Raw genomic sequence first — 224,562 nt, forward strand, 5'->3', positions numbered from 1 at the left:
GGGCGATGATCACGGGACTGGCGGCGCTGACCCTGCACGGTGTCGCCGGCGCTCCCCCGCTGCCGTCCCTGGACACCATCGACGTCCTGGTGCCCCGGCAGCGTCGGCTGCGGTCGGCCGGCTGGGCGCGGATCGTGCGCGCGACCGCGCCGCCGGAGCCGGAGACCGTCACCGGGGTTCCCGTGGCGCCGGTCGCCCGCGCCCTGGCCGACGCGGTGGCGGTGCTGACCGACGCGGCGGCCGTGCACCGCCTGCTGACCGAGGCGGTGCGCGGCGGCCACTGCGAACCGGCGGCGGTGGTACGGGAGTTGCGGCGGGCCCGGCTGCTGAGCCGGCCGCACGTGGTGGACGCGGTGGAGTCGCTGGTGGCCGAGGGACGGGCGATCACGGAGGACCGGCTGTACCGGATGGTGCGCGAGTACGGGCTGCCGGACCCGGTCTGGAACGTCGAGCTGCGCCTGCCCGGCGGCCCCCGCCTGGGCGGGCTGGACGCCTACTGGCCGGACCACGCGGTCGCGGTGGAACTGGACACGCGGGGCCACCGGCAGGGCGACGACGCGCAGGCGTCCCGGGCCGCCCGCAAGCGCGAGCGGCTGGAGCGGCTGGGCGTCACCGTCGTCCACCTCACCCCGCGGGAGCTGCGGGACGTACCGGAGCAGCAGGCGGTGGTGGTGCGTACGGCGCTGATGGCGGCGGGCGACCGGGAGCCGGCCGCGTACCTCGTGGTACTGCCCCGGTAGCCGTCCGCCGCACCAGTGGGGGTCAGTCCTCCTCGGGGGCGGTCCGGCCGAGGTACTGGTTGCCGTTCATGACGGCGTAGACGGTGGCTCCCTGGTCCGCCGTGTTGTGCATGGCCGGGCCGGCGGGCTGGGCGGCCGGCTCGGGCGTGCGGACGTCGACGCGGTTGCCGTCGCCGGCGACGACGGGGCCGTGGGCGTCGCCGCCGATGTGGACGGAGTTGTGGGTGGGGGGCTTCTCGCGGGACATCGGTGGGCCTTTCTAGGAGAACCGGGTGAGGGAGAAGGTGCCGCAGGTGTAGCACTGCGTCCCTTCTTGGTACGTGGACTTCACCTCGACCGAGTACTGCGCGGTGTCCGGGTCCGTGCCGAGGGTGACGGTGACCAGGCTTTCCCCGAGGGAAGCGCAGTCCCGATCGACGTCGTACAGGGGCTGGGTGGCGCTGTAGGTGCCACCGCCGCCGGTGAACTCGGTCGTCAGGACGTCACCGCAGTAGTCCCTCCCCGTGGTCGTGTAGCTGTCCGGGCCCGACTCCTCGAACTCGATCATGCTGCCGTCGGCGAGCTGCCAGATGCCCGCGAGTCCGGTCGGCTCCGGCTCGGGCTCCGGGGCCGGGGTCTCCTCCTCGTAGAGGTCCGTCTCCTGGTCGTAGACGCTCGTGTCCGGCGTGTAGGTGGGCGTGTAGGTGGCGGTGGACGAGTAGCTCGGGGTCGTCGCGGCGCTGTGGGAGCTGTTCTGCGCGTCCTGGTACTGGTCGACGGCGACGCCGCCGATGACGACGGCGGCGACGGCCGCGGCCACCTTGAGGACGGCGGCGGCTCCCGTGCTCATCGGGGCGGCCCCGGCGCCCGCGGCGCCCGCGCCCGAGTGCGTCGCCGCGGTGTGCGCGGCGGACAGGTCGGGGGGCGGGGTCGTCGCGCTGGACAGGGAGTAGGGGTCGGTGCCGGTCGGCGGGCCCGACGGGCTCGACGCGTGTGCGAACGACGGGTCGGCGGCGGGCGGGTCGGCCGGGTGCGCGAACGACGGGTCGGCGCCGGGCGGGTCGGCCGGGTGCGCGGACGTCGCGTGGGCGTCCGGCGCGTTCACCGGCTGCGCGGACGCCGGGTCGAAAGCCGACGTGTCCATCGGCTGGGCGGACGCCGGGTCGGCGGCCGGTGCGTCCATCGGCTGGGCGGACATCGGGTCGGAAGCCGGCGCGTCCGCCGGCTGGGCGGACGTCGGTTCCAGGGAAGGCGGGTCGGTCGTGACGGGCTCGGTGCCGCCGCCGTCGGTCGACGGGGCGGGCGGTGTCGGGTCGGTCGGCGGGGGCTGTTGGGGCAGGTACTGCTGGGCCGCCTGCGCCGCCTCCGCGCCCTGCGTGTCGCCCAGGTCGTGCCACAGCTTGGCCGCCCCGGCCAGGAGCACGGCCGCGGCGACCCGGTTGCCGGTCAGGACCGCGTGGATGCCCTGCTCGTGCGTGAAGTACGCCTCCGCCCACCCGTCCTCGGCCCGCCGTGCCGCGGGCAGGCCCCGGTCGAGGAGGCGGCCCCAGACGCCCAGGCGCAGGGAGCGGGCGAGGGCCGGGGAGGCGGCCCGGGCGACCCGGACGGCGAGGTCGGGGCGGCCGGCCCGTACCGCGAGGTCCGCGACCCGCTCCAGGGCGCCGTTGTGCGCGGCGACCTGGGCCGCGCTCGTCGCCGCCTGCCCGGCCCACCGCGCGAAGTGGTGGCACAGCTGCTCCACGGAGAACGGCGCGGGTCCGCCGTGCTCCCGCAGCGCCGGTACGACGTCCGTCACCACCCGGTAGCCCCGCTCCGTCTCCTCGGCCAGACCGAGCCTGGCGAGCGACGCGCACAGCGCCCCGGGGTCCGGGGCGCCGTCGAGCAGGCCGAAGTGGACGGGGTCGAGTTCGGCGCCGACGATGGCCAGCAGGTGCAGGGCGCGCCGGGCCGGCGCGTCGAGTCCGGCGAGCAGCCGGGGCAGCAGTTCGGCCACCGCGCCGGGCCGGGGCAGCACGGCCGTGCCCGACGGGTCGAGCCGGGCCAGGGCCGCCGCCCGCAGCAGCGGCAGCGGACGGCCGCCCGCGGCCTCCCACAGGGACGCGGCGACGTCCTGCTCCTCTGCCTCGACCACGTGCCGGCCCAGTTCCCGGCCCAGCAGTTCCATCGCCGCGTCCAGGCCGATGCCGGTCAGCCGCCGCGCCGTGCCGTCGGTCCCGCTGAGCGACCCCTCCTGGGAGGCCAGGACGAACGTGGCGTCGGGCGCCGTGTCCATGAAGGCGCGCAGCCGCGGGGCCGGGTAGTCGGCGTTGTCGACGTACACCGTCGGTTTCAGGCCGGCCATCAGGTGGCGCAGGTCGCTGCTGGAGGGGGCGTAGCCGCTGGTCTCGTAGCAGGCCTCGAACATGTCCTGGGCGAGGTCCTCCGGTTCGCGCCGGGCGGCGTCGAGGAAGATCACCCCGTCCTCGCCCGGCGGGAGGGCGCGGGCGGCGTAGCGCAGCAGCGCGCTCTTGCCGACGCCGGGCTCCCCCCACAGCTGCACCGTCTCACCGGCCGCGACGGCGGCGGCGATCGCGGCGAGTTCGGCCTCCCGGCCCAGCGGCGCGCGCTGCCGGCGCGGGAGCAGCGCCACCGTGCCGCGGCGTCCGGGCCGCGGCCGTCGGCGTTCCATGAGCACGGTCACCGTGGAACCGTGGTCCGCGTCGATGACCAGGTTGTTGGAGCCCACCACCACCGGCGCGTTCGCGTCCCCGCCGATGTCCGCCCGGTTGTCGCCGCGCGCGTCGTCCTCGTCCGTGTTGTCGGCGTTGTCGGCGTTGTCGCCGTTGTCGGCCATTCCCTCACCCCGTTGTCGTGCCGTCCGTCCGTGGAACGAGCCGTCACGCTAGTCCCGTGCGCCGACCTGGCCACCGTAGAAATACGGTTTCCCGGCGGACCCCCCACGGTCGGCACCCCTCCCTCACAACTGGGGGCGCCGCACTCCGGTCACCGCGGAGATACGGAACTCAGTGCTCCGCGTAGGCGATGGCGTGCAGCCGCCGCAGGTCGTCGACGCGGATGGAGCGGTAGCCGGGGGTGACCACCGCCGTCTCCCGGAACCGGCGCAGCGTCTTGTGCACGCTGGGTTCGGAGGCGCCCGCGAGCGTCGCCAGTTCCTGCTGGGTGATCGGCCAGCGGATCTCGGCGCCCGCGCCGCTGCGTTCGCCGTAGGCCAGCGCCAGGTGGTGCAGGACGCGGGCCACGCGGGTGGCCGCGTCGCAGCCGGTGAAGGTGACCCGGTGGGTGGTGGCGGCGCGCAGCTTGGCGACGACGGCCTGCTGGAGGGCGTGGGCGATCCGGTGCTCGGTGCGGGTGCAGGCGTCGAGGCCGGCCCGGGTGACGCTGCGCGCGAGCACCGGTCCGCAGGCGGTCACCGTGGCCGAGCGGGGGCGTCCGTCGACCGCGGCGAACTCGCCGACGACGTCCCCGCCCACCCGTACGGCCAGCAGGGCGTCGCGCCCGTCGTCGGCGTGCGCGGTGACCTTGACCAGGCCGTCGAGCAGGATCAGCACGTGGTCCGTGCGGTCCCCCTCGCGCAGCAGCACCCGGCCGGCCGGGTACGCCACCCGCGTCCCCAGTTCCAGCAGCCGCCGCCGGTCGGCCGGGCCGAGGCCGCCGAGCAGGGTCGACGGCGGCCAGTCGCCGTCCGCGCGGTCCGCGTGCCCTGCCTTCATGGTCTCCGCCTCCTTGACGGGTCCGGTGGTGCCGCCCGGACCAGTGTGCGCACCGGAAAGTCTCCGGAACCCCACAACTCCTCGTATTCCTACGAGTTGTTCGCACGGCCCCCGCGCCACACTGGGACGCGGGGGAGCCGACGCGGGGCCCGTCGTACGTGCGGGCTCCGCGCCGCGCCCCGCGCCACCGCGCCACCGATCGCCGAGAAGGGCCGCTTGCCGCATGGAACAGCAGTGGGAGTACCGGGCCGTGCTGGCCGTGGACATCGAGAAGTCGTCCGGGCGGGGCAACGTACCGCTGCTGGAGAACCGGGAGACGCTGCGGTCGGTGCTGCGTGCGGCCTGCGCGCGTGGCGGTGTCGACTGGGAGGCGTGTGCGCGCGCCGACCTGGGCGACGGGCTGCGGCTGGTCGCGCCCGCCGGGACGCGCAAGGCGAGCCTGGTCCATCCGCTCGTCCACGCGCTGGCGGACCTGCTGACCGCCCACAACAGCGCCGCCCGCGACGCGGCGACCCGTTTCCGGGTCCGCGTCGCCCTGCACGCCGGCGAGGTCTGTCTGCTGCCCGGCGGCGAGGTCGCCGGGAGCCCGCTGGAGACGCTGGCCCGGCTCCTGGACGCCCCCGCGGCGCGCGAGGCGCTGGCGGCGGCGCCGTGGCCGGTCCCCCTCTCGCTGCTGATGTCGCAGCACTTCTACGACGAGACGGTGCGGCACGGCTACGAGGGCATCGACCCGGGTCAGTTCCACCGGGTGGACGTCGAGGTGAAGGAACTCGCCACCCACGCCTGGCTGCACACCCCCGGCTGGACCCCGGCGCTCCCGGAACCGGCCGGGCGCGGCCGGGACCGTCGGCCCGGGGGACCGGCGGGCGGCTCGACGATGGTCAACAACGCCTCGCGGGGCGGTGTCGTCAACGCCAGCCAGAACGGCGACCAGCACATCACCGTCACCCGAGGCCGCTGAGACCGCCGTAGCCGTGGAGGAGCACCGATGAACGACGAACTGACCCTCCTCGCCCAGTCGGGCGCCACCGCGCTGGTCGCCGCCATGGCCACGGACGTGTGGCAGGAGACCCGGAACACGGTCGTCGGGCTGTTCCGCCGGTCCGGCGACGGCCGGGGCGCCGCGGTGGAGCACCGGCTCGACGACGACGCCGCGCTGCTCCGGGACGCGGGGGCCCCGGACGACGTACGCCGTGTCCTGTCCGGCTACTGGTCCCTGGAACTGGCCGCGCTGCTGCGCCGCGACCCGTCCTGCGGGCCGCTGCTGGCCCCTCTCGCCGCGGCGGCCGGGCCGGGCGCGTCCGTGCTGCGGCAGACGAACACGGCGCGGGACGGCGCGGCGGTGTTCGCCGTGCAGCAGGGCACGCAGCACGCGCACTGGGCTCCGAGGACGGGTGACAGGCCCCCGGAAACGGATGACACTTCGGGGTGAGGTGTCATCCGTTTCCGTGGGGCCTGTCGGTGCGGTGGCGGCGCAGGCGGGAGCGGTACTCGCCCGGGGGCATGCCCCGGGCGCGTCGGAAGGCGCGGCTGAAGGCGTGCGGGGAGGCGTAGCCGACGGCGCCGGAGATCGACTCGACCGGCTCGTCGGTGTCGCGGAGCCGGACGGAGGCCAGGTCGACGCGCCACTGCGTCACGTACGCGCCCGGCGTCTGTCCGAGGGCGGCCCGGAACCGCCGGGTCAGCGTCGCCCGGGAGACGCTCGTCGCGGCGGCCAGGGTCTCCGTCGTCCAGGGGTGTTCCGGCCGGGCGTGAACCTGTGCCAGGGCGTCGCGCACGACCGGGTCGCGCATCGCGCCCAGCCATGAGCCGGACCGCTCCTGCGGGTGACGGGCCAGCCAGGCGCGTACGAACTGGACGAGCAGCAGGTCGACGATGCTGTTGACGGCGGCGGTGGTGCCGATCTGGGGCTGCGCGAGTTCCGCCGTGAGGAGTTCGACGGTCCTTCCGAACTGCGCGTTCTGGTCGGCCGTGACGTGCATCGGCCGGGCGAGGGAGGTCAGCACGGGGGTGCTCACCTCCGGGTCCTGCTCGTAGTGCAGGACGATCACTTCCGTTTCGGCCGGCCCCGAGCCCAGCCGCAGGGCCCGGCCGTCGCCGAACGCCCGGGCCGCCGCCTCACGGTCGCAGGAACCCATCGTCACGCCGGCGGCGCCCGCCAGGCCGTGGGCGGTGCCCGGCGCCACCAGGACGGCGTCCCCGGCCCGCACCTGGAGCGGCTTCTCGCCGATGGCGTGGAGCCACACCGTGCCGCGGGCGACCACGTGCAGTGCCGCTCCCGGGTAGGAGTCCAGCCACATGCCCCAGGTTCCCCCGGCCTTCAGCACGACCCCGAGCGCCCCTCGCGCCCCCGAGACCCGCAAGACCTCCGCCAGCACGTCCATGCGCCCATTCTCGTCCGCCGCCGCCGCAGCGGAGCGTCAGGTCACGTCGAGGACGTCACGTCGAGGACGACCTTGCCGTGCACCTTCCGCGCGAACAGCGCCCGTACGGCGTCGTCCACGTCCCGCCAGTCGCCGCGCCGTCCGACCGGTGCCGAGAGCCTGCCGGCGGCCATGAGGCCCAGCAGGTCCGTCAGTTCTCCGCCGGTCGGCGTCATGTCGCCGTACGTGGCGATACGGCGGGGTTCGCCGAAGCCGAACAGGGTCCCCGCCGGGAACGTGGTGTCCTGCCCGGAGGAGTAGCCGACCAGGTGGACGGTGCCGCCCTCGGCGAGGGAATCCCACGCCTGGGCCACCAAGGGCCCGCCGACCGTGTCGAGGACGAGGTCGAACCGGCGCCCGGTCCCGGCCAGGTCGGTCAGCACCTCGTCGGCGCCCAGTTCACGCAGTCCGGCGGCCCGCTCCGGCGAGCCGACCAGTGCCGTCACCCGGGCGCCCGCCAGCGCCGCCAACTGGACGGCGAAGTGCCCCACGCCCCCGCTGGCGCCGGTGACCAGGACGTCGCGGGCCAGCAGGGAACGCGTGCGCAGCACCCGCAGCGCGGTGACCCCGGCGATCCCCAGCGCGGCGGCGTCGGCCAGTTCCACGCCCTCGGGGACGGTGCCGAGCGAGGCGGTGCCGACCGCCACCCGCTCCGCCCACGCGTGCGGAGCCATCCCCACCGCGACGCGCGTCCCTTCGGCCGGACCCGAGCCGTCGGACGCGGCGCGGATCACGACGCCGGACGCGTCGTGCCCGTGCACCGCGCCGGCCGGCCACTGGTCCACGTAGTTCAGCTCTCCGAAGTTGAGAGCGATGTGCCGTACCTCCACCAACGCCTCACCGGCGGACGGCACGGGCTCGTCGACATCGGCGAACCGGACGGGCCCGGCCTCGCCGTGAGCGACCACAAGGGCGCGCATAGGGGTGCTTCCTTCTCTCGCTGCAACGCCGGAACACCCGGCTCGGCACCACCCTCACGCAGGGCCGGGACGCCCACCAGTCCCGTACGGATCGATCAGTTGACGATCTGTGTCAGCCACCAGCCGCGCACGCACCGTCTTACCGACGTCCGCGCGCGGGAACCACTCCAGCCGCGTGGCCAGCCGCGCCACGACCAGCAGCCCCCGCCCGTCCTCGCCCTCCGCCTCCTCCCTCACCTCCGGGAGCGTCCGCACCGGGTCCGACACGTCGACGACCAGCACACCGCCCTCCAGTTCCCTCAGACGCACCCACAGTTCGTGTCCGGGCAGCCGCCCGTGCCGTACGGCGTTGCCGACCAGCTCCGAGGTGACCAGCACGGCGTCGTCGATCTCCCCGGCCCATGACCACATCGTCAGCCGACGGCGGACGTGGAGACGGGCCAGGCGGACCGTGCGGGGGGTCATGGGGTAGCCCATGGACCAGTCGTGGGTGAGGAGAGTGGGGAGATGGGGGGTGGGCATCGGTGGTCCCTTCCGTCAGCGGGTTGCCCGACCAGCGTGTTCGTCCCGCTCGCGGGGCCACAATCGAACGTCCACTGAAAATTCAGCGGCGGAGGAATTGGACTATGCCGAAATGTGCGTATGCGGCTGCGCGCGCCGCACACCCGGTGTCACACTCTGCACACGACCACAAGCACAAAGTGCTGAAGCACAAGGGCGGTGCACATGGCTGCGAAGCGCGGACGTACGGCACAACGGCTCGAACTCGGGCTGCAACTGCGCCAACTGCGCGAGAACTGCGACACCGGGCAGGGCGTCGGAATGACCCGGAGGCAAGCGGTCGTGGGCCTGCGGATCTCCGAGGCGTCCTTGCAACGCATCGAGACCGGCTCCCTCAACTTCCGCTACGTCGGGGACCTGCGGAAGCTGCTCGCCAAGTACGGCGTCACCGACGAGGAGGTCATCGAGTCGCTGATCAGCCTCAACCGGGATTCCAACCACCAGGACTGGCTGACCCAGTACCGAGGGCTCATGCCCGCGGGACTGCCCGGCTTCGTCGGACTTGAGCCAGAGGCCCGCTCGATGAAGGCCTACCATCCGACGGTCGTCTACGGCCTCCTCCAGACCGAGGCCTATGCCCTCGCCACGCACGAGTTGCACAAGCCGGTCGAGGAGTACACGTCCGAGTTCGTCCGAAGCGGTGTGGAGCTACGGATGAAGCGCCAGGAAGTGCTCACCCGGGAGGACCCCGTCAAGCTGCACGTCATCCTCGGCGAAGCGGCCCTGCGCTACCCGGTCGGGAGCGCCGAGGTGATGCGTGAGCAGTACGACCGCATCGAGGAACTGTCCACGTGGGACCACATCACCGTCCAGGTGCTGCCTTTCCGCCGGAGCTACCGCTCGACCAATGACTTCGCGATCCTCGACTTCGGTGACAGGTTCCCCCCGCGCGTCCAGGCCGACAGCGCCTGGGGGTCCGTATCGACCTCTGACAAGCCACGTGAAGTCGCCCGCTTCCAGCGCCGGTTCGATGCCATGACAGCATCAGCGTTGCCGCCCGAGGACACCCCCGAGTTCCTCAACCGACTAGACCGAGAGCTGTAACCCATGACCCTGTCCGAGCACGCCTGGTTCAAGTCCTCCTACAGCGACCCCGGCCAGAACTGCGTGGAAGCCGCCCTCCTCCCCTCCGCCATAGCCGTCCGCGACTCCAAGCACTCCGCCGGCCCCGTCCTCCGCCTCTCCCCCACCGCCTGGCACCCCTTCCTCACCCACCTCACCGAGCGCGACGCTACGGCTTCTTGAGCAGCAACTCCGTGTTCCGGTCGTCCGCGTCGCCCGCGAGGTCGGTGCGGGCGCCGGGGGCGTTGAGGGACAGTTCGCGGTAGAGGGCCGCCAGGCCGGTCTGGGACAGGTCGGTGAAGTCGGTGCCGGACGGGGCGGCGGACTCGACGAGCGTGGTGAACAGGGACAGCGTGCCGTCCTTGTTGTCCACCACCTCGATGACCCGGGCGAGCTGGGGGAAGTCGACGTGGGAGGCGGTGGAGATCTCCCAGAAGGCACCGCCGTCGGACCCCTCGTGCGGAGTGATGGCGTTGCGGTGGATGTGCCCGTTGACCCAGGCCAGCACATTGCGGTGGCGGCCCAGCAGGGCGACGACGTCGTCCCCGGTGTGGCGCTGGTCGTCCGGATGGGCCGGGTCTGGGCGGGTGTTGTCCATGGTCTTGCTGGTGTGGTGGCTGAAGACGATCGCGTAGGAGTCCGCGTTGTCCTTCAGGGTCGCCTCCAGCCAACGCAGTTGAGATGCGCTGATCGAGCCCTCGTAGTGGCCGCCGGGATCGGTCGTGTCGAGGCTGATGCCGATGACGTCGTCGGAGATGCGGAAGCTGTAGTACTGGGTGCCGGCGTCGACGTTGGCGGTGGTGTAGCCGTGGCCGTGCGGGCCGGGGCCGAGGTGGGCCGGGTCGAGGTGGGCCTTGAGGTAGTCGGCCGGGGTGAAGGGGGCGCGCTGCTCGTCCGGCGTGACGGAGCGCATGGAGCGGGCGTGCGCCTTGAGGAACTCGCGGTACAGGGCGCCCTCGGGGTCGTCGGCCTTCTTCAGCGCGGTCTGGAGCTTGGCGGCCTCGGCGGCGGGCAGCTCCATCAGTTTGCGGCCGCCGACGGCCAGTTCGGTGAGGTAGGAGTCGTCGTGGGAGGCGTAACAGCCCAGCGGCATGGCGTCGTGGTTGCCGACCGTCGAGTACCAGGGCAGGTTGAGGCCGGGGCTGCGGACCTCGCGGGTCGCGGCGGTCAGAAAGCCGTCGAGGTGCGGGAAGCCGCGCTTCTTGTCGGCGTCGCGGACGGCCGCGTCGGGCTGCCAGTACTGGGTGATGCCGCTGTTCTGGACGCCCTCGTAGTGCCGGAGGTCACCGGAGTTCGGGGTGACGCGTCCGCCGCTCATGACGGTGAGGAACCACTCCAGTTCGGTGCGGGCGTTGTTGTCGGTGTTGTCGCCGGTGGTCATCGCGAAGTGCAGCGGGGAACCGGTGACGGGGGCGCCGCGCAGCGCGTTGACCCGCTCGACCAGCGCGACCGCGCCCTGCACGGTCAGCGCCTCCTGGGGCCGCCAGGCGTGCACGTCGGTGGAGCGCAGGTATTCGAGGCGCAGCGGGTGCTGGGTGTCGATCAGGTGCAGGTCGGTGAGCTGCACGAACGCGGCGAGGGCGGTGCGGCGCCCCTCCCGGCCGGACTGGGCGGCGGCCAGCCCGTCGCGGACGACGCGGTCCCAGCCGGGGCCGTCGGCCAGGCGCCGGTAACCGGAGCCCGAGCCGGAGCGCGGGGTGGCGAGGGCGGCGAGGGTGGTGCCGCGGGTGTAGGGGGCGAGGGGGGCGGCCGGGGCCCGGCGGGAGGAGGCGAGGGCCGCCGCCTCGTCGGTGCCGGCGGTGGCGGTCGCGGCGGCGTCGTCGGGCCGCAGGGCGTAGCCGGCACCCCCGGCGACGGCCACCGCGGCGGTGGCGGCGAGGACGGAGCGGCGGTGGACGCCCGGCGCGGAGCCGGTGGTTGAGCGTGTGCGCGACATGCGCTTCTCTCCCCGAGTGCGAACGCGTCGGCGGTGACCGCGGACGGTCGCAACCGCGAACGTCCGCTCCACCGGATGCTTGGCACCGGGGATGGCCTGTGCGTGAACGCGGCGGCAACGGGCAACACCGATCACGGTACGTGGATCATGCGATGCCCTGCGCGTTCGCGACCGGTCCGCGCGCGGCCGGGAGGCGGTCGCTCCGTGTTCACCTTCCGGGGTAACCGGTGACGTTCCCGAGGGTTCAGGACACGGGCCAGAAGCGCAGCAGGAACTGTTCCACCCCCCGCGGCGAGGCGTCGGGCCGGCCGGTGACGAGCGGCTCGACCCGTTCACCGCCTCGACGGTGGCCGTCGACCTCGTAGACGCCCGGTGGCCCGAGGACCAGTGGTTCGCCGTCCGGTTCCTCCTCGGTGAGCGCGTGCAGCAGGACCACCGCGCTGCCGAAGCGGACGCGTGCCCGTGCCCGGTCCGGCCAGCCGGGGCCGGCCGGACCGGGCGGGCCGTCCCATGCCTCCAGACGCACCGCGGGGCTGTGCGTCCGGGTCGACGCGCTCTCGACCACGAGCTGGTTCTCGCCGGCCAGCAGCCAGACACCGGGGCCGGCCGGGTCCGCGGCGGGCCCGGCCGCCCCCCGTGTGTCCTCGACGCAGAACTGCCCGTAGTCCAGCCCTACCTCAGTGTCGAGCGCGCGCAGCAGGGATGACATGCATTTCCGTTCGTTCGGCCGGCCGGGGGCCGGGTCGAGTCAGGGGACTATGCGGACGTAGAACTCGTCCTGGTTCCCGTACAGGATGCGCTCGGTGCGGTAGAAGTCCCTGAGCTGACGGCCCGCTTTCCGGTTCTCCTGGCTGTCCACCCACTGCACGGAGAAGTTGCCCGTGATGGCGCCGGTACCGTCCCGCTGCCCCGCCCCTTCCTGGGTCGTGGCGAACGGGTATTCGTCCGCGTCGACCGGCGCGTCGGGCTTGGGCGGCAGGTCGTCCGGTCCGTTGTACGGCGCGACGTGATCCCGTACCCGGTTCTTCTCCAGCTGATTGGCGCTCCAGACGGACCCCTTGTAGGGCACCCGGTGCAGACCGGGGTCGGTCCAGACGCCGGTGAACTTGCCCGGGATCGTCTTCGGGGAACCGTAGTTCGGGTAGGTCTGGCTCGGCGTGTTCTGGGCGGCCTCGATGTGCCGGGCCACGCCCGCCGTCCCGACGTAGCCGTCAGCGGGCCGGCTCACGTCGCTCTTGCTGTACGTGAGGAACGGCACGACGTCGTCGTTGATGCAGGCCCTGGGGGCGCCCCGGAAGTAGGTGGCGGAGTCGCAGCGGATCCAGTGCTGCCGGCCCACCCCGGGGACCGTCGTGTTGCCGTAGGCGCTGGACAGCTGGCCGGTGAACTGCCAGAAGTGACGGGACAGCTTGTCGGTGCCGACGCCCAGCGCCGGGTCCGATTCGATGTCCCAGGACGCCCAGCCCATCAGGTCACGCCAGGTGAGCAGCCAGTGGTTCTCCCAGGTGTCCTCCTCGTCGTCCCGGTTGGTGACCGTGCACCCGGCCTGGCATCCGACCCGTATCCGCATGTCGCTGAACGAGTTCACGATGCCGTACGTCTCGAAGTCGTCGACCCTGAAGAAGACCCGCACACGGCGTTCCTGCGGGTCGGCGTGGGCGACGGCGGTGAAAGTGATCTCGGCCCCGCCGACCGGCCTGCCGTCCAGGTAGAACTCACCGGTGCTGGTGGTGTGCTGGCACCACAGGCGCCGGTTCCAGACCCGGCCCTGTTCGCTGTTGGCTTCCTCGTCCTTCTCGCATTCCTCGACGAAGTCCTCGTCGGGTTCGTCCGGAACCGCGAGTACGTGGTCCTGCTCCGCCGGGGCCGGGGAGGAGGTGACGGGGCCGGGGGTGGCGGCCGATGCCGAGTTCGGCAGGGTCAGCGGCAACAGTGCCGCCGTGGACAGGGCCACGAGCAGCAGTCTGGCCCTTCTGGCTAAGGACATGAGGCTCCCTTGTTGGTTGCATGACAGGAGGTGCGATGCCTCAAAGTCTCCGGAGCCCGCCCGCCCGGTACAACAAAGCTCCCGCGAACGCCGGTGCGGATGTGGTGACCGTCCGGTCACAAGCGGAGCCCTGGGCACCACTGGGGCGCCCGACCGCGCCCGGGCTCGGATTGTCACCGGTCACCCCTTGTGTCCCCGGTGGCGCATGGCGGAAGTACGCCATGACTCCTGCCCGCCCCGGTGAACACTCCCCAAACAGCGACCCCTTACGTAAAGCTGAGCGGTCATCCGAGATCACATTCCGGACGACGGCGATCAGAGCAGAGCGGCTCCGATCGTTTCCGTGCCTGTGCCCGTAGACCACAGCCCACAAGGGATGCCGATTACCTGCAAGGGATGCCGATGACCCACACCCCTCAGCGCGACCCGATACCGGGTGGCAGACGCGCGGCCCGTATCGCCGTGGCCGCCGGTCTCGTCGCCGCACTCGCCGCGGCCGGGCCGATACCCGTGGCCCTCGCCGCCGACGGCCCGGCCACCACCGCGCCGACCGCCGATCCCTCCGTCAAGTCCGCGCACGAGAAGCTCGGTTCGGACGACGCCGACCGGCTCGCCGAGGCCAAGGCCGACGGCGAGAAGAACGTCACGATGATGGTCGCGACCGCCCCCGGCGACACCGCCGAGGTCGCGAAGAAGCTGGACGCGGTCCAGGGCGGCACCGTGGGCCGCACCTACGACAAGCTGGGCTACGTCCGCGCCACCGTCCCCACCGCCAAGGCGGACGCCGCGATCGCCGCCGCCGCGAAGCTCTCCTCCGTGCACGGCATCGATCTACGCGAGGAGATCGCGCTGGACGACCCGACGCCCAGCGCGGACACCGCGAAGGGCGCCGCCGAGAAGGCCACGGCCACCGCCGCCAAGGCCCCCGGCAAGAACACCCCGGCGAAGAACCCGTACAACCCGTCCTTCGAGACGGGCGCCGTCGACTTCGTGCAGCAGAACCCGAAGGCGGACGGCCGCGGCATCACCATCGGCATCCTGGACTCCGGGGTGGACCTGGCCCACCCGGCGCTCCAGAAGACCACCACCGGCCAGCGGAAGATCGTCGACTGGGTGACGGCCACCGACCCGGTGGTCGACGGCGACCGGACCTGGCGGCCGATGACCGCCGCCGTCTCCGGCCCCACGTTCACCTACGGCGGCGAGACCTGGACCGCCCCCGCCGGCCCCTACAAGGTGAGCACCTTCCTGGAGTCGTACACCACCGGCGGCGACGCGGCCGGCGACGCCAACCGGGACGGCGACACCACCGACTCCTGGGGCGTCCTGTACGACGCGGCGGCCGGCACGGTCCGCGTCGACCTCAACGGCAACCACGACTTCGCCGACGACACCCCGATGAAGCCGTACAAGGACGGCTACCAGATCGGGTACTTCGGCACCGACGACCCGACGACGGACGTCGCCGAGCGGCAGCCGTTCGTCGTCGAGATCCGCAAGGACGTCGTCTACAACAACGCGGGCGCCAAGGCCGACTTCGTCAACATCGGCGTCATCGAGTCCGAGCACGGCACCCACGTCGCGGGCATCACGGCCGCCAACGGCCTGTTCGGCGGACAGATGGACGGCGCCGCCCCCGGCGCGCAGATCGTCTCCTCGCGCGCCTGCACCTGGACCGGCGGCTGCACCAACGTCGCCCTCACCGAGGGCATGATCGACCTCGTCGTCGACCGGGGCGTCGACATCGTCAACATGTCGATCGGCGGCCTGCCGTCCCTCAACGACGGCAACAACGCCCGCGCCGAGCTGTACACCCGGCTCATCGACGAGTACGGCGTCCAGCTGGTGATCTCCGCCGGCAACTCCGGCCCCGGCGCCAACACCATCGGCGACCCCGGCCTGGCCGACAAGGTCATCTCGGTCGGCGCGTCCATCTCCAAGGAGACCTGGGCGGTCAACTACGGCTCGGCGGTGGAGAAGAAGTACGCCATGATGCCGTTCTCCTCGCGCGGTCCGCGTGAGGACGGCGGCTTCACGCCGACGCTGACCGCGCCGGGCGCGGCGATCAACACCATCCAGACCTGGATGCCGGGCGCCCCGGTCACCGAGGCCGGCTACGCACTCCCCGCCGGTTACGGCATGCTCCAGGGCACCTCGATGGCCTCCCCGCAGGCCGCGGGCGCCTCCGCGCTGCTGCTGTCGGCGGCGAAGCAGAAGCACCTCGACCTCACCCCGGCCACCCTGCGCACCGCGCTGACCTCGACCGCCGACCACATCAAGGGTGTGCAGGCGTACGAGGAGGGCGCGGGCCTGATCGACGTCGTGGACGCCTGGAAGTCGATCCGGCGCGGCGCCTCGGCGCACGAGTACACGGTCAAGGCCCCGGTCGACACCGCGATCGACTACGCCCTTCAGACCCCGGGCTTCGGCACCGGCCTCTACGACCGCGAGGGCGGTCTGAAGGCGGGCCAGAAGAAGACGTACGAGATCACGCTCACCCGCACCACCGGCGCCGACAAGGCGCTCCGGCACAAGCTGCGCTTCGAGAACAACGCGGGCCGCACCTTCGAGGTCGTCGGCTCCGACACGGTGAAGCTGCCGCTGAACCAGCCGGTCACCGTCGAGGTGCGGACCGCGCCGCGGTCCGCCGGGCTCAAGAGCGCGATCCTGGAGGTCGACGACCCCCAGACGGAAGGCGTCGACCAGCAGGTCATGACCACGGTCGTGGTCGCGGCCCCGCTCACGGCGGAGCAGAAGTACAGCTACTCCGTGTCCGGTGCGGTGCAGCGCAACAGCACCACGTCCTACTTCGTCACGGTCCCCGAGGGCGCCAGGACCCTGGAGGTCGCCATCGGCGGGCTGAAGGGCCAGAGCCAGACCCGGTTCATCGCCATCCACCCGTACGGCGTCCCGCTCGACAACACCTCCACGCCGTACTGCTACAACAACTACCTCGACGGCAACGGCTGCAAGCCCGACGTGCGCTCGTACGCCGACCCGCAGCCCGGCGTGTGGGAGATCGAGGTCGAGTCGCGGCGCACCTCGCCGCTCCTGGACAACCCGTACACGCTGGACGTCTCCTTGCTCGGCGCGGACTTCGACCCCGAGGTCGTGACCGTGCCCGAGGCCAAGGCCGGCACCCCGGTCACCGCCTCCTGGACGGTGACCAACCGGTACGCCGCGATCGACGGCGGCACGCTGACGGGCGGCCCGCTGGGCTCCTCCCTCACCGACCGTCCCGCCATCGCCGAGGGCGACACGCGGACCACCACGGTCGAGGTCCCCGAGGGCGCGACCTCGCTGGACGTGGCCATCGGTGGCGTCTCGGACGCCTCCGCCGACCTGGACCTGGCGGTCTACGACGCCGACGGCACCCTGGTCGGGCAGAGCGCCGACGGCGACTCCGAGGAGTCCGTCTCCGTCCCCGACCCGGCCGCCGGCACGTACACCGTCGAGGTCGTCGGCTACGCGGTCCCGGCCGGCTCCACGGAGTACGACTACCGGGACGTGTACTTCGCCGCCACCCTCGGCACGGTCACCGTCGACGGGGCGCCGGTGTCGCTGGGCACGGGTGACTCGGCCGCCGTCTCCGGCAGCGTGACGGCGCTGGCCGCCGCGCCCGAGGGCCGCGAGTTCTTCGGTCGGGTCCAGCTCGTCGACGCCCGCGGCACGGTCGCGGGCACCGGCAGCGTGGCGATCGAGAAGGTCGTGCCGTAGTCCGGTACGGCGCGGAAGGAGGGGGCGGGTGCTTCGGCGCCCGCCCCCTTTCTCTCGCGTCACTCGCACGTGAGGGCGCGGGCCTCCGGCAGGGCGGCGGTGACGCGGGCGCGTTCCGGGGCGATCTCGGCCTCGCCCACGAAGAGGGCGTCCGGGTGGACGCCGTGCGCCGGGAGCCCGAACAGCACGCGGTCGCCCACGCCGGGGGCGCGGGTGCCCTGCCCGGTCAGGAAGGTGACCTCGCGCGACGCCTTCTCGGGCGCGTACTGCCGGGTGATCTCCACCGTGATCCGCCGGCCCGCTTCCCCGGGCGCCGGTCCGGCCCCGGTCACCGTGCCCTCGGCGACCAGCCGGGCGCAGGCCAGGTAGGCGGGGCTGCCGAAGGGGACGACGGGCTCCTTGGCGCCGGAGTCGGCCTGGGCGCTGGAGGCCCCCGCGTCCTCGGCACCGCCGCCCCCGGCCTGCGTCACCAGCCACGCCATGCCGGAGAGGAACGCGCCCGCGCAGGCGACGGCGAGCGCGCCGAGGGCCAGGTTCCGTCGGTGGCGCCGGGGGCGGGGACGGGGGTGGAGTGCGGCCGGGGCCGGGGCCGGTTCCCGTGGAGGCGAGGGCTCGCTGAGGACCCGCCCGAGGACCCCCAGCCGCTCCCGCAGCACCGCCACGTCGGCGGCCTCGGCGGACCCCGGCGGCAGCGGCTCGCCCAGGATGGCGGCCATCAGCGCGTCGTCGGGAGCGGCACCCTCGTACGCGTCGTGCTTGTCGTACGCGTCGTGCTTGTCGTACGCGTCGTGCTTGTCGTACGCGTCGCGCTCGTCGTACGCGTCGCGCTCGTCGTACCCGTCATACCCGTCATACCCGTCGTACGGGTCGTGCTCGGCGGCCACGTCACACCACCTCGTCCTCGTGCAGCCGGGCGCGCAGGGCCCGTACCGCCGTGTGCAGCCTGCTCTTGACCGTGCCCTCGGGGACGCCCAGCTCCTCGGCGATGCCGCGCACCGGCAGATCGGCGTAGAAGCGCAGGACGACGACCTGGCGCTGGGCGTCGGGCAGCGCGTCCAGGCCCCGGGCGACGGCGAGGGAGAGCAGGCTGGTGTCCTCGCCGGAGGGGTGGCCGCTCTGGCGCAGCGCGGCGAGGCGCTCACCGATCCGCTCCTGGCGGCGTTTGGCCCGGTGCCAGTCCATGGCGAGGTTGGAGGCGACGACGGCGGCCCACGCGGAGACGTCACGCGGCGCCTCCTGGCCGCTCGCCGCCCGCTCCAGCAGCCGCAGGCGGACCTGCTGCACCCCGTCCGGCAGGTCCGCCTGCGGTACCCCGCCGAGCGCGAGCACCGCCCGCACCCGGCGCTCCTGGGCCGCGTCCAGCGGATCGTCGCCGACGGCCTCCCCCGCCGCCCCCGCCCCTCGGCGGACCTTTCTGCGCAGCACCGGCCACCCCTCCCCTCGCCGCGTTTCCCCTACGACGCCGCAGCGGGCGGAAACGTTCGCCCCGCAACCGCCGCTTCGCACCGAGGCGTACGTCACACCCGGTGTGGGCCGGGACGAAAGGGGCAGGGGCGAGGCAGCACAGCTTGCGGCGCCGGGGCCTCGGCGGGTTAATTCCTGCAGCTCGGCAGGGGTGTGGCCGCAGGGACGACGGTCGCGCTCCGGGCCGTCGGGGCCCGTTCGGCCAGGTCACCGGGGAATGCGGTGGACAGGTGGGCCGGGGATGACCGCATGATGGAAAAGTTCGCACGATGGAAAAGTCCCGGCCACACAGGCCGGACGCACGCAGGTCACGCAAGGGAGTCGCCGTGAGGGTCGGAATCGTCGGAGCCACCGGACAGGTCGGCACGGTCATGCGCAGGATCCTCGGCGAGCGGAGCTTCCCGGTCACCGAGCTGCGGCTGTTCGCCTCCGCCCGCAGCGCGGGCAAGGAGCTGGACGGGGTGACGGTGGAGGACGCGGCCACCGCCGACTACTCCGGCCTGGACATCGTGCTGTTCTCGGCGGGCGGCGCCACCTCCAAGGCGCTGGCCGAGAAGGTCGCCGCGCAGGGCCCGGTCGTGATCGACAACTCCTCGGCGTGGCGCCGCGACCCGGACGTGCCGCTGGTGGTCTCCGAGGTCAACCCGCACGCGATCGCCTCCCGCCCCAAGGGCATCATCGCCAACCCGAACTGCACCACGATGGCCGCGATGCCGGTGCTGCGTCCGCTGCACGCCGAGGCGGGCCTCGAAGCGCTGGTCGTCGCCACGTACCAGGCGGTGTCCGGTTCCGGTCTGGCCGGTGTGGACGAGCTGTTCGAGCAGGTCAAGAAGGTCGGCGAGGACGCGCCGAAGCTCACCCACGACGGCGGCGCGGCCGAGTTCCCCGAGCCGGAGAAGTACGTCGCGCCGATCGCGTACAACGTGCTGCCGCTGGCCGGGTCGATCGTCGACGACGGCCGGTTCGAGACCGACGAGGAGCAGAAGCTCCGCCACGAGTCCCGCAAGATCCTGGAGATCCCGGAGCTGAAGGTCTCCGGCACCTGCGTCCGGGTCCCGGTCTTCACCGGCCACTCGCTCCAGATCAACGCCCGGTTCGCCCGCCCGATCAGCGTGGAGCGCGCCAAGGAGCTGCTCGGCGGCGCCCCCGGCGTGGCCCTCGCGGAGGTCCCGACCCCGCTCCAGGCCGCCGGTCAGGACCCGTCCTACGTCGGCCGCATCCGGGCGGACGAGACCGTCGAGCACGGCCTCGCCCTGTTCGTCTCCAACGACAACCTGCGCAAGGGCGCCGCGCTGAACGCCGTTCAGATCGCGGAGCTGGTGGCGGCCGAGCTGAAGGGCTGAGGCCGCTCGACCCCGTAGTGGAAACAGCCGTACTCGACGGCCCGGACGTGGACGAACGCCACGGCCGGGTCGTCGAACGCTTCCCTGAGGGCCCCTTCGAAGTCCTGTTCCACCAGCCGCCCGCCCAGGATGTGTCCCTCGGCCGAGTAGCGGCGCAGCACCCGGTGGCTGTCGGTGAACGGCAGGCCGCCGTCAGCCGGGTCCGGTCCCGGGCACTCCTTCGCATGGACGAAGACGGGGCCCTGTTCGTCGTAGGCCCCCGGGTCGGCGCCCGTGGCCGCCGCCCAGCGGCGCAGCGGCGCGTACGACACCAGCGCGAGCCGGTCGCCGGGGGCGCTGCGGTGCAGGCAGCAGCGCAGGGGCGCGCCGCCCTCCGTGTCGGTGAACGGGACCGCCGCGCGTCCCGCGTCGTCGGTGATCCGCAGCTCCTTCAGGGTGTCCGCCGGGATCGGGTGTGCGGTGTACGTCGTCATGCCCCCAGGCTGCGGCGCGGCGGCGCCGCGTACCGGCGGGATACGGACATCGCGTTCGGCCCGGCGCGCGTGGAAGGATGACGGAAACGACACATACGAGGAGATGACCGCGTGCCTGGCACAAACCTGACCCGCGAAGAGGCGCAGCAGCGGGCGAAGCTGCTCTCCGTGGACGCGTACGAGATCGATCTCGACCTCTCCGGCGCGCAGGAGGGAGGAACGTACCGGTCTGTCACGACGGTGCGGTTCGATGTGGCCGAGAACGGGGCAGCGTCCTTCATCGACCTGGTGGCGCCGGCCGTCCACGAGGTCGTCCTCAACGGCGACCAGCTCGACGTGTCCAGTGTCTTCGCGGACTCCCGGATCGCGCTGCCCGGTCTGCTGGAGGGCCGCAACATCCTGCGGGTCGTCGCCGACTGCGCGTACACCAACACCGGTGAGGGCCTGCACCGGTTCGTCGACCCGGTCGACGAGCAGGCGTACCTCTACACCCAGTTCGAGGTGCCGGACGCCCGCCGGGTCTTCGCCAGCTTCGAGCAGCCGGACCTGAAGGCGACCTTCCAGTTCACCGTGCGGGCGCCCGAGGGCTGGACCGTCATCTCCAACTCCCCCACCCCCGAACCCCAGGACAACGTCTGGGTCTTCGCGCCGACGCCGCGCATCTCGTCGTACATCACGGCCCTGATCGCCGGCCCGTACCACTCGGTGCACAGCGTGTACGAGAAGGACGGGCAGAGCGTGCCGCTGGGCATCTACTGCCGTCCGTCGCTGGCCGAGCACCTCGACTCGGACGCGATCTTCGAGGTGACGCGGCAGGGCTTCGAGTGGTTCCAGGAGAAGTTCGACTACGCGTACCCGTTCGAGAAGTACGACCAGCTCTTCGTGCCGGAGTTCAACGCGGGCGCGATGGAGAACGCGGGCGCGGTCACCATCCGCGACCAGTACGTCTTCCGGTCGAAGGTGACCGACGCGGCGTACGAGACGCGCGCCGAGACCATCCTGCACGAGCTGGCCCACATGTGGTTCGGCGACCTGGTCACCATGGAGTGGTGGAACGACCTGTGGCTGAACGAGTCGTTCGCCACGTACACGTCCATCGCCTGCCAGGCGGCGGCGCCCGGCTCGCGCTGGCCGCACTCGTGGACGACGTTCGCCAACTCCATGAAGACCTGGGCGTACCGGCAGGACCAGCTGCCGTCCACGCACCCGATCATGGCGGACATCACCGACCTCGACGACGTGCTCGTCAACTTCGACGGCATCACGTACGCCAAGGGTGCCTCCGTGCTCAAGCAGCTCGTGGCGTACGTCGGTGAGGACGCGTTCTTCCAGGGCGTGCAGGCGTACTTCAAGCGGCACGCGTACGGCAACACGCGCCTGTCCGACCTGCTGGGCGCGCTGGAGGAGACCTCCGGGCGGGACCTGAGGTCCTGGTCGAAGGCGTGGCTGGAGACGGCCGGCATCAACGTGCTGCGCCCGGTGATCGACACGGACGCCGAGGGGAACATCACCTCCTTCGCCATCCGGCAGGAGGCCCCGGCGCTGCCCGCCGGCGCCAAGGGCGAGCCCACCCTGCGCCCGCACCGCATCGCCGTCGGCTGCTACGACCTCGACCCCAGCGGCAAGCTGGTCCGGGGCGAGCGCGTCGAGCTGGACGTGGACGGCGAGCTGACCGACGTACCGCAGCTGGTCGGCACCCGCCGCCCGGCGGTGGTCCTCCTCAACGACGACGACCTCTCCTACGCCAAGGTCCGCCTCGACGAGCAGTCGCTGGCGTTCGTCACCGAGCATCTCGGCGACTTCGCCGAGTCCCTGCCGCGCGCCCTGTGCTGGGCGTCGGCCTGGGACATGACCCGGGACGCCGAACTCGCCACCCGCGACTACCTCTCCCTGGTGCTCTCCGGCATCGGCAAGGAGTCCGACATCGGCGTCGTGCAGTCCCTGCAGCGCCAGGTCAAGCTGGCCGTCGACCAGTACTCCGACCCGGCGGCCCGCGAGACGCTGCTCACCCGCTGGACCGAGGCGACGCTGGCGCACCTGCGCGCGGCCACGCCGGGCAGCGACCACCAGCTGGCGTGGGCGCGGGCGTTCGCGGCGACGGCCCGCACGCCGGAGCAGCTGGATCTGCTGGAGGCGCTGCTCGACGGGACGGGGTCCGTGGCGGGGCTGGCCGTCGACACCGAGCTGCGCTGGGCGTTCGTGCAGCGGCTCGCGGCGGTCGGCCGGTTCGACGAGACGGAGATCGCCGGCGAGTACGAGCGGGACCGCACCGCCGCCGGTGAGCGGCACGCCGCGACGGCTCGGGCGGCCCGGCCGACCGAGCAGGCCAAGGCGGAGGCGTGGGCGTCGGTGATCGACTCCGACAAGCTGCCGAACGCCGTGCAGGAGGCGGTGATCTCCGGCTTCGTCCAGACCGACCAGCGGGAGCTGCTGGCGCCGTACGCGGACCGGTACTTCGAGGTGCTGGAGGGTGTCTGGGAGTCCCGTTCGCACGAGATGGCCCAGCAGATCGCCGTCGGCCTGTACCCGGCGGTGCAGGTGACGGAGGAGACGCTGCGCAAGACCGACGCGTGGCTGGCGTCCGCCCGGCCGAACGCGGCCCTGCGGCGGCTGGTCTCGGAGTCCCGCTCGGGCGTCGAGCGGGCGCTGCGGGCGCAGGCGGCGGACGCGGCGGCGGGCTGACGCGGGGCGCGGGCGCGGGGCGCGGCGCGGGCTTACGGCACGCGGAGGCGCTCGGGGCGCTCGGGGCGCTCGGGGCGCTCGGGGGAGTTTCCCCGGGCGCCCTTCAGCGCGTCACGGGGGTCACGGGTGTCACGGGTGTCACGGGGCCGACGGGTGTTCCGCCTGCGGGTGTTCCGCCGACGTGCTGACGGGGTCGGCGGCGTCCTTCGGGGTCGCCGCGTCCGCCGCGTCCGCGGGGTTCGTCGGGTCCGCGGGGTTCATCGGGTCCGCCGCGTCCGCCGCGGACGGGTCGGGGCCCGCCGTCTCGGCTGCCGTCGGGAGCGCCGGCGGGACCTCCGTGGGAACGGACGGGGCCGGGTGCGTGGGGCGGGCCGGGGCGAGCGGCGGGGCGGGGCCGGGGTCCGCGCCGGACAGTGTGACGGCGGCCGCCGTGACCGTGCAGACCAACGCCGCGACGGCACCCGCCGCGGCGAGCACCGTGCGGCGCCTGCGCCGGATGCGGCGCCCGCCGGCGACGGCCGCGTCGACGACGCTGGGCAGCGCGGGCTCCGGGCCGGCGCCCAGCAGCTCCCGGAACGCGGCGTGCAGGGCCTCGTCGTCGTGACGGTCCACGCGTCCGTCCATGCCCGGGTTCACCTGGCCGTCCGTTCACGCTCGCCGGTGAGCTTCTCGACGATCGCCCGCAGCCGGGTGAGCCCGCGGGCGCTCTGGCTCTTCACCGTCCCCGGGCTCACCCGGAGCGCCTGGGCGGTCTGCTCGACGGTCCAGTCCTCCCAGAACCGCAGGACCAGCACGGCTCGGTAACGGGGTGACAGCTCCATCAGGGCCTCTCGCATCATCAGGCGCAACTCCGGTGTGGCCGAAACGGTAGAGGTCAGATCGGGCGGCTCGCTCACCGGCTCCTCGCGCCAGCCTCCCTTGCGCTGCTGGTCGATGAAGGTGCGGGTGAGGATGGTACGGGCGTAGGCGTCGACGTTGCCGTCCCGGCGGACCCGGCTCCATGCCGCGTACAGCTTCATCAGGGCGGTCTGGGTCAGGTCCTGCGCCTGGTGCCAGTCGCCGCACAGCAGGTAGGCGCTGCGGCGCAGCTGTGCCTGCCGCGCCTCGGCGAATTCCCGGAACTCCCGCTCCCGGACCGCTTCCCTCACTCTTGCCGACCTTCCGCTCCCGCACCGACCCGCCTGTAAGGCATACGGGGACCGGGTCCCGGGGGGTTGCATCGCGCGGCGGAGAGATTTCTTCCGCGAGTCCGTGCAACCCCGGCCGCGGTCGCCCCCGTACTCCTCTCACGCAAAGGCTCCCGCCCCCGGGCGGCGGGCCACGACCGAGACCGAGACGAAGGACGAACGTTGAAGCACCGCAAGATCTCGCAGAACCGCCGCCGCCTGTACAGTCTGGCCGCCGGAACCGTCCTGGCCGCCGCGGGCACGGCCGGCATCGCCTCCGCGGCCACGGGCCACGACGCCGACGCCGCCACCCCGGTCTCCGTCCCGCAGCAGACCGCCACCGCGGTCGACCACGCGCAGGACGCAGCCACCCCCATCGACCACGCACAGGACGCCGCCACCCCCATCGACCACGCACGGGACGCAGCCACCCCCATCGACCACGCACAGGACGCAGCCACCCCCGTCTCCGAGCTGACCGCGGCCGAGCGGGCGAACGCGGTGGGCTGACCCCGTAGCAGCGTCGGCGCCTCCCGGACTCCGGGGGGCGCCGACCGCCACGGGCCCGCTCAGCCCACGTGCGCGGCGAGCGCCGCCTCGGTCGCCGCCGGGTCCGGGTCCTCGGCCGCCCAGGCCACGTACCCGTCGGGCCGCACCAGCACCGCCGTACGGCGCCCGCTCGCCCAGCGCTCCACCGCGAGCCGGTCCGCACGGCCGTCCCCGTCCCTCATCGCGTCCGGGGAGATCAGCACGAACCGTCCGCCGCGCAGCGCCTCGTACAGCCGTCCGCCGCCCGCGAGGGCCACATCGGGGACTCGGCGGCCGGTGAGGCGGTGGGCGCCACGCGGGGCGTCGTAGCGGTAGCCGACGCCGGCGATCTGACCGACCACCCGGCGCTGCACGGGACCCGCGTGGTCCAGTGCCGTGACCGCCGCCGACCGCAGCGCCCGCGCCCCGGGCCGGGAGGCCATGGCCAGGCGGATCATGCCGCCGCTGCTGCGCAGGACCGCCCGGCCGACGGGGTGGCGTTCGGACTGGTAGCTGTCGAGCAGGGTCTCCGGCGCCCGGCCGTGCAGGACGGCCGCCAGCTTCCAGCTCAGGTTGGCCGCGTCCTGGAGGCCGGTGTTCATGCCCTGGCCGCCGGCCGGGCTGTGCACGTGCGCCGCGTCACCGGCCAGGAAGACCCGGCCGACCCGGTAGGCCGGCACCTGGCGCTCCTCGCTGTGGAAACGCGAGAGCCAGCGGGGGTCGTGCATGCCGTAGTCCCGGCCCGTCACCCGGCGCACCAGCTCCTTGACCTCGGCCAGGTCGACCGGCTCGCTGTCGGGGACGTTGCGCTCGCGCTGCCAGCCGACGACCCGGTGGTAGCCGTCGCCGAAGGGCGCGACGACGACGAAGGCGCCCGGGACGGAGTCCCCGGTGAGCTGCGCGCCGTACTCCTCGGCGAACCGCACGTCGGCGATGACCACCGAGCGGATCACCGCACGGCCGGGGAAGGGCAGCCCGACCGCGTGCCGCACGGCGCTGCGCACGCCGTCGGCGCCGACGACGTACCGGGCGCGCAGTTCGCCGGGGTTCCCGTCCGGCCCGCGTACGGCGACGGTGACCCCCGACGGGTCCTGGCGCAGCCCGGTCACCTCCGTCTCGTACCGGAGTTCCGCCCCCGCCTCCACCGCGCGCCGCCGCAGGACCTTCTCCACCTCGTACTGCGGAACCATCAGGACGTGGTTGAAGCGGGAGGGGAGGGTGGTGAAGTCGAGGCGGAGGTCGAAGAAGCGGATGCGTTCGAGCCGGTGGCCGATCGCCTCCAGCGGTTCGGCGAGGCCGCGGGCGTCGAGCTGCTCCATGCTGCGGGCGTGCAGTCCGAAGGCTCGGGAGAGGTTGCTGATCCGAGAGGGGCGCTTCTCCACGAGGGTGACGGGGACGCCGGCGGCGGCGAGGTCACCGGCCAGGAGCAGGCCGGTGGGACCGGCGCCTACGACGATCACGGTGCCGGTACCGGTACCGGTGCCGGAGTCAGTGCCGGTGTCGATGGTGGTGTCGGGCGTGGTGCGGGGCGTGCCGTTCATGGGGAGCCTCCTGGCGACTGCTTGCCAACGACTGTTTGCCAACACGCGTTGCCAACGCTTGTTGTCACCGTAGGAGCCGCTAGAAGCCGTTGTCAACAGTTGTTGGCCTACGCCTGTTGGCCTACGCTGGAGCACATGCCAGCCACTCCCCCGCCAGCCACTCCCCCGCCAGCCGCCGATCCCTCGTCCCCCGCCGACCCGCCGCCCGCCCGCCGCTCCGACGCCACCCGCGCCGCGATCCTCGAAGCCGCCCGCGAGCGCTTCGCCGTCGACGGCTACGACCGCGCCACCATCCGCGCCATCGCACGCGACGCGCGGATCGACCCCTCGATGGTGATGCGGTACTACGGCAGCAAGGAGGGCCTCTTCACGGCGGCCGTCTCCGTGGACCTGAGACTGCCCGACGTCTCCGCCCTCCCCCGGGACGCCGTGGGCGCGGCCCTGGTCCGGCACTTCCTCTCCCTCTGGGAGAAGAACGAGGTGCTGACGGCCGTCCTCAGGGCCGGCGCCCTGAGCGCCGACGGCGCCGAGCGCACCCGGGGCATCTTCCGCGACCAGGTGCTGCCGGTCGCCCAGCGGGTCTGCCCGGACCCCGAACAGGCCCCGACCCGGGCCGCGCTGATCGCCTCCCAGCTCCTCGGGATGGCGCTCACCCGCTACGTACTGCGCATCCCGCCGGCCGTGGACCTGTCCGAAGGGGAGGTCGTGGCGTGGCTGGGCCCCACCGTGCAGCGCTACCTCACCGCGCCGAGCCCGTGAGCGTGAAGAGGGGTGCACAAGAGGGGGGCACGCCCCCTGACACACGTCGAGGGCGCCTGCCCGCGGCAGGCGCCCTCGACGGGAGGCGACCGGTGTGTCAGGCCTTGGCGGCCTTCTCCATGGTCTCCCGGGTCTTGATGTTGCGGCTGGTCACCCGGTGCTCCTCCTTGGAGCGGTCCAGGACCATGACCAGCCCCGCGATGACCGCGAAGAGCACGATCGGGGCGAAGACATAGAGGCCCAGCGTCTCGATGACGCTCAGGCCCGTGCCGGGGTCGTCACCGTCGTCGCGGGTCAGCGCGAGCGCGGGGGACGACATGAGCAGCATCATCAGCGTCGTACCGGCCGCCAGGGTGCCGGCGCGCAAGGCGTTCTTCTTGTCCACGTCCCCAAGTTAGCGAACGCCCCCCGGCCCCGCGCGCCCGGGGTGCCGTACGGCGTCGATCAGCGCGTGCAGCCGGGGCGAGGCCGCCAGCTCCTCCAGGGTCATCGGCCGGCCCTCGGCATCGGCGATCGGCAGCCGCCAGTTCGGGTACTGGTCCCAGGTGCCGGGCAGGTTCTGCGGGCGGCGGTCGCCGACCGCGTCCGGCAGCCAGACGCCGGCCATGCGGGCCGGGGTGGCGCGCAGGAAGCGGTACAGGGCCTGGACGCCGGCCTCCTCGGCGGCGGGGTCGGTGCCGCCGCCGGTGCCGTGCAGCAGGCCCAGCCGGGCGAGCAGACCGAGCCACTCCCCCGCGTCGGCCGCCGCCTCCGCCCGTTCCTCCTCGACCGGACGGGTGAGCAGGCCGAGCCGGTCGCGCAGGCCGACGTACTCGCCGGTGAGGCGGGCGGCGGTGGGCGGCAGGTCGTGGGTGGTGGCGGTGGCCAGGCAGTCCGCCCGCCAGCGGTCGGCGGGCAGCGGCCGCCCGTCGCCCTCCCAGTCCCGCTCGAACCACAGCACGGAGGTGCCGAGCACCCCGCGCTCGCGCAGCGCCTCCCGCACCCCCGGCTCCACGGTGCCCAGATCCTCGCCGATCACCACCGCCCCGGCCCGGGACGCCTCCAGGACCAGTACGGCGAGCATGGCCTCGGCGTCGTAGCGGACGTAGGCGCCCTCGGTGGGCGGCAGGCCCTGCGGTACCCACCAGAGCCGGAACAGGCCCATGACGTGGTCGATGCGCAGGGCGCCGGCGTAGCGGAACAGGGCGCGCAGCAGGTCGCGGAAGGGCGCGTAACCGGACTCCGCGAGCCGGTCCGGGCGCCAGGGCGGCAGGCCCCAGTCCTGGCCGCGGGCGTTGAAGGCGTCCGGCGGGGCGCCCACCGACATGCCCGCGGCGAAGTACTCCTGCTGCGCCCACGCGTCGGCGCCCACCGGATGCACCCCCACCGCGAGGTCGTGCACGATGCCGACCGGCATCCCGGACTCGCGGGCGGTGCGCTGGGCGTCGGTGAGCTGGGTCTCGGTGAGCCAGGTGAGCCAGGCGTGGAAGTCGACGCGGTCCCGCAGCGCGGTACGGGCGCGGGCGGTGCCGGCGGAACGGGGGTCGCGCAGTGCGGCCGGCCAGCGCCGCCAGTCGGGGCCGTGCGCCTCGGCCAGCGCGTACCAGGTGGCGTGGTCCTCCAGGGCCTGCCCCTGGGCGGCGAGGTAGTCGCAGTAGGCGGCCCGGCGGCCGGGCCCGAGCGGCACCTCGCGGAGCAGTTCCAGCGCCTCCTTCTTCAGCGCCCACACCGCGTCCCGGTCGATCAGCGCCTCCGGGCCGCTCAGCACGTGCGCGCGCAGCCGCCCGGCCCGTTCCAGCAGGCCGTCGAGACGGGCGCGGTCGCCGGCGTACCGGTACTCGGGGACGTCCTCGATCCGCAGGTGCACCGGGTCGGGGAAGCGGCGCGAGGAGGGCCGGTACGGCGAGGGGTCGGTGGGCTCGCCGGGCGCCCCGGGCACCGCGGCGTGCAACGGGTTGACCTGCACGAACCCCGCCCCGAGCGCGCGCCCGGCCCAGGCGGCCAACTCCGCGAGGTCACCGAGGTCGCCCATGCCCCAGGAACGTTGGGAGAGCAGGGAGTAGAGCTGGACGAGCAGCCCGTGGGAGCGGTCGGGCGGGGCGGGCAGCCGGGGCGGGGCGACGATCAGGTGACAGCGGGCGACGCGTCCGTCGGGCGCGGTGGCGGTGAGGCGGTGCACGCCGGGCGGCAGGCCGCTGACCCCGCTGACCTCCGTACGGGTCTCCCCCTGCTCGGTGTCGACGCCGATCCGGGTCCCCGGCTCCAGCGCGGTCAGCGCCTCGGGCACGGGACCGTCGGTCCACCACACGACGGTCGGCGGCAGCAGGGCGGCGCGCAGTTCGTCCGTGCGGGCGGCGAGCGCGGCCCGCACGCCGGCCGGGCCGCCGGCGTCGACGCCGAGGGCGGCCAGGGCGCGGGTGAGGGCGGTGGCGGAGGCCGCGACCGTGCGGTCCGGGGAGGGCCGGTACGAGGCGGCCACGCCGTACAGCTCGGCGAGCCGGGCCAGCTCCTCGGACGGGGCCGGGGGCCCGTCCGGCGGCCGGGGAGCGGCCACCTACGGCCTCGCGGGTTCCGGGACGGCGAACGAGGCGGTGCCCTGTTCCGGTACGACCGCGGTCAACTCGGGCGAGGACTCGCTGGTCAGCGGCACGACGTCGGGAAAGGGGGACTCACTGGTGAGCGGCTCGGCATCGGGCAGCGGCGGCTCGCTGGTGAGCGGCGGCTCGGCGTACGCGTCCGGCGCCCCGAACACGTCCTCGGTTTCGGCGGACTGCTCCGCCGAAGGTTTGGAGGGGGAGGGGAAGGTGAGGTGTGCAGCCACGAAGGCCTCCTTGTCGGGTACGGCCAGGGGTAATCGCAGCCCTACCCAGCAGATGCGTAACCAGACGCCCCGACCCGGCCAACGTGACCCTGGTCACACTCCCCGAGGGAGGTCACCCACCGGACCGGGACGAACGGGCCATCCCTCCCCGCCCACGCCGGGACAAAACGTCCGACGCGCCGACGCGCCCCGCCGCCCACTATTCACTCAGTACATGTACTCGGTGAATACTGAACCCCATGAGCACCCGTCACATCCTGCTGGGACTGCTCGCCTCAGGGCCGAGCCATGGCTATGACCTGAAGCGACGGCACGACGCACGCTTCCCGCAGGCCCGTCCGCTGGCCTACGGGCAGGTCTACACGACCCTCCAACGCCTGGTCCGCGACGGCCTCGCCGAGATCGACGGCACCGGCTCGGACGGCGGCCCGGAGCGGACGGCGTACCGGGCGACCGAGGAGGGCGGGCGCGAGCTGGCCCGCTGGGCCGCCGAGGTCGCACCGCCGGCCCCCCACGTGACCAACGAGATCTTCGCCAAGGTCGTCGTCTCGGCCCTGGCGGGCGGCGACCCGGCCGCCTATCTGCGCGACCAGCGCGCCGCCCATCTGGCGCGGATGCGCGAACTCACGGCCGTCAAGACGGCGCCGGGCGCGGACCTCGCGACCGTGCTCTCGGCCGACTACGCCCTCAACCACCTCGACGCCGACCTCCGTTGGATGACCACCACGGCGGCCCGGCTCACCACCCTGACCGCGGAGGTCGACGCGACATGAGGAACGGCCACACGGCAGACACGCCGGACACACCCGGCATGCCACACACACCGGATCCGGCAGCGCCACTGCTGTCCGCCCGCGGGCTGGTCAAGGCGCACGGCGGGACGCAGGCGCTGCGGGGCGCCTCGGTCGAGCTGCGGGCCGGCGAGACGGTCGCCGTCACCGGCGCCAGCGGCAGCGGGAAGTCGACACTGCTGCACTGCCTGGCCGGGATCGTCCGGCCGGACTCCGGAACGGTGACGTACGCCGGGGAGCGGCTGGAGGTGGCGACGGAGCAACGGCTGAGCGAGCTGCGCCGCACCGACTTCGGCGTGGTCTTCCAGTTCGGCCAGCTGATCCCGGAGCTGACGGCGCTGGACAACGTGGCCCTGCCGCTGCTGCTGGGGGGCAGCGGCCGGGCCGCGGCGCGGGAGCGGGCCGGTACCTGGCTGGAGCGGTTCGGGGTGCGCGGGCAGCAGGAGCTGCGGCCGGGCGAGATGAGCGGCGGACAGGCCCAGCGGACGGCGCTGGCGCGCGCCCTGGTCACCGGTCCGGCGGTGGTCTTCGCGGACGAGCCCACCGGAGCACTGGACTCCCTGGCGAGCGAACAGGTGATGACGGCGCTGACGCACACGGTCCGCGAGTCGGGCACGGCGGTGCTGCTGGTCACGCACGACGCCCAGGTGGCGGCGTACGCGGACCGCGAGGTCGCGCTGCGCGACGGCGTGGCGGCCCCGGCGGGGGTGAGCGCGTGAGCGCGTTGCGGACCGACGTCCGGCTGGCCTGGGCGCTCGTGCGCGGCACGGACCGGCGGGAGTGGTGGCGGATCGGGCTCACGGCGGCGGGCGCGGCGCTCGCCACCGGCTTCGCGCTGGCGGCCGTCCTTCTCGCCTCGCTGAGCGGGACCTACTCCGTCCCCCATTTCCACGGCCTGCTGGACCAGCCGGGCACCCGCGCCGGGATCGTCGTCGGCCTGCTGCTGTCGCTCGTCCCGGTGCTGGGTTTCCTCGGTCAATGCGCGCGGGTCGGCGCGGTCGACCGCGACCGGCGGCTGGCCGGACTGCGGCTGGCCGGGGCGACCCCGTGGCAGGTGCGGCGGATCGCGGCGCTGGAGACGGGGCCGGCCTGTCTGCTCGGTTCGGTCACGGCCACGGTCTGCGCGGTCGTGGCCGTCCCGCAGGTCTGGAACAGCCCGCCCGTGGCTGCCTGGTCGGGCTTCGCTCTGGTCGCCGTGGCGGTCCCGGCCGCCGGTGCGGCGGTGAGCGCGCTGGCCCTGCGCCGGGTGGTGGCCCACCCGCTGGGCCGGGTGCGCCGGGTCACCCCGCGCTCGGGCCGCGGACCGGGGCTGGTGTTCCTGGGCGCGCTGCTGCTGGTGGCGGTGACGGCAGCGGCGGCCGTGGCCGCGACCGGCGGCGGTACGGACGGCCGGGTCCGCTGGCAGGCGTCCGCGACCGTGTGCGCCCTGGCGGTGGCGACCGGCGCCGGCGCGGTCTGGCTGTCCGGGGCCGCCTCCCGGCTCACCGGGCGGCTGCTGGCGGCGCGGGCCCGCACGGCGGCCACGCTGATCGCCGCGGAGCGGCTGCGGGCCGACCCGTGGGCGGCTGCCCGTACCCATGCGGCGGTGCTGCTGGTGACGGTCACCGGGACGGCGTTCCTGTGCGTCCGGCACGCGCTCCTGACCGCCCTGGCGGCGGCGGAACATCCGGCCGCCGACCCGGCGTACTACAGCACCGGGCTGGACCTGACGGGCGCCGCGCTCCTCGTCGCCCTGGCCGTCGCCCTTTCCGGACTGGCCGTGGGCAGCGCCGAGTCGCTGGCCACCCGGCGCCGCACCCTCGCCGCGCAGGTCGCCGCCGGCGTCCCGCGCGCGGTCCTGAACCGGGCCCTGCTCCTGGAGACCGCCCTCCCCCTCGCCCCCGCCCTGCTGGCGGCCGGCGCCGCGGGACTGGCGATCGGCGTCTGGTACTCGGCCCTCACCGGCGTCGGCTCACTCCCGTGGACGGCCCCACTGGCCGCCCCGGCGGTCTACGCGTCCTGCCTGCTGGCCTCGGCGACGGCACTGCCGCTGCTCGGCCGCACGGTCCGGCCGGGAGAACTGCGCTACGCGTGACGCCCCGGCCCACCGGCCGCCGAGGACCCGTGGAAGCCCCCCGGACCGCATCGGTCCGGGGGCGCCCCCGTCACGCCCGTCGGCGCCCCGGGTCGTCCGTCACCAGCGATCCGGCGAACCGCCCCCAGGCCGGTGCCCCGAGCCGGACTATCGGACCGTCACCGCGGTCCTTGGAATCCCGGACGGCGACGATCCCGGGGACGTTGCGGGCTACTTCCACGCACTCGCCGCTGCCGCTGCTGTAGCTGGACGCGACGAAGTCGAAGCCGTTCATCAACGCATGTCCTCACTGACGCTCTCGATCAGCCTGAGCGAGTCCTTGGGGGCCAGGCTCAGCCGTGCGGTGCGGTCGAAGAACGAGCTGTACGTGCCGCTCTCGACCTCGTCCTCGACCCACACGGTAGCGGCGATGGTGTCGACGTGGATCACGTCGGCGGCCTCGGGCTCGGCGAACGAGACGATGCTGAAGGCTCCAGCCATACAGGCATGCCCGCCCGCGCGGAAAGGCAGCACCTGAAGGCGCACGTTGGGAAGCTGAGCCAGTTCCAGGATGCGGTGGAGCTGCGCGCGCATCACGTCGGGCCCACCGACCTGCTGTCGCAGGGCGGCCTCCCAGACAACCGCGTACAACTGGAGCGGCTCGCTGCCCACCAGGCGCTCCTGCCGCTTCATCCGCACCTCGACGACACCCTCGATCTCGTCCGGGTCCGTCCACACGCCTTCGCTGACCACCAAGGCCCTGGTGTACTCAGGAGTCTGGAGGAGGCCGGGCACGAACGCCTGTTGCCACGTGCGGATACGGCTGGCCACATCCTCCATGGAAATGTACTCCGCCAACGCCTCGGCCTGCGGGGACTGCTTCCACCACCCCTTCGCCCTGCGGCGCTCCCGGTCCAACCGGGCGAGAGCGAGGAGACGAGTCACCGCCCGCTCGTCACGCACCCCGTAGAAGTCGCAAAGCGCCCTGATGTCGGGGTCCCTCATGGGAACCCAGCCGCGCTCCATCTTGACGACCTTCGTCGCGGTGGCGGAGATGGCGGCGGCGGCCTGCTGCTGGGTACTGCCCGCCGCATCACGCAGGCGCAGCAATTCGGCGCCCAGCTTGCGGCCCAGAACCGTCGAGATCCGGTTCCCTGCGGCTTGAGTCGATCGCGTCACGGCCACATTCTCACGGTGATCCATGGCCGCGTCGAACTCCGGGGAATTTATTCCCCGTCCAGATTGCTCCCAGAGGCCCGCTTCCGTTACGTTGTGCATCCGATCGGCTACACAGCCGGCTGTCGTCACGACGGAAGCGCACCGCCCTGCCCCACAAGCCCCACGCAGGTCCGGCGAAGCCACCGTCCTGTACCAGGAGGCACGTCTCCATGACAGAACCCGCGGCGTTGCCGGAGCCGCCCCTCCACGAGGACCGCCTCGACTACACCCCCACCCAGCGCAGCGTCCCCCTCGCCCGGCGCAGAGCCGCGCGGCTCGTCGGCGAGTGGGGGCGGGCGGACCTCGCCGGGGACGTCGCCCTCGTCGTGTCGGAGCTGATGACCAACGCGCTGCTGCACGGCAGCCTCCGGGGGCGGCTCATCCGCGTGGGCGTCACGCTCGACCACCGCGTCCTGCGGGTCGAGGTCAGCGATCCGCGCGGTGAGCGGCTGCCCGGAGCGCGCACGGCGGCAGACACCGAGGATCAGTTCGGGCGGGGGCTTCTGCTGGTGGGAGCGCTCGCCACGCGGTGGGGCTGCGAGCCCCGCAGCGTGGGCAAGACCGTCTACGCCGAGTGGGACACCCCGCCCCGGCCGGCCCGTCTCCCTTACCCTGAGCACGTGGACCCCCGCGATCCCGGAGGAGCCCTGTGACCGTGACCGCCGACAGGCCCCAGATGCTCGTCACCGAGTTCGAGGAACTCGCCCGTCATGCCGCCCGGAGCACAGAAGGCGCACGGCTGGAGTTCATCAACGGACATCTCGGGGGAAAGGCCGTGCCGGACGGCGACCACGGACGCGTCATCCAGTGGCTGACACGCATCTGCATGCGGCACCGGCCCGATCTGTGGCTCGACCCCACACAGGGCCTGGCGGTCGACGCCTACCGCGAGGGCCGCGCCCGCCCCGACGGCTCCCTCGCCCCGGCGGAAGCCTTCGTCGGGCAGGGTGAGTGGGCCGACCCGGCCCCCGTCCTCATGGTCGTCGAGGTCATCTCGTACGACTCCGACACCAGCGCCCCCGACGGCGGGCGGTACGAGACCGTGCGGACGCTGCCCTTCGGCAAGGAGGTCGCGCTGCCCGAGCCGGTCGGGATCACCCTGGACACCGAGCCCCTCAAGAGCTGGGTGCGCTGAGCGCGTCCGACCCGGCGTACGCGAAGGCCCGGATCGATGTCAGGCGGAGATGCCGTCGATCCGGGCCAGGGCGTCGTCCGCGCCGTACGGCTGCAAGTACGGCAGCCAGCGCGGGTCCCTATGGCCGGTGCCGATGATGCGCCAGGCCAGGCCGGTGGGCGGGGCGGGTTTGTGGCGCAGGCGCCAGCCGATCTCGGTGAGGTGCCGGTCGGCCTTGGTGTGGTTGCAGCGGCGGCAGGACGCCACCACGTTGTCCCAGGCGTGCTTGCCCCCGCGGCTGCGCGGAACGACGTGGTCGACGCTGGTTGCGACACCACCGCAGTACATGCACCGGCCGCCGTCACGGGCGAAGAGCGCGCGGCGGGTGAGCGGAACGGGCCCCCGGTAGGGGACCCGCACGAAACGCTTGAGCCGGACCACGCTGGGCGCGGGGACGGTGACGGTCGCGCTGTGCAGGAAGGCGCCGGACTCCTCGAGGCAGACTGCCTTGTTCTCCAGGACGAGGACGAGCGCGCGGCGGAGCGGTACGACGCCGAGGGGCTCGTACGACGCGTTGAGGACCAGGACATGCGGCACGGATGGCCTCCTTGTACGCCGGCGGCGCGTGGCTCGCGCCGGGACGATCCGTGGTCAGTGTCCCCTCATGCCTGGTGGAAGCGCCACCATGTCCCGGTAACGGGCTGGGAGTGTTTTCGACCACATCTGATACATCCCCCGGACCCTGACCAGTTCAAGCACGGGTGAGCACCGTCTCTCCTTCGCTCATCCCGCCGATCCGCACATCATGCCCCGTTAGTGTGGTTGTTCCGCCCGTTCGGTGACCTTTTCGTGACCTTGGCCCGGTCCACCGGGTCCCCGGAGGGGCGGACCGCTGCTTTCTGGAGGTCCCGCCGTGTCCCCGTCCATCACGTCCGTCGCCTACGCCGCCGTCCTGGCGGCCGCCGATCCCTCACCGTCGGCCTCGTCGTCGTCCCCGTCGCCGTCCCCCTCGGAGTCGACCCCCTCGGTGCCCTCGTTCCAGGACGCCCAGGAGAGCGCGTCGAACGCCGCCGGGTGGATCGAGGAGAACTGGTCGACCTGGCTGGCGATCGGGCTGCGGGTGCTGCTGATCGTGGTGATAGCGGCGGTGCTCCGGGTGGTGGTGCGGCGGGCGATCACCAAGCTGATAGACCGGATGAACCGCACCGTGCAGACCATGGACGGCACCGCGCTGGGCGGGCTGCTGGTCAACGCCGAGCGCCGCCGGCAGCGCTCGCAGGCCATCGGGTCCGTACTGCGCTCGGTGGCGAGCTTCGTGATCCTGGGCACGGCGGCCCTGATGGTGCTCTCCACGTTCCAGATCAACCTGGCCCCGCTGCTGGCCTCCGCCGGTGTCGCGGGCGTGGCCATCGGCTTCGGCGCCCGCAACCTGGTCACCGACTTCCTCTCCGGCGTCTTCATGATCCTGGAGGACCAGTACGGCGTCGGCGACACCATCGACGCGGGCGTGGCCTCCGGCGAGGTCATCGAGGTCGGGCTGCGGGTGACCAAGCTGCGCGGCGACAACGGCGAGATCTGGTACGTCCGCAACGGCGAGGTCAAGCGGATCGGCAACCTCTCCCAGGGCTGGTCGACGGCCGGGGTCGACGTGACCGTGCGTTCCGGGGAGGACCTGGACCGGGTGAAGGAGACCATCGACGCCGTCGCCGAGCGGATGAGCAAGGAGGAGCCCTGGAACGAGCTGCTCTGGGGCCCCATCGAGGTGCTCGGCCTGGACTCCGTCCTGCTGGACTCCATGGTGGTGCGCGTCTCGGCCAAGACCATGCCCGGCAAGTCCCTCACCGTCGAGCGCGAACTGCGCTGGCGGATCAAGCGGGCCTTCGACGCGGCCGACATCCCCATCGTCGGCGGCGCCACCGCCCCGGTGGAGGAGTCCGCGCAGCCCGCCCCCGACCCGACGGCCGGCGTCGCGGCCCCCTCCGCCTACGCCAGCACCACCTCCCCGCAGTCCGCCGCGGCCGCCCCGCTGACGCCGCCCAACATCACCAAGTGACCCGCGCCGTGACCTGCGCCCGGGGAACCGGACCGGTTCCCCGGGCGTATTGATGGGCAGGGGTGGTGCGGGGGACCGGTACGAGGTCGCGTCCGTGAAGGCCGGTGCGCATCCGGGCCCGGACAGCGATACTTTGCGGTGACGGATGACCATGGGGGAGGTCAGGGTGACTCGACCGCCGAACGGCAGCGCACCGCCGGGGCCGGCCGTGCCCGCCATGCCCTCCGTACCTCCCCAGGCCCCTCCCCCGCGGCAGCCGCAGCCCGCGCGGACCCCGCCGGGCCCCCAGGCTCCCCCCGGCCCGGTCCCGCCGCGCCGCACCGCCTTCGCCGAGGGCGTGGAGCGGCTGCGCGCCGCCGCCGTCACCGAACCCGGCCGGCTGCGCGCCCTCGGCGCCCTGCTGGCCCTGCTCGTCGTCGCCTTCGGCGCCGTCACCGCCTGGCAGACCACCGGCCGGGCCGCCGCCGCCGACGACGTGCTCCACCGCAGCCAGCCGCTCAGTTCCGAGGCCGCCGCCATCTACCGCTCCCTCGCCGAGGCGAACACCGCGGCCTCCACCGGGTTCCTGGCGGGCGGGCAGGAGACGGAGGAGTCCCGCGAGCGCTACGAGCGGGGCATCCGCACCGCCGCCGAGGGCCTGGTGACGGCCGCCGCCAACTCCGAGCCCGGCTCCGCCGCCGCCGGGACCGTCGCCGAACTCAACCGCCTGCTGCCCCAGTACAAGGGCCTGATCGAGCGGGCCCGCGTCTACAACCGCCAGGGCTTCCCGGTCGGCGGCGCCTACCTGCGCTACGCCAACGACACGATGCAGAAGCAGATGCTCCCGAAGGCGGAGGCCCTCTACACCTCGGAGAACCGGCGCCTGGACGGCGACTACGACGCCGCCGGGAGCTACCCCTGGGCCGCGATCGCCCTCGGTGTCCTCGCGCTGGCCGCCCTGGCCTGGGCGCAGTACCGCACCTACCGGCGCACCAACCGCGTACTGAACCCGGGGCTGGTCGCGGCCACGGCCGCCACCGTCGTCGTCCTGCTCTGGCTGACCGTCGGCCACAGCGTCGCCCGCTCCCACCTGAGCGCCTCCTACGACCACGGCGTCCGCTCGCTGAACGTGCTGAACGAGGCCCGCCTGGCCTCCCTGAAGGCCCGCGGCAACGAGAACCTCACCCTGGTGGCGCGGGGCGCCGAGAGCAGGACGGTGGGCGGCACACAGCACGACGCCTACGACCTCGACTACCAGGCCGAGATGAAGGTCCTCGGCAAGGACCTGGCCGAGGCCCGGCGGCTGGCCGACGACGCCGCGGGCGAGGACCCGCTGACCGCGGCGGCCGAGGACGTGGAGCAGTGGCGGGCCCGCCACAAGGCGGCCCGCATCGAGGACGAGAACGGCGACTACCAGCGGGCGCTGGAGATGGTGATCGGCGAGGACGACGCCACGGCCGAGTACTTCGACGGTGTGGACAGCCGGCTCGCCGCCGCCCTCGACCACGAGGAGCAGGAGTTCGAGCGGGCGGCCGGTGACGGGCGGGGCGCGATGACGGGCCTGCCCGCGGGTGCCGGCGTCCTGGCCGCCCTGGGCGCGACCGGCGCGGTGCTGGGCATCGCCCGCAGGCTGTCGGAGTACCGATGAGCGACGACGTACCGATGAGCGGCGACGTACCGATGAGCGGCGACGTGGCGACGGGCTTCGGCGGACCGAAGGGCGGCCGACCCGGGGAAGGGGGCACGAGGATGCGGCGAGCACGACGTCCACGGACCCGGCTGCGGGGCTGGGGCGGGGTGGGCGCCATGGCGTTCGGCTGCCTGCTCGCGCTGCTCTTCGTCGCGTGTCTGCTGCCCGCGTTCCGGCCGGACCCCGGCCGGGCCGGCGGCTCGGGCGGCGACGGGCAGACCGTCACCCAGGGCAGTCAGGCGCGCGCCGAGGAGGAGTGCGCCGACCCGGAGAAGCAGACGCTGTCCCCGGCCGGGGACGACGGCCCCACCATCGAGGAGATACGGAGCCGCCCCGCGGAGCGGCGCAAACTGATCGTCGGCGTCGACCAGAACAGTTACCGCTGGGGCTACCGCGACCCCAACAGCGGCGGCACGGCCGAGCTGGAGGGCTTCGACATCGACCTGGTGCACCGCATCGCCGAGGACATCCTCGGCGACCGGGACGCGGTGCTGTTCAAGGCGATCCCCACCGACCAGCGGATACCGGCGATCCAGGAGGGCCGGGTCGACATGGTGGTCCGCACGATGACCATCAACTGCGACCGGCTGGAGGACGTCGCCTTCTCCGCCCCCTACTTCAGGACCGGCCAGCAGCTCCTCGCCCCCAAGTCCTCGACGATCACGGGGTACGACGAGACACTCGCCGGCAAGAAGATCTGCACGGCGGCGGGTTCGACCGCGCTCAGCACCCTGGAGGAGGACCGGGCGGCGGGCAGGCTGGCCGCCACCGCCGACCTGAGCGTCACCGTCCCCAACCAGCTCGACTGCCTGGTGCGGCTCCAGCTCGGCCAGGTCGACGCGGTGGTCACCGACGGCGCGCTCGCGGCCAGCCAGGCCGCGCAGGACCCCACGGTCGCGCTCAAGGGCGACGCGTTCACCACCGAGTACTACGGCGTGGCGATGAAGAAGGACGCCGACGACCTGGTACGCCGGGTGAACAAGATCCTGGTCGACTTCCGCCAGGATCCCGACGGCTGGCGGCAGTCGTACGAGAAGTGGCTGTCGGCGACACTGGGGGACGACCCGGCGCGGTCGGAGCCACCGGCACCGCGGTACCTGCGCAAGAGCTGAACCGACCGTCCGATGTGTCAACCGTCAACGTCAACCGTCAACCGACCCGACCGCAGCGAGAGGTGATCGATGGGCGTCACGGGAGCCACCGGGCCGGTGATGGACCGGGACGAGGTGGACCGTGCGCTGGCCCGGCTCGGCGCGGAGCACGAGGCGATCGAGACCTCGCTCCTCGCCCTCCAGGACCACGCGGGCCGCAGACTTCTCGAAGGCGCCGAGCTGACCGGCGTCACCAAGGACCGCTGGGCGGACACGGAGGCGCGGATCACCCTGCTGTGGACGTACTTCGACGCCTACGCGGACGCCCTGCGCGCCGCCCGGGACGTCCGCGCCCGGCGCCGCTGGTCCAGCCGCGAGGACCTGGTGGAGCTGACGGAGCTGCTGCGCGGCGAGTGCGTCACCCTGTCCGGCGCCGGCGCCACCGGCGGTCTGCTCAGCGAGCGTTTCACGCTGGCGGCGCTCGTCGACCGGATGAACGAGCTGTACGCGTCCTCGCTGGACCTGGTGGTGGCCGCCGACGCGGTGTGGTCCGCGCTGCCCGCCCGGATCGACCTGCTCTCCGCCGAGTTGCAGCGCACCCGCCGCCTCGCCCACTCGGTCGGCGTCCGGCCCGGCGAGCACCCGGCCGGCGACGACCTGGACCGGATCACCCGCACCCTGACCCGGCTGCGCGAGGAGGTCGTCTCCGACCCGCTGGCGTACTGGGTGCCCGCCGAGGGCAGTTCGGCGCCCGGCGGCGGCCGGCCGGACACCACGGTGTACGACCGGGAGGCACGTGCCCTGGAGGACGTACGCCGGGAGATCGACGCGGTGCTGACGGTCCGCCAGGACGCGGAGCAGCGGATCGTGCGGCTGCGGGACGTGCTCTCGCGCGCCGACCGCACCCTCGCCGAGGCCCGCACCGCGCGCGGCGAGGTGCTGGCCAAGATCGCCGCGACGGAGGTGCCGGTGGTCAGCGGCCCGCCGACCGCGCTCCAGGAGCAGTTGGCGGCGGCGGCCGAGTACCGCCGGCACGCCCAGTGGCACCGGCTCTCGCCGCTGCTGGAGTCCCTGGAGCAGAAGGCGGAGGACGAACTGATCCGGGCCCGCGAGTCGTTGACGGCCGTCACCGCGCCGCTCGCGGTCCGGGCCGAGCTGCGCGGCCGGCTCGACGCCTACAAGGCCAAGGTCGCCCGGCACGGCCTCGCGGAGGATCCCGAGCTGGTGGAGAAGTACGAGAAGGCCCGCCGCATGCTGTGGAGCGCGCCCTGCGACCTGCGGGTGGCCGAGCAGGCGGTACTGCGCTACCAGCGGGCGGCGGCGGAGCTGCTGACCGGCGGGGAACGGGTGCCCGGCCAGGGCGGCCCGCCGGCCCGGGCGGACGGCGCGGGGCCGGGCGCCTGAACGGCCCCGGCCGGCACCGGGGCGAGCACCAGGACGAGGACGAGGGGGCGGCAGGGAGATGAGCGAGTCGGGCGGGCAGCGGGCGAAGGCACCGGACCGGGCGGCACGCGCCTGCCACCGCCCCGGCTGCGACGGCACGTACGAGGACGTCGGCGGCGGTGAGCTGTACTGCGGCACCTGCGGACTGGCCCCGGTGGTGTCCCCGTCCGGCGAGGCGCCGCCGGCGGCCCCCCGCACCTGCCAGCGCCCCGGCTGCGACGGCACCTACGAGGACGTCGGCGGCGGTGAGCTGTACTGCGACACCTGCGGGCTGGCCCCGGTGGTGTCCCCGTCCGGCCTGCTCGGCTCGCCGCCCACCGGCGTCGCCGGCCCCTCGGGTGAGGAGAGCGGTTCGCGCAGCGGCCGTACGTCCTCGCAGTCCTCGAAGTCCCGCCGCTCGGTGTCGGGACGGCTCTCCCGCTCGCTGTCGGGCCGGGCCACGAGCCGTTCGGTGTCGGTGCGCAGCTCCGGCTCCACCTCCGCCTCCTCCGGGCGGGGCCGGCTGGGCGCCGGTCTGGTGCAGGTCCCGGCGGTGCCCCGGCCGGACCCGCGGTCGATGGTGCTGGACAACCCCGAGGTGCCCGAGCGCAAGCGGTTCTGCTCGCGGGGCGAGTGCGGGGCGCCGGTGGGCCGGGCCCGCGCCGGGCGGCCGGGACGCACGGAGGGCTTCTGCACCAAGTGCGGCCACCCGTACTCCTTCGTGCCGAAACTGCGCGCCGGGGACGTGGTGCACGGCCAGTACGAGGTGGCGGGCTGTCTGGCGCACGGCGGGCTCGGCTGGATCTACCTCGCCGTCGACCGGGCCGTCTCCGACCGCTGGGTGGTGCTCAAGGGCCTGCTGGACACCGGCGACCAGGACGCGATGGCCGCCGCGATCTCCGAGCGGCGCTTCCTCGCGGAGATCGAGCACGCCAACATCGTGCGGATCTACAACTTCGTCGAACACCTCGACCAGCGCACCGGCTCCCTCGACGGCTACATCGTCATGGAGTACGTCGGCGGCAAGTCGCTCAAGGAGATCGCCAACGCCCGGCGCACCCCGGAGGGCCGCCGCGACCCGCTGCCGGTGGAGCAGGCGTGCGCGTACGGCATCGAGGCGCTGGAGGCGCTGGACCACCTGCACAGCCGGCACCTGCTGTACTGCGACTTCAAGGTCGACAACGCCATCCAGACCGAGGACCAGCTCAAGCTGATCGACATGGGCGCGGTGCGCCGGATGGACGACGCGGAGTCGGCGATCTACGGCACGGTGGGCTACCAGGCGCCGGAGGTCGCGGACGTCGGCCCGTCGGTCGCCTCCGACCTGTACACGGTGGGCCGCACGCTGGCCGTGCTGACGTTCGACTTCCAGGGCTACACCAACGTCTACGTCGACTCCCTGCCGGACCCCGACACCATCGAGGTCTTCCGGCAGTACGAGTCGTTCTACCGGCTGCTGGTCCGCGCCACCGACCCCGACCCGCACCGCCGGTTCGCCTCCGCGCAGGAGATGGCCGAGCAGCTGACCGGGGTGCTGCGCGAGGTCGTCTCGCTCCAGTCGGGGCGGGCCCGGCCGTCGCTGTCCACGCTGTTCGGGCCGGAGGTACGGGTCCCCGACACGGAGCTGTTCCCGCGGGCGCACGGCGAGGTGTCCCGGCTGGGCGCCCGTCCGCCACGCGCCCGGGGACGGACCGGCACGCCGCGCGCCCTTCCCGCCCAGGGCGCGCCGGCCGCCCCGGAACGCCTGGTCAAGAGCGTCGACGGACCACGGGCCGCCCTCGCGCTGCCGGTGCCCCGGGTCGACCCCACCGACCCCAACGCCGGTTTCCTGGCGGGGCTGATGGCGTCCGCGCCCGGTGAGCTGCTGGGCGCGCTGGGCGCCGCGCCCGCCGCGTCGGTCGAGACCCGGCTGCGGCAGATCCGGGCCCGCCTCGAACTGGGCGAGGCCGCGCCCGCGCTGGAGACGCTGCGCGCCCTGGAGGCGGAACGGCCCGACGACTGGCGGGTGGTGTGGTACCGGGGCGTGGCCGCGCTGGTCACCGGCGACCACGAGGGTGCCGCGCTCTCCTTCGACGCGGTCTACGACGCCTTTCCCGGCGAGACCGCGCCCAAGCTGGGGCTCGGGCTGTGCGCGGAGGTACTGGGCCAGCTCGACAACGCGGCCGAGTACTACCGCCTGGTCTGGTCGACCGACCCGAGCTTCGTCAGCGCCGCCTTCGGACTGGCCCGGGTCCGCCTGGCCACCGGCGACCGCCAGGGTGCCGTACGCACGCTGGAGTCGGTCCCGGAGTCGTCCATCCACTACACGGCGGCACGCATGGCGGCCGTGCGGGCACGGCTGCGTCAACGCACGGCCGCCGCCTCCGCCGTACCCTTCCTGGACGACCTGAGTGCCGCCGCGCGGCAGGTCGAGGCGCTGGACGTGTACGGTCTGGACCCGGCGCGCCGTGAGCAGTTGTCGGCCGAAGTCCTCGGCTCGGCGCTGGACTGGGTACTCTCCGGGGGCGGGGGTCCGGGCGAGGGGACTCCCGAAGCCGCCGGGGCCCGGACGCTGCTCGGCAGCGCTCTGGACGAACGGGGCCTGCGCTTCGGGCTGGAGCGTTCGTACCGCACGCTGGCCCGGCTGGCCCGAGGCGGCGAGGAGAGGATCGACCTGGTGGAACGTGCCAATCGTTACCGCCCCCGGACGTGGGTGTAGTTGATGTCGCAAGAGCCCCGGCAGACCGCTCGGCCGATGTGTCCCAGCTGTGCGGAACCCTTCGAGACGGGGGACCGTTTCTGCGGTGCGTGCGGGCTGGACCTGTCCGCGGTGCCCGCACGGCCCGCGGACGTCGCGAACGGCGCGGACACGGCGAGCGCGGTGGAAACGGCGGACACGGCGGACACGGCGGACACGGCGGACACGGCGGGCAGCACGGCCGTGCCGGACACGGCATACATGACGGACAGTCGGACCATCGTCATGAGCGGCGCGGAGCGGGGCGGACCGCCGCTCCCGCCCCAGCCCCGACCACCGCAGGAGCCCGACGAGTACCTCCTCCAGGCACCGGACCCGCGCATGAGCACACCCCTGTCCGCACCCGTACCCACCCCAGCCCCCGCCCCCGCCCCCGCCCCCGCCCCCGCCCCGGAGGGGACCGTGTGCGTCGCCTGCCGGGCCGGCCGGGTCGACGACGACGGGTACTGCGAGAACTGCGGCCACGCCCAGCCCCGCGAACGCGACCACATGGAGCAGGAGTGCGGCCCGCTCGCCGCCGTCAGCGACCGCGGCCTGCGCCACCACCGCAACGAGGACGCGTTCGGCGTCGGCCACACCGCGCTGCCCGACGGCACCCCGGCCTCCGTGGCGATCGTCTGCGACGGCGTCTCCTCCGCGACCCGCCCGGACGAGGCGTCGCTCGCCGCGTCCCGCGCGGCCAGCGAGACGCTGCTCGCCGCCCTGCCGCGCGGCACCCACCCGCAGCAGGCGATGCACGACGCGATCGTCGCCGCCGCGCACGCGGTCGACTCCCTGGCCGGCGACCCCGCCGCCCGGGAGCACACCCCGCATCAGAACGCCCCGGCCTGCACCCTGGTCGGCACCGTCGTCACCGCCGGACTGCTGGTCGTCGGCTGGGTCGGCGACAGCCGCGTCTACTGGGTGCCGACCGACCGCAGCGCACCGGCCGCGCGCCTCACCGAGGACGACTCCTGGGCCGCCCAGATGGTCGCCGCGGGCCTGATGAACGAGGCCGAGGCGTACGCCGACGAACGCGCCCACGCGATCACCGGCTGGCTCGGCGCGGACGCCTACGAACTGGAGCCGCACACCGCCTCGTTCAAGCCGGACCGCCCCGGCGTGGTCGTGGTCTGCACGGACGGCCTGTGGAACTACGCGGAGTCGGCCCAGGAGATGGCCGAGGTGGTCCCGCCGGACGCCGCCGCGCGCCCCCTGCACAGCGCCCGGGTTCTGGTCGGCCACGCCCTGGACGGCGGGGGCCACGACAACGTAACAGTGGCAGTGGTGCCGTTCCCCGCCCCGCCGCAGGGGGCAGGATCGGCCTGAGGCCGGACAAAGCACGCGCACGGGGGCCTCGCGGGCCGCAGGGGGCGGTCCGCTCACCGCCACGCCCCCGCCTCGGTGGGGGCGCTGTCGAGGGGGATGCGAACCGGCATGGCCGTTTTCTCGAAGTCGAACGCACCGCGATTCTCGGTGGACGTGTACCAGAACGAGTACCTGCCCGAGGGCGGACGCGAGGTCGACGCGATCGTCACGGTGACCGCGACCGGCGGCGGCACCGTCGGCGGCGCGGTCGCGGCGCCCCACCTGTACGCACCCGGCCAGGGCCCGTCGGCCGCCGTGGCGGTCATGGTGGACTGCTCGGGTTCGATGGACTACCCGCCCACCAAGATGCGCAACGCCCGGGACGCCACGTCCGCCGCGATCGACACCCTGCGCGACGGCGTGCACTTCTGCGTAATCGGCGGCACGCACGTGGCCAAGGAGGTCTACCCGGGCGGCGGACGCCTCGCGGTCGCCGACGCCACCACCCGGGAGCAGGCCACACTGGCCCTGCGCAAGCTCAGCGCGGGCGGCGGCACCGCCATCGGCACCTGGCTGCGACTGGCCGACCGGCTGCTGTCCTCGGCGGACGTCGCCATCCGGCACGGCATCCTGCTCACCGACGGACGCAACGAACACGAGTCGCCCGAGGACCTGAAGGCGACGCTGGACGCCTGCGCCGGGCGGTTCACCTGCGACGCCCGGGGCGTGGGCACCGACTGGGAAGTGAAAGAACTCACAGCGGTCTCCTCCGCGCTGCTCGGCACCGCCGACATCGTCGCCGACCCGGCCGGTCTCGCCGCCGACTTCACGCGCATGATGGAGACGGCCATGGGCAAGGAGGTCGCGGACGTCGCCCTGCGGCTGTGGACCCCGGCCGGTGCCACGGTGAAGTTCGTCAAGCAGGTCGCCCCGGCCGTCGAGGACCTGACCGGCCGGCGCACCGAGGCGACGGCGCGGGCGGGCGACTACCCCACGGGTTCCTGGGGCGACGAGTCCCGCGACTACCACGTCTGCGTGGAGGTCTCCCCCGCCGGCCTGGGCCAGGAGATGCTGGCCGCCCGGGTGTCCCTGGTCGTCCCCCGGCCCGACGGCGGCGTCCGCGACCTGGGCGCCCAGGGTCTCGTACGGGCGGTGTGGACGGACGACCTGACCGCCTCCACCTCGATCAATCCCCAGGTCGCCCACTACACCGGGCAGGCGGAACTGGCCCAGGCCATCCAACAAGGGTTGGAACTGCGCAAAGCGGGAGATGTAGACGGAGCGACGGCCAAACTGGGCCGCGCGGTCCAGCTCGCGGGCTCCTCCGGCAACGCGGATACTGCGAAACTGCTTGCGAAGGTGGTGGACGTGGTCGACGCCGCGACAGGTACTGTGCGACTGAAGGCGAAGGTCGAGGAGGCCGACGAGATGACTCTCGAGACCCGGTCCACAAAGACTGTTCGTGTAAAGAAGTGAAGAAGTAAGAAGTACCGAAGAAGTACCGAAGAAGTACCCGAGAAGCACCCAAGAAGCACAGACACAGTGCCGTACGTACCGCTGGAGCGGGACCTGTGAGGAGAGGGGGACGCGCCGACATGCCGACCTGCCCGAACGGACACCAGTCGGGTTCCGACGACTGGTGCGAGGTCTGCGGTCACCGCATGGCCGGTGCCGTGCCGCCGCCTCCCCCGCCGCCCCCGGCGGGCGGTTACGGATTCCCGCCGCCGGCACCCGGCGGTCCCGGAGCCGGAGCCGGCCCCGAGCTGTGCCCGCAGTGCCGTACGCCCCGGGAGGGCGGCGCTCCGTTCTGCGAGGAGTGCCGGTGGAACTTCCTCACCAACACGGCCACCTCGTACACCCCGGCCGCCCCGCGCCCCTCCTCCGGCCCGCCGCCCCACTTCCAGCAGCAGCCGGGCCCGCCCCCTCCGCCCCCGTCCTACGGCGGCGACTCCTATCCGGGGGCGCGTCCGCCGGAGTACCAGGGCTCCCGCCCGTCGCAGATCAACCGTCCCGCCGAGCCGATCCCGCAGAGCCCGCCCGGCTTCGGCTCCGACCCGTCCCGCCCGGTCCCGCCCCCGCCGGGCCCGCCGCCCGGCGCGCCTGGAGGGCCGGGCGGCCCCGGTGGCGCGAGCGGGTCCGGCGGACCTGACGCTCCCGGCGGCCCTCGCGGCACGAACGGCTTCGGCGGACCGGGTGGACCGGGCGGCCCGAACGGCCCCGGCGGTCCGAACGGCCCCGGCGGCCCCGGCCCCCAGGGCCCCGGCGCGCAGGGCCGGCCCGGCGCGGGCCCGCACGGCACCGCCCCCGGCGCCACGACCCCGGGCGGCCCCCCGGCCCCGTGGCAGCAGCAGGCCGGGCCGTCCGCCCCGCCCCCGCCGCCACCCGCGCCCGCGTTCCCGCAGGAGAGCAACCGGCAGCAGCCGAGCGGCCCGCCCCAGCAGGGCGGCCCGTCCTTCGGCGGCGGTGACGACGACTGGCGCATCGCCCCGCCCGGCGGCGGCCAGAACGGCCCGGGCACCCAGGGCGGCCCCGGCGGTCAGGGTGCTCCGGCCGGCCCCGGCGGCCAGAACGGCTACGGCTACCCGCAGCCCGGCGGCCACCAGGCCCCGCCGCCCCCGCCCCCCGGCTACGGCTACCCGCAGCAGACGCAACAGCCGCAGCAGCCCTACGCACCCCAGCCGCCCCAGCCACAGGCCCCCTGGACGGCGACCATCGGCCCGGACCGCGACTACTTCATGGCGATGATGCAGCGCTCCGGCCCCGAGGCCGCCGGCCTGAACCTGCCCGCGTACTCGCCCGAGCAGCAGCGCCCGCTGACCGGCAACCAGCTGACGATCGGCCGCCGCCGGCACTCCACCGGCGACACCCCCGACATCGACCTGTCGGTACCGCCGGAGGACCCGGGCGTCTCGCACCAGCACGCGATCCTGGTGCAGCAGCCGGACGGCGGCTGGGCGGTGGTCGACCAGAACTCGACCAACGGCACCACGGTCAACGGCGGCGAGGAGCCCATCCAGCCGTACGTGCCGGTACCGCTCCAGGACGGCGACCGGGTGCACGTCGGCGCCTGGACGACGATCACCATCCGCCGGGGCTGACGGGGCCCGGATCAGGCCGGGAGGGGCCAGACGTACGGCCCCTCCGGATCGTCCAGCCAGGCCCAGGAGTTGTCGCCGCCCACGGTGACGCCGTAGCGCTCCCGGGGCGGTGCGTCCTCCCGCTCCCACAGCGCGTACGCCTCCTGCGGGTCGAGGCCGCCCCGGGTCAGCGCCAGCAGGAAGCGGAACCGGTCGTCGTCCCGGGCCCGGCGCGGTATGCCGCTCAGGCCCGGCGCCGGCAGCTCCGCGGCCCGCTCGCCGCCGCGCAGCGGCACGAAGTAGGCGGGCGTGCTCAGAAACCGCCCCTCGGCGTGCCCGGCATCCCGCACGGTCAGCGCCACCAGCCCGGTGGCCAGCGGCGTCAGGATGCGGCCCCCGGGCCGGCACTGCGCGACCCAGGCCCGCGGCACGGCGGGCAGCGCACAGGTCGCGATGATCCGGTCGTAGGGAGCGCGCTCGGGCACGCCGCGCGCCCCGTCACCGGTGACGACGGCCGGGTGGTACCCGGCGGCGTCCAGGTGCCGGCGGGCGGACTCGGTGATCTCCGGGTCCAGGTCGACGGTGGTGACCAGAGTGTCGTCGCCGAGCCGGTGGCAGAGCAGGGCGGCGTTGTAACCGGTCCCGGCGCCGATCTCCAGCACCCGGTCGCCGTCCGCCACCCCCAGCTCGGCCAGCATCAGCGCCATCAGCGACGGCTGGCTGCTGGAGGACAGCAGCTCGCCGTCGCGCAGCCGGGTGGCCAGCGGGGTGTCGACGTAGGCACCGCGCAGCCAGCGCTCGCGCGCCGCCGGGTCGGGGTGCCCGTCCCAGCGGCGTTCGTAGCCGCCGACGGCGCCGACGTAGTAGTACGGCACGAAGAGATGGCGCGGTACCGCCTCGAAGGCCGCCCGCCACACCGGATCACCGGCCCAGGCGCCGCTCAGCTCGATCTCCCGCACCAGCGCGGCCCGCGCCGAGGCGGCGAGCTGCTCCATACCGCCGCTGCCCATGCCTCCACAGTAGGACTCTTCACCGTGGGTCTCTTCACCGTGGGTCTCTTCACAGGAGGTCGTAGGACCCGAGTCCTGGTTCCGGCCGTCTGAGACCATGGGGGACGTGAATGAGATTCGGCGCGGCACGCTTCAGGAGCAGACCTTCTACGAGCAGGTCGGCGGGGAGGAGACCTTCCGCCGCCTGGTCCACCGCTTCTACGAGGGGGTGGCCGGCGACCCGCTGCTGCGGCCGATGTACCCCGAGGAGGACCTCGGCCCGGCCGAGGAGCGCCTCGCGCTGTTCCTGATGCAGTACTGGGGCGGCCCGACGACGTACAGCGACAACCGGGGCCACCCCCGGCTGCGGATGCGCCACGCCCCCTTCACCGTGGACCGCGCGGCGCACGACGCCTGGCTGAAGCACATGCGGGACGCCGTGGACGAGCTGGGCCTGTCGGAGGAGCACGAGCAGACGCTGTGGAAGTACCTGACGTACGCGGCGGCGTCGATGGTCAACGCGCCGGGCTGATCCCCAGGGTGCCGCTGCCCGCCCGCCGTACGGCGACGGACCCGTAGGGCGTGCGCAGCCGCAGCCACGCGCCCGAGGAGACCAGCGCGAGGCCGCCCTCGCCACGCAGGAAGCCCAGCGACTGGGCGGCGTGCACGACCCGGACCGGCAGCCGGGTGCCCGCGACCGTGCGGGACCAGATGTCCCCGCCGATCCGGTCGAACTCGGCCCGGGTACGCCGCTCCGCGCCGAGTTCACCGGTCCGCGCCCGGAACTCCGCGATCCCGGCGGCGACGAGGGCCCGCAGGTCGTCCAGGGCCGGCAGCCCCGGCTCGGCCCGCCAGCCCCCGCGCGGCGGCAGCACCCCGGCCCACGGCGGCCCGGTCACCGCACGCGGCACGGCGGCCGTGGCGGCCTTCTCCGCCACCGCCTCCAGCAGCTCACCGGCCGAGACGGTCACGTCCAGCGCGTCGTCGAGCCCGTCCTCGTACGGCTTGGCCAGCCGCACCGCGCGGACCGCGAGCACCTCGAAGGACGGCGGCCGGCCGAAGACGGCGAGCGCGGTGCCGGACGCCTGGAGGCGCACGGCGGCACCGCGGTCGTAGTGCAGCAGCCGGGAGAGGAAGGCGGCGAGGTCCGCCGCCTCCCCCTCATCGGCCAGATGGAGCACCGTCATGCGGCGACGGCCTCCTCCTTCTCGTCGTCCCGGTACTCCTCCAGGAACTCCCGTTCCTCGGCGGTGATCCGGCGGGGCCGCTGCGCCTCGAAGTCGAACGGCACGATGACCGTGGAGGCGCTGACGTAGACCTGGTCCCCGTCCTTCACCTCGTAGGCGATGGTGAAGGACGCGGCCCGGATCTGGGTGACCCACAGCTCGATGTCCACGGGGGCGTGCCGGTGGACGAGCTGGCGCTTGTAGTCGATCTCGTGGCGGGCCACCACCGACCCCTGCTTGAACTCCTTGTCCGGGCGGAACAGGAAGTCGATCCGGGCTTCCTCCAGGTAGCGCAGGAAGACCACGTTGTTGACGTGACCGTACGCGTCCATGTCCGCCCAGCGCAGCGGGCAGCGGTAGATGTGCCGCAAGATCGATCAGCCCCGGGTCAGCTTCTTGTAGGTGGCGCGGTGCGGACGCGCGGCGTCGGCACCCAGCCGCTCGATCTTGTTCTTCTCGTAGGACTCGAAGTTGCCCTCGAACCAGAACCACTTGGACTCGCCCTCGTAGGCGAGGATGTGCGTGGCGACCCGGTCCAGGAACCACCGGTCGTGGGAGACGACCACGGCGCACCCGGGGAATTCGAGGAGCGCGTTCTCGAGGCTGCTGAGCGTCTCGACGTCCAGGTCGTTGGTGGGCTCGTCGAGGAGCAGCAGGTTGCCGCCCTGCTTGAGGGTGAGCGCGAGGTTCAGCCGGTTGCGCTCACCACCGGAGAGCACGCCGGCCGGCTTCTGCTGGTCGGGGCCCTTGAACCCGAAGGCGGAGACGTAGGCCCGGCTCGGCATCTCGACCTGGCCCACGTTGATGTAGTCCAGCTCGTCGCTGACGACGGCCCACAGCGTCTTCTTCGGGTCGATGTTCTCGCGGCTCTGGTCGACGTAGGAGATCTTGACGGTCTCGCCGACCTTGATGGAGCCGGAGTCCGGCTCCTCGAACCCCTGGATCATCTTGAACAGCGTCGTCTTGCCGGCGCCGTTGGGCCCGATGACCCCGACGATCCCGTTGCGCGGCAGCGTGAAGGAGAGGTCGTCGATCAGCACCTTCTCCCCGAACGCCTTGCTGAGGTTGTTCACCTCGACGACGACGTTGCCCAGGCGCGGGCCCGGCGGGATCTGGATCTCCTCGAAGTCCAGCTTCCGCATCTTGTCGGCCTCGGCGGCCATCTCCTCGTACCGCGCCAGACGCGCCTTGGACTTGGCCTGCCGCCCCTTGGCGTTCGACCGCACCCACTCCAGCTCGTCCTTGAGCCGCTTCTGCCGCTTGGCGTCCTTCTGGCCCTCGACCTTGAGGCGGGTGGCCTTGGTCTCCAGGTACTTGGAGTAGTTGCCCTCGTAGCCGTGCAGCCGGCCGCGGTCGACCTCGCAGATCCAGCCGGCCACGTTGTCCAGGAAGTACCGGTCGTGGGTCACGGCCACGACGGTGCCCTCGTACTTGGCGAGGTGCTGCTCCAGCCAGTTGACGGACTCGGCGTCGAGGTGGTTGGTGGGCTCGTCGAGCAGCAGCAGGTCGGGCGCCTCCAGCAGCAGCTTGCACAGCGCCACGCGCCGCTTCTCACCACCGGAGAGGTTGCTGACCGGCCAGTCCCCGGGCGGGCACCCGAGCGCGTCCATGGCCTGCTCCAGCTGGGCGTCGAGGTCCCACGCGTTGGCGTGGTCCAGCTCCTCCTGGAGCTTGCCCATCTCCTCCAGCAGCGCGTCCGAGTAGTCGGTCGCCATCTGCTCGGCGATCTCGTTGAACCGGTCCAGCTTGCCCTTGACCTCGGAGACGCCCTCCTGGACGTTCTCCAGGACGGTCTTCTCCTCGTTGAGCGGAGGCTCCTGCAGCAGGATGCCGACCGTGTACCCCGGCGACAGGAACGCGTCCCCGTTCGACGGCTGCTCAAGGCCCGCCATGATCTTCAGAACGGTCGACTTACCGGCCCCGTTCGGGCCGACGACACCGATCTTCGCCCCCGGCAGGAAGCTGAGGGTGACATCGTCGAGGATCACCTTGTCGCCGTGCGCTTTGCGCGCCTTGCGCATGGTGTAAATGTACTCAGCCAAGAGAAACCGTCCGGCAGCTTAATCAGGCAGTGGGCAGATACACCCCATCTTGCCGCACCGCCACCCCTGCGAGGAAACGTGTTCTCCAGGGAGGCCCTGACCTGGGGTTTCTGGGCGGACCCCTAACGGTCGTCCGTCACTGCCGGTCGCCTTCGATCGGCCTCGGGCACCCTTGGACGGCCCAGAGACGGCCCAGGACCGATCACTCAGGGACATGACATCCTGCGGCCATGACAGCAGCGGACGTGTACGACGATCTACGGCGCCTGCTCAACGAGTGGGACCCGATCGGCGTGGCCGACTCCGTGGACGACGAGTACGACTGCATGATCGGTCCGGTCCTCGACCGGCTGAGGGGCGGCGCCGACCGGGGGCAGATCCGCGCGTTTCTCCATCGTGAGCTGACCGACCACTTCGGATTGAGCCAGCCGTACGACGTGGACGGGATGGCGTACCGCGTCACGGCCTGGTGGGCGTCGACGCGTGTACACGAGGCATGACGCCTCCCCCGCTCCCTACTTACGGGCGCCGACAGGCCCGGAAGCGACTCACGCGAGGCAGTGCTACCGGTTGATCGGGATCTCGTAGACGATCTCGCAGTGAGCGGCGGGCACGATAATGTCCGCAGTCTCAACCGGCCGCCCCTGATCGCTGTAGTAGGTCCGCCGGGTGTGCGTGACAAGTGCGGCCTTCTGGGTGCCGAGTAGAGACGCCTCCTCGGCGGTCGCCTGCCGGGGCTCCGGCTGCTCCACGGCGTGGCTGACGGTGCCCCCGATGGCGGCCATCCGGTTCACGACGCCCGCCCCGGCATGCGGCCCTCCCTCGGGAAGGACGACGAGAGTGCCGGCCGTGAGGTCGTACGGCTCCCAACTCGTCGACAGCTGCACGGGGCGGCCATCGGCCAGGAACTCGTACGCGGTCCGGACACACAGCGCGCCTTCGCCGACGCCGAGCCGTGCCGCGATGTCCGCCGGAGCCGGCACCTTGGCCTCGGTCCGGCTCTCCCAGTCGCCCAGCTCGCCGACGGCCTTCATGTCCGCACGGAACGGCGACCCGGCGGGCTGCTCACGCGCCGACGAGCGGACGACGCGTACTCCACCGGGGGCGTCTCATGCCGTCCAGCGGGACACGGACCGGAGAGCTTCCAGCCGGCCGGCCCCTTCCTGACCTGCCGGGCCGGCGGGTCGGGCCGGGCGGTCCGCCGCCGTCACGCGTCCGTGTTCTTCCGGCGGATGACGAAGAGGGTCACGCCGCCGATCGCCACCAGGGCGAGGGCCATGCCGCCGATCAGGGGGGTGACCTCGGAGCCGCCGGTGTCGGCGAGGTTGACGTCCGGGGCGGCGACGTCCGTCGTGGCGGGGCTGGGTTCGGTCACGGTCTGGGTGGAGTCGCCGGCCGTGCTGCTCAGGTTCTCGCAGTCGAGTACGCCGGTGAAGCGCTGTTCGAGTCCGCCGGGCACGGTGATGGTGAAGTCGTAGGGCTGGTCCTCCCGGAGGGGGACGGTGACCGTGCGGGTCTCGCCGGGGGCGATGGTGTACTCGCTGTCCAGCAGCTCGAAGGTGAACGCGCCGTCGCCCTCGTTGACCGTCGTGACGTCCAGGCCGTCCGCCGTGCAGTTCTCCGCCGCGGACAGTGCGGGTACGGCGCCTTGCTTCGCCCAGTTCGCCGTCGCCGTCGCCGTGACCGTCGACTCGCTGGAGCCGGCCAGGATCTGGGTCTGGCTGCGGCTCACGGAGGCGAAGGCGCGGCCCACCGGCACGGTGGTCGAGGCGTGCACGGTCAGCTCGGCCGTGCCGGCCGCCGCGTCGTCGGGCACGTCGAAGTAGACCTCGGCGCCGTCGGTGACGGTGGTGACCGGCGCGCCGTCACCGTCCACGACCCGTACGCCGGTGGTGGCCGCGTCGGCGGGCGGTGTCACCGTCGCGCCGCCCGCGTCGGTGTGCACCGTGACCGGGCCGAGCCGCTCGCCGGGCCGGCCCGACACGGCGGGCGGGTCGACGGTGAGGGACGCCGTGGGTTCGGCCACGTCGCGGGCGTTCTTCTCCAGGTAGTCCGCGAGCCGCTCGGCCTCGGGGTCGACGGCCTCCACGTCCGCCTGGTCCGAGTACCGCCAGATGGCCACCTGGGTGCCGGCCGCCGCGTCCTCCTCGGTGAGGCCGCCGCGGACGCCCGCCTTCTTCGCGAGCGCCGCGAGATCGTTGACCTGCGGGTAGGAGTTCTGCAGGATCCAGCGGACGCGGCCCGCGTCCTTGTTGGTGCCCAGCGAGGTACCGCTCCAGGGCGTCTCCTGGTACTTGGCGTCCTTCTGCGTCGGGCTGAGGAGGTCGACGCAGTAGGTCTGCAGCATGCCGCCGCCCTCGACGGACATCTCGAACAGGCCGGCCGAGACCTCCTGGTCCCCCGCCTCGTCGTGGATCACGGCACTGCCGTACGTCTTCAGGCCGTCCATGGTCGCCGTCGCGCCGCCCTGTCCCCGTGCCGTCTCCTGCGCGGCGGCTTGGCCGGCGCCCGCCACCACGGTGGTGGCGGCGGCGAGCGCTGACATCAGCGCCGAGGCGGCCAGGCGTGCCGCACCTCGCCGGTGCGCGGACAGGTCAGTGAGCGAAGCAAGCACCAAATTCCCCTTCGAGCAGGACCGGTTGGCGTGGGGGCACGGTCCCACCAGCAGAATCAGCGGCCCCACAGGGCCCGTTCGGCATCCTAAGGATCTGGCGGACCGTGCCTCCCGGTGGGGCCGTCCGATCACCGATCCGACTCGGAATCGTTATCGCCACACCGCCGGTGAGCAGGGCTTATCGACAAATCCACCCCGGTTCGACCGGCATGCATCCGCCGATAAGCCGCCAACCGCCCCCATGCCCGTCATGTCACCGCCGCGGGTTCCGGGCGCCGTGCGCCGTCCTGGTCCTCGGACGCGCCCGCCGGTGTCTCCCAGTCGGGCTCGGGACGCGCCGCGGAGGCCGCCGTCTCCGGCCTGGTCACCCGCCGGAAGGCCGACGTCCCGCGTGCCATGTCGTGGCCGATGGCCACCGCGTCGATGTCCGCCGAGGTCCAGCTCTGTCCCTCGCGCACGTCGGTCCGTACCTTCAGCCTGCCCTGCACGATGACCGGTTCCCCCACCTCCAGCGACCCCGACACGTTGGTGGCGAGCTGGCGGTTGGCCCACACCGTGAAGAAGTTGGTGTGGCCGTCCGTCCACGTGTTCTTCTCGCGGTCCCAGTAGCGGGAGGTGACCGCCAGCCGGAACCGTGCCGACGGGCCGTTCGCCAGCTCCCGGAAGACCGGCCGGGTCGCCACGTTCCCCACCACGCAGACCATCGTCTCGTTCATCTTCGCCAACCCTCCCCGCCGACGGGGCTGTCCCGTACGGCCGGGGCGATCGCGTCCGTCGCGATCGCCGCACGGCCAGACTGCCCGGGCCGGGCCGGGCCCGCCGGGCCCTGTGGACCACCCCTCGGCTGTGGAAAACTCCGCCACCCGCACGGGTGAACCCACCGGCCCACCGGCCCACCGGCCCACCGGCCCACCGAGACCCCGCCCCCGCCCCCGCTACCGGCCCACCGAGACCCCCGCCCCCGTCACCCGCCCGTACTGCTCCCGTACCTCCCGGTACCGCAGCAGCTCCGCCGCCACCGGGTCCAGTACCCGGGCCCGGCCGCACCCGGCGGCCGTCTCCCGCAGCCGCCGTTCCGCCTCCTGGCCGTACCGTCTGGCCGGGCCGCGGGCCGCCATGCGGCAGCTCCACTCGATGAGGGGGCCGCCGATGACCCCGGACAGCATCAGCAGCACCGGCACGCCCAGGTTGGGGGACATGACGCCGGCGATCTGCCCCAGCAGCCACAGGCCGCCCACCACTTGCAGCAGTGTCATCGCGGCCTGGGACAGGACGGCCATCGGCCACCAGCCCGGCCGGGGCGGCCGTCCCGGCGGCAGTCCCGAACGGGCGGCCAGCTCGTCGAGCGCCTCCGGCAGCCCCTGCGCACCGCGCACCGCCGCCTCGCGCACCGCCTGCGCCCAGGGTGCGGGCAGCCCGGTGGACGCCCGGTCGGCCACCGTACGCACCGCCTGTTCGACGCGCTGGCGGGCCGTGGCCTCCTCGTCGGCCTGGGCGCGCAGCGGGAGCCGGCCGGTGGGAGGTTCGCGCCGGTCGTGGTACCAGCGCCACAGCCGCAGCCAGGGTGTGCCGCACGCGCGGTTGGCGTTGCGCAGCCAGGCCCGTTCGGCCGCCTCCCCCGCCGCCGTGGCGCCCACCGCGTCGGCGAGCCGGTCGGCGAACTCCTCCCGCGCCTCCTCGCTCAGCCCCGTGCGCCGCCCGGTGACGTAGACGGACCGCAACTGCCGCGCGGCGGCGTCCACGTCGGCGGAGATACGGCGGGCCGGCGCCTCCCGGCCCGCGACGAACTGGCCGAGCAGTTCGCGCAGTTCACCGACGCCGTCCCCGGTGAGCGCGGACAGGGCCAGCACGGTCGCGCCCGGCTCGCCGTACTCCCCCAGCGCGATGCCGTCCTCGTCGAGCAGCCGCCGCAGATCGTCGAGGACCTGCTCGGCGGCCTCGCCGGGCAGCCGGTCGATCTGGTTGAGGACGACGAAGGTGACCTCCGCGTGGCCCGCCAGCGGGCGCAGATAGCGCTCGTGGAGGACCGCGTCGGCGTACTTCTCCGGGTCGACGACCCAGATGACGGCGTCGACCAGCGCCAGGACGCGGTCGACCTGTTCGCGGTGCTGTACGGCGGCGGAGTCGTGGTCGGGCAGGTCCACCAGGACGAGCCCGCGCAGTTGCTCGTCGGCGCCCGGCTGCTGCACGGGCCGCCGGCGCAGCCGGCCCGGGATGCCGAGCCGGTCCAGGAGGGTGGCCGCGCCGTCGCTCCAGCTGCACGCGATGGGCGCGGAGGTGGTCGGGCGGCGCACCCCCGTCTCCGAGATGTTCACCCCGGCCAGCGTGTTGAACAGCTGTGACTTGCCGCTTCCGGTCGCGCCCGCGAGGGCGACGACGGTGTGCTGTCCGGAGAGCCGGCGCCGCGCGGCGGCCTCGTCGAGGACCCGGCCGGCCTCGGCGAGGGTCCGGCTGTCCAGGCGGGTGCGCGACAGCCCGACCAGTTCGCGCAGCGCGTCGAGCCGCGAGCGGAGCGGGCCGTCGTAGGCGAGCGGGGTCACGGCGGGGGCGCCGCCGGAGGCCCGGCTCTCGGTAGCGGAACCGGCCGGGGTGACGGAACCGACCGCGAAGGGGTCGGCGGAGAAGAGGTCGACGGCACCGGTGGACTCGTTCACCCGCCGCGCGATCAGTCCGTCGTCCCAGGCGCCCTCGCCGTCCTCCGCGCCCCCCGCGCGCGCGGGGCCGTCCCGGCGGGCCTTGCCGGGAGCCCCGGACGCCGGGCGGCCGCCCCCCTCGTCGCGGTGTCGCGCCCGTTCGGCGCGCGGCCCGTCCCGCCCGTCCCGCCTCTCCCCGTCCCTCCGCTGCTCCCGTTCCTCCCGCTCCTCCCGTTCCTCCGTACGCCGTGCGGTGGCGGCGCGGCTCCTGGTGCCGCCACCGCCGGAGCCCTCCCTGCGCAGCAAGCCCCGCAGCCCCCTCCGGTCCTCGCGCCCCTCGCGGGCACCGTCGTCGCCCTCGTGGGTGTCCGGCGGGCCGTGCGACTCCGTGTCCGCCCCGGACGGCTCCCGGGCGGACGCGGTCTCTCCCGTCCGCCCGGCCGCCCCCGCGCGTCCGGCGCCCTTCCCTCCCGGGCCGGCCTCTGCCCGGGGGTGCGCGCCCCCCGTGTGGTCGGTGTGCTCGGTGGGGTCCTGGTCAGTGACGGCGGTCACCGGTCACCTCTCCTTCTGCAGTAGGGACAGCGCGGCGATCAGTTCGGCCTGCGGCTCGGGATGGACGTCAAGCGCGTCCAGCGGGGCGAGCCGGCGCTCGCGTTCCACGTGCATGATCCGGTCCACGTGTGCGGTGAGCAGGCTCCCGCCCCGGTCCCGCAGCCGCAGCGCGCCGTGGACGCCGATCCGCTCGGCCAGCGACTCCCCGGCGGCCCGCCCCCGGCGCCCGCCGAGCAGCACGGTGGCGACCAGGGCGGCGACCACCTCGGGGTCCGGCGCGAGGCTGCGGTCGAGTTCGCGGACCTCGTCCTCGGCGTACTCCTCCAGCTCGCGCCGCCACCGCCGTACGGCCAGCCCGATACGGTGCTCGGCGCTGTCCGGCGCGGGGACACCGGCCGTCAGGGCGGGCGCGGCGGCGGCCGGTTCGCGCCGCCACGCCTCGTCGACCCGCTCGTCGGCGGCGGTGACGGCACACAGCAGGAGCGCGCTCAGACTCTCCACCAGGGAGTCGAGCAGCTCCCCCGGCGTGCAGTCGAGGGGAAAGGCCCGCCAGCGCTTCAGCGCGTCCCCGGCGAGCACGGCACCGGCCTGCAGACGGCCCCGTACGCGCGCGTGCTCGCTGTCGTACGACGTGTCGACGGCGGAGGTGAGCCGCAGGGCGGCGGCGTACTGGGCGGCGGCGGCGCCGGCCAGCTCCGGCATCCGGGACTTCAGGGAGTTCAGGAGCCCGTACGCCGTCCGGCCCATCACATGCTGCCGGGCGGCGGGGTCCTGCGCCCGGTGCACGAGCCAGGTGCGCAGCGCGGCCACGGCGGTGGCCGGCAGCAGTCCGCCGCCCCACGCGGACTCGGGCAGCTCGGGCACCGTGAACCGGGGTACGTCGCCGAGGCCGGCCTTGGTGAGCAGGGCCGCGTACTGCCGGGACACCTCGGAGACCACCTGGTGCGGCACCCGGTCCAGGACGGTGACCAGGGTGGCGTCGTACTCCTTGGCGGTGCGCAGCAGGTGCCAGGGGACGGCGTCGGCGTAGCGGGCGGCCGTGGTGACCATCACCCAGATGTCGGCGGCGCAGATCAGCTCGGCGGCCAGGGTGCGGTTGTCGGCGACCAGGGAGTCGATGTCGGGCGCGTCCAGGAGGGCGAGGCCGGGCGGCAGGGTGTCGGCGGTCTCGATGCGCAGGACGCGCGCCGGGTTCTCGCCGGGGAACAGCAGGTCGTCGCCGGGGTCCTGGTGGGGCACCCACACGCGCGTGAGGTGCGGCAGCACCCGCATGCCGCTGAACCAGTGGTGGTCCTCCGGATGGCAGACCAGGACCGGGGTGCGTGTCGTCGGCCGGAGCACGCCGGCCTCGCTGACCCGCCGGCCGACGAGCGAGTTCACCAGGGTGGACTTCCCCGCCCCGGTGGAGCCCCCGACGACGGCCAGCAGCGGTGATTCGGGGTCTCTGAGCCGGGGCACCAAGTAGTCGTCGAGCTGGGCGAGGAGTTCGTCGCGGTTGGCACGCGCGCGTGGCGCCCCCGCCAGGGGCAGCGGGAAGCGTGCGGCCGCGACACGGTCGCGCAGGGCGGAGAGTGCGTCGAGCAGCTGAGGCCGTACGTCCAAGGTCACCACATGGGAAGAATGCCCAATTTTAGGGGAATTCTGAAGCATATGAGTATGTCTGCGCGCCGACCTGACACTTGGGGCGGAAGGGGCGAGTGGGGCGAGAACACAGTCCAGGCATAACGAGTGCACAACACCCGATGCGTGAGACGCCGAAAGCGATGCACGATTCGCACTCGCCTGCGATTATCGGTGCTGCTTCACCGAACCTCCACATCGAGCCACGGAGGGGAAGCATCAGGGACGAGGAGCCGGGAGCCCTATCCTTGTCCCCGGCAACGTCTTGCATCAGCCCGCTCCGCGGGCTCCACGACGTCAGGCCACCACACCAGGCCCCCGTAGCTCAGTGGATAGAGCAGGCGCCTTCTAAGCGCTTGGCCGCAGGTTCGAGTCCTGCCGGGGGCGCCACCGGTCCATCGCCGGTCCGGGCCGTCATCGATTCGGGCGTCGTCGATTCGGACTGTCGTCGATTCAGCCCATCGCCGGGTTCGCGCCGTCGCCGGTTCGGGCCGTCGCCGGTTCGGGCCGGCTCGTCATCGACATCGACATCGGCGTCCTGGAGATGCCGGTGTGCGGCTCAGGGGCGAGCACCGGCATCCTCCCCCCGCCTCCCGGCGCCCTCGCGGCCGAGGTGATCGTGTCCGGCCGCGGCCGGACATGCGGAAGCGGCCCCCGAAACAGCACCGGGAGCCGCTGGAAAAGGAAAAGGCGAACGGCTGGTCAGGAAACCTGTGCCAACCTCCGACCGCAGGTCAGCGGTACTCGTGCTTCTTGAGGAAGATGTTCGCCTGGGCGGCGTTGTCGCCCTCGTCCACGATGTGGACCTCCTTGTTCTCCTCCTCCTTGTTGTTCTTCGAGCAGTCGAGGTTGTTGTTGGCCGAGGACAGGATCGGGACCTTGATGACCTCGACGGTGTCGCAGCTCAGGATCTGCGCGTTGTTCTGGAACTTCACACTGTCGTCGTCGGCGGCGACGGCCGTGGAGGCAGCGCCACCGGCGACGGTCAGCGCGGTGAGGGTGCAGGCGAGCGCCTTCTTGAGAGCCATTGGGATCTCCTCCGTGTTGGGGGTGTTGGGGAGCCGCAGCAACGCGACTACTCCAAGAACGAAGTCCTGTCCGGGGGGGTTTTGCTCCGACAGAGTGAAGTGCGCCTCCGAAGACGGAGCATTACGGAGCCGGCCCGCTCTCCCGATCAGCGCACTTACCGTTCCGGTGAATCCGGTCGCCGGCTCAGCAATAAAGACGCGATATGCAACTGAACCGGCCGTCCGCCCCCTACTGTTTACGCCGTTCGCGGGGTGCCGTGCCGTAGCGCCCCCGCCCGACCGAGACAGGACAGATTGGTATGCCGAGCGCTCGTATTGCCGCCGTTTCGCTGTGTGCGGCGTCCATGGCTGCTCTACCTGGCGGAACCGTTCACGCCCACGAGGGAGCTCCGAGCTTCGAGAACAACATGCAGGTCCTTTCTTGTGTGAACATCGAAGTGCTCGACCTCCCGATCGCGTCTGTGTCGCAGACCAGCATCGACTGTTCCGATAATCGGGGAGAGCGAGAAACGACCACGTCTGCACTGCACCGGTAGCGACTTCACCCGGTGGGAGCAATACCCGCCGCACCGCGGGTTCGTTTCAATGACTGGTCGCGCTGGAAACACAGCCGAATATTGCTACTGAGCAAGGGCCGGTCCTCCGGGAATTCACCCGACCTCACCTGCGACACATTCCAACCCATAGGAGACTCCGAATGGCTCTCAAGAAGGCTCTCGCCTGCACCCTGACCGCGCTGGCCATGGCCGGTGGCGCTGCCTCCACGGCTGTCGCCGCCGACGACGACAGCGCGAAGTTCGGGAACGACACGCAGATCCTGAGCTGCGACACCATCGAGGTCATCAAGATCCCGATCCTGGCCTCGGCCAACAACAACCTCGACTGCTCGGACAACAACAAGGAAGAGGAGGAGACCAAGGTCCACATCGTGGACGACAGGGACAACGCCGCCCTGACCAACTTCCTCCTCAAGAAGCACGGCAAGTAACACCCCCACGAGCAGTGCCGGTCCACCGGCTTCCCGAGCGGTCCTGAGGTACCCACCGGTGCCGACAGGACAAGGCGGGCCGGCTGCTCACTGAGGACCGAGCGGCCCCGGGTTTCCACACCCGGGGCCGCTTCCGTGCGTCGCGGCACGGCCCGCGTCCCCGTGCGCCGGCCGTGCGAGGATGGCGAGAGGCGAGGAGGAAGGACCGAACGAGGTGCGTCTGCGCTGTGCCGTCCTGGACGATTTCCAGCGGGTGGCGACCGAGGTCGCCGACTGGTCGCCGGTCCACGACGACGTCGAGGTCGTCGTCTTCGACACCCACATCGACGGCGAGGACGCCCTCGCCGCGGCGCTCGCCGACATCGACGTCGTGGTCACCCTGCGCGAACGCGTGCCCTTCCCCGGCTCCCTGATCGCCCGTCTGCCCCGGCTGAAGCTGATCGTCGCCTCCGGGATGCGCAACAGCGTCATCGACTACGCCGCGGCCGAGGCGCACGGCGTCACCGTGTGCGGTACGGCCTCCTCGTCCACGCCGCCGGTCGAGCTGACCTGGGCCCTGCTGCTGGGTTTGGCCCGGGGCGTCGTCGAGGAGAGCGCGGGGCTGCGCGCGGGCGGCCCCTGGCAGGCGACCGTCGGCGCCGACCTGCACGGCCGCCGCCTCGGGCTGCTCGGCCTCGGGAAGATCGGCAGCCGGGTCGCCCGGGTCGGCCTCGCCTTCGGCATGCAGGTGAGCGCGTGGAGCCAGAACCTCACCCGGGACCGCGCCGACGAGGTGGGCGTCGACCTCGCCCCCTCCAAGGAAGCGCTGCTCGCGGAGAGCGACTTCGTCTCGGTCCACCTGGCGCTCGGCGACCGCACCCGGGGGCTGCTCGGCGCGGCCGAACTGGCGCTGCTGAAGCCGACCGCGTACCTGGTCAACACCTCGCGCGCGGCCATCGTCGACCAGGACGCCCTGCTCGCCGCCCTGCGCGAGGGCCGGATCGCGGGCGCGGGTGTCGACGTCTTCGACATCGAGCCGCTGCCCGCCGGCCACCCGATGCGCACCGCGCCGCGACTGCTGGCGACGCCCCACCTCGGCTATGTCACCCGCGCCAACTACGCCACCTACTACGGCCAGGCCGTCGAGGCCGTCCGGGCCTACCTCGACGGCTCCCCCGTACGCCGCCTGCCCTGACGTACGGCCTCCGCCCCCCCGGGGCCGTCAGGCGTACCGGTAGATCGCGCCGAGGTCCTCCAGCTCGTCCGGCGTCACGTCCCACGGCGGCAGTTTCTCGTGCCGGGCGACGACCCGGCCGTGCTGGTCGCTGTCCCGGCCGGGCGGCTTCGCGGGCTGGTAGCGGGCGCCGCGGTGGCGTCGCCGCCAGCGGTCCCACTGGAGGTCGAGGAAGGCGTGCACCAGCCAGAACACCGGGTCGTTGACGGAGGCGCCGCCGAGCATCGCCCCGCCGACCCAGCGGTGCACCCGGTTGTGATTGCGCCAGGAGACGCTGCCGCGGCCGGATCCCCAGCCTTCCAGCTTGTTGCGGAATCCCTTGCCCACCGTGGAGTTCCAGGGCGCGGTGTCGTAGACCGGGTCCTTCAGGGCCCACTCCAGGTCGCCGGCGGTCGGCAACTCGATCGGGGCGCGGCGGCGGCCGAGGTCCCGGGTGAGGAAGTCGGTGTCGGTGACGTTCTCCCGCAGCGTCCAGTTGCCCTCCGCGTGGGCGAACGGACCGGTGACGACCCGCTGGTCGGAGGCGCGGCCGGTGCCGCCGAGGAGGTCGGCGGTCCAGGGCGCGGAAGTGGCGGAGCGGTCCTTCGTCCAGTCCCAGTACGGCACCGACACCGACGCGTCCACCCGGCGCAGCGCCCGTTCCAGTTCCAGCACGAACTTGCGGTGCCAGGGCAGGAAGGAGGGGGCCATGTGGGCCGTACGCAGGCGGTTCTCTCCGTCGGAGACGTAGAAGTCGATGTGGAGGCGCACGAACTCGTCGTACTCCCCGCGGCGTTTCAGTTCCAGCAGCGCCTTGACGAACCGTTGCCGCTCCGAGCGGGTGAGGGTGCTGACGTCCTTACGCGTGTACGCCATGACCGCTCCCCGTGTGGTGGTGGCCCGGCTCCCGAAGGTGGCGGCCGGGGCCGAGTTCGTCGACCGCGGCGCGGGCCGCGTCCAGGGGGGTCGGGTACGAGCGGTAGTGGTCGACCATGGTGAGCCAGGTGCCGTCGGCGCGGCGCAGGAGGTGCAGGGGGCGGCCGTCCACGGTCACGTGCCACGTGTCCGCGCCGACGGCCGCGTGGTCTTCGGGGGCGGTCTCATGGCCACGAGAGTCGCGGTGGTCGCGGTGGTCGCGGAAGCCTTGGATACGGCGGCCCCGGTAGGTCTCGTCGAAGGCGGGGCCGTCGGTGCCGTGGGCCGGGCGGGTGGTTCCGGCTCGGGAGGGCGGCGACGGGGTGGGCGCGGACACGGCCGCCACCGCCGCGGGGGTGAGGGTCACGGCGAGTGCGGCCGGGGCGAGCAGCCGGCGGACGACGTTCCGGCGGGTGGCGGGGGTGGCGGCGTCCGGTGGGGCCGTCCCGGCGGTCGCTCTCCGCTCCGGGTCCCCCGGGGTTCCGTTCGGCGCTTCGGGTGCGGTGACGGCCATGGGTCGCTCCTCGTCCGGTCCGGTGATCCGTTCCGATAACCGGCCGAGGGGCCTGGTGGTCACCGCGGGGCGGGCGGGGCGGGTCCGGGGAGGGCGGCCGAAAGCCGTTGTGCCGGCCAGGAAGGGCCGGCACAACGGGCGGGACGCGGACGCGGGTCACGGCCTGGCGGCGGCACCCTCCGTCGCCGGGCGCGCGGCGCTCTGCTGCGCCTCGCCCGGGGCCTTCGGCGTGGCCTGGAGGCCGGCCAGGTCCGGGGCGGGCATCCGGCCGCCGGACAGCGTGGCGGTGAGGATGTTGACCACGCCGGTCACCACGTTGTCGGCGGCCGGGCGGACCTGCTCGCTGCCGGCCTTGGTGACCGCCTCGACCAGGGTGTCGACCCGCTTCTGCAGGTCCTTGAGGGCGTGGGTGGTGAGGTCGGCCTCCGGGGCCTGCGCGTCGGCGGCGGAACCGGCCGGCAGTGTCACCGGGTCGGCGGCGCTGTTCTGGGCGGTGCCGGCCGACGCGTTGGTGCCCGGCGTGCTGGTGCGGGTCGCCTCCGCCTGGGCGAGGGCTTCCCTGACCGCGTTGGCGTGCTGGTCCGCCTCGGCCTGGGTGAGCCGGCCGTCGTCGGCCTTGAGCACGGCGTTCAGCAGACCGGCGACGGGGCTGAGGGTGTCGCCCAGGAGGCCGATGTCGCCGGCCTGGGCGCGCAGGGTCTCCATGTTGGGCAGGGGCGCCCGAGGCGCCGACCGGGCGTGCTCCCGGGCCGACTCGCCTTCGGCGGCCATCGCCGCCGGGCCGGTGAGGCCCAGCAGGAAGGTGGCGCAGAGCGCGGAGGTGGCGATTCGTCGAGCGGGCAGACGCATGGGGGTTCCTTTCGGTGTGCGTCGGATGTTGTGCCCACCGTGGAATCGCCCATGGCGCGCTGCAACCGGGCACCTACTCCACGTGCCCGGCCGATCCCGGGAGGTGTCGCGTCGTCCCTGGTCGGCGCGCGTGTCGGGGGCCGTCACCGGGCCGGGTGACGCACCCCCCATTCGAGGCAGCGCCGCGTCGCACGCGGGACGACGGCGACGCGGCGAAGCGACAACTGCTCACGGCTCGCGAGAAACGCGAACCGGCCGCCCGTACGCGGAGGAGGAACCGCGTGCGGACGGCCGGGGCGGCGTCGGGGCCGGCGTCAGCCGTTCTTGCACTTGTTGCCGAACGACGGGCTCAGCACCCCGACGACGTCGATGGTGTTGCCGCAGATGTTGACCGGCGCGTAGATCGGGACCTGGACGACGTCGCCCGACGACCCGCCGTGGGAGTGCGAGGCGGTGCCGTGCGCGCCGGCGTCGGCGGCGGCGACACCGGTACCGCCCGCCACCGAGGCGGCGGCGACGGTGGTCAGGGCCAGGCCCTTCGCGATACGCGACATGGAGAGGCGCTCCTTGATGTGACACACGTGCGCCCGGGCGGGTGCCCGGTGCAGTGTCAACGCGCGGTCCCTGCCCGGGGTGTGCGGCCGATGGAGTGATCTCCCCCGACCACCCCCTTCATACCGTCCGACACCTATGACCGGTTTCATCGGATTCGTACGGATAACGACTAGAGTCCACGCCGTCCGACGCACCGGCGGCCGGACCCGGTCGGTGGTCAGCGGGTCTCCGGGCCCGCCGGCCGGCCTGACACGGCGTACGCCGAAGCGGGCGTCCAGACCGGCGCACCGAGGTGCGGCACGTTCGCGCCCGTCCCGAGCGCCACCCGTGAGCGAGGAAGCCGCGCATGCACCAGTCACCGACCGTCCCTCAGCCGCGGGTCCTCCACCTCGTCCAGCCCGTGGACGGCGGCGTCGCCCGCGCGCTGACCGACCTGACCCGCGCTCAGCTCGCCGCCGGCCTGGAGGTCGTGGCCGCCTGCCCGGACGGTCCGCTGGCGGCCGCCCTCGGGGCGCTCGGCGCGGACGTACGGCACTGGCCGGCGACGCGGGCGCCGGGTGCGTCGCTCGGGCCGGAGGTGCGGCGGGTGGCGCGGACGGTCGCCGAGGTGCGGCCGGACCTGGTGCACGCGCACAGCGCGAAGGCGGGGCTGGCCGGGCGGCTGGCCGTGCGGGGGCGGATCCCGACCGTGTTCCAGCCGCACGCCTGGTCGTTCGAGGCGGTCGGCGGCAGCGCGGCGGCCCTGGCCCGCGGCTGGGAGCGGTGGGGGGCGCGCTGGGCGGCACGGGTGGTGTGCGTGAGCGAGGCGGAGCGGCTGCGCGGGGTGCGGGCCGGGGTCCGGGCGCGCTGGGCGGTGATCCCCAACGGGGTCGACACCGACCGTTTCCGGCCCGCGCCCGCCGCCGCCGTACGGCCCCGGCTGCTGCCCGGCGTCGCCGCCGACGCGCCGCTGGTGGTGTGCGTGGGGCGGCTGTGCCGGCAGAAGGGGCAGGACGTGCTGCTGGCGGCGTGGCGGCGGGTGGTCGAACGGGTGCCCGGCGCCCGGCTCGTCCTGGTCGGCGACGGACCGGACCGGGCCCGGCTGGCCGCCTCGGCGCCCGCCTCCGTGCTGTTCGCGGGCGGCGTGCCGGACGCGGCGCCCTGGTACCGGGCCGCCGATCTGGTCGTCCTGCCGTCCCGCTGGGAGGGCATGGCGCTGGCGCCGCTGGAGGCGATGGCCTGTGCGCGGCCGGTGGTGGTGACGGACGTGGACGGCGCCCGGGAGGGGCTGCCGTCCGCGCTCGTACCGCACTGCCTGGTGCCGCCGGAGGACCCCGCCGCGCTGGCCGGCGCCGTGACCGCGCTGCTGCCGGACCCGGCGGTGCGCGCCCGGCTGGGCCTGCGGGGCCGCGCCCACGTGGTCTCCGCCCACGACGTCCGCCGTACGGCCGCGGCCCACACGGCGGTGTACCGGGCGCTGCTCGGCGGCTCACCGGCAGCCGTCCGGCCGGTCGCCGAGCCCACCGAGCACAGGGAGTCCGTCCACTCGTGACCGCGGAAAGCACCGTCCCCGTCCCCACCGGCGAGCCGCGGGACCTCGGCAGGTCCCCCGTCCCGGTTCTGCCGCCGCGCCCCGGCGCCCCGGGCCCCCGGCTGCCCGCCGGACGCCCGGTGGCCCGGCCCGGCCCGGCGCTGCCGCTGCTCCTCGCGGACGGCGCGGCGGCGCTGGTGGGCGCGCTCGCCCTCACCGGCGTCCCGGTGCGGGCGCCGCTCGCGGCCCTGCTGGTCGCCGCCGCCCTGCTGCTGCGTCCGCCGCCGCCCCGGCGGCTGCCGGGCGTCCTGGACGAACTGCCCGCCGTGTGCGCCCGGATCGCGACGGCCTGGCTGGCGTCGGCCGCGCTGATCGCGGCGTACGCGCCGGGGCACGCGCTGTCCGCCGGCGCCCTGCTGCTGGGCTGCGCGGCGCAGTCGGCGGCGAGCTGTGCGGGCCGGGGGCTGGTGCACCGGTGGCGGCGCCGCGCGCTGCGCCGGCGTCCGCACGCGGCGCTCGTCGTCGGGCCCGCCGCGACCGCCCGGCGGGTGGCCGCCGCCGTGCTGCGCGACGCGCGGTGCGGGGTGCGGCCGGTCGGCGTGGTGGCCGACGGCCCGGACGGCGGCGGCCCCGGGCTGCCCGTGCCGGCCACCGGCGAGGAGGCGCACGGGGCGGTGGGGCGCGGCGGCGTCCGGGACGTGCCGGACGGCGGCTCCGGGCTGCCCGTGCTGACCACCGGCGAGGAGGCGCACCGGGCGGTCGTGCAGAACGGCGTCCGGGACGTGCTGGTCGTCGACCCCGTCGCCCGGACCCGGCAGGACGCGCTGCTGCGGGCGCTGGCCGAGGCGGGGTGCGCGGTGTGGGAGGTCGACGGCGGCCGCCCGGCGGGCGCCGGCCGGGAGGAGATCGCCGGGTTCCCCTGCCGGCGGCTCCTGACCGGGCCGGCCCGGCCGGGGTTCGGCAAGCGGGCGCTGGACGTGGTGGTGTCCGGGGCGCTGCTGCTGCTGGCCGGCCCGGTGCTGCTGGCGTGCGCGGCGGCGCTGCGGGTCAGCGGCGGGCCGGGGGTGGTGTTCCGGCAGCAGCGGGTCGGGCAGGGCGGCCGGCCCTTCACACTGCTGAAGTTCCGCACCCACCGCCCGGTGGACGAGCACGAGTCGGCGACCCGGTGGAGCGTGGCCGACGAACGCCGGATGCCGTGGCTGTGCCGCTTCCTGCGGCGGACCTCGCTGGACGAACTGCTCCAGCTGTGGAACGTCTTCCGGGGCGACATGAGCCTGGTCGGCCCGCGTCCCGAACGGCCCTACTTCGTCGACCGGTTCAGCCAGACTTACCCGGGCTACGCCGCCCGCCACCGGATGCCGGCCGGGATCACCGGCCTCGCGCAGGTGCACGGGCTGCGCGGGGACACCTCCATCGAGGACCGGGCCCGCTACGACAACGCGTACATCGACACCTGGTCGCTGTGGCAGGACGTCTGCATCCTGCTGCGCACGGCCGTGGCGCTGCTGCGCCCCACGGGGAGCTGACCGACGTGAGCCTCGCCCTGCCCCGGACCGCGACGGCCCGCGTACGGCACCTGCCGCCGGCGACGGCCGTGGCCGCCGTGATCGCGCTGCTCGCCCTGCCCGTGGACGCGGGCGAGGGCGGCGCGCACCCGGCCGACGTCCTCTCCGCGCTGGTGGTGCTGTACTGCGCGGTCCGCCTGCTGCGGGAGCGGCGGCGCCCCCTGTCCCGTACGGCGGCCGTGGTGCTGGGGCTGCCGGTGCCGGCGCTGGCGCTCGCCGCGGTGTGCGCCGCCGGGGCGCCGGCGGGGCAGCTCGCGGGGCTCGGGCGCTGCCTCCAGGTCTTCGTGCTCGTGCCGGCCGCCGTGCTGCTGCTGGTCCGGGGCCGGGGCGACGTACGGCTGCTCGCCTGGACGGTGGTGGGGCTCGCGCTGTGGCAGGGGGCGGTCGGCACGCACCAGTACGTCACCGGGACCGGGGCCTCGTACCAGGGCGAACAGGTCCGGGCGGTGGGGACGTTCGGGGCGCAGGACGTGATGGGGATGGCGACCGTGGTGTCGCTGGGGCTGGTGTGCGCGACGGGGCTGGCGCTGGGCCGCAGCGGTCCGGTGCGGCACCGGGTGCTGGCGGCCGGGTGCGCGGTGGCGCTGCTGCTGCCGCTCGCGCTGTCCTTCAGCCGGGGGGCGTGGATCGCCACGGCGGTGACCTGCGCGGCGCAGGCGCTGCTGGCCGGGGCGCGGCGGGCGGTGGCGCTGGGCGCTGCCGTCGCCGCGGCGGGCGTGGTGCTGGTCGGCGGGTTCGGGGTCGGTACGGCGATGCTCCAGGAGCGGGTGGGAAGCATCACCCGGGTCGCCGACGCGCCCGACCAGTCGGTGACCGACCGGTACACCATGTGGGCGGCGGCCGTTGACATGTGGCGTGAGCGGCCGCTGACCGGCGTCGGCCTCAAGGGCTTCCCCGCCCACCGGGACACGCACGCCTCGCTGGCGCTGTCCTCGGGCAGCGAGACCGGCGGCGCGGGCGCCGCATACGTCCGGCAGCCGCTGCTGTCCCCGCACAACATGTACCTCCTCGTCCTCGCCGAACAGGGCCTCATCGGGCTGGTCGCGCTGGCCGGGAGCTGGCTGGCGCTCCTCGTCCTGGGCCTGCGCCGGCTGCGCGCGGTGCGGCGTGCCGGGCGGGCGGGGCGAGCGGGGCGAGCGGGACGGGCAGGGGGTGCGGGCCCGGCGGGGCTCGACTGCGGGCTGATCGGGTGCGGGCTGCTGGTGTGGCAGCTCACCGACTTCGTGTACGCCGACATCGGCGGCCCGTCGACGGTGCTGACGGCGGTGTGCCTCGGCCTCGCGGCCCACTGGGCGCTGGCCGCGCGCGCCGGGGAGGGGTCCGGGCGATGACGTCCACGCCGGTGCGGGACGGGGGGACGGTGGCGGGTACGGCGGCACCCGAGGCACCGCCAGGGACGGACGGCGCGACGGGGACCGGGCGGGGGTCGCGGGGGTTCCTCGCGCGGGCCGCCGCCGTGACCGCCGTGCTGTCGGTGGCCGGGTCGGTGCTCGGGCTGGCCCGGGACCAGGCGCTGGCCCGGCTGTTCGGGGCGGGCAGCGGGACCGACGCGTTCCTGGTGGCGTGGACCGTACCGGAGTTCGCGGCGACCCTGCTCATCGAGGACGGGCTCGCCTTCGCGCTGGTCCCGATGTTCAGCCTGGCCCTGGCCCGGCGCGCCCGGGGTGCCCCCGGCGACCCGGTCCGGGCGCTCGTCGCCGCGACCCTGCCCCGGCTGGCCCTGGCCTTCGCCGCGGCCGGCGCGCTGGTCGCCGTGGCCGCTCCCGCGCTGGTCCGGGTCCTGGCACCCGGCCTGACCGACCCCGCCCTGGCCGTCGACTGCACCCGCCTGACCGCGACCTGCGTCCTGAGCTTCGGCCTGGCCGGCTACTGCAGCGCGGCCCTGCGGGCGCACCGGCGGTTCCTGGTCCCGGCGGCGATCTACGTCGCCTACAACACCGGCATCATCGCCACGATGTTCCTGCTCGGCGGGGTCTGGGGGGTGCGCTCGGCGGCGGCCGGGGTGGCGGTGGGCGGCTGCCTGATGGTCGCGGCGCAGGTGCCCTCGCTGGTGCGGCGGCTGCGGGAGCGCGAGGGGGAGCCGCCCCGGCCGGCGTCCGGCGCCGCCGACGGCGTACGGCCGCTGGTCACGGCGCTGTTCGCCACCGTCCTGCTGTTCGCGCTGTGCCGGCAGTCGCAGGTGCTCATCGAACGGTTCCTCGCCTCCGGGCTGCCCGCCGGGGCGATCTCGCACCTGAACTACGCGCAGAAGGTGGCGCAGATCCCGATGACCCTGTCGCTGATGCTGTGCACGGTCACCTTCCCGGTGGTGGCGCGGGCGCTGGCCGACGGCGACGTCGTACGGGCCCGGGACCGGGTGGAACGGGACGTGGCCGTGGCCGCCGCGCTGGTGCTGCTCGGCGCGGCGACGGTGGTGGCCTGCGCCCCGCAGATCGTGCAGCTGCTGTTCCAGCGCGGCGCGTTCACCGCCGGGGACACGGCGGCGACCGCGGGCGTGATGCGGGTGTACGCCCTCGGGCTGCTCGGCCAGACCGTGGTGGGCGCGCTGGCCCGCTCCTACTTCGGGGCCGGCCGCGCCAGCTGGTACCCGCTGGGCGCGATGGCCGTGGGCGTCACCGCCACCGCCGTCATCGGCGCGGCCGGCGTCGCCGCCTGGGGCGTACGCGGCATCGCCGCCGCCAACGCCGCCGGGATCACCGTGACCGCCGCCCTGCTGCTCGCCGGAACGGGCCCGCGCGGCGTCCCCGTCCGCGTCCGGCGGGTCCTGGCCGACCTGGCCCGTCCGGCGCTGGCGGCCGGGGCGGCGACCGTCGCGGGCCTGTCCGCCGCGGCCCGCTGCGACCGTCCCGCGCCCGCCCTCGCCGCCGGCGCGCTGGCCGTCGCCGGCACGTACCTGCTGCTCGGCCGGGCCCTGGGCGTCCAGGGCGTCGCCCCCGCCACCGCCACCGTCCGTTCCGTCTCCCGCTCCCTCCTCCGAAGGCTCCGTCATGGCTGCTTCCGCTTCCGTAGGTTCCGTAGGCTCCGTAGGTTCCGTTGACGTCCCCGCCCGCGCGGGTGCCCGGACCGGTCCCGTGCCGTGGGTGGCGATGTACCACTCGGTCGGCGACCCCTCGGACGACCCGTACCGCATCACGGTCACGCCCGCCCGGCTGGACGCCCAGCTCGGCTGGCTGCGGCGGCGCGGGCTGCGCGGCGTGTCCGTGGCCGACCTGCTGGCCGCGCGGGCGCGCGGCGCGGCCCGCGGCCTGATCGCGCTGACCTTCGACGACGGGTACGCCGACTTCACCGAGCACGCCCTGCCGTGCCTGCGCCGCTGGGGCTGCGGCGCCACCCTGTTCGTCCTGCCGGGACGGCTCGGCGGCGACAACGCCTGGGACCCGCTCGGCCCCCGCAAGCCGCTGCTGGACGCCGACGGCATCCGCCGCGCCGCCGCCGAGGGCGTGGAGATCGGCTCGCACGGCCTCACCCACGTCGACCTCACCACGGCCGACGACGCCACGCTGGCGGCCGAGACCGCCGGCAGCAGGGCCCGGCTCACGGAGCTGACCGGCACGGTGGTGACCGGCTTCTGCTACCCGTACGGCACCGTCGACGCCCGTGCCGTCGAGGCCGTCCGCGCCGCCGGGTACGGCTACGCCTGCGCCATCGACCCCGGCCCGCTGACCGGCCCGTACGCCCTGCCCCGGGTGCACGTCGGGCAGCGCGACACGGCCGTACGGATGCTGCTGAAGACCCGGCTGCACCGGTTGCGGCGGCGCCCCGTGGCGGGGGTCTGACATGTCCGGCATCAAGGTGCTGCACATCATCACCGGCCTCGGCGTGGGCGGCGCCGAACAGCAGCTGCGGCTGCTGCTGCGTCACCTCCCGCTGCGCTGCGACGTCGTGACCCTCACCGACCCGGGCCCGGTCGCCCACGGGCTGACGGCCGACGGCGTGCGCGTCGTCCACCTCGGCATGACCGGCAACCGCGACCTGAGCGCGCTGCCCCGGCTGACCCGCCTGATCCGCGCCGGCGGCTACGACCTGGTCCACACCCACCTGTACCGCGCCTGCCTCTACGGCCGGCTGGCCGCGCGCCTGGCCGGCGTCCGGGCCGTCGTGGCCACCGAGCACTCCCTCGGGGACACCCTGATGGAGGGCCGCCGGCTCACCCCCGGGGTGCGCGCCCTGTACCTGGCCGGTGAACGCCTCGGCAGCACCACGGTCGCCGTGTCCGACACCGTCGCCGGCCGGCTGCGCCGCTGGGGCGTGCCCCCGTCCCGCATCGAGGTCGTGCCCAACGGCGTCGACCTGGAACGCTTCCGCTTCGACCCCGTCGCCCGGCACCGCACCCGCCGCCGCCTCGGCCTGCCGGACGGCGCCTACGTCGTCGGCGGCATCGGCCGGCTGACGCCGGGCAAGCGGTTCGACGTACTGGTGCGGGCGCTGGCCCTGCTCCCGGAGGACTGCTGGCTGCTGCTGGTCGGCGGCGGCCCCGAGGAGCACGTGCTGCGCCGCGTCGCCCACGAGGCGGGCGTCACCGACCGCGTCCTGCTGACCGGCGAACGCCCCGGCGTCCCCGACGGCTCCCCCGGCCCCGACCTGCCCGCGCTGACCTCCGCGATGGACGTGCTGGCCTCGCCGTCCCCGGAGGAGGCGTTCGGCCTCGCGGTCGTGGAGGGCCTGGCGTCGGGGCTGCCGGTGCGGTACGCCTCCTGCCCCGCGCTGGAGGACCTGCCCCCGCACACCGCCCCCGGGGCCCACCGGGTGCCGGGCGGCGTCGCGGAGTTCGCCGCCGCCCTCGCCGGGGCCCGCGCGGCCGGCCCCGGCCCCCGCACCGCCCCGGACGCCGCCCGGCACTACTGCGTCGGCCGCAGCGCCGCCCGGCTGATGGACGTGTACGCCGGGGTGCTCACGCACCCGTTGTCCCCGGTACCCGAGGGAGTCACCGCCGTATGACCGAAACCGTGCCCGAGACCGAAGCCCACACCAAAACCAAAAGCGAGACCGAGACCGAAGCCCACACCACGAAGAGGACCAGGACCACGAACAGACCCCCTCTCCTCACCCGCGCCCGCGCCCTGCCCCCCTGGTCCCTCCTCGCCGCCGGTGTCCTCCTCGGAGGGCTGGCGGGCGGCGGATACGGGCTGGCGCGGACGCCGCAGTACACGGCGACCAGTTACGTCGTCGCCGTCCCCGCCGAGGGGGCGGACCCGGCGGCGGCGCTGGGCTTCGCGCAGGCGTACGGCCGGGTCGCCACGCAGCTCGCGGTGCTCGGGGACGCGCAGGTGTGGGCGGGCGTGCCGGTGGCGACGCTCGAGAACGGTGTGCGGACGGCCACCTCGCCGGACGCCCCGATGGTCTCCGTCAGCGCCACCGCCGACCGCCCCGGCCGGGCCGTCGACATGGCCGACGCCGTCGCCCGCGCCCTGACCCGGCACGCGGGCACCGCCGCGGACGCCACCCACGTGACCCTCCGCCAGCTGGCCCGGGCCACCGCGCCCACCGCGCCCTCCACCGCGTCCCCCGCCCTGACCGGCCTGGTCGGCGCGAGCGCGGGCGGGCTGCTGGGCGGGCTGGCGCTGCTGGTCCGGCCCCGCCGGGAAGCGGCGGGGCCGGAACCGGCCGCCCCGGTGCCCAGCCCCGCTCCCGCCGCCGACGTCCGCACCCCGCTGTGACGTACACGACCGAGCTGGTCACCGACGAGCGGGACTTCGCCGCCCTGGCCGCCGACTGGACGCGGCTGTACCGGCGGTGTGCGGCGGCGACCCCGTTCCAGAGCCACGCCTGGCTGCACTCCTGGTGGCTGTCGTACGGCCGGCCCGGCCGGCTGCGGCTGGTGCTGGCCCGCGACGGCCGGGACCTGGTCGGCGCCGCACCGCTGATGCGGGTACGGGGTCCGGTCCCGGCGCTGGTGCCGCTGGGCGGGGCGATCTCGGACTACGGCGACGTCCTCCTGGACGACCGGCACGGCCCCTGGGCGGCGTCCGCGCTGGCCGAGGGGCTGTCCGCGGCGGCGGGCACCGCGCTGGTCGACCTGCGCGAGGTGCGGCCCGGCGGCGCCGCCGAACGGGTCTACGAGCGCTGGCGCGGCCCCCGCCGCCGCGTCGACGACTCGCTCTGTCTGGAACTGCCCGCCCTGCCGCTGGCCGCACTGACCGCCCGGCTGCCCTCGGCCAAGGCCCAGCAGCGGGTCCGCGCCAAGCTGCGCAGGCTCGACGCGCTCGGCGTCAAGAGCCGGACCGTGCTCCCCGAGGAGGCGGAGGCCGCCCTGCGCCGGCTGCTGGAGCTGCACCGGTTGCAGTGGCAGGGCCGGCAGGTGACGGGCGAGCACCTGCGGGCCCGGTTCCGGGACCATCTGGTGCGGTCGGTGGGGCCGATGGTGCGGGCCGGGGACGCGGTGGTCACCGAGTTCCGGCTCGACGACGAGGTGGTGGCCGTCGACGTCACCCTGCTGGGTCGGCGGCTGACGGGCGGTTACCTGTACGGCGCCCACCCCCGGCTGCGGGAGCGGAAGGCGGACGTGGCGGTGATGCTGCTGGACGCGTGCACCGGCCATCTGCCGCCCGGGCCGGAGGGCGCGCTGAGCCTGCTGCGCGGCAACGAGCCGTACAAGCACCACTGGCGTCCGCGGCCGGTGGTCAACCAGCGGCTGCTGCTGGCCCGGTGGCACACCGCCCCGCTGCTGGCGGCGACGCTGGGCGACGTCGCCGCGCGGCGGCGGGGCAGGGAGCTGCGGCGGCGCTGGAAGGAGCGCGACGGTGGCGGCGGGACCTGACCGGGCCCGCCGCCGGCTCGGGGCGCTACCGGGAGCGCGCGGACCAGTCCAGGCGCATGCAGAGCCTGCCGCCGAGCCAGTACTCGACCCAGTCGCCGAGGTCCAGCGGCGCACAGTCGTCCGAGGGCCGCGGGGTGGGCCGAGGAGTGGGCTCGGGAGTGGGTACGGGGGCGGTCGGGTCCGGCGTCGGGACCGGTGTGGGGTCCGGTGTGGGGTCCGGTGTCGGCCCGGTGTCCGGGCCGTCGCCGCGGCCGAAGAGCACGGACCGGTAGACCGCGGCCGACCGGGGGTTGTCGTCGCAGGTCCACACGCCGTGCGGGCAGTAGTCGGTGAGCGTGCTGTAGAGCGGCTCGTGCTCGTCCATCCAGGCGAGCATGCCCTTCATGTACGCGGCGTTGTCACCGTTGCGGAACAGCCCCCACTCGGGGTACGAGACCGGCTTGCCATGCGCCTTCGCGAAGTCCACGTGCGCCTGGAGGCCGTAGGGCTCCCGCACCTGTTCCTCGAAGGGCATGCCGCGCGGCTGGTCGTAGGCGTCCATGCCGATGACGTCGACGGTCCCGTCCCCCGGGTAGCACTCCGTCCACGGCACGGCGTCCCGGCCCCGGCTCGGGGTGAAGTCGAAGCGGAACTCCTGCCCCGGCACCGCGCGCATGGCGGCGACGATCCGGTTCCAGTACGCCTTCCATGCCTCGGGGTCCGGGCCGCAGCGGTGGGTGTACGTGGTGCCGTTCATCTCCCAGCCGAGCACCAGGACGGTGTCCGGCACGCCCAGCCGCACCAGCCGTTCGGCCAGCGCCCGGAAGTGGTGGTCGAACCGGCCGGCCGCGCCCTGCCGCAGCAGGTCCCGCACCTCGTCGTCGTCGAGGCCCTCCTCGTTGCGCTCCAGCATCGGCACGTTGAGGACGAGCATCCGGTCGTCCCGCTCGGCCCGCCAGCGCGCCCAGACGTCGAGGAAGCCGGGGGCGCCCTCGATGTTGCTCCAGCGGTCCCCGGGCAGGTAGGTGTGACCGACGCGCAGGTCGGCCCCGCCCAGCCACTGGCTCAGCTCCGCCATCCGGGTCACGCCGCGGGGACCGTAGTCGAGGTAGGCGCCGAAGGCGAAGCCGGGCACCGCCTCCTCGGACGACTCCCCGGACGGCTCACCGGACGCCTCCCCGGACGGCTTCCCGGACGCAGGTGCCGTGGGCGTCGGTACGGGGACGGTGGCGGGGGCCGGGGCGGAGACGGGATCGGGCGGGTCGCCGACGGCGGCTCCCGGGCCCGCGGCCAGCACGACCGATGCCATGACGGCCGCCGCGACACACGCCTGCCGCCGCCCGGACCGGACCCTCGACTGCTGTCGGGCCATGCCGGCTCCCTTCTCCGCGGTTGTGTTCGTCCACTGACACTCAGTCACATGAGAAGGACCCTCGCCACCGCCGGTACGGCTTCCGGGTGTTTCTCCGATCCGAAGGAAACAAGTCCGTGTCGATGCTCGACATCCGCGTCCCCGCCGTTCTGCTGCGGACCGACCGGAACCCCTTCCACCACGGAACGCTCGGTGCCGTGCGCTCGCTCGGCCGGGCGGGCGTCGAGGTGCACGTCGTCGCCGACTGCGCGGACAGCCCCGTCCGGGCGTCCCGGTACCTGGGCGGGGTGCACGCCCCGCCGCCGCCCGGCGCGTCCCCGGCCGACCTCGCGGCGGCGCTGGGGCGGGTGGCCGTCCGCCTCGCGCGTCCCGCCGTACTGATCCCGATGGACGACGCGGGCGCCGTCGCGGTGGGCCGGCTGCGCGAGGAGCTGGCGCCCGCCTTCCTGCTGCCCGAGCCGCGCGGGGCGGTGGCCGAACGGGTGGCGGACAAGGCGGAACTGGCCGAGGTGTGCGCGGCGTTGGGTGTGCCGCATCCGCGCACGCTGGTCGCGGACGGGCCGGACGACGCCGTCCGGGCGGCCGGGCGGCTGGGGCTGCCGGTGGTGGCGAAGTGGAGCCGGCCCTGGCTGCTGCCGCCCGGCAGCGGGCTGCGCAGCACGGTGCTGGTGCGTTCGGCCCGGCAGGCGCGGGAGCTGGCGCTGCGGGCCGAGGAGGCGGGCAGCCGGCTGCTGTTCCAGGCGTTCCTGCCGCCGGGCCGGGACCGGGACTGGTTCTGCCACGGGTACGCCGACCGGTCCGGGGTGCTGCGCGCGGGCGGCACCGGACGCAAGACGCGGTCCCGGCCGCGCGGCGCGGGGCTCACGGCGGCGGGCCGCTGGACACCGAATCCGCGGGTACGGGCGCTGGCGGAGCGGCTGGTCGGGGAGCTGGGCTACCGCGGCATCCTCGACCTGGACTTCCGGCGCTGCGGCGCGACGGGCGCCTACCACCTGCTCGACTTCAACCCGCGCCCGGGCGCCCAGTTCCGGCTGTTCGCCGACACCGCCGGCCTGGACGTCGTACGCGCCCTGCACCTGGATCTGACGCACCGGCCGCTGCCGGAGGGGGCGCCGGTGCCGGGGCGGGCGTTCGTGGTGGAGAACTACGCGCCGCTGACCGCGCTGTGGCCGGTGCGCGGCGGGCGGGAACTGGCCTGGCACGCGCGCGACGACCGGGGGCCGGGGCGGGCGCTGTGGGGGCTGTGGGGCCGGCATGTGGCGGACCGGCTGGGCCGGCGGCTGCGCCGCACGGACGGGGGCCCGCGGGACGCCGGGCCCGCGCGGGTGGCGCGGGTGCCGGCGCAGGCGGCACCGGCCGATCCGACGGGCCTGGCCGACGACGAACGGGCGGGCAGCCGCTGAGGGGGACGGACGGGAGGGGGAACGGACGCGAGGCGGAACAGGCGCGAGGGAACATGCGTCGGGTGCCGGACGGCGACGTCCGGCACCCGGGGTGAGGTGTCGCTACGGGCGGGACGCGGCCCGGGACCGGCGGTACAGGAGGGCGCCGCCGGCGATCAGCGCGACGGAACCGGCCGCGGCGCCCAGGGCGGTCGTGGCGTCGCCACCGGTCTCCGCCAGGACGGGAGCCGGTTCGGCGGGCGGGGCCGCCTCCTCGTGACCGCCCTGCGGCTCGGGCTGCTCGACGGCCGGGGTGTCGGCCGGCGGGGTGTGGTGCTCCACCGGCGGGGTCGTGGTCGACGGGGTGTCGTCGTCGCCGTAGCCCGGGTGGTGGCCGCCCTTCTCGGACTCCTCCTCCACGCAGATGTTGACGGAGGCGTAGTTGTCGACGCCGGCCAGGTTGTCCGTGGCGCCGCAGATGTCCAGCGGCAGGTCGGACGGTGCCTGCTCGTCCTCGTCGCCGTAGCCGTAGCCCTTGGCCTCCGCGGCGTCCGTGCCGTGGGAGCAGGCCTCGCCGAACGCCCGGTTCAGGGCGGCGACGCCGCCGACGGTCTCGTCGCACACGCGCGCCGGCGCGTCGGACGGGGCCTGCGCGTCCACCGCGGGCCCGTCCGTCCACGATTCGGCGAGGGCGGGGCTGCCGCACAGGGACAGCACACTCGTCGCGGCGGCTGCCACGACCATTCCCCTACTCAAGGTCTGTCGCACTCTCGTTGTCTTCCTGCTGGGAGGAGTGGGAGAAGCCGCCCCCGGACCGACGGGTCGGCCGGGGCCGGCGATGACGCAGCCGGACGGCTGGTACGGGCGGACGCGCTCCGGCGCCCCGGGGCGGGGCGGTCGTGCGTCCGGACCGGGCGTGCGCGCCGTTCGGCCGGTCGGCGGACGGCCGGCCCGTGCGGGGCCGGACGACCCGTGGGGAAGCAGTGGGCCGCCCGGCCGGGCGGGGCGGCTCAGTCCTCGGCGTCCGCCGGCGGGACCGGAGCGTCCTGGACGGCGGGCGCGTGGGGAGCGGCGGCCACCGGCGTGCCGGTGGCCGGAGCGACTGCCGCCGCAGCGACTGCCGCCGGGGCGAGCACTGCCTTCTTGAGCACTTCGCGTTCCTTTCCTCACGGCGACCGCGTGCCAGAGGCGCAGCGGCGCGTGTCCTACGGCCTCATCAACCGGGTGGCGGACAAATGGTTTCGGAGGTTCACCCGGTCGGCCCGCACGGCGGCCGGTCAGCGGCCCTGGGCGTACAGCGCCTCGATCTCGTCGGCGTACGCCGTCACCGCCGCGTGCCGCTTCACCTTCAGGGAGGGGGTGAGCAGCCCGTTCTCCTCGGTGAACTCGCCCTCGACCAGCCGGAAGGCGCGGATGGACTCGGCGCGGGAGACGGCCTGGTTGGCCCAGTCCACGGCCCGCTGGACGTCGGCGCGCAGCCGCTCGTCGCGGACCAGCTCGGACAGCGGGGTGCCGGCGGGCATCCCGCGTACGGCGAGCCAGTGGGCGACGGCGTCGGGGTCCAGGGTGACCAGGGCGGCGACGTAGGGCCGGTTGTCGCCGACGACCAGGCACTGGCCGACCGGGGGACGGCTGCGCAGGCGGTCCTCCAGGACGGCCGGGGAGACGTTCTTGCCGCCGGAGGTGACCAGCAGGTCCTTCTTGCGGCCGGTGATGGTGAGGTAGCCGTCGGCGTCCAGGGTGCCGAGGTCTCCGGTGGCGAACCAGCCGTCGGTGCGGGCCTTCGCGGTGGCCGCCGGGTCGCCCCGGTACTCGGCGAAGACGATGTCGCCCCTGATCCGCACCTCGCCGTCGTCGGCGACGCGGACCGAGGTGCCGGGGACCGGCCTGCCCACCGTGCCGGGGCGGGGTTCCAGGGGCGGGACGACGGTGGCGGCGGCGGTGGTCTCGGTCAGGCCGTAGCCCTCGTAGATCATGATGCCGGCGGCGTAGAAGAAGAGGTTGAGGTCGCGGTCGAGCGGGGAGCCGCCGCTGATGGCGTAGCGGGTGCGGCCGCCCAGTTCCTTGCGGACCCGGCGGTAGACCAGCAGGTCGTACAGGGCCCAGGCGGCCCACAGGCCGGGGCCGGGGCCCTTGCCCCGGCCGAGGAACCGGTCCAGGTGGGCCGCGCCGAAGCGGACGGCGACGCGGTGGGCGCGGTCGAAGGAGGCGCCGCGGCCGAGTTTCTCGGCGGTGGCGCGGCCGGTGTCGTGGATCTTCTCGAACAGGTACGGGACGCCGACCAGGAAGGTCGGGCGGAAGGACTTGAGGGCGGGGCGGAGTTCGGCCGGCTTGATGCTCGGGAAGTGGCCGATCTCGATGCGGGCCAGCAGGCAGGCGATCTGGATGGTGCGGCCCAGGATGTGGGCGAGGGGGAGGAAGAGCAGGGTGGAGGCCGTCCGGCCGGTGGCCGCCTTGAAGATCGGGTGGAGCAGTTCGACCGTGTTGGCGGCCTCGGCGTGCAGGTTGGCGTGGGTGAGGACGCAGCCCTTGGGGCGGCCGGTGGTGCCGGAGGTGTAGCAGAGGGTCGCCACCGCGTCGGGGGTCAGGGCGGTGCGGCGCTCGGTGACCTCCTCGTCGGGGACGGACGCGCCGAGGGCGGTGAGGTCGGGGAGGGCGCCGGCGTCCAGTTCCCATACGCGCGGGGGCGCGGGGTGGCCGGCGGTGGCGGTGCGGACCGTGGCGGTGTGCTCGGCGGTCTCGGTGACGACGTGCCGGGCGCCGGAGTCGCGGACGATCCACTCGACCTGGTCGGCGGAGGAGGTGGGGTAGACGGGGACGGTCTGGCCGCCGGCCGCCCAGACCGCGAAGTCCAGCACCGTCCACTCGTAGCGGGTGCGGGCCATCACGGCGACCCGGCCGCCGGGTTCCAGGCCGCCCGCGATCAGGCCCTTGGCCACGGCGGTCACCTCGCCGGCGAAGGCCGCCGCGGTCACCGGGAGCCACTCCCCGTCCACCTGGCGGCGCAGGACGACCGCGTCGGGGGCCTCGGCGGCGTTGGTGAACGGGATGTCGGCGGTGGAGCCGGTGGCCGGGGGTGTCACCAGGGGCGCGGTGCGGACCTCGCGCACCGTGCCGGAGCCGTCCCTGACCAGCTCGGGCCGGGCGCGGGCGGCCAGGTCGGTGCGGCGCGCGGCCCGTTTCAGATCCTTGCGTACGCCCATGACGGCTCCTGCTCGTGGCGGTCGCTTACTTACCGACGAGTCAACTTACTCACGCGTAAGAAAGTCAAGGGGTCAGGCCGGTTCGGGCCGCGCCTGGTCAGGGCGGAGCAGCCGGGCCGCCGCCTCGATCGCCTCGGCGAGTTCCCGTACGTCCTCGTCCTCGGTGCGGGCCGCCAGGTCCCGGGCCCGCCCGGCGAGTTCGCCGAGGCCCGGGGCGCCGGGCAGGGATGGGTCCCGCTGCCCGGAGCGCAGGGCGTCGGCGAGGTAGGCGGCGGTCGCGGCGGTGCGCAGGCCGCGGTCCGCGGTCCACACCGAGCCGTCGAGGGCGTCGGCGCCCACCTCGCCGGACGCCTCGTGCGGGGCGCGGGTGTCCGGGTCGAGCCAGCGGACGGTGGCGGTGGCGAGGTGCCCCTCGGCGCCGGGCGCGGTGCGTACGGCGTACAGGGCGGTGACCGTGTGACCGGGGCCGGTCTCGCCGCCGTCCACGCGGTCGTCGCGGAAGCCGTCGTCGGCGACGCGGCGGTTCTCGTAGCCGACGAGGCGGTACTCCTCGACCGTCTCGGGGTCGAAGGCGACCTGGGCCTTGGCGTCGCGGGCGGTCAGGTCGAGGTGGCGGGGCAGTCGCTCGCCGAAGACCTCGCGGGCCTCCGCCTCGCTCGACACGTAGGCGGTGTGGCCGTCGCCCCGGTCGGCGAGGCGTTCCATCAGGGCGTCGCCGTAGTCGCCGCCGACGCCGACGCCGAAGAGGGTGACGCCGTGCTCGCGGCGCTCGTGCGCGACGCGTTCCAGGATGGTGTCGGCGTCGGTGTCGCCGTCGTTGGCGAGGGCGTCGGAGACCAGGACGACCCGGTTCGTGGCACCCTCGCGCACCCCCTCGACGGCCGTCTCGTAGCCGGCCTCGATGCCCGCGCCGAGGTCGGTGGAGTCGGCCGGCGTCAGGTCCTCGATCGCGTCGTGGACCTCGTCGCGGCCCTCGCCCAGGCGGGTCATCGGCAGGACGGTCTCGGCCTCGTCGCTGAAGGCGACGATCGCCACCGAGTCGTCGTCGCGCAGCCGGTCCGTCATGACGCCGAGGGAGTGCCGGGCGAGGTCGAGGCGGCCGGGTTCGGCCATGGAGCCGGAGACGTCGACGACGAAGGTGAGGGCGGCGGGCGGGCGGTCGCCCTCCCGGTCGGCGGCGCGGGTGGCCAGGCCGACCCGGACCAGGGACCAGTCCGCGTCGTCGGTGCGGGCGCCGTCGACGGTGACCGTGAAGCCGTCGCCGCCGGGGCGGTCGTAGTCCTGGCGGAAGCTGTTGACGAACTCCTCCGGGCGGACCGTCGACGGGTCGGGCAGCCGGCCCTCGGCGAGGGTGCGGCGGGCGAAGTCCCAGGAGGCGGTGTCGACGTCCAGGGCGAAGGTGGAGAGGTGGTCGTGGTCGTCGGGGGACGGCAGGGGGGCCGGGGTGGCGGGGGCGCGGCTCACGGCCGGTCCGTCGGCGGCCCGGTAGCCGCCGTCGGTCCCGCCCACGGTGCAGCCGGTGAGCAGCAGGCCGGCCGCCGGGATCAGCAGGAACGGGCTCTGGTGTCGTCGTCGCATGTGACGGTGACGCCGGGCCGGCGCGGAACGTGCGGACGGGTCAGGTCACGAAACGACATCCTTGCGGGCGAAGCCCCGGAAGGCCAGGGCGAACAGGACCAGGGCGTACGTCACCGACAGCGAGGTGCCCTGGATCATGCGGGTGAGGTCCAGTTGCGGCTGGACGGCGTCCAGCCAGGCGTACTGCCAGTGCGCGGGCAGGAAGGAGCGCCAGTCGCCGAGCGCCGTCACCTCGTCCAGGACGTTGCCGATGATGGTCAGACCCACCGCGCCGCCGACCGCGCCGAGCGGGGCGTCGGTCCTGGTGGAGAGCCAGAACGCCAGGGCGGCGGTGACCAGTTGGGAGACGAAGACGTACGCCGTCGTCAGGGCGAGGCGCCCGGTGGCGGTGCCGGTGGCCAGGGTGGAGCCGGTGGGCAGCTCCAGCGGGCCCCAGCCGTAGGCGGCCGTGCCGACGGCGAGGGCGACCAGGGGCAGCAGCACGATCGCGGCGAGGGACAGGGCGAGGCCCACGGTCAGCTTGGACAGCAGCAGCCGGGCGCGCGGGACGGGTGCCGCCAGCAGGTAGCGCAGGGAGGACCAGCTCGCCTCCGAGGCCACCGTGTCGCCGCAGAACAGGGCGACGGGGACGACCAGCAGGAAGCCCGCGGACGCGAACAGGGTGACGGCGGCGAAGTTGGCGCCGGACGCGGTGGCCGAGTCCATCAGGGAGACCTGGCCGGTGCGGCTCTCCGGTTCGCCGCCGACCGCGAACGCGATCAGCAGCACGAAGGGCAGGGCGAACAGGATGCCGCCCATCGCCATCGTGCGGCGCCGCTTGAGCTGGCGGACCAGTTCGACCCGGACCGGCAGGGTGCGGCCCGGGCGGTAGCCCTCGGCGACCTCGGCCCGCTCCATCAGCGTGGGCATGCGTCAGTCTCCGATCAGGGTGAGGAAGGCGTCTTCGAGGCGGCGGTGCGGGCCGACCGACGTGACGGGGATGTCCAGGCGCACCAGGTCGGCGACGAGCCGGCGGGCGGTGGCGCCGGGGTCCAGGCGGACCAGCAGGCCGTCGTCGGCGGGCACGGCGGAGGCCACGCCGGGCAGGGCGGCGACCTTCTCGACGACCGGGGCCTCCAGGGGCTCGTCGGTGCCGACCAGCAGGGTGTCGCCGGAGCCGATGATCTCCTGGACCGGGCCCGCCTGGACGAGGCGGCCGTGGTCCATGACCACCAGGTGGGTGCAGGACTGTTCGACCTCGGCGAGGAGATGGCTGGAGACGATGACCGTGCGGCCGGCCGCCGCGTAGCGGATCATCACCTCGCGCATCTCGCGGATCTGCGGCGGGTCCAGGCCGTTGGTCGGCTCGTCCAGGATGAGCAGGTCCGGCAGGCCCAGCATGGCCTGGGCGATGGCCAGGCGCTGGCGCATGCCCTGGGAGTACGTGCGCACCGCGCGGGCGAGCGCCTCGCCGAGGCCGGCGATCTCCAGGGCCTCGTCCAGGTGGGCGTCCTCGGGCGGGCGGCCGGTGGCCTTCCAGTACAGCTCCAGGTTCTCCCGCCCGGACAGGTGCGGCAGGAAGCCCGCGCCCTCGACGAACGCGCCGACCCGGGACAGGACGGAGGCGCCGGGCGCGATGGCGTGCCCGAAGACCCGGATCTCGCCGCCGTCCGGGGTGATCAGGCCCATCAGCATGCGCAGGGTGGTGGTCTTGCCGGCGCCGTTGGGGCCGAGCAGGCCGAGGACCTGGCCCTTCTCGACGCGGAAGGAGAGGTCGCGGACCGCGTACCGGTCGGTGGACTTGGCGTACTTCTTGGTGAGGCCGGTGATCTGGAGGGGGACCTCGGCGAGGGCGGGGTCGGGCGGCGGGGCCGCGGTGCGGCGGCGGGCGGTCAGCAGCAGCGCGGCGGCGACGGCCGCTCCGGCGAGCGGCGCCCACCAGACCCAGGCGGGCAGCCCGGCCGCCTGCCCGGTGGCCCCGAGGGCGGTCGGCACCTTCAGGGCGCTCTTGACGGAGACCGTGTACGTGGCGGGGGACGCCGGGGAGGCGTAGCCGAGGTCGGTGGAGGAGAACACCACCCGCAGGCGGTGGCCGTCGGCCAGGTCGTGGTCGATCGCCGGGAGGGTGACGGTGACGTCCTCGCCGTCCTCGGCTCTCAGCGGGGTGACCAGTTGGGAGGGGAGGACCTGCGAGCCGCCGCCGGGGGCGACGTCGTACATCTTGGCGAAGAGGACGGCCTGGTCGGAGGTGGACTCGACGTGGACCGTGACGGTGGGCGAGCCGGTGATCTGGAGGTCGCCGCGGACCGGCGCGGACTCGAACGCCGCGTACTGGCCGGGGAAGTCCAGGGAGACGCCGATGCCGAGGGAGGAGAGCTGGGAGAGGCCGCCGGCGGCGCCGAGGCCGGGGAGGGCGGAGACGGAGGGCGGGTTGGCGCCCGCCGGGTTCTCGAAGCTCTGCTCGCGGCCGGAGAGTTCGATGGAGCGGGGGTCGGCGGTCAGGCCGGGGTAGGTGTCGGAGTCGACGCCGCTGAGGCGGGGTTCGCCGTCGCCGCTGCCGGTGCCGATGGTGCGGGTGACGCGGAAGGCGGGGCCGGTTGAGGCGCTCTCGTCGTCCTTCAGGTAGCGGTCGAACCACGCCGTCGTACGGGCCTGGAGGCGGTCGCCCTCCAGGTCGCCGCCGTCGTGTCCGCCGGAGATCCAGTCGACGTCGACGGGGGCGCCGTTCGCCTCGATCGTCTTGGCGGCGGCGTCGGCCTGGCCGAGCGGGAAGAGGGAGTCGGTCTGGCCCTGCATGAGGAGGGTGGGGACGTCGATGCGGTCGCCGACCGCCTGCGGGCTGCGCTCTTCCAGCAGTTCGCGGGCCTCGGTGTCCGGCTGTCCGGACTCGGCGACGCGCTCGTACATCGCGCAGAGGGTGTCCTCGAAACGGGCGCAGCCGCCGCCGGAGTTGACGAAGATGCCGGCCCACAGCTTCTTGAAGACGCCGTCGGGGAACAGGGCGTCGGCGAGGTTCCAGTACGTGATCGCGGGCGCGATGGCGTCCACGCGGTCGTCGTGCCCGGCGGTCAGCAGGGCGATGGCGCCGCCGTAGGAGGCACCGGCCATGCCGACGCGGGGGTCGCCCGCCTTGTCCAGCTGGACCTGGGGCTGCTTCGCCAGCCAGTCGATGAGCTTCGAGACGTCCGCGACCTCGGCGTCGGGGGCGTTGAGGGCGATCTTGCCGGTGGACTCGCCGAAGCCGCGGGCGGACCAGGTGAGGACCGCGTAGCCGTCCTGGGCCAGCTTCTCGGCCTGGGCGCGGACGTCGTCCTTGGAGCCGCCGAAGCCGTGGCCCAGGAGGACGGCGGGGCGGTCGCCGTCGGCATCCGCGGTGAAGTACGAGGTGTCGATGCGGATGCCGGGGGCGGTGGTGAGGGTTCTGTCGGTGCGGGTCACCCGCGGTGGGTCGTCGTCCGCCGCGGCGGTCCAGGTGCCGGCGGCGGCCAGCACCGCGACAGCGGCCGCGGCGGCCGGCCAACGGCGCTTGCCGCGCAGTCGAAGATCCATGCGGTAACGGTACGGGGTGAAGCTGTCGGGTTGTTATCGACCGGGGGGTGAGAAAGGCCCCCTCCGCTGGGGGTACGCGTAGGGGGTGGGTACTGCGGGTGGGGTAGGCGGGCGCGGGTCGTGTGCGGCTGGCCGCGCCCACGCGGCGGACCGCGGATCTCTACGGCCCCGCGCCCCTAGCCGTTGGTCTCCGCGTCCTCGGGAATCGAGACCAGCCAGCGGGTCTCGCGTCGCGGGCGGAGGTAGCAGGCCCAGTAGAGAGTTGCCGCCGCCGCGATGCCGCCCGTCCACAGGAGGTACTCCGTCTCCTGCTGGGTCAGGATGTACGCGAGTACGGCGATCAGCAGGACCGGGACCGCCGGCCACAGGGGCATGCGCCAGGCGGCGGCGTGGTGGTGGCGGCCTCGGCGGGCCAGCAGGGCGGCGATGGCGACCAGCAGGTACATGCCGGTGACCGACACGCCCGTCACGCCGTACAGGGTGTCCAGGTTCACGAAGCACAGGGCCGCGCCGGGGATACCGACGGCGAGGGTGGCGACCCAGGGGGAGCCGAAGCGGCCGAGCTTGGCGAAGACGGTGTTGACCGGGCCGGGCCACGCCTTGTCGCGGGCGGAGGCGAACAGGACGCGGGAGTTCTGGATGACCATCACGATGCCCGCGTTGATGATCGCGAGGGCGACGCAGAGGCTGACGAAGGTGCCGGTGGCGGAGTTGGACCAGGCGGTGACCATGGCGCCGATGTCGCCGCCGCTCAGCTCGGCCAGGTCGGCGGCGCCCAGCGTGAGGGCGACGACCGGGACCAGGATGACCGCGGTGGAGATGGCGAGGGTGGCCAGAACCGTACGGGCGACGTTGCGGCGCGGGTTCTCCAGTTCCTCGGAGAGGTAGACGGCGGTGGAGAAGCCCTGGGTGACGAAGAGGGCGATGGCGAGGCCGGAGACGACCAGCATGGCGGTGACGGTGTCCGCGTGGCCGTCCGGGCCGGCCACCTCCATCGAGGCGAGGCTGCCGGGGCCGCGCTCGGCGTGGGCGAAGCCCAGCACCGCGACCAGGGCCGCCGCGATGACCTCCAGGACCAGGAAGACGCCGGTGATCCAGGCGTTGGCGCGCAGGTCGAGCAGGCCGGCCAGGGTGGCGAGCAGCATGACGCCGGCGCCCGCGACCGACGGGTCGAGGTCGACGACGGGGGCGAGGTAGTCGGCGGTGCCCATGGCGATGACCGGCGGGACGATCACGACGACCAGCAGGGAGAGGACGAACACCAGCCAGCCGGCCAGCCGTCCGGCCATCGTCGAGACCATGGCGTACTCGCCGCCCGCGCTGGGGACGAGGGTGCCCAGCTCGCAGTAGCAGAACGCCACGGCGATACAGAGCAGTGAGCCGATGGCGATGGTGAGGGCGGTGGCGGTGCCCAGGGAGCCGAACAGGTCGGGGACGACGACGAAGAGGGTGGAGGCGGGGGTTACGCAGGAGAGCGTCAGCAGGGTGCCGCCGACGACGCCTATGGAGCGCTTCAGGGTCCGGGGGCTGCCGGTGCCGGCATCCGGTGCCGGGGGGACGAGGGGTTCGGCAGGGCGGAGCGTGTCGGTCATGCGGCGGTCCGATCGACTCGTGCGGCAGAGGGTGACGGACGGGAGCGCTATCGCCTCCGGCGGCTCAGGTGGTACTCCTCGTGGTCCGCTCCCGGTTGCGCAGCATTAACCCCGACGAAAAGCGTGTCGTCAATGGGTGATCGCCTACGGAATTCGCAGCTCAGAGGGGTACTGGATAGCCATCAGGACACAACAGGGCCGTGGGGAGCGCGCATTGCCGTCCTGCGGGAACCGCAGCGGCCGGGCGTAAAAAACAGGCCCGTCCGCGGCGCGGACGGGCCCGGGGGCGGGTTTGTCAGTGGTGGCGCGGGAAGCCCAGGTCGACGCCGGACGGGGCCTCGGACGGGTCCGGCCAGCGGGTGGTGACGACCTTGCCGCGAGTGTAGAAGTGGGTGCCGTCGTTGCCGTAGACGTGGTGGTCGCCGAAGAGGGAGTCCTTCCAGCCGCCGAAGGAGTGGTAGCCGACGGGGACCGGGATCGGCACGTTGACGCCGACCATGCCGGCCTCCACCTCCAGCTGGAAGCGGCGGGCGGCGCCGCCGTCCCGGGTGAAGATCGCGGTGCCGTTGCCGAACGGGGAGGCGTTGATGAGGGCGAGGCCCTCCTCGTACGTCTCCGCGCGCAGGACGCACAGCACCGGGCCGAAGATCTCGTCCTGGTACGCCTTCGCCGAGGTGGGCACCTTGTCGAGCAGGGAGATGCCGATCCAGTGGCCGTCCTCGTGGCCGTCGACGGTGAAGCCGGTGCCGTCGAGGACGACCTCGCAGCCCTCGGCCGCCGCGCCCGCGACGTAGGAGGCGACCTTGTCGCGGTGGGCCCTGGTGATCAGCGGGCCCATCTCGCTGGTCGGGTCGTCGCCGGGGCCGATCTTGATCTTCTCGGCGCGTTCGCGGATCTTGTCGACGAGCACGTCGCCGGTGGCGCCGACGGCGACGACCGCGGAGACGGCCATGCAGCGCTCGCCGGCGGAGCCGTAGGCGGCGCTCACCGCCGCGTCGGCCGCCGCATCCAGGTCGGCGTCGGGCAGCACGAGCATGTGGTTCTTGGCGCCGCCGAGCGCCTGCACGCGCTTGCCGTGGGCGGAGGCGGTGGTGTGGATGTGGCGGGCGATGGGCGTCGAGCCGACGAACGACACCGCCTTGACGTCGGGGTGCTCCAGCAGGCGGTCGACGGCCGTACGGTCGCCGTGGACGACGTTGAGGACGCCGTCGGGCAGGCCGGCCTCGGTGAGCAGTTCGGCGATCCGGACGGAGGCCGAGGGGTCCTTCTCGCTCGGCTTGAGCACGAAGGTGTTGCCGCAGGCGATGGCGAGGGGGAACATCCACAGCGGCACCATCGCCGGGAAGTTGAACGGCGTGATGCCCGCGACCACGCCCAGCGGCTGCCGGATGGCGGCCACGTCGACGCGGGTGGCGACCTGCGTCGACAGCTCGCCCTTCAGCTGCACGGTGATGCCGCAGGCCAGGTCGACGATCTCCAGGCCGCGGGCGACCTCGCCGAGGGCGTCGGAGTGCACCTTGCCGTGCTCGGCGGTGATCAGCGCGGCCAGTTCGTCGCGGTGGGCGTCCAGCAGGGCGCGGAAGCGGAAGAGGATCTCCGTACGCCGGGCGAGCGAGGACTGTCCCCAGGTCGCGTACGCCTCCCGGGCGGCGGCGACCGCGGCGTCCACCTCCTCGGCCGAGGCGAAGGCGACGTGGGCGGTGACCGCGCCGGTGGCCGGGTTCGTCACCGGTCCGGACCTGCCCGAGGTGCCTTCGACGGTCCTGCCGCCGATCCAGTGGTTGACGATGTCCGTCATGGCCGTGAACTCCTTCGCAGACCGGGGGGCGGGGTCAGGGGTCGGTACGGAGAACATCCCATCAGGCGGGGACCCGCCACCGGGCCCGACACAGTGTCTGCGGTTGCGGGGCCGACGTAGACAGGTGCGGGGGTGCCGCCGCGCCGGAGGCGTTCCCTGACCGGCGCGGCACGGTCACCGTACGGCCCCCGCCGCGAGCGCCGCCGCCACCTCGCCGGCGGTCGGCATGGCGGAGGAGCACTCCAGGCGGGAGGCGACGATGGCGCCCGCGGCGTTGGCGTACCGCATGGTCCGCTCCAGCTCCCAGCCGGCCAGCAGGCCGTGGCAGAGGGCACCGCCGAAGGCGTCGCCCGCGCCGAGGCCGTTGAGGACGTCGACCGGCAGCGGCGGAACCCGGACGCTCGCGCCCCGGTCGTCGGCGGCGAGGACGCCCTCGGGGCCCTGTTTGACGACCGCGAGCCGCACGCCCGCGTCGAGGAGGGCGCGGGCGGCGGCGTGCGGTTCGCGGACGCCGGTGGCGACCTCCACCTCGTCGAGGTTGCCGACGGCGACGGTGGCGTGCCGCAGGGCCTCCCGGTAGAAGGGGCGGGCCGCGTCCGGCGCGTCCCAGAACATGGGGCGCCAGTCCAGGTCGAAGACGGTCGTGCCGGTCCCGGCGCGGTGCGCGAGGGCGGCGAGGGTCGCCGTGCGGCTGGGCTCCGCGCACAGGCCGGTGCCGGTGACCCAGAAGACGCGGGCGTCGCGGACGGCGTCCAGGTCGAGGTCGTGGGCGTCCAGCTCCAGGTCGGGGGCCTTGGGCTGCCGGTAGAAGTAGAGCGGGAAGTGGTCCGGCGGGAAGACCTCGCAGAAGGTGACCGGGGTGGGCAGTCCGGGCACCGGGGTGACCCAGCGGTCGTCGACGCCGAAGTCGCGCAGGGCCTGGTGCAGGTAGGCGCCGAAGGGGTCGTCGCCGGTACGGGTGATCACCGCCGTGCGGCGGCCGAGGCGGGCGGCGGCGACCGCGACGTTGGTGGCCGAGCCGCCGAGGAACTTGCCGAAGGACGTGACCCGCGCCAGCGGGACGCCCGTCTGCAACGGGTAGAGGTCGACCCCGATCCGTCCCATGGTGATCACGTCGTACGCCATCCGCGGCCCCTCGGTGTCGGTCCGTCCCGGCGGCCCTGCCGTACCTGAACCCTTCCCCCGGCGTCAAAGCGCCACGCCCGCCGTCCGGCGCGCTCCGTGCGTCACTTCTGTCACGAACACCTCGGCCGTGTCACGGCTGTCGCGGGTACGCCGGTCTTCCGTCACACCCGCGTACACCACCCGTCCCGCCCTCACGCTCAGTCGTTGAACGGTCACAGGTTGATGATCGCCAGCGCGGCGCCCGGCTCCCTCGACGGCCGTTCCCGGCCGCCCCCGGGGCGCGCGCGGGGAGGTGTGACGCATGACCGACCGAACCCTCTGGTCCTACAAGGACATCGCGGCCCACATCAGGGTGCAGCCGGACACCGTACGGTCGTACCGCAAGCACGGCCTGCTGCCCCCGCCCGACCACGTGGAGGCCGGCAGGCCCTACTGGTACGCCGACACGGTCCGCGCCTGGGTGGCGTCCCGGCCGGGCAGAGGGGGGCGCGGGGAGCGCTGACCCGGCGGCACCGACGACGAGGGCGGCGGCGTGGGCGGCCCGCCGGCACCCGAACGGACGACACCCGTACCCCCTAGGGGTATGCTGGGAGGCAGGTGATTCCACCATGGGTCACGGGTACCCCACCCACACGCCCCGACGAGGAGTAGACATGACCGCCCCTACCGGCACCTCGGATTCCGTCACCACCGTCTACAAGGTCAGCGGGATGAGCTGCGGACACTGCGAGGGCGCCGTCTCCGGCGAGATCGGCGAGATCCCCGGCGTCAGTTCCGTGAAGGCCGTCGCCTCCACCGGCGAGGTCACCGTCGTCTCCGCGGCGGCGCTGGACGAGGAAGCGGTGCGCGCCGCCGTGGACGAGGCGGGCTTCGAGCTCGTCGGCCGCGCCTGAGCGGCCCGCCCGCCCCTCGCCCTCACGCGCGCTCGCGCGTACGTCCGCGCGCCGTCCGCACACGGAGCCCATCCCTCGCGACCGGGCCGCGTCGCATGCCGCCCGGTCGGCCGTCTGGAGCCGGAGCATGACCACCACCACCGCCCGCACCCCGTCCGCGCCACCCCCGTCCGCGCCGCCCCCGGGGGACGACGCGCCCGGCCGCTCGCGGACCGAACTGCGCATCGGGGGCATGACCTGTGCCTCCTGCGCGGCCCGCGTCGAGAAGAAGCTCAACCGCATGGACGGCGTCACCGCCACGGTGAACTACGCGACCGAGAAGGCCCGGATCTCCTACCCGCCGGGCATCGAGGTCGCCGACCTGATCGCCACCGTGGAGCGCACCGGGTACACGGCGGAGGAACCGCCCCCGCCCGAGCCCGCGCCGGCCTCCGAAGGCGGGGAGGCCCGGCCGGCCGACGACGACCCGGAGCTGTCCGCCCTGGGCGGCCGCCTGGCCGTCTCCGCGCTGCTCGCCCTCCCCGTCGTGCTGCTGGCCATGGTCCCGGCCGCGCAGTTCGACAACTGGCAGTGGCTCTCGCTCACCCTGGCCGCGCCCGTCGTCGTCTGGGGCGGCCTCCCCTTCCACCGCGCCACCTGGACCAACCTGCGGCACGGCGCCGCCACCATGGACACCCTGGTGACGCTCGGCACCCTCGCGGCGTTCGGCTGGTCGCTGTGGGCCCTGTTCTTCGGCGACGCCGGCATGCCGGGCATGCGCCACCCCTTCGACCTGACCGCCTCCCCCGCCGACGGCTCCTCGGCGATCTACTTGGAAGTGGCCGCGGGCGTCACCGTCTTCCTGCTCCTCGGCCGCTATCTGGAGGCCCGCTCCAAGCGGCGCGCGGGCGCCGCGCTCAAGGCGCTGATGGAACTGGGCGCCAAGGACGTGACCGTCCTGCGCGACGGCCGCGAGGTGCGCGTCCCGGCGGACCGGCTGGCGGTCGGCGACCTGTTCGTCGTACGCCCCGGCGAGAAGATCGCCACCGACGGCACGGTCGTCGAGGGCACCTCGGCGGTGGACGCCTCGCTGCTGACCGGCGAGTCCGTGCCGGTGGACGTCACGCCCGGGGACACCGTCACCGGCGCCACGGTCAACGCCGGCGGCCGGCTGGTGATCGAGGCCACCCGGGTCGGCGCCGACACCCGGCTCGCCCGGATGGCCCGCATGGTGGAGGACGCCCAGAACGGCAAGGCCCGCGTGCAGCGCCTCGCCGACCGGGTCTCCGGGATATTCGTGCCCGTGGTGCTGCTGATCGCGGTGGGCACCTTCGGGGGCTGGCTGGGCGCCACCGGCGACACGGTGGCCGCGTTCACCGCGGCCGTCGCGGTCCTGATCATCGCCTGCCCCTGCGCGCTGGGCCTGGCCACCCCCACCGCCCTCCTGGTCGGCACCGGGCGCGGCGCCCAGCTCGGCATCCTCATCAAGGGCCCCGAGGTCCTGGAGTCCACCCGCCGCGTCGACACCGTCGTCCTCGACAAGACCGGCACCGTCACCACCGGCCGCATGACCCTGCACACCGTGTACGCCGCCCAGGGCACCGACGAGCGGGAGCTGCTGCGCCTCGCCGGTGCCGTCGAGCACGCCTCCGAGCACCCCGTCGGCCGGGCCGTCGCCGCGGGCGCCGCGGAGCGCGTCGGCACGCTGCCCCCGGTCGAGGGCTTCACCAACGTGCCGGGGCGGGGCGTACGCGGGCGCGTGGAGGGCCGCGAGGTCACCGTGGGGCGCCTGTTCGAGCAGGTCCCGGACGAGATCGCGGGGGCCGCCGAGGAGGCCGAGCGGGAGGGACGTACGGCCGTCCTGGTCGGCTGGGACGGCGCGGTGCGCGGGATGGTCGCCGTGGCCGACGCGGTGAAGGAGACCAGCGCCGAAGCGGTCGCCCGGCTGCGGGCGCTCGGCCTGCGTCCGGTCCTGCTCACCGGCGACAACCGCACCGTCGCCGAGTCCGTCGCCCGCCAGGTCGGCATCGACGAGGTGATCGCCGACGTGCTGCCCGAGGACAAGGTCGCCGTCGTCGAACGCCTGCGCGCCGAGGGCCGTACGGTCGCCATGGTCGGCGACGGGGTCAACGACGCCGCCGCGCTCGCCACCGCCGACCTGGGCCTGGCGATGGGGACCGGCACCGACGTCGCCATCGAGGCGAGCGACCTGACCCTGGTCCGGGGCGACCTGCGGGTCGCCGCCGACGCCATCCGGCTCTCCCGCCGCACCCTCGCCACGATCAAGGGGAACCTCGTCTGGGCCTTCGGCTACAACGTCGCCGCCCTGCCGCTCGCCGCCGCCGGGCTGCTCAACCCGATGATCGCGGGCGCGGCGATGGCCTTCTCCTCCGTCTTCGTCGTCACCAACAGCCTCCGGCTGCGCACATTTCACTGAGGTCTCGAACCCCGGGCGCCTCTGGAGTCCGGCACCTCTCTCCCATAAGCTCTTCACAAGGCTCGCGCATCTTCCTTACGCTGGGGTCTCGTTCGGCATACCGGTCGCCCGCCCACCTGACGGACAGGAGCGGGAGACACAGCTCACAGTGATCCGAACGTAACCATCGGAGGGATTCGAAGGTCTAAGTTGACAATGTCAGGGAGCGTCTTGGGGGGCGCGAACTGGCATCCGGGGATGTCTTGGGGGACTTGCCCGGAGATGCGTTGCCGGGGCAGTACGTACACCGGGAAGCTTTGAGCGGCCCTCCCGGAGGTGCACTGTCCCGGCAGACCGCAGCAGTACGCCAGACGGCACAGCAGTACAGCGATTCAGGCGCTGTTCTCTCAGACGCCCGGCCGGATCCCGTGGGGGGAATCCGCACCGGGACATGGGAAGGCGCCCTGGTCGTCGGCCCGTGGGGGGACCGGCGCCGGGGCGCCTTTCGCTTGTCCGGATACGCGTGGGTCCCGTACCGCCGGGCGGTACGGGACCGTCGGTGAACCCTCAGCGCTCCTCGACGGGGACGAAGTCGCGCTCGACCACGCCGGTGTAGATCTGGCGCGGGCGGCCGATGCGGGAACCCGGCTCCTTGATCATCTCGTGCCACTGGGCGATCCAGCCCGGCAGCCGGCCCAGGGCGAACAGGACCGTGAACATCTCGGTCGGGAAGCCCATGGCCCGGTAGATCAGGCCGGTGTAGAAGTCGACGTTCGGGTAGAGGCTGCGCGAGACGAAGTAGTCGTCGGAGAGCGCGTGCTCCTCCAGCTTCAGGGCGATGTCCAGCAGCTCGTCGGACTTGCCGAGGGCGGAGAGGACGTCGTGCGCGGCGGCCTTGATGATCTTGGCGCGCGGGTCGAAGTTCTTGTAGACCCGGTGGCCGAAGCCCATCAGGCGGACGCCGTCCTCCTTGTTCTTCACCTTGCGGATGAAGGAGTCGACGTCGCCGCCGGCGTCGCGGATGCCTTCCAGCATCTCCAGCACCGACTGGTTGGCGCCGCCGTGCAGCGGGCCCCACAGCGCGTTGATGCCGGCCGAGATCGACGCGAACATGTTGGCCTGGGACGAACCCACCAGGCGGACCGTGGAGGTCGAACAGTTCTGCTCGTGGTCCGCGTGCAGGATCAGCAGCTTGTCCAGGGCCGCGACGACCGTCGGGTCCAGGTCGTACTCCTGGGCCGGCACCGAGAACGTCATGCGCAGGAAGTTCTCGACGTAGCCGAGGTCGTTGCGCGGGTAGACGAAGGGGTGGCCGACCGACTTCTTGTACGCGTACGCCGCGATCGTCGGAAGCTTGGCGAGCAGGCGGATCGTGGAGAGGTTGCGCTGCTGCTCGTCGAACGGGTTGTGGCTGTCCTGGTAGAACGTCGACAGCGCCGAGACCACCGACGACAGCATGGCCATCGGGTGGGCGTCGCGCGGGAAGCCCTTGTAGAAGTTCTTGACGTCCTCGTGCAGCAGGGTGTGCTGCGTGATCTCGTCCTTGAACGACGCCAGCTCGTCGACCGTCGGCAGCTCGCCGTTGATCAGCAGGTAGGCGACCTCCAGGAAGGTGGAGCGCTCGGCCAGCTGCTCGATCGGGTAGCCGCGGTAGCGGAGGATGCCGGCTTCGCCGTCCAGATAGGTGATGGCGGATTTGTAGGCGGCGGTGTTGCCGTAACCGCTGTCCAGCGTGACCAGACCGGTCTGGGCGCGGAGCTTCCCGATGTCGAAGCCCTTGTCGCCGACGGTGCTGTCGATCACCGGGTAGGTGTACTCGCCGTCGCCGTACCGCAGTACTACTGAGTTGTCGCTCACGTCTTCCCTCACCGACGTAGTGCCTCATCTTCGAGGTGCCCTGACTGTCTCTACCATCCCCCACTTGGCTCAGGAGAGTGCACTCGGGGTCGACCATCGGGCCTATCGGCGGCACTGAGTGCCGCCAACTTGCTCATACTGCCCCCTCCGCTCCCCTTCGGGAAGTGGTCTGTGACCTTCGCGACTCATTTGATCGATCATTTGTTACGTGCGTCCGGAGCGCCGAGCCGGAAGTCCAGCGCCGTGCAGCGGCGCCCGGCCGACACCGTGCGCACCGCCTGCCCGATCGCCTTGCGGGAACCGACGAGGACGACGAGCTTCTTCGCCCGGGTGACCGCCGTATACAGCAGGTTGCGCTGGAGCATCATCCAGGCGCCGGTGGTCACCGGGATCACCACCGCCGGGTACTCGCTCCCCTGCGAGCGGTGGATGGTCACCGCGTAGGCGTGGGCCAGTTCGTCCAGTTCGTCGAAGTCGTACGGGACCTCCTCGTCCTCGTCGGTCAGTACGGTGAGCCGCTGCTCCACCGGGTCGAGGGAGGTGACGACCCCCACCGTGCCGTTGAAGACGCCGTTCTCGCCCTTCTCGTAGTTGTTCCTGATCTGTGTGACCTTGTCGCCGACTCTGAAAACGCGTCCGCCGAACCGCTTCTCGGGGATGTCGGGGCGGCCCGGGGTGACGGCCTGCTGGAGGAGCCCGTTCAGGGTGCCCGCGCCGGCCGGTCCCCGGTGCATCGGCGCCAGCACCTGCACGTCCCGGCGCGGGTCGAGCCCGAACCTGGCCGGGATGCGCCGCGCCGCCACGTCGACGGTGAGCCGGCCCGCCTCCTCCGTGTCGTCCTCGACGAAGAGGAAGAAGTCCTTCATGCCGTCGGTGACCGGGTGCTGACCGGAGTTGATCCGGTGCGCGTTGGTCACCACGCCCGACTGCTGGGCCTGGCGGAAGACCCGGGTGAGGCGGACGGCGGGGACAGGGCTGGAGTCGGCGAGGAGGTCGCGGAGCACCTCCCCGGCGCCGACGGACGGCAACTGGTCCACGTCCCCGACGAACAGCAGGTGCGCCCCCGGCGGAACGGCCTTCACCAGCTTGTTGGCGAGCAGCAGGTCCAGCATCGACGCCTCGTCGACCACCACCAGGTCGGCGTCGAGCGGCCGGTCCCGGTCGTAGGCGGCGTCGCCGCCCGGCTTCAGCTCCAGCAGCCGGTGGACCGTGGACGCCTCGGCGCCGGTCAGCTCCGCCAGCCGCTTGGCGGCCCGCCCGGTCGGCGCGGCGAGCACGACCTTGGCCTTCTTCGCGCGGGCCAGCTCCACCACCGACCGCACCGTGAACGACTTGCCGCATCCCGGCCCGCCGGTGAGCACGGCGACCTTCTCGGTGAGCGCCAGCTTCACGGCGGCCTCCTGCTCGGGCGCCAGCTCGGTCCCCGTGCGCCCCTTCAGCCACCCGAGCGCCTTGTCCCACGGGACGTCCTGGAAGCCGGGCATCCGGTCCTCGTCGGCCCGCAGCAGCCGCCGCAGCTGCCCGGCCAGCGACAGCTCGGCCCGGTGGAAGGGCACCAGATACACGGCGGTGACGGGCTCCCCGCCCTCCGGGCCGGGCACCTTCTCCCGTACGACGCCGGGGTCCGCGCCGTCCTCCTCCGGCTCGGCGGCCAGCTCGGCGAGGCACTCGATGACCAGCCCGGTGTCGACCTGGAGCAGCTTCACCGCGTCGGCGATCAGCTTCTCCTCGGGGAGGTAGCAGTGCCCCTGGTCGGTGGCCTGGCTCAGCGCGTACTGGAGCCCGGCCTTCACCCGGTCCGGGCTGTCGTGCGGGATGCCGACGGACTGGGCGATCTTGTCGGCGGTGAGGAACCCGATGCCCCAGACGTCGGCGGCGAGCCGGTACGGCTGGTTCTTGACGACGGAGATCGAGGCGTCGCCGTACTTCTTGTAGATCCGCACGGCGATGGAGGTGGACACCTCCACCGTCTGGAGGAAGAGCATGACCTCCTTGATCGCCTTCTGCTCCTCCCAGGCGTCGGCGATCTTCTTGGTGCGTTTGGGGCCCAGGCCCGGGACCTCGATCAGCCGCTTGGGCTCCTCCTCGATGACGGTGAGCGTGTCGAGGCCGAAGTGCTGGGTGATGCGGTCGGCGAAGACCGGCCCGATGCCCTTGACCAGACCGGAACCGAGGTAGCGCCGGATGCCCTGGACGGTGGCGGGCAGGACGGTGGTGTAGTTCTCGACGTGGAACTGCTTGCCGTACTGGGGGTGGCTCCCCCAGCGGCCCTCCATCCGCAGCGACTCCCCCACCTGCGCGCCGAGCAGCGCGCCGACCACCGTGAGCAGGTCGCCGGCGCCTCTGCCGGTGTCGACGCGGGCGACCGTGTAGCCGTTCTCCTCATTGGCGTACGTGATGCGCTCCAGGACGCCTTCGAGCACGGCGAGCCGCCGTTCGCCGGGGGCCGCTGCGGACTGGTCGGTCATGATCCGACGGTACCGGGGGGCTGTGACAGCGGGCGGTCCGGCGGGGAGTCGCTCAGTAGTCTTGACACATGGACTACGCCAAGATGCGCGCCATCGCCGCGGACCTCGGGGCCTACGCCGAGCAGCTCGAAGGAGCTTGGAGCGTGGAGATCGGGCCGTCCGGTCCGATACTGGCCATGATGTGTCCCTCGAAGCGGCACGAGGGCACGGTCCGACGCATCCGCAATCAGCTCAACACGCAGCTTCCTGCCACCCACCCGGGCCACGTCTGCGAGAACGGCCCCGAGATCGAGCACCCGGCGCTGGGCCGTATGCGCCGGCCCGACGCCGTGGTCATCCCCGAGACCGCTCTGGACGAAGAGGGTCTCGCCGTCGACGCTACGCAGGTGCTGGCCGCCATCGAGATCGTCTCCCCGTCCAACCCGAGCAACGACTACGACGCGAAGCTCGCGGACTATCCCGCCATGGGCATCCCGCTCTACCTGATCGTCGACCCGCGCACCGGCACGATCGAGGTCCACTCCGAGCCCTGCAAGGGCCGTTACAGCAACAAGGAGCCGTACATCTTCGGCGACTCGGTGCCGTTCGGGCCGTGGACCGTGGAGACGTCGGAGTTCCGGCGGTACGGGAAGGACGGCAGGTCTTAGGGAGGCCCCGGGGACGGGGTGCGGGGCGGCTGTTACACGGATGTCGATCTTCGAGGTAACCGTTCGGGCCTGTTGATCGTCTTGTCCTGCACCAACAGTCTCCCGGAACGGTGTGCCCTGATGAGATCCGCGCGTCCCGCCCTGTTCGACCGTCTGCCCGGCCGGCCCATCGCCGCGGTCCTGGCCGCCGCCGGGGTGCTCGCCGGGGTGATGGTCGGCCAGGGCGGTCTGGACACCGTGGTCGGGTGCGGGATCCCGCAGGACGCGTACGCGTCGCAGAGCGCGTCGGACTGGGTCACCAACGCCGACCACGTCGTCGTGGCGACGCCCACCGCGGAGAAGGAGATCAACCGGGAGGACTACACCGAGGGTTCGGTGAAGTACACGGCGGACCGGGACGTGACCTTCCGTGCGGACGACGTCCTGTGGTCCGCCGGGTCGCCCCGGCAGGAACTGGGCGACAGCTTCGACATGGTCGCCCCCGGGTGGCGGGTCTACGACAGCGGTACGCGCATCAAGCGGACGGCCGCGGCGGCGCCCCGGCTGGAGACCGGGCACACCTATCTGCTCGCGCTGCGCTGGGTCGACGACGCGTGGGTCGTGCTCGGGGAGGGCGCGGCCGTACCGTTCGACGACCATGTCGCCGGGCAGGGCGAGTGGTGCGGGCGGGTGCTGAGCAAGGAGGACGTGTCACTCGGGGAGCGGTTCTCCCGGGAGGACGACAAGAGCCTGGAGAAGGCGGTCTTCGGCCGGAACGAGGAGGCGGTCAGCGCGGCGCTGCGGAAGGCGCGGAAGTCGTGAGCGCTCCGGCGGGGGCGGCGCCGGGAGTGCCTACGCCTCCGTTTCGCTCGCCGTCCGCTTGAGGGACTCGACGAACGCGGTGAAGGAGGACGCCGGGAAGGTGAGGGTGGGCGCGTGGGGGGTCTTCGAGTCGCGGACGGCTGTGCGGGTGGGTGAGGTCGCCACTTCCACGCAATCGTTGCCGTCGCCTTCGCCGGAGTAGGAGGACTTGCGCCAACTGTTCATGTGAGACCTCACAGTTCTTTCGCCAGCCGGTTGATGAAATCACGCGAGGGGACGGGGTCCAGTGACACGGCCCGCATCTTATGAAACCGGGTCCGGTAGGCGCCCAGCTGTGCCTCGGAGTCGAGGAGGACCGAGCCATGGGGCGCGTCGCGCAATACGGTGTCCAGCCTGGGCACGGGACCGCCCGCGTACGTCATCGTGCTCGACGCCCTGGCGAAGCCGTCCAGGTCGAACGGGATGACGCGCACGGTGACATGGCTCGCTTCGGACAGGTCGAGAAGACGGGCCAGCTGGGCCCTGGAGGCGGCGCGGTCGCTGACTCTGATCCGTAGCGCCGCCTCGTGGACCAACGTCTCGTACGGAGTGGTGGACCTCTGGCGCGCTTTTCGGTGCTCGATGCGCAACTCAAGTTCCTCAGCGGTCAGTTCCGGCAGCCTGGAGGAGAAGACCGCTCGCGAGTAGTCCTCCGTCTGCAACAGGCCCGGCACGTACAGGATCGCCACGTTACGCAGGAAGCGAGCGTGGTGTTCCAGCTCGGACAAGTCCAGGAACGACGTGGGCAGTCGACCCCGGTACGCCTCCCACCAGCCGCGCGTCCGGTCCGTGGCCATGTCCACCAGCGCGTCGATGTACTCCGTGTCCGTGCAGGCGTAATGGGATGCGAGTCGACGCAGGCGCTCCTCGCTCACGCCCGTGAGGCCCAGCTCGATATGACTGATCTGCGCCCTGCTCGCCCCCAGCAGCGCCGCTGACTGGATGACGGTCAGGCCGGCCGCCTCGCGAAGTCTGCGCAGCTCGGCACCCAGCCGCACCTGACGTGCTGTTGGTTCGCGTCTTTGGACCATGGGTCGCTCTCCTCTTTTGAGGGGCCGATCACGCGATCAGCTTGTCACGGGTAGCAGAATACCCATACCGTCTGTGACGAGACGAACACAGCGTGGAAGCGCACCGCTCCGTCCTGCCGTGACGGCCGCGGCACTGCCACCGCGCACGGCGCCCTCCCTCTCGTTCATTCATCCGCTCACTCTCACCGGAGTCGATGACGCATGCCCGAAGCCTGGAACTACACCCTCCACATCCCGAACGACCTCAGAGCGGTCACTGTCTGCCGCCGCACCCTGCGGCTCATCCTCACCATGCACGGCCTCATCGGCCTGGTGGACACTGCGGAGTTGCTCGCCACCGAACTGGTCTCCAACGCCGTACGGCATACGAAAGGCCCCGCCGCCTTGCGGGTCCGGTGGACTCCGCCCGGAACGTTGCGGATCGGGGCCTGGGACACCGATCCGGAGCCACCGGAACCGCCGGCGTCATGCGCCCGCGTGGCCGATGCGGAGGAAGGCCGAGGACTGACCCTCGTGCGGGCGTGTGCCGACGCGTGGGGCTGGTATCCGCTGCCCGGGGAGGGGAGCCGGGGCAAGTACGTGTGGTGCGAGGTGGGGGTGACTCAAGGGGACCGATCCGGACATCTGTCGCAACGCCGATGACACGTCCGCCTCTTGAGTCCCATTCGCACCACGGCACGTGAGTTGTCCCGGTGCTCTGGCGTGCCCTCACCGGCCCGGCTATTTTCGACGTACGAGATGCCCATACCGGGGCATCCCGACATAGGGGGAACATTGCGCAAGCTCGCAGCAACGGTCGCCGGCATGACTCTCGCCCTGGGTGCCCTCGGGGTCACCCTGGCGCCGAGCGCCTCGGCCGCGACAGCCTGTCCGTCCGGCGCGGTCTGCATCCGCGAAGCGAACGGCAGCATCCTGAACAAGAACATCTTCTACAGCTACGGCGCCCACAACCTGTCCAACGTGACCGGTACCCGGGTGATCGTGAACAACCAGACGGGAGGCGCCGGCTTCCAGATCTGCAAGGGGTACAACGGCGCCGACTGCTACCCCGTGCAGCGCGCCACCGGCGCCTACGCGCCGTACGACTTCACGCCGATCAACTCGGTCGTGCTCGTACGGTAAGGACAGTGGGTGGTGCCGTGCGGCCGGCCGGCTCTCCGGCCCCCGCACGGCACCGCCGTCTCATCGGCGGCCGGTGGCGGTGTCGGTGGCGGTGTCGAGGAGTTCGCGGGCCGTGGACACGAAGTCGCCCCGGGCCGCGTCGAACTGCCGTAGCGCCTCGGCGTGTTCGCTGCCCATCCGCAGGGCCGCCTCCCACGAGGGGTCGCCGAGCAGGGCGTGCCGCTGCTCGGCCGTGAAGAGGCCGCACGCGTCCAGGGCCTCGGCCGCGCGGTGGCGCGCGGATTCGTAGGCGGACCGGTCCGCTCGGCCGGTGTCGTGGCGGAAGGCGGCTTCGCGCAGTTGGGTCAGTGCCCGGTGGGCCGCGCGGGCGAGGGCGGACGGGGACCCGCTGTCGGCCTGGTCCGTCGCGGCACCGGTCGCCGTACTCAGGACGTGCATGGCGGTGGCGCGTGGGGCCAGCCGCCGGGCCTGCTCGTCGGCCACGAGGCAACGCCGCTGTGCCGTCCGGGCGAGGTCCGTGAGAGGGGCCGGGCCTTCCAGCTCCACCACCGCGAAGGCCGCCGTCACCGCGCGCGAGGCGGCCGACAGGGCGTCGGCATCGAGGAGTTCGGGCCGGGCGACCAGCTCCTTGACCTCGTCGAGCGCGGTGACGAACGCCGCGTAGGCGTCCCGTCTGATCTCCCGGCGCCACTGCTCGTGCGCGGCGCGCTGCGCGGCATGCGTCTGGTCGAGGGCCGCCCGGTAGGTCATGTCGGCCTGCGCCAGCACCGCGTCCGCCTGCGCGATCGCCCCGCGCAACTGCACCCGGGCGGCGGCCAGGGCGCCGAGGGCGCCGACGGCCACCCCCAGGAGCGTGCACACCGCGCCCACGATCGTGGACATCCCCTCGGAGTCCATGGGCTCACCCGCCGTACAGGGCGGCGCGGGAGGCGGGAGGCACGTACGGGGTGCGGACGAGTTCGCTCAGCATCTGGCGATCCTGTCATCGACCGTCCGGTGTCCGGGGCGGGATCGTCGAGGACGGCTGCCGCTCCAGCCACTTCCCGTCCCGCATGACGACCCTTCCGCGCAGCTCCGGTACACCGCGCCAGGCGCGCACGGTCCTCGGGGTCACGCGCAGGTACAGGAAGTGTCCCTCTTCCCCGCGCGGGTCCCAGCCGAACTTGCCGGCGAACGCCTCCGCGGCGGGTCCGGGCACCTCCTGGTCGGTGAAGCACTCCGCCTCGCCCTGGACGAGCACCACGTCGAAGGCGTCCGGCAGCGCCAGGCGTACCCGCGGCTCCGCGCGGACGTTGCGCGCGGTCACGGACGTGGCGCCGGTGCACATCCACACGGCTCGCCCGTCCCACAGGAACCAGAGGGGCACCTGGTGCGGACCGTGGTCCGGGTGAGCCGTGGACAGCCAGGCGTCCCGTTCGGTGGTGAGCCGCCGCAGGGTGTCGCGCGTGCGTTCCGGCAGCGTCCGGCGACCGGCGATGTCCGTGGTGTCCATGAGGAACGACCCTAGCCAGGCGGGGCGCGGCGCACCTGGGGCGCGGGACCTACGCCCGGCGACCGAGGGGGCCGGGGCCGGTGTCTCAGGCAGCGGGCCGGCCGGCCAGTGCCCTGTCGGCCACCCGCTGGAGGTCGTCGCGGGCCGCGCCGCTCGACGCCGGATCTGACCGGACGCCGGTCACGATCCGGTCTCGGCCTCTCCCACCCCCTTGCCAGGCCGTCGTGTAATCGATTCCAATCCTCCTCGTGTAATCGATTCCACGAGGAGGTGGAACGCGATGGCGAGCATCAAGGACGTCGCCGCCGAGGCCGGCGTCTCCGTCGCCACGGTGTCGCGGGTGCTCAACGGGCACCCGTCCGTCAGCGAGGGCGCGCGCGACCGGGTGCTGGCGGCCGTCGAGGCCCTCGGGTACCGGCCCAACGCCGTCGCCCGGTCCCTGCGCACCGACCAGACCCGCACGCTCGGCCTGGTCATCAGCGACGTACTGAACCCTTACTTCACCGAACTGGCCCGCTCCGTCGAGGAGGAGGCCCGCGCGCTCGGCTACAGCGTCATCATCGGCAACGCCGACGAGCGGCCCGAGTTGCAGGACCACCACGTGACGACGCTGCTGGACCGGCGGATCGACGGGCTGCTGGTGTCGCCGACCGACGGCGGCTCGCCCCGGATGCTGGAGGCGGCGCGGGCCGGGACGCCGATGGTGTTCGTGGACCGGTGGATACCGGGCGTCGACGTGCCCGTGGTGCGGTCGGACGGGCGGGCCGCCGTCCGGGACCTGGTGGCGCACCTGCACGGGCTCGGGCACCGGCGGCTCGCCATCATCGCGGGGCCCGCGGCCACGACCACCGGCCAGGAGCGGGTGGACGCCTTCCGGGAGGCGCTCGGCGCGTACGGGCTTCCCCTGCCCGGCCACTACATCGGGCAGGGCGACTTCCAGGCGGAGAGCGGGCGACGGGTCACCGAGGGGTTCCTCGACCTGCCCGAGCCGCCCGACGTCGTCTTCGCCGCCGACAACCTGATGGCGCTCGGCGCCCTGGACGCCGTACGGGCGCGCGGTCTGCGGGTGCCCGACGACATCGCGCTCGCCGCGTTCGACGACATCCGCTGGTTCGTGCACACCGATCCGCCGGTCACCGCGATCGCCCAGCCGACGGGGGAACTGGGGCGGGCCGCCGTGCGCGCGCTGGTCGACCGGGTCGAGGGGCGGGCCGGTGCGTCCGTGACCCTGCCCGCGCGGCTCGTCGTACGGCGGTCGTGCGGCGAACCCGGCCCCGACCGGTCCCCGAATTCCGTACGAAGGAGTACGACGTGAGCAGCCAGGACGTGCGGGACGACGAGTTGCTGCGCATCGAGGGCATCCGCAAGACCTTCCCCGGCGTGGTCGCGCTGGACGGCGTGGACTTCGATCTGCGCCGGGGCGAGGTGCACGTGCTGCTCGGTGAGAACGGCGCCGGCAAGAGCACCCTCATCAAGACGCTCTCCGGCGCGCACACGCCCGACGCCGGGCGGATTCTCGTCGGCGGCCGGGAGGTGCGGATCAACGGGGCGCAGGACAGCGAGCGGCTCGGGATCGCCACCATCTACCAGGAGTTCAATCTCGTTCCCGAGCTGACCGTCGCCGAGAACATCTTCCTCGGGCGGCAGCCGCGGCGGCTGGGGATGATCGACCGGAAGCGGATGGACGCCGACGCCGCCGTGCTGCTGGAGCGGGTGGGGGTCGACGTGTCGCCGCGCACCCGGGTGCGTGAACTGGGGATCGCGCGGCTCCAGATGGTCGAGATCGCCAAGGCGCTGAGCCTCGACGCGCGGGTGCTGATCATGGACGAGCCGACCGCCGTGCTCACCTCGGAGGAGGTGGAGAAGCTCTTCGCCATCGTGCGGCGGCTGCGGGCGGACGGGGTCGGGATCGTCTTCATCACCCACCACCTGGAGGAGATCGCCGCCCTCGGGGACCGGGTCACCGTCATCCGGGACGGTGCGAGCGTCGGGCAGGTGCCCGCCTCCACCCCCGAGGACGAACTCGTACGGCTCATGGTCGGGCGGTCGATCGAGCAGCAGTACCCGCGGGAGCGGGCGGACGCCGGTGAGGCGCTGCTCAAGGTGGAGGGGCTCACCCGGGGCGGGGTGTTCCACGACGTGAGTTTCGAGGTGCGGGCCGGGGAGGTCGTCGGGATCGCGGGGCTGGTCGGGGCCGGGCGGACCGAGGTCGTACGGGCCGTGTTCGGGGCCGACCCCTATGACCGGGGCAGTGTCCTGGTCGGGGGCGCGCGGCTGCGGGGGCACGACGTCAACGCCGCGATGGCCGCCGGGATCGGGCTGGTGCCCGAGGACCGCAAGGGGCAGGGGCTCGTGCTCGACGCCTCCGTCGAGGAGAACCTGGGGCTGGTCACGCTGCGGTCCACGTCCCGCGCGGGGCTCGTCGACCTCAAGGGGCAGCGCGCCGCCGCGGCCCGGATCGCCGGGCAGCTCGGCGTGCGGATGGCGGGCCTCGGGCAGCAGGTGCGCACGCTCTCCGGCGGCAACCAGCAGAAGGTCGTCATCGGCAAGTGGCTGCTGGCCGACACCAAGGTGCTGATCCTCGACGAGCCGACGCGCGGGATCGACGTCGGCGCCAAGGTCGAGATCTACCAGCTGATCAACGAGCTGACGGCAGCCGGCGCCGCCGTCCTGATGATCTCCAGTGACCTGCCCGAGGTGCTCGGCATGAGCGACCGGGTGCTGGTCATGGCGCAGGGCCGGATCGCCGGCGAACTCGCCGCCGGGGAGGCCACCCAGGACGCCGTGATGGCGCTCGCCGTCAGCAACCCGCAGAACGCTCAGAACCATGGAACGGAGGCCGACGGTGGCCGCTGACACCCTCAAGAACACGTCCGGCGGCGGTCTGCGCCGGCTGCTGCTCGACAACGGCGCGCTGACCGCGCTGATCGTCCTCGTCGTCGCCATGTCGGCGCTGTCGGGGGACTTCCTGACGACGGACAACCTGCTCAACGTGGGGGTGCAGGCGGCCGTCACCGCCATCCTCGCCTTCGGCGTCACCTTCGTGATCGTCGCGGCCGGCATCGACCTGTCGGTCGGTTCGGTCGCCGCGCTGTCGGCGACCGTGCTGGCGTGGAGCGCCGCCGAGGGCGGGGTGCCGGTGCCGATAGCGCTGGTGCTGGCGGTCGCGACCGGCATCGCGTGCGGGCTCGTCAACGGGTTCCTCGTCTCGTACGGGAAACTGCCGCCGTTCATCGCGACGCTGGCGATGCTGTCGGTCGGGCGCGGGCTGTCGCTGGTCATCTCGCAGGGGTCGCCGATCCCGTTCCCGGACTCCGTCTCGCACCTCGGCGACACGCTCGGCGGCTGGCTGCCGGTGCCCGTGCTGGTGATGGTCGTGATGGGGCTGATCACGGCGTTCGTGCTGGGGCGGACGTACATCGGGCGTGCCATGTACGCCATCGGCGGCAACGAGGAGGCCGCGCGGCTGTCCGGGCTGCGGGTCAAGCGGCAGAAGCTCGCCATCTACGCCTTCTCCGGGCTGTTCGCCGCCGCGGCCGGCATCGTGCTGGCCTCCCGGCTCTCCTCCGCGCAGCCGCAGGCCGCGCAGGGGTACGAGCTGGACGCCATCGCGGCTGTGGTGATCGGCGGGGCCTCGCTCGCGGGCGGTACCGGCAAGGCGTCGGGGACGCTGATCGGCGCGCTGATCCTGGCGGTGCTGCGCAACGGGCTCAACCTGCTGTCGGTGTCGGCGTTCTGGCAGCAGGTCGTCATCGGTGTCGTCATCGCGCTGGCGGTGCTGCTCGACACCGTGCGGCGCAAGGCGGGGGCGACCCCGGCGCCGGCGGGGGCCGGGACGCCCGGCGGCAAGGGCAAGCAGGCCGTCACCTATCTGATCGCGGCGGCCGTCGCGGTGGCCGTCGTCGGCGCGACCTCGCTGCTGCACGGCGGGTCCGACGCGGGCGGCAAGCAGAGGATCGGGCTGTCGCTGTCGACGCTGAACAACCCCTTCTTCGTACAGATCCGGGCGGGCGCCGAGGAGGAGGCGGAGAAGCTGGGCGTCGAACTCACCGTCACCGACGCCCAGAACGACGCCTCGCAGCAGGCCAACCAGGTGCAGAACTTCACCAGCGAGGGGCTGTCGTCGGTCATCGTCAACCCCGTCGACTCCGACGCGGCCGGCCCCTCGGTGCGCTCGGCCAACAAGGCCGGCATCCCCGTCGTCGCCGTGGACCGCGGCGTCAACAAGGCGGACACCGCCGCGCTGGTCGCCTCCGACAACGTCGAGGGCGGCGCGCTGGGCGCCAAGGCGCTCGCCGAGAAGCTCGGCGGCAAGGGCACCATCGTGATCCTCCAGGGGCAGGCCGGCACCTCCGCCAGCCGGGAGCGCGGCGCCGGGTTCGCCGAGGGGCTCAAGGCGTACCCGGGCATCGAGGTGGTCGCCAAGCAGCCCGCCGACTTCGACCGCACCAAGGGGCTGGACGTGATGACGAACCTGCTCCAGGCCCACCCCGGCATCAAGGGCGTCTTCGCGGAGAACGACGAGATGGCGCTCGGCGCGATCAAGGCGCTGGGCGCGAAGGCCGGGACGTCGGTGCAGGTCGTCGGGTTCGACGGCACGCCGGACGGGCTGAAGGCGGTCCAGGACGGCACGCTGTACGCGTCCGTCGCGCAGCAGCCCAAGCAGCTCGGCCGGATCGCCGTGGACAACGCGCTGCGGGCGGCCGAGGGGAAGAAGACCGAGGAGACGGTCAAGGTGCCGGTGAAGGTGGTCACCGAGGAGAATGTGGCCGGCTTCGACGGCTGACGGCTGACCGACGGCGGCACAGGCTCACGGACGCGGACGCGGATGCGGGGAGATGGACATGTACGACTACGACCTGCTGGTCGTCGGGTCGGCCAACGCCGACCTGGTGATCGGTGTCGATCGGCGGCCGGGGGCCGGGGAGACGGTGCTCGGCTCCGACCTGGCCGTCCACCCGGGCGGCAAGGGCGCCAACCAGGCGGTGGCCGCCGCCCGGCTCGGGGCCCGTACGGCCCTGCTGGCCAAGGTCGGTGACGACGGGCACGGCCGGCTGCTGCTGGACGCGCAGCGGGCGGCCGGCGTCGACACGGTGGGGGTCCTGGTGGGCGACGTGCCGACCGGCGTCGCGCTGATCACCGTGGACCCGTCCGGGGACAACAGCATCGTCGTCTCGCCGGGCGCCAACGGCCGGCTCACCCCGGGTGACGTCCGGGCCGCCACCAGCCTCTTCCACGCCTCCCGGGTGGTGTCCACGATGCTGGAGATCCCCTTGGAGACGGTGGTGGAGGTGGTGCGGAACCTGACCCCGGACAGCCGTTTCGTCCTCAACCCGTCGCCGCCGCGCCCGCTGCCGCGCGAGGTGCTGGACGCCTGCGACCCGCTGATCGTCAACGAGCACGAGGCGAAGGTGATCCTGGGGTCCGCCTGTGTGAGCGACGACCCCGAGGACTGGGCCCGCATCCTGCTGGCGAAGGGCCCGCGCTCGGTGGTGGTGACCCTGGGGGCCGAGGGCGCGCTGGTGGCCTCGAAGGAGGGCGTGACGCGGGTGGCGTCGGTGGCGGTGGACGTCGTGGACACCACGGGCGCGGGCGACGCGTTCACCGCGGCGCTGGCCTACCGGCTCGGCGCGGGCGCCCCGCCGGCCGAGGCGGCGGCGTACGCGGCCCGGGTCGGCGCGGCGGCCGTGACCAAGGCGGGGGCGCAGGAGTCGTACCCGACCGCCGAGGAGGTGGCGGCGCTGTGAAGAAGGCCGGGATCCTCAACCGGCATCTCGCCGGAGCGCTGGCCGGGCTGGGCCACGGGGACGGCGTGCTGGTGTGCGACGCGGGGATGCCGATCCCCGACGGGCCGCGCGTCGTCGACCTGGCGTTCCGGGCCGGGGTGCCGTCCTTCGCCGAGGTGCTGGACGGGCTGCTGGCGGAGCTGGTGGTGGAGGGCGCCACGGGGGCGGAGGAGGTACGGGCGGCCAACCCCGAGGCGGCCCGGCTCCTGGACGCGCTGCCCGCCCTCGTCCTCGTCCCGCACGAACGGCTGAAGGAGCTGTCCGCGGGGGCCCGGCTGGTGGTGCGGACCGGGGAAGCGCGGCCGTACGCCAATGTGCTGCTGCGCTGCGGGGTCTTCTTCTGACCCTGGCCCGCCCGCCCCGAGCAACACTTCGGGGGCCCGGTTCACCGACCGGGCCCCCTCGCGTTTCCCCTCCCTCAGGACTCCGCGATCCCCCCAGATCTCCCCCTGCGGGTGTCCTGATGCCATGTACGACACGCCGGGTGGGCGAAGGGTTGCACGGGGACACGAAGATTTTTCCGCGGCTCTGCTGAAAGGGGGGCGGGCGTCAGAGCGCGTGCTCCACGAACCGCCGGGCCGTCTGCGCCAGCACCTCCCGGCCGTCGCGGGCCCACAGCCCCTCGTTGAAGAGTTCCACCTCGATGGGGCCGGTGTACCCGGCCGCCTCGACGTACCCCTTCCACTCCCGCATGTCGACCGAGCCGTCCCCGAGCTGGCCGCGGCCGTTGAGGACGCCCTCGGGCAACGGGGTGGTCCAGTCGGCGAGCTGGAAGGTGTGGATACGGCCGCCCGCGCCCGCCCGCGCGATCTGCTCGGGCGCCCGGTCGTCCCACCAGATGTGGTACGTGTCCACCGTGACGCCCACCTGGTGGGCGGGGAACCGTTCGGCGAGGTCCAGGGCCTGGGTGAGGGTGGAGACCACGCAGCGGTCGGCCGCGTACATCGGGTGCAGCGGCTCGATGGCGAGGCGGACGCCGTGCTCCTCGGCGTAGGGGGCGAGTTCGGCGAGGGCGTCCGCGATGCGTTCGCGGGCGGCGGTGAGGTCCTTGTCGCCGGGCGGCAGGCCGCCGGAGACCAGCACCAGGGTGTCGGTGCCGAGGACGGCGGCCTCGTCGACGGCGCGGCGGTTGTCGTCCAGGGCGGCCTTGCGGGCGTCCGGGTCGGTCGCGGTGAGGAAGCCGCCGCGGCACAGGGTGGTGACGCGCAGGCCCGCGTCGCGGACCAGCTCGGCGGCGGCCTGGACGCCGTACTCCTGGACGGGTTCGCGCCACAGGCCGACGTTGCCGACGCCCAGGTCGCGGCAGGCGGCGGTCAGTTCGGGCAGCGTGAGCTGCTTGACGGTCATCTGGTTGATGGAGAAGCGGGAGAGGTCGTCGCTCACTGGGTGACTCCGTACAGGGACAGCAGGGTGCGCATCCGTTCCTCGGCCAGCTTCGGGTCGGGGAACAGGCCGATCCCGTCGGCGAGTTCGTAGGCGCGGGCGAGGTGGGGCAGGGAGCGGGCGGACTGGAGGCCGCCGACCATCGAGAAGTGGGACTGGTGGCCGGCCAGCCAGGCCAGGAGGACCACGCCCGTCTTGTAGTAGCGGGTCGGGGCCTGGAAGAGGTGGCGGGAGAGGTCGACGGTGGGGTCGAGGAGGGCGCGGAAGCCGTCCGTGTCCCCGGTGTCCAGGACGTGGACCGCCTCGGCCGCCAGCGGGCCCAGCGGGTCGAAGATGCCGAGCAGGGCGTGGCTGAAGCCCTGGTCGTCGCCGGCGATCAGCTCGGGGTAGTGGAAGTCGTCGCCGGTGTAGCAGCGCACGCCCTGCGGGAGGCGGCGGCGCAGGTCGATCTCGCGCTGGGCGTCGAGGAGGGAGACCTTGATGCCGTCGACCTTGTCGGGGTGGGCGGCGATGACCTCCAGGAAGGTGCCGGTCGCCGTGTCGAGGTCGGACGAGCCCCAGTAGCCCTCCAGGGCCGGGTCGAACATCGGGCCGAGCCAGTGCAGGATCACCGGTTCGGCGGCCTGGCGCAGCAGGTGGCCGTAGACCTCCAGGTAGTCGTCCGGGCCTTTCGCCGTCGCGGCCAGGGCGCGGGAGGCCATCAGGATGGCCTGGGCGCCCGCTTCCTCGGTGACGGCGAGCTGCTCCTCGTACGCGGCCCGGATGTCGGCGAGGGTGCCGGTGGTGAGCTGGTCGGTGCCGACGCCGCAGGCGATCCGGCCGCCGGCCGCCTTGGCCTCGGCGGAGGAGCGGCGGATCAGCTCGGCGGCGCCGGCCCAGTCCAGGCCCATGCCGCGCTGGGCGGTGTCCATCGCCTCGGCGACGCCGAGCCCGTGGGACCACAGGTGGCGGCGGAAGGCGAGGGTGGCGTCCCAGTCGACGGCGGCGGGGCCGTCGGGGGTGGTGTCGGCGTACGGGTCGGCGACGACGTGCGCGGCCGAGAAGACCGTACGGGAGGTGAAAGCGCTTCCCGGCGTCGTCCGCGCGGCCGGCTCGGTGCGGGGCGTGTAGGCGCGCAGGGTGCCGTCGGCGTTCGGGAGGTGGAGGGTCACAGCGCGATCTCCGGTACGTCCAGGCGGCGGCCCTCGGCGGAGGACTTCAGGCCCAGCTCGGCGAGCTGGACGCCGCGGGCACCGGCCAGCAGGTCCCAGTGGTAGGGGGCGTCGGCGTGGACGTGGCGCAGGAACAGCTCCCACTGCGCCTTGAAGCCGTTGTCGAACTCCCCGTTGTCGGGGACCTCCTGCCACTGGTCGCGGAAGGCGTAGGTGGCGGGGATGTCGGGGTTCCAGACCGGCTTGGGGGTGGCCGAGCGGTGCTGGACGCGGCAGTTGCGCAGGCCGGCGACGGCCGAGCCCTCGGTGCCGTCGACCTGGAACTCGACCAGTTCGTCGCGGTTGACGCGGACCGCCCAGGAGGAGTTGATCTGCGCGATCGCGCCGCCGTCGAGTTCGAAGATCCCGTACGCGGCGTCGTCGGCGGTGGCGTCGTAGGGCTTGCCGTTCTCGTCCCAGCGCTGCGGGATGTGGGTGGCGGTGAGGGCCTGGACGGACGTCACCCGGCCGAACAGCTCGTGCAGCACGTACTCCCAGTGCGGGAACATGTCGACGACGATGCCGCCGCCGTCCTCCGCGCGGTAGTTCCAGGACGGGCGCTGGGCGTCCTGCCAGTCGCCCTCGAAGACCCAGTAGCCGAACTCGCCGCGCACCGAGAGGATCCGGCCGAAGAAGCCGCCGTCGATGAGGCGCTTGAGCTTGAGCAGGCCCGGGAGGAACAGCTTGTCCTGGACGACGCCGTGCTTGATGCCGGCGGCGTCGGCCAGGCGGGCCAGCTCCAGGGCGCCGTCGAGGCCGGTGGCGGTGGGCTTCTCGGTGTAGATGTGCTTGCCCGCGGCGATCGCCTTCCTGATCGCCTCCTCGCGGGCCGAGGTCACCTGCGCGTCGAAGTAGATGTCGACGCTGTCGTCGGCGAGGACCGCGTCCAGGTCCGTGGAGACGTGCTCCAGGCCGTGCCGTTCGGCCAGCGCCCTGAGCGCGTGCTCGCGGCGGCCGACCAGGACCGGCTCCGGCCACAGCGTGGTGCCGTCGCCCAGGTCGAGTCCGCCCTGTTCGCGCAGGGCCAGGATGGAGCGGACGAGGTGCTGGCGGTAGCCCATGCGCCCGGTCACACCGTTCATGGCGATACGCACCGTCTTGCGTGTCACGTCATTCCCTTCGTACGCGGTTCGCGCGCCGCTTCCGCCGGGACGGGCGTGATAGCAAGCGCTTTCTATCTGATACGACGCTAGCCTGTGGACGGTGGTCCGGACAAGACCACGGCCGGGCGAGTGGGGTGACGCGCCCGCCGGGTTCCCGGGCGCGACGATGCGGAGGACGAGGACATGACGGTGACCCTGGCGGACGTGGCGGCCCGCGCGCAGGTCTCCCCCGCGACGGTGTCGCGCGTGCTGAACGGGAACTATCCCGTCGCCGCGTCCACCCGGGAGCGGGTGCTCAAGGCGGTCGACGAGCTGGACTACGTACTGAACGGCCCCGCGAGCGCGCTCGCCGCCGCCACCTCCGACCTGGTCGGCATCCTGGTGAACGACATCGCCGACCCGTTCTTCGGGATCATGGCGGGCGCGATCCAGTCCGAGATCGGCGGGCCGGGCGGCCGGGCGGGCGGCGAGCGGCTCGCCGTGGTCTGCAACACCGGCGGCTCCCCGGAGCGCGAGCTGACCTACCTCACGCTGCTGCAACGGCAGCGGGCGGCGGCCGTGGTGCTGACCGGCGGGGCGGTGGAGGACGCGCCGCACCAGGCGGCGGTGGCGGCGAAGCTGCGCAGGCTCGCGGAGGCGGGGACCCGGGTGGTGCTGTGCGGCCGGCCGCCGGCGCCGGACACCGGGGCGATCGCGCTGACCTTCGACAACCGGGGCGGGGGACGGGAGCTGACCGAGCACCTGATCGGACTCGGGCACCGGCGCGTCGGCTACATCGCGGGGCCCGTGGAACGGACGACCACCCGGCACCGGCTGGAGGGCCACCGCGCCGCGCTCGCCGCGCACGGCATCGCGGAGGACCCGCGCTGGACGGTCCACGGACGCTATGACCGCCGGTCCGGTTACGAGGCCACGCTGGAGCTGCTGCGCAGGGACCCGTCCCTGACGGCGGTGGTCGCCGCGAACGACTCCGTCGCGCTGGGGGCGTGCGCGGCGCTGCGGGAGTCGGGGCTGGCGATCCCGGCGGACGTGTCGGTGGCGGGCTTCGACGACCTGCCGTTCAGCATCGACGCGGTACCGGCGCTGACGACGGTGCGGCTGCCGCTGGCGGAGGCGGGGGCACGGGCCGGGCGCATCGCGATGGGCCGGGAGGAGGCGCCGCCCGGGGGGATCGCCACGGTGCGGGGGGAACTGATGGTACGGGGGTCCTCCGGGCGGCCTCGGGGGTGACGAGGCGTCGGCGGCCCTGTGGCGCCGGGTGCCGACGAGTCCCGCACTGACGAGTCCCGCACCGACGAGTCCCGCACCGATGAGTCCGCACCGACGAGTCCCGCACTGGCGAGTCCCGTACTGATGAGTCCGCACCGATGAGTCCGCACCGATGAGTTTCGCGCGCTCCGTCGGTCTGTCTGGCCGTACCCACCCGGCACGACCCCTTGAGGAACGGACCCCATGCGTATCGTGATCAGCGAGTTCATCAGTCTCGACGGCGTCGTGCAGGCGCCCGGCGGGCCGGAGGAGGACAGCGACGGCGGGTTCGCGCACGGCGGCTGGTCGGGGCCGTACTTCGACCCGGAGGTGGTCGGCGGGGCGTTCGACGCGGCGCTGGCGGAGACGGAGGCGCTGCTGTACGGGCGGCGGACCTGGGAGGTGATGGCCCGGGCGTGGCCCGCGCAGGCCGGGGACCTCTTCGCCGACCGGCTCAACGCCCTGCCGAAGTACGTCGTCTCCGACCGCCTCACCGACGCCGACATGACCTGGAACACCACCCGCGTCCCCGGCACCGAGGCCCTCCCCCGCCTGCGCGGGCTGCGCGCGGAGGGCGGGGCCGGAGCCGGCGGCGGGCTGCTGGTGATGGGCAGTCCCTCGCTCGTCCGGCTGCTGCTGGGCGAGGGCCTGGTCGACGAACTGCGGCTGATCGTGATGCCCGTGATCCTGGGCGGCGGCAAGACGATCTTCCCGCGCGACGGTGCGCTGCGGGGCTTCGAGCTGGTCTCCGCGACCGCCGCGCCCACCGGCGCCCAGGTCTGCGTCTACCGCGCGCCCACCGGGGCCTGACCGCGCCGCCGCCGGACGCGGGCGTACGCGACGTCGCGCCCGCTCGCGACACCGGAGTGAGGCGCGTCCCAGCGGGTAGGGTCCAAGGTCATGAAACTGGCGTTCTCCACCCTCGGCGTCCCCGGAATGCCCGTGACCGACGTGCTGCGGCTCGCGACCGAGCACGGCTGGCACGGGGTCGAACTGCGCGCCCACCCCGAGGAACCGGTGCACCCCGGCCTGTCCCCCGCCGAACGGGCCGCGGTCGCGGCCGAGTTCGAGGCGGCCGGCGTCGCGATCCTCTGTGCCGCGGGCTACGTGCGGGTCGCGGCCCCCGGCGACGACGCCCCCGTCCTCGCGGAGATCCGCGCCCTCCTCGACCTCGCCCGCGACCTGGGCGCCCCGTACGTGCGGATCTTCCCCGGCGGCGGCACCGAGCAGAGCCCCGAGGAGGCGGACGCGACGGCCGCCCGGCGGCTGGGCACGGCCGCCGAGTACGCCACCGAGGCGGGGGTGCGGATCCTCCTGGAGACCCACGACTCGCACCGCACGGGCGCCGACGCGATCCGCGTCCTCGGCCTGGTCGGGCACCGTCAGGCCGGTGCGCTGTGGGACGTGATGCACACCTGGCTGGGCGGCGAGCAGCCGGCGGATTCCTACGCCGCGCTCTCCCCGCACCTCGGCTATGTGCAGGTCAAGGACATCGCCTCGGCGGACGACACCACGCCGCTGCCGCTCGGCCAGGGCGTGCTGCCGCTCGCCGAGTGCGTGGACCTGCTGTCCCGGCACGGCTGGGACGGCTGGCTGTGCTGGGAGTACGAGAAGCGGTGGTACGAGAACGCCGCCCCGCTGCCCGGAATCCTGGGCGCGGGACGGCGGCATCTGGGCCGGCTGCTCAACGAGTCGGCCTGAACCGGGCGGGCCCGGCGGTCAGCCGGTCCGCGGGGCCGGGAAGGACCGGGGCTGACCGGTCTGCCGGGCCCGCAGCGGGCGGCCGTTGCTGATCACGTACGTGGTGACGGGGGGCTCCGGCGTCCGGGGCGGCGGCGTGGGCGCGGGCGCGGGACGGCGGGGCTCCCGACGGGCGTCGTACCGGGCACCGGCGGGGGCGGGAGCCTGGGCAGGGGCAGGGGCAGGAGCCGGGGGCGTCGCGGCCGGGGCGGGGGCGGGGGCGGGGGTGTCCGTCGTCGCGTCGGGCGTCCCGCCGGTCCCGGTCTTCCGGTCCGGCTCGGCCTGCTGCCGGGACTCGGGTCGTACGCGGTGGCGCGGCGCGCGGCGCCTGGGCGGCCGGGTCAGGGTGATCTGCCGCACCAGCTGCTGGAAGCAGGCCAGGGACGCCAGGCCGGGCAGGGCGGCGGCGGCCACGTCGACGACGGTGCCGGGCGCCTGGAGCACGCACAGGAAGACCGCGATGAGCGAGAAGCCCAGGACGACGCACCAGGCGTGCAGGGCCCGGCGCTGGTGCAGCGCCGCCCGCAGGACGGAGAGCGACGCCACCAGCCAGGGGCCGAAGACCAGCAGGGGCCACCAGGCGACCACACCGGACTCCAGCCGGGTCACGGCGACGACACGCAGCGGGTCGTAGGCCACGATGCCGCTCAGCAGGCTCACCGCGGAGGCGATGACCGTGGCGAGCGCGGCGGTGACGTAACTGACGGCCTCGACCCCGCGGGGGCCGCGGGGCGGGCGGGGCGGCCGGGCCCGGCGGTGGCTGCGACCGGCCCGGGTCTCCTTCAGCGCGGGCAGTTCCTCCGTGATGTCCCGCAGGTTCCCCAGGGGGCTGCCCGGGACAGGGGCGGCGGCCGGTGTCTCGTCGAGGCCGTCGACACCGTCCCCGCGCCGGTCCGGGTGCGGTGGACCGCCGGGAAGCTGCTCCTCCAGGGCGTCCTGGAGCATGACGGCCAGTTCCTCGTCCCAGGCCATGTCCGGTACGAGGGGTTCCGTGTCGTCGGCGGGAGCGCGGTGCCGTCCGTGGCCCGCCTCGTCGTACACGCCGGTGGTCCGGTTCGGGTAGGAATTCGGATAAGAAGCCGCGTAAGGTCCCGGGAATCCGCGGCCGTAAACGAGTTCGTCGTCATACACGATAAATAGGGCCCGATCATTCAGCTCGCGACAGTACTGGCCATTCTTTGATCGCGCCCAAGCGGCGGGTGAAATCGTCCTGCAACTCACCCAGCACGTCCAGGAAATCCCGCAGAATCGGCTCCGTCTCCCTGAGGGGCACAGGGAGTCCGCCTTTCGACAGAGTTCCGTTCATCGCGGCAGCCGAGTGCACCGGCGCCTGGACGTAAGGATCGGAACCCAGCGAGAGCACGTTCGGCGCGGCCGTGCACCCAGTCACCTTGCTCATGTTCCGACTAACGCCGGGTCACTCCGCTGGATGCGCGGCACACGAGTGAACAATTAGCCGGACAAGTCATTTATTCGCAGTGTGCCGACGGGACGAAAAGCGGCTTTGTTTCATAGTCGTACCGCCGCGCTGTCCGCGACCTTCCGGGCCAGCCGCTCGCGGCGCTCGGGCCACTCCGCCGCCGTGATCGAGTAGACGGCGGAGTCCCGCAGCCGGTCCTCCTCGCCGGGGACCCGGGAGCGGGACCAGTTGCGCAGGACGCCCTCGAAGCGGGCGCCCACCGACTCGATGGCGGCGCGGGAGCGGCGGTTGCGGGCGTCCGTCTTCAAGTCGACGCGGGCCACGCCCCAGACCTCGAAGGCGTGCCGGAAGAGGAGCAGTTTGGCCTCGGCGTTCAGACCGGTGCCCTGGGCCGAGCGGGCGAGCCAGGTGAAGCCGACCTCCACGGCGTCCAGGGCGTCCTCCGTCCGCCAGGACCGGGGCTCCCAGTAGGCCGTGGCGCCGACGGCCCGGCCGGTGGCGAGGGAGATCTGGGCGTAGGGGGCGAGCCGCCCGGACGCGGCGCGGGCGAGCTGTGTGTCGAGGTAGGCGTCGACCTCGCCGGCCCTCGGCACCCAGGTGTACCCGTAGCCGGAGCGGTCCTCCTCGGCCGCCTCGGCGAGGTCAGCCGCGTGCCGCCGGGCCAGCGGCTCCAGCCGTACCAGCGTGCCGTCGAGGACCGGGGCTCTCATCGTGAACGTCACCGGCCGCATTGTTCCCGCCGGTCACGGGACCGTCGAACGGTTTTCCGGTCCGCCGGCGCCGGGACGGCAGCGAGGTCAGCGCCACCCCGCCCACCAGCAGCGCCGCCGCGCACCAGCGGGCCGGGGAGACCGGCTCGCCCAGGAACAGCGCCGCCGACGACATCCCGAAGACCGGCACCAGCAGCGAGAACGGCGCGACCGCCGAGGCCGGGTGGCGGCGCAGCAGCCGGCCCCAGGCGCCGAAGCCGAAGACGGTGGTGACCCAGGCGACGTAGACCACGGTGCCCGCGCCCTGCCAGTCCAGGGCGCGCAGGGCGGCCCAGTCGGCGGAGGGGCCCTCGGTGAGCAGGGACAGGGCGAGCAGGGGCAGTACCGGGACGGTGCTCACCCACACCATGAAGTTCAGCGAGTCGGGCGGGGACGCCTTGCGGGTCAGGACGTTGGACACGCCCCAGCAGGCCGCCGCCGCGATCACCAGGGCGAAGGCGCCCAGCGGACCGGAGGTGCCCTCGTCCCAGGCCGCGACGCCGATGCCGGCCAGGGCCACCGCCATGCCCGCCACCCGCACCCGCGTGGGCCGCTCCCCCAGGACCGCCCCGGCGATCACGGCCGTGAACACCGCCTGGATCTGGAGCACCAGCGAGGACAGTCCGGCCGGCATGCCCGCGTCCATGCCCACGAACAGCAGGCCGAACTTGGCCACGCCCAGCACCAGCCCCACCGCCACGATCCACTTCCACGCCACCTTGGGGCGGCCCACGAGGAACACCGCGGGGAGGGCGGCGACCAGGAAGCGCAGGGCGGAGAAGAGCAGCGGCGGGAAGTGGTCGAGGCCGATCTCTATGACGGTGAAGTTGACGCCCCATACGGCGGCGACGAGGACGGCGAGGAAGAGGTGGGACGGTCGCATACGCCGAGGATGACCGGCGGGGACCGTGAAGCACCAGCGATGAATACTGCATGGTTGGATGAAGCAACACTGATGAAAGGGGCGGGCCCGTGCTCGATCTCCAGCGGCTGCGTGCCCTGCACGCGGTCTCGGTGCACGGCACGGTCGGCGCCGCCGCCACCGCGCTGGGCTACACGCCGTCCGCCGTCTCCCAGCAGATCGCCAAGCTGGAGCGGGAGACCCGGACGGTGCTCCTCGAACGGGAGGGGCGGGGCGTACGGCTCACCGCAGAGGCGCGTCAACTGGCGGATACGGCGCGAGAGTTGATGACGATCGTGGAGCGGGCCGAGACGGAGCTGGAGGAGCGGCGGGGGCGGCCGGCCGGGCCGCTGGCCATCGCCGCGTTCGCGTCGGCGGCGCGCGGGCTGCTGCCCGGCGTCCTGGCGGAACTGGCCCGGGAGCACCCCGCCCTGGACGCGCGCCTGACCGAGGTCGACCCGCATCTGTCGGTGGGTCTGGTGGCCAAGGGGGCGGTCGACCTGGTGGTGGCGCACGACTGGGACATCGCGCCGCTGCCCGCGCCGGCCGGGGTGGAGCAGGCGGTCATCGGGGACGACCTGTGCGATCTGCTCGTCCCCGAGGGGCACCCCTTCGCCGGGCGGGACGCGGTACGGCGGGAGGAGCTGGGCGGCGAGCGGTGGATCTGTCAGCCGCCGGGCCGGGTCTGCCACGACTGGCTGGTGCGGACGCTGCGCGCCGCCGGGCACGAGCCCGACCTCGTGCACCAGGCCGACGAGAACCCGACGCTGGTCGCGCTGGTCGCCGCCGGGCTCGGCGTCGCGCTCATCCCCCGCCTCGGGCGCGGGCCGCTGCCCGCCGGGGTGGTGGAGGTGCCGCTCGACCCGATGCCGGTACGGCGGCTGTACGCGCTGTGGCGGACGGGGGCGGCCCGGCGTCCGGCGATCGCGGAGACGGTACGGGCGCTGCGCGCGCACTGGCCGGCGGTCTCGGCCCACGCCCGGGACTGACCCCGGCGCGTCGGCCGCGGGCCCGCCCCGGAGGGGTCCGCGCGCCGGACCCGGCCCCATCGGCCCCCTCGGGCACACCGGCACCGACCCGGCCGGTCCGGGAACCCGGGCCCGGGTCCGTCCGTCCAATGCGCGCGGTGCCGGACGAGTCTCCGTGGTGCGGTGTCGGCCCTCGCTGCTGGCTGCGATCGCTGACCAACCCTCTCCGCCGCACCCCGGCCGGCACCGCGCCGCCGCCGGCGCCCTCCCTCCCAGCGCCGGCGGCGGCCCCGCCCCGCCGCGCCTGTGCGCTCCCTTGACCGGCGGAAACTTCCCGGATATTGCTGACTTCCCGGAAGTTTCCGTCAGCCGTCCCCGGTCCGCAAAGGAGCGCACGTGCCCGACAGCAGCACGGAAAGCGCCGCACAGTCCGCCGCACAGCCCTCCAGACGCGCCCTCCTCGCCGCCGGGGCCGGCGTCACCGCGGCCCTCGCCGCCGCCGGCCCCGCGTCCGCGCGGACCGCCGTACCGGACGGCGACGGGCTCCGTGCCCTCGTCGCCCGGATGTCCCTGGAGGAGAAGGTCGGCCAGCTCTTCGTCTCCCGGGTCTACGGCCACTCCGCCACCGCCCCCGACCAGGCCGACATCGACGCCAACCTGAAGGAACTGGGCGTGCGCACCGCCGCCGAACTGGTCGCCAGGTACCGGGTCGGCGGCGTCCTCTACTTCACCTGGGCGCACAACACCCGCGACCCGCACCAGATCGCCGAGCTGTCCGACGGCATCCAGCGGGCCTCCCTGGAACTGGAGCGCGGGCTGCCCGTGCTGGTCTCCACCGACCAGGAGCACGGCGCGGTGGCCCGGGTGGGCGCGCCGGCCACGCTGTTCCCGGGGGCGATGGCGATCGGGGCCGGCGGGTCGCGGTCCGACGCCCGCGCCCTGGGCCGGATCGCCGGCGCCGAGCTGCGCGCGCTGGGCATCCGGCAGGACTACGCGCCCGTCGCCGACGTCAACGTCGACCCGGCCAACCCGGTGATCGGCGTCCGCTCCTTCGGTTCCGGACCGGCGGCGGTGGCCCGGCTGGTCGCCGCCGAGGTCGCCGGGTACCAGGGGTCGGGCGTCGCCGCCTGCGCCAAGCACTTCCCCGGGCACGGGGACACCTCCGTCGACAGCCACACCGGCTTCCCGGTCATCACGCACAGCCGCGAGGAGTGGGAGGAGCTGGACGCGCCGCCGTTCCGGGCCGCGATCGCGGCCGGCATCGACGCGATCATGACCGCTCACCTCATGGTCCCGGCGCTCGACGACTCCGGTGACCCGGCGACCCTCTCCCGCCCGATCCTCACCGGCCTGCTCCGTGACGAGCTGGGCTACGACGGGGTCGTCGTCACCGACTCCCTCGCCATGGAGGGCGTACGGACCAAGTACGGCGACGCGCGGGTGCCGGTGCTGGCGCTGAAGGCGGGCGCCGACCAGCTCCTCAACCCGCCCGACCTGGACCTGGCCTGGAACGCGGTGCTGACCGCCGTACGGGAGGGGGAACTCACCGAGGCGCGGCTCGAAGAATCGGTCCTGCGCGTGCTGCGGCTGAAGCGGAAGCTGGGGCTGTTCCGGGACCCGTACACCTCGCGGCGGGAGGTGGACCGCACGGTCGGCGTCCGCGCGCACCTCGCGGCGGCCGACCGGATCGCCGAGCGGACGACCACCCTGCTGGTCAACGAGGGGCAGCTGCTGCCGCTGGAGCGGCGCCGCACCCCGCGGCTCCTGGTCGTCGGCGCGGACCCCGCCTCCCCCACGGGCACGACCGGCCCGCCGACCGGCGTGCTCGCGGACGCGCTCACCGGACTGGGCTTCACGGCCACCGCCCTGTCCACCGGCACCTCCCCGTCCGCCTCCGTCGTCGAGCGGGCGGTCGCGGCGGCCGGGGACGCCGACGTGGTCGTCGCCGTCACCTACAACGTCACCGCGGGCAGCCGGCAGGCGGTGCTGGTGCGGGAGTTGGCGGCGGCCGGGAAGCCGGTGGCGGTGGTCGCCGTCCGCAACCCGTACGACGTCGCCCATCTCCCCGGCGCGGCGGCCGTGCTGGCCGCCTACGGCTGGACCGACGTCGAGGTGCGCGCGGCGGCCCGGGTCCTCGCCGGGCGGGTACGGCCCCGGGGCAGGCTGCCGGTGCCGGTACCGCGGGCGGACGATCCGGCGGCGGTGCTCCTGCCGGCCGGGCACGGGCTGTCGTACCGGGCGTAGCGCGCGCTGTCGTACCGGGCGTAGCGCGCGTACGACACGCGCCGGGCGCGGGCCCCGCACGCGGCGCAATACACCCCCGCGCGTCTGGCGTGCGCCCGCCGCGGCGGGTCACGCTGGACGGTGGTCCCGGAGAACGCGGGGCCGTACGGGGGGAATGCGGGGGCGGCGATGCGTCGGAGTGGGTCCGCGGGGGCGCCGGTGGCGCTCTCCGCGCTGTGCGCCGTGCTGCTGAGCACCGTGCTGCTGAGCGCCTGTCAGAGCACGCCCGGCGCGACGACCGCGGCGGACGGACGGCTGGGCGGCGGGACGGCGGGGGCCGCGACGACGGTCCGGCCGTCCGGGTACGGGGCGGTGTTCCTCGCGGTCGACGAGTGCAGCTCGTTCGGCACGACCAGCTTCACCGAGGTGGCGTGCGCCAGTGAGCGGGCGGCGGCGCGGGTCGTGGCCCGGCACGACGGCCGGGAGGAGGGCGGTCCACCGTGCCCGGCGACCACCGACTTCGTGCTGCACATCAGCGAGCAGCGGCCCTCCTCCGACGAGGACGGCGACGGGGCGGTGCCCCGGGGCTACGCCTGCATGCGCAACCTCCAGCCGCCGCACCCCGGCGATCCCGGCGGCGGGGGCGGCCCGCGCACCATCGTCGGGGACTGCGTGTACGAGGCGGGCGGCGACGAGGTCCGGGAGACGGCCTGCGCCGGCACGGGCGAGCGGGCCCCGCAGTACAAGGTGGTCGACGCGGTGACCGACCGGGCCCGCTGCCCCGCCGCGACGGCGCTGTACGTCCGTCTCGGCGGGGAGCGTCCGGTGGGCTGCGCCCGGCCGGTGTGAGCCGCGCCGCCCTACCGCGTCACGGGCGCAGTGCGGGCTCGCGTTCGACGTCCCGGCGGTCGAGGCGGGCGTCGAACGTCGCCAGCGGCTTCGCCGCCGACGGGTCGGCCCGCACGGACGCCGGGGCGACACCGGCCCAGTCGAGGATGCGGGCCGTGGCCGCCGCCTTCTCGTCGGCGACGAGTCCGGCGACGTTGGCGCCGTGGTTCATGCCGGGAGCCGTGTAGACGTACGAGTCACGCGCGCCGCGGCCCAGCCGGAACGGCTCGGCGCCCCACGGGTCGTTCTCGCCGTACACGAACAGCATCTGGTCGGCGTTGCGCTCGACCCACGCGTCCACGTCGTCCATCACGAACGGCTGAAACCGCATCGGGATGTCCCGGGGCACGAAGTTGCGCGGCGGCTGGTAGCCGTAGCGGATGTACTTCTTCTCGATGTGCGGGAAGTGGATGGTGGGCGCGCCGAGCTGGGTGCCCGCCTGGTAGTAGTACGGCGTGTACGGGGCCAGGCCCTGGTCGGTGTAGAAGGAGAAGCCGGAGATCGTGTCGACGGAGGTCCAGATCTCGTCGTCGGTGGCGTTCTTGGCGTCCGCCGGGATGTCGGCGCAGTCGGCGAGGGTGCTGTACTGCCAGAACCCCCAGACGTAGTCCAGGACGACCGCCTCATAGGCCCGGTCCAGGCTGCCGATGGTGTCGAAGGTGTAGCCGTTCTCGGCGGCGTAGGCCTCGTACTTCTCCTCCAGCGGGGCCCGGCGCACCAGTGCCTCGCGCTGCACGCCGTTCAGCCGGGCGCGGCACTCCGCCGTGCCGACCGTCTCGAAGAACCGGTCGTACGCCGAGTCCTCGCCGTTCACCACGTCGTTGGGGGCGACGTAGGCGACGACGCCGTCCATGTCGCGCGGGTAGAAGCGCTCGTAGTAGGTGGCGGTCATGCCGCCCTTGGAGCCGCCCGTGGAGATCCAGTTCTGGGAGTAGATCTTCTTCAGGGCCTTGAAGATGCGGTGCTGGTCGCCGGCGGCCTGCCAGATGTCCAGCTTGGACCAGTCGGCCGGCTCGGGCCGGGACGGGGTGAAGTAGCGGTACTCCATGGAGACCTGGTTGCCGTCCACGATCTGGGTCGGCTCGCGGCGGCTGGGCGTGGTGGAGACGCTGTAGCCGCCCGTGTAGAAGACCGTCGGGCGGGCGGTGTCCTTGTGCAGCACGGTGATCCGCTGCTGGAAGGTGCCCTTGGACGGGTGCCGGTGGTCGACCGGCTGGGTGTAGTTCAGGACGAAGAAGCGGTAGCCGGGGTACGGCTTCTCCTCGATCAGGCTCATCCCCGGTACGGACAGGAGTCTGTCCTTGATGTCGGCGGAGGCCGTGGCTTCCGGCTGGGCGGCGGTGGCCGCCTGGGCCGTACTGACGGTGCCTATGAGCACCGCCAGCGCCAGCAGCCATCTGAGCGCCTTGCGCATGCACCCTCCCCTGGGTAACTGACGTCCGCCGGAAGCTAGCAGAAGCCTGTGTCTCAGCACAGGATCCAGCCCGAGCTGACCGACTTGGACCCCACCTTGCCCTTCACCCACACGCAGCGCTGCCCGGCGTACACCGTCACGGGCCCGGCCCGGTAGGCGTACCGCCCCTCGTCGACGACCGGCCGGCCGCCGCGCGCCCGCAGACTCACCGACATCGCGCGCTTGGTGCCGGGTTTCTTCGGGAGGGTGACGGCGCAGACGTATCCGCTGCGCTTGTAGACGACGGCGGAGCCGGTGGCGAACGGGAGCGTGCGGACCTTGCGGCCCGGGCAGGGGGCCGCCGCCCGGGCCTCCTGCGGTGCGGCGACGGTGAGGAGTCCGGCCGCGGTCAGTACCGCCGTGCCGAGCGCCAGCCGTCTGCGTATACCAGGGCCCTTGCCCATGGCCGTCCCCTCTGTACGACTCCGTATGACCCTCACTGACGTACGGGTGTACGACGTTCAGGCGACCCCGACCGGTTCCTCCGGCTCGGTGGCGCCGACGAAGGCCCGCCACAGCCGGGCGTACCGTCCGCCGCGGGCGAGGAGTTCCTCGTGGGTGCCGTCCTCGGCGACCCGGCCGCCGTGCATCACCACGACCCGGTCGGCGCGGGCGGCCGTGGTCAGCCGGTGCGCGACGACGAGGGTCGTGCGCCGTCCGGCGATCCGGTCGGCGGCCTGGTCGACCTGGGCCTCGGTGGCCAGGTCGAGGGCGGCGGTCGCCTCGTCGAGGAGCAGGATGTCGGGGTCGACGAGTTCGGCGCGGGCCAGCGCGATCAGCTGGCGCTGCCCGGCGGAGAGGTTGCGGCCGCGTTCGGCGACCTCGTGGAGGTAGCCGCCGTCGAGGGTGGCGATCATCTCGTGGGCGCCGACCGCGCGGGCCGCCGCCTCCACCTCGGCGTCGGTGGCGTCGGGGCGGCCGTAGGCGATGGCGTCCCGGACGGTGCCCGGGAAGAGGTACGCCTCCTGCGGGACGACGCCGAGGCGGTGCCGGTAGGCGGCCAGGTCGAGGTCACGCAGGTCGTGCCCGTCGACGGTGACCCGTCCGCCGGTCGGGTCGTAGAACCGGGCCACCAGCTTGACCAGCGTCGACTTGCCGGCGCCGGTCTCGCCGACGAAGGCGACGGTCTGCCCGGCCGGGATGCGCAGGTCCACGCCGCCGATGGCCTCTTCCTCCGCGCCGTAGGCGAAGCGCACGCCCTCGAAGGCGATCTCGCCCCGCAGCGACGGCACGTCGAGGGGCTGCTCGGCGGCCTTCGTCGAGGTCGGGACGCGCAGCAGTTCCTGGATGCGGCCCAGCGAGACGGAGGCCTGCTGGTAGCCGTCGAAGACCTGGGAGAGCTGCTGCACGGGGGCGAAGAACAGGTCGATGTAGAGCAGGTACGCCACCAGCGCGCCGGTGGTCAGGGTCGCGTCGTCGATCCGCCCGCCGCCGACGACGAGCACGGCCGCCGCGGCGGCCGACGCCAGCAGCTGGACGAACGGGAAGTAGACGGAGATCAGCAGCTGCCCCCGCACCCGTGCCTGCCGGTAGCCGCGGCTGCGCTCGGCGAACCGCCGCCCGCCGTCCCGCTCCCGCCCGAACGCCTGCACGATCCGCAGTCCCGCCACCGTCTCCTGGAGATCGGCGTTGACCACGGAGACCCGCTCACGGGCCAGCTCGTACGCCTTCACGCTCGCCCGGCGGAAGAAGAACGTGCCGACGACCAGCAGCGGCAGGGTCGCGAAGACGACCAGGGCGAGCTGGAGGTCGAGGGCCAGCAGGACGACCATGATGCCGAAGAAGGTGACGACGGACACGAACGCGGTGACCAGCCCGGTCTGGAGGAACGTCGACAGCGCGTCCACGTCCGTCGTCATCCGGGTCATGATCCGGCCGGTCAGCTCACGCTCGTAGTAGTCGAGGCCGAGGCGCTGGAGCTGGGCGAAGATCTTCAGGCGCAGCGCGTACAGGACCCGCTCACCCGTCCGTCCGGTCATCCGGATCTCGGCGCTCTGCGCGCACCACTGCGCCAGTACGGCGAGCAGGCCGAGCAGCGAGGCGGCCCAGACCGCGCCGAGGGCGAGCCGGGTGACGCCGTCGTCGATGCCGTGCCGGATGAGGACCGGCAGCAGCAGGCCCATGCCGGCGTCGACGGCGACCAGCGCGAGGCTGATCAGCAGGGGGCGGCCGAAGCCGCGCAGCAGGCGGCGCAGCCCGTAGGACTCCTCGGGCCGGACCGCCTGCTCCTCGTCGATGTCCGGAGTGCCGGTGGCGGGCGGGAGCGCCTCGACCTGGGCGAGCAGTCCGGGGGTGGCCGGGGTGCCGGCGAGGGCGGCGTCGCGCGGTTCGCGCTCCCCCGTCCACAGGCGGGGGGTGATGCCGCGTTCGGCGTCGAACTCGGCGTCCAGTTCGTCGCGTACCGAGGTGTCCTCGACCGGTCCGGCGGAGCGGACGGTGTGGCCGGGCGAGACGGCGCCCAGCTCGTCGGGGTCGGTCAGCAGCCGCCGGTAGAGGGCGCAGCGCTGCTGGAGTTCCTCGTGGGTGCCGATGTCGGCGAGGCGGCCGGCGTCGAGGACGGCGATGCGGTCGGCGAGGTTCAGGGTGGAGCGGCGGTGCGCGATCAGCAGCGTGGTCCGGCCGTGCATGGCCTCCCGCAGCGCCTCGTGGATCTCGTGCTCCACGCGGGCGTCGACGGCGGAGGTGGCGTCGTCCAGGACCAGCAGCCGGGGGTCGGTGAGCAGCGCGCGGGCGAGCGCGACGCGCTGGCGCTGGCCGCCGGAGAGGGTGAGGCCGTGCTCGCCGACGGTGGTGTCGTACCCGTCGGGCAGCTCGCGGATGAACCCGTCGGCCTGCGCGGCGCGGGCCGCGGCCTCGATCTCCTCGTCGGTCGCGTCGGGGCGGCCGTAGGCGATGTTGGCGCGGACGGTGTCGGAGAAGAGGAACGAGTCCTCCGGGACCGGCGCGATCGCGGCCCGCAGCGACCGCAGGGTCAGCTCGCGGACGTCGTGCCCGCCGACGAGGACGGCGCCGCGGGTCACGTCGTAGAAGCGCGGCAGGAGGAGGGAGACGGTGGACTTGCCGGAGCCGGAGGCGCCGACGACGGCGAGGGTCTCGCCGGCCCGGATCTCGAAGGAGAGCCCGTCGAGCACGGGACTGTGTGTGCCGGAGGCGGTGTCATACCCGAACGAGACACCATCGAACTCGACGGTCGCCGGCGCGTCGGCCGGCAGCTCCAGGGTGCCGTCCTCGATCACCGGCTCGGTGTCGATCAGCTCCAGGACGCGTTCGGTGCCGGCGCGGGCCTGCTGGGCGACGGTGAGGACCATGGCGAGCATCCGGACCGGGCCGACGAGCTGGGCGAGGTAGGTGGAGAAGGCGACGAAGGTGCCCAGCGTGATGTGCCCGTGCACGGCGAGCCAGCCGCCGAGGGCCAGCATGGCGACCTGGCCGAGGGCGGGGACCGCCTGGAGGGCCGGGGTGTAGGCGGCGTTCAGCCGGACGGTCCGCAGCCGCGCCGCGAACAGCTTCCGCCCGATCCGCCGCAGCTTCCCGGTCTCCTGCTCCTCCTGCCCGAAACCTTTCACCACGCGTACGCCGCTGACGGCGCCGTCGACCACGCCCGCGACGGCCGCCGCCTGGGCCTGCGCGTACCAGGTGGCCGGGTGCAGGCGGGAGCGGCTGCGGCGGGCGATGAACCACAGCGCCGGCGCGACCGCGAGCGCGACCAGGGTGAGCGGCGGCGACAGCCACGCCATGATCACCAGGGAGATCAGGAACAGCAGCACGTTCCCGATGGTCATCGGCAGCATGAACAGCAGGCTCTGGATCAGCTGGAGGTCACTGGTCGCCCGCCCGACCACCTGCCCGGTGGACAGCTCGTCCTGCCGCCGTCCGTCCAGCCGGGTGATGGCGTCGTACATGTCCGTCCGCAGGTCGTGCTGGACGTCCAGGGCGAGCCGCCCGCCGTAGTAGCGGCGCAGGAAGGTCAGCCCGTAGACGACGACCGCCGCGCCGACCAGCAGTCCGGCCCAGGTGGCCATGGACCTGCTCTTGTCCCCGATGACGTCGTCGATGATCACCTTGGTGATCAGCGGGACCAGCGCCATGACGGCCATGCCGCCCAGCGAGGCGCCGAGGGCCAGCACGACGTCCTTGGGGTAGCGCCAGGCATAGCCCGCCAGTCGTCGTGCCCATCCCCGTCGCGCGTCCACGCCGTGCCTTCCGGTTGTCCTGATCTGCCGGAAGGCACCAACGCGGACCGGGCGGGATTTCATCCCGCCGTAACAATTCCGTGCCCGGTTGTCCCGTGCCGGTCAGACCCGGACGCGGAAGCGGTAGAAGCGGGTGGTCTGGGTGGCGTTCTGGTTGTCGTCGCTGACCAGGAGCACGTCGAGACGGCCCTTGGCGCGGCCGGTGACCGCCATGCCCTCGATGTTGTCGAGGAGCGGGTTGGGCTGGGGCTGCTTGGCGGTGGCGCCGAGGGAGGGGCAGGCAGCGATGTCGGCCAGCAGGGTCTTCTTCACCGTCCGCAGGCCGCGCTGCCCGGCGGTCAGCGTCTCGGTCCCGCTGACGTCCGTGGCGCGGCGCGCGTCCGCCAGGTACAGGCGGACGGTGTTGCCGACCCCGGAGGTGAAGCCGCGCTCCAGCACCAGCAGCCGCCCGTCCGGCGTCGCGGTGACCTCGGGCACCCCGAGACCGGCGTCGACCTGGTAGGCGTACTGCGCGCCCAGCCGGAACCCGCCGCCCTTCTTCCGCTGCCAGGTCTGGACCCGGACCAGGTTCGTGTCGTCGCCGGAGAGGGCGTACTCCATCGACGCGACCAGGGTCCGGCCGTCCGGCAGCAGGGTGAGCGCCTCGAACGTCCCGTTGGACTGCCCCCGCCCCGTCGGCGTCGTGCGCAGCGCGTCCGGCACGGGGAGGGTGCCGAGGATCTCGCCGGTACGGGAGTAGCGGCGGACCGACGGCTCCGTCTCGGAGGAGACGAGGTACGTGCCGTCCTTGTCGACGACGAGTCCCTCGCTGTCCAGCGCGGCACCGCTCTCGTCGGCGAGCGCGACGACGGACGTCGGCCGGAGGGTGTCCTCGTCCAGCCGGAAGAGGGAGGACCGGTCGGACAGCGCGGCGATCGTGCCGTGGCGGTCGGTGGCCAGCGCGGAGAAGTTGCCGACGTAGGTGCCCTCGTAGGTCGTCTTGTCGAGGGCGTCGGAGAAGCCGTCGATGGCCACGGAGGACGAGCAGGCGTTCCGCGCCGCGATGCCGGACGCCGCGGGTGCTGCGGCGGCGGGTCCGGCGGCCGTGAGGCAGGTGGCGGCGGCCAGGCCGGCGGTGACGGTGGCGAGCGCGGTGCGCAGAGTCTTCGAGTGCATGGCGGCACGGTACGGCGGTCGGGTGACGTCGGGTGGGCGCGAAAAGAAACTTGTGGGCCGTTGTCGATCCGGTGCGCCGCCGTTCGACGTACGGGTGGTGGCACCAGGGGCGCGCACGGGCGCGCGGAACCGGAGGAGAACGGATGAGCCAGCTGCTCAGAGTCATGAACTTCAACGTCTCGGCCGACGGGATCGCCGCCGGGGAACGGCAGAGCCTGGAGAACCCGTTCGGGCTGCCCGGGGCCGAGCGGCTGTTCTCCTGGGCCGGTGCCACGGCGAGCTGGCCGATGCGTACCGATCCCGGGGGCAGCCGCGGCCTGGACGACTGCTTCACCCGGGACTTCGCACGGAACATCGGCGCCGAGATCATGGGCCGCAACAAGTTCGGCCCCCAGCGCGGGCCGTGGACCGACCTGGACTGGCAGGGCTGGTGGGGCGACGAGCCGCCGTTCCACACTCCGGTGTTCGTCCTGACCCACCACGAACGCCCCTCCATCACCCTCTCCGACACCACGTTCCACTTCGTGGCCGGCGACCCGGCCGCCGTCCTGGAACGGGCCCGGCAGGCCGCGCGGGGCCAGGACGTCCGGCTCGGCGGCGGGGTCACCACCGTGCGGGAGTTCCTGGCGGCCGGTCTCGTCGACACGCTGCACGTGGCCGTCTCACCGGTGGAACTCGGCTCCGGCCTGCGCCTGTGGGACTCCCCCGAGGACCTGCTCGACCGGTACCACCTGGAGGTGGTGCCGAGTCCGAGCGGCGTGACGCACCACCTGTTCTGGCGGAGATGAGGTCAGCGGTCCGCTCCGCGCCGGTGCTCCGCGATGCGGCGTACGTCGGTCAGCGCGTCGTACATGCACGTCAGCAGGTAGCGGAGCTGGTCGCTGGTCGCGCTGTGGTCGTCCAGGATGTCGGCGGCGTGGTCGAGCAACCGCCCCGCCATCTCCAGTTGCTGCGCGTCGACGGCGTCGACGAGCCGGGACAGGGGTCCGGTCCCGTCGGTCAGCAGGTAGGCGGGCTTGCCGTCGGGGCCGGTCCAGGGCAGGCGGCGGGGCGTACCGGGGCTGTCGGTCATCGGACCGCCTCCAGGGCCTTCAGGTAGGGGCGGACCAGGGCGTTGTCCTCGCCGCGCAGGAGCGGTTCCGCGGGGCGGGGCCGGGGTGGGACGGGGGCGGGGGCGTACGTCGCGGGTGCGGGGCGCCGTCGGCGGCGGCGCCGTCCGGTGGCGGGGAGGAGGAGGTCGAGCAGCAGAAGCAGGGGCAGCCAGGCCCGGCGGGCGGTACGGTGACGCACGTTCATCGGCTCCGTGAGGTCGGTCGGTGGCCATGCCCCCGGGCCGGTGCGACGGTCACGGGGGTTCGCTTTGTGTAGCGAAGCCCTCACAGAGTGGAGTGGTCGCGGCTAGGCTCGCCAGAGGGACGGATGTGCCGGTTCCTTCGTCACGCGGGGGTCGCACGGATGAGCAACACCTACGGCAACTGGCTCAGGCAGCAGCGGGAGGCGGCCGGGCTGACGCAGCAGCAACTGGCCGACCTGGCCCTGATGACGCGGTCGCACATCGCGCATATCGAGGCGGGTCGTCGCATGCCTTCACTGCAGGACGCGCAGCGCCTTGACGCGGTCCTCAACACGGGAAATGTGCTGAGCACCTTTCTGCCGGGCGAGGAACCGGCGGTCGCCGACTACTTCGAGGCGGTGCGGCTGCTCGAACAACAGGCGGTGATGATCCGGGAGTTCGCCCTGTCGTTCGTCCCGGGCATTCTCCAGACCGAGCGGTACGCGCGTGCGGTTCTGGACAGGTCCTTCCCCCGAGTGAGCACGGAAGAGTGTGACAAGCGCGTTGTCACTCGCCTTCAGCGCGCGAAGATCCTTGACGACCCCCTCACGCCCGCAGTGTGGGCGCTGCTCGACGAGTCGGTCCTCCACCGTCGCATCGGTGGGCCGGACGTCATGGCGGAACAGATCGGCCATCTGGTTCAACTCGCGGAGGCCGGACGAATTCAGCTGCATGTCGTGCCGTTCACCACAGGCGGACATCCCCTTCTCAACAACATGCTCACGCTGATGTGGTTCAAAGACCAGCCACCGGTGGCCTACGGGGAGGGCCTGTACATGGGCAAGCTGCACGATGCCCCGTCGGTGGTGCAGGAACTACAGCACCGCTTCGACTTCACACTGGGCAACGCGCTGCCGCTCAGGGAGACGCTCGCTTTACTTAGGGCGACCGCAAGGGATTATGGACGCCATGACTGACGTAACCGTACGCGCGGCCGGGAGGCTGGAGGGCTGGCGCAAGTCCTCCTACAGCAATGATCAGGCCGGGAGTTGCCTCGAAGTACTGGACGGCTGGGACGGCGGCGTCCCCGTGCGGGACTCCAAGGTGCCTGACGGGCCCGCCCTGGTCTTCCGGCCGTCGCAGTGGACGGCGTTCGTCGGGGCCGTGAGGGACGGGGGGCTGCCCGCTCAGCAGTAAAGGCGGGTCAGCAGTTGATGCCCGCCCAGGCACAGGCAGGCACGGTCGACCGCAAAGGAGCATGCACGCCATGACTGACAAGACGACGCGGAACGCAACGGCACTGAAGGGGTGGCGGAAGTCCTCCTACAGCGACGACAGCGCCGGGAGCTGCCTGGAGGTCGTCGACGGCTGGGACGGCGGCGTCCCCGTGCGGGACTCCAAGGTGCCTGACGGGCCCGCCCTGGTCTTCCGGCCGTCGCAGTGGACGGCGTTCGTCGGGGCCGTGAGGGACGGGGGGCTGCCCGCTCAGCACCCGCCCAGGCGCAGGTAGGCACAGTCGACCGCAAAGGAGCATGCACGCCATGACTGACAAGACGACGCGGAACGCAACGGCGCTGAAGGGGTGGCGGAAGTCCTCCTACAGCGATTCCACCGCCGGGAGTTGCCTCGAAGTACTGGACGGCTGGGACGGCGGCGTCCCCGTGCGGGACTCCAAGGTGGCCGACGGCCCCGCCCTGGTCTTCCGGCCCTCGGAATGGACGGCGTTCGTCGGGGCCGTGACAGGCGGGCGGTTGCCCAAGCCCCAGTAGCGCCGCAGGCACCGGCATCAAGCGGATCGGAACCGGCGGGCAGGGACCTCGAAGACGAGTTCGCGGCCGTCCTCCTCGTCCCACTGTTCTCCGGTTTCGACGAAGCCGAAGCCCGCGATCGTGGCCAGGGAGGCCGTGTTGTCGGGGCTGATCGCCGCCCGTACGGTCGTCACCGTCGTCTCGGCCGCCGCCCTGCGCAGCAGCTCGACCAGCGTGGAACGGGCGTATCCCTGGCGGCGGAAGCGGGGGGCGACGGAGTAGCCGATCTCGACCATGCCGGCCTCGTCGGGCGGTCCGTGGAACCCGGCGTGTCCGACGACGAGGCCCCCGTCGCCGATGACCGCCTGCCGCACCATCCACCGCGCACGGCGCGGATCGGCGGCCATCTGGCCGAGCCGGTACCGCCACAGCCACCGCGCCCTGTCGGTCAGGAAGTAGTCCGTCAGCGGGACCCCGGCCAGCCTGCCCGCCTCGGACAGGTCGCCGTCGAGCAGGGCGGACATCGCCTCGCCGGACAACTCCGCGAAGCGGACCCGCTTCGGGCTCCGCACGGACAGGCCACGGTCGTCAGCATCATCTGTCACCCGCGCATGCTCGCCGACCGACCCGGAGAACGTCCACCGACGCCGTGGTCCCGGACGTAGACGGTGACTCGACCGCCGTTGACCCGGGTCGTCCCGTGCTCGCGGAAGTGGCGCCGCAGGGTGCTCGTCTTCGCTTCCTCCCGCGGGCCGGCCGGCGGGTGCGCGCCCGCCGGGTCGCGGACCACGACGATCCGGTCGAAGTCCAGCATGCGTGCCGCTATGTCCCGGGCCGGAAGCTCGACGCCCTCCAGGGTGTGCGACGACACGGGGTCCTGCGCCAGGGCCAGATCCGTCAGGGACCGGGTGTCCTCGGGATGTGCCCCGGTCCACATCCGGTGCCGGCCGGGAAGATAGAGCAGCCCGTCACCGGGACGGCCGGCCTCGCGCACGGCGGCGGCGACGGCGGTGACGTCGTTGCTCCGGCTCTGGGGTGTCCTCAGCGAAGGGCTCGCCGGGAGGAACGCGGCCAGTACGGCGACCGTCGCGATCCACGTGACGCGGGAAGACCGCCGCAGCCGGTGGAAGTGATCCACCCAGGCGCCCAGCAGCAAGGCCGTCCCGACGTTGCCGAAGAGCACGTACCGGTCGACGAACAGGGGCTTGACCAGTGAGGCGACCAGCAGCAGGAGGCCCGGCAGCACGAGAATCGGCACAGCCAGCACGGGCAGCCGCACGGGCCCCCGCAGGCCCAGGTGCCCCCGGGCACACGCCAGGCCCACGACCACCACGGCCAGGAACTCGGGGAGCCGCACCGGTCCGCCGATCCAGGACACCTGTCCCGACTGCCCCGCGCTGCGGACCGCCAGCGGCAACAGCCCGGCCACCACAGCCGCGGCGGTCACGCTCCACGCCCTCAGCACCGGGCGCGGCACACGGGAGACGACCAGGGTGACGCCGTGCGCGACCAGGGCGAGGGCCGCGAACTCGTGGAGCAGGCAGGCCAGCAGCATGGTGGCGCCGTAGACCGCCCAGCGCCACCGGGCGCGGTGCGGGACGCTGACGACGAGCGCGTAGGTGGCCCAGGTCACCAGGGCGCAGACCATGGCGTACGAGCGGCCTTCCTGCGCGTACTTCTGCACCTGGGGAAGGAGCGGGAACACCAGCCCGGCCAGCAGCCCGGCGCGGGGGCCCGCCAGGCGCAGGCCCAGCAGCCCGACTCCGCTCGCGGCCACTGCCATGGCCAGCACGGACGGCAGCCGCAACGTCAGCAGCCCCGGGCCGAAGAGACCGAAGACCTCGTGCATCACGGCGTAGTAGAGGGCGTGGACCAGGTCGATGTGCTGGGCGGTGCGCCATATCTGCGAGAGATCGCGGTGCGCGAGCTGGTAGGTGACGGACTCGTCCCCCCACATGGTGTTCTGCCTGCGGATGCCCCAGAGCCCCAGAGCGACGGTGAGGACCAGGGGCGCGACGACGACAGCGGCCGCGGCCCGGCCCGGTGACGGCCTGCGGACGGGTACGGGTACGGGTACGGGTACGGGTACGGGTACGGGAGGGGGAACCGTCCTGGCCAGGGTGGGGGCACGTTCGTCGAGGGACATCGGCAACGGGGCCTTTCCGCGGGGGCGATGACACCGCGCCAGCGTGCCCGGACCCCGTTGACCGGACGCTGACCGAACCTGACCGGACGATCAGGAAGGCGGTCCGGCGCTGTGCGATGCTGCACCGCATGCGCATCCTGGTCGTCGAGGACGAGGTGGACCTCGCCCACACCCTGCACACCGGCCTGACCGCCGAGGGGTACAGCGTCGACCTCGCCCATGACGGCCGGCAGGGACTGTGGATGGCCCGGACCGGCGAGTACGCCGTCGTCGTCCTGGACTTGATGCTGCCCGGGCTCAACGGCTACAAGGTCTGCGCCCAGTTGCGCAGGGAGGGCAACGCGACCCCCGTCCTGGTCCTCACCGCCAAGGACGGGGAGTGGGACCAGGCGGAGGCGCTGGACACGGGGGCCGACGACTACCTGGCCAAGCCGTTCTCCTACCTGGTGCTCGTCGCACGGCTGCGGGCCCTGGTCAGGCGGGCCGCCACGGTCGCCCCGCCCGTCCTGGCCGTGGGCGACCTCTCGCTGGACGTCGCCGGCCGGGTCTGCCGCCGGGCCGGGACCCGGGTGGACCTCACCCCCCGGGAGTTCGCCGTGCTGGAACTGCTGGCCCGCCGGGCGGGCCAAGCGGTCTCCAAAACGGATCTGCTCTACCACGCGTGGCCCGACGAGGCCCAGGACCCCAACCTGGTGGAGGCGCGCGTCAGCACCCTCCGCAAGAAGGTGGACGCCGCGTTCCGCCGGCAGTCCCTGCAGACCGTACGGGGCACCGGCTACCGGCTGGTGGACGACCGTGAACGCGACTGAGCCCCGACGCCGCTGGTGGCCGCGTTCGGTACGGGCCCGCGCGGCCCTGGCCGCCGCCTTTGCCGCCGCCGTCGTCCTGGCCGGCATCGGCTGGTGGGCGCACCACGAGGCCTACCGCCAGAGCACGCGGATCGCCGAGGAACAGGCCCGCAAGAGCCTCCTCGCCCTCGTCGACCAGCTGAAGGAGGGCTCGGTGCCCAGCCGGCGGAGTGCCGTGCCGTACGAGGTCGTCGCGACCGGCCGGCGCACCGCTGTCGCCTCCGGCGGCGGCCTGGACGACGTCGCTCCCGGCACCCGCCACGTGCTGCCCGACCCCGCCGCGCTCTCCGCCCCACCGCCCCAGGCCGGTGCCGCGTGGGGCTACGCGGTCCGCCCCCTGCGCATACCGGCGCGCCGCGACCACGGCCACGCCCCCGGGAACGGTGCCGGCCTGGCCGGCGGGACCTACCCGGTCCTGTACGACGACCTGTGGGCCGGTGAACTGGGCAGGGACAGGGCCGCCGCTCTGGGCGTCGGCGCCGACGCCACGCTGCGGGTCTACGTCGTGCAGCTTCCGGACACGGCCGAGGCGATCACCGGCACCATCGACGGCCTGCTGCTGCGGGCCGGGCTCGCCGGCCTCGTACTGATCGCCGGCGCCGCCTACCTCACCGTCCGCGTCGCGCTGCGGCCGGTCGAGGCCATCCGCGTCCTCACCGCCTCGGTCACCGCGAGCGACCCCCGCGAACGCGTCACCGTCCCCGCCGCGGGACACGAGATCACCGCCCTCGCCACCACCATCAACGCCACCCTCCAACGCCTCGACGACGCCGCCGCCCAGCAGCGCCGCTTCGTCGCGGACGCCGCGCACGAACTGCGCAGCCCCCTCACCACACTGCTGGCCAGCCTGGAAGTCGCGCTCGCCTACCCGGACCGCACCGACTGGCCCGTCGCGGCCACCACCGCCGCACGGCAGACCCGCCGCCTCCAGGCCCTCGCCGAGGACCTGCTGCTCCTCGCCCGCCTCGACACCCGCGCCCCCGCGGCCGACCCCGAGACCGTCGACCTGGCGGCCCTCGCCTCCCGGCTGACCGAGCAGTACCCCCGCGCCGCACGGCCGTTGACCCTCGCCTGCGACAGCCCCGCCCCCGCGTGCGCGCTCGGCAACCCCGACGAGTACGAACGGCTGCTGCGCAACCTCCTCGACAACGCCGCCCGCCACGCCGCACACCGCGTCCAGGTCACCGTCCGCGACCAGGACGCCTGGGTCGTCCTCACCGTGCACGACGACGGGCCGGGCGTGCCCCCCGAGGACGCCGAGCGCGTCTTCGAACGCTTCGTCCGGCTCGACGACGCCCGCTCCCGCGACCACGGCGGCACCGGCCTGGGCCTCGCCATCGCCCGCGACCTGGCCCACCGCCACCGGGGCACCCTCACCCTCACTCCCCGGACCCTGGGAGCCTGCTTCGAGCTACGCGTCCCCCGCGCCCCCGCCCCGGCCGGGACGTGACGCGCGATTCACAGACCGCTCCCAGGCAGCGGACAGTCCGCCCCCATCGCGCACGGGGATGGTGTTCTGGTGACATCTGCCACCGATCCACTCCACCCGGCCCCCGCGCCCGCCCCCGCGCCCGCCGCGGCACCCGCCGCGCCGACCGGCGACGGGCCCGCCGCGCCGCCCCGCTGGTCGCTGCCCGCCCTCCTGGCGATCCTCGTCCTGGCGGCGGCGCTGTACTCCTGGAACCTGTCCTCCTCCGGCCTGAACAGCTTCTACAGCGCGGCCGTGCTCAGCGGCACGGAGAGCTGGAAGGCGTGGTTCTTCGGCTCGCTGGACGCGGGGAACTTCCTCACCGTCGACAAGCCGCCCCTGGCGCTGATGGTCATGGGCCTGTCGTGCCGCGTCTTCGGATACGGCACCTGGCAGATGATGGCGCCGATGATCGTGGCCGCGCTGGCGACGATCTGGATCCTGCACGCGTCCGTGAAGCGGGTGTGGGGCCACGGCGCGGCGACGGTCGCCGCGCTGGTGCTCGCCCTCACCCCGATCACCGTCGCCATCAACCGGGACAACAACCCCGACACGCTGCTGGTGTTCCTGATGGTGAGCGGCGCGGCCCTCGGGCTGCGGGCGACGCGTACCGATCGGCTGCTGCCCCTGCTGGGCTCCGCGGTCTGCTTCGGGCTCGCCTTCAACACCAAGATGCTCCAGGGCTACATCGCCCTGCCCGCCGTGTTCCTGGTGTACGTGTACGCCTCCCGGCTCGGCTGGGTGAAGCGGGTGCGGAACCTGGTGCTGGCCGCGGTCGCGCTCGCCGTCGCCAGTTTCTGGTGGGCGGCGGCCGTCTCCCTGGTGCCCGCCGACGACCGGCCGTACATCGGCGGTTCGACGGACGGCACGGCCTGGGACCTGATCATGGGCTACAACGGCCTCGGCCGGGTCTTCGGCGGCGAGGGCAACGGCGGAGGCGGCGGAGGCGGCGGCAGTTTCGCCGGGACCGCCGGGATCGGCCGGATGTTCAACGACGTGCTCGGCGGCCAGATCTCCTGGCTGCTGCCGTTCGCGGGCATCGCGCTGGTCGCCGGTCTGGTGCTGTGCGGGCGGGCCCCGCGCACCGACCTCACGCGGGCCGCGCTGGTGCTGTGGGGCGGCTGGACGGCCCTGCACTTCCTGACCTTCAGCATGGCCGAGGGCACCATGCACCCGTACTACACGACCGCGCTCGCCCCCGGCATCGCGGCGCTGTGCGGGGGCGGCGGCGTGATGCTGCTGCGCGCCTTCCGCGCCGACCGGCGGTGGGTGTGGGTGCTGCCGCTGGCCCTCGGGGTCACCGGGGTCTGGGCGGTCGTGCTGCTGCGCCGGGCCTCGGGCTGGAACACCTGGCTGTGGCCGGCGATCGCGGTGGTGATGGCGCTGGCCATCGCCGGTCTGCTGGTCTTCCGCTCCGGCCGGCGCATCCGGCTGCTGGCGGTCTCCGTCGCCGCGGCCGTGGTCGCCTCGGTGGCGGGTCCGGCGGCGTACGCCTGGTCGGTGCCGTCGGGTTCGGGCGGCGGCATGGGCGGCACCAACCCGACCGCCGGTCCGACGACGGGCAGCGGCATGGGCGGTCCGGGCGGTGGCGGCGGCCAGGGCGGCGGCCCCGGCGGTCAGCTGCCGGGCGGCTCCGAGCAGGGCGGCCAGGCGGCCGGCGGTTTCCCCGGCGGCGGCGAGATGCCGGGCGGTGGGGAGATGCCGCAGGGCGGCGGTACGGCTCCCAGTGGTACGGCTCCCGGTGATACCGCTGAGGCGGGCGGCACGCCCCCGAGCGGCGCCGACGGCCAGACGGGCGGCCAGACGGGCGGTCAGACAGGCGGCCAGACGGGCGGCGGAGGCATGGGCGGCGGCATGGGCGGCAGTGCCAGTACCGAGCTGATCTCCTACCTCAAGAAGCACCAGGACGGCGCCACATGGCTGCTCGCCGTCTCCAGCTCGCAGAGCGCCGCGCAGCTCATCCTCAGCAGCGGTGAGCCGGTCATCTCCATGTGGGGCTGGTCAGGCAGCGACAAGGCCATGACCCTCGCCAAGCTCAAGGAGCTGGTGAAGAGCGGGCAGTTGCACTACATCCAGATCTCCAGCGGCGGCATGGGCGGGGGCATGGGCGGCGACTCGTCGCTCAGCACCGAGGTCACGGAGTGGGTGCAGAAGAACGGCACCGAGGTCACGGCCGTCGACGACGCCTCGGGCGTCTACCGGCTGGACGCGTCCGACGTGAACTGACCGCCGCCGCCGAGCGGATGACCGTACGGCCCCCGACCCTCAGGTCGGGGGCCGTCGTCACGCGATCGACACGTCATGTACACCGCACGTCCTACATGTCCATGCCACTCTCGGGGTATCCATCCATGCAACACGCGTAGATCGGACACCCCACATGCTCGCGATACGCCTTCCCGGACGCCGCCGCAAGGCCGTCGCCCTCGCCACGGCCGCCGTCCTCACCGCCCTCGCCGCCCCCGCCCTGACGGCGACCGAGGCCACGGCCACGACGACGGACTACGACACGACGTACTACAAGAACGCGATCGGCAAGACGGGGACCAGCCTGAAGTCCTCGCTGCACACGATCATCAGCTCCCAGACGAAGATCTCGTACTCCGCCGTCTGGAACGCCCTCAAGGCCACCGACCAGGACCCGAACAACAGCAACAACGTGATCCTGCTGTACAGCGGCGTCTCCCGCAGCAAGTCCCTCAACGGCGGTGACGTCGGCGACTGGAACCGCGAACACACCTGGGCCAAGTCCCACGGCGACTTCGGCGAGGCGACCGGTCCGGGCACCGACCTGCACCATCTGCGCCCGGCCGACGTCCAGGTCAACAGCATCCGGGGCAACCTGGACTTCGACAACGGCGGCTCCACCGTGAGCAACGGCGGCGGCAGCCTCGTCGACTCCGACTCCTTCGAGCCGCGCGACGCCGACAAGGGTGACGTGGCGCGCATGATCCTCTACATGGCCGTGCGCTACGAGGGCGACGACGGCTGGGCCGACCTGGAGCCCAACGAGAAGGTCGGCAACGGCAGCAACCCCTACATCGGCAAGCTCTCCGTCCTCAAGGCATGGAACGACGAGGACCCGCCGAGCGCCTTCGAGGAGAACCGCAACCAGGTCATCTACGACTCCTACCAGCACAACCGCAACCCGTTCATCGACCACCCGGAGTGGGTCGAGGCGATCTGGTAGGAGCCTGACCGGTCCGTTCAGGCCAGGTGGTCCGGCGCGAACGTCCGCAGGGCCGCCGGGAGGACGACCACCGACGGTCCGGGCGTCGCCAGGGCTCCGGCGAGGTCGGCCTCCAGCGTCCCGGGCGAGCTCCGTACGCCCGGGACGCCGAACGACTCGGCCAGGGCCGCGTAGTCGGGGCCGGGCAGCTCCGTCGCCGTCGGCCGCCCGTCCGCGTCGGTCAGGTGCGCGCGCGGGACGCCGTGGCCGCCGCCGTCGACGATCAGCCAGGTGACGTCCAGGCCGTACTGCCGGGCCGTGGCCAGTTCGGCGAGGGAGCGGAGCGCGCCGTCGTCGCCCGACACCGCCAGCACCGGGCGGGTCGGGTCGGCCGCCGCCGCGCCGAGGGCGGCGGGGAAGGCGTAGCCGGGGCCGCCGGCGCCCTGGGCGGAGTGCATGGCGCCCGCCTTGGCGTCGAAGGCCGACCAGGCCCAGTGGGTGAGGGCCGTCATGTCCCAGAAGGAGGGCGCGGCGGCGGGCAGGGCGCGGCGCACGGCGGCCAGGACGTCCTGTTCCAGGGTGAGTTGCTGGGCGGCGAGCCGGCCGTGGACGCGGTCGAGCAGGGCCCGTACCCGTTCGGGGGCGGTCGGGTCGGTGCGTTCGCCGGTCGTCTCCAGGAGGGCCTGGAGGGCGAGGCGGGCGTCGGCGTGGATGCCGAGGGCGGGGTGGCCGGACTCCAGTGTGCCGAGGTCGGCCTCGATCTGGACGATCCGGCCGCGGGGGCGGAAGGCACGGTGGCCGGAGGAGAGTCCGCCCAGGCCCGAGCCGACGACGAGCAGGACGTCGGCGTCCTCCAGGAAGTCGGTGGTGTGCGGGTCCTCCAGCCAGGACTGAAGGGACAGCGGGTGGGTCCAGGGGAAGGCGCCCTTGCCGCCGGAGGTGGTGACGACGGGGGCGTCGAGGCGTTCCGCGAGCTGGCGGAGCTTGCGCGCGGCGTCGGCGCGGACCACTCCCCCGCCCGCGACGACCACCGGGCGCTCGGCGCGGGTCAGCAGGTCGGCGGCGACGGCCGTCAGCTCCACCCGGGGGACCAGTTCCTCGGGGGTGGCGTCGACGCCCGTCACCACCGGCAGCGGTGTCCCGGCGCCCAGCACGTCGGCCGGGATCTCCACCCAGACGGGACCGTGCGGGGCGGTCAGCGCCGACTTCCAGGCCTCCGCGATCGCGGACGGGATCTGGGACTGGGTGCGCGCGGTGTGGACGGACTTCACCACGCCCCGGAAGGAGGCGGCCTGGCCGGCGAGTCCGTGCGGGTGGCCGGGGCGTCCGCCGCCCGGACCGGCCGCCGCCGCCTGGCTGCCGATCGCCAGGACGGGTGCGGAGGCCGCCCGTGCCTCCTGGAGCGCGGCCAGCGACATCAGCGCGCCCGGTCCGGCGGGCAGCAGCAGCGGGGCGGCCTCGCCGGTGATCCGGCCGTAGGCGTCGGCGGCGTAACCGGCGTTGTCCTCCGCCCGCAGGCCGAAGCAGCGCAGGCCGGAGCGGCGCAGCGCGTCGAGGACGCCGGGCGCGTGCCGGCCGGGCAGGCCGAAGACGGTGGTCGCGCCGAGCCCGGCGAGCGTCTCCAGGACCAGGTCACAGCCGGTGCGGCCGGCGGGCGGGTGCAGCGCGGCCCGGGTCTGGGCGGGGGTCGGGCTGAGTACCACGTCGTGGTCGTGCGTCACTGGGAGCGGTCCTCCGCGATCCGGCGGGACATGAGCGTGGTCAGTTCGTACGCGGTGTGGGAGGCCGCCACCGACGTGATCTCCGCGTGGTCGTAGGCGGGGGCCACCTCGACGACGTCCGCCGACACCAGGTTGCAGGGCGCCAGGCCGCGCAGGATCTCCAGCAGTTCGCGGGAGGTCATGCCGCCGGCCTCGGGGGTGCCGGTGCCGGGCGCGTGGGCCGGGTCGAGGCAGTCGATGTCGACGGAGACGTAGAGCGGGCGGTCGCCGACGCGCCCGCGCAGCTGGTCGGCGACCTCGTCGACGCCGCGCCGCATGACGTCCGCCGACGTGACGATGCCGAAGCCCATCTTCTCGTCGTCGGTGAGGTCCCGCTTGCCGTAGAGCGGGCCGCGGGTGCCGACGTGGGAGAGGGCGGAGGTGTCGAGGATGCCCTCCTCGACGGCGCGGCGGAAGGGGGTGCCGTGGGTGTACTCGGCGCCGAAGTAGGTGTCCCAGGTGTCGAGGTGGGCGTCGAAGTGGAGCAGGGCGACGGGGCCGTGCTTCCGGGCGACCGCGCGCAGCAGGGGCAGCGCGATGGTGTGGTCGCCGCCGAGGGTCATCAGGCGGGCGCCGCCGGCGAGCAGGTCGTCGGCCGCCGCCTCGACGGTCTCCACGGCCTCGTGGATGTCGAACGGGTTGACGGCGATGTCACCGGCGTCCGCGACCTGGGCGAGCGCGAAGGGCGAGGCGTCCTGCGCCGGGTTGTAGGGGCGCAGCAGCCGGGACGCCTCGCGGATGGCGTTGCCGCCGAACCGGGCGCCGGGCCGGTAGGAGACGCCGGAGTCGAACGGCACGCCCACCACGGCGACGTCCGCGCGGCCGACCTCGTCCAGACGGGGCAGCCGGGCGAAGGTCGCGGGGCCCGCGTAGCGCGGGACGCGGGAGGAGTCGACGGGACCGCGAGGGGTGTCGTTGTTGCTCATACCCAGACTGTAAGTGGCCGGAAAGCGACAGCGAAGTGCGCGTTGCGTGGGCCCGGGTGCTCCGTCCCAGCGGGTGACATGGCGCAGACGCCCACAGACGGCTGCCTCACAATGGGAGTCATGCCGATACCCGGGACACCCAGCCGTGCCGAACTCGTCGATCACCTCGTCCGTACCCGTATCGCGGGCGACGTCGCCACCCCCCGCGAGAACAACCTCGCGCACTACCGGAAGCTCGCGAACGGCGACCGCCACTACTGGCTCGGCCTGGAGCTGGGCGACCGCTGGAGCGACGAGCAGGACGTGCTCGCGGTGATGGCGGAGCGGGTGGGCGTCGTCGACGACGCCGAGTTCCGCCACGGCCAGGACACCATCGACCCCGAGCTGACCGTGGCCGCGCTGGAGCGGCTGGCCGGGCGGCTGCGCAAGGCCGCCGACAGCGCGCAGCGGGTGCTGTTCGCCACCGGCCACCCCGGCGGCCTGCTGGACGTGCACCGGGCGACGGCCGCCGCGCTGCGCGCCGCCGGCTGCGAGATCGTCGTCATCCCGGAGGGGCTGCAGACGGACGAGGGGTACGTCATGCAGTTCGCGGACGTGGCGGTGCTGGAGCACGGCGCCACGCTGTGGCACACCCACTCGGGCGAACCGATGAGGGCGATCCTCACCGGCCTGGAGCGCGCGGGCCGCCCGCTGCCCGACCTGGTCGTCGCCGACCACGGCTGGGCGGGCTACGCCGGGCAGCACGGCGTCGACTCCTGCGGGTACGCCGACTGCAACGACCCGGCGCTGTTCCTCGCCGAGGCGGAGGGGACCGTACAGGTCACCGTCCCGCTCGACGACCACGTCCTCAGCCCGCGCTACTACGACCCGATGACGGCGTATCTGCTGGCGGAGGCGGGGCTGGCCTGAGGCTGCCCCAGGGCTTTCCTAGGGCTCGCGTGCGCCGGGCGTCGGGTCCAGATAGACCCGGCGCACCATCGGCAGCTCGGCCCGCAGCCGCCGCTCGGCCCGTTCGCAGGTCCACTCGATCCGGTCGGCGGTCGCCCCGTCCCGGAAGTCGACCTTGGCGGCGACCAGGGCCTCCCGGGGGCCCTGGACGAGGGTGGTCAGTTCCAGGACGGCGTCGATGTCGTCCTCGGCCAGCAGCTCGGCCCGGATGCGTTCCCGCACGGCCGGGGGGAGCGGGCGGCCGATGAGGAACTCCGCGTTGGAGCGGCCGAGCACCCAGGCGACGTAAAGCAGCAGGGCGCCGATGCACAGGGACGCGACGCCGTCCCACACGCCGGAGCCGGTGAGCTGTCCGCCGAGCAGTCCGCCGGCGGCGAGGACGAGGCCGATCAGGGCGGCGGAGTCCTCCATGACGACGGCCTTCACGGCGGTGTCGGGGGTGCGGCGCAGATAGCGCCCGAACGGCACCCGGGCGCGGGCGGCCGCGCCGCGGGCCTGCTGGAGACCGGTGCGCAGGGAGTAGCCCTCCAGCAGGAAGGCGAGCGCCAGGACGATGTACGCGATGAGCGGGTCGCCGGGTTCCTCGCCGTGGGTGAGGGTGTGCAGGCCGTCGTAGAAGGAGAAGACGGCGCCGCCGACGAAGGTGGCGACGGCGGCGAGCAGGGCCCAGATCCAGCGTTCGGGGCCGTGGCCGAGGGGGTGGTCCTCGTCGGCGGGGCGGACGCTGCGTTTCAGGGAGGTCAGCAGCAGCACCTCGGTGACGGTGTCGGCGAGCGAGTGCGCGGCCTCCGACAGCATCGCGCTGGAGCCGCTGATCACGCCGGCCACCGCCTTGGCGAGGGCGATGCCCAGATTGGCGAGGGCGGCGACGATCACCGTGAAGGTGCTCTCGCCGCCGCCCGTGGTCTCGTCCCGTTCCGGTCGCGCCATGCCTCTCAGTGTTCCCGAGGGACGCGGATCACGCCTTCCTGGATGACCGTCACCGCGAGGTGCCCGTCCTGGGTGTGGATCCGGGCCTGGCCCAGGCCCCGGCCGCCGGAGGCCGACGGCGACTGCTGGTCGTAGAGCAGCCATTCGTCGGCGCGGAACGGGCGGTGGAACCACATGGCGTGGTCCAGGGAGGCGCCGACGACGTCACCGACGGCCCAGCCGCCCCGGCCGTGCGCGAGGAGCACGGAGTCGAGCAGGGTCATGTCGGAGACGTAGGTGGCGAGGACGACGTGCAGGAGGGGGTCGTCGGCCAGTTTGCCGTCGGTGCGGAACCAGACCTGGGAGTGCGGCTCGCGCGGGGTGCCGTAGTCGCCGTAGGGCGGGTCGTCGACGTACCGCAGGTCGACGGCGGCGCGGGCCTCCAGGAACCGTTCGACGGTCTCGGCCGGCAGGTGGGGGTAGGAGCGCAGCCGGTCGGCGTGGGTGGGCAGCGTCGCCGGGTCCGGGGCGGGCGGCATCGGCGCCTGGTGGTCGAGGCCGTCCTCGTACGTCTGGAAGGACGCCGACAGGGTGAAGATCGGCTTGCCGTGCTGGACGGCGACGACGCGGCGGGTGGTGAAGGAGCGGCCGTCGCGGAGCCGGTCGACCTCGTAGACGATGGGGGCGTCCGGGTCGCCGGGGCGCAGGAAGTACGCGTGCAGGGAGTGCGCGGGCCGGTCGGCGGGGACCGTGCGTCCGGCGGCGACCATCGCCTGGGCGGCCACCTGCCCGCCGAAGACCCGGGGGACGACGGCGGACCGGGACCGGCCGCGGAAGATGTCCTGCTCGATCCGCTCCAGGTCGAGCAGATCGAGCAGGTTGTCCAGTGCCTCGCTCATACCGTGCGGGTCACAGGCCCATGTTCTTCGCGATGATCATCTTCATGACCTCGCTGGTGCCGCCGTAGATGCGGTTGACGCGGTTGTCGGCGTACAGGCGGGCGATCGGGTACTCGTTCATGTAGCCGTAGCCGCCGTGCAGCTGGAGGCAGCGGTCGATGACGCGGTGGGCGACCTCGGTGCAGAACAGCTTGGCGCCGGCGGCCTCGGCGGCGGTCAGCTCACCGGCGTCCAGGGCCTCCAGGGCGCGGTCGGCGACCGCCTCGGCGGCGTCCACCTCGGCCTGGCAGGCGGCCAGTTCGAACTTGGTGTTCTGGAAGGACGCGACGGTCTTGCCGAAGACGGTCCGGTCCTGGACGTACTCCTTGGCGAACCGCACCGCCGCCTTGGCCTGCGCGTACGCGCCGTAGGCGATGCCCCAGCGCTCGGAGGGCAGGTTGGCGCCGAGGTAGTAGAAGCCCTTGTTCTCCTCGCCGAGGAGGTCCTCCACCGGCACCTTGACGTCGACGAAGGCCAGCTCCGCGGTGTCGGAGGTCTTCAGGCCGAGCTTGTCGAGCTTGCGGCCGACCGAGTAGCCCTCGGACTTGGTGTCGACGGCGAACAGGGAGATGCCGAACCGGCGGTCCTCCGCCGTGGGCGCGGCGGTGCGGGCGCAGACGATGACGCGGTCGGCGTGGACGCCGCCGGTGATGAAGGTCTTGGCGCCGTTGAGGACGTAGTGCGTGCCGTCCTCGCTCAGCTTGGCGGTGGACTTCATGCCCGCGAGGTCGGAGCCGGTGCCCGGCTCGGTCATCGCTATCGCCCACATCTCCTCGGCGGAGACGAACTTGGGCAGGAACCGCTTCTTCTGCTCCTCGGTGGCGAGCATCTTGATGTACGGCAGGGCGAGCAGCACGTGCACGCCGGAGCCGCCGAAGGTGACGCCGGCGCGGGCGGTCTCCTCGTACTGGACGGCCTCGAACTTGTGGCTCTCCAGCCCGGCGCCGCCGAACTCCTCCGGCACGTTGATGCCGAACAGGCCCAGCTCGGCGAGCTTGTAGTAGAACTCGCGGGGCACGATGCCCTCGGTGAACCACTTGTCGTACTCCGGCACGACCTCGGCCTCGATGAAGGCGCGCAGGGTCTCCCGGAACGCCTCGTGATCCTCGTTGAACACCGTACGGCGCACGGGCGCCCACCTCCAGGGGTACGTATATCTAAGCGCTTGCTCAGACCCAACGGTACCGGCGGGTAGGGACGGGAGTCCAGAGCGGGCACCCAGTAACGCGCGTCACGCGCGGGCGCCCCCCGCCGCGGCGAACGCCCCCCGCGCCATCCGGTGCAGCAGCCCCGCCGTCGCCGCCCGCGAGGGCCTGCCCAGGTGGGGCGTCGAGTTCAGCAGGCCGAACACCGCGTGCACCGCCGCCCGTGCGGCGGGCTCCGCGAGGGACGGGTACGCCTCCCGCACCACCCCCACCCACAGCTCCACGTACTGCCGTTGCAGCTGCCGCACCAGCTTGCGGTCGCTGTCCCGGAGGCGGTCCAGCTCGCGGTCGTGCAGGGTGATGAGCGGGCGGTCGTCGAGCGCGAAGTCGATGTGCCCCTCGACGAGCGAGTCGAGGACCGCCTCCGGGGCGCCGTCACCGGCCTCGGCCAGCCGCCGCTTCGCACCCGTCAGGAGCTGACCGCTGATGCCCACCAGCAGCTCGGCGAGCATCGCGTCCTTGCCGGCGAAGTGCCGGTACAGACCCGGCCCGCTGATGCCGACCGCCGCTCCTATCTCGTCCACGCCCACCCCGTGGAACCCGCGCTCGGCGAAGAGCCGCGCGGCCTCCTTGAGGATCTGCTCGCGGCGGGTGGGGGCGTCGGTTCTCGTGGCCATGAGCCAATTCTAGACAGCGAGGTTAGCGCTCGTTAACCTGTGGAACATACGTGTTAACGGCCATTAACCAAGGGGGCGTGAGATGCACGACGAGGCGCCGGAGCTGTCCACCGCGGCCGACCCCGCGTCGGAGGCGTTCCAGGCCAACGACGCGGCACAGCGCGCCCTCGTCGAGGAGCTGCGGAGCAGACTGGCGGCGGCCCGTCTCGGCGGCGGCGAGCGGGCCCGCGCCCGGCACACCGCCCGCGGCAAGCTGCTCCCGCGCGAGCGCGTGGACCGCCTGCTCGACGCCGGCTCCCCGTTCCTGGAGCTGGCGCCGCTGGCGGCGGAGGGGATGTACGACGGGCAGGCCCCGGCGGCCGGGGTGATCGCCGGGATCGGCCGGGTCAGCGGCCGGGAGTGCGTGATCGTCGCCAACGACGCCACGGTCAAGGGCGGCACGTACTACCCGATGACCGTGAAGAAGCACCTGCGCGCCCAGGAGGTGGCCCTGGAGAACCGGCTGCCGTGTCTGTACCTGGTGGACTCCGGCGGCGCCTTCCTGCCGATGCAGGACGAGGTCTTCCCGGACCGGGAGCACTTCGGGCGGATCTTCTACAACCAGGCCCGGATGTCCGGCGCGGGCATCCCGCAGATCGCCGCCGTCCTCGGGTCCTGCACGGCGGGCGGGGCGTACGTCCCGGCGATGAGCGACGAGGCGGTCATCGTGCGCGGCCAGGGCACGATCTTCCTGGGCGGTCCGCCGCTGGTGAAGGCGGCCACCGGCGAGGTGGTGACGGCGGAGGAACTGGGCGGCGGCGAGGTGCACGCGCGGGTGTCGGGCGTCGCCGACCACCTCGCCGAGGACGACGCGCACGCCCTGCGCATCGTGCGGACCATCGTGGACACGCTGCCCGCGCGCGGGGCGCCGCCCTGGGAGGTGCGCCCGGTGGCGGAGCCGAAGGTGGACCCGTACGGGCTGTACGGCGTCGTCCCGGCCGACTCGCGCACGCCCTACGACGTGCGGGAGGTCATCGCGCGGGTGGTGGACGGCTCGCGGTTCGCGGAGTTCAAGGCCGAGTTCGGGCAGACCCTGGTGACCGGGTTCGCCCACGTCCACGGCCATCCGGTCGGCATCGTCGCCAACAACGGCATCCTGTTCTCCGAGTCCGCCCAGAAGGGCGCCCACTTCATCGAGCTGTGCGACCAGCGCGGCATCCCGCTGGTGTTCCTCCAGAACATCTCGGGGTTCATGGTCGGCAAGGACTACGAGGCGGGCGGCATCGCCAAGCACGGCGCCAAGATGGTCACCGCCGTCGCCTGCACCCGCGTACCGAAGCTGACGGTCGTGATCGGCGGCTCGTACGGCGCCGGGAACTACTCGATGTGCGGCCGGGCCTACTCGCCGCGCTTCCTGTGGATGTGGCCCGGCGCCAAGATCTCCGTGATGGGCGGCGAGCAGGCCGCCTCCGTGCTGGCGACCGTCAAGCGGGACCAGCTCCAGGCGCGCGGCGAGGAGTGGCCGGCCGAGGAGGAAGAGGCGTTCAAGGCGCCGGTGCGCGAGCAGTACGAGCGGCAGGGCAACGCCTACTACGCCACCGCCCGGCTGTGGGACGACGGGGTCATCGACCCGCTGGAGACCCGGCAGGTGCTGGGACTGGCCCTGACCGCGTGTGCCCAGGCGCCGCTGGGTGAACCCCGGTTCGGCGTCTTCCGGATGTGAGGGGGAGAACGAGGATGTTCGACACCGTACTCGTGGCCAACCGGGGCGAGATCGCCGTCCGCGTGATCCGCACGCTGCGCGCGCTGGGCGTGCGCTCGGTGGCCGTCTTCTCCGACGCGGACGCGGGCGCCCGGCACGTCCGGGAGGCCGACGAGGCCGTACGGATCGGCCCGGCGCCGGCGGCGGAGAGCTATCTGTCCGTCGAGCGGCTGCTGGAGGCCGCCGAGCGGACGGGCGCGCAGGCCGTCCACCCGGGGTACGGCTTCCTGGCGGAGAACGCCGGTTTCGCGCGGGCCTGCGCGGCGGCGGGGCTGGTCTTCATCGGGCCGCCCGCCGACGCGATCGCCCTGATGGGCGACAAGATCCGGGCCAAGGAGACGGTGGCGGCGGCCGGCGTCCCGGTGGTCCCGGGCGGACGGGACCCTTCCGTCACCGAGGCGGCCCGCGCGCTCGGCGCGCCCGTGCTGCTCAAGCCGTCGGCGGGCGGCGGCGGCAAGGGCATGCGGCTGGTGCGGGACCTCGCGCTGCTGGAGGAGGAGATCGCCGCGGCCCGCCGGGAGGCCCGCGCCTCCTTCGGGGACGACACGCTGCTGGTGGAGCGGTGGATCGACCGGCCCCGGCACATCGAGATCCAGGTGCTGGCCGACGGCCACGGCAACGTCGTCCACCTCGGCGAGCGGGAGTGCTCCCTCCAGCGCCGGCACCAGAAGATCGTCGAGGAGGCGCCCAGCGTGCTGCTCGACGAGGCGACGCGCGCCGCGATGGGCGAGGCGGCCGTGCGGGCGGCCCGTTCCTGCGGCTACCGGGGCGCGGGCACGGTGGAGTTCATCGTCCCCGGCGCCGATCCGTCCGCGTACTGCTTCATGGAGATGAACACCCGCCTCCAGGTGGAGCACCCGGTCACCGAGTACGTCACCGGCCTGGACCTGGTGGAGTGGCAGCTCAGGGTCGCGGCCGGGGAGAAGCTCGGCTTCGGCCAGGCCGACGTCCGGCTCACCGGGCACGCGGTGGAGGCCCGGCTGAGCGCCGAGGACCCCGCGCGGGGCTTCCTGCCGACCGGCGGCACCGTGCTGCGGCTGCGCGAGCCGCGCGGCGACGGCGTGCGCACCGACTCCGGGCTGAGCGAGGGCACCGAGGTCGGCAGCCGCTACGACCCGATGCTGGCCAAGGTGATCGCCCACGGCCCGGACCGGGAGACGGCCCTGCGCAAGCTGCGCGCCGCCCTCGCCCGGACGGTGACGCTGGGGGTGCCGACCAACGCCGGGTTCCTGCGGCGGCTGCTCGCCCACCCGGCGGTGGTGGCGGGCGAGTTGGACACCGGGCTGGTGGAGCGCGAGGCGGACGGCCTGACCCCCGACGGCGTACCGGAGGAGGTGTACGAGGCGGCGGCGGCCGTACGGCTGGACGCGCTGGCGCCGAAGGGCGACGGCTGGACGGACCCGTTCGCGGGGCCCAGCGGGTGGCGGCTGGGCGGGGAGCCGAAGCCGCCCTCCTTCCACCTGCGGGTGACCGACCCGGTCGAGTACACCCCGCGCGGCACCCACACCGTCACCGACGACACCGTCACCGTCACCCTGGACGGCGTCCGGCACACCTTCCACCGGGCCGGCGACTGGCTCGGCCGGGACGGCGACGCCTGGCAGGTACGGGACCACGACCCGGTCGCCGCCTCCCTCACCCGGGCGGCGCACGCGGGCACCGACTCGCTCACCGCGCCCATGCCGGGGACGGTGACGGTGGTGAAGGCCGCCGTCGGCGACGAGGTGGCCGCCGGGCAGAGCCTGCTGGTGGTCGAGGCGATGAAGATGGAGCACGTCGTCTCCGCCCCGCACGCCGGCACGGTCACCGAACTCGACGTCTCCCCCGGCACCACGGTCGCCATGGACCAGGTACTGGCGGTCATCGCCCCCGCGGAGGTGGCCCCATGACGCTCCCCATGACCGTCCCGGCGCCCGGTCTGCCCACCCGGGTCCGCATCCACGAGGTCGGCCCCCGCGACGGCCTCCAGAACGAGAAGGCGACCGTCCCGACGGAGGTCAAGGCCGAGTTCGTGCGCCGCCTGGCCGAGTCGGGCCTGACGACCGTCGAGGCGACGAGCTTCGTGCACCCGAAGTGGGTGCCCCAACTGGCCGACGCGGAGGCCCTGTTCCCGCAGGTCTCCGCCCTCCCGGTCGCCCTCCCCGTCCTGGTCCCCAACGAACGCGGCCTGGACCGGGCCCTCGCCCTCGGCGCCCGCCGGGTCGCCGTCTTCGCCAGCGCCACCGAGTCCTTCGCCCAGGCCAACCTCAACCGCTCGGTGGACGAGTCGCTGGCCATGTTCGCCCCGGTGGTGGCCCGCGCCAAGGCCGCCGGCGTGCACGTACGCGGCTATCTGTCGATGTGTTTCGGCGACCCCTGGGAGGGCGCGGTCCCCGTCCCGCGGGTGGTCCGGGTCTGCCGGGCCCTGCTGGACCTCGGCTGCGACGAGCTGAGCCTCGGCGACACCATCGGCGTCGCGACGCCCGGACACGTCACCGCCCTGCTGGACGCGCTGACCGGCCAGGGCGTCCCCGTGGACGCGATCGGCGTCCACTTCCACGACACCTACGGCCAGGCCCTGGCCAACACCCTCGCCGCGCTCCAACGGGGCGTCACCACCGTCGACGCCTCCGCCGGCGGCCTCGGCGGCTGCCCGTTCGCCAGGTCCGCCACGGGCAACCTGGCCACCGAGGACCTGGTGTGGATGCTGCGCGGCCTCGGCATCGACACCGGCGTCGACCTCGACCGCCTGGCCGCCACCAGCGTGTGGATGGCCGCCCACCTCGACCGCCCCAGCCCGTCCCGCACCGTCCGTGCCCTCTCCCACAAGGACCAGTGATCAGGATGGACCACCGGCTCTCCCCCGAACTGGAAGAACTGCGCCGCACCGTCGAGGAGTTCGCCCACGACGTGGTGGCCCCCAAGATCGGCGACTTCTACGAGCGGCACGAGTTCCCGTACGAGATCGTCCGCGAGATGGCCCGGATGGGCCTGTTCGGCCTGCCCTTCCCCGAGGAGTACGGCGGGATGGGCGGCGACTACCTCGCCCTCGGCATCGCCCTGGAGGAACTGGCCCGGGTGGACTCCTCGGTGGCCATCACGCTGGAGGCCGGCGTCTCGCTGGGCGCGATGCCGGTCCACCTGTTCGGCACCGAGGAGCAGAAGCGGACCTGGCTGCCGAAGCTGTGCTCCGGCGAGATCCTCGGCGCCTTCGGGCTGACCGAGCCGGACGGCGGCTCGGACGCGGGGGCGACCCGGACGACGGCCCGGCTGGACGAGGCGTCCGGCGAGTGGGTGATCAACGGCACCAAGTGCTTCATCACCAACTCCGGCACCGACATCACCGGCCTGGTCACGGTCACGGCGGTCACCGGCCGCAAGCCGGACGGTTCCCCGCGCATCTCCGCGATCATCGTGCCGTCGGGCACCCCCGGCTTCACCGTCGCCCCGCCGTACTCCAAGGTCGGCTGGAACGCCTCGGACACCCGGGAGCTGTCCTTCGAGGACGTCCGGGTACCGGCCCGCAACTTGCTGGGCGAACAGGGCCGGGGCTACGCCCAGTTCCTGCGCATCCTCGACGAGGGCCGGATCGCGATCGCCGCGCTGGCCACCGGCCTGGCCCAGGGCTGTGTGGACGAGTCGGTGAAGTACGCCAAGGAGCGGCACGCCTTCGGGCGGCCCATCGGGGCCAACCAGGCGATCCAGTTCAAGATCGCGGACATGGAGATGAAGGCGCACACCGCCCGGCTGGCCTGGCGGGACGCGGCGTCGCGGCTGGTGGCGGGCGAGCCGTTCAAGAAGGAGGCGGCGCTGGCGAAGCTGTACTCGTCGACGGTCGCGGTGGACAACGCCCGGGACGCCACGCAGATCCACGGCGGGTACGGGTTCATGAACGAGTACCCGGTCGCCCGGATGTGGCGGGACTCCAAGATCCTGGAGATCGGCGAGGGGACCAGCGAGGTGCAGCGGATGCTGATCGCGCGGGAGCTGGGCCTGGTGAGCTGAGGCCGGGGACGCGGAACCCCGGAACGGAACTCTGGAGCGAAACCCTGGAGCGGAACTCTGGACAAAATGATCTGAGGTTAGGCTAACCTACCTTCGAATTGTCCGGCGGACGCTCCGCCCCGTTCGAAACGAGCCACGCATGTCCAACGCCAGAGCCACCCACTTCACCCGTCGCGGCATCCTCGCGGCCGGCGGCGCCCTCGGCCTCGGTGCCGCGCTCACGGCCTGCGGCAGCGACGACGAGAACGGTGGCTCGGCGGACGGAAAAGCCGCCGCGTCCGGCCCCTGGTCGTTCAAGGACGACCGCGGCACCACCGTGAAGCTGGACCAGGTCCCCACGAGCATCGTCGCCTTCACCGGCGTCGCCGCCGCGCTCTGGGACTACGGCGTCCAGGTCAAGGGCGTCTTCGGGCCGACGACGACGAAGGACGGCAAGGCCGACGTCCAGGCCGGCGACATGGACGTCAGCAAGGTGACCGTCCTCGGCAACGCCTGGGGCAAGTTCAACGTCGAGAAGTACGCCGCCCTCGCCCCCGAGCTGCTGATCACCACGACGTTCGACGACGCGGGCACCCTGTGGGCGGTCCCGGAGGAGTCCAAGGACAAGATCGCCAAGCTGGCCCCGAGCGTCGCGGTCTCCGTCTTCGACCGGCAGCTCACCGAGCCGCTCCAGCGGATGTGGGAGCTGGCCGAGTCGCTGGGCGCCGACATGAAGGCGGCCAAGACCGTCCAGGCGAAGAAGGACTTCGAGGCCGCCGCCGAGCGGCTGCGCGCGGCGGCCAAGGCCCGCCCCGAGATCAAGGTGCTGGCGGGCTCCGCGAGCCCCGACCTGTTCTACGTCTCCGGCACCAACCTCTCGGTCGACCTGGAGTACTTCAAGGCCCTCGGCGTGAACTTCGTCGAGCCCTCGGAGGCCGCCAAGAAGGCGACCGGCGGCTGGTACGAGTCGCTGAGCTGGGAGAACGTCGACAAGTACGCGGCGGACGTCATCATCATGGACGACCGTTCCTCGACCACCCAGCCGGCCGACATCACCGAGGGCACCTGGAAGAAGCTGCCCGCGGTCAAGGCCGGCCAGGTCATCTCCCGCTCCCCCGAGCCGATCCTGTCCTACGACAAGTGCACGCCGCTGCTGACGAACCTCGCGGAAGCCATCGAGAAGGCCAAGAAGGTCAGCTGACCCGCCCCTCTCCCGTTCGAGCCGCCCGTAGCCGCCCGTAGCCGCCCGTCCCGCCGGACGAGGCGGCTCGGTGCGTTCCGGTCACCTGTTGCCACTCCCCCGAAGGTTAGTTAGGTTAGGCTTACCTAAGTAACCGAGTAAGCCGACCGGAGGAGACTCCCGTGACCTTCACCTTCCGTCCCCTGGATCCGCTGAAGGACGCCGCGCTGGTGCACCGGTGGGTCACGCACCCGCAGGCCGCCTTCTGGCTGGCGCGGGACGCGAAACTGGTGGACGTCGAGCGCGCCTGCATGCGGATCGCCGCCGACGAGCGCCACCACGCCCTGCTGGGCCTGCGCTGCGGCGTGCCCGTCTTCCTCATGGAGACCTACGACCCGGCCGTGCTGCACGAGTCCGAGCCCGGCGACATCGGCCTGCACCTCCTCGCCTCCCCGGCCTACAACCCCGTGCCCGGCCTGCTGCTCAGGGCCGCCCTGACCCACCTCTTCGCGGACCCGGCCGTCCGCCGCGTCGTCCTCGCCCCGGACGCGGCCGGCGCGGCGACGGAGCACAAAGCCCCCCTCGCCTTCCGCACCCGGGAGGAGTTCTACGCGACGACCGCGACGACCGCGACGAGCACCAAGACACTCCCGACGACCGCGACGACCCCGACGACCGCGATGGCCGCGTGAGCGAGCACCCTCCCCCGCGGGGCCCGCGCCGGGGGACAATCCCCGCATGGCGGAAATCATCCAGAAGGACGGCACCTGGGCCTTCGACGGGGACGCCCTGCGCCTGACGCCCGGCCGGGACCGGAGCGTCGGCCTGCTCCGCAGGGAACTGGGCGAACTCGTCGTACCCCTGGGCGCGTTGGCGGGCATCTCCTTCGAGCAGGGCAGGAAGGCCGGACGGCTGCGCCTCAGGCTGCGCGACGGCGCCGACCCCCTGCTGCACGCCACCGGCGGCCGGCTCACCGAGCCGCACGACCCGTACCAGCTGATCGTCGAGGCCGACCGCTACGGCGTGGCCGAGTACTTCACCGACGAGATCCGCAACGCGCTGCTCCTGGACGAGGTGCCGGCCGACCCGGTCCGCGAGTACCTGCTGCCGGGCCCGCCCGTCCCCCTCTCCGTCTCCGCCGGGGACGGCACCGCCGCCTTCGACGGCGAGCGGGTCCGCCTGGAGTGGAACTGGAAGACGGAGGACGCCAAGGCCGCCGCCGGCTCCCGCGTCCTGCCCCTGGCCGACATCACCGCCGTCGAGTGGCTGCCGTCGGTCGGCCTGGACAACGGCCACCTGCGGTTCACCGTCCGCGGGGCGCCGACCAAGACCCCGCCCAAGTACGACCCGAACGCCGTCGAGTTGTGGGGGTTCAAGAAGGACCCGCTGATGGCCCTGGTCGCCGCGGCCGTGCAGGCCCGCCTCCCGCACCCCTCCGGCCGCCCGGCCGGGGACGCGCCCGGCACCCCCGCCCGCACCGCCGCGGCGGCCGCCGCCCCCGCCGAGGACGACCACGACGCGCTGCTGCGGCGGCTGCGGGAGCTGGGCGAGCTGCACCGCGACGGGGTCCTGACCGACGACGAGTTCGCCCTGGCCAAGGCGGCCGTGCTCAAACGGATGTGACGCTCACCGGGACCGGCGGGCCACCGTGAAGTGGTCGACCTGCTCGCCGGTCTCGGCGATGCCCCGCACCTTCAGCGTGGCCGTGCGGCCCTTGGCGGCCGGGGTGACGTCGACGCGCAGGAAGGAGTAGTCGAGGTAGCGCACCCGCGACCAGGCGACGGTCTCGCTCTGCTTGCCGCCGTCGACGCAGACGAACGACGAGACCGACTCGTCGTCCTTGACGTCGCCCTCGTAGGACTCGTCGGCGCTGAAGGCGTACAGGCTCTTGCCGGCCGCGCCCGCGGTGACGTAGACGACGCCCTCGGTCTCGGGGTAGGCGGTGCCGCCGATGGGCAGTTCCTTGGCGACCTCGCCGCCCTTGATGACGTCGGTGCGCTCGTAGACGTGGTTGTGGCCGTTGATGACCAGGTCGACGGTGTACTTCTCGAAGAGCGGCACCCACTCGTCGCGCACCCCGCCCTCGGAGGCGTGGGCGGTGGCGGTGCAGTAGGCGCAGTGGTGGAAGAAGACGACGATGAAGTCGATGTCCCGGTCGGCCCGGTAGGCCTTCAGCTTCCGCTCCAGCCAGGTCGTCTGGGTGCCGCCGGAGATGCCGAGGTTGGCCGGGATCTCGAAGGAGATGTCGTTGGCGTCCAGTGCGATGACCGCCGTGTTGCCGTGCGTGAAGGAGTAGACGCCGGGGAGGTTGGTCTTGTCCGGGCCGTTGTCCGGCAGCTCCCAGCGGGCCTCCTCGCCGCCGTAGCCGTTGGGCGAGTACCAGGCCTCCATGTCGTGGTTGCCGTACGCGACCATCCACGGCACCGACTTGGCGACCGACTCGGTCTGGTGCAGGAACTGGTCCCACACCCGGGAGTCGAAGCCGGTGTCGGAGGTCTTGCCCTGCCCGGCCGGGTCGCCGTAGGCGATGTCGCCGGCGTGCAGGTGGAAGGCGGGGTTCTGGGCGAGGATCAGGGCGTCGTTGGCGAGGCCGTGGTAGCTGACGCCCTGGTCGCCGAAGGCGGTGAAGGTGAACGGCTCCGCCTTGGCGGGGGCCGTGGTGAAGGTGCCGAGGGTGCCGGCGAGGTGGGCCTCGGCCGGGTCGAAACCGGCGTGGCCGACACCGTAGTAGTAGGTCCGGCCCGGCTTGAGCCGGCTGAGCCTGGCGTGCACGTAGTACTGGGTGTGGTCGCCGCTCGCGCCGACCCCGGCGGGGGTGTGCAGGGTGCGGATCTCGGCGTCGATCTTGCGGGAGAGGTCCCAGGGGTGGGCGCCGATCCGGATGAACGGCTTCTTGACGGCGACCGGGACCTGCCAGGAGACGGTCATCTCGGTGCGCGGGTCGTTGCCGTAGGCGAGGTGGCGGCCGAAGGGGGCGACCAGGGCGCCGTCGACGGTCTCGGTGGCCGGAGCCGTGCGCTGGGTCGGTACGGCGGCCCGGGCGGTGCCGCCCGCCACGAACGCGCCGCCGGCCACGGCACCGAGCGTGACCGCCCCGCCCCGCACCAGCGTGCGGCGCGAGAACCTGGCCCGCAGGTACTCGTGCTGCTCGGCCATGCTCATCCGCGCGGCCAGCCGCTCGGGAACGCCCATACGAGGAATATCCATGGTGACTGAAACTCGTCTCCCTAGGCAACGATTTTTCGGCCACAGGATGGACAGCCGGCAAACAGCCTCTCATGAGAGTTTCAACAGGTGCGTGCCCGAAATCGGGCAGGATTCTTGCGCGGGCGCCGACTGTCCCCCAGGATCTACCGGGTGCACGACGAACTCGTTGATCATCTGACGCGGTCCACGCCCCTCAACCGGGGCGAGGCACTGCGCGTGGTCCAGGACGTGCTCGCCTACTTCGACGAGACGACCGAGGAATTCGTCCGTCGCCGCCACCGCGAACTCCAGGCCCAGGGCCTGGTGAACGCGACGATCTTCGAGCGGATCAAGGCGGAACTCACATACCGGGCGGTCGCACCGCCGGAGCTGACGCTCCGCCAGCTGCGCCGCATCGTCTACGGCTGAGGGACAGCGTTTCTATGTGCGGAATCGTCGGATACATCGGGAAGCGCGACGTGGCGCCCCTGCTCCTGGAGGGCCTCCAGCGCCTGGAGTACCGGGGCTACGACTCGGCGGGCATCGTCGTCACCTCGCCGAAGGCGGCCGGCCTGAAGATGGTCAAGGCCAAGGGCCGGGTCCGCGACCTGGAGGCCAAGGTCCCGGCGCGCTTCAAGGGCACCACCGGCATCGCCCACACCCGCTGGGCCACCCACGGCGCCCCCTCCGACGTCAACGCCCACCCGCACATGTCGGCCGACGACCGGGTCGCCGTCGTCCACAACGGCATCATCGACAACGCCGCCGAGCTGCGCCGCAAGCTGGAGGCGGAGGGCGTCGAGTTCCTCTCCGAGACCGACACCGAGGTCCTCGTCCACCTCATCGCCCGTTCGGGCGCCGAGAAGCTGGAGGACCGCGTCCGCGAGACCCTCCGCCTGATCGAGGGCACCTACGGCATCGCGGTGATGCACGCCGACTTCCCCGACCGCATCGTGGTCGCCCGCAACGGCTCCCCGGTCGTCCTCGGCATCGGCGAGAAGGAGATGTTCGTCGCCTCCGACATCGCCGCGCTGGTCACCCACACCCGGCAGATAGTCACCCTCGACGACGGCGAGATGGCCACCCTCAAGGCCGACGACTTCCGCACGTACACCACCGAGGGCACCCGCACCACCGCCGAGCCGACCACCGTGGAGTGGGAGGCGGCCTCCTACGACATGGGCGGCCACGACACCTACATGCACAAGGAGATCCACGAGCAGGCCGAGGCGGTCGACCGCGTCCTGCGCGGCCGGATCGACGACCGCTTCTCCACGGTGCACCTGGGCGGCCTCAACCTGGACGCCCGCGAGGCCCGCCGCATCCGGCGCGTGAAGATCCTCGGCTGCGGCACCTCGTACCACGCGGGCATGATCGGCGCCCAGATGATCGAGGAGCTGGCCCGCATCCCCGCCGACGCCGAGCCCGCCTCCGAGTTCCGCTACCGCAACGCCGTCGTCGACCCCGACACCCTCTACGTCGCCGTGTCCCAGTCCGGTGAGACGTACGACGTACTGGCCGCCGTACAGGAGCTGAAGCGCAAGGGCGCGCGGGTGCTGGGCATCGTCAACGTGGTCGGCTCGGCCATCGCCCGCGAGGCGGACGGCGGCATGTACGTGCACGCGGGCCCCGAGGTCTGCGTCGTCTCCACCAAGTGCTTCACCAACACCACGGTCGCCTTCGCGCTGCTCGCCCTGCACCTGGGCCGCACCCGCGACCTGTCCGTGCGGGACGGCAAGCGGATCATCGAGGGGCTGCGCAAGCTGCCCGCGCAGATCTCCGAGATGCTGGAGCAGGAGGAGGACATCAAGAAGCTGGCCGCGCAGTACGCCGACGCCCGCTCGATGCTCTTCATCGGCCGGGTGCGGGGCTACCCGGTGGCCCGCGAGGCGTCGTTGAAGCTCAAGGAGGTCTCGTACATCCACGCCGAGGCCTACCCGGCCTCCGAGCTGAAGCACGGCCCGCTCGCGCTGATCGAGCCGGCCCTGCCCACGGTGGCGATCGTCCCCGACGACGACCTGCTGGAGAAGAACCGCGCCGCGATGGAGGAGATCAAGGCCCGCAGCGGCCAGATCCTCGCGGTCGCCCACCAGGAGCAGGAGAAGGCCGACCACACGATCGTCGTCCCGAAGAACGAGGACGAACTCGACCCCATCCTGATGGGCATTCCCCTGCAACTCCTGGCCTACCACACGGCGTTGGCCCTGGGCCGGGACATCGACAAGCCGCGCAACCTGGCCAAGTCGGTGACGGTGGAGTAGGACTCCCCGCCCCGCAGCAGACGGCCCCTCACGTGTGCCAACAGCACGCGGGGGGCCGTTCCGGGTCGCCGGGAAGCCGCCCGACTCCCCGGCCGACGCTGCCGACCGGCGGCCGTCACTCCCCGGTCGGTGCCCCCTTTATGCCCTTCGCAAGAGCACGAACACCTCTACGCGGCGGTAGGTTCCGGCGGGCTGCCGGACCGTCAGGGAATGACCACCACGGGCCGCTGGGCCCGCTTGGCGAGCCGTCCGGCGACCGAGCCGAAGAGACGCCCCACCAGACCGTGGGTGGACCCCACGACGATGGCGTCGGCCTCGTACTCCCGCCCCACCTCTTCGAGTTCGTGGCAGATGTCGCCGCCGCGCTCGACCAGGATCCAGGGGACCTCGGTGAGGTAGTCCGCGCAGGCCAGTTCCAGCCCGAGGACCTCGGTGCGGTGGTCGGGAACGTCCACGAAGACGGGTGGCTCGCAGCCCGCCCACACGGTCGTGGGCAGCCGGTTGGCCACATGGACGATGATCAGGCCCTGCGCCTGCCGGCGCGCCATGCCGATGGCGTAGGCGAGGGCGCGTTCACTGGACGTGGAGCCGTCGAAGCCCACGACGACCCCGTGCTTGAAGGCGGGGTCGCACGCGTGACGCGGCTCGGGCTCCGCCAGGGGATCGGCCGCCGTCGGATCGGCGACCGGCCGCTTGCGGTCCGCGGGTTCGAAGAATTCGTGACCGGCCATGGCTGTCTCGGCGTTTTGATCCTTTATGGGTGGACCGACAGGGTGCGGCGGAGCTGTGTCCGAATCAGTGTCCGGGAATCATCTTCCCAACCCCATACCCCCAAGGGTACGGCGGCACGCCTCCTTCGCCCAGTTCCCGGCGGGCTCCCCGCCGGGGTTCCCCGGAGCATGCACGAGGGGGCGCCCGTTACGCAATGGTTGCTGCGCTGTACAGGCGGTTCGCACAGGATTCACGCGCGCGTACGCCTCTCGTGCGCAAGTCCGGTCCGCCGGCCCGACCTGGGGCACCGGTCCGCCCGGGCCGGCGTCGAGCCCCTGCGAGCCCTCTCAGGGAGCACGCGCGCCGGGATCGGACCACCCCCCTCCCCGCGCCGGACACCGGGCCTCCCCCCGGTTTCCCTGGGGTCTCCGGCTCCTGGGGCGCCGAGGTTCCCTCGCGGGCGCCGGCGACGGGACAGGGGCGCGCGGGAGCGGACGGGACACCGGAAGACGCACACCGGTCGCCTGACCGGTTTCCGTACACGCGCCCGTTCCTTTTCGGCCAACTTCGACGCATGGCGCATCCCTGTCGGGTACCACCCCCCAATCCCCGTTCCACCTGCACGGAAAGGGTCTCGAGGGCCCTGCGCACCCTACGGGGATTGGCCACTGCCACAAGGCGTACTTCCCTGCGGCGCCCCGGAGTGCAACGCTTCGTGATCGAATGCTTCACGCCAAGTTGCCATGTCGACAATGTCCCAAGTGCCGAACCGGCCACCCCGGCACGACGGGACGCAGTAGATTCGATCTTGATTGTCTACGGCGGGGGACAAGTGCAGGACCGAGGGGAAACGTGCTGGAGCGACAGGCCCGACAAGTTAGGGGCGCCGCGACCACCGAGGGGGGCTTAGCAGTATGAGCCACGACTCCGCTGCCGCGCCGGAAGCCGCGACCCGGAAGCTCTCCGGGCGACGCCGCAAGGAGATCGTCGCGGTGCTGCTGTTCAGCGGCGGCCCCATCTTCGAGAGTTCCATACCGCTGTCGGTGTTCGGTATCGACCGGCAGGACGCCGGCGTGCCGCGCTACCGGCTGCTGGTCTGCGCCGGGGAGGACGGCCCGCTCAGGACCACGGGAGGTCTGGAGCTGACCGCGCCGCAAGGACTGGAGGCGATCTCCCGGGCCGGCACCGTGGTGGTGCCCGCCTGGCGGTCGATCACCTCACCGCCCCCGGAGGAGGCGCTGGACGCGCTGCGCCGGGCGCACGAGGAGGGCGCGCGCATCGTCGGTCTGTGCACCGGCGCGTTCGTGCTGGCCGCGGCGGGGCTGCTGGACGGCCGCCCGGCCACCACCCACTGGATGTACGCGCCGACGCTCGCCAAGCGCTACCCGTCGGTCCACGTCGACCCGCGGGAGCTGTTCGTCGACGACGGCGACGTGCTGACCTCGGCGGGCACCGCGGCCGGGATCGATCTCTGCCTGCACATCGTGCGCACGGACCACGGCAACGAGGCGGCCGGCGCGCTCGCCCGGCGCCTGGTGGTACCGCCGCGCCGCAGCGGCGGCCAGGAGCGCTACCTGGACCGCTCTTTACCGGAGGAGATCGGCGCCGACCCGCTCGCCGAGGTCGTCGCCTGGGCGCTGGAGCACCTCCACGAGCAGTTCGACGTGGAGACGCTCGCCGCGCGCGCGTACATGTCGCGCCGGACCTTCGACCGGCGCTTCCGCTCGCTGACGGGCTCGGCGCCGCTCCAGTGGCTGATCACCCAGCGGGTGCTCCAGGCGCAGCGTCTGCTGGAGACGTCGGACTACTCGGTGGACGAGGTCGCCGGCCGCTGCGGCTTCCGGTCGCCGGTGGCGCTGCGCGGCCACTTCCGCCGCCAGCTCGGCTCCTCCCCGGCCGCGTACCGCGCCGCCTACCGCGCCCGTCGGCCGCAGGGCGACCGCCCGGCGGAGAGCGGTGAGCGGGCCCCGGCACCGGCCGAGGCGGCCGGTCAGCACCCGGTCCCGCCGCACCCGGAGGGCGGCGTCCCGTTCCAGACCCGCCGCCCCGCCCCGCACCTGGCCCCCGCGGAACCCGACCGCGAGGCCTACGCGGGCCCCCGCCCCAGCCTCCCGGGCCAGCGCAGCGCGCCCTGACGTCCACGGGATGCCGGGGCCGCCTGCCGCGCCCGGCATCCGGTCAGCGGGCGGGCGCCCGGACGGCCGGCGCCGGCTTCCCGGCCCGTCCGGCGTCCGAGGGCGAGGCCGTCCGGGCCGGCCCCCGGCGGCCCCGGCGACCCCGGACAGGGCCCCGCGCCGACGCCGGGGGCCTGAACGGGCGACGTCAGCCGTAGGGTGTTCGCATGAACGATCGCATGGTGTGGATCGACTGCGAGATGACCGGCCTCTCGCTGTCCGACGACGCGCTCATCGAGGTGGCCGCCCTCGTCACCGATTCCGAGCTGAACATCCTCGGCGACGGTGTGGACATCGTCGTCCGTCCGCCGGAGCGGGCCCTGGAGACCATGCCGGACGTGGTGCGCCAGATGCACACCGCCTCCGGCCTCCTCGCCGAGCTGGAGCACGGCACGACGCTGGCCGACGCCGAGGAGCGGGTCCTGGCGTACGTGAGGGAGCACGTCAAGGAGCCCGGCAAGGCTCCGCTGTGCGGCAACTCCGTCGGCACCGACCGCGGCTTCCTGCTCCGCGACATGCCGACCCTGGAGGACTACCTCCACTACCGGATCGTCGACGTGTCCTCGATCAAGGAGCTGGCCCGCCGCTGGTACCCGAGGGCCTACTTCAACAGTCCCGAGAAGAACGGCAACCACCGCGCGCTCGCCGACATCCGCGAGTCCATCGCCGAGCTGCGCTACTACCGCGAAGCCGTCTTCGTACCGCAGCCCGGCCCCGACTCGGAGACCGCCAAGGCCATCGCGGCGAAGCACATCGTGCGCGCCGAACAGGGCCGCCACTGAAGCGTGGCGCGAGCACCCCTTCGGACCCTGTACACTTTTTCTCGGCCGGTCGGGGAAACCACACGGAATCCCAGCACCGGTCATGGTGGGTGTAGCTCAGCTGGTAGAGCACCTGGTTGTGGTCCAGGAAGTCGCGGGTTCAAGTCCCGTCACTCACCCTGACAGGAAGCCCCTGGTACGCGGATGACGCGGACCAGGGGCTTCGTCGTCGTTCCCGCCCCGGCCGCCCGGCCGCCCTCCCGGTCCTTTCCCGCCAACCCCGGGGACGAGAAGAGCAGTTCACCGGTTCGCTGCTCGTACGCAACGAGTAGTGTCCAGAGTTGATCGAGTGCAATGACCATCCTGGTGGGACTGGAGTGGGGTTCGGGTGCGTCGGACGGATCTGATGGGTGAGGCCTCGTGAGCCTCTGGAACGGCCGCCGGGCCCGGCGGCGGTCCGCCGGGCCGGTGCCGGACCGGCGGACCGGGGACCCCCTCGGCCCCGGGAACGGGGAGCCCGCCGGACCGCGCGTGCTCGTCGAGGACCACGACGGCCTGCTCCTGCTCCGCCCGCCCACGGACGACACCCTGCTCGCCGCCGACATCGCCGACCTCGCCCGTGCCCTGCGCGCCGCCGACCAGGACACCGTCACGATCGTCGCCGTCGCCGGGGAGGACGCGGCGGCGTCGCTCTGGCCCCGGCTGAGCGAGACGCTCGACTCGCTGCGGGAGTCCGGCACCCGGTCCGTGCGGCTGGTGATGTCCGGCGCCGGACTCGACCGCCCGGACCGTCCCGCCCCGGCCCGCCGGATCGCCGACGCCTGGAAACTGTCCGTCGAGGCCCCCGACGGCCCGGTGCTCGTGGTGCCGGGCGGCTCGGTCTTCGTACCGCCCGGCGACGGCGGCTGGTGGCGCTTCGCCCCCGGTGAGCGGCCCGAGGCGCGCGGGCCGCTCACCCCCGCCCCGCGCTGGCAGGCGGCGATGCGCCGGGTGCCGGAGCGGACGTCGGACGGCTGCGTCGTGGACCGGATACCGGCGGGCCTGCTGATCCGCCCCGCCGAGGCGACCGCGCCCAGGCCCGGTGACCTGTTCCACGCCGTGCCCGTGGACCCCCGGCGGCCCGTCGTGGTCGTCGGCGTGCCGTGGGGCGAGGACGTCCTGGCGAGCGAGGTCGCCGACGTGCTCGCCGCGCTGCCGGCCGGCGTCCGCTCCGGCATCCGGCTCTCCCCGGGCGGGCGGCGCGACCTGCTGCCGCTGGGCCGCGCGGTGGCCGCGCGGCTGAACACGGAGGTGGAGGTCACCACCGGGCTCCCGCTCTTCGCCGCCGACAGCCCGCTGGGCACGTACGGCGTACGGTCCGTGCTGTCCGGTCCGGACGGGGCGCCGCGCTGGCTGCCCTTCGTGGACGCCGTGATGTGCGTGCCCCCGGAAGGGACCCGGCCCGAACGGGAGCCCGACGGCCCGGCCGCCGCCGCGGCGGAACCCGCCGCCCCGGCCCCCCGGCTGCTCCGCTGGACCTCGCCGCTGCCGGACCCCCGGGGCCCCGAGGACGGCGTCCTCCTCCTCTCCGACACCTGGCGGGCCACGGTCACCCGGGCCGGGCTGTGGGTGGACCGCCGGGACGGTCCCCCGCCGCCCTGGAGCGCCCGCCCGGTGAGCATCGACGGCCCGACCATCGAGATCGGTCTCTCCGGCGACCGGCTCGACGCCTCGCTCTGGCCGGTGCTGTCCCGCCTCCTCGACCGCCTCCCGGCCGACCTGCGCACCCGCACCGCCCTCCACGTCCACGCCACCCCGCCCGACGGCGGCCTCGCCCTGCGCACCCTGGCGGCGGACCACGCCCTGCGCGTCGTCCGCTTCAGCACGGCGCCCCTGACGCGACCGGGGGGCCGGAGCGGCACCGCCGGCGCGGCGAACGCCACACGGGTCACGGGAAACGCGGGAGGCACGGGGAGCACGGGTGTCAGGCGCGGCTCCGGTGGAGTGCCTGCGGAGCCGAAGCCCCGGCCGTCGACCGCGACCGGGCCGGCGGCCCCGTCCGCCGTGTCGCGGCCGGCGCCGGTGAACAGCGTCTCCGGGGCCACCCCTGCGGCCACCCCGGCGACCGGTCCCGCCGCACCCGAGCCGGCGGCCGCCGCCGCGCCCGTCACCGCCGCGCCCGCCACGGCCGCGTCGGCCACCGCCGCCGCCACGGGGCCGGCCGTACCGAGGGCGCCACGCGGGCGGGACGTACCGAAGGGCGGGTCAGCTTCCGCCTCCCCGGTCTCCGCCCCTCGGACACCGCTCCCGGACGTACCGGTCTCCCCCCGGCACCGGAGCACCGTGCCGGAACGCACCGCCTTCCGGGCGCTGGCCGCACCCGTGTGGGAGCGGCAGAGCGCGGCGGTGGACCGGGGGCTGGCGGGCCTGCCCGCGCCGCGCGGGGAGGAGCAGGACGCGGCGCGGGCCGACCTGATCGCGTTGCGGCTGTACCTCCAGGACGACAACGGCCCGCTGGGCCACGAGGAGCTGGCGAAGTCCCTGCGGTCGGGCGAGGAGCGGCTCGTCCCGTACGCCCGCTGTCTGGCGTCCGGGCTCGCGCGGCTGCCGTCGTACCGCGGTGCCGTACTGCGCGGACGAGGCGGCGCGGCCGGGCTCGACGGGCTGCGGCCGGGGCAGGTGCTGCGGGACCCGGCGCCGTTGAGCGGGCTGTCGTTCGATCCGGGCGGGAAGGAGCGGGTCGCGGGCGTGGGCTTCGCGATCTGGTCCATCACCGGCCGCCGGGTCCGGCAGGTGCCGGACGCGGACGGCGACGAGGTCGTCTTCGCCCCGGGCACCGCCTTCAAAGTCCTCGGCGTACGGGCGGCCGGCGACTCGGCTCCCCTGGTCCTGCTGCGCCAGCTGCCCGACGTCCCCACCGCGTCCACCGTGCTGGAGGACGCGGACGAGACCGCCCTCACCCGCCTGGACCACGCCCTGGCGGACCGCACGTCGCCCGGTGCCGGCGACTGGCCGGACCGCTGCGCCGGGCCCGTCGGCGACCACTGAACCGCACCTTCCACACCTCGACAAGGAGCAGCGTTCATGCCACGTCAGAACGAACCGCCCTCCTCCGATCCGGCGTCCCCCGTCACCGTACGGCGGGCGGTGTCCGTCCCGGGACCGGCCCAGGACCCCGGCGCCGCCCTCGGCCCGCGCGTCCCCGCCCCGGAACCCGCTCCTGCCCCCACTCCCGTGGCGCCCGCGCCGACCGCCGCCGCCCCGGACCCCGGGCCGGAACTCGAACCGGCGCCCGCCGCCACGTCCGCCCCCGCTGGGAAACGTTCCGGCAAGCCCCGCTGGGCGGAACAGGAACGGCGGCCCGAGACGAACTCCCCGGCGGAACCCGAGACGGAGCCGGAGGTGAAGTCCGGGACGAAACCCGGGACGACGTCCGGGCCGAAATCCGGGACGACATCCAGGACGCAGCCGGGGACGCGGCCGGGGACGGCGTCCGAGGCAGGATCGAGGGCGGCGTCGGACGCGCAGCCCGAGGCAACGCCCGAAGCGGAGGCCAAGGCGGAGCCCGGAGCCGTCCCGAGCCCGCTCGCCGCAGCCGCAGCCACGACCGCCGCCGAAGCCATAGCCGAAGCCGAAGCCACCGCCACCGCCGCCGACGCGTCCGAGCCCGCCGACCAGCACCCCTCCCGCCCCCGGCGCCCCCTGCTCGCCGCCGCCGGCATCGCGGGCGCGTTGCTGATCTCCGTACCGTTCCTGGTGCTGGCCGCGATCGGGGACGACGACGACCGGTCGATCGCCACGGCGCCCGTCGGCGGTACGACGCTGGGCCCCGGCACGTCGGACGACGAGCTGCCCGCCGACTACGCGGCCGAGTCCCCGTCTCCCTCGCCGAGCGCGTCGAAGGCCTCCCCCTCGGCGGAGTCCCCCTCTCCCGCCGAGGTGAAGGCCGCGCCGCAGGGCACGGAGGAGAAGACGGCGGAGGAGGAGAAGAAGACGAAGGAGCCGGCCGCCGAGAAGACCACCAAGGCCGCGCGGACCGAGAAGAAGGCCACGACGAAGAAGGCGTCCGAGCCCACCGCCCGTGAGCTGGCCAACGCCGCCTCCAGCCAGTCGGCCGTCCTGCTGAAGAACACCGCGACGGGCAAGTGCGCCGATGTGCCCGGCTACGGGAAGGGGTCCGTCGACGGTCCGGTGCGGCAGTACATCTGCCGGGACGGCGGCTCCGACAACCAGCAGTGGGACCTGAACGTCGTATCGGCGTCGGGCGGCCCCGGCGGGGCGAGCCTGTTCGTCATCAAGAACGTCAAGGACGGGCTCTGCTTCGACCTGCCCGCGTACGGCAGTGTCGGGAAGGGGACCCAGGTGACCGAGTACCCCTGCAACACCACCCGGGCGGACAACCACCTCTGGTACCTGGAGCCCCGCGCGGGCGGCACGTACGCGCTGCGCAATCTCGTCGCCAACCTGTGCCTGGGCGTGAACGGCGGCAAGACCGCCGGCGACGACGCCGAGCTCCAGGTGATGACCTGCGGGGAGAACCAGTACACCGCGCAGCGCTGGGTCTTCTCCTGACCCGGCGGGGCGGCCGGGTCAGGAGGACTTCCGCTCCACCAGCTGCGTCGCCAGTACCGCCTGCTGCCGCGCCGGCCCCCGGGACGCGGCCGGGCGGCGGTCGGCGATCTCGGTGAGCAGCAGGTCGATCATCGCCCGGCCCATCTCCACGATGGGCTGGCGGACGCTGGTCAGCGGCGGGTCCATGTGGCGGGCGATGGCCGAGTCGTCGTAGCCGACCAGGGCCACGTCCTCCGGGATGCGCAGGCCGGCCTCGCGCAGGACCTGGCGGGCGCCGGCCGCCATCACGTCGGAGCCGCAGAAGACCGCGTCCAGGCCGGGGTGACGGCGCAGCAGTTCCGTCATGGCGCGGCGGCCGCCCTCCTCGGTGAAGTCGCCCGGTTCGACGAGCCGTTCGTCCTCCTCCAGGCCGGCCTCGCGCAGGGCGTCGCGGTAGCCGTCGACGCGGCGCTGGGCGCCGTAGACGTCCAGGCGGCCGGTGATGTGGGCGATCCGGCGCCGGCCCCGGGAGAGCAGGTGTTCGACGGCCGAGCGGGCGCCGCCGTAGTTGTCGGAGTCGACGGAGGCGAGGGACTCGGTGGCGGAGCGCGGGCCGCTGATCACCGCGGGGATCTCCAGCTGGGCGAGCAGGTCGGGCAGCGGGTCGTCGGCGTGCACGGAGACCAGCAGGACGCCGTCCACCCGGTGGGCGGCGAGGTACTGGGCGAGGCGCTGCCGCTCCCGGTCGCTGCCCGCGAAGATCAGCAGCAGCTGCATCTCGGTGTCGGCCAGCTCGGCGCCGACACCGCGCAGGATGGCGGAGAAGTACGGTTCGGAGAAGAACCGGGTCTCCGGCTCGGGGACGACCAGGGCGATGGCGTCGGTGCGGTTGGCGGCCAGGGCGCGGGCCGCCGTGTTCGGGACGTAGCCGAGTTCGGCGACCGCCGCCTCGACGGCCGCGCGGGTCGCGTCGCTCACCCGGGGCGAGCCGTTGATCACCCGGGAGACGGTGCCGCGGCCGACTCCGGCGCGGGCGGCGACCTCCTCCAGGGTCGGGCGCCGGACGCCCCGGCTCCGCCCACCGCTGACCACCATGGTCGCCGCCTTCCCTTGCACCGCTGTCAGGCCAGGAATGTAACAGCCGCGGCCATGGTGGAAGCCCGAGGTGTTATCCCTGCTCGCCGGTGGCCGGCAGGGCGTTGCGCCGGATCACGTCGGCGTACCAGTGGGCGCTCGCCTTGGGGATGCGGCGCTGGGTGGCGTAGTCGACGTACACGGCGCCGAAGCGCTTCGAGTAGCCGTAGGCCCATTCGAAGTTGTCCAGCAGGGACCACAGGAAGTAGCCCCGGACGTCCGCGCCGTCGGCGACGGCCCGCCGGACCGCCTCCAGGTGGGCGTGCAGGTAGGTGATCCGCTCCGGGTCGTTCACCACGCCCTCGGGGGAGACGTAGTCGTCGAAGGCGGCGCCGTTCTCGGTGACCATCAGCGGCAGGCCGGGGTGTGCCTTGGCCAGGTCGGTCAGCAGGGTGTGCAGCCCGTCCGGGTCGATGGCCCAGTTCATCGCCGTGAGGTTGTCGTTGGCGAGGTGGAAGGAGACGTGGCCGGAGCCCGTCCACGGCGAGTGGTCGCTGGCGCCGTGGCCGTCGTTGCCGGTGCTGCCGGTGCCGTCGGCGGGCAGCGAGACCACGGTCGGCGCGTAGTAGTTGACGCCGAGCACGTCGATGGGGCGGGAGATCTCGGCCAGGTCGCCGTCGCGCACCAGCTGCCCCCAGTCGACGATGTGCGCGGTGTCGGCGAGCAGGTCCTCGGGGTAGGCGCCGTCGAGGAGGGGGCCGGTGAAGACGCGGTTGCCGACCGCGTCGATGCGGCGGGCCGCCTCGGCGTCCGCGGGGCTGTCGGTGAGGGGGCGCACCTGGTGAAGGTTGAGGGTGATGGAGGTCTGCGCGGTCGTCGGCAGGGACGCGCGCAGGGCGCCGATCGCCTTGCCGTGCGCCAGGTTGAGGTGGTGGGCGGCGCGCAGGGTGGCGGCCGGGTCGGTGCGGCCGGGGGCGTGCACGCCGGAGCCGTAGCCGAGGAAGGCGCTGCACCAGGGCTCGTTGAGGGTGGTCCACACGCCGACGCGGTCGCCCAGGGCACGGGCCATGATGTCGGCGTACTCGGCGAAGCGGTCGGCGGTGTCGCGCTGCGGCCAGCCGCCGGCGTCCTCCAGTTCCTGAGGCAGGTCCCAGTGGTAGAGGGTGGCGACGGGGGTGATGCCCGCCTCCAGCAGTTCGTCGGTGAGCCGGCGGTAGAAGTCCAGGCCGCGTTCGACGGCAGGCCCGCGGCCGGTGGGCTGGACCCGGGACCAGGAGACCGAGAAGCGGTACGCCTTGAGCCCGAGGTCCTTCATCAGGGCCACGTCGTCGCGGTACCGGTGGTAGTGGTCGGCGGCGATGTCACCGGTGTCCCCGTTGCGGACCTTGCCGGGGGTGTGGCTGAAGGTGTCCCAGATGGAGGGCGTGCGGCCGTCCTCGGCGGCGGCACCCTCCACCTGGTACGCGGCGGTGGCGGTGCCCCAGACGAAGCCCGCCGGGAAGGAGGTGTCGGAGGCCGTCCGGGCAGTGGTCTCGGGTCGTACGGCGGTCATGTGAGAGCGCTCCCAAGGGCGTGAGGAGGAATGGAGACGGTAGGTCCGGCAGGGGGCGGCGTCCGGCGGCGGTGCGGGCGGACGCCGGGCCGGACAGCGAGCACGGCGGGCGCGGGCCGGGCCGGGCCGGGCCGGGCCTGAGCGGACGTGAGGGCCGGGTGCCGGGGGGGCCGGGTGCCGGGTGCCGGGTGCCGGGGGGCCGGGTGCCGGGGGGTGGGTGCCGAGGGGTGGGTGCCGGGGGGGGTGGCCGGTGCGGGGCCGAGGTGTCAGGGCCAGCAGGGCCCGCGTACGGGGCAGGCCCTGCCGACAGGTGGCCGGTGAACCGGTGCTGCGGGCGGCGGCGGTGGGTCAGCCCTTGACCGCGCCCGCCATGATGCCTCCGACGATCTGCTTGCCGAAGACCACGAAGACCACCAGCAGCGGCAGCGTGCTGATCAGCGCTCCGGCCATGACGATGCTCTGGTCGGGGGTGTAGGAGGCGCTGAGCTGGCCGAGCGCCACCTGGAGCGTCGGGTTCTCCGCGGACAGCGAGAGGAAGGGCCAGAAGAAGTCGTTCCAGGCCTGGACGAAGGTGAGCATGCCGAGCACCATCATCGCGGGCCGGGCCGCGGGCAGGACGATGCTCCACACGATGCGGAGGTTGTTCGCCCCGTCCACCTTGGCCGCCTCGATGAGTTCGTAGGGCAGGGCCTCCAGCAGGTACTGGCGCATGAAGAAGACGCCGAAGGCGCCGACCAGGGTCGGGAAGATCACCGACTCCAGCTTTCCGCCCCAGCCGATGTCCGCCATCATCATGAACAGCGGCACGACGCTGAGCTGCGGCGGGATCGTCAGCGTGGCGACGACCGCGGTCATCAGCACGCCCCGGCCGCGGAACCGCATCTTGGCGAAGGCGTAGCCGGCCAGGGTGCAGAAGAACAGCGTGGCGACGGTGATGCTGCCGGACACGATGACGCTGTTGACGATGGCCTTGCCGAGGTTGGCCTGTTCCCAGGCCGCCTCCAGGTTGTTCCACAGCCGCCCGCCGGGGATGAACGGCGGTGGGCTGTCGAGGACCCGCTGCTGGTCGTGCGAGGCGGCGACCAGCGTCCAGTACAAGGGGAAGACGGACCCCAGGCCGACGATGATCAGCGCGAGATAGGTGTACGGGCCGCCCTTGAGCTGCTCGCCGGCGCCGAGCCTGAGGCGGCGGCCCTTGCCGGCGGGGGCGGGGAGCGGAGCCGGGGGCACGCCCGGCGCGGTCTTGGTGGGACTACTGGTCGTGGTCATCGAAGTCGCTCCCGTCAGGCCGCGCTCTTGCGCACGAACCGGCTGACGATCCAGTTGATCAGGGCGATGAGCAGCAGCAGGACGAGCATGGCCCAGGCCACCGCCGCGGCCGGGCCGAGGTGTTGCAGCTTCCAGCCGTAGTTGTAGAGGTAGATGCTGAGCGTCTCGTACTGGTGCTCGCTGCCGCCGACGGCGCCGAGCGTGCCGCCCTGGAGCAGCAGCGGCTCACCGAACAGCTGCATGGAGCCGATCGTCGAGATGACGATGGTGAACAGGATCGTCGGCCGCAGCGAGGGGATGGTCACCTTGCGGAACTGCTGCCAGCGCGAGGCCCCGTCGATCGACGCCGCCTCGTACAGGTCGGACGGCACGGCCTGCATGGCCGCCAGGTAGATCAGGGCGTTGTAGCCGGTCCAGCGCCAGATCACGATGACCGAGATCGCGATCTTGGACGACCACTCGCCGTTGCCCCAGTTGATGTTGTCGACGCCGACGAAGCTCAGCACCCAGTTGAGGAGGCCGCCGTCGGCCCGGAACACCAGGGCGAAGACGAGGGCGGCGGTCGCCACCGAGGTGGCGTACGGGGTGAGGATCACCGTGCGCCAGAAGGTGCTGGCGCGCAGCTTGTAGTTGAGCAGGTGGGCCAGGCCCAGCGCGACCAGCAACTGCGGGACGGTCGACAGGACGCCGATGATGAAGGTGTTGGAGACGGCCGTCCAGAACTCGGAGTCCTGGAGGATCGTGGAGAAGTTCTCGAAGCCCACCCACTCGGACTGGTCGAGACTCGTCATCTCCACCCGGTGCAGGGCGATCCAGCCGGTGTAGAGGAGCGGGTAGAGCCCGAAGGCACCGAAGATCAGGAAGAAGGGAGCGATGTACGCGTACGGCGACGCCTTGTCGTCGAAGCGCCACAGCCGCGTGCGCCACGCGCTGGGTGCCTTCGACGCGGCGCCGGGGCCGCCGGCGGACGGCTTGTCGGCACCCCGTGTGGGGGTTGTGGTTGCCACGGAGGGAGTCCTTCCCTGGGAGGTCTGGCCGGGTGGGGCGGGAGGCGGGTCGCCGGGCCGGGCCACCGTCCCGTCGTTCCCTCCCCGTGCGGACCGGCCCGGCGTCGGGTGGCCCGCGCGGCGGTCCTGAGGAGCGTGTGCCGGTCCCGCTGTGCGGCGGGTGCCGGTCCGAGGAGCGGGTGGCGGTCCGTGAGGGGTCGGTTCGAGCTACGTCTGCCGGTCCGTCAGGAGCCGGTTCGTGGAACGGTCCGAGAGGTCCGGTCGGTGGAACGGGTACCGGTCCGTCAGGAGCCGGCCGGTGGAACGTGTGCCGGACGCCACGGAGCAGACCCGCCGCGCACGGCCGGATCTGCTGCGGACGCCCCCACGCCGACGGGCCCTGACCGCCGTACGGCTGCGGTGCGGTCCCGGCGTGGAAGGGGCGCGGGCGGCCGGTGGGGCCGCCCGCACCGCCCGGTCAGCCGATGGCCTTGTCGATCGTCTCGGTGGCCGCGTCCCACGCCTCGTCGGGCTTGGTGCCGCGCTGTTCCATGTTGTTGATCTGCGTGGAGATCGTGTCCTTGATCACGCCGTCCTTCGGGCCGAGCACGGCGACGGGGATGCTCTTGGCCTCCTCGGCGTAGAGCTGGCCGATGGGGGCGTTGTTGAAGTACGGGAGCTTCGCGTTCTTCACCTCGGGCAGGTCATAGGCACCCTGGTTGGACGGGAAGATGCCGACCGCCTTGAACACGGCCGCCTGCTGCTCGGGCGCGGTCAGCCACTTGACCAGCTCCTGGGCCTCCTTGACGTGCTTGCCGGTCTTGGGCACGGTCAGGAAGGAGCCGCCCCAGTTCGCCGCGGTCTCACCGGGCGCGCTGGTGATGTCCCACTTGCCCTTGTAGTCGTCACCGGAGTAGAGCGAGATCTGGTTGGCCATCCAGGCGGGGCACACCACCGTGGCCACGGTGCCCTTGCGCAGCGCCGCCTTCCAGGGGTCCTGGAACTGGGGCAGGCCCTGGGTCAGCTTCTTGGACGCGGCCTCGGCGGCCAGGTTCCAGGCCTTCTGCACCGCCGGGTTGTCCTTGTAGATGGCCTTGCCGTCGGCGTCGTAGTACTGGTTCTCGGAGGAGCTGACGACACCGTTGAACATCGCGCTCGCGGAGTCCATGAAGAAGGTGCCGTCGGGCGCCTTCTTCTGGTACTGCTCGGCGAGCTTGAGGTAGTCCTCCCAGCCGCCCGAGACCGCCTCGGCGACGGCCTCGCGGTCGGTCGGCAGGCCCGCCTTCTCGAAGAGGTCGCGGCGGTAGCACAGCGACATCGGGCCGATGTCGGTGCCGGCGCCGATGACCTTGCCGTCGGCGGCGGTGGCCTGCTTGGCCTTCCAGTCGACCCACTGGCTGACGTCGATCGTGTCCTTCAGGTCGACGAACTTGTCCGCCTGGGTGTCGACGACCTCCTTGATGCGGGCGATCTCGACACCGACGACGTCACCCAGCCCGCTGCCCGTGTTCAGCTGCTGAAGGAGCTTGGGGTAGTAGTCCTGCTCGTTGGAGGTGGTCTCTTCCTCCACGTTGATGTTCGGGTGCAGCTTCTCGTACTTCGCGAACAGGTCGGCCTCCTTGTAGCCGAACTGTCCGTAGTCGGCCACCTTGAGGGTGATCTTCCCGTCGGAGTCCGCGGCGTCCGAGTCGCTGTCGCTGCTGCATCCGGTCAACAGCAGGGCCGAGGCCGTCAGGACCGACGTGGTCAGGGCCGCTGCTCCGCGGCCGCGGCCGCCGGCGGTACGGGTGATGCGCATTCCACTACTCCTTGTTCCAGTGGGGAACGGGGACCTCAGGAATCAGACCGCCGGGATCGACGGTCCCGACCTGCCCTCTCGGTTCGAGCAGCGGCCAGCCCTGGCAACGCGGTGTGCGGTGCGAAGATGCTGGTCAGAGGTGTGCCATGCCAAGCGGAGGGAAGGGCCGATGGTGCGTTGGTCCGCACGGGAGGCGTCCCGGCTTTCCCGTGGGACCGCTCCCACGCGGCTTGCCCCGAAGACTCCTCGGTGCCGGGCCCAAGTGTCAAGAGTTGAAAACGGCGTTGTTGCTCAAGCGTGTTCCGGACGTCACGTGAATGTGTCGCGCCGCGGTCGCCGACCGGCCACGGCCGTGTCGGCTTTGCCGGGGTTTCCACCCTGTTTCCAACCGGTTTCATGCCAGTTCTTCCCCCATCTCCCCCGCGGTGACGGCCACTTGGGCCGTCCGCGGGCCCTCGCGGAACGACGGTCCGGCTTTCTGAGCCAGAATGAAGCAGTCCCCCACCGAACGCCGGAAGGTGAACGATGAGCCCTGCCGAGCCGCCCAGGACCGCGGACGTCCGGCGTCCGACCCTGAACGCCGTTGCCGCCCGCGCCGGCGTCGGCCGCGGCACGGTCTCCCGGGTCATCAACGGTTCACCCAAGGTGAGTCCCCATTCCCGCGCGGCGGTCGAGCAGGCGATCGCCGAGCTCGGCTACGTACCCAACCGGGCCGCCCGCTCCTTGGTCACCCGGCGCACCGACTCCGTGGCGCTGGTCGTCCCCGAGGCCGAGACCCGGCTGTTCAGCGAGCCGTACTTCTCGGAGATCATCCGGGGCGTGTCCGCCGGACTGGCCAGCGCGGGAATGCAGTTGCTGCTGGTCCTGGTCCGCGACGAGAAGGAGTACGCGCGGCTCGCCCCGTACCTGGCGGCGCACCGCGTGGACGGGGTGCTGATGATCGCGGTGCACAGCGAGGACACCCTCCCCGACCAACTGGACGCCCTCGCCATCCCGACCGTGCTGGCCGGCCGGCGCGGCGACAAGGAGACGCTCGGGCACGTCCGCGCGGACAACAGCGGCGGCGCCGAGAGCGCGGTGCGGCACCTGCTGGCGCGGGGCCGCCGGACCATCGGCACCATCACCGGACCGCTGGACATGGAGGCCGCGCAGGACCGGCTCGACGGTTACCGGGCGGCGCTCCGGGAGGCGGGCGTTCCCTTCGACGAGGAACTGGTCGCGCACGGCGACTTCACGGAGGAGGGGGGCCGCGCGGCCATGCGGGAGCTGCTGCGCCGGCGTCCCGCCCTGGACGCCGTCTTCGTCGCGTCGGACGTGATGGCCGCCGGCGCACTGCTGGAACTGCGTGCCGCGCGGAGGCGGACACCCGACGACGTGGCCGTCATCGGCTTCGACGACTCGATCGTGGCCCGGCACACCGATCCGCCGCTGACCAGCGTCCGGCAGCCGCTGGAGGAGATGGGCCGCACCATGGCACGCCTCCTGCTCGACGAGATCGCCGACCGCGGCACCGGTCACCGCGAGGTGGTCCTGCCCACGGAACTGGTGATCCGGGCGTCGGCCTGAACGACGGTTTTCCTTCGGGCGGGTGCGGCCCGAACGACGGGACGGCGTCCGGCCTCGGTCCAGCCGCTTTCGGACTCCCGTTATGGGAGCGCTCCCATGCATAATGAGGTCCCCGACCCGTGGGAGCGTTTTCATGCCGGAACCGACATCCGCCGCCTTCCCCCCTGCCTTCCTCTGGGGCGCCGCCACCTCCGCCTACCAGATCGAAGGCGCGGTACGGGAGGACGGCCGTACCCCTTCGATCTGGGACACCTTCAGCCATACGCCGGGCAAGACCGCCGGCGGCGACACCGGTGACATCGCGGTCGACCACTACCACCGCTACCGCGACGACGTGGCGCTCATGGCGGACCTGGGCCTGAACGCCTACCGCTTCTCCGTCTCCTGGTCCCGGGTGCAGCCCACCGGCCGCGGCCCGGCCGTCCAGCGCGGTCTGGACTTCTACCGGCGCCTGGTCGACGAGCTGCTGGACAAGGGCATCAAGCCGGCCCTCACCCTCTACCACTGGGATCTGCCGCAGGAGCTGGAGGACGCGGGCGGCTGGCCCGAGCGGGAGACGGCCTACCGGTTCGCCGAGTACGCGCAGATCGTCGGCGAGGCGCTCGGCGACCGCGTGGAGCAGTGGATGACGCTCAACGAGCCCTGGTGCAGCGCCTTCCTGGGCTACGGCTCCGGCGTGCACGCCCCGGGCCGCACCGACCACGTGGCCGTCCTGCGCGCGGCCCACCACCTCAACCTGGCGCACGGCCTGGCCACGACCGCCCTGCGTGCGGCGATGCCGGCCCGCAACTCGATCGCGCTGAGCCTGAACTCCTCCGTCGTCCGGCCGCTGTCCCGGCGCCCGGAGGATCTGCTGGCGGCCCGGAAGATCGACGACCTGTCCGGCGGGATCTTCCACGGCCCGGTGCTGCACGGCGCCTACCCCGAGCACCTCTTCGAGGCGACGGCGCCGGTCACCGACTGGTCCTACGTCCAGGACGGCGACCTCGCCCTGATCCACCAGCCGCTGGACGCGCTGGGCCTCAACTACTACACGCCGACCCTGGTGTCGGCCGCCGACCCGGACGCCCCCGGTCCGCGCGCCGACGGGCACGGGGGCGGCGACGTCTCGCCGTGGCCGGCCGCCGACGACGTGGCCTTCCACCAGTCGCCGGGCGAGCAGACGGAGATGGGCTGGACCGTCGACCCGACCGGTCTGTACGACCTGATCATGCGCTACTCCCGCGAGGCGCCCGGTCTCCAGCTGTTCATCACCGAGAACGGCGCCGCCTACGACGACAAGCCCGGCGCCGACGGCACGGTCCACGACCCCGAGCGCGTCGCCTACCTGCACGGGCACCTGTCGGCGGTCCGCCGGGCCATCGCCGACGGCGCGGACGTGCGCGGCTACTACCTGTGGTCGCTGCTGGACAACTTCGAGTGGGCGTACGGCTACGAGAAGCGGTTCGGCGGGGTCTACGTCGACTACGTGACCCTGGAGCGCACGCCGAAGTCGAGCGCCCTGTGGTACGGCGAGGCGGCACGCACGGGCACGCTCCCGCCGGTGGGGACGGCCGAGTAGACCACCTGTCCGGGGGAGCGGGGAAGCGGGGCGCGGCATCCGACGGGGGTGCCGCGCCCCACCGGTCCGCTACTGCTGGAACCGGGCGAACGCCTCGGCGAAGGCGCCGTCCGTCTGCTCGATGGAGCTGCACGTGGCGTCGGCCTGCTGCTTGGGGCCGCCGGGGCACGCCTTGTCACGGGTCGCGGACCACATGGACAGGCTCCCGAGCCCCTTGGCCTCGGCGAACTCGACCAGCTGACCGGCGTCGGCCACGGTGAACACCTCGGTGACGACGTCGTTGACGCCGATCATCGGCGTGACCCCGACCGCCTTCCACGCCGCGCTGTCGTCGAGGCCGAGGACGCCCTTGATCTGGGCCTGGGTGGCGGTGGCGGCCTGTTCGGCGTAGCTGCCCATGTCGCCGCTGTAGGAGGCGCCGTAGTCCATCGCCATGATGTTGACGGTGTCGACCGTGACGCCGTTCTCCTTGGCGTCGGCCAGCAGGTCGACGCCGGGCTGGGTCAGGCCCTCGGGCATCACCGGGAGGGTGAAGGAGACATCCAGGTCGGGGTGGTCGGCCTGGAGCCGGGCGATGGCCTGGGCGCGGCGCGTGTTGGCGGCCGTGTCGGGCAGCGCGCCGCCCTCCACGTCGAAGTCGACCTTGGTGAGGTCGTAGGCGGCCACGACCTTCTCGTACGCCGCCGCCAGCGCGTCGGCCGAGGAGCAGGTGGTGGCCAGCTCGGAGCCGGCCGCGCCGCCGAAGGAGACCCGCACGTCACCGCCGGCCGCGCGCAGGTCGCCTATCTGCGCGGCCACGGCGTCGCTCGCCAGGTCGGTGACGCCGCCCCACTTGGGGGTGCAGCTCCCGCCGTCGGTGACGAAGGCGAGGTTGTACTCCTTGACGCCCGTCGCCTCGGCGTTGGCCAGCAGGTCGTAGGCCGGGTAGAGCGAGGTGTCGACGTACGGGGCGAACCCGGCGCTGCCGGTGGTCCCGCTGCCGGTGTCCTCGGTCGCGGTGACCGTGGGGGTGGGCGTGGGCGTGGCCGTCGGGGCGGTGGTCGGGGTGTCGGTGGGCCGGCCGCTGGGCTCGGGGGTGGCGCCCGCGTCCGTGGAACAGGCGGCACCGTCCACGCGGCAGCCGTCCGGGTCGCCGGTGCCCTGGACGACGAAGCCGACGGTGACCGACTCGCCGGCCGCCAGCCCGTCGGTGTCCCACTTCGGCGCGGTCACGGTCACGTGCTGCCCGCTCACCCGGGACTCGCCGTTCCACAGGGAGCCGAGCTTCGTCCCCGAGGGCAGGTCGAACTCCAGCGTCCAGTCCGCCCGCTTCTCCGCGCTGTCGTTGGTGACGACGTACTGCGCGGTGTATCCCGTCTCCCAGGTACTGGTCCTGGTGTACGCGGCGCCGACTCCCGCCGCGTGGGCCGAGGCGGTGAACAGCAGCGCGCCGCCGCCCGCGACGGCCGCTGCCACGACCGCGCCGATCGCCTTGTTCCTGCCGCTGATCCTGCGCCGGTGGGTGCTCATGGCGTGCCTGCTTTCCCTGCTTGCCGGAGGTGGGGTGCGGCAGCACGCTAGCGACGCCGAAACGGGCAAAGGACTTGATCCGGACGGCGGTTGGCGACCTTAGGATGCGCTTAAGGAAGGGATCGGGACCGGTTAAAGGTGCGGACGGTCCGGACGGCACCGCGCAGCCGGCGCCTGCGTACGGCCCCCCGGTGCCCGCGCCGCACGGGCGCCGCCCGGCCGTCCAGCTGGAGCCAGATCCGCACCTCGGTCCCGCCGAGCACGGAGGAGCCGATCCGCACGTCCCCGCCCGTGGACTCCGCGAGCCGGCGCACGATGTCCAGCCCCAGGCCGGTCGACCCGTCGCTGCCCGACCCCCGGCCGCGTGCCATCGCCGCGCCGGGGTCGGGTATGCCGGGGCCCGCGTCCGAGACCAGCACGATCACCGCGTCCTCGGCGTTGTGCACGTCGACCGCGAAGGCGGTGCCCTCCGGGGTGTGCCGGAAGACGTTGCCGAGCAGCGCGTCGAGGGCGGCGGCCAGGTCGGCGCGGGCCACGGGTATCCGCACCGGCCGGTCGGCGCCGGCCACCCGCCACGTGCGGCCCTCGTCCTCGGCCAGCGCCGACCAGAACCCCATCCGCTCGCGCACCACCTCGGCGGCGTCGCACCCCGCGCCGGGACCGGCCGCCGCCGTCTGCGGTCTGGCGTCGCGGGCGGTACGGATGATGGTGTCGACCTCGCGCTCCAACTGCTCGACGGCGGCCCGGGTCTGCTCGGCGGCCGGTCCCTCGCCGAGCGAGGCCGCGTTGAGGCGGAGCACGGTCAGCGGGGTGCGCAGCCGGTGGGAGAGGTCGGCGGCCAGTTCCCGTTCGTTGGCGAGGAGCTGGACGACCTGGTCGGCCATGGAGTTGAACGCGACGGCGGCGGAGCGCAGTTCCGGCGGGCCCTCCTCCGGCACCCGGACACCGAGCTTGCCCTCGCCCAGGTCCTGGGCCCCTTCTGCCAGGCGCTGCGCGGGCTGCACCATGCGTACGCCGAGCCGGTCGGCGACGGCGACCGAGCCGACGATCAGCGCGGCGCCGACGGCCGCGAGCACCGCCCAGGCCGTGCCCACGCCGTTGCTGACCTCGGACTCGGGGACGTAGACCTCGACGACGGCGATCGCGCCGGAGCTGAGCGCGACCGGCTGGAGCAGCACGGAACCGTCGGGCACCTGGGTGGTGGAGGCGCGCCCCAGTCTCCGTACGGCGGCGATGTCCTCGGCGGCGGCCCGCTCGGGCCCGATGTCGAAGCCGCCGGCCGCTCCGTCGGCCGCGCCACCGGCCCCACCGACCGTCGCGTCACCGGACCGGTCACCCTCCGTACCGCCCCCGCCGCCCCCGCCGTCACTGCCGTCACTGCCGTCACTGCCGTCCGTACGGTCCGTACCGTCCGCCGCGTCCGTACCGTCCCCGCCGTCCGTACCGTCACCGGTCGCCGGTATGTGCACGGCGATCGCCGCGTCGTCCGAGCCGGCAGCGGCGACCACGCGCTCCAGTTGCTCGCGGTCGGTGGTGATGGACAGCGCGGGGGCGACCGCCGCGGCCTCCCGTTCGGCGTTGGAGAACGCCCGGTCGCGGGCCATCTCCCGGACGACCAGTCCGAGCGGGACGGCGAAGGCGACCACGACCATCGCGGTCACCGCCAGCGACACCTTGACCAGCGCCCACCTCATCGCGGCGGCTCCGGGTCGGCGGGCGGTTCCAGCTTCACACCGACCCCGCGCAGGGTGTGCAGATAGCGGGGCCGGGCGGCGGTCTCCCCCAACTTCCGCCGCAGCCAGGACAAATGGACGTCGATGGTCTGGTCGTCGCCGTAGGACTGCTGCCAGACCTCGGCGAGGAGTTCCTTGCGGGGGACGACCACGCCGGGCCGGGCGGCGAGGAAAGCGAGCAGGTCGAACTCGCGCCGGGTCAGGTCGAGCCGTACGCCGTCCAGTTCGGCCTGGCGGCGCAGCGGGTCGACGGTGAGGCCGCCGACCCGGAGCACTGCGGACGGCGGTGCCTCCCCGGCGCCCGTGCGGGCGCGGCGCAGTACGGCGGCCATCCGGGCCGACAGGTGCTCCACGGAGAACGGCTTGGTGAGGTAGTCGTCCGCCCCCGCGTTGAGCAGCCGGACGATCTCCGTCTCGTCGTCCCGGGCGGTGGCGACGATCACCGGGACGTCCGTGATGCCGCGCAGCATCTTCAGGGCCTCGGACCCGTCGAGGTCGGGGAGCCCGAGGTCCAGTATCACCACGTCGAACGGGAGGTGGGCGACCTCGCGCAGCGCCTCCAGCGCGGTGCCCACGCTGCGCACCGTGTGGGCGGCGTCGGTCAGATGCCGGATGAGCGCCGAGCGTACGAACTGGTCGTCCTCGACCACGAGCACACTTGCCATGGGCGGCACCGTACGCCATACGGACGAGGCCGGTTCGGGCCTGTGGACAACTTTCCGTGCGCGACACCCGTGGGGCGGGTGGTGCAGTATGGCCGCGATGCGCAGAGGACTCGTACACGTACTGGCCTGGCTGCTCGCCACGGGCGCGGCGGTCACCCTGTCGTGGTGGGGCGTGCACACGGTCATGGCGGGCACGGCCTACGACCCGCCCCGCGCCCTGCCCATCACGGCGGTCGAGGAGACGGCACAGGCCTCGCAGTCGCTGGCGTCCTCCACCAGCCGGCCCGCGCCGTCGGACAGCCCGTCACCGTCCCCCGAGCCCACCGAGACGGCCCGGACCTCCCGGGAACCGAGCACGGAACCCTCCGGAACACCGGCCTCCACCGCCCCGAAGTCCCCCGCCGCGTCCCCCACTTCGGCTGGTGCCTCCTCCGGGCAGGTCAAGAGCTACGACACCAAGGGGGGCCGGGCGGTGTTCGACCTGGGGCCGGCCTCGGCGTCGCTGGTGTCGGCGACTCCGGGCGCGGGCTGGTCGATGCAGGTGTGGAAGACGGAGTCGTGGATCCGGGTGGAGTTCACCTCGGGCGCGGACCGGGTGTCGGTGTTCTGCACCTGGCACGACGGACCGCCACGGGTGGAGGTCGGGACCTACTGAGCAGCGAACCCACTGAGCAGCGGGCCTACTGAGCAGCGAACCCACTGACCCGCCGAGCGGCGGCCGGGCTGGCCGGACAGGCCGGACAAGCAGGACAGGCCGGTCAGCCGAAGACCGAGGGCGGCGGCGCCGGGGAGGCCACCGCCGCGGCGTCCGTGACGGGGGCGGCGCCGCCGGTGAAGTCGGTGAGCGCCTTGCCGTGTTCGACCCGGGCCGGCTGGGGGTCGGAGGCGGCCCGGCGGGTCAGCTCGGCGAGCGGCAGCGGCCGGTCGGCGGCGACCAGGACGGCGTTGCCGAACCGTCTGCCGCGCAGTACGGCCGGGTCGGCGATGACGGCGAGGTGCGCGAACCGGGTGGCGGCGGTGGCGATCTGGCCGCGCAGGTGGGCCAGGGGCGGGCCGTCGGCGAGGTTGGCGGTGTAGATCCCGTCGGGCGCGAGGGCGAGGCGGACCTCGTCCAGGAACTCGGCCGAGGTCAGGTGGGCGGGGGTGCGGGCGCCGCTGAAGACGTCGGCGACGACCAGGTCGGCCTTGCCGTGCGGCATCTTGGCGAGTCCGGCGCGGGCGTCGGTGGACCGGACGCGGATGCGGGCGCCGGGGTCCAGTGGCAGTTCCCGGCGGACCAGTTGGACCAGGGCCGCGTCCCGCTCGACGACCTGCTGGGTGGAACGGGGCCGGGTGGCGGCGACGTAACGGGCGAGGGTGAGGGCTCCGCCCCCGAGGTGCACGGCGTTCAGGGGCCGTCCCGGCGGTGCGGCGAGGTCGACGACGTGTCCGAAGCGGCGCTGGTACTCGAAGGAGAGGTGGGCCGGGTCGTCCAGGTCGACGTGTGACTGCGGGGCGCCGTCGATCAGCAGGGTCCAGGCGCGGGGCCGCTCGCGGTCGGGGACCAGTTCGGCGCGTCCGCCGTCGACGTCCTCGACGACCGCTTCCGTGCCGGCCCGTCCGCGGCGGGGGTTCCTGGACTTTCCCATGGAGCCATTATCGCCGCAGGGACCGCCTGACCTGCGCCACTGCGCTACGGTCCCCCTGCGCTACGGCGCCACCGGGCGCCGGAGCCGCGCGTGCGGACGCCGAGGCTCAGCAGCAGTTGTCCGCCGCCTCGATCAGCCGGGCCGCCTCGCCGAGCGCGGCGCGCAGGTCGCCCGGGTCGGTCGCGGAGTCCGTCTCCTCGGGCGGCAGCAGCCAGCCGGGGCCGCGCACCGGGGTCCGCGGGACCGCCGGCGCGCCCCGCTCCCCCGTCCCCGTGCAGGTGCTCCCCGGTACGTCCCAGGCGGCGGCGGTGCCCGGCGGCACCAGGAAGCCGAGGGTGTCGCGACCGTCGTCGTGCAGAACCGGACCCACCGCCTCCGCGGCTCCCCGTCTGAGGATGTCGACGGCTTCCAGTCCTTGCCGGGTCGGCACGGTCACGACGTCACAGGCGTCGCCCGCATCCTGGGGATCGCTGATCCGACTGGTCTCCATCCCGGCCTCCATCCCGGTCTCCACCACGGAACACTCCACACACACCACGGAACACTCCACGGAACACTCCTCGGACGAGCAGACGGACCGGGAGGCAGGCCCCGGTCCACGGGGTTCAACGCGCCGAACCGGTATGGGCTACGGCGTGATTGCGCCACAAAGAATGGCACTTCATGGCAGATCGTGGAGGGCTTATCCGCTTTTGTACTCAAACGGTGCGTGGCGGCGCCGTCACAGACGGTACGTTCATCTTGTCGGACACGGGGTGAACAAAGGGAACTTTCCCGGCAAGTCACCCCGCGCTCGGCAGGGTTTGACGGTTCGTACGGGAGGACCGGCCATGGCGTCGTCGACGGTGACCCCACCCCAGCCCGACCGGCCAGTGCGGCCGAACCTGGTCTTCCGCCAGTTGCGCGGCCGGCGCTCGCCGGCCGAGTTCGCGGCGGCGGTGCGGCGGGCCGCGCGCGAGATCGGCGAGCGGGTCAGCTGTGACGCGCGGTACGTCGGCCGGGTGGAGACGGGCGAGATCCGCTGCCCCAACTACGCGTACGAGCGGGTGTTCCTGCACATGTTCCCCGGCCGCACGCTCACCGACCTGGGGTTCGCGCCCCGCTCGTCGGTCCGCGGCCGGCACGCGCGGACCGGTGCGGCCACGGCTCCGGCGGACCCGGCTCCCGCGGACCCGGCTCAGACAGCCGCGGCCCAGGCCGGCCGGGCGGACACGGGCCGTGCGACGGCGGTGCCCGTCCGGCCGTACGACCCGGGGAACCCGTACACCCACGACGACCACGAGGAGAGCGACGTGCTGCGTCGCGCATTCATGAGGGGCGGGACCGCCACGGTGACCGCCGCCTCGCTGGGCCCGCTGGGGCTCGCCCTGGACGCCGCGGCGGCCGGACGCCCGGTGCGCCGCTGCGGGGCGAGCGACGCCGGCGCCCTGGAGGAAGCCGTCCGCCAGATCCGGCTGCTCGACGACCGGCACGGCGCCGACGGGCTCTACCGGCGCGCGGCGGCCCCGCTGCGTGCCGCGTACGCGCTGCTGGACGCCGGTGCGATGCGGCAGGCGACGGCGGACCGGCTCTACGCGGGCGCCGGTGAACTGGCGCTCTCCGTGGGCTGGCTGGCCCATGACTCGGGGCGCTTCGACGACGCGCGCTCCCACTACGCGGAGGCGCTGGCGACCGCCCGGACGACCGGGGACGCGGCCCTGGAAGCGCACGCCTTCTGCAACACGGCGTTCCTCGCGCGCGACGCGGGCCGGCCCCGGGAGGCGGTCCGGGCCGCCCAGGCCGCGCAGCGCGCCGCCCGGGGGCTGGGCTCCGCCCGGCTGATGTCACTGCTGGCCCTGCGGGAGGCGGGCGGCTGGGCGGGACTGGCCGACCGGGTCGGCTGCGAGCAGGCGCTGGCCCGGGCGCAGGCCCTGTTCGACCGGGGGCCGTCCGACGCCGACCCCGACTGGATGAGCTTCTACGGCGAGGCCGAGGCGGAAGGGCTGGAGGCGCAGTGCTGGTCCGCGCTGGGCGAGTGGCCGCGGGCCGCCCGGCACGCGCGCCGGGCGGTCGAGCTTCAGGACCCGCACTTCACCCGGAACATCGCCCTGTACGCGGCGGAACTCGCCGACGACCACGCCCGCGGCGGCCGGCCGGACGCGGCGGCCGCGGCCGGTCTGCGGGTACTGGGCCTGCTCGGGGAGGTCCAGTCCACCCGGGTCCAGAGGATGCTGGCGGGCACGGCCCGGGTCCTGCTGCCGCACCGCCGGACGAGAGGAGTCGCCGCGTTCCTGGAACGCCACGCGGCGCTGCCCCGCACCGCGTGATCCGGCATGGTCCCGGGACTCGGCGGTCCCGTCACCTGGCCGGGCGGCCGATGCCGTTCCCGTTCCCGGGCCCGGCGGGTCCTCCGTCACCCCGCCGGGCGACCGATGCCGTTCCGCTTCCCGGACTCGGCGGTTCCCGTCACCCGGCGAGGTGGCCGACGTCGTTCCAGTTCTCGACGGCCGGTTCGCCGTAGGCCCAGCCGAGCACCGACAGGGACGTCGGGTTCAGGCGTATCCGGGCACCGAAGTCCAGCGGCAGGCCGAGCCAGCGGGCGCCGATCGACCGCAGGATGTGGCCGTGGGCGAAGACCAGGACGTCGCGGTCGGCCTCCCGGGCCCAGGCGACGACCTCGTCCGCGCGCGCGGTGACGTCCGCCGTGCTCTCGCCCTCCGGGACGCCGTCCCGCCAGATCAGCCAGCCCGGCCGGACCGCCTGGATCTCGGCCGGCGTCATCCCCTCGTAGGCCCCGTAGTCCCACTCCATGAGCGCGTCCCAGGGCTGCGCCCGGTCGCCGAAGCCGGCCAGTTCGCACGTCTCACGCGCGCGTACCAGCGGGCTGGTGCGCACCTCGGCCGCGGGCAGGCCGTCGAGGGGCGCCCGGTGCAGCCGCTCGCCGAGCAGCTTGGCGCCGCGCCGGCCCTCCTCCAGGAGGGGCACATCGGTCCGGCCCGTGTGTCTGCCGGACAGCGACCACTCCGTCTGTCCGTGCCGGGCGAGCAGGATGCGCGGTGCCATGAGACGGCCTTTCGGGGTGAATGGCGGGTAAATGCGAGGTGCAGCCCTTCCATCATCGCGTACGTTCCGCACGGGCAACCCGGGGGGCGACCGTGACGTCTTCCAGGGCCGGGGGCGCCCCGTGCCGCGGGTCCCCACCGCCGTAGAGTGACACGCCCGGAACGGGCGGGTGTCCGGGGCGGGACGCGAGGAAGAAGAGGACGAAGGGGAGGGCGATCGGATGCCGCGCGCCGACGCACCAGGCACCGAGGCGGCCCCCCGGGTCCGTCCGCGCTGGTGGACGGAGCTGCCGCTGATCCTCCTCGTCTACGCCTGCTACTCGGCCGGCCGGCTGCTGGTGCGGGGCGACGTCTCCGACGCCGTCGACCACGGCCTGGCCGTCCTGCGCGTCGAGAAGGTGCTCCACCTCAACGCGGAGCACCCGCTGAACCGTCTCTTCACCAGCGAACCGTGGCTCGGCGTGCCCGCCGACTTCTGGTACGCGTCCCTGCACTACCTGGTGACGCCCCTGGTGCTGGTGTGGGTCTTCCGCTCCCGCGCGGTGCGCTACCGCGCCGCCCGGACCTGGCTGCTGACGTCCACGTTCATCGGCCTGATCGGCTTCACGGTGCTGCCGACCTGCCCGCCCCGGCTGCTCGCCCCGGCCCACGGTTTCGTCGACACGATGGCCCACTACAGCGCGTACGGCTGGTGGGGCGGTGAGGCGAGCGCGCCGCGCGGCCTGGGCGGGATGACCAACCAGTACGCCGCGATGCCGAGCCTGCACGTCGGCTGGGCGCTGTGGTGCGGGGTGCTGCTGTGGCGGTTCGGCGGTACGCGCGCGACGCGGGTGGCCGGCGTGGTCTACCCGCTGGTGACCACGGTCGTGGTGATGGGCACCGCCAACCACTACCTGCTCGACGCGGTCGCGGGCGCGGTGGTGATGGGCGCGGGGCTGGTGCTGACGCCGTACGTCCTGCGCGGCGCGGAGCGGGCGCGCGGCGCGCTCACCGCCGGGCTCGCCCCGCTGGCCCCGGTGTTCGCACGGCGCTCCGCGGGCTCGCACTCCCCTGTTGTCAGTGGGGGGTGCGAGACTTCCGCGGGTGAGCGATTTCCACGCCAGCGCGACGAGCGGCTCCGGTCCGGAGCCGGGCCGGACGCCTCCCCCGCGGACACGGGAGACGGCGCTCCGGCACCGGCTCGCTGAGCTGCGCGGCCCCGACGTACCGCCCAAGGCCCTGGACGCCCGCGCCCTGGCCGCCCTCGCGGCCAACCCCGGGTGCAGACGGCGCGCGATCCTGGACGGTGCCGGGGTGGACAAGACGAGCCTGGCGAGCGCGCTGGGCGCGCCGTCGGTCTTCGGCCAGTCCCAGTTCGCTTTCGTGCGGGGCAACGCGTTCGAGGCCCGGGTCAAGGCGGACGGCGGCGCGGAGCTGCTGCGGCTGGTGCACGAGAAGCTGGACCGGGGCGCCGAGCCGCCGCGTGACACGCGGGCGCCCGATCTGTCCGCCGACGGGCCCCGGGGGCGTACGGCGCGCACGGAGCTGGCGCTGCGCGAGGCGACCGGGGCCGCCGCGTGGACCCTCCTCGACCATCCGATGCTCGCCCTCGACGTGGCCGGTTCCCCCGCCTTCCTGGAGCCGGACGCGGTGGTGGTGCACCCGGACGGCAGCTGGACGGTCGTGGAGATCAAGTCGTTCCCGGTGCTGGACGGCTCGGCGGACCCGGCGAAGGTCGGCGCCGCCGCCCGGCAGGCCGCGGTGTACGTGCTGGCGCTGGAGGAGCTGGCGGCGCGGCTGCGGCCCGCCCCGCGCGTGCGCCACCGGGTCCTGCTCGTCTGCCCGGAGGACTTCTCCAACCTGCCCACCGCCGCCGCCGTCGACGTACGCAAGCAGCGCGCGGTGACCGCCCGGCAGCTGGCCCGGCTCACCCGGATCGAGGAGATCGCCGACGCCCTGCCGGAGGGCACGTGCTTCGCCCCGGACCGGCCGGCCGAGGAGCTGACCGCGGCGGTCGAGGCGGTCCCGGCGGCGTACGCGCCCGAGTGCCTGTCCGCCTGCGAGCTGGCCTTCCACTGCCGTGCCCGGTCCCGGGCGGCCGGCGCGGTGACCACCCTCGGCCGGCAGGCGCGGGCCGAGCTGGGCGGGCTGGCGACGGTGGACGACGTACTGGCGGCGGCCGACGGCGCGGCCGGGGACCCGGACGACCCGGCGGTGGCGGCGCTGCGCCGGGCGGCGGAGCTGCGGGCCGAGGCGCTGGGGGCGCGGGCCGGGACCCGGGAGGCGGCATGTCGCTGATCGGCACGCTCGCCCGGCTGGAGGCGGTGCGCACCGGCCGCGCGCAGCCGGCCGCCACCGTCCGGCACCGGCACCTGTCCGACCGGCCCCTGGTCCTCGTCCCGCTGGTCACGGCCGGCGAGGTCGGCGCCCCGCTCGGCGCCCTGGTCGGCACCGACCGCGACGCCCCGCGCCTGCTGGCCGTCCCGCAGCCCCGCGACCGCGACCTGCGGTTCGGGTTCCTGGCCGAGCTGGCCGACGTCGTCCTGCCGCACATCGACGCGTACGCCGGCGCCGTCGAGGCCGCCGAGCGCACCGAGACCGACCCGGCGACCGGCAAGCGGGTCAAGGTGGAGGTCGAGCTGTGCGCGGACGCCGCGCAACTGGTGGTGCCGAGCCGCGCGGGCATCGACCTGGTCCGGCTGCTCGGCCGCTCCATGCGCTTTCGGCGTACGGCCGACCAGGACCCGGAGTCCCCGCACCCCGCGCCGCCCCGGGTGCCGCTGCTCGGCCGCTGGCTGACCCACTACGGCGAACGCGCCCGCGTCCCCGGCTCCTCCCTCCTCCTGGCCATGACCGACCTGCTGGGCCGCCACTGGGCGACCGGGCAGTCCACGCTGGAGGACCAGCACCTGGGCGCCCTGCTGGCCTGGATCGACCCCCCGGAGGGCACATCCGGGGCCGAGGCCGCGCTGCGGGCGGAGCTGGCCCGGGACGCGGACGGCCAGCTGCTGTGCCCGCCCGCGGGTCCGGCCACCGACCCGGCGTTCGACAACAAGCTGCTCGCTCCCGCCATCGAGCGCTACGACCGGGCCCGCACCGCGCTCGCCGCCGCCGAGGACGGCCTGGCGGCCGACGAGCGGTACGGCGCGGTGAGCGCGGCCGAGCGGGAGATCCGCGACCTGGTGCTCAGCCGTACGCGGCCCACCTGGGACGCGGTGTGGCGCGGCCTGGACCTGCTGCGGGGACTGCCCGCCGGGGCGCACGTCGAGGAGCGGTGGACCCGCGACCGCTGGTCGTTCACCGGGCACCGGGACCGGATCGTCTCCGGCGAGCCCCCGCAGCCGCGCCGCGACGACGCGGTGACGGCGGCGAACAAGCTGGCCACCCGGGAGCGCGAGCAGGCCCGCCTGGACGCCCAGGAGGCGCTGGACGATCCGCTGGTGATGGCGGGGCGGCGGCTGGCCGGGGAGGCGTTCACCGGGGAGGTCACGGACGTGGTCATGACGTACAGCGAGGGCAGGCGGCCGAGCCCGCGCCCGCTGGTCACCGTCCGCACCGACGACCGGCCGCAGCTCACCGAGCGGGTCAAGGTGTACCGGTCGCTGGGCGGGAAGCCGCAGGCCGCCGAGTACGTCGAGCAGGCCGCGGACGGTGTTCTCGTGCTGCGGATCGTCGACAAGATGGGCCGCGGCAAGGAACCGGAGGCCGGGTCCGTACCCGAGAAGGGCGACCTGGTCTGCTTCACCCTCTTCGAGCACGAGCAGCGCGGCGGCGCGAAGCTGCCCGACGCGGAGGCGACGCCGTGGACCCACGGCGGACCGCCGGGCGAGACCGCCGCCGTACCGGAAATCCCCGACCCGCTGACCGAGGAGGACCTCCTGTGACCACCGAGGCGCTCCCGGCCACGGGCGGCCCGACCACGGGCGGTCCCGCCGCCGGAAGTCCGGCCGTCCCCTTCGATCCGGCCGTCCCCTTCGATCCGGGCGCCGCGGCCACCCGTGCCACCGACGCGATCCTCGCCGACACCCTGCACGGCACGCACCGCGGCGTGGTCGTCGACTCCCCGCCGGGCGCCGGCAAGTCGACGCTGGTCGTGCGGGCGGCGCTGGAGCTGGCCGAGGCGGGCCGCCCGCTGATGGTGGTCGCGCAGACCAACGCCCAGGTCGACGACCTCGTCCTGCGCCTCGCCGAGAAGAACCCCGAGCTGCCGGTGGGCCGGCTGCACAGCAGCGACGCCGACCCGTACGACAAGGCGCTGGACGCACTGGACAACGTACGGAAGTCGGCGAAGGCCGCCGACCTGGCCGGGCTGGCGGTGGTGCTGTCGACGGCCGCGAAGTGGGCGCACGTGAAGGTGGACGAGCCGTGGCGGCACGCGATCGTCGACGAGGCGTACCAGATGCGTTCGGACTCGCTGCTCGCCGTCGCCGGCCTGTTCGAGCGGGCGCTGTTCGTGGGTGATCCCGGGCAGCTGGACCCGTTCTCGATCGTGGGCGGCGAGCAGTGGGCGGGCCTGTCCTACGACCCGTCGGCCTCCGCCGTCACCACGCTCCTCGCCCACAACCCGGACCTCCCCCAGCACCGCCTCCCCGTCTCCTGGCGCCTCCCGGCGTCGGCGGCGCCCCTGGTCTCCGACGCGTTCTACCCCTACACGCCGTTCCGCAGCGGCACGGACCACGGCGACCGCGCCCTCTCCTTCGCCGTCCCCTCGGACGGCTCCGGCCCCGACCGGGTGATCGACGAGGCCGCCGCCTCTGGCTGGGGCCTGCTGGAGCTGCCCGCCCGGCACACCCCGCGCACGGACCCGGAGGCGGTGGGGGCGGTGGCGGCGGTCGTCCGACGGCTCCTGGAGCGGCAGGGCGCGGCGGTCTCCGAGCGCTCACCGGACCCGGCGCCGCTCACCCCCGGCCGGATCGCGGTCGGCACCGCCCACCGCGACCAGGCGGCGGCGGTGCGCGCCGCGCTGGCCGGCCTCGGTGTCACCGGCGTCACCGTCGACACGGCCAACCGGCTCCAGGGCCGGGAGTACGACGTGACGGTCGTCCTGCACCCCCTCTCCGGCCGCCCCGACGCCACGGCGTTCCACCTGGAGACCGGCCGCCTGTGCGTCCTGGCCTCCCGGCACCGGCACGCGTGCGTGGTCGTCTGCCGCGCGGGCGTCGACGAACTCCTGGACGCCTACCCGTCCACGGAGCCGGTCCAACTGGGCACGACCGTGAAGTTCCCGGATGGGTGGGAGGCGGTGATGTCCACCTGGGAACACTGGTCCGCGCACCGCGTGGCCTGGCGGCCCTGACCGCCCCTGCGGCGCCTGCCCCGGCGGACACCGAGGACGACGCAGCCCAACCGCCGGACGGAGTCCGGCACGCCGCCGGAGGCGGCCGACGAACACAGCCCGGACGGGTGGGAGGCGGTGATGTCCACCTGGGAACACTGGTCCGCGCACCGCGTGGCCTGGCGGCCCTGACCCCGCCCGAGTCCGCCGCGAGGCCCTCTTGCGTGGGCGCGGGACAATGGACGGTGGCCCGTTCGACCGGGTCATGTGCGACGTACGAGGAGGAGAGACATGGCGGAGCCCACGCCGCGTCACCACAAACCGCGGCTACGCCCCGCGCCCCTGCTCTTCGAGCCCGCGGCGGCCGCCGCCGACCCGGAGCACTTCTTCGATCTGGAGTCGATCGACGATCCACGGCACCTGCTGGAGCGGGCCACGGAGCTGACCCACGCGTTCCGCGCGGCGGCGGACCGGGCGGTGGAGTTCCAGGCGATGGCGGCGGCGCAGCTCGCGGACCCGCGACGGTTCGACCGGCTGACCACCGCGGACATCGCGGAGCGGGCCGAGTGGACCGAGGACTACGCCAAGAAGATGGTGGAGTTCGGCCGGGACCTGATGCGGGGAGGCGAGAGCGGCCTCGGCCCCGCCGAATCGGTCTGAGACGACGAACGACCAACGACGGCGACCAACGACGGCGACCAACGATGACGGCCAACGGCCGGCGACCAACGGCCAACGGCCAACGACGGCGGAACCGGGCGAAGCGCGAAGGCATATGCCAAGGGAGTGGGCAAGATACCTCCCCGGCCCGGCCCCTGTCCCGCGTTCCGGCAACTCAGGGAGACCGAACCCTCACAGCCGGTAGACATGTCCCCCATGAGCAGCCCTCCGCACGTCTCCCACGTCTCCCACGTCACCCCGTCCGGCGCCGCCTGGCTGGCCTCCGCCGCCGCGTGTCCGCACGACACGCTCGCCTTCTGGGAGGAGCGGCCCCAGGCCCCGGTGGTCCTGCCGTGCGGCTCGGCGTTCGACGTCGTGAGCGCCCCGGCGATGTTCGGACGCCGGATGCTGGACCGGATGTGGGCCGAGGGCCCGGGCTCGGGTCCGGTGGCGGAGTGCCGCGCGCGCATACTGCTCTTCGCCGCGCCGGGCACCGCACAGCGGCTGCCCTCGCTGCTGGCGTGGGAGGAGTGGGGGACGCGCGGCCGGCCCGACGGCGGCGGCCGTACCGGCGCCGTACCGCCGCTGCTCTGCCACGGCACCGGGGACACCGTGACCGTCCCCGCACCGGCCGGCTCCGCCCGGTCCGCCGCCCGCTGGCTGGTCGCCCCGGACACCCGCCGGCCCTGGCTGCCCGGCCCGGAGGTCCTGCTGTGGGCGGCGGTGCGGGCGGCCCGCGCGGCCGTGCGGATATCGATTTTTCCTCCCGCCGAGGTGGGTGCTAATGTCTACGACGTCAGCAGGCGCCGCTAGCTCAGTTGGTTAGAGCAGCTGACTCTTAATCAGCGGGTCCGGGGTTCGAGTCCCTGGCGGCGCACAGACAGCAAAGGCCCTCCGCGCGAGCGGGGGGCCTTTCGCGTACGAGCCTCTTCGCACGCATGCCCGGGGACGCTCTCAGCCAGGCGTGATCTTCACCGTCCAGGCCCCCGACACCGTCCGCCCCTCCACCTCCACCCGTACGCCCTCCCCCGGCACCGTGAAACTCTCGCCGAGGGCGACCGGCGCGTCGGCGAGCGGCGGGTAGACCGAGTCCTCCCAGCAGGCCCCGGTGCGCGGATGGGCGTCGATCACCTCGACCGGCCCGCCGCCGGACTCCGCCCCGCTGCGCACCCGGTACACCAGCACCCCCGCCCGGCAGGCGGCGACGTCGTTGCCGACCGGACCGCGCGCCTCGAAGGCGAGGACCTCGCCGGCCCCGGTGCGGACGACCGCGAGCTTGGTGCCCCGGCCCAGACCGAAGGCCGGCGCGCCCGCCGCCCCGGTCACCGGCACCCCGGGGCCCGCGCCCAGCGGCTCCAGGGTGAGCCGGACCGGACCGGCGCCCCGCACACACGCCACCTGCCTCGGCTGAAGCCACCCCAGCTTCCACTTGTGCCAGCCGAACAGATCGGGCGCAAGCGCGAACTGGCTGCCCATCAGGTCCCAGTCGCCGACATGCGTGTCCCAGTCGCCCTTGCCGTCGGCGGGCCGGTGGTACAGGTCCGGCAGGTCGAAGACGTGTCCGGTCTCATGGGCGAGGACCAGCCGGTCCGGCGGATGGTTCTCGAACACCGTGACGACCCGCCGGATGTCGGTGCCGTCCGCGCGCAGCGGGGTCTCCAGGTTGACGACCTTCGTGGCGTCGGAGTCCACGCCGGGCGCGTCCGGGTCGGCGACGAAGTACACGACGTCGTAGCGGGAGAAGTCGACCCGGTCGTCGGCCGCGGCCAGCGCGTCGCGCAGATAGGCGGCGCGGTGCCCGGCGCTCCAGTCCCGCTGTATGGCGTACGCCGTCGACGGGCGCGGCATCCGGATCCAGTTCCGCAGCGGGTGCGGGCGCAGCGTGAACTTGCCGTAGGAGGCGCGCTGGAAGAACCGGGTGGTGGCCGGGAAGTGGTCGGCGGCCAGCTCCCGGGGCGCGGCCAGGGGGCGGGAGTCCGGGAAGGACAGGAAGACCATCACCGCGTCCAGCGCGCGGGTCGGCCGCGGATAGGCGGCGTTCCAGGTGTCCACGCCCTCGGAGTGGTGCGCCTCGGTGCGTTCCAGGGCGCACGGCTCGGGCGAGAAGGGTTCGGCCACCGAGGGGGCGGTGATCAGGGAGGTCGCGGCCAGCGCCGAGAGGGTGGTGGCCACGGCCGCGGTACTGCGCAGTCTCGGCCAGGCTCCGCCGCCCGGCCGGCCGCCCGCGCCGAGGCCCCTGAGGGCCTCACGGGGAAGTCGCCTCGGGCGGAGCAGGCGCGGCACATGGACCTCCGGGTGCGGTTCGCGGAACACCGCACCCAGCTTGTGCATATTTGTCGTACTGCGCCCTGTTCGCTTGGGCCGGACGGGTGAGCCGTCCGGGGATTGCCGAAAGTGGCCCCTTCCCCCCACTCACGGAACGTCACAACTGGTCGGGGGTGTTTAGAACCCGGCCAGGTGCGAGCAGAAACGATCTGTCAGGAGGGTCCGGGGGAACCGGTGACCGCTGTGCGGCTGGAAGGGCCGGGAGCCACCCTCTATGATCGGCACACTTTCCTGCACGGACAGAGATCGAGGCACTGCGGGAGCTAGCGGTGAGCGGAACGTCCGAAGGGCCGGCGCCCGCGGCAGACCTCGACGGGTCGGCCGTCACAGAGCGTGACATCGAAGTGGCGCCCAGTGCTGCGCACGCGGGTCGTGCGGAGTCCCCGGCCCGTGCCGAACCCCCGGCCTACCGCTCGGCGTTCACGGCGGCGCCGCTCGCCATGGCCGTCGTCGATCCCGACGGGATCGTCGTCAGCGCCAACGACACCCTCGGCGCCCTGTTCGGCGCCTCGCCCCAGGCGCTGGCCGGGCGGTCGGCGGCGGACCTGGTGGACCTCGCCGGCGACACCCGGGCCTGGCACGCCTACCGCGAGGTGCTGTGCGGGCACCGGCCCCGGCTGCGCTGCACGCGCCGGCTGAAGCGCCCCGACGGCGAGTTCCTGTGGGCGCAGATCACCGTGGAGCCGCTGACCGGGGGCACCCCCGGGCTGCTGCTGTCGGTCGCCGACATCAGCGCCCGGCACGAACTCCAGGCCCGGCTGCGGCACTTGCAGATGCACGACCCGGTGACCCGGCTGCCCAACCGGACCCTGTTCTTCGAGCGGCTCACCGCCGCCCTGGAGCCGGAGTCCTACGAGGGCGGCACCGGCCGGATCGGGCTGTGCTACCTCGACCTGGACGGCTTCAAGGCCGTCAACGACACCCTCGGCCACCGCGCCGGCGACCGGCTGCTGGCGACCGTCGCCGAGCGTCTGACGCACTGCGCCGAGGAGGCCGCGCAGCCCCGGACCGGTGCCGGTGCGCCGCTGGTGGCCCGGCTCGGCGGCGACGAGTTCGCGCTGCTGGTGGAGGGCTCCACGGGCACCGACCAGCTCGCCGACCTCGCCGAGTCGGCGCTGACCGCGCTGCGCGAGCCCGTCGACCTCTCCGGCCGTCTCGTCTCGGTCACGGCGTCGGTGGGCGTCGTGGAACGCCACGCGGCCGGTACCAACCCCACCGCCCTGATGCAGGCCGCCGACACCACGCTGTACTGGGCCAAGGCCGACGGCAAGGCCCGCTGGACCCTCTTCGACCCCGAGCGCAACGCCCACCGCATGACCCGTCAGGCCCTGGCCGCCACGCTGCGCCCGGCGATCGAGCGCGGTGAGTTCGCGCTGGAGTACCAGCCGCTGGTCGGCATGGAGGACGGGCGGCTGCGGGGTGTCGAGGCGCTCATCCGCTGGAAACATCCTCAGTTCGGCGTACTGGCGCCGAATCGGTTCATCGCACTGGCGGAGGAGGACGGTTCGATCGTCCCGCTGGGCCGCTGGGTGCTGCGCACGGCGTGCGAGCAGGCGCGGCGCTGGCAGCTCGACCACCCGGGCGAGCCGCCGATCTTCGTCAGCGTCAACGTGGCCGTCCGTCAGGTCTGGGACTCCGACCTGGTGGCGGACGTGGCCCGCACCCTGGCGGACACGGGCCTCGCCCCCGAACTGCTGCAACTGGAGCTGACCGAGTCCGCGGTGATGGGCTCGGCCGGCCGGCCGCTGCAAGCGCTGAAGGCGCTCAGCGACATGGGCGTGCGGATCGCCATCGACGACTTCGGCACGGGCTACTCGAACCTGGCGTACCTGAGCCGCCTGCCGGTCTCCGTCCTGAAGCTGGACGGTTCCTTCGTCCGCGGCTTCCAGTACGACGCCCGCGGCGCCGAGCGGGACGGGGACCCGGAGCGGGACGGTACGAGTCCGGCCGACGAGGTCATCGTCGAGGCCATGGTCCAGCTCGCCCACCGGCTCGGCCTGTCGGTCACCGCGGAGTGCGTCGAGACCTCCGACCAGGCCACCCGGCTGCGCCGGATCGGCTGCGACACGGGACAGGGCTGGCTGTACTCCCGTCCCGTGTCCCCCGACCGCATCTCCGAGCTGCTGGTTCAGGCGGTCGCGGGCAAGCCGTAGGCGTCGGCGATCAGCTCGTAGCTGCGCAGGCGTACGTCGCCGCCGTGCGCGTTGGCGGTGATCATCAGCTCGTCGGCGCCGGTCCGCTTCTGGAGGTCGTCCAGGCCCGCGCGGACGGCGTCCGGGGTGCCGTGGACGACGTTGCTGTTCCAGGACGCGACGAACTCCTCCTCCATCGGGCTGAAGTCGTACGCCTCGGCCTCGTCCGGCGTCGGCACGAGGCCCGGCCGGCCGGTGCGCAGCCGCACCATGTTCAGCGCGGCGGCGAGCACCTGGCGCCGGGCCTCCTTCTCGTCGTCGGTGGCGAGGGCGGAGACGCCGATGAGGGCGTAGGGCTCGTCGAGGACCTCGGAGGGGCGGAAGTTCTCCCGGTAGAGGTCCAGGGCGGGGATGGTGTTCTGCGCGGAGAAGTGGTGGGCGAAGGCGAACGGCAGGCCGAGGGTGGCGGCCAGGCGGGCGCTGAAGCCGGAGGAGCCGAGGAGCCAGACCGGGGGGCGGTGCGGGGACTGCACCCCGCCGGGCGAGGTCGCCTGCACGGGGCCGGGGACGGCGTGGATACGGCCGTACGGGTGCCCGTCGGGGAAGTCGTCGTCGAGGAACCGGGTCAGCTCGACGAGCTGCTGGGGGAAGTCGTCGGCGCCCTCGTGGAGGCGGTCGCTGCGGCGCAGGGCGGCGGCGGTGGCGCCGTCGGTGCCGGGGGCGCGGCCGAGGCCGAGGTCGACCCGGCCCGGAGCCATGGCTTCCAGGGTGCCGAACTGCTCCGCGATGACGAGCGGGGCGTGGTTGGGCAGCATGACGCCGCCCGAGCCGAGCCGTATGCGGTCGGTGTGTGCGGCGAGGTGGGCGAGGATCACGGCGGGCGAGGAGGAGGCGACGCCGGGCATGGAGTGGTGCTCGGCCACCCAGTACCGGTGGTAGCCGCGGGTCTCCGCGAGGCGGGCGATGTCCACGCTGGTGCGCAGGGCGTCGGAGGCGGTGCGGCCGGCGCCGACGGTGACCAGGTCCAGGACGGAGAGGGGGACGGGGGCGGTGCCGCGCGTGGTGCCCCGGATTTCCCCCGCGGCGTCTGTGGACATGGACATGGTGGGGTGCCTCCTGCTGTTCGGGTCGTTCACTCGCCCGGGGTTCAACGGGAGGGGGTGGCCGGCTATTCCCGACGGCGTCGGAGGCGTGGCCGCGGGGGGCCGCCACTCGATGTGCGGATCGGCCGAGGGTTCGGTACGATCATCATGCGCTGGTCGACGGAGCGACTCCGAACAACCGGCACTGCGTTGGTGGTCCAAGGAAAGACGCCCCGCTTCCTGCGGGGAGATGCAGGTGCAAGGCCTGCCCGGCGCTCCAGAGCAGGAAAGAAGAACCCCGGTACCGCTTCTGCGGACCGGGGTTCTTCCGTGTCAGCCGAGCTTCGCGGCCTGCGCCTCGATGACCGCCGTCGGCTGGTCGAAGGCGTCGCCCCGGGTGACGGCCGCGATGTTGAAGGACGAGAAGCCCGCCAGGGTGGAACCCTGACGGAAGACGGCGACCTTGGTCTCGACCTGCTCGCCGTCCACCTTCTCCTGGACCGTCCAGGCGACGGCGTCCTCACCGGCGGAGATCTTGTCGGTGACGATCCCGGTGACCTGCCCCTTCTCGCCGTCGTCCGTCAGGGCGAAGCCCCCGGCGCACTGCTCGCCGGCCTCGCGGATCGCGGCGAGGGCCTGCTCGGCGCCGTCGGCGTCGTAGGACCACAGGGAGGTCATCGTCTTGGTGATGTCGAGGGAGTCGATCGTCGCCTCCTCGGCCTCCTTCTCGGACATCTGCGCCAGTTCCTCCATCGACGGCATGCCCTTCTTGGCCGCCGCGGACTCCAGGGTGACCAGTCGCTGCGTGCTCGCCGCGGGCTCCGCGACGGGCAGCGCCCTGAGCGCCTTGGCGACGGGCTCGCACTCGGCCTTGTCGACGGAGACCGTGTCGGGGTCGGCCACGTCGTCCTTGCCCGGCTTCGCGGCCGTCTCGCCCTTCAGGTCGGCCGTGGTGACCACCAGCTTGTCGAGTTCGGCGGCGGACAGCGCCTTCGCGGCGGGCTTCTCGGACGCCGCGGCGGTCCCCTTCGCCTTCTCGTCCCCGCCCTCGCCGCCACCGCCGCCGCAGGCGGTGACGAGCAGGGTCAGCGTGACCGCGGACGCGGACAGGACGGTACTGCGGACGGCGGTGGCTCGCATGGTGCACTCCCTGATCAATGCCCCCGTGCACAGGTTCGGCACAGGGTTCACGCGGGCAAGACCGCCATGAACCGTTCAAGGTTGTACGGCGTGCGCATCCGGCGTTCGTACGATACGATCATCATGCGCTGGTCGACGGAGCAACTCCGAACAACCGGCACTGCGTTGGTGGTCCAAGGAAAGACGCCCCGCTTCCTGCGGGGAGATGCAGGTGCAAGGCCTGCCCGGCGCTCCAGAGCAGGACGACAGAACCCCGGTACCGCTTCCGCGGACCGGGGTTCTTCCGTGTCAGACGGGTCCGGCGTGGCCTCACGCCTGGACCAGCGGCTCCCGCGTGAACAGCGCGCCCAGTTCCGGCGCGTTGACCCGGCGGTCCGCCAGGCGCAGGGCCTCCCAGACGGTGACCTGGTTGGCGGTGAGGACCGGCTTGCCCACCTCCTTCTCCAGCGCCGGGATGCAGGCGGCCGTGTGCAGGGCCGTGCCCGGCAGGAGCAGTACCTCCGCGTCCGGGTGGTCGGCCGAGCGGGCCAGCGCCAGCACCTCGGCCTCGCCCCACGTGGCGGCCTCGGCCGCCGTGCCGACGCCCGCGCCGCGGACGGCGACGACCTCCAGGCCGGCCGCGCGCAGGAAGTCCGCGAAGAGCGCGGCCACGTCCTGCGGGTACGTCGCGCCGATCGCGACCCGGCGTGCCCGCAGTTCCCGTACCGCGTGGGCGAAGGCGAAGGACGTGGAGGAGGCCGGCATGCCGGCCGTCGCCGCGAGGGCCCGGACCTGTTCGTGGGCGCCGTCCCAGCCGTGCGCGAAGCTGCCGCTGGTGCAGGCCCACACCACGGCCTCGGCGCCGGCGTGCCGCAGCTCCTCCACGTCCGCCGCGAGCCGCGCCGACGAGCCCATCTCCAGCAGCGCGTCCGCGCGGTGCGTGTCCTCTCCGGTGTCGGTGTGCACCAGGTCGACCCGGATGTCGCTGCCCAGGAGCTGCTCGATGCGTGGGTAGTCGTCCTCGCCGGAGTGGCCCGGGTACAAGAATCCCAGCGCTGTCATGTCCGCCCTTCCTGCTGTCGCTCCGCCTCGGGGCCGGGCCGCGCCGCCGGATCGGCCGGCGCCCGATACGGCCCCACGGCACGGGTACCCAGTCGGCGCGGAACCGCCCACATCGTCACTTGGCCGGCCGAGATCACCGGGGGCCCGGCGGGCGTCGCGGTGACGTCCCGGCAGGGGATCACCGTGATCGCGGCCGTGTTGACGAAGGGAGGTTCCGGTGCGAGCGTGGTCAATCCGCCGCCCGCGTCACCGCCAGGTCGACAGCTGGTCGGTCCCCCGATTCCGGAGGCACGCTGCCGATGGCCCGCCCCGCCGTGCTCGTCCTCGACGCCTCGCCCCGGCCCCGGCTCGGCCGGCTGACCGGGCGGGCGAGCGTCGAGTACGTCGACGGGGCCGGGCTCGCCGCGCGGCTGCCGTCCGCCGACGTGCTGCTGGTGTGGGACTTCCGGTCGGACGCCGTGCGGCGGGCCTGGCCGGACGGGGGTCCGCGCCCGCGCTGGGTGCACACCGCGAGCGCCGGCGTGGACCACCTGATGTGTCCGGCGCTGGCCGCCTCCGACACGGTGGTGACCAACGCGCGCGGGATCTTCGACGAGCCGATCGCGGAGTACGTCGCCGCGCTGGTGCTGGCGATGGCCAAGGACCTGCCGCGGACGCTGGAACTCCAGCGGGAGCGGGTCTGGCGCCACCGGGAGTCGCAGCGGGTGGCGGGGGGCCGGGCGGTCGTCGTCGGCACCGGGCCGATCGGGCGGGCGGTCGGGCGCACCCTGGGGGCGCTCGGTGTCAGGACGGCGCTGGTCGGCCGGGCCGCGCGCCCCGGGGTGCACGGCCCGGAGGACCTGGACCGGCTGCTCTCCCGCGCCGACTGGGTGGTGGCGGCGGCGCCGCTGACCGAGGAGACCCGGGGCATGTTCGACGCCCGCCGGTTCGGGGTGATGCAGCCCTCGGCGCGGTTCGTGAACGTCGGGCGCGGGCCGCTGGTGGTCGAGGAGGCGTTGGCGCAGGCGCTCGTCAGGCGCGGTATCGCGGGGGCCGCGCTGGATGTCTTCGCCCACGAGCCGCTGTCCGCCGGCAGCCCGCTGTGGGACGTCCCCGGTCTGATCGTCTCCCCGCACATGAGCGGGGACACGGTGGGCTGGCGGGACGAACTCGGCGCTCAGTTCGTGGAGTTGTTCGGCCTGTGGGCGGCGGGGCGGCCGCTGCCGAACGTGGTCGACAAGAACCGCGGGTACGTACCCGGACACTGACTTCCCGGGAGGGTGCATGACCGAGCACGCGCACGACCTCACCGCCGTGCGGCTCCTCGACGGCTACCGCACGGGTGCGCTCAGTCCCGTGGAGGTGACCCGGGCGGCCCTCGCGCGGGCCGAGCGGGCGGGGGCGGAGGTGAACGCGTTCGTGCGGATCACCGCCGAGGAGGCGCTGGCGCGGGCCCGGGAGTCGGAGGAGCGGTGGCGGCGCGGGGAGCCGCGCGGGCGGCTGGACGGGGTGCCGGTGACGGTCAAGGACCTCCTGCTGACGCGCGGCCACCCGACGCTCAGGGGGTCCCGGACCGTCTCCGGGAAGGGGCCCTGGGACGAGGACGCGCCGTCGGTGGCCCGGCTGCGCGAGCACGGCGCCGTCTTCCTCGGCAAGACGACGACACCCGAGTACGGCTGGAAGGCCGTGACCGACTCGCCGCTGACCGGCGTGACCCGCAACCCGCACGACCCCGCGCGTACCGCGGGCGGCTCCAGCGGGGGCGCGGCGGCGGCCGTGGCGCTCGGCGCGGGGCCGCTGGCGCTGGGCACGGACGGCGGCGGCAGCATCCGCATCCCGGCGTCGTTCTGCGGGATCTTCGGGCTGAAACCGACGTACGGCAGGGTCCCGCTGTATCCGGCGAGCGCCTTCGGGACCCTCGCCCACGTGGGCCCGATGACCCGGGACGCGGCCGACGCGGCGCTGATGCTGGACGTGATCGGGGCGCCGGACGCCCGGGACTGGTCGGCGCTGGCGCCGCCCGGGCGGTCGTACACGGAGGCGCTGCGCGAAGGGGTGCGCGGGCTGCGGGTGGCGTACTCCCCCACGCTCGGCGGGCAGGTGGCGGTGCGGCCGGCGGTGACGGCGGCGGTCCGGCGGGCGGTGGAGCGGCTGGCGGAGCTGGGCGCGTACGTGACGGAGGCGGATCCGGACGTCACCGACCCGGTGGACGCCTTCCACACGCTGTGGTTCAGCGGGGCGGCGCGGGTGGCGCAGCGGCTGGGGCCGCGGCGCCGGGAGCTGCTCGATCCGGGGCTGCGGGAGATCTGCGGGCAGGGCGCCCGGTACTCGGCGCTGGAGTACCTCGCCGCGGTGGACGTGCGCACGGAGCTGGGCCGGCGGATGGGCCGCTTCCACGAGGTGTACGACCTGCTGCTCACCCCGACCCTGCCGATCACGGCGTTCGAGGCGGGCGCGGAGGTGCCGAAGGGGTCGGGGCACCGGCGGTGGACGGGGTGGACGCCGTTCACCTACCCGTTCAACCTGACCCAGCAGCCGGCCGCCACGGTCCCGGTGGGCCGGGACGGCGACGGGCTGCCGGTCGGCCTCCAGATCGTCGCCGCCCGCCACCGCGACGACCTGGTCCTGCGGGCGGCCCACGCCCTCTACGAGGCGGGCGCCGCCTCGTGACGGTACGGAGAGCCGGGTGAGCGCGGAGACGGTCGTCGCCGTCGCCGCCACCGTCATCGCGCTCGGGTCGCTCTGGGTCAGCTGGGCGCAGACCAGGGCGACCCGGCTGCACAACCGGCAGTCGGTGAGGCCGCTGCTGCGGATCCGGCGGATACGGCAGGACGACCTGGTCGGGCTGAAGCTGGTCAACGCCGGGCTGGGGCCGGCCGTCGTGACGCGCAGCGCGGTGCTGCTGGACGGCGTGGTCGCCGGGGAGTGGAACCGGGAGGTCAAGGAGGTCCTCTTCACCCCCGGCCTGTGGCCGAAGACGTACTCCCTGCGGGCGGGTTCCGTCGTGCTCGCCGGGCAGGAGACGTTCCTGGTGAGCCTGGACGGGAACGACGCCGGCCGGCTCCAGGAGTTCTGGAGCCTGATCGACCGGCGGCTCGTCATCGAGGTCGAGTACGAGTCGCTGTACGGCGGCGAGGGCTTCTTCGTGACGTCGGCCAGGCCCGCCGCCGGCAACTGAGCGGACGGACCGGCGGGGGAAGAGGACCGGAAAAGACCGGCATAACTTCCCCGGAGTCGGGAAGGCGCGCGCCCATGGCTCCACCACACAGAACCCCGTCACGGGGACGAACGGACCGTAAGTCCGGGATATCCGGGCCCAGTCGCCGAACGCTGCTCGCGGGGGTCGCGGCGCTCGGCGCGCTGGGTGCCGCCGGATGCTCGCGGGTGGCCACCGCCTCGGACACCGAGGGCGGTGACCTCCTCGACCGGCTCCGGGCGCAGGGCGTGGCGCGGCTCGGTATCGCCGGTGAGATCCCCTTCGGGTACATCGACAAGGACGGTGAGCTGACCGGCGAGGCGCCGGAGTTGGCGAAGGTCATCTTCAAGCGGCTCGGCGTGGACCGGGTGCAGCCGGTGCCGACGGAGTTCGGCTCGCTCATCCCGGGGCTGGCGTCGCAGCAGTTCGACGTCGTGGCGGCCGGGATGTACATCAACCCCGAGCGCTGCGAGCAGGTCATCTTCTCCGACCCGGACTACCAGATGCTCGACTCCTTCATCGTGCGCAAGGGCAATCCGCTCGGCCTCCACGACTACCGGGACGTCGTCGAGAAGAAGGCCAGGTTCGCCACCGGCACCGGGTACGCGGAGATCGCCTACGCGGTGGAGGCCGGGTACGAGGAGAGCGAGATCCTCATCGTCCCCGACCAGGTGGCCGGACTGAACGCCGTCGAGGCCGGGCGCGTGGACGTGTTCGCGGGGACCGCGCTGACCACCCGCGAGGTGGTGAAGAAGTCCGGCAAGGCGGAGGTGACCGAGGCGTTCAAGCCGATCGTGGACGGCGAACCGCACGTCGACGGCGGCGGGTTCTGCTTCCGGCCCACCGAGACCAACCTCCGGGACGCCTTCAACGAGGAACTCCACCAGCTCAAGGACAGCGGCGAACTGCTGCGCATCCTCAAGCCGTTCGGGTTCACCGAGGACGAGATGACGGATCTGACCGCGAAGGAGCTGTGCGGCGGATGACCTCGGGACTGTGGGAACTGGTACTCCAGGGCGTCTGGGTCACGATCCAGCTGCTCGTCTGTTCGGCGCTGCTGGCGACGGCCGTGTCGTTCGTGGTCGGCGTCGCGCGCACCCACCGGCTGTGGATCGTCCGCTTCCTGGGGGGCTTCTACACCGAGGTCTTCCGCGGGACGTCGGCCCTGGTGATGATCTTCTGGGTGTTCTTCGTGCTGCCCCCGGCCTTCGGCTGGCAGCTGGTGCCGCTGTGGGCGGGCACGCTGGCGCTCGGCCTGACCTACGGGGCGTACGGTGCGGAGATCGTGCGCGGCGGGCTCGGCGCCGTCGACCCGGCGCAGCAGGAGGGCGGCATCGCGCTCAGCTTCTCGCCCTGGCAGCGGATGCGGCTGATCCTGCTGCCGCAGGCGGTGCCGGAGATGATCCCGCCCTTCTCCAACCTGCTGGTCGAACTGCTCAAGGGCACCGCTCTGGTGTCGGTCATGGGCATGGGTGACCTGGCGTTCAGCGGGAATCTGGTGCGTCTCGCGCTCCAGGAGAGCGCGGAGATCTACACGTACATCCTGCTCATCTACTTCGTGATCGCGTTCCTGCTGACGCGGGTGATGCGCGGGCTGGAGAAGAAGCTGAAGGCGGGTGTCGGCAAGGCGCCGCGGACGAGGAAGACGGCCGTGCCCGAGCCGGCCGGGATCGAGGCGGGACTCCGATGAACTGGGACTGGAGCGCCGTCTCCGACTTCATGCCGCACTTCTGGGACGGTCTGCTGGTCACCTTGCAGATCCTGGTCCTGGGCTCGGTGATCTCGTTCGTGCTCGGCCTGGTGTGGGCGCTGCTGATGCGGGTGCCGTCCCGCTGGGTGACCTGGCCGGTGGGGGTGGTGACGGAGTTCGTCCGCAACACCCCGCTGCTGGTGCAGCTGTTCTTCCTCTTCTACGTGCTGCCCGAATGGGGCGTCACCGCCTCCGCGATGACCACCGGTGTCATCGGCATCGGCCTGCACTACTCGACGTACACGATGCAGGTCTACCGGGCCGGCATCGAGGCGGTGCCCGTCGGCCAGTGGGAGGCCGCGACGGCGCTGAACCTGCCGCTGCGCCGCACCTGGACCGCGGTGATCCTGCCGCAGGCCGTGCGCCGGGTGGTGCCCGCCCTCGGCAACTACGTGATCTCCATGCTGAAGGACACCCCGATGCTGATGGCGATCACCGTGCTGGAGATGCTCGGCGAGGCACGGCTGTTCTCGCAGGAGACCTTCCGCTTCACCGAACCCCTGACGGTGATCGGCATCGCCTTCATCGTCATCTCCTACCTGGCCTCCCTTGTCCTGCGAGCCCTGGAGCGACGCCTTGCCCACTGACACCCTCCCCCAGCCCGAGAAGAGCCCCGAGAAGAAGCCGGCCGGGGCCGGCGAACTCATCCGCCTGGAGAAGGTCACCAAGCGGTTCGGGACCAACACCGTCCTGGACGACCTCGACTTCTCCGTCGACGCCGGCAAGCACGTCACCCTGATCGGGCCGTCCGGGTCGGGCAAGACCACGATCCTGCGGCTGCTGATGACGCTGCTCAAGCCCGACGAGGGCACCATCACCGTGGACGGGCAGCGGCTCTTCCCGGCGCCGGAGAAGCAGGTCCGCGAGGTCCGCAAGAAGATCGGGATGGTGTTCCAGCAGTTCAACCTGTTCCCGAACATGTCGGTGCTGCGCAACATCACCGAGGCGCCGGTCACCGTCCTCGGCATGTCCAAGGACGAGGCGGAGGTACGGGCGCGGGAGCTGCTGGACCTGGTGGGCCTGGCCGACAAGTGCGACGCCCGCCCGACCCGGCTCTCCGGCGGCCAGCAGCAGCGCGTCGCGATCGCCCGCGCGCTGGCGATGCGCCCGCAGGTGCTGCTGCTCGACGAGGTGACCTCCGCGCTCGACCCGGAGCTGGTCGCGGGCGTCCTGGACGTGCTGCGGGACATCGCGCGCTCCACGGACATCACGATGCTCTGTGTGACCCACGAGATGAACTTCGCCCGGGACATCTCCGACCAGGTACTGATGTTCGACTCGGGGCGGGTCATCGAGGCCGGTCCCCCGGAGAAGATCTTCAGCGAACCGGAGCACGACCGCACCCGGGAATTCCTCAGCGCGGTCCTGTGACCACCCACCGCCACCTGCCCCGACGCCCGCGACCACAGACGTCGGGGCTTTCCCTTGGCATATGCCGCAGGTCAGCCGCCCAGTTGGGAGCGGCGCATCTCACCGACAACCGCCCCCTCCCGGACGCCCGGCCGCTATCGTGAAGGGGTATTCGCCGTCCGGGCCACGGCCACAGGAGCGAGCGCATGGGGAGACCACCGTGGCGCTGCAACACGAGCCGACCGCGCCGCACCACTCCGTCCAGGACGCCCTGCGCGTACTGGAGACGATGGCGCGGCGGACCACCCCGGTCACCGACACCGAACTCGCCCGGCGCACGGGCCTCGGGCAGGAGCGCCTGACCCCGCTCCTGCGGATGCTGCGCCGCGAGGGGTACGTCGAGCAGACCGCCGAGGGGACGTACGCCGCCGGGGAGGCGCTCGCCCGGCTGAGTTCGGCGCACGGCCACGAGGAGGCTCTGCGCGAGCAGCTCCAGCACACGCTGGACCGGCTGCGCGACTCGGTCGGCGCGGCCGTCTACCTCAGCCGGTACGTCGACGGCGAGGTCAGCGTCACCCAGTACGCGGACGGTCCCGGCACGCCCAAGGTCAACGAGTGGGTGGACTTCCGTCGCTCGGCGCACGCCACCGCGATCGGCAAGAGCCTGCTGACCCAGCTGGACCACGCCGGGCGCCGCGACCATCTCGCCCGGCACCGGATGGCCCGCCTCACCTCCCGCACCATCACCAGCGACCGGCTGCTGCTGTCCCGGCTGGAGGCGCAGCCGCCGACCGTGCCGGTGCTCGACCTCCAGGAGTACGCGGTGGGGACGGTGTGCGCGGCGGTGCCGATCACGGCCGGGGCGACGGCGGGGTGCCTGGCGCTGTCACTGCCGGTGGAACACGCGTACCGGCTGCGCCGGGCCGCGGACGCGCTGAACCGGGAGGCGGCGCCGGTCCTGTTGTCCTTGGCCATCTAGCCCTCCAGCGGCCGGCGGTCCGCCGAGGCCGGGCGTGGGCAGGAGCACCCCCTCGGACCAGGTACTATTGAGTCATGCGCCGCTAGCTCAGTTGGTTAGAGCAGCTGACTCTTAATCAGCGGGTCCGGGGTTCGAGTCCCTGGCGGCGCACCGGACGGAAGGGCCTCTCACCTCGGTGAGGGGCCCTTCCTCGTTGCCGCTCAGAACGTGACGTCCGAGCACGCGTAGAACGCGTTGGCCGTGTCCGAGATCGTCCACACCGCGACGATGACGTGGTGCCCGCTCAGCCCGGTCGGCAGCGCCCCGCTGTGCGAGAGCGTGGCCGGCGGCTGGGCGTTGTTGTACGGCACCGTCAGGAACGGGGTGAGATTGAGGTCGGAGCGGGTCAGGTTGTGGTTCTGGTTCCAGCCCTGTTTGGTGACGTAGTACCGGAAGTCGGTGGTGCGGTGTCCGACCGTGAACTGCCAGCGGAAGCTGTAGTTCTGGCCGCCCGTCACCTTCGTGGTGGGCCACGCGCCGCCGCCGGGCGTCTTCGGGGCGTCGAGCTGGGCGAACCGCGTGTTGTTCGCGGAACATATCTGCCCGTCCGCCGGCCCGGAGGAGGGGAAGCCCTTGGGGCCCTCGACGCTCTGCGGCTCGTACTGGATCGAGCCGCAGTTGCTGACGGAGCCGTTCTGGCACAACTTCTGCCGGCTGACCGGCAGGTCGGTGTAGCCGTGGCCGCTGGCGGTGCCGCCAGAGGTGAGCACGAGGGCGCCGGTGGTCGCCAGCCCCACCGCCCCGGCACAGGCCGTCATCCTGCTCCGCGTGACCCTGCTCCCGATGCTTCTCCGCGTGCTGCTTCTCCGTGTGGTCTTCTCGCGCATGCTGCCGCTCCCTGGAGGATGTGGGGGGAAGTGCAGTGAGCCGTGAAGGTCTAGACCAAGTCCCAGATTATGGTCGCGGCTTGAACATGTCCATACCAAAAACGGAGGGTGTCAGGGTCCCGTCTCGCCACGCCCCGCGCAGAACGCCACCGTGAGATCCTTCACCAGGGCCTTGCGCTCGTAGTCGTCGAGGTCCACCAGCCCGCGCGTGGTGAGCCGGGTCACCGTGTCCTCCACCGAGTCCACGACCGAGGTGAGCAGACTCGCCCGCTGCACCGCGTCGAGCGCGGCGATCCGGCGCCGGTGCATCGCGGCGGCCACCTCCGGCGCGTACTCCACCCGCACCGGCCGTACCGCGAACACCTCGACGCCGATCGCCGCCGCGTCCGCCGCCACCAGCCGGGTCAGCGCCTCGCCCGCCGTGTCCGCCGACGCCCGCGAGGTGCCCGGCGGCTCCACCGGCACCCGGGCCAGCGCCGCCTCCACGCACGCGCGCAGATACGTCTCGTGGTCCTCGACACCGAGCACGGCCCGCGCGGTGTCCCGCACCCGCCACACCACCAGCGTCACCGCCCGCAGCGCGACCCCGTTGCCGTCGGCCGCGGGCATCGGCTCGCTGCGCCAGTGCCGCAGCCGCACGTCGACCCGGCGGCGCAGCAGCAGCGGGTTGACCCACATCAGGCCGGTGCGCCGCACCGTCCCCCGGTAGCGGCCGAACAGGCCCAGCACCCAGGCCCGTCCGGTCCGGCCCCGGGCCAGCCCGCCGAAGCCGAACAGGCCCAGCGCCCCGGCGCCCGCGTACGCCGCCCACTGCGCGGGCCCGAGCCCGGCCCCGCCGTACGCCGGCAGCCGCAGCACCTCCAGCGCCGGCACCGGCAGGACGCCCGCCCACCAGGAGGTGACCGCGCAGCCGGCCGCGCCGCACACCCCGGCCAGCACGCCCGCGGCGCCGGGCAGCACCCTGGCCGGGCGTTCCGCGAGGGCGGGGTCGACCTGCGGCGCGGGCCGGGGTTTGGCGACCGGGCGGCGTACCCGCGGCTGTTCCCCGGTGCCCTGCCGGCGGCCCACGACCGCGGGCCGCAGCGGCACCGGCGCCGGTTCCGGGTCGTCCCGGAAGAGCAGGTGGACGGGGATCTCGGTGGTGGCCTCGTTCTGGATGAGCCGGACCGGCCGGGCCGCGCCCTCCGGCGGGCCGGCCGGATCGGGAGGGGGTGGGGTGGTGGTCGAAGAGGTCGTACTCATGCGTGCTCCAGCCTCCGCGCCAGACGCGTCATGAAAGCGATGACTTGACGTTCTCAGGCGAACAGCCGCCGCCAGGTCTCCGGCCCCGGGAAGCCGTCCGCCGCGCCGCCGCGCCAGCCCTGGGCGCGCTGGAACGCCTCGACGGCCCTGCGGTCCGCGGCGCCCCAGCGCGGACCGGGACCGGACCGGTAGAACCTGCCGTACCCCTTCCTCACCAGCTGCTCCCCGAGGCGGGTGACGTGGTCGCCGTGCGCGCCCGGGCGGAACGCGGCCCGGCCCGGGTAGCCGGGCACCCCGTGCGGGGCGGGGGTCCGTGCGGTGGCCGGTGCCCCGGCGGCCGGGCCGGCCACCACGCCCTGGTAGCGGTAGGGCAGGTAGCGGGCGGAGTTGCTCCAGTAGGCGTACGGCGTGGTCTGCCGGCGGGTGTGCGGGGGCGTCTGCTCGTAGGCGACGTACCGGGTGTGCGCGGAGTCCGTCCAGCCGCCGAAGATCACCACGTGGGACCCCTTCTCGGGGTCGGCCTCGTTGTGGAACAGCAGGATGTCGCCGGGCTGGAGCTCGGCCTTGGTGATGCGGTCGGCGAACTTCCCCAGGCTGCCGGTCCATTCGTTGGCGGGCAGCCCCCAGGCCATCGAGACGTAGCCCGAGCAGTCCTGCCGGTAGCCGTCGGACCAGTAGGCGCTCATGCTGTACGGCACTTTCGCGTCGACCCACTTCTGGGCCCGGGCGATGATCTGCGCCCGCGTGACCTCGGGGAGCGGGGCGGCGGCCACCGGGCCGGTCGGCTCGCTGCCGGGGCCGTAGAGCGGGGCGCGCCTGCCCTGGGGGGTGTCCCGGACATCTTGGGCATCCGGCGTCTCCGGGGTGACGGACGGGTCCGGGGTGGCCGACGGGTCCGGGGTGGCCGACGGGTCGTCCGCCGGAGCGCCGGGGCGCTGCGGCGCGTGGGCGGCCGCCGGGAAGACCGCCGCGGCGAGCGCGGCGGAGGCGGTGGCCGCCACGACGAGGGCACGCCGGCCGACCGGACGGGCGGGGGCGGCGGTGGAGAGCGGCAGGGCCCCGAGCCCGCGACGACAGCCGGGGCAGTCGCAGTCGCCCGCCGGGGCGATCTCCTCGAATACCGGCGTCTCCATGCGATCTCCCTCACACTCCGGCCGGACATGTCCGCTGCGGTACACGTGCGTCAGTTTCGCAACGGTCAGCGGGGCGCGCATGTTGACGGTCCGAATGATGTACGGACACCCCCGCGCGCCCCCTGAGCGGCGACCGTCGGCCGGGAGGAGGCCGGGAGGTGGCCGGGAGGTGGTCGGGAGCACCCTCCGGGGTCGGGTAAAGTTGATGACGTCAGCAGGCGCCGCTAGCTCAGTTGGTTAGAGCAGCTGACTCTTAATCAGCGGGTCCGGGGTTCGAGTCCCTGGCGGCGCACCGACAGCCGAAGGCCTCTCGTGTGAACGAGGGGCCTTCGGTGTTTCCGGACCCTCCACGCGATCTCCACAGACGCCACAATCGACGCGTATGGCCGGTAAACACCTCGTTTCCCGTCTTGCGATCATGCCGAACGGCGTAGAACCCTGGTCGGTCTAGGGGGTACGGAGCCGGTTGGCGGTACTGCGGGGTGAGGGGCCCGCAGGAGGCCCGGATGCCGAGGGGGCATCATGCAACCGGAAGGACGCCGTTCCATGTCTATAAGGTGTGGACGATGTGGTGACGGCGATCCACCACTGTTACGCCTGTGACGGTCCAGGGGAACCGGCACCGGGCGCTGTACGCGACGAAACACGCGTGACCTGCGTGTGGGGGGATGACTCATGACGTCGACGCCGCCGGGCGCCGGACCGGACTTCGATCCGTCCGAGACCACCCAGCTGAGAGTGGACTCACTCCGGATGTCCACCACGGGCACGTTCCGTCGGATAAAGAAGACGCTGCCGCGCTACGACTACGAGCACTACAGCCGGCTGGCCGGCCCCCTCACCCAGCCCGAGGATCCGGACCGGCCCTACAAGGTCCGCTACCGCTCGCTGCTGTCGCAGGAACCGCACCGCATCCGCGTCGCGCTGATGCTGGCCGCGGCGCCGCTGCTGTCGGTGGTGCTGCTGGTCTGGCTGCTCCAGCCCGAACACTGGACCGAGCGGGACTACCCGGCGTTCGACTGGCTGCCCGCGCTCGACGTCGTGATGCTCGTCTCGATCGGCCTGATCGAGCTGTTCCGCTGCCTGAACGTGCTGTCCAACGCGCACGCCACCCTGGTCGCCCGCGACCCGGTCCCGGTGGTGCCGGAGTCCGGCACCCGGGTCGCGTTCCTCACCTCCTTCGTGCCCGGCAAGGAGCCGCTGGAGATGGTGACCAAGACCCTGGAGGCGGCCGTCAAGATCCGCCACCGGGGCGTGATGCACGTCTGGCTGCTCGACGAGGGCGACGACCCGGAGGTGAAGGAGGTCTGCGCGCGCCTGGGCGTGCACCACTTCTCCCGCAAGGGCGTCGCCAAGTGGAACCAGGCCAAGGGCCCGCACCGCGCCAAGACCAAGCACGGCAACTACAACGCCTGGCTGGACGCGCACGGCGACGACTACGACTACTTCGCCTCCGTCGACACCGACCACGTACCGCTGCCGAACTACCTGGAACGGATGCTCGGTTACTTCCGCGACCCGGACGTCGGCTTCGTCATCGGCCCGCAGGTCTACGGCAACTACGACAACCCGGTCACCAAGGCCGCCGAGTCGCAGCAGTTCCTCTTCCACGCCCTGATCCAGCGGGCCGGCAACCGCTACGGCTCCCCCATGTTCGTGGGCACCTCCAACGCGGTGCGGATCAAAGCGCTCAAGCAGATCGGCGGCCTGTACGACTCGATCACCGAGGACATGGCGACCGGCTTCGAGATCCACCGGCACCGCAACCCCGCGACGGGCCGGAAGTGGCGCTCGGTCTACACCCCGGACGTGCTCGCGGTCGGCGAGGGCCCGAACGCCTGGACGGACTTCTTCACCCAGCAGATGCGCTGGTCGCGCGGGACGTACGAGACGATCCTCAAGCAGTACTGGAAGGGCTGGTACTCGCTGCCGCCGAGCAAGCTCTTCAACTACACGATGATGATCATCTTCTATCCGATGTCGGCCATGAACTGGATACTCGCGGCGCTGAGCTGCGCCCTGTTCCTGGGCCTGGGCGCGTCGGGCGTCAACATCGACCCGGCGGTCTGGCTGATGCTCTACGGCAACGCCTCCGCGCTCCAGATCGGCCTGTACGTCTGGAACCGCCGCCACAACATCTCCCCGCACGAGCCCGAGGGCTCCGGCGGTGTCGCGGGCATGGTCATGTCGGCGCTGTCGGCACCGCTGTACGCCAAGGCGCTGATCGACTCGGTGCTGCGCCGCAAGAGCAAGTTCGTGGTGACCCCGAAGGGCGACTCGGCCAGCCCGGACACCTGGTTCGGCACCTTCCGCTACCACTGGTACTTCATCCTGATCTTCGCCGCCTCGATGGCCGCCGGGTTCGTGTACGGCCACGCGCACCCCGCGATGATCACCTGGGCGACGTTCGCGCTGCTGATCACCGCGTCGCCGATGTTCGCGTGGCGGTACCAGATGCGGAAGGCGAAGCGCTCCGCCGTGCCGGAGGAGCCCGCCCCGGCGCCCGTCGCGGCCGAGCCCCGGCCATCGGCACCGGCACCGGTGCCGGCTCCCGCGCCCGAGCCGCAGGCGCCGGCGCAGCACCCGGGGCCGCACGCCCCGCAGCAGCGCCCCACGTGGGCCGCCTCCGGCGGGGTCGACGACCAGACCATGCAGATCGCCCTGGGCGGACTTGGGGGACGTAAGGAATGAAGCACCAGGCCGGCCGCCGTCGGGCCCGTCGTCTCGCGATAGGCACGGTGGTGGTACTCGCGCTGGCCGGGATGAACGGGCCGTGGCTGTACCGCTTCGGCACCGAGAAATACCACCAGTACAAGATCAATCAGCCGGAGTACAAGGCCGCCAACGGCCGCTGGGAGATCATCGACTTCCCGGACGAGTACAAGCAGAACACCATCCACGCGGCGCTGCTGCGCACCGGCAAGGTGCTGCTGGTCGCCGGGTCGGGCAACAACGCGGACAACTTCGACGCGAAGAAGTTCGACACCCGGATCTGGGACCCCGTCAAGGGCACGATCAAGAAGGTGCCGACCCCGACCGACCTGTTCTGCACCGGCCACACCCAGCTCGCCAACGGCAACCTGCTGATCGCGGGCGGCACCAAGCGGTACGAGAAGCTGAAGGGTGACGTCACCAAGGCCGGCGGCCTGATGGTGGTGCACAACGAGAACCCGGACAAGCCGATCACCCTGCCGGCCGGCACGAAGTTCACCGGCAAGGAGAACGGCAAGACCTTCGTCTCCAAGGACCCGGTGCTGGTGCCGCGCGCCGAGAAGGTCTTCGACGAGGAGACCGGCGCGTTCCTGCGCAACGACCCGGGGCTCGGCCGGATCTACGTCGAGGCGCAGCAGAGCGGCTCGAAGTACGAGACGGGGACGCAGGACAACTACACGGTGCGGGGCCTGTCCGGGGCGGACGCGCGCAACACGTACGGCATCGCGGAGAAGCTCGCCCTCGACAAGAAGGACTTCCAGGGCATCCGGGACGCCTACGAGTTCGACCCGGTCGCCGAGAAGTACATCAAGGTCGACCCGATGCACGAGGCCCGCTGGTACCCGACGCTCACCACGCTGAGCGACGGCACGATCCTCAGCGTCTCCGGCCTCGACGACATCGGCCAGCTCGTCCCGGGCAAGAACGAGATCTACGACCCGGACACCAAGAAGTGGACCTACACCGACAAGACCCGTCAGTTCCCGACGTACCCGGCGCTGTTCCTGATGCAGAACGGCAAGGTCTTCTACTCGGGTTCCAACGCCGGGTACGGGCCCGACGACGTCGGGCGTGAGCCGGGCGTCTGGGACGTGGAGACCAACGAGTTCGACGAGATCCCCGGGCTGAGCGACGCGAACATGATGGAGACGTCCGGCACGGTGCTGCTGCCGCCCGCGCAGGACGAGAAGTACATGGTGATCGGCGGGGGCGGGGTCGGCGAGTCCAGGCTGTCGAGCGAGAAGACGCGGATCGTCGACCTGAAGGCCGGCAGTCCGAAGTTCGTGGACGGGCCCTCGCTGGAGAAGGGGACGCGGTACCCGCAGGCGTCGGTGCTGCCCGACGACAGCGTGCTGGTGTCCGGCGGTTCCGAGGACTACCGGGGACGCAGCGACTCCAACATCCTCCAGGCACGGCTCTACGACACCGAGAGCAACACCTTCGAGCGGGTCGCCGATCCGCTGGTGGGGCGCAACTACCACTCCGGTTCGATCCTGCTGCCCGACGGGCGGGTCATGTTCTTCGGGTCGGACTCGCTCTACGGCGACAAGGCCAACACCAAGCCGGGCACGTTCGAACAGCGCATCGAGATCTACACGCCGCCGTACCTGTACGGCGGGGAGCGGCCCGACCTCGCGGGCGGGCCGCAGACCATCGAGCGGGGCGAGTCGGGGACGTTCACCTCGAAGGCGGCGGCCTCCGTCAAGAAGGTGCGGCTGATCCGGCCGAGCGCGTCGACGCACGTCACGGACGTGGACCAGCGGTCCATCGCGCTGGACTACGAGGTCTCCGGGGACAAGGTGACGGTGACCGTGCCGGAGAACAAGAACCTCGTGCAGTCCGGCTGGTACATGCTGTTCGTGACCGACGGGGACGGGGTGCCGAGCAAGGCGCAGTGGGTCCAGGTGCCGTGAGCCTTCTCTGACGCCGGGGGCGCCGAGCGCCCCCGGCTCCCCTAGGTGTGCCGGAAGTACCGTTCCATGGCCCAGGACGCCACCTGCTTGCCGGTGACGGCGCCGACGGTGTCCGCGGTCCTGGTGTGGATGCCGGCCCACACCCGGGCGTCGACGACGTCGCGGACGTAGTCCTCGGCGTACTCGTAGTGCCGGATGGCGCCCGTGTCGGCCGCGCGCATGTCGAGGTCGACACGGGAGGTGCCCAGCAGCCTCTCCAGCGTGCGCATCCACGCTGCCCCCCAGGTGGCGTGGCCGCTGAGGTAGTCGGGGTGCGCGGGCGTGATGAGCAGGGGCTCCCACGTCGGGTCGGCCCGGGTCGCGGGGTTGCCGTCGGTGTCCGCCTCGCGGATGGCGGTGACCGGCCGCCAGGTGCCGTAGTGCAGCTTGGCGTCCCAGGCGGTGATCGTGGCGTCCATGATGACGGTGTTCACGGCGGCGTACAGACGGGCCGTCTCGACGATGTCGAAGCCGTGCCGCGCGGCGTGGTCGCCCAGGGGGTACTGGACCTCCACCCGGGCCACGAACCGCGCCGTCTCCGTCTGCCAGGCGCTGCGGCGCGAGCCGGTCTTCGCGCCGTACGCCTTCACCTCCGCCAGGTCCCGCGCGTACCGGGCCGAGGTCAGCCGAGGAGGCGGTCCGGGGCGGAACTGGCCGGGCTCGTCCAGGAGGAACGGGCGCAGCCGGCCGATCCACGCCGACGTGAAGCCCTGGTGGGCGGGCGGCGTCGGCCGCCACACCCCGGGCGCGGGCGCGGGGGTGAAGGGCACGGAGGCGCCTCGTCCGTCGTTCGCGCGCAGCGCCATGAGGTGCCGCGCCGACCGCTGTCCGAACGCCACGCCCGCCTTCTCACCGGGGCCGTCCGGGACCTTCGCCAAGGAGGCCTGCCACGCCTGCTCCAGGGTGGCCCCGGCCTGCGGGAATCCGGTCCGCAGCACCTGGTAGGCCGCCGTCGCGGCGGCCGCTTCGGCCGACGCCCCGCGCGCGGCCCGCGCCCCGCGCCAGCGGTAGGGGACGTACCGCCCCTCGATGCCCACCACCGCGTTGTACATGGCCAGTGAGACGTACGCGTGCCACACCGCTTCCTCGGGGTTGATCAGTTCTCCCGTGGGGTCCACGGTCTCCGACACCCGCTGCGCCCACTGGGCGATCACCGACGGCGGCGGGGCCGCGGTGTCCGCCTCGGCGGGCCGTCCGGCCGCCACCCCGATCAGCAGCAGCGCCGCCGTCGCCACCGCCCCGCGTCTGCCCGCCTTCTTTCCGATACGCACCGCAGCTCTCTTCCGTCCGCCGTCCGCCGTCCGTCGACGTGGTCATCGACAGGTATGACGGCCGGGGGAAGAGGACAAACGTCGCGGCGGGCGGAACCGGCCATCCGGGCGGCACCACCACCCGCCCGACCGGTGGGGGCGTCCGGGGTCAGCCGCCCGCGCCCCGGGTCAGGTCCAGGGCGTACTCCTCCCACCACTGCCCGGCCTTCGGTCCGCCCTTGCACTCGCCGTCGGACTCCCCCGGCCGCTTGACCCACAGGTAGGCGTCGACCAGCGGGTCGTCGGTGCGGGTCGTCGGGGTCTCGCCGAGGGCGCGGCCCGGCGGATTGCACCAGCGTTCGGCCTCGTCGCCGCCGGTGTAGGGGCCGTTGCCGTTGCGGCTGGTGTCGATGACGAAGTGCTTGCCGCCGACCTTGGCGGAGAGCTGCTTGCCGTAGGCGATGGAGTCCTCGGTGGAGTAGAAGTTGGAGACGTTGACCGCGAAGCCGTCCGCCCGGTCGACGCCCGCCCACTTCAGCGGCTCGTGGATCTGGTCGGGGTTGCCCCAGCCCGCGTTGCCCGCGTCCAGGTACACCTTGGTGTTCTTCAGCGCCTTGAGCTGGTCGACGGCGCCGCCCAGCAGGTCGTAGCGCTCCTCGTGGAACTCCTCGGGGGTGCAGCCGTCGACCAGGTGGAGGACCGCGTCGGGTTCGAGTATCACGGTGGCCGAGCGGTCGCCGATGCCCTGGGCCACGGCGTCGACGAAGGCGCGGTAGGAGTCGCCGTCGGCGGCGCCGCCCTGGGAGTACTGGCCGCAGTCGCGGTGCGGGATGTTGTAGAGGACGAGCAGCGCGGTGCGGCCGGCCTCGTCGGCGGCCTCGGTGAAACCGCGGGCCTGTTCCTCGGGGTTCTCCGGGCTGATCCACTCGCCGACGGGCTGCTCGGCGATCTTCCGGACCAGCGCGGCCTCCTCGTCCTGGCCGGCCTTCTCCAGGGCGGCGAGCTGCCGGGCCGCGGTGCTGTCCGGGTTGACCCAGAACGGGTCGGTCTCCTTGGGCTGTTGCGTGATGCCGGCGCCGGCGTCCTTGCTCTTGCCCTGGTCGGCGTCCTTCCCGTCGTCGCCCGACGAACATCCCGCGATCAGCAGTGCCGCCCCCAGCACCGCCGCGGACACGCGCGTCGCCGCGGAAGTCCCGGCGAAACCGCCGGCCCCCCTGCTGCCGTACATCCAACCCCCCTGGGTGCACTGTTCCGAGGGTCAATCCTGACATACGGGAGTGACGCCCACGAGGTGTCCGTCAGGTGCCGGTGCCTGTGTCTGTGCCGGTGTCTGTGCCGGTGTCTGTGCCGGTGCCGGTGCCGGTGTCTGTGCCGGTGCCGGTGCCGGTGCCGGTGCCGGTGCCGGTGAGGTAGGCCGAGACGACCACGTTCGCCGTGTAGGTGTTGCTGACCCGGTCGAAGGTGCCGCCGCAGGTGATCAGCCGCAGTTCGGCCCGTCCGGAGCGGCGGGGGCCGTAGGCCTGCCGGGCGTCGAAGCCGTCGCGGGGGAGGACCTGTACGTCGTCCACGGTGAACTCGGCGGTCCGGCCGTCCTGGTCGCGCAGGACCCTGATCGTGTCCCCGGGTTCGAGGGTGCTGAGCCGGTAGAAGACGGCGGGGCGGGTCTCGGTGTCGACGTGGCCCACCATCAGGGCGGTGCCGGCCGCGCCCGGGGTGGTGCCGGCCGCCCACCAGCCGACCGCGCCGGGGCTGGCGAACGGCGGCGGTTCCAGGGCGCCCTGGGCATCGAGGCCGCGGCCGGTCACCGGGGCCCGGATACCGAGGCGGGGTATGTCGAGGCGCCGCGGCTCGGCGTCGCCGGCCAGCGGGTGGTGGGCGGGCGGGAGGGAGAGGTACGGGGGTCGGCCGGCCGCCGCCATGTCGCCGGTGGCCGGCCCGGTTATGCCGTCGGTGGCGTCGCGCCCCCACAGCCACAGGCCGAGGAGCAGCACCGTCCAGGCGATGCCGGTCACGAGGCGGGTGGGGGTGGTGGGAGTGGCGGGGGTGATGGGAGTGGCGGGGGTGGCGGGGCGGTCGTGGTCCCGGCTGTGTTGTCGGCCGCGTCGACGGCTGTGTGGTCGGTCGTGGTTCCGGTCGGACATGTCGGTCAGTCCGTTCCACGGCTCCGGCGGGCGCTGCGCAGCGCGACGGCCACGGCGGCGACGCCGGCCAGCACCAGGCCGGTGACGGCGTGGGCCGTGCCGGGTCCGGCCGGGCGGCTCTCGCCCTGGGGGGCGCGGGCGTTGCCGGCGCCGGTGGTGGTCAGGCGGTGCGCGCCGCCGCCGCCCGCGTCGACGGGGGCGACGGGCGAGGCGTGGGCGGGGGCCGCCGGGGCCTCGGAGCGTCCGCTCTCCGGCTGCCGGGAAGGCTGCCGGGGGCGTTCGGTGACGGTGAGGCGGCCCTCGCGCCGCTGGGAACCGCAGCGGACCTCGACGTCGTGGGCACCGGCCGGGGCCGAGGCGCGGATCCGGGCGGCGCCGACCAGCGCGCCGTCGCTGCTGGTCAGGGAGAGCCGTGCGGGGGACTCGAAGGCCGCCGAGGCGGCCACCGCGGACTTCTCGGCACAGCCCGGCACGCGGAGGGTGACGTCGGTGCCGGGGGCGGGGTTCGCCGGGGTCACCGTCACTCGGCCGGTGTCCTGCGCGTACGCCGTCGCCGGGGCGAGCGCGGCGAGCAGCGCGGTCCCGGCACAGAGGGTGGCTTTCAGTGAGCCCATCGTGCACCTCCAGTCACCTTGGAGACTCCCCCGGGCGCCGGGCAGCCGCATCCGGTGCGGGCGCGGGACTGCTCCGAACGGGGGACGGCGGGCCACGACGGGTTTGGTGCTTAGCATGGTCGTCCACAGGCCCGTCCCCAGGTCCGTCCCCGGTCCACGCACGGCAGGAGTCCGCCCGCATGACAGAGCGCAAGCCCATCGAATCGTGGCTCACCGACATGGACGGGGTGCTGATGCACGAGGGCGTGCCGGTGCCCGGCGCCGACGCCTTCATCAAGAAGCTGCGGGACTCCGGGCGGCCGTTCCTGGTCCTCACCAACAACTCGATCTACACCGCCCGCGACCTGCACGCCCGGCTGAACCGGATCGGCCTGGAGGTGCCGGTCGAGAACATCTGGACCTCCGCGCTGGCCACGGCGAAGTTCCTGGACACCCAGCACCCCGGCGGCACCGCCTATGTCATCGGCGAGGCCGGTCTGACCACCGCCCTGCACGAGGCGGGGTACGTCATGACGGACACCGACCCCGACTTCGTGGTGCTGGGCGAGACGCGGACGTACTCCTTCGAGGCGCTGACCAAGGCGATCCGGCTGATCAACGCCGGCGCCCGGTTCATCGCGACCAACCCCGACAACACCGGGCCGTCCCCGGAGGGCGCGCTGCCCGCGACGGGTTCGGTGGCGGCGCTGATCACCAAGGCCACGGGGAAGGACCCGTACTTCATCGGCAAGCCGAACCCGCTGATGATGCGCACGGGGCTGAACGTCATCGGCGCGCACTCCGAGTCCAGCGCGATGATCGGTGACCGGATGGACACCGACGTGCTGGCCGGTCTGGAGGCCGGGATGGAGACCTTCCTCGTCCTGACGGGGCTGACGACCACGGCCGACATCCACCAGTACCCGTACCGGCCGACGAAGATCGTGGACTCGATCGCGGACCTGGTGGATCTCGTCTGACGTCCTCGTCCCCGTCCGGGGCTCAGCGGCGTCGGCGGGCCAGCGCGACGGCGGTGGTGCCGGCGGCGGCCAGCAGCGCGGCGGCCGCCAGTACGGCGTAGGTCCGGCCCAGTCCCGTACCGGCGAGTTCGTCGGCGAACGGCAGGCGGCCGGAGGGGGCCGGGCTCTCGGTGCCGGTTCCGCCGGTGTCGCTCCGGGCAGGGGGCGTGACGCGGAAGCGGTAGTCGTTCGACTGGCCGATCCAGTCGCCGTCGCCCTCGCGGCGCTGCACGACGGCGGCGTTGGCGGTGACCTGGCCGGGCGCGGTGTCCGGGGTGAGCGCGAGCCTGAGCCGCACGGTGAGCGTGCGCCCGGCCTCGACGGTGAAGCCGGGGAAGCCGTCGGCGTCGGCGGCGAGGACGCCGACCAGTTCGTCCGCGTCGGTCGCCTCGAACCGGACGGCGTGCGGGCGGCCGTCGCCGTCGTGGAACTCCATGCGGGGCTGGGCGGGCTTCAGCGCGCGCTGTTCGTCGACGAGGACGACCACGGGGTGGAGGCCCGCGCAGGTGCGGTCGGTGGTGTTGGTCAGGTCCAGGTACCAGGTGCCGGGGCCGCCGCCGGCCTCGTAGGCGTCGGGGCCGCCGTGGACGCGGGTGGTCAGCGGGAAGGTGTGGTCGTCGGGGGCGGCGCAGGCGGGGAGGGGGGCGGGCCCCTGGGCCGGGGCGGCGGACGCCAGGGCCGGCGCGGAGGCCGGGCCGGCGAGGAGGGCGGCTGCCGCCACCAGGCAGGGTGACACGGGTGCACACAGTCGCATGAACACATGAGCGTTCCGGACGCGTACGGATGGGGGGTGCCACTCCGTCGCCCCCTCCGAACGGGCGTACCGCGCGCCGCCGACCGGCGCAGCGGGGGCCGTCCGGCGGTGGGGTGCCGGGCGCTCCGCGTCGCGCCCGGCACCCGGCGCCCGGCGTCACGCGGCCCGTGCCCAGCACCCGGCGTCACGCGGCCCCCGTCCGGCACCCGGCACCCGGCGTCCGGCACCCGCCACCCGGCACCCGGCGTCACGTGGCCCGTGCCCAGCACCCGGCGTCCGCCACCCGCCACCCGGCGTCCGGCACCCGCCACCCGCCACCCGCCACCCGCCACCCGCCACCCGGCACCCGGCACCCACCACCCGGCACCAGCAGTGCGGCGTCGGCCGTCCTGGATCACGCGACCGGCGTCACGCGTCCCCCCGGCCGAACAGCGGCGACAGTACGAGGTGGGCCGCGCCCTCCGCGGTCGCTCGCGCCCCGCCGGGCGCGACCCGTACCGGCACGGCGGTCTCCCGCCCGCCCTCGCGCCGGGCACGGGCGTCCAGCACCGCGCCGACCCCGCCGGTGAACGCGTCCGGCGCACCCGCCACCGTACGGCCGCCGAGCAGCACCAGGTCGATGTCGAGCAGCCCGGCCAGGTTGGCGGCGCCCGCGCCCAGGACACGGGCCGCCTCGGCCAGGTCGCCGCGTGCCACGGCGGCCAGGCAGAGCGCCTCGACGCAGCCGCGGGCGCCGCACGGGCAGGGCGGCCCGTCGAGCTGGATCACCTGGTGCCCGAACTCCCCCGCCCCCGTCCGCGCCCCCCGGTACACGCTCCCGTCGAACACCAGCCCCGCGCCGAGCCCGGTCCCCAGGTGCAGGTAGGCGAAGGAGCCGCGCTCGCCGCCGACCGCGAGGCCGAGCGCCGCCGCGTTGGTGTCCTTGTCGACGACGACCGGCACGCCGAGCCGCCCGGTCAGCGCGTCCCGCAGCGGGAAGCCGTCCCACTCGGGGAATCCGGTGACCCGGTGCAGCACCCCCCGGGCGTGGTCCAGGGGGCCGGGGAGGGCGACGCCGACGCCGAGGAGGGTGGGGGGAGCGGGCACCCGGAGGACGCCCGCGACCAGGCCGGTCACCTCGCGGGCCACCTCCGTCAGCACGGCCTCCGAGCCCGCGCCCAGGTCGAGCGGGGCCCGCCGCTCCCCCGTCACCGTGCCCGCCAGGTCGACCAGGACGGCCCGCAGTTCGTCGCGGTCCAGGTGGACGCCGACCGCGTGCCCGGCCTCCGGCAGCAGCCGCAGGACCGTGCGCGGCTTGCCGCCCGTGGACGCCCGGTGCCCGGCCTCGGCGGCGAGGCCGTCCGCCCGCAGCCGGGCGGTGATCTTGCTGATCGCCTGCGGGGTGAGCCCGGTCCGCTCGGCCAGCTCCAGCCTGCTGATGCCCTCCGCCCCGGCCGTGCGCAGCAGGTCCAGCACCAGGGCGGTGCCGCGGCTGCGCGGGGCCGGTGGGCCGGGTTCGGGTCCGGGGCCGTTCGTCCTGTTCACCCGGCCATTGTCGCCGCTGCTTGCACTTTGGCAACACGGTTGCCAAAGTGGACGTCATGACTGGCACTCCTCCCCTCCGCGTCGGCCTCGTCGGCTACGGCCTCGCGGGCTCCGTCTTCCACGCCCCGCTGATCGCCGCCACCGAGGGACTCGCCCTGGACACGGTGGTCACGTCCAGCCCGGAGCGGCAGCGGCAGGCCCGCGCCGAGTTCCCCGGCGTGCGGCTCGCCGGCACCCCGGACGAACTGTTCGCCCGCGCCGGCGAACTCGACCTGATCGTCCTCGCCTCCCCCAACAAGACGCATGTCCCGCTCGCCACCCAAGCCTTGGAGGCCGGTCTGCCGGTCGTGGTGGACAAGCCCCTCGCGGGCACCGCCGCCGAGGCCCGCGCGCTGGCCTCGCTGGCCGAGGAGCGGGGCCTGCTGCTCTCCGTCTTCCAGAACCGCCGCTGGGACAACGACTTCCTCACCCTCCGGGGCCTCCTCGCCGACGGCGCCCTGGGCGACGTATGGCGGTTCGAGTCCCGTTTCGAACGCTGGCGCCCCCAGCCCAAGGGCGGCTGGCGGGAGTCCGGCGACCCGGCAGAGATCGGAGGTCTGCTGTACGACCTCGGCAGCCATGTCGTCGACCAGGCGCTGGTGCTGTTCGGCCCGGTCACCCAGGTGTACGCCGAGTCGCTGGTCCGGCGCGCGGGCGCGGAGGCCGACGACGACACGTTCCTCGCGCTCACGCACGCCAACGGGGTCCGCTCCCACCTCTACGTCTCCTCCACCACCGCCCAGCTCGGCCCCCGCTTCCGGGTGCTGGGCTCGAAGGCCGGGTACGTCAAGTACGGCCTGGACCCGCAGGAGGCGGCGCTGCGCGCGGGCGAGCGGCCCGGGCCCGGCTGGGGCGAGGAGGACGAGTCGCTGTGGGGCCGGCTGGGCTCCGGCGAGTCCCCGGCGACCGGCGGCGGGCAGGCCGTGCCGTCCCTGCCCGGTGACTACCCCGCCTACTACGCGGCGGTGGCCGAGGCCCTGCTGAAGGGCGGGCCCGACCCGGTGGGCGCCCTGGAGGCGGCGGCCGCCCTGGACGTGCTGGAGGCGGCCCG

Annotated in this window: 197 protein-coding genes, 5 tRNA genes and 2 pseudogenes (2 of these 204 running past the window's edge); 105 read left to right on the plus strand and 99 right to left on the minus strand. The window is 73.4% G+C overall.

Annotated features, from left to right (window positions below; all coding sequences use genetic code 11):
- Window positions 1-740 carry the 3' portion of a hypothetical protein gene (locus ACIQR3_RS13090; RefSeq protein WP_403537880.1) on the plus strand. It extends 301 nt beyond the left edge of the window, so 740 of the gene's 1,041 nt are visible here — the last part of the coding sequence; the start codon falls outside the window, past its left edge; the stop codon is at window positions 738-740.
- Between the two features lie 22 nt (window positions 741-762).
- Here the strand turns inward: ACIQR3_RS13090 and ACIQR3_RS13095 are convergent, their stop codons facing one another.
- The 3 genes from ACIQR3_RS13095 to ACIQR3_RS13105 all read right to left on the minus strand — a co-directional run bounded on the left by ACIQR3_RS13095 (window position 763) and on the right by ACIQR3_RS13105 (window position 4,429).
- Window positions 763-987, minus strand: a complete 225-nt coding sequence (locus ACIQR3_RS13095) for a hypothetical protein (protein WP_403537882.1) — start codon at window positions 985-987, stop codon at window positions 763-765.
- Between the two features lie 12 nt (window positions 988-999).
- The gene (locus tag ACIQR3_RS13100) at window positions 1,000-3,552 is read right to left on the minus strand and encodes an ATP-binding protein (RefSeq protein ID WP_403537883.1); all 2,553 of its coding nucleotides are present in this window, start codon (window positions 3,550-3,552) and stop codon (window positions 1,000-1,002) included.
- A gap of 169 nt (window positions 3,553-3,721) precedes the next feature.
- Window positions 3,722-4,429 carry a Crp/Fnr family transcriptional regulator gene (locus tag ACIQR3_RS13105; RefSeq protein ID WP_403537885.1) on the minus strand — a complete coding sequence of 236 codons (708 nt, stop codon included), beginning with the start codon at window positions 4,427-4,429 and terminating at the stop codon, window positions 3,722-3,724.
- 223 nt (window positions 4,430-4,652) lie between these two features.
- Here ACIQR3_RS13105 and ACIQR3_RS13110 point away from each other — a divergent pair, with 223 nt between their 5' ends.
- Window positions 4,653-5,390, plus strand: coding sequence for a hypothetical protein (locus ACIQR3_RS13110; protein WP_403537886.1), 738 nt, complete (start codon window positions 4,653-4,655; stop codon window positions 5,388-5,390).
- Between the two features lie 27 nt (window positions 5,391-5,417).
- Window positions 5,418-5,861, plus strand: a complete 444-nt coding sequence (locus ACIQR3_RS13115; RefSeq protein WP_403537888.1) for a hypothetical protein — start codon at window positions 5,418-5,420, stop codon at window positions 5,859-5,861.
- Between the two features lie 4 nt (window positions 5,862-5,865).
- Here the strand turns inward: ACIQR3_RS13115 and ACIQR3_RS13120 are convergent, their stop codons facing one another.
- The 3 genes from ACIQR3_RS13120 to ACIQR3_RS13130 are packed head-to-tail and all read right to left on the minus strand — an operon-like array spanning window position 5,866 to window position 8,294.
- Window positions 5,866-6,813, minus strand: coding sequence for a cupin domain-containing protein (locus ACIQR3_RS13120; RefSeq protein WP_403537890.1), 948 nt, complete (start codon window positions 6,811-6,813; stop codon window positions 5,866-5,868).
- A 41-nt stretch (window positions 6,814-6,854) separates the two neighbouring features.
- Complete coding sequence (locus tag ACIQR3_RS13125) at window positions 6,855-7,772, minus strand: zinc-binding dehydrogenase (protein ID WP_403537891.1); 918 nt, start codon at window positions 7,770-7,772, stop codon at window positions 6,855-6,857.
- 54 nt (window positions 7,773-7,826) lie between these two features.
- A complete protein-coding gene (locus ACIQR3_RS13130) occupies window positions 7,827-8,294 on the minus strand; it encodes an ATP-binding protein (protein WP_403537893.1) in 468 nt (155 codons plus the stop codon).
- A 204-nt stretch (window positions 8,295-8,498) separates the two neighbouring features.
- Here ACIQR3_RS13130 and ACIQR3_RS13135 point away from each other — a divergent pair, with 204 nt between their 5' ends.
- Entirely contained in the window at window positions 8,499-9,377 is an 879-nt protein-coding gene (locus ACIQR3_RS13135) for a helix-turn-helix domain-containing protein (protein ID WP_403537895.1), read from the plus strand.
- Between the two features lie 3 nt (window positions 9,378-9,380).
- Window positions 9,381-9,578: a DUF397 domain-containing protein gene (locus ACIQR3_RS13140; RefSeq protein WP_403537897.1), complete on the plus strand. Its 198-nt coding sequence runs from the start codon at window positions 9,381-9,383 to the stop codon at window positions 9,576-9,578.
- Here ACIQR3_RS13140 and ACIQR3_RS13145 read toward each other — a convergent pair.
- The 3 genes from ACIQR3_RS13145 to ACIQR3_RS13155 all read right to left on the minus strand — a co-directional run bounded on the left by ACIQR3_RS13145 (window position 9,565) and on the right by ACIQR3_RS13155 (window position 13,318).
- Window positions 9,565-11,331 (minus strand): TIGR03767 family metallophosphoesterase, encoded by a 1,767-nt coding sequence (locus tag ACIQR3_RS13145; protein WP_403537898.1) that lies wholly within the window; start codon window positions 11,329-11,331, stop codon window positions 9,565-9,567. The two genes, ACIQR3_RS13140 and ACIQR3_RS13145, sit on opposite strands and share 14 nt — an antisense overlap.
- 244 nt (window positions 11,332-11,575) lie before the next feature.
- The gene (locus tag ACIQR3_RS13150; protein ID WP_403537900.1) at window positions 11,576-12,040 is read right to left on the minus strand and encodes a hypothetical protein; all 465 of its coding nucleotides are present in this window, start codon (window positions 12,038-12,040) and stop codon (window positions 11,576-11,578) included.
- A 39-nt stretch (window positions 12,041-12,079) separates the two neighbouring features.
- Complete coding sequence (locus tag ACIQR3_RS13155; RefSeq protein ID WP_403537902.1) at window positions 12,080-13,318, minus strand: hypothetical protein; 1,239 nt, start codon at window positions 13,316-13,318, stop codon at window positions 12,080-12,082.
- 402 nt (window positions 13,319-13,720) lie between these two features.
- Between ACIQR3_RS13155 and ACIQR3_RS13160 the strand changes: the two genes are divergently transcribed.
- Window positions 13,721-17,035, plus strand: coding sequence for a S8 family serine peptidase (locus ACIQR3_RS13160; RefSeq protein WP_403537903.1), 3,315 nt, complete (start codon window positions 13,721-13,723; stop codon window positions 17,033-17,035).
- Window positions 17,036-17,094: 59 nt separating this feature from the next.
- Here the strand turns inward: ACIQR3_RS13160 and ACIQR3_RS13165 are convergent, their stop codons facing one another.
- Window positions 17,095-17,919 carry a hypothetical protein gene (locus ACIQR3_RS13165; RefSeq protein WP_403537905.1) on the minus strand — a complete coding sequence of 275 codons (825 nt, stop codon included), beginning with the start codon at window positions 17,917-17,919 and terminating at the stop codon, window positions 17,095-17,097.
- Between the two features lies 1 nt (window position 17,920).
- Window positions 17,921-18,460, minus strand: a complete 540-nt coding sequence (locus ACIQR3_RS13170) for an RNA polymerase sigma factor (protein WP_403537906.1) — start codon at window positions 18,458-18,460, stop codon at window positions 17,921-17,923.
- Between the two features lie 365 nt (window positions 18,461-18,825).
- On the opposite strand from ACIQR3_RS13170, the gene ACIQR3_RS13175 reads away from it, so the two are divergent.
- Window positions 18,826-19,842 (plus strand): aspartate-semialdehyde dehydrogenase, encoded by a 1,017-nt coding sequence (locus ACIQR3_RS13175; protein ID WP_403537908.1) that lies wholly within the window; start codon window positions 18,826-18,828, stop codon window positions 19,840-19,842.
- Here ACIQR3_RS13175 and ACIQR3_RS13180 read toward each other — a convergent pair.
- Entirely contained in the window at window positions 19,803-20,315 is a 513-nt protein-coding gene (locus tag ACIQR3_RS13180) for a DUF1203 domain-containing protein (protein WP_403537910.1), read from the minus strand. The two genes, ACIQR3_RS13175 and ACIQR3_RS13180, sit on opposite strands and share 40 nt — an antisense overlap.
- Window positions 20,316-20,426: 111 nt before the next feature.
- Here ACIQR3_RS13180 and pepN point away from each other — a divergent pair, with 111 nt between their 5' ends.
- Entirely contained in the window at window positions 20,427-22,997 is a 2,571-nt protein-coding gene (gene pepN, locus ACIQR3_RS13185; RefSeq protein ID WP_403537912.1) for an aminopeptidase N, read from the plus strand.
- Between the two features lie 138 nt (window positions 22,998-23,135).
- Here pepN and ACIQR3_RS13190 read toward each other — a convergent pair whose 3' ends face one another.
- Together ACIQR3_RS13190 and ACIQR3_RS13195 are read right to left on the minus strand one after the other, a co-directional pair.
- Window positions 23,136-23,621 (minus strand): hypothetical protein, encoded by a 486-nt coding sequence (locus ACIQR3_RS13190; RefSeq protein ID WP_403537914.1) that lies wholly within the window; start codon window positions 23,619-23,621, stop codon window positions 23,136-23,138.
- An 8-nt stretch (window positions 23,622-23,629) separates the two neighbouring features.
- Window positions 23,630-24,145 (minus strand): SigE family RNA polymerase sigma factor, encoded by a 516-nt coding sequence (locus ACIQR3_RS13195; protein ID WP_215167665.1) that lies wholly within the window; start codon window positions 24,143-24,145, stop codon window positions 23,630-23,632.
- A 201-nt stretch (window positions 24,146-24,346) separates the two neighbouring features.
- Here ACIQR3_RS13195 and ACIQR3_RS13200 point away from each other — a divergent pair, with 201 nt between their 5' ends.
- The gene (locus ACIQR3_RS13200) at window positions 24,347-24,673 is read left to right on the plus strand and encodes a hypothetical protein (RefSeq protein WP_403537916.1); all 327 of its coding nucleotides are present in this window, start codon (window positions 24,347-24,349) and stop codon (window positions 24,671-24,673) included.
- Between the two features lie 59 nt (window positions 24,674-24,732).
- Here the strand turns inward: ACIQR3_RS13200 and ACIQR3_RS13205 are convergent, their stop codons facing one another.
- Entirely contained in the window at window positions 24,733-26,232 is a 1,500-nt protein-coding gene (locus ACIQR3_RS13205) for an FAD-dependent monooxygenase (RefSeq protein WP_403537918.1), read from the minus strand.
- 135 nt (window positions 26,233-26,367) lie between these two features.
- On the opposite strand from ACIQR3_RS13205, the gene ACIQR3_RS13210 reads away from it, so the two are divergent.
- Window positions 26,368-26,991 (plus strand): TetR family transcriptional regulator, encoded by a 624-nt coding sequence (locus ACIQR3_RS13210; protein ID WP_403537920.1) that lies wholly within the window; start codon window positions 26,368-26,370, stop codon window positions 26,989-26,991.
- Window positions 26,992-27,088: 97 nt separating this feature from the next.
- Here ACIQR3_RS13210 and ACIQR3_RS13215 read toward each other — a convergent pair whose 3' ends face one another.
- The 3 genes from ACIQR3_RS13215 to ACIQR3_RS13225 are packed head-to-tail and all read right to left on the minus strand — an operon-like array spanning window position 27,089 to window position 29,791.
- Window positions 27,089-27,376: a hypothetical protein gene (locus ACIQR3_RS13215; RefSeq protein ID WP_403537921.1), complete on the minus strand. Its 288-nt coding sequence runs from the start codon at window positions 27,374-27,376 to the stop codon at window positions 27,089-27,091.
- Window positions 27,377-27,385: 9 nt separating this feature from the next.
- The gene (gene malQ / locus ACIQR3_RS13220) at window positions 27,386-29,524 is read right to left on the minus strand and encodes a 4-alpha-glucanotransferase (RefSeq protein ID WP_403537923.1); all 2,139 of its coding nucleotides are present in this window, start codon (window positions 29,522-29,524) and stop codon (window positions 27,386-27,388) included.
- Window positions 29,525-29,791 carry a hypothetical protein gene (locus tag ACIQR3_RS13225; protein ID WP_403537924.1) on the minus strand — a complete coding sequence of 89 codons (267 nt, stop codon included), beginning with the start codon at window positions 29,789-29,791 and terminating at the stop codon, window positions 29,525-29,527.
- A gap of 239 nt (window positions 29,792-30,030) precedes the next feature.
- Here ACIQR3_RS13225 and ACIQR3_RS13230 point away from each other — a divergent pair, with 239 nt between their 5' ends.
- Genes ACIQR3_RS13230 through ACIQR3_RS13240 form a run of 3 tightly spaced genes read left to right on the plus strand, consistent with a single transcriptional unit; the run spans window position 30,031 to window position 32,656 of the window.
- Window positions 30,031-30,564, plus strand: a complete 534-nt coding sequence (locus tag ACIQR3_RS13230; RefSeq protein WP_215167658.1) for a PadR family transcriptional regulator — start codon at window positions 30,031-30,033, stop codon at window positions 30,562-30,564.
- Between the two features lie 38 nt (window positions 30,565-30,602).
- The gene (locus ACIQR3_RS13235) at window positions 30,603-31,301 is read left to right on the plus strand and encodes an ABC transporter ATP-binding protein (RefSeq protein WP_215167657.1); all 699 of its coding nucleotides are present in this window, start codon (window positions 30,603-30,605) and stop codon (window positions 31,299-31,301) included.
- Entirely contained in the window at window positions 31,298-32,656 is a 1,359-nt protein-coding gene (locus tag ACIQR3_RS13240) for an FtsX-like permease family protein (protein ID WP_403537926.1), read from the plus strand. The genes ACIQR3_RS13235 and ACIQR3_RS13240 overlap by 4 nt, the downstream gene beginning before the upstream one ends.
- 70 nt (window positions 32,657-32,726) lie before the next feature.
- Here ACIQR3_RS13240 and ACIQR3_RS13245 read toward each other — a convergent pair whose 3' ends face one another.
- Together ACIQR3_RS13245 and ACIQR3_RS13250 are read right to left on the minus strand one after the other, a co-directional pair.
- On the minus strand, window positions 32,727-32,930 hold the full coding sequence (locus ACIQR3_RS13245; protein WP_403537928.1) for a DUF397 domain-containing protein: 204 nt from the start codon (window positions 32,928-32,930) through the stop codon (window positions 32,727-32,729).
- Entirely contained in the window at window positions 32,930-33,838 is a 909-nt protein-coding gene (locus tag ACIQR3_RS13250; RefSeq protein WP_403538428.1) for a DUF5753 domain-containing protein, read from the minus strand. Before ACIQR3_RS13250 ends, ACIQR3_RS13245 begins: the two co-directional genes overlap by 1 nt.
- A 185-nt stretch (window positions 33,839-34,023) precedes the next feature.
- Between ACIQR3_RS13250 and ACIQR3_RS13255 the strand changes: the two genes are divergently transcribed.
- Together ACIQR3_RS13255 and ACIQR3_RS13260 are read left to right on the plus strand one after the other, a co-directional pair.
- Window positions 34,024-34,506, plus strand: coding sequence for an ATP-binding protein (locus tag ACIQR3_RS13255; protein WP_403537929.1), 483 nt, complete (start codon window positions 34,024-34,026; stop codon window positions 34,504-34,506).
- Entirely contained in the window at window positions 34,503-34,988 is a 486-nt protein-coding gene (locus tag ACIQR3_RS13260) for a Uma2 family endonuclease (protein WP_403537930.1), read from the plus strand. Before ACIQR3_RS13255 ends, ACIQR3_RS13260 begins: the two co-directional genes overlap by 4 nt.
- Before the next feature lie 39 nt (window positions 34,989-35,027).
- Here ACIQR3_RS13260 and ACIQR3_RS13265 read toward each other — a convergent pair whose 3' ends face one another.
- Window positions 35,028-35,564, minus strand: a complete 537-nt coding sequence (locus ACIQR3_RS13265; protein WP_189412569.1) for an HNH endonuclease — start codon at window positions 35,562-35,564, stop codon at window positions 35,028-35,030.
- Window positions 35,565-35,919: 355 nt separating this feature from the next.
- Here ACIQR3_RS13265 and ACIQR3_RS13270 point away from each other — a divergent pair, with 355 nt between their 5' ends.
- The 8 genes from ACIQR3_RS13270 to ACIQR3_RS13305 all read left to right on the plus strand — a co-directional run bounded on the left by ACIQR3_RS13270 (window position 35,920) and on the right by ACIQR3_RS13305 (window position 48,324).
- Complete coding sequence (locus ACIQR3_RS13270; RefSeq protein ID WP_403538429.1) at window positions 35,920-37,020, plus strand: mechanosensitive ion channel family protein; 1,101 nt, start codon at window positions 35,920-35,922, stop codon at window positions 37,018-37,020.
- Between the two features lie 217 nt (window positions 37,021-37,237).
- Window positions 37,238-38,647, plus strand: coding sequence for a hypothetical protein (locus ACIQR3_RS13275; RefSeq protein ID WP_403537932.1), 1,410 nt, complete (start codon window positions 37,238-37,240; stop codon window positions 38,645-38,647).
- A gap of 101 nt (window positions 38,648-38,748) precedes the next feature.
- The gene (locus ACIQR3_RS13280) at window positions 38,749-39,801 is read left to right on the plus strand and encodes a glutamate ABC transporter substrate-binding protein (RefSeq protein WP_403538431.1); all 1,053 of its coding nucleotides are present in this window, start codon (window positions 38,749-38,751) and stop codon (window positions 39,799-39,801) included.
- Window positions 39,802-39,870: 69 nt separating this feature from the next.
- A complete protein-coding gene (locus ACIQR3_RS13285; RefSeq protein ID WP_403537934.1) occupies window positions 39,871-41,184 on the plus strand; it encodes a hypothetical protein in 1,314 nt (437 codons plus the stop codon).
- A gap of 58 nt (window positions 41,185-41,242) precedes the next feature.
- Window positions 41,243-43,900 (plus strand): tetratricopeptide repeat protein, encoded by a 2,658-nt coding sequence (locus ACIQR3_RS13290; protein ID WP_403537936.1) that lies wholly within the window; start codon window positions 41,243-41,245, stop codon window positions 43,898-43,900.
- A 3-nt stretch (window positions 43,901-43,903) separates the two neighbouring features.
- Window positions 43,904-45,247: a PP2C family serine/threonine-protein phosphatase gene (locus ACIQR3_RS13295; protein WP_403537937.1), complete on the plus strand. Its 1,344-nt coding sequence runs from the start codon at window positions 43,904-43,906 to the stop codon at window positions 45,245-45,247.
- 108 nt (window positions 45,248-45,355) lie between these two features.
- Window positions 45,356-46,702, plus strand: a complete 1,347-nt coding sequence (locus tag ACIQR3_RS13300) for a hypothetical protein (RefSeq protein WP_403537939.1) — start codon at window positions 45,356-45,358, stop codon at window positions 46,700-46,702.
- A 119-nt stretch (window positions 46,703-46,821) separates the two neighbouring features.
- On the plus strand, window positions 46,822-48,324 hold the full coding sequence (locus ACIQR3_RS13305; protein WP_403537941.1) for an FHA domain-containing protein: 1,503 nt from the start codon (window positions 46,822-46,824) through the stop codon (window positions 48,322-48,324).
- Between the two features lie 11 nt (window positions 48,325-48,335).
- Here ACIQR3_RS13305 and ACIQR3_RS13310 read toward each other — a convergent pair whose 3' ends face one another.
- Window positions 48,336-49,313, minus strand: a complete 978-nt coding sequence (locus ACIQR3_RS13310) for a methyltransferase domain-containing protein (protein WP_403537943.1) — start codon at window positions 49,311-49,313, stop codon at window positions 48,336-48,338.
- Between the two features lie 97 nt (window positions 49,314-49,410).
- On the opposite strand from ACIQR3_RS13310, the gene ACIQR3_RS13315 reads away from it, so the two are divergent.
- Complete coding sequence (locus ACIQR3_RS13315; protein WP_215165880.1) at window positions 49,411-49,824, plus strand: globin; 414 nt, start codon at window positions 49,411-49,413, stop codon at window positions 49,822-49,824.
- On the opposite strand, the gene ACIQR3_RS13320 is transcribed toward ACIQR3_RS13315, so the two are convergent.
- Genes ACIQR3_RS13320 through ettA form a run of 3 tightly spaced genes read right to left on the minus strand, consistent with a single transcriptional unit; the run spans window position 49,808 to window position 52,560 of the window.
- Window positions 49,808-50,479, minus strand: a complete 672-nt coding sequence (locus ACIQR3_RS13320) for a hypothetical protein (RefSeq protein ID WP_403537945.1) — start codon at window positions 50,477-50,479, stop codon at window positions 49,808-49,810. The two genes, ACIQR3_RS13315 and ACIQR3_RS13320, sit on opposite strands and share 17 nt — an antisense overlap.
- Window positions 50,476-50,889 carry an acyl-CoA thioesterase gene (locus ACIQR3_RS13325; RefSeq protein ID WP_403537947.1) on the minus strand — a complete coding sequence of 138 codons (414 nt, stop codon included), beginning with the start codon at window positions 50,887-50,889 and terminating at the stop codon, window positions 50,476-50,478. Before ACIQR3_RS13325 ends, ACIQR3_RS13320 begins: the two co-directional genes overlap by 4 nt.
- A gap of 6 nt (window positions 50,890-50,895) precedes the next feature.
- Window positions 50,896-52,560, minus strand: a complete 1,665-nt coding sequence (ettA, locus tag ACIQR3_RS13330; protein ID WP_403537949.1) for an energy-dependent translational throttle protein EttA — start codon at window positions 52,558-52,560, stop codon at window positions 50,896-50,898.
- A 230-nt stretch (window positions 52,561-52,790) separates the two neighbouring features.
- Between ettA and ACIQR3_RS13335 the strand changes: the two genes are divergently transcribed.
- Entirely contained in the window at window positions 52,791-53,060 is a 270-nt protein-coding gene (locus ACIQR3_RS13335) for a hypothetical protein (RefSeq protein ID WP_403537951.1), read from the plus strand.
- Between the two features lie 63 nt (window positions 53,061-53,123).
- On the opposite strand, the pseudogene ACIQR3_RS13340 reads toward ACIQR3_RS13335, so the two are convergent.
- From ACIQR3_RS13340 to ACIQR3_RS13360, 5 genes and pseudogenes are all read right to left on the minus strand, one after another.
- Window positions 53,124-53,654 (minus strand): annotated as a pseudogene (locus tag ACIQR3_RS13340) (UTRA domain-containing protein); the annotation flags it as partial.
- A gap of 113 nt (window positions 53,655-53,767) precedes the next feature.
- The gene (locus tag ACIQR3_RS13345) at window positions 53,768-55,105 is read right to left on the minus strand and encodes a TQXA domain-containing protein (protein ID WP_403538433.1); all 1,338 of its coding nucleotides are present in this window, start codon (window positions 55,103-55,105) and stop codon (window positions 53,768-53,770) included.
- A 317-nt stretch (window positions 55,106-55,422) separates the two neighbouring features.
- Entirely contained in the window at window positions 55,423-55,890 is a 468-nt protein-coding gene (locus tag ACIQR3_RS13350) for a single-stranded DNA-binding protein (protein ID WP_403537953.1), read from the minus strand.
- Window positions 55,891-56,109: 219 nt separating this feature from the next.
- Complete coding sequence (locus ACIQR3_RS13355; RefSeq protein ID WP_403537955.1) at window positions 56,110-58,359, minus strand: GTPase; 2,250 nt, start codon at window positions 58,357-58,359, stop codon at window positions 56,110-56,112.
- A gap of 3 nt (window positions 58,360-58,362) precedes the next feature.
- Complete coding sequence (locus ACIQR3_RS13360; RefSeq protein WP_403537956.1) at window positions 58,363-59,970, minus strand: dynamin family protein; 1,608 nt, start codon at window positions 59,968-59,970, stop codon at window positions 58,363-58,365.
- Between the two features lie 323 nt (window positions 59,971-60,293).
- Between ACIQR3_RS13360 and ACIQR3_RS13365 the strand changes: the two genes are divergently transcribed.
- A tRNA-Arg gene (locus ACIQR3_RS13365) sits at window positions 60,294-60,369 on the plus strand.
- A gap of 344 nt (window positions 60,370-60,713) precedes the next feature.
- On the opposite strand, the gene ACIQR3_RS13370 is transcribed toward ACIQR3_RS13365, so the two are convergent.
- Window positions 60,714-61,007: a hypothetical protein gene (locus tag ACIQR3_RS13370; protein ID WP_403537958.1), complete on the minus strand. Its 294-nt coding sequence runs from the start codon at window positions 61,005-61,007 to the stop codon at window positions 60,714-60,716.
- A gap of 697 nt (window positions 61,008-61,704) precedes the next feature.
- Here ACIQR3_RS13370 and ACIQR3_RS13375 point away from each other — a divergent pair.
- Both ACIQR3_RS13375 and ACIQR3_RS13380 read left to right on the plus strand, forming a co-directional pair.
- Entirely contained in the window at window positions 61,705-61,995 is a 291-nt protein-coding gene (locus ACIQR3_RS13375) for a hypothetical protein (RefSeq protein WP_403537960.1), read from the plus strand.
- A gap of 214 nt (window positions 61,996-62,209) precedes the next feature.
- Window positions 62,210-63,169 (plus strand): D-2-hydroxyacid dehydrogenase family protein, encoded by a 960-nt coding sequence (locus ACIQR3_RS13380; RefSeq protein WP_403537961.1) that lies wholly within the window; start codon window positions 62,210-62,212, stop codon window positions 63,167-63,169.
- A gap of 27 nt (window positions 63,170-63,196) precedes the next feature.
- Here ACIQR3_RS13380 and ACIQR3_RS13385 read toward each other — a convergent pair whose 3' ends face one another.
- From ACIQR3_RS13385 to ACIQR3_RS13400, 4 genes are all read right to left on the minus strand, one after another.
- Window positions 63,197-64,063: a tyrosinase family protein gene (locus ACIQR3_RS13385; protein WP_403537963.1), complete on the minus strand. Its 867-nt coding sequence runs from the start codon at window positions 64,061-64,063 to the stop codon at window positions 63,197-63,199.
- On the minus strand, window positions 64,047-64,616 hold the full coding sequence (locus ACIQR3_RS13390) for a tyrosinase family oxidase copper chaperone (RefSeq protein ID WP_403537964.1): 570 nt from the start codon (window positions 64,614-64,616) through the stop codon (window positions 64,047-64,049). The genes ACIQR3_RS13385 and ACIQR3_RS13390 overlap by 17 nt, the downstream gene beginning before the upstream one ends.
- Window positions 64,617-64,772: 156 nt before the next feature.
- A complete protein-coding gene (locus ACIQR3_RS13395) occupies window positions 64,773-65,465 on the minus strand; it encodes a hypothetical protein (RefSeq protein ID WP_403537966.1) in 693 nt (230 codons plus the stop codon).
- Window positions 65,466-65,779: 314 nt separating this feature from the next.
- Window positions 65,780-66,019 carry a chaplin gene (locus ACIQR3_RS13400; protein WP_403537967.1) on the minus strand — a complete coding sequence of 80 codons (240 nt, stop codon included), beginning with the start codon at window positions 66,017-66,019 and terminating at the stop codon, window positions 65,780-65,782.
- A gap of 347 nt (window positions 66,020-66,366) precedes the next feature.
- Here ACIQR3_RS13400 and ACIQR3_RS13405 point away from each other — a divergent pair, with 347 nt between their 5' ends.
- From ACIQR3_RS13405 to ACIQR3_RS13440, 8 genes are read left to right on the plus strand one after another with little or no spacing between them, the layout of a single operon-like run.
- Window positions 66,367-67,551, plus strand: coding sequence for a glycosyltransferase (locus ACIQR3_RS13405; protein WP_403537969.1), 1,185 nt, complete (start codon window positions 66,367-66,369; stop codon window positions 67,549-67,551).
- Window positions 67,548-69,056 carry a sugar transferase gene (locus ACIQR3_RS13410; protein ID WP_403537971.1) on the plus strand — a complete coding sequence of 503 codons (1,509 nt, stop codon included), beginning with the start codon at window positions 67,548-67,550 and terminating at the stop codon, window positions 69,054-69,056. Before ACIQR3_RS13405 ends, ACIQR3_RS13410 begins: the two co-directional genes overlap by 4 nt.
- A 5-nt stretch (window positions 69,057-69,061) precedes the next feature.
- Entirely contained in the window at window positions 69,062-70,426 is a 1,365-nt protein-coding gene (locus ACIQR3_RS13415; protein WP_403537972.1) for an O-antigen ligase family protein, read from the plus strand.
- Window positions 70,423-72,132 (plus strand): lipid II flippase MurJ, encoded by a 1,710-nt coding sequence (locus tag ACIQR3_RS13420; protein WP_403537973.1) that lies wholly within the window; start codon window positions 70,423-70,425, stop codon window positions 72,130-72,132. Before ACIQR3_RS13415 ends, ACIQR3_RS13420 begins: the two co-directional genes overlap by 4 nt.
- 49 nt (window positions 72,133-72,181) lie before the next feature.
- Window positions 72,182-72,871: a polysaccharide deacetylase family protein gene (locus ACIQR3_RS13425; RefSeq protein WP_403538435.1), complete on the plus strand. Its 690-nt coding sequence runs from the start codon at window positions 72,182-72,184 to the stop codon at window positions 72,869-72,871.
- A gap of 10 nt (window positions 72,872-72,881) precedes the next feature.
- Complete coding sequence (locus ACIQR3_RS13430) at window positions 72,882-74,033, plus strand: glycosyltransferase (protein WP_403538437.1); 1,152 nt, start codon at window positions 72,882-72,884, stop codon at window positions 74,031-74,033.
- Window positions 74,030-74,752 (plus strand): lipopolysaccharide biosynthesis protein, encoded by a 723-nt coding sequence (locus ACIQR3_RS13435; protein WP_403537975.1) that lies wholly within the window; start codon window positions 74,030-74,032, stop codon window positions 74,750-74,752. The genes ACIQR3_RS13430 and ACIQR3_RS13435 overlap by 4 nt, the downstream gene beginning before the upstream one ends.
- Window positions 74,749-75,852 carry a GNAT family N-acetyltransferase gene (locus ACIQR3_RS13440; protein ID WP_403537976.1) on the plus strand — a complete coding sequence of 368 codons (1,104 nt, stop codon included), beginning with the start codon at window positions 74,749-74,751 and terminating at the stop codon, window positions 75,850-75,852. The genes ACIQR3_RS13435 and ACIQR3_RS13440 overlap by 4 nt, the downstream gene beginning before the upstream one ends.
- A 25-nt stretch (window positions 75,853-75,877) precedes the next feature.
- Here the strand turns inward: ACIQR3_RS13440 and ACIQR3_RS13445 are convergent, their stop codons facing one another.
- Window positions 75,878-77,203: a glycoside hydrolase family 26 protein gene (locus ACIQR3_RS13445; protein ID WP_403537977.1), complete on the minus strand. Its 1,326-nt coding sequence runs from the start codon at window positions 77,201-77,203 to the stop codon at window positions 75,878-75,880.
- 116 nt (window positions 77,204-77,319) lie between these two features.
- On the opposite strand from ACIQR3_RS13445, the gene ACIQR3_RS13450 reads away from it, so the two are divergent.
- Window positions 77,320-78,606 (plus strand): ATP-grasp domain-containing protein, encoded by a 1,287-nt coding sequence (locus ACIQR3_RS13450; protein WP_403537979.1) that lies wholly within the window; start codon window positions 77,320-77,322, stop codon window positions 78,604-78,606.
- Between the two features lie 102 nt (window positions 78,607-78,708).
- Here the strand turns inward: ACIQR3_RS13450 and ACIQR3_RS13455 are convergent, their stop codons facing one another.
- The 9 genes from ACIQR3_RS13455 to iolC all read right to left on the minus strand — a co-directional run bounded on the left by ACIQR3_RS13455 (window position 78,709) and on the right by iolC (window position 91,409).
- A complete protein-coding gene (locus ACIQR3_RS13455; protein WP_403537980.1) occupies window positions 78,709-79,329 on the minus strand; it encodes an LPXTG cell wall anchor domain-containing protein in 621 nt (206 codons plus the stop codon).
- 266 nt (window positions 79,330-79,595) lie between these two features.
- Window positions 79,596-79,736: a hypothetical protein gene (locus tag ACIQR3_RS13460; RefSeq protein ID WP_403537982.1), complete on the minus strand. Its 141-nt coding sequence runs from the start codon at window positions 79,734-79,736 to the stop codon at window positions 79,596-79,598.
- Window positions 79,737-79,862: 126 nt separating this feature from the next.
- A complete protein-coding gene (locus tag ACIQR3_RS13465; RefSeq protein ID WP_403537984.1) occupies window positions 79,863-81,788 on the minus strand; it encodes an AMP-dependent synthetase/ligase in 1,926 nt (641 codons plus the stop codon).
- Window positions 81,789-81,860: 72 nt separating this feature from the next.
- The gene (locus ACIQR3_RS13470; RefSeq protein ID WP_403537986.1) at window positions 81,861-83,366 is read right to left on the minus strand and encodes a von Willebrand factor type A domain-containing protein; all 1,506 of its coding nucleotides are present in this window, start codon (window positions 83,364-83,366) and stop codon (window positions 81,861-81,863) included.
- Window positions 83,367-83,411: 45 nt separating this feature from the next.
- Window positions 83,412-84,275, minus strand: a complete 864-nt coding sequence (locus tag ACIQR3_RS13475; protein ID WP_403537988.1) for an ABC transporter permease — start codon at window positions 84,273-84,275, stop codon at window positions 83,412-83,414.
- A gap of 3 nt (window positions 84,276-84,278) precedes the next feature.
- Complete coding sequence (locus ACIQR3_RS13480) at window positions 84,279-86,894, minus strand: CocE/NonD family hydrolase (RefSeq protein ID WP_403537989.1); 2,616 nt, start codon at window positions 86,892-86,894, stop codon at window positions 84,279-84,281.
- Window positions 86,895-87,070: 176 nt separating this feature from the next.
- Window positions 87,071-88,486: an APC family permease gene (locus tag ACIQR3_RS13485; RefSeq protein WP_403537991.1), complete on the minus strand. Its 1,416-nt coding sequence runs from the start codon at window positions 88,484-88,486 to the stop codon at window positions 87,071-87,073.
- A 295-nt stretch (window positions 88,487-88,781) separates the two neighbouring features.
- A complete protein-coding gene (gene mmsA, locus ACIQR3_RS13490; protein ID WP_403537992.1) occupies window positions 88,782-90,284 on the minus strand; it encodes a CoA-acylating methylmalonate-semialdehyde dehydrogenase in 1,503 nt (500 codons plus the stop codon).
- 174 nt (window positions 90,285-90,458) lie between these two features.
- On the minus strand, window positions 90,459-91,409 hold the full coding sequence (iolC, locus tag ACIQR3_RS13495; protein ID WP_403537994.1) for a 5-dehydro-2-deoxygluconokinase: 951 nt from the start codon (window positions 91,407-91,409) through the stop codon (window positions 90,459-90,461).
- A gap of 301 nt (window positions 91,410-91,710) precedes the next feature.
- Between iolC and ACIQR3_RS13500 the strand changes: the two genes are divergently transcribed.
- From ACIQR3_RS13500 to ACIQR3_RS13510, 3 genes are all read left to right on the plus strand, one after another.
- The gene (locus ACIQR3_RS13500) at window positions 91,711-91,911 is read left to right on the plus strand and encodes a helix-turn-helix transcriptional regulator (RefSeq protein ID WP_403537995.1); all 201 of its coding nucleotides are present in this window, start codon (window positions 91,711-91,713) and stop codon (window positions 91,909-91,911) included.
- Between the two features lie 151 nt (window positions 91,912-92,062).
- Complete coding sequence (locus tag ACIQR3_RS13505) at window positions 92,063-92,302, plus strand: heavy-metal-associated domain-containing protein (RefSeq protein WP_403537997.1); 240 nt, start codon at window positions 92,063-92,065, stop codon at window positions 92,300-92,302.
- A 127-nt stretch (window positions 92,303-92,429) separates the two neighbouring features.
- Window positions 92,430-94,718, plus strand: coding sequence for a heavy metal translocating P-type ATPase (locus ACIQR3_RS13510; RefSeq protein ID WP_403537999.1), 2,289 nt, complete (start codon window positions 92,430-92,432; stop codon window positions 94,716-94,718).
- Between the two features lie 546 nt (window positions 94,719-95,264).
- Here ACIQR3_RS13510 and ACIQR3_RS13515 read toward each other — a convergent pair.
- Both ACIQR3_RS13515 and ACIQR3_RS13520 read right to left on the minus strand, forming a co-directional pair.
- Window positions 95,265-96,554: a citrate synthase gene (locus ACIQR3_RS13515; RefSeq protein ID WP_403538000.1), complete on the minus strand. Its 1,290-nt coding sequence runs from the start codon at window positions 96,552-96,554 to the stop codon at window positions 95,265-95,267.
- 197 nt (window positions 96,555-96,751) lie between these two features.
- On the minus strand, window positions 96,752-99,022 hold the full coding sequence (locus tag ACIQR3_RS13520) for an ATP-dependent RecD-like DNA helicase (protein ID WP_403538001.1): 2,271 nt from the start codon (window positions 99,020-99,022) through the stop codon (window positions 96,752-96,754).
- Window positions 99,023-99,090: 68 nt separating this feature from the next.
- On the opposite strand from ACIQR3_RS13520, the gene ACIQR3_RS13525 reads away from it, so the two are divergent.
- A complete protein-coding gene (locus ACIQR3_RS13525; RefSeq protein ID WP_215165930.1) occupies window positions 99,091-99,669 on the plus strand; it encodes a Uma2 family endonuclease in 579 nt (192 codons plus the stop codon).
- A gap of 120 nt (window positions 99,670-99,789) precedes the next feature.
- Window positions 99,790-100,470: a hypothetical protein gene (locus ACIQR3_RS13530; RefSeq protein ID WP_403538003.1), complete on the plus strand. Its 681-nt coding sequence runs from the start codon at window positions 99,790-99,792 to the stop codon at window positions 100,468-100,470.
- Window positions 100,471-100,500: 30 nt separating this feature from the next.
- Here ACIQR3_RS13530 and ACIQR3_RS13535 read toward each other — a convergent pair whose 3' ends face one another.
- Together ACIQR3_RS13535 and ACIQR3_RS13540 are read right to left on the minus strand one after the other, a co-directional pair.
- The gene (locus tag ACIQR3_RS13535; RefSeq protein ID WP_403538005.1) at window positions 100,501-100,695 is read right to left on the minus strand and encodes a DUF397 domain-containing protein; all 195 of its coding nucleotides are present in this window, start codon (window positions 100,693-100,695) and stop codon (window positions 100,501-100,503) included.
- Window positions 100,696-100,703: 8 nt separating this feature from the next.
- The gene (locus ACIQR3_RS13540) at window positions 100,704-101,540 is read right to left on the minus strand and encodes a helix-turn-helix domain-containing protein (RefSeq protein WP_403538006.1); all 837 of its coding nucleotides are present in this window, start codon (window positions 101,538-101,540) and stop codon (window positions 100,704-100,706) included.
- A gap of 201 nt (window positions 101,541-101,741) precedes the next feature.
- On the opposite strand from ACIQR3_RS13540, the gene ACIQR3_RS13545 reads away from it, so the two are divergent.
- Both ACIQR3_RS13545 and ACIQR3_RS13550 read left to right on the plus strand, forming a co-directional pair.
- Window positions 101,742-102,182, plus strand: coding sequence for an ATP-binding protein (locus ACIQR3_RS13545; protein WP_403538008.1), 441 nt, complete (start codon window positions 101,742-101,744; stop codon window positions 102,180-102,182).
- Between the two features lie 162 nt (window positions 102,183-102,344).
- Window positions 102,345-102,662, plus strand: a complete 318-nt coding sequence (locus tag ACIQR3_RS13550; protein WP_251074775.1) for a hypothetical protein — start codon at window positions 102,345-102,347, stop codon at window positions 102,660-102,662.
- Between the two features lie 60 nt (window positions 102,663-102,722).
- Here the strand turns inward: ACIQR3_RS13550 and ACIQR3_RS13555 are convergent, their stop codons facing one another.
- Window positions 102,723-103,559: a hypothetical protein gene (locus ACIQR3_RS13555; protein ID WP_403538010.1), complete on the minus strand. Its 837-nt coding sequence runs from the start codon at window positions 103,557-103,559 to the stop codon at window positions 102,723-102,725.
- A gap of 85 nt (window positions 103,560-103,644) precedes the next feature.
- Window positions 103,645-104,154 (minus strand): pyridoxamine 5'-phosphate oxidase family protein, encoded by a 510-nt coding sequence (locus ACIQR3_RS13560; RefSeq protein WP_403538012.1) that lies wholly within the window; start codon window positions 104,152-104,154, stop codon window positions 103,645-103,647.
- Window positions 104,155-104,434: 280 nt separating this feature from the next.
- On the opposite strand from ACIQR3_RS13560, the gene ACIQR3_RS13565 reads away from it, so the two are divergent.
- The 5 genes from ACIQR3_RS13565 to rbsD are packed head-to-tail and all read left to right on the plus strand — an operon-like array spanning window position 104,435 to window position 110,284.
- Window positions 104,435-105,469, plus strand: a complete 1,035-nt coding sequence (locus tag ACIQR3_RS13565) for a LacI family DNA-binding transcriptional regulator (RefSeq protein WP_403538013.1) — start codon at window positions 104,435-104,437, stop codon at window positions 105,467-105,469.
- Complete coding sequence (locus tag ACIQR3_RS13570) at window positions 105,466-107,010, plus strand: sugar ABC transporter ATP-binding protein (RefSeq protein ID WP_403538014.1); 1,545 nt, start codon at window positions 105,466-105,468, stop codon at window positions 107,008-107,010. The genes ACIQR3_RS13565 and ACIQR3_RS13570 overlap by 4 nt, the downstream gene beginning before the upstream one ends.
- The gene (locus ACIQR3_RS13575) at window positions 107,000-108,940 is read left to right on the plus strand and encodes a substrate-binding domain-containing protein (protein WP_403538016.1); all 1,941 of its coding nucleotides are present in this window, start codon (window positions 107,000-107,002) and stop codon (window positions 108,938-108,940) included. Before ACIQR3_RS13570 ends, ACIQR3_RS13575 begins: the two co-directional genes overlap by 11 nt.
- Before the next feature lie 58 nt (window positions 108,941-108,998).
- Window positions 108,999-109,901, plus strand: coding sequence for a ribokinase (locus ACIQR3_RS13580; protein ID WP_403538018.1), 903 nt, complete (start codon window positions 108,999-109,001; stop codon window positions 109,899-109,901).
- Window positions 109,898-110,284 (plus strand): D-ribose pyranase, encoded by a 387-nt coding sequence (rbsD, locus tag ACIQR3_RS13585; protein ID WP_403538020.1) that lies wholly within the window; start codon window positions 109,898-109,900, stop codon window positions 110,282-110,284. The genes ACIQR3_RS13580 and rbsD overlap by 4 nt, the downstream gene beginning before the upstream one ends.
- A 205-nt stretch (window positions 110,285-110,489) precedes the next feature.
- On the opposite strand, the gene ACIQR3_RS13590 is transcribed toward rbsD, so the two are convergent.
- The 3 genes from ACIQR3_RS13590 to ACIQR3_RS13600 are packed head-to-tail and all read right to left on the minus strand — an operon-like array spanning window position 110,490 to window position 113,622.
- Window positions 110,490-111,287 (minus strand): sugar phosphate isomerase/epimerase family protein, encoded by a 798-nt coding sequence (locus ACIQR3_RS13590; protein ID WP_403538439.1) that lies wholly within the window; start codon window positions 111,285-111,287, stop codon window positions 110,490-110,492.
- A 32-nt stretch (window positions 111,288-111,319) separates the two neighbouring features.
- Window positions 111,320-112,474 carry a dihydrodipicolinate synthase family protein gene (locus ACIQR3_RS13595; protein ID WP_403538022.1) on the minus strand — a complete coding sequence of 385 codons (1,155 nt, stop codon included), beginning with the start codon at window positions 112,472-112,474 and terminating at the stop codon, window positions 111,320-111,322.
- Window positions 112,471-113,622, minus strand: a complete 1,152-nt coding sequence (locus ACIQR3_RS13600) for a Gfo/Idh/MocA family protein (RefSeq protein ID WP_403538024.1) — start codon at window positions 113,620-113,622, stop codon at window positions 112,471-112,473. Before ACIQR3_RS13600 ends, ACIQR3_RS13595 begins: the two co-directional genes overlap by 4 nt.
- Before the next feature lie 177 nt (window positions 113,623-113,799).
- Between ACIQR3_RS13600 and ACIQR3_RS13605 the strand changes: the two genes are divergently transcribed.
- The 3 genes from ACIQR3_RS13605 to ACIQR3_RS13615 all read left to right on the plus strand — a co-directional run bounded on the left by ACIQR3_RS13605 (window position 113,800) and on the right by ACIQR3_RS13615 (window position 116,565).
- On the plus strand, window positions 113,800-114,846 hold the full coding sequence (locus tag ACIQR3_RS13605; protein WP_403538026.1) for a LacI family DNA-binding transcriptional regulator: 1,047 nt from the start codon (window positions 113,800-113,802) through the stop codon (window positions 114,844-114,846).
- Window positions 114,847-115,068: 222 nt separating this feature from the next.
- Entirely contained in the window at window positions 115,069-115,674 is a 606-nt protein-coding gene (locus ACIQR3_RS13610; RefSeq protein ID WP_403538028.1) for a dihydrofolate reductase family protein, read from the plus strand.
- A gap of 90 nt (window positions 115,675-115,764) precedes the next feature.
- Window positions 115,765-116,565, plus strand: a complete 801-nt coding sequence (locus ACIQR3_RS13615) for a sugar phosphate isomerase/epimerase family protein (protein WP_403538029.1) — start codon at window positions 115,765-115,767, stop codon at window positions 116,563-116,565.
- Between the two features lie 18 nt (window positions 116,566-116,583).
- Here the strand turns inward: ACIQR3_RS13615 and ACIQR3_RS13620 are convergent, their stop codons facing one another.
- From ACIQR3_RS13620 to ACIQR3_RS13635, 4 genes are all read right to left on the minus strand, one after another.
- Window positions 116,584-117,645 (minus strand): DUF2637 domain-containing protein, encoded by a 1,062-nt coding sequence (locus ACIQR3_RS13620; protein ID WP_403538031.1) that lies wholly within the window; start codon window positions 117,643-117,645, stop codon window positions 116,584-116,586.
- 106 nt (window positions 117,646-117,751) lie between these two features.
- Complete coding sequence (locus ACIQR3_RS13625) at window positions 117,752-118,003, minus strand: hypothetical protein (RefSeq protein ID WP_403538033.1); 252 nt, start codon at window positions 118,001-118,003, stop codon at window positions 117,752-117,754.
- Between the two features lie 110 nt (window positions 118,004-118,113).
- Window positions 118,114-118,746, minus strand: a complete 633-nt coding sequence (locus tag ACIQR3_RS13630) for a GNAT family N-acetyltransferase (RefSeq protein ID WP_403538035.1) — start codon at window positions 118,744-118,746, stop codon at window positions 118,114-118,116.
- Entirely contained in the window at window positions 118,667-119,656 is a 990-nt protein-coding gene (locus tag ACIQR3_RS13635) for an EamA family transporter (RefSeq protein ID WP_403538036.1), read from the minus strand. The genes ACIQR3_RS13630 and ACIQR3_RS13635 overlap by 80 nt, the downstream gene beginning before the upstream one ends.
- A gap of 89 nt (window positions 119,657-119,745) precedes the next feature.
- On the opposite strand from ACIQR3_RS13635, the gene ACIQR3_RS13640 reads away from it, so the two are divergent.
- The 3 genes from ACIQR3_RS13640 to ACIQR3_RS13650 all read left to right on the plus strand — a co-directional run bounded on the left by ACIQR3_RS13640 (window position 119,746) and on the right by ACIQR3_RS13650 (window position 123,714).
- Window positions 119,746-120,663 carry a LysR family transcriptional regulator gene (locus ACIQR3_RS13640; RefSeq protein ID WP_403538037.1) on the plus strand — a complete coding sequence of 306 codons (918 nt, stop codon included), beginning with the start codon at window positions 119,746-119,748 and terminating at the stop codon, window positions 120,661-120,663.
- A 375-nt stretch (window positions 120,664-121,038) separates the two neighbouring features.
- Window positions 121,039-122,886: a glycoside hydrolase family 3 protein gene (locus ACIQR3_RS13645; protein WP_403538039.1), complete on the plus strand. Its 1,848-nt coding sequence runs from the start codon at window positions 121,039-121,041 to the stop codon at window positions 122,884-122,886.
- Window positions 122,887-123,054: 168 nt separating this feature from the next.
- On the plus strand, window positions 123,055-123,714 hold the full coding sequence (locus ACIQR3_RS13650) for a hypothetical protein (protein ID WP_403538040.1): 660 nt from the start codon (window positions 123,055-123,057) through the stop codon (window positions 123,712-123,714).
- Window positions 123,715-123,733: 19 nt separating this feature from the next.
- Here ACIQR3_RS13650 and ACIQR3_RS13655 read toward each other — a convergent pair whose 3' ends face one another.
- From ACIQR3_RS13655 to ACIQR3_RS13670, 4 genes are all read right to left on the minus strand, one after another.
- A complete protein-coding gene (locus ACIQR3_RS13655) occupies window positions 123,734-125,167 on the minus strand; it encodes a S28 family serine protease (RefSeq protein ID WP_403538042.1) in 1,434 nt (477 codons plus the stop codon).
- 53 nt (window positions 125,168-125,220) lie between these two features.
- Window positions 125,221-125,610, minus strand: a complete 390-nt coding sequence (locus ACIQR3_RS13660) for a hypothetical protein (protein ID WP_403538044.1) — start codon at window positions 125,608-125,610, stop codon at window positions 125,221-125,223.
- Between the two features lie 57 nt (window positions 125,611-125,667).
- Window positions 125,668-129,399: an ABC transporter ATP-binding protein gene (locus ACIQR3_RS13665; RefSeq protein WP_403538046.1), complete on the minus strand. Its 3,732-nt coding sequence runs from the start codon at window positions 129,397-129,399 to the stop codon at window positions 125,668-125,670.
- Window positions 129,400-129,501: 102 nt separating this feature from the next.
- On the minus strand, window positions 129,502-130,554 hold the full coding sequence (locus tag ACIQR3_RS13670; RefSeq protein WP_403538048.1) for an esterase-like activity of phytase family protein: 1,053 nt from the start codon (window positions 130,552-130,554) through the stop codon (window positions 129,502-129,504).
- A 143-nt stretch (window positions 130,555-130,697) separates the two neighbouring features.
- On the opposite strand from ACIQR3_RS13670, the gene ACIQR3_RS13675 reads away from it, so the two are divergent.
- The gene (locus ACIQR3_RS13675; protein ID WP_403538050.1) at window positions 130,698-131,342 is read left to right on the plus strand and encodes a dihydrofolate reductase family protein; all 645 of its coding nucleotides are present in this window, start codon (window positions 130,698-130,700) and stop codon (window positions 131,340-131,342) included.
- Window positions 131,343-131,344: 2 nt separating this feature from the next.
- On the opposite strand, the gene ACIQR3_RS13680 is transcribed toward ACIQR3_RS13675, so the two are convergent.
- Both ACIQR3_RS13680 and ACIQR3_RS13685 read right to left on the minus strand, forming a co-directional pair.
- Window positions 131,345-131,626, minus strand: coding sequence for a hypothetical protein (locus tag ACIQR3_RS13680; RefSeq protein ID WP_403538051.1), 282 nt, complete (start codon window positions 131,624-131,626; stop codon window positions 131,345-131,347).
- Window positions 131,623-131,850 (minus strand): hypothetical protein, encoded by a 228-nt coding sequence (locus tag ACIQR3_RS13685; RefSeq protein WP_403538053.1) that lies wholly within the window; start codon window positions 131,848-131,850, stop codon window positions 131,623-131,625. Before ACIQR3_RS13685 ends, ACIQR3_RS13680 begins: the two co-directional genes overlap by 4 nt.
- A 159-nt stretch (window positions 131,851-132,009) precedes the next feature.
- Between ACIQR3_RS13685 and ACIQR3_RS13690 the strand changes: the two genes are divergently transcribed.
- The 4 genes from ACIQR3_RS13690 to ACIQR3_RS13705 all read left to right on the plus strand — a co-directional run bounded on the left by ACIQR3_RS13690 (window position 132,010) and on the right by ACIQR3_RS13705 (window position 133,596).
- Window positions 132,010-132,804 carry a Scr1 family TA system antitoxin-like transcriptional regulator gene (locus ACIQR3_RS13690; RefSeq protein ID WP_403538055.1) on the plus strand — a complete coding sequence of 265 codons (795 nt, stop codon included), beginning with the start codon at window positions 132,010-132,012 and terminating at the stop codon, window positions 132,802-132,804.
- Window positions 132,797-133,024, plus strand: a complete 228-nt coding sequence (locus ACIQR3_RS13695) for a DUF397 domain-containing protein (RefSeq protein ID WP_403538057.1) — start codon at window positions 132,797-132,799, stop codon at window positions 133,022-133,024. The genes ACIQR3_RS13690 and ACIQR3_RS13695 overlap by 8 nt, the downstream gene beginning before the upstream one ends.
- Window positions 133,025-133,094: 70 nt before the next feature.
- Window positions 133,095-133,337, plus strand: coding sequence for a DUF397 domain-containing protein (locus tag ACIQR3_RS13700; RefSeq protein WP_403538059.1), 243 nt, complete (start codon window positions 133,095-133,097; stop codon window positions 133,335-133,337).
- 31 nt (window positions 133,338-133,368) lie between these two features.
- Window positions 133,369-133,596, plus strand: a complete 228-nt coding sequence (locus tag ACIQR3_RS13705; RefSeq protein ID WP_403538060.1) for a DUF397 domain-containing protein — start codon at window positions 133,369-133,371, stop codon at window positions 133,594-133,596.
- Window positions 133,597-133,613: 17 nt separating this feature from the next.
- Here ACIQR3_RS13705 and ACIQR3_RS13710 read toward each other — a convergent pair whose 3' ends face one another.
- Entirely contained in the window at window positions 133,614-134,099 is a 486-nt protein-coding gene (locus ACIQR3_RS13710) for a GNAT family N-acetyltransferase (protein WP_403538440.1), read from the minus strand.
- Between the two features lie 77 nt (window positions 134,100-134,176).
- A complete protein-coding gene (locus ACIQR3_RS13715) occupies window positions 134,177-135,721 on the minus strand; it encodes a hypothetical protein (RefSeq protein ID WP_403538061.1) in 1,545 nt (514 codons plus the stop codon).
- 128 nt (window positions 135,722-135,849) lie between these two features.
- On the opposite strand from ACIQR3_RS13715, the gene ACIQR3_RS13720 reads away from it, so the two are divergent.
- From ACIQR3_RS13720 to ACIQR3_RS13735, 4 genes are all read left to right on the plus strand, one after another.
- The gene (locus tag ACIQR3_RS13720; RefSeq protein WP_403538063.1) at window positions 135,850-136,530 is read left to right on the plus strand and encodes a response regulator transcription factor; all 681 of its coding nucleotides are present in this window, start codon (window positions 135,850-135,852) and stop codon (window positions 136,528-136,530) included.
- A complete protein-coding gene (locus tag ACIQR3_RS13725; RefSeq protein ID WP_403538064.1) occupies window positions 136,517-138,019 on the plus strand; it encodes a sensor histidine kinase in 1,503 nt (500 codons plus the stop codon). The genes ACIQR3_RS13720 and ACIQR3_RS13725 overlap by 14 nt, the downstream gene beginning before the upstream one ends.
- Before the next feature lie 69 nt (window positions 138,020-138,088).
- Window positions 138,089-140,263, plus strand: coding sequence for an ArnT family glycosyltransferase (locus tag ACIQR3_RS13730; RefSeq protein ID WP_403538065.1), 2,175 nt, complete (start codon window positions 138,089-138,091; stop codon window positions 140,261-140,263).
- Between the two features lie 154 nt (window positions 140,264-140,417).
- Window positions 140,418-141,227 (plus strand): endonuclease I family protein, encoded by an 810-nt coding sequence (locus ACIQR3_RS13735; RefSeq protein ID WP_403538066.1) that lies wholly within the window; start codon window positions 140,418-140,420, stop codon window positions 141,225-141,227.
- Window positions 141,228-141,244: 17 nt separating this feature from the next.
- Here the strand turns inward: ACIQR3_RS13735 and ACIQR3_RS13740 are convergent, their stop codons facing one another.
- Window positions 141,245-142,927: a thiamine pyrophosphate-binding protein gene (locus ACIQR3_RS13740; RefSeq protein ID WP_403538068.1), complete on the minus strand. Its 1,683-nt coding sequence runs from the start codon at window positions 142,925-142,927 to the stop codon at window positions 141,245-141,247.
- Window positions 142,924-143,892: an agmatinase gene (speB, locus tag ACIQR3_RS13745; RefSeq protein ID WP_403538070.1), complete on the minus strand. Its 969-nt coding sequence runs from the start codon at window positions 143,890-143,892 to the stop codon at window positions 142,924-142,926. The genes ACIQR3_RS13740 and speB overlap by 4 nt, the downstream gene beginning before the upstream one ends.
- 120 nt (window positions 143,893-144,012) lie before the next feature.
- Between speB and ACIQR3_RS13750 the strand changes: the two genes are divergently transcribed.
- Window positions 144,013-144,801, plus strand: a complete 789-nt coding sequence (locus tag ACIQR3_RS13750) for a phosphatase (RefSeq protein WP_403538071.1) — start codon at window positions 144,013-144,015, stop codon at window positions 144,799-144,801.
- A gap of 18 nt (window positions 144,802-144,819) precedes the next feature.
- Here the strand turns inward: ACIQR3_RS13750 and ACIQR3_RS13755 are convergent, their stop codons facing one another.
- From ACIQR3_RS13755 to ACIQR3_RS13770, 4 genes are all read right to left on the minus strand, one after another.
- Window positions 144,820-145,770, minus strand: coding sequence for a cation diffusion facilitator family transporter (locus tag ACIQR3_RS13755; RefSeq protein ID WP_403538073.1), 951 nt, complete (start codon window positions 145,768-145,770; stop codon window positions 144,820-144,822).
- A 5-nt stretch (window positions 145,771-145,775) separates the two neighbouring features.
- On the minus strand, window positions 145,776-146,648 hold the full coding sequence (locus ACIQR3_RS13760; RefSeq protein WP_403538075.1) for an acyl-CoA thioesterase: 873 nt from the start codon (window positions 146,646-146,648) through the stop codon (window positions 145,776-145,778).
- 10 nt (window positions 146,649-146,658) lie between these two features.
- Window positions 146,659-147,816 (minus strand): acyl-CoA dehydrogenase family protein, encoded by a 1,158-nt coding sequence (locus ACIQR3_RS13765; RefSeq protein WP_403538077.1) that lies wholly within the window; start codon window positions 147,814-147,816, stop codon window positions 146,659-146,661.
- Between the two features lie 102 nt (window positions 147,817-147,918).
- Window positions 147,919-148,509, minus strand: a complete 591-nt coding sequence (locus ACIQR3_RS13770; protein ID WP_403538079.1) for a TetR/AcrR family transcriptional regulator — start codon at window positions 148,507-148,509, stop codon at window positions 147,919-147,921.
- 82 nt (window positions 148,510-148,591) lie between these two features.
- Here ACIQR3_RS13770 and ACIQR3_RS13775 point away from each other — a divergent pair, with 82 nt between their 5' ends.
- The 7 genes from ACIQR3_RS13775 (at window position 148,592) to ACIQR3_RS13805 (ending at window position 157,016) form a co-directional block, all read left to right on the plus strand.
- A complete protein-coding gene (locus tag ACIQR3_RS13775; protein WP_403538080.1) occupies window positions 148,592-150,211 on the plus strand; it encodes a carboxyl transferase domain-containing protein in 1,620 nt (539 codons plus the stop codon).
- Window positions 150,212-150,225: 14 nt separating this feature from the next.
- Complete coding sequence (locus ACIQR3_RS13780) at window positions 150,226-152,139, plus strand: acetyl/propionyl/methylcrotonyl-CoA carboxylase subunit alpha (RefSeq protein WP_403538081.1); 1,914 nt, start codon at window positions 150,226-150,228, stop codon at window positions 152,137-152,139.
- The gene (locus tag ACIQR3_RS13785) at window positions 152,136-153,068 is read left to right on the plus strand and encodes a hydroxymethylglutaryl-CoA lyase (RefSeq protein WP_403538083.1); all 933 of its coding nucleotides are present in this window, start codon (window positions 152,136-152,138) and stop codon (window positions 153,066-153,068) included. The genes ACIQR3_RS13780 and ACIQR3_RS13785 overlap by 4 nt, the downstream gene beginning before the upstream one ends.
- Before the next feature lie 5 nt (window positions 153,069-153,073).
- Window positions 153,074-154,234, plus strand: coding sequence for an acyl-CoA dehydrogenase family protein (locus ACIQR3_RS13790; protein WP_403538084.1), 1,161 nt, complete (start codon window positions 153,074-153,076; stop codon window positions 154,232-154,234).
- Between the two features lie 139 nt (window positions 154,235-154,373).
- Window positions 154,374-155,414, plus strand: coding sequence for an ABC transporter substrate-binding protein (locus ACIQR3_RS13795; RefSeq protein ID WP_403538086.1), 1,041 nt, complete (start codon window positions 154,374-154,376; stop codon window positions 155,412-155,414).
- A gap of 161 nt (window positions 155,415-155,575) precedes the next feature.
- Window positions 155,576-156,085: a GNAT family N-acetyltransferase gene (locus ACIQR3_RS13800; RefSeq protein WP_403538088.1), complete on the plus strand. Its 510-nt coding sequence runs from the start codon at window positions 155,576-155,578 to the stop codon at window positions 156,083-156,085.
- A 46-nt stretch (window positions 156,086-156,131) separates the two neighbouring features.
- Window positions 156,132-157,016, plus strand: a complete 885-nt coding sequence (locus ACIQR3_RS13805; protein WP_403538089.1) for a DUF4429 domain-containing protein — start codon at window positions 156,132-156,134, stop codon at window positions 157,014-157,016.
- 3 nt (window positions 157,017-157,019) lie between these two features.
- On the opposite strand, the gene ACIQR3_RS13810 is transcribed toward ACIQR3_RS13805, so the two are convergent.
- Window positions 157,020-158,585 (minus strand): fibronectin type III domain-containing protein, encoded by a 1,566-nt coding sequence (locus tag ACIQR3_RS13810; protein WP_403538090.1) that lies wholly within the window; start codon window positions 158,583-158,585, stop codon window positions 157,020-157,022.
- Between the two features lie 165 nt (window positions 158,586-158,750).
- On the opposite strand from ACIQR3_RS13810, the gene ACIQR3_RS13815 reads away from it, so the two are divergent.
- On the plus strand, window positions 158,751-159,008 hold the full coding sequence (locus tag ACIQR3_RS13815; RefSeq protein WP_215167748.1) for a hypothetical protein: 258 nt from the start codon (window positions 158,751-158,753) through the stop codon (window positions 159,006-159,008).
- Between the two features lie 14 nt (window positions 159,009-159,022).
- Complete coding sequence (gene glmS / locus ACIQR3_RS13820) at window positions 159,023-160,840, plus strand: glutamine--fructose-6-phosphate transaminase (isomerizing) (protein ID WP_403538092.1); 1,818 nt, start codon at window positions 159,023-159,025, stop codon at window positions 160,838-160,840.
- A gap of 203 nt (window positions 160,841-161,043) precedes the next feature.
- Here the strand turns inward: glmS and ACIQR3_RS13825 are convergent, their stop codons facing one another.
- Window positions 161,044-161,571 carry a universal stress protein gene (locus tag ACIQR3_RS13825; protein ID WP_215167722.1) on the minus strand — a complete coding sequence of 176 codons (528 nt, stop codon included), beginning with the start codon at window positions 161,569-161,571 and terminating at the stop codon, window positions 161,044-161,046.
- Window positions 161,572-162,465: 894 nt separating this feature from the next.
- Here ACIQR3_RS13825 and ACIQR3_RS13830 point away from each other — a divergent pair.
- The 5 genes from ACIQR3_RS13830 to ACIQR3_RS13850 all read left to right on the plus strand — a co-directional run bounded on the left by ACIQR3_RS13830 (window position 162,466) and on the right by ACIQR3_RS13850 (window position 169,037).
- Window positions 162,466-163,686, plus strand: coding sequence for a helix-turn-helix domain-containing protein (locus tag ACIQR3_RS13830; RefSeq protein WP_403538094.1), 1,221 nt, complete (start codon window positions 162,466-162,468; stop codon window positions 163,684-163,686).
- Window positions 163,687-163,892: 206 nt separating this feature from the next.
- Window positions 163,893-164,507, plus strand: a complete 615-nt coding sequence (orn, locus tag ACIQR3_RS13835) for an oligoribonuclease (protein ID WP_403538096.1) — start codon at window positions 163,893-163,895, stop codon at window positions 164,505-164,507.
- 85 nt (window positions 164,508-164,592) lie between these two features.
- Window positions 164,593-164,665, plus strand: a tRNA-His gene (locus ACIQR3_RS13840).
- Between the two features lie 241 nt (window positions 164,666-164,906).
- Window positions 164,907-167,513, plus strand: coding sequence for a hypothetical protein (locus tag ACIQR3_RS13845; RefSeq protein WP_403538097.1), 2,607 nt, complete (start codon window positions 164,907-164,909; stop codon window positions 167,511-167,513).
- A 36-nt stretch (window positions 167,514-167,549) separates the two neighbouring features.
- Entirely contained in the window at window positions 167,550-169,037 is a 1,488-nt protein-coding gene (locus tag ACIQR3_RS13850; RefSeq protein ID WP_403538099.1) for an RICIN domain-containing protein, read from the plus strand.
- Between the two features lie 18 nt (window positions 169,038-169,055).
- Here ACIQR3_RS13850 and ACIQR3_RS13855 read toward each other — a convergent pair whose 3' ends face one another.
- The 5 genes from ACIQR3_RS13855 to ACIQR3_RS13875 form a co-directional block, all read right to left on the minus strand.
- Window positions 169,056-170,111: a LacI family DNA-binding transcriptional regulator gene (locus tag ACIQR3_RS13855; protein WP_403538101.1), complete on the minus strand. Its 1,056-nt coding sequence runs from the start codon at window positions 170,109-170,111 to the stop codon at window positions 169,056-169,058.
- Between the two features lie 73 nt (window positions 170,112-170,184).
- On the minus strand, window positions 170,185-171,642 hold the full coding sequence (locus ACIQR3_RS13860) for a GH1 family beta-glucosidase (RefSeq protein ID WP_403538103.1): 1,458 nt from the start codon (window positions 171,640-171,642) through the stop codon (window positions 170,185-170,187).
- A gap of 348 nt (window positions 171,643-171,990) precedes the next feature.
- On the minus strand, window positions 171,991-172,911 hold the full coding sequence (locus ACIQR3_RS13865; protein ID WP_215167729.1) for a carbohydrate ABC transporter permease: 921 nt from the start codon (window positions 172,909-172,911) through the stop codon (window positions 171,991-171,993).
- A 14-nt stretch (window positions 172,912-172,925) separates the two neighbouring features.
- Entirely contained in the window at window positions 172,926-173,918 is a 993-nt protein-coding gene (locus ACIQR3_RS13870) for a carbohydrate ABC transporter permease (RefSeq protein WP_215167730.1), read from the minus strand.
- A 457-nt stretch (window positions 173,919-174,375) separates the two neighbouring features.
- Entirely contained in the window at window positions 174,376-175,695 is a 1,320-nt protein-coding gene (locus tag ACIQR3_RS13875) for an ABC transporter substrate-binding protein (protein ID WP_403538105.1), read from the minus strand.
- A gap of 525 nt (window positions 175,696-176,220) precedes the next feature.
- Here ACIQR3_RS13875 and ACIQR3_RS13880 point away from each other — a divergent pair.
- Window positions 176,221-177,261, plus strand: a complete 1,041-nt coding sequence (locus ACIQR3_RS13880) for a LacI family DNA-binding transcriptional regulator (protein ID WP_403538107.1) — start codon at window positions 176,221-176,223, stop codon at window positions 177,259-177,261.
- A 133-nt stretch (window positions 177,262-177,394) separates the two neighbouring features.
- Window positions 177,395-178,822: a GH1 family beta-glucosidase gene (locus ACIQR3_RS13885; protein ID WP_403538108.1), complete on the plus strand. Its 1,428-nt coding sequence runs from the start codon at window positions 177,395-177,397 to the stop codon at window positions 178,820-178,822.
- Between the two features lie 69 nt (window positions 178,823-178,891).
- Here ACIQR3_RS13885 and ACIQR3_RS13890 read toward each other — a convergent pair whose 3' ends face one another.
- The 3 genes from ACIQR3_RS13890 to ACIQR3_RS13900 form a co-directional block, all read right to left on the minus strand.
- Window positions 178,892-180,331 carry a cellulose binding domain-containing protein gene (locus ACIQR3_RS13890; protein WP_403538110.1) on the minus strand — a complete coding sequence of 480 codons (1,440 nt, stop codon included), beginning with the start codon at window positions 180,329-180,331 and terminating at the stop codon, window positions 178,892-178,894.
- A 110-nt stretch (window positions 180,332-180,441) separates the two neighbouring features.
- Complete coding sequence (locus ACIQR3_RS13895; protein ID WP_403538112.1) at window positions 180,442-182,025, minus strand: sensor histidine kinase; 1,584 nt, start codon at window positions 182,023-182,025, stop codon at window positions 180,442-180,444.
- Window positions 182,022-182,729: a response regulator transcription factor gene (locus ACIQR3_RS13900; RefSeq protein ID WP_403538114.1), complete on the minus strand. Its 708-nt coding sequence runs from the start codon at window positions 182,727-182,729 to the stop codon at window positions 182,022-182,024. Before ACIQR3_RS13900 ends, ACIQR3_RS13895 begins: the two co-directional genes overlap by 4 nt.
- A gap of 97 nt (window positions 182,730-182,826) precedes the next feature.
- Between ACIQR3_RS13900 and ACIQR3_RS13905 the strand changes: the two genes are divergently transcribed.
- Entirely contained in the window at window positions 182,827-183,384 is a 558-nt protein-coding gene (locus ACIQR3_RS13905) for a hypothetical protein (protein WP_403538116.1), read from the plus strand.
- A gap of 103 nt (window positions 183,385-183,487) precedes the next feature.
- Here ACIQR3_RS13905 and ACIQR3_RS13910 read toward each other — a convergent pair whose 3' ends face one another.
- Together ACIQR3_RS13910 and ACIQR3_RS13915 are read right to left on the minus strand one after the other, a co-directional pair.
- The gene (locus ACIQR3_RS13910) at window positions 183,488-184,357 is read right to left on the minus strand and encodes a spermidine synthase (protein ID WP_403538118.1); all 870 of its coding nucleotides are present in this window, start codon (window positions 184,355-184,357) and stop codon (window positions 183,488-183,490) included.
- Window positions 184,358-184,463: 106 nt separating this feature from the next.
- The gene (locus ACIQR3_RS13915; protein WP_403538120.1) at window positions 184,464-184,847 is read right to left on the minus strand and encodes a hypothetical protein; all 384 of its coding nucleotides are present in this window, start codon (window positions 184,845-184,847) and stop codon (window positions 184,464-184,466) included.
- 340 nt (window positions 184,848-185,187) lie between these two features.
- On the opposite strand from ACIQR3_RS13915, the gene ACIQR3_RS13920 reads away from it, so the two are divergent.
- Window positions 185,188-186,663 carry a hypothetical protein gene (locus ACIQR3_RS13920; protein ID WP_403538122.1) on the plus strand — a complete coding sequence of 492 codons (1,476 nt, stop codon included), beginning with the start codon at window positions 185,188-185,190 and terminating at the stop codon, window positions 186,661-186,663.
- 139 nt (window positions 186,664-186,802) lie between these two features.
- Here ACIQR3_RS13920 and ACIQR3_RS13925 read toward each other — a convergent pair whose 3' ends face one another.
- Window positions 186,803-187,399, minus strand: a complete 597-nt coding sequence (locus ACIQR3_RS13925) for a histidine phosphatase family protein (RefSeq protein WP_403538124.1) — start codon at window positions 187,397-187,399, stop codon at window positions 186,803-186,805.
- Between the two features lie 220 nt (window positions 187,400-187,619).
- On the opposite strand from ACIQR3_RS13925, the gene ACIQR3_RS13930 reads away from it, so the two are divergent.
- The 7 genes from ACIQR3_RS13930 to ACIQR3_RS13960 all read left to right on the plus strand — a co-directional run bounded on the left by ACIQR3_RS13930 (window position 187,620) and on the right by ACIQR3_RS13960 (window position 194,189).
- Window positions 187,620-188,585, plus strand: a complete 966-nt coding sequence (locus tag ACIQR3_RS13930; protein WP_403538125.1) for a phosphatase PAP2 family protein — start codon at window positions 187,620-187,622, stop codon at window positions 188,583-188,585.
- Complete coding sequence (locus tag ACIQR3_RS13935; RefSeq protein WP_403538127.1) at window positions 188,482-189,675, plus strand: hypothetical protein; 1,194 nt, start codon at window positions 188,482-188,484, stop codon at window positions 189,673-189,675. Before ACIQR3_RS13930 ends, ACIQR3_RS13935 begins: the two co-directional genes overlap by 104 nt.
- Window positions 189,666-191,261, plus strand: coding sequence for a hypothetical protein (locus ACIQR3_RS13940; RefSeq protein WP_403538129.1), 1,596 nt, complete (start codon window positions 189,666-189,668; stop codon window positions 191,259-191,261). Before ACIQR3_RS13935 ends, ACIQR3_RS13940 begins: the two co-directional genes overlap by 10 nt.
- A gap of 128 nt (window positions 191,262-191,389) precedes the next feature.
- The gene (locus ACIQR3_RS13945; RefSeq protein ID WP_403538442.1) at window positions 191,390-192,673 is read left to right on the plus strand and encodes an AAA family ATPase; all 1,284 of its coding nucleotides are present in this window, start codon (window positions 191,390-191,392) and stop codon (window positions 192,671-192,673) included.
- A gap of 270 nt (window positions 192,674-192,943) precedes the next feature.
- Window positions 192,944-193,312, plus strand: coding sequence for a hypothetical protein (locus ACIQR3_RS13950; protein WP_403538131.1), 369 nt, complete (start codon window positions 192,944-192,946; stop codon window positions 193,310-193,312).
- A gap of 216 nt (window positions 193,313-193,528) precedes the next feature.
- The gene (locus tag ACIQR3_RS13955) at window positions 193,529-194,125 is read left to right on the plus strand and encodes a bifunctional DNA primase/polymerase (RefSeq protein WP_403538133.1); all 597 of its coding nucleotides are present in this window, start codon (window positions 193,529-193,531) and stop codon (window positions 194,123-194,125) included.
- Window positions 194,116-194,189, plus strand: a tRNA-Lys gene (locus tag ACIQR3_RS13960). Before ACIQR3_RS13955 ends, ACIQR3_RS13960 begins: the two co-directional genes overlap by 10 nt.
- 77 nt (window positions 194,190-194,266) lie before the next feature.
- Here ACIQR3_RS13960 and ACIQR3_RS13965 read toward each other — a convergent pair.
- A complete protein-coding gene (locus ACIQR3_RS13965) occupies window positions 194,267-195,643 on the minus strand; it encodes a M6 family metalloprotease domain-containing protein (RefSeq protein ID WP_403538135.1) in 1,377 nt (458 codons plus the stop codon).
- 263 nt (window positions 195,644-195,906) lie between these two features.
- On the opposite strand from ACIQR3_RS13965, the gene ACIQR3_RS13970 reads away from it, so the two are divergent.
- Window positions 195,907-197,790: a putative bifunctional diguanylate cyclase/phosphodiesterase gene (locus ACIQR3_RS13970; protein WP_403538137.1), complete on the plus strand. Its 1,884-nt coding sequence runs from the start codon at window positions 195,907-195,909 to the stop codon at window positions 197,788-197,790.
- Here the strand turns inward: ACIQR3_RS13970 and ACIQR3_RS13975 are convergent.
- The 4 genes and pseudogenes from ACIQR3_RS13975 to ACIQR3_RS13990 form a co-directional block, all read right to left on the minus strand.
- Window positions 197,766-198,866 carry an LLM class flavin-dependent oxidoreductase gene (locus ACIQR3_RS13975; RefSeq protein WP_403538444.1) on the minus strand — a complete coding sequence of 367 codons (1,101 nt, stop codon included), beginning with the start codon at window positions 198,864-198,866 and terminating at the stop codon, window positions 197,766-197,768. The two genes, ACIQR3_RS13970 and ACIQR3_RS13975, sit on opposite strands and share 25 nt — an antisense overlap.
- Before the next feature lie 318 nt (window positions 198,867-199,184).
- Window positions 199,185-199,991 carry a hypothetical protein gene (locus ACIQR3_RS13980; protein WP_403538138.1) on the minus strand — a complete coding sequence of 269 codons (807 nt, stop codon included), beginning with the start codon at window positions 199,989-199,991 and terminating at the stop codon, window positions 199,185-199,187.
- 309 nt (window positions 199,992-200,300) lie between these two features.
- On the minus strand, window positions 200,301-201,032 hold the full coding sequence (locus tag ACIQR3_RS13985; RefSeq protein WP_403538140.1) for an aspartate/glutamate racemase family protein: 732 nt from the start codon (window positions 201,030-201,032) through the stop codon (window positions 200,301-200,303).
- A pseudogene (locus ACIQR3_RS13990) lies at window positions 201,029-201,172 on the minus strand (decarboxylase); the annotation flags it as partial. The pseudogene ACIQR3_RS13990 and the gene ACIQR3_RS13985, both read right to left, overlap by 4 nt.
- A gap of 159 nt (window positions 201,173-201,331) precedes the next feature.
- Between ACIQR3_RS13990 and ACIQR3_RS13995 the strand changes: the two are divergent.
- From ACIQR3_RS13995 to ACIQR3_RS14035, 9 genes are all read left to right on the plus strand, one after another.
- Window positions 201,332-202,279: a D-2-hydroxyacid dehydrogenase gene (locus tag ACIQR3_RS13995; RefSeq protein WP_403538142.1), complete on the plus strand. Its 948-nt coding sequence runs from the start codon at window positions 201,332-201,334 to the stop codon at window positions 202,277-202,279.
- A 16-nt stretch (window positions 202,280-202,295) separates the two neighbouring features.
- Window positions 202,296-203,681, plus strand: coding sequence for an amidase (locus ACIQR3_RS14000; protein ID WP_403538143.1), 1,386 nt, complete (start codon window positions 202,296-202,298; stop codon window positions 203,679-203,681).
- A gap of 16 nt (window positions 203,682-203,697) precedes the next feature.
- Window positions 203,698-204,189 (plus strand): hypothetical protein, encoded by a 492-nt coding sequence (locus ACIQR3_RS14005; protein ID WP_403538145.1) that lies wholly within the window; start codon window positions 203,698-203,700, stop codon window positions 204,187-204,189.
- A 74-nt stretch (window positions 204,190-204,263) separates the two neighbouring features.
- Window positions 204,264-205,193: an ectoine/hydroxyectoine ABC transporter substrate-binding protein EhuB gene (gene ehuB, locus ACIQR3_RS14010; protein WP_403538147.1), complete on the plus strand. Its 930-nt coding sequence runs from the start codon at window positions 204,264-204,266 to the stop codon at window positions 205,191-205,193.
- Entirely contained in the window at window positions 205,190-205,897 is a 708-nt protein-coding gene (ehuC, locus tag ACIQR3_RS14015) for an ectoine/hydroxyectoine ABC transporter permease subunit EhuC (protein ID WP_403538149.1), read from the plus strand. Before ehuB ends, ehuC begins: the two co-directional genes overlap by 4 nt.
- Entirely contained in the window at window positions 205,894-206,544 is a 651-nt protein-coding gene (gene ehuD / locus ACIQR3_RS14020; RefSeq protein WP_403538151.1) for an ectoine/hydroxyectoine ABC transporter permease subunit EhuD, read from the plus strand. Before ehuC ends, ehuD begins: the two co-directional genes overlap by 4 nt.
- Entirely contained in the window at window positions 206,534-207,328 is a 795-nt protein-coding gene (ehuA, locus tag ACIQR3_RS14025) for an ectoine/hydroxyectoine ABC transporter ATP-binding protein EhuA (RefSeq protein WP_403538153.1), read from the plus strand. Before ehuD ends, ehuA begins: the two co-directional genes overlap by 11 nt.
- Before the next feature lie 199 nt (window positions 207,329-207,527).
- A complete protein-coding gene (locus ACIQR3_RS14030; RefSeq protein ID WP_403538155.1) occupies window positions 207,528-208,286 on the plus strand; it encodes an IclR family transcriptional regulator in 759 nt (252 codons plus the stop codon).
- 76 nt (window positions 208,287-208,362) lie between these two features.
- A tRNA-Lys gene (locus tag ACIQR3_RS14035) sits at window positions 208,363-208,436 on the plus strand.
- 50 nt (window positions 208,437-208,486) lie between these two features.
- Here ACIQR3_RS14035 and ACIQR3_RS14040 read toward each other — a convergent pair.
- From ACIQR3_RS14040 to ACIQR3_RS14050, 3 genes are all read right to left on the minus strand, one after another.
- A complete protein-coding gene (locus ACIQR3_RS14040) occupies window positions 208,487-209,083 on the minus strand; it encodes a lytic polysaccharide monooxygenase (RefSeq protein ID WP_403538156.1) in 597 nt (198 codons plus the stop codon).
- Between the two features lie 180 nt (window positions 209,084-209,263).
- Window positions 209,264-210,394, minus strand: coding sequence for an SPFH domain-containing protein (locus tag ACIQR3_RS14045; protein ID WP_403538158.1), 1,131 nt, complete (start codon window positions 210,392-210,394; stop codon window positions 209,264-209,266).
- 53 nt (window positions 210,395-210,447) lie between these two features.
- On the minus strand, window positions 210,448-211,527 hold the full coding sequence (locus ACIQR3_RS14050; protein WP_403538160.1) for a peptidoglycan-binding protein: 1,080 nt from the start codon (window positions 211,525-211,527) through the stop codon (window positions 210,448-210,450).
- A 218-nt stretch (window positions 211,528-211,745) separates the two neighbouring features.
- On the opposite strand from ACIQR3_RS14050, the gene ACIQR3_RS14055 reads away from it, so the two are divergent.
- From ACIQR3_RS14055 to ACIQR3_RS14065, 3 genes are all read left to right on the plus strand, one after another.
- Window positions 211,746-211,819: transfer RNA gene (locus ACIQR3_RS14055), tRNA-Lys, on the plus strand.
- Window positions 211,820-212,202: 383 nt separating this feature from the next.
- On the plus strand, window positions 212,203-214,218 hold the full coding sequence (locus tag ACIQR3_RS14060) for a glycosyltransferase family 2 protein (RefSeq protein WP_403538162.1): 2,016 nt from the start codon (window positions 212,203-212,205) through the stop codon (window positions 214,216-214,218).
- Entirely contained in the window at window positions 214,215-216,152 is a 1,938-nt protein-coding gene (locus ACIQR3_RS14065; protein WP_403538164.1) for a galactose oxidase-like domain-containing protein, read from the plus strand. Before ACIQR3_RS14060 ends, ACIQR3_RS14065 begins: the two co-directional genes overlap by 4 nt.
- Before the next feature lie 41 nt (window positions 216,153-216,193).
- Here ACIQR3_RS14065 and ACIQR3_RS14070 read toward each other — a convergent pair whose 3' ends face one another.
- The 4 genes from ACIQR3_RS14070 to ACIQR3_RS14085 form a co-directional block, all read right to left on the minus strand.
- On the minus strand, window positions 216,194-217,462 hold the full coding sequence (locus ACIQR3_RS14070) for a vanadium-dependent haloperoxidase (RefSeq protein ID WP_403538166.1): 1,269 nt from the start codon (window positions 217,460-217,462) through the stop codon (window positions 216,194-216,196).
- Window positions 217,463-217,610: 148 nt separating this feature from the next.
- Window positions 217,611-218,669 carry a glycoside hydrolase family 6 protein gene (locus ACIQR3_RS14075; protein WP_403538168.1) on the minus strand — a complete coding sequence of 353 codons (1,059 nt, stop codon included), beginning with the start codon at window positions 218,667-218,669 and terminating at the stop codon, window positions 217,611-217,613.
- Window positions 218,670-218,739: 70 nt separating this feature from the next.
- The gene (locus ACIQR3_RS14080; RefSeq protein WP_403538170.1) at window positions 218,740-219,582 is read right to left on the minus strand and encodes a class F sortase; all 843 of its coding nucleotides are present in this window, start codon (window positions 219,580-219,582) and stop codon (window positions 218,740-218,742) included.
- Window positions 219,583-219,587: 5 nt separating this feature from the next.
- Entirely contained in the window at window positions 219,588-220,196 is a 609-nt protein-coding gene (locus ACIQR3_RS14085) for a hypothetical protein (protein WP_403538172.1), read from the minus strand.
- Between the two features lie 179 nt (window positions 220,197-220,375).
- Between ACIQR3_RS14085 and ACIQR3_RS14090 the strand changes: the two genes are divergently transcribed.
- On the plus strand, window positions 220,376-221,155 hold the full coding sequence (locus tag ACIQR3_RS14090; RefSeq protein WP_215166535.1) for an HAD-IIA family hydrolase: 780 nt from the start codon (window positions 220,376-220,378) through the stop codon (window positions 221,153-221,155).
- Between the two features lie 22 nt (window positions 221,156-221,177).
- Here the strand turns inward: ACIQR3_RS14090 and ACIQR3_RS14095 are convergent, their stop codons facing one another.
- Complete coding sequence (locus tag ACIQR3_RS14095; protein WP_403538174.1) at window positions 221,178-221,948, minus strand: hypothetical protein; 771 nt, start codon at window positions 221,946-221,948, stop codon at window positions 221,178-221,180.
- 408 nt (window positions 221,949-222,356) lie between these two features.
- On the minus strand, window positions 222,357-223,472 hold the full coding sequence (locus ACIQR3_RS14100; RefSeq protein ID WP_403538176.1) for an ROK family protein: 1,116 nt from the start codon (window positions 223,470-223,472) through the stop codon (window positions 222,357-222,359).
- 56 nt (window positions 223,473-223,528) lie between these two features.
- On the opposite strand from ACIQR3_RS14100, the gene ACIQR3_RS14105 reads away from it, so the two are divergent.
- Window positions 223,529-224,562: the 5' portion of a Gfo/Idh/MocA family oxidoreductase gene (locus tag ACIQR3_RS14105; protein WP_403538178.1), read on the plus strand. It continues 37 nt past the right edge of the window; the window shows 1,034 of its 1,071 coding nt (coding positions 1-1,034); the start codon lies at window positions 223,529-223,531; its stop codon lies off the right edge, out of view.

Source organism: Streptomyces sp. NPDC090994 (genome assembly GCF_044768905.1).
Taxonomy (GTDB): domain Bacteria; phylum Actinomycetota; class Actinomycetes; order Streptomycetales; family Streptomycetaceae; genus Streptomyces.

What these genes read in the sequence shown, in the direction of transcription:
- ACIQR3_RS13095 (WP_403537882.1), bottom strand. Translation starts at nt 987, where the DNA reads ATGTCCCGCGAGAAGCCCCCCACCCACAACTCCGTCCACATCGGCGGC.
- ACIQR3_RS13100 (WP_403537883.1), bottom strand. Translation starts at nt 3,552, where the DNA reads ATGGCCGACAACGGCGACAACGCCGACAACGCCGACAACACGGACGAG.
- ACIQR3_RS13105 (WP_403537885.1), bottom strand. Translation starts at nt 4,429, where the DNA reads ATGAAGGCAGGGCACGCGGACCGCGCGGACGGCGACTGGCCGCCGTCG.
- ACIQR3_RS13110 (WP_403537886.1), top strand. Translation starts at nt 4,653, where the DNA reads ATGGAACAGCAGTGGGAGTACCGGGCCGTGCTGGCCGTGGACATCGAG.
- ACIQR3_RS13115 (WP_403537888.1), top strand. Translation starts at nt 5,418, where the DNA reads ATGAACGACGAACTGACCCTCCTCGCCCAGTCGGGCGCCACCGCGCTG.
- ACIQR3_RS13120 (WP_403537890.1), bottom strand. Translation starts at nt 6,813, where the DNA reads ATGGACGTGCTGGCGGAGGTCTTGCGGGTCTCGGGGGCGCGAGGGGCG.
- ACIQR3_RS13125 (WP_403537891.1), bottom strand. Translation starts at nt 7,772, where the DNA reads ATGCGCGCCCTTGTGGTCGCTCACGGCGAGGCCGGGCCCGTCCGGTTC.
- ACIQR3_RS13130 (WP_403537893.1), bottom strand. Translation starts at nt 8,294, where the DNA reads ATGCCCACCCCCCATCTCCCCACTCTCCTCACCCACGACTGGTCCATG.
- ACIQR3_RS13135 (WP_403537895.1), top strand. Translation starts at nt 8,499, where the DNA reads ATGGCTGCGAAGCGCGGACGTACGGCACAACGGCTCGAACTCGGGCTG.
- ACIQR3_RS13140 (WP_403537897.1), top strand. Translation starts at nt 9,381, where the DNA reads ATGACCCTGTCCGAGCACGCCTGGTTCAAGTCCTCCTACAGCGACCCC.
- ACIQR3_RS13145 (WP_403537898.1), bottom strand. Translation starts at nt 11,331, where the DNA reads ATGTCGCGCACACGCTCAACCACCGGCTCCGCGCCGGGCGTCCACCGC.
- ACIQR3_RS13150 (WP_403537900.1), bottom strand. Translation starts at nt 12,040, where the DNA reads ATGTCATCCCTGCTGCGCGCGCTCGACACTGAGGTAGGGCTGGACTAC.
- ACIQR3_RS13155 (WP_403537902.1), bottom strand. Translation starts at nt 13,318, where the DNA reads ATGTCCTTAGCCAGAAGGGCCAGACTGCTGCTCGTGGCCCTGTCCACG.
- ACIQR3_RS13160 (WP_403537903.1), top strand. Translation starts at nt 13,721, where the DNA reads ATGACCCACACCCCTCAGCGCGACCCGATACCGGGTGGCAGACGCGCG.
- ACIQR3_RS13180 (WP_403537910.1), bottom strand. Translation starts at nt 20,315, where the DNA reads ATGACGACGTACACCGCACACCCGATCCCGGCGGACACCCTGAAGGAG.
- ACIQR3_RS13190 (WP_403537914.1), bottom strand. Translation starts at nt 23,621, where the DNA reads ATGGACGGACGCGTGGACCGTCACGACGACGAGGCCCTGCACGCCGCG.
- ACIQR3_RS13205 (WP_403537918.1), bottom strand. Translation starts at nt 26,232, where the DNA reads ATGAACGGCACGCCCCGCACCACGCCCGACACCACCATCGACACCGGC.
- ACIQR3_RS13210 (WP_403537920.1), top strand. Translation starts at nt 26,368, where the DNA reads ATGCCAGCCACTCCCCCGCCAGCCACTCCCCCGCCAGCCGCCGATCCC.
- ACIQR3_RS13230 (WP_215167658.1), top strand. Translation starts at nt 30,031, where the DNA reads ATGAGCACCCGTCACATCCTGCTGGGACTGCTCGCCTCAGGGCCGAGC.
- ACIQR3_RS13235 (WP_215167657.1), top strand. Translation starts at nt 30,603, where the DNA reads ATGCCACACACACCGGATCCGGCAGCGCCACTGCTGTCCGCCCGCGGG.
- ACIQR3_RS13245 (WP_403537928.1), bottom strand. Translation starts at nt 32,930, where the DNA reads ATGAACGGCTTCGACTTCGTCGCGTCCAGCTACAGCAGCGGCAGCGGC.
- ACIQR3_RS13250 (WP_403538428.1), bottom strand. Translation starts at nt 33,838, where the DNA reads ATGGATCACCGTGAGAATGTGGCCGTGACGCGATCGACTCAAGCCGCA.
- ACIQR3_RS13255 (WP_403537929.1), top strand. Translation starts at nt 34,024, where the DNA reads ATGACAGAACCCGCGGCGTTGCCGGAGCCGCCCCTCCACGAGGACCGC.
- ACIQR3_RS13275 (WP_403537932.1), top strand. Translation starts at nt 37,238, where the DNA reads ATGCCCTCCGTACCTCCCCAGGCCCCTCCCCCGCGGCAGCCGCAGCCC.
- ACIQR3_RS13280 (WP_403538431.1), top strand. Translation starts at nt 38,749, where the DNA reads ATGCGGCGAGCACGACGTCCACGGACCCGGCTGCGGGGCTGGGGCGGG.
- ACIQR3_RS13285 (WP_403537934.1), top strand. Translation starts at nt 39,871, where the DNA reads ATGGGCGTCACGGGAGCCACCGGGCCGGTGATGGACCGGGACGAGGTG.
- ACIQR3_RS13290 (WP_403537936.1), top strand. Translation starts at nt 41,243, where the DNA reads ATGAGCGAGTCGGGCGGGCAGCGGGCGAAGGCACCGGACCGGGCGGCA.
- ACIQR3_RS13295 (WP_403537937.1), top strand. Translation starts at nt 43,904, where the DNA reads ATGTCGCAAGAGCCCCGGCAGACCGCTCGGCCGATGTGTCCCAGCTGT.
- ACIQR3_RS13300 (WP_403537939.1), top strand. Translation starts at nt 45,356, where the DNA reads ATGGCCGTTTTCTCGAAGTCGAACGCACCGCGATTCTCGGTGGACGTG.
- ACIQR3_RS13305 (WP_403537941.1), top strand. Translation starts at nt 46,822, where the DNA reads ATGCCGACCTGCCCGAACGGACACCAGTCGGGTTCCGACGACTGGTGC.
- ACIQR3_RS13310 (WP_403537943.1), bottom strand. Translation starts at nt 49,313, where the DNA reads ATGGGCAGCGGCGGTATGGAGCAGCTCGCCGCCTCGGCGCGGGCCGCG.
- ACIQR3_RS13315 (WP_215165880.1), top strand. Translation starts at nt 49,411, where the DNA reads ATGGGGGACGTGAATGAGATTCGGCGCGGCACGCTTCAGGAGCAGACC.
- ACIQR3_RS13320 (WP_403537945.1), bottom strand. Translation starts at nt 50,479, where the DNA reads ATGACGGTGCTCCATCTGGCCGATGAGGGGGAGGCGGCGGACCTCGCC.
- ACIQR3_RS13335 (WP_403537951.1), top strand. Translation starts at nt 52,791, where the DNA reads ATGACAGCAGCGGACGTGTACGACGATCTACGGCGCCTGCTCAACGAG.
- ACIQR3_RS13345 (WP_403538433.1), bottom strand. Translation starts at nt 55,105, where the DNA reads ATGTCAGCGCTCGCCGCCGCCACCACCGTGGTGGCGGGCGCCGGCCAA.
- ACIQR3_RS13350 (WP_403537953.1), bottom strand. Translation starts at nt 55,890, where the DNA reads ATGAACGAGACGATGGTCTGCGTGGTGGGGAACGTGGCGACCCGGCCG.
- ACIQR3_RS13370 (WP_403537958.1), bottom strand. Translation starts at nt 61,007, where the DNA reads ATGGCTCTCAAGAAGGCGCTCGCCTGCACCCTCACCGCGCTGACCGTC.
- ACIQR3_RS13375 (WP_403537960.1), top strand. Translation starts at nt 61,705, where the DNA reads ATGGCTCTCAAGAAGGCTCTCGCCTGCACCCTGACCGCGCTGGCCATG.
- ACIQR3_RS13385 (WP_403537963.1), bottom strand. Translation starts at nt 64,063, where the DNA reads ATGGCGTACACGCGTAAGGACGTCAGCACCCTCACCCGCTCGGAGCGG.
- ACIQR3_RS13390 (WP_403537964.1), bottom strand. Translation starts at nt 64,616, where the DNA reads ATGGCCGTCACCGCACCCGAAGCGCCGAACGGAACCCCGGGGGACCCG.
- ACIQR3_RS13395 (WP_403537966.1), bottom strand. Translation starts at nt 65,465, where the DNA reads ATGCGTCTGCCCGCTCGACGAATCGCCACCTCCGCGCTCTGCGCCACC.
- ACIQR3_RS13400 (WP_403537967.1), bottom strand. Translation starts at nt 66,019, where the DNA reads ATGTCGCGTATCGCGAAGGGCCTGGCCCTGACCACCGTCGCCGCCGCC.
- ACIQR3_RS13405 (WP_403537969.1), top strand. Translation starts at nt 66,367, where the DNA reads ATGCACCAGTCACCGACCGTCCCTCAGCCGCGGGTCCTCCACCTCGTC.
- ACIQR3_RS13420 (WP_403537973.1), top strand. Translation starts at nt 70,423, where the DNA reads ATGACGTCCACGCCGGTGCGGGACGGGGGGACGGTGGCGGGTACGGCG.
- ACIQR3_RS13425 (WP_403538435.1), top strand. Translation starts at nt 72,182, where the DNA reads ATGTACCACTCGGTCGGCGACCCCTCGGACGACCCGTACCGCATCACG.
- ACIQR3_RS13435 (WP_403537975.1), top strand. Translation starts at nt 74,030, where the DNA reads ATGACCGAAACCGTGCCCGAGACCGAAGCCCACACCAAAACCAAAAGC.
- ACIQR3_RS13445 (WP_403537977.1), bottom strand. Translation starts at nt 77,203, where the DNA reads ATGGCCCGACAGCAGTCGAGGGTCCGGTCCGGGCGGCGGCAGGCGTGT.
- ACIQR3_RS13455 (WP_403537980.1), bottom strand. Translation starts at nt 79,329, where the DNA reads ATGGTCGTGGCAGCCGCCGCGACGAGTGTGCTGTCCCTGTGCGGCAGC.
- ACIQR3_RS13465 (WP_403537984.1), bottom strand. Translation starts at nt 81,788, where the DNA reads ATGGGCGTACGCAAGGATCTGAAACGGGCCGCGCGCCGCACCGACCTG.
- ACIQR3_RS13470 (WP_403537986.1), bottom strand. Translation starts at nt 83,366, where the DNA reads ATGCGACGACGACACCAGAGCCCGTTCCTGCTGATCCCGGCGGCCGGC.
- ACIQR3_RS13475 (WP_403537988.1), bottom strand. Translation starts at nt 84,275, where the DNA reads ATGCCCACGCTGATGGAGCGGGCCGAGGTCGCCGAGGGCTACCGCCCG.
- ACIQR3_RS13480 (WP_403537989.1), bottom strand. Translation starts at nt 86,894, where the DNA reads ATGGATCTTCGACTGCGCGGCAAGCGCCGTTGGCCGGCCGCCGCGGCC.
- ACIQR3_RS13485 (WP_403537991.1), bottom strand. Translation starts at nt 88,486, where the DNA reads ATGACCGACACGCTCCGCCCTGCCGAACCCCTCGTCCCCCCGGCACCG.
- mmsA (WP_403537992.1), bottom strand. Translation starts at nt 90,284, where the DNA reads ATGACGGACATCGTCAACCACTGGATCGGCGGCAGGACCGTCGAAGGC.
- iolC (WP_403537994.1), bottom strand. Translation starts at nt 91,409, where the DNA reads ATGGCGTACGACGTGATCACCATGGGACGGATCGGGGTCGACCTCTAC.
- ACIQR3_RS13500 (WP_403537995.1), top strand. Translation starts at nt 91,711, where the DNA reads ATGACCGACCGAACCCTCTGGTCCTACAAGGACATCGCGGCCCACATC.
- ACIQR3_RS13505 (WP_403537997.1), top strand. Translation starts at nt 92,063, where the DNA reads ATGACCGCCCCTACCGGCACCTCGGATTCCGTCACCACCGTCTACAAG.
- ACIQR3_RS13510 (WP_403537999.1), top strand. Translation starts at nt 92,430, where the DNA reads ATGACCACCACCACCGCCCGCACCCCGTCCGCGCCACCCCCGTCCGCG.
- ACIQR3_RS13520 (WP_403538001.1), bottom strand. Translation starts at nt 99,022, where the DNA reads ATGACCGACCAGTCCGCAGCGGCCCCCGGCGAACGGCGGCTCGCCGTG.
- ACIQR3_RS13525 (WP_215165930.1), top strand. Translation starts at nt 99,091, where the DNA reads ATGGACTACGCCAAGATGCGCGCCATCGCCGCGGACCTCGGGGCCTAC.
- ACIQR3_RS13530 (WP_403538003.1), top strand. Translation starts at nt 99,790, where the DNA reads ATGAGATCCGCGCGTCCCGCCCTGTTCGACCGTCTGCCCGGCCGGCCC.
- ACIQR3_RS13535 (WP_403538005.1), bottom strand. Translation starts at nt 100,695, where the DNA reads ATGAACAGTTGGCGCAAGTCCTCCTACTCCGGCGAAGGCGACGGCAAC.
- ACIQR3_RS13540 (WP_403538006.1), bottom strand. Translation starts at nt 101,540, where the DNA reads ATGGTCCAAAGACGCGAACCAACAGCACGTCAGGTGCGGCTGGGTGCC.
- ACIQR3_RS13545 (WP_403538008.1), top strand. Translation starts at nt 101,742, where the DNA reads ATGCCCGAAGCCTGGAACTACACCCTCCACATCCCGAACGACCTCAGA.
- ACIQR3_RS13550 (WP_251074775.1), top strand. Translation starts at nt 102,345, where the DNA reads ATGACTCTCGCCCTGGGTGCCCTCGGGGTCACCCTGGCGCCGAGCGCC.
- ACIQR3_RS13555 (WP_403538010.1), bottom strand. Translation starts at nt 103,559, where the DNA reads ATGGACTCCGAGGGGATGTCCACGATCGTGGGCGCGGTGTGCACGCTC.
- ACIQR3_RS13560 (WP_403538012.1), bottom strand. Translation starts at nt 104,154, where the DNA reads ATGGACACCACGGACATCGCCGGTCGCCGGACGCTGCCGGAACGCACG.
- ACIQR3_RS13565 (WP_403538013.1), top strand. Translation starts at nt 104,435, where the DNA reads ATGGCGAGCATCAAGGACGTCGCCGCCGAGGCCGGCGTCTCCGTCGCC.
- ACIQR3_RS13580 (WP_403538018.1), top strand. Translation starts at nt 108,999, where the DNA reads ATGTACGACTACGACCTGCTGGTCGTCGGGTCGGCCAACGCCGACCTG.
- ACIQR3_RS13590 (WP_403538439.1), bottom strand. Translation starts at nt 111,287, where the DNA reads ATGACCGTCAAGCAGCTCACGCTGCCCGAACTGACCGCCGCCTGCCGC.
- ACIQR3_RS13605 (WP_403538026.1), top strand. Translation starts at nt 113,800, where the DNA reads ATGACGGTGACCCTGGCGGACGTGGCGGCCCGCGCGCAGGTCTCCCCC.
- ACIQR3_RS13610 (WP_403538028.1), top strand. Translation starts at nt 115,069, where the DNA reads ATGCGTATCGTGATCAGCGAGTTCATCAGTCTCGACGGCGTCGTGCAG.
- ACIQR3_RS13615 (WP_403538029.1), top strand. Translation starts at nt 115,765, where the DNA reads ATGAAACTGGCGTTCTCCACCCTCGGCGTCCCCGGAATGCCCGTGACC.
- ACIQR3_RS13625 (WP_403538033.1), bottom strand. Translation starts at nt 118,003, where the DNA reads ATGAGCAAGGTGACTGGGTGCACGGCCGCGCCGAACGTGCTCTCGCTG.
- ACIQR3_RS13635 (WP_403538036.1), bottom strand. Translation starts at nt 119,656, where the DNA reads ATGCGACCGTCCCACCTCTTCCTCGCCGTCCTCGTCGCCGCCGTATGG.
- ACIQR3_RS13650 (WP_403538040.1), top strand. Translation starts at nt 123,055, where the DNA reads ATGCGTCGGAGTGGGTCCGCGGGGGCGCCGGTGGCGCTCTCCGCGCTG.
- ACIQR3_RS13655 (WP_403538042.1), bottom strand. Translation starts at nt 125,167, where the DNA reads ATGCGCAAGGCGCTCAGATGGCTGCTGGCGCTGGCGGTGCTCATAGGC.
- ACIQR3_RS13660 (WP_403538044.1), bottom strand. Translation starts at nt 125,610, where the DNA reads ATGGGCAAGGGCCCTGGTATACGCAGACGGCTGGCGCTCGGCACGGCG.
- ACIQR3_RS13670 (WP_403538048.1), bottom strand. Translation starts at nt 130,554, where the DNA reads ATGCACTCGAAGACTCTGCGCACCGCGCTCGCCACCGTCACCGCCGGC.
- ACIQR3_RS13675 (WP_403538050.1), top strand. Translation starts at nt 130,698, where the DNA reads ATGAGCCAGCTGCTCAGAGTCATGAACTTCAACGTCTCGGCCGACGGG.
- ACIQR3_RS13680 (WP_403538051.1), bottom strand. Translation starts at nt 131,626, where the DNA reads ATGACCGACAGCCCCGGTACGCCCCGCCGCCTGCCCTGGACCGGCCCC.
- ACIQR3_RS13685 (WP_403538053.1), bottom strand. Translation starts at nt 131,850, where the DNA reads ATGAACGTGCGTCACCGTACCGCCCGCCGGGCCTGGCTGCCCCTGCTT.
- ACIQR3_RS13690 (WP_403538055.1), top strand. Translation starts at nt 132,010, where the DNA reads ATGAGCAACACCTACGGCAACTGGCTCAGGCAGCAGCGGGAGGCGGCC.
- ACIQR3_RS13695 (WP_403538057.1), top strand. Translation starts at nt 132,797, where the DNA reads ATGACTGACGTAACCGTACGCGCGGCCGGGAGGCTGGAGGGCTGGCGC.
- ACIQR3_RS13700 (WP_403538059.1), top strand. Translation starts at nt 133,095, where the DNA reads ATGACTGACAAGACGACGCGGAACGCAACGGCACTGAAGGGGTGGCGG.
- ACIQR3_RS13705 (WP_403538060.1), top strand. Translation starts at nt 133,369, where the DNA reads ATGACTGACAAGACGACGCGGAACGCAACGGCGCTGAAGGGGTGGCGG.
- ACIQR3_RS13710 (WP_403538440.1), bottom strand. Translation starts at nt 134,099, where the DNA reads ATGTCCGCCCTGCTCGACGGCGACCTGTCCGAGGCGGGCAGGCTGGCC.
- ACIQR3_RS13715 (WP_403538061.1), bottom strand. Translation starts at nt 135,721, where the DNA reads ATGTCCCTCGACGAACGTGCCCCCACCCTGGCCAGGACGGTTCCCCCT.
- ACIQR3_RS13720 (WP_403538063.1), top strand. Translation starts at nt 135,850, where the DNA reads ATGCGCATCCTGGTCGTCGAGGACGAGGTGGACCTCGCCCACACCCTG.
- ACIQR3_RS13735 (WP_403538066.1), top strand. Translation starts at nt 140,418, where the DNA reads ATGCTCGCGATACGCCTTCCCGGACGCCGCCGCAAGGCCGTCGCCCTC.
- speB (WP_403538070.1), bottom strand. Translation starts at nt 143,892, where the DNA reads ATGAGCAACAACGACACCCCTCGCGGTCCCGTCGACTCCTCCCGCGTC.
- ACIQR3_RS13750 (WP_403538071.1), top strand. Translation starts at nt 144,013, where the DNA reads ATGCCGATACCCGGGACACCCAGCCGTGCCGAACTCGTCGATCACCTC.
- ACIQR3_RS13755 (WP_403538073.1), bottom strand. Translation starts at nt 145,770, where the DNA reads ATGGCGCGACCGGAACGGGACGAGACCACGGGCGGCGGCGAGAGCACC.
- ACIQR3_RS13760 (WP_403538075.1), bottom strand. Translation starts at nt 146,648, where the DNA reads ATGAGCGAGGCACTGGACAACCTGCTCGATCTGCTCGACCTGGAGCGG.
- ACIQR3_RS13770 (WP_403538079.1), bottom strand. Translation starts at nt 148,509, where the DNA reads ATGGCCACGAGAACCGACGCCCCCACCCGCCGCGAGCAGATCCTCAAG.
- ACIQR3_RS13775 (WP_403538080.1), top strand. Translation starts at nt 148,592, where the DNA reads ATGCACGACGAGGCGCCGGAGCTGTCCACCGCGGCCGACCCCGCGTCG.
- ACIQR3_RS13780 (WP_403538081.1), top strand. Translation starts at nt 150,226, where the DNA reads ATGTTCGACACCGTACTCGTGGCCAACCGGGGCGAGATCGCCGTCCGC.
- ACIQR3_RS13785 (WP_403538083.1), top strand. Translation starts at nt 152,136, where the DNA reads ATGACGCTCCCCATGACCGTCCCGGCGCCCGGTCTGCCCACCCGGGTC.
- ACIQR3_RS13790 (WP_403538084.1), top strand. Translation starts at nt 153,074, where the DNA reads ATGGACCACCGGCTCTCCCCCGAACTGGAAGAACTGCGCCGCACCGTC.
- ACIQR3_RS13795 (WP_403538086.1), top strand. Translation starts at nt 154,374, where the DNA reads ATGTCCAACGCCAGAGCCACCCACTTCACCCGTCGCGGCATCCTCGCG.
- ACIQR3_RS13805 (WP_403538089.1), top strand. Translation starts at nt 156,132, where the DNA reads ATGGCGGAAATCATCCAGAAGGACGGCACCTGGGCCTTCGACGGGGAC.
- ACIQR3_RS13810 (WP_403538090.1), bottom strand. Translation starts at nt 158,585, where the DNA reads ATGGGCGTTCCCGAGCGGCTGGCCGCGCGGATGAGCATGGCCGAGCAG.
- glmS (WP_403538092.1), top strand. Translation starts at nt 159,023, where the DNA reads ATGTGCGGAATCGTCGGATACATCGGGAAGCGCGACGTGGCGCCCCTG.
- ACIQR3_RS13825 (WP_215167722.1), bottom strand. Translation starts at nt 161,571, where the DNA reads ATGGCCGGTCACGAATTCTTCGAACCCGCGGACCGCAAGCGGCCGGTC.
- ACIQR3_RS13830 (WP_403538094.1), top strand. Translation starts at nt 162,466, where the DNA reads ATGAGCCACGACTCCGCTGCCGCGCCGGAAGCCGCGACCCGGAAGCTC.
- orn (WP_403538096.1), top strand. Translation starts at nt 163,893, where the DNA reads ATGAACGATCGCATGGTGTGGATCGACTGCGAGATGACCGGCCTCTCG.
- ACIQR3_RS13850 (WP_403538099.1), top strand. Translation starts at nt 167,550, where the DNA reads ATGCCACGTCAGAACGAACCGCCCTCCTCCGATCCGGCGTCCCCCGTC.
- ACIQR3_RS13855 (WP_403538101.1), bottom strand. Translation starts at nt 170,111, where the DNA reads ATGGTGGTCAGCGGTGGGCGGAGCCGGGGCGTCCGGCGCCCGACCCTG.
- ACIQR3_RS13860 (WP_403538103.1), bottom strand. Translation starts at nt 171,642, where the DNA reads ATGACCGCCGTACGACCCGAGACCACTGCCCGGACGGCCTCCGACACC.
- ACIQR3_RS13865 (WP_215167729.1), bottom strand. Translation starts at nt 172,911, where the DNA reads ATGACCACGACCAGTAGTCCCACCAAGACCGCGCCGGGCGTGCCCCCG.
- ACIQR3_RS13875 (WP_403538105.1), bottom strand. Translation starts at nt 175,695, where the DNA reads ATGCGCATCACCCGTACCGCCGGCGGCCGCGGCCGCGGAGCAGCGGCC.
- ACIQR3_RS13880 (WP_403538107.1), top strand. Translation starts at nt 176,221, where the DNA reads ATGAGCCCTGCCGAGCCGCCCAGGACCGCGGACGTCCGGCGTCCGACC.
- ACIQR3_RS13885 (WP_403538108.1), top strand. Translation starts at nt 177,395, where the DNA reads ATGCCGGAACCGACATCCGCCGCCTTCCCCCCTGCCTTCCTCTGGGGC.
- ACIQR3_RS13890 (WP_403538110.1), bottom strand. Translation starts at nt 180,331, where the DNA reads ATGAGCACCCACCGGCGCAGGATCAGCGGCAGGAACAAGGCGATCGGC.
- ACIQR3_RS13895 (WP_403538112.1), bottom strand. Translation starts at nt 182,025, where the DNA reads ATGAGGTGGGCGCTGGTCAAGGTGTCGCTGGCGGTGACCGCGATGGTC.
- ACIQR3_RS13900 (WP_403538114.1), bottom strand. Translation starts at nt 182,729, where the DNA reads ATGGCAAGTGTGCTCGTGGTCGAGGACGACCAGTTCGTACGCTCGGCG.
- ACIQR3_RS13905 (WP_403538116.1), top strand. Translation starts at nt 182,827, where the DNA reads ATGCGCAGAGGACTCGTACACGTACTGGCCTGGCTGCTCGCCACGGGC.
- ACIQR3_RS13910 (WP_403538118.1), bottom strand. Translation starts at nt 184,357, where the DNA reads ATGGGAAAGTCCAGGAACCCCCGCCGCGGACGGGCCGGCACGGAAGCG.
- ACIQR3_RS13915 (WP_403538120.1), bottom strand. Translation starts at nt 184,847, where the DNA reads ATGGAGACCAGTCGGATCAGCGATCCCCAGGATGCGGGCGACGCCTGT.
- ACIQR3_RS13920 (WP_403538122.1), top strand. Translation starts at nt 185,188, where the DNA reads ATGGCGTCGTCGACGGTGACCCCACCCCAGCCCGACCGGCCAGTGCGG.
- ACIQR3_RS13925 (WP_403538124.1), bottom strand. Translation starts at nt 187,399, where the DNA reads ATGGCACCGCGCATCCTGCTCGCCCGGCACGGACAGACGGAGTGGTCG.
- ACIQR3_RS13930 (WP_403538125.1), top strand. Translation starts at nt 187,620, where the DNA reads ATGCCGCGCGCCGACGCACCAGGCACCGAGGCGGCCCCCCGGGTCCGT.
- ACIQR3_RS13940 (WP_403538129.1), top strand. Translation starts at nt 189,666, where the DNA reads ATGTCGCTGATCGGCACGCTCGCCCGGCTGGAGGCGGTGCGCACCGGC.
- ACIQR3_RS13950 (WP_403538131.1), top strand. Translation starts at nt 192,944, where the DNA reads ATGGCGGAGCCCACGCCGCGTCACCACAAACCGCGGCTACGCCCCGCG.
- ACIQR3_RS13955 (WP_403538133.1), top strand. Translation starts at nt 193,529, where the DNA reads ATGAGCAGCCCTCCGCACGTCTCCCACGTCTCCCACGTCACCCCGTCC.
- ACIQR3_RS13965 (WP_403538135.1), bottom strand. Translation starts at nt 195,643, where the DNA reads ATGCACAAGCTGGGTGCGGTGTTCCGCGAACCGCACCCGGAGGTCCAT.
- ACIQR3_RS13975 (WP_403538444.1), bottom strand. Translation starts at nt 198,866, where the DNA reads ATGTCCACAGACGCCGCGGGGGAAATCCGGGGCACCACGCGCGGCACC.
- ACIQR3_RS13980 (WP_403538138.1), bottom strand. Translation starts at nt 199,991, where the DNA reads ATGCGAGCCACCGCCGTCCGCAGTACCGTCCTGTCCGCGTCCGCGGTC.
- ACIQR3_RS13985 (WP_403538140.1), bottom strand. Translation starts at nt 201,032, where the DNA reads ATGACAGCGCTGGGATTCTTGTACCCGGGCCACTCCGGCGAGGACGAC.
- ACIQR3_RS13995 (WP_403538142.1), top strand. Translation starts at nt 201,332, where the DNA reads ATGGCCCGCCCCGCCGTGCTCGTCCTCGACGCCTCGCCCCGGCCCCGG.
- ACIQR3_RS14000 (WP_403538143.1), top strand. Translation starts at nt 202,296, where the DNA reads ATGACCGAGCACGCGCACGACCTCACCGCCGTGCGGCTCCTCGACGGC.
- ehuB (WP_403538147.1), top strand. Translation starts at nt 204,264, where the DNA reads ATGGCTCCACCACACAGAACCCCGTCACGGGGACGAACGGACCGTAAG.
- ehuC (WP_403538149.1), top strand. Translation starts at nt 205,190, where the DNA reads ATGACCTCGGGACTGTGGGAACTGGTACTCCAGGGCGTCTGGGTCACG.
- ehuD (WP_403538151.1), top strand. Translation starts at nt 205,894, where the DNA reads ATGAACTGGGACTGGAGCGCCGTCTCCGACTTCATGCCGCACTTCTGG.
- ACIQR3_RS14040 (WP_403538156.1), bottom strand. Translation starts at nt 209,083, where the DNA reads ATGACGGCCTGTGCCGGGGCGGTGGGGCTGGCGACCACCGGCGCCCTC.
- ACIQR3_RS14045 (WP_403538158.1), bottom strand. Translation starts at nt 210,394, where the DNA reads ATGAGTACGACCTCTTCGACCACCACCCCACCCCCTCCCGATCCGGCC.
- ACIQR3_RS14050 (WP_403538160.1), bottom strand. Translation starts at nt 211,527, where the DNA reads ATGGAGACGCCGGTATTCGAGGAGATCGCCCCGGCGGGCGACTGCGAC.
- ACIQR3_RS14060 (WP_403538162.1), top strand. Translation starts at nt 212,203, where the DNA reads ATGACGTCGACGCCGCCGGGCGCCGGACCGGACTTCGATCCGTCCGAG.
- ACIQR3_RS14065 (WP_403538164.1), top strand. Translation starts at nt 214,215, where the DNA reads ATGAAGCACCAGGCCGGCCGCCGTCGGGCCCGTCGTCTCGCGATAGGC.
- ACIQR3_RS14075 (WP_403538168.1), bottom strand. Translation starts at nt 218,669, where the DNA reads ATGTACGGCAGCAGGGGGGCCGGCGGTTTCGCCGGGACTTCCGCGGCG.
- ACIQR3_RS14080 (WP_403538170.1), bottom strand. Translation starts at nt 219,582, where the DNA reads ATGTCCGACCGGAACCACGACCGACCACACAGCCGTCGACGCGGCCGA.
- ACIQR3_RS14085 (WP_403538172.1), bottom strand. Translation starts at nt 220,196, where the DNA reads ATGGGCTCACTGAAAGCCACCCTCTGTGCCGGGACCGCGCTGCTCGCC.
- ACIQR3_RS14090 (WP_215166535.1), top strand. Translation starts at nt 220,376, where the DNA reads ATGACAGAGCGCAAGCCCATCGAATCGTGGCTCACCGACATGGACGGG.
- ACIQR3_RS14095 (WP_403538174.1), bottom strand. Translation starts at nt 221,948, where the DNA reads ATGCGACTGTGTGCACCCGTGTCACCCTGCCTGGTGGCGGCAGCCGCC.